Source organism: Microbacterium sp. LTA6, from assembly GCF_045690355.1.
In the GTDB taxonomy this organism is placed as follows: domain Bacteria; phylum Actinomycetota; class Actinomycetes; order Actinomycetales; family Microbacteriaceae; genus Microbacterium.
On the sequence record NZ_CP147855.1, the window covers coordinates 1,024,225 to 1,250,714 of the forward strand.

The 226,490-nt window shown below is 67.1% G+C and carries 215 protein-coding genes and 4 pseudogenes (2 of these 219 only partly in view); 94 read left to right on the forward strand and 125 right to left on the reverse strand.

Annotated features, from left to right (window positions below; all coding sequences use genetic code 11):
* Positions 1-15 carry the 5' portion of an MFS transporter gene (locus tag LTA6_RS04750; protein WP_407358764.1) on the reverse strand. The gene continues 1,407 nt to the left of window position 1, outside the view, so 15 of the gene's 1,422 nt are visible here — the first part of the coding sequence; its start codon is at positions 13-15; its stop codon lies beyond the left edge, outside the window.
* A gap of 132 nt (positions 16-147) precedes the next feature.
* Between LTA6_RS04750 and LTA6_RS04755 the strand changes: the two genes are divergently transcribed.
* A complete protein-coding gene (locus LTA6_RS04755; RefSeq protein ID WP_407358765.1) occupies positions 148-933 on the forward strand; it encodes a GntR family transcriptional regulator in 786 nt (261 codons plus the stop codon).
* An 11-nt stretch (positions 934-944) separates the two neighbouring features.
* Complete coding sequence (locus LTA6_RS04760) at positions 945-1,790, forward strand: ribokinase (protein WP_407358766.1); 846 nt, start codon at positions 945-947, stop codon at positions 1,788-1,790.
* 153 nt (positions 1,791-1,943) lie between these two features.
* Here the strand turns inward: LTA6_RS04760 and LTA6_RS04765 are convergent, their stop codons facing one another.
* The 3 genes and pseudogenes from LTA6_RS04765 to LTA6_RS04775 all read right to left on the reverse strand — a co-directional run.
* Positions 1,944-4,220 carry a family 78 glycoside hydrolase catalytic domain gene (locus LTA6_RS04765; protein ID WP_407358767.1) on the reverse strand — a complete coding sequence of 759 codons (2,277 nt, stop codon included), beginning with the start codon at positions 4,218-4,220 and terminating at the stop codon, positions 1,944-1,946.
* A gap of 32 nt (positions 4,221-4,252) precedes the next feature.
* The gene (locus tag LTA6_RS04770) at positions 4,253-4,396 is read right to left on the reverse strand and encodes a hypothetical protein (RefSeq protein WP_407358768.1); all 144 of its coding nucleotides are present in this window, start codon (positions 4,394-4,396) and stop codon (positions 4,253-4,255) included.
* Positions 4,397-4,574: 178 nt separating this feature from the next.
* A pseudogene (locus tag LTA6_RS04775) lies at positions 4,575-4,805 on the reverse strand (dihydrofolate reductase family protein); the annotation flags it as partial.
* Positions 4,806-4,954: 149 nt separating this feature from the next.
* Between LTA6_RS04775 and LTA6_RS04780 the strand changes: the two are divergent.
* The 3 genes from LTA6_RS04780 to LTA6_RS04790 all read left to right on the forward strand — a co-directional run bounded on the left by LTA6_RS04780 (position 4,955) and on the right by LTA6_RS04790 (position 7,566).
* Positions 4,955-5,479, forward strand: coding sequence for a PadR family transcriptional regulator (locus LTA6_RS04780; protein ID WP_407358769.1), 525 nt, complete (start codon positions 4,955-4,957; stop codon positions 5,477-5,479).
* Complete coding sequence (locus tag LTA6_RS04785; RefSeq protein ID WP_407358770.1) at positions 5,472-6,518, forward strand: BtrH N-terminal domain-containing protein; 1,047 nt, start codon at positions 5,472-5,474, stop codon at positions 6,516-6,518. The genes LTA6_RS04780 and LTA6_RS04785 overlap by 8 nt, the downstream gene beginning before the upstream one ends.
* Positions 6,519-6,747: 229 nt before the next feature.
* Positions 6,748-7,566, forward strand: coding sequence for a M57 family metalloprotease (locus LTA6_RS04790; RefSeq protein ID WP_407358771.1), 819 nt, complete (start codon positions 6,748-6,750; stop codon positions 7,564-7,566).
* A gap of 59 nt (positions 7,567-7,625) precedes the next feature.
* Here LTA6_RS04790 and LTA6_RS04795 read toward each other — a convergent pair whose 3' ends face one another.
* Genes LTA6_RS04795 through LTA6_RS04825 form a run of 7 tightly spaced genes read right to left on the reverse strand, consistent with a single transcriptional unit; the run spans position 7,626 to position 14,749 of the window.
* Complete coding sequence (locus tag LTA6_RS04795) at positions 7,626-7,961, reverse strand: L-rhamnose mutarotase (RefSeq protein WP_407358772.1); 336 nt, start codon at positions 7,959-7,961, stop codon at positions 7,626-7,628.
* Between the two features lie 9 nt (positions 7,962-7,970).
* Positions 7,971-8,936: an aldo/keto reductase gene (locus tag LTA6_RS04800; protein WP_407358773.1), complete on the reverse strand. Its 966-nt coding sequence runs from the start codon at positions 8,934-8,936 to the stop codon at positions 7,971-7,973.
* 20 nt (positions 8,937-8,956) lie between these two features.
* Positions 8,957-10,474 (reverse strand): sugar ABC transporter ATP-binding protein, encoded by a 1,518-nt coding sequence (locus LTA6_RS04805; RefSeq protein WP_407358774.1) that lies wholly within the window; start codon positions 10,472-10,474, stop codon positions 8,957-8,959.
* The gene (locus tag LTA6_RS04810; RefSeq protein ID WP_407358775.1) at positions 10,471-11,490 is read right to left on the reverse strand and encodes an ABC transporter permease; all 1,020 of its coding nucleotides are present in this window, start codon (positions 11,488-11,490) and stop codon (positions 10,471-10,473) included. The genes LTA6_RS04805 and LTA6_RS04810 overlap by 4 nt, the downstream gene beginning before the upstream one ends.
* A complete protein-coding gene (locus LTA6_RS04815; protein ID WP_407358776.1) occupies positions 11,487-12,566 on the reverse strand; it encodes an ABC transporter permease in 1,080 nt (359 codons plus the stop codon). Before LTA6_RS04815 ends, LTA6_RS04810 begins: the two co-directional genes overlap by 4 nt.
* Positions 12,566-13,657: a mandelate racemase/muconate lactonizing enzyme family protein gene (locus LTA6_RS04820; protein ID WP_407358777.1), complete on the reverse strand. Its 1,092-nt coding sequence runs from the start codon at positions 13,655-13,657 to the stop codon at positions 12,566-12,568. Before LTA6_RS04820 ends, LTA6_RS04815 begins: the two co-directional genes overlap by 1 nt.
* 27 nt (positions 13,658-13,684) lie before the next feature.
* Complete coding sequence (locus LTA6_RS04825; protein ID WP_407358778.1) at positions 13,685-14,749, reverse strand: sugar ABC transporter substrate-binding protein; 1,065 nt, start codon at positions 14,747-14,749, stop codon at positions 13,685-13,687.
* A gap of 100 nt (positions 14,750-14,849) precedes the next feature.
* Between LTA6_RS04825 and LTA6_RS04830 the strand changes: the two genes are divergently transcribed.
* Positions 14,850-15,524 carry a GntR family transcriptional regulator gene (locus LTA6_RS04830; protein ID WP_407358779.1) on the forward strand — a complete coding sequence of 225 codons (675 nt, stop codon included), beginning with the start codon at positions 14,850-14,852 and terminating at the stop codon, positions 15,522-15,524.
* 74 nt (positions 15,525-15,598) lie between these two features.
* On the opposite strand, the gene LTA6_RS04835 is transcribed toward LTA6_RS04830, so the two are convergent.
* From LTA6_RS04835 to LTA6_RS04880, 10 genes are all read right to left on the reverse strand, one after another.
* A complete protein-coding gene (locus tag LTA6_RS04835) occupies positions 15,599-17,395 on the reverse strand; it encodes a histidine acid phosphatase (protein ID WP_407358780.1) in 1,797 nt (598 codons plus the stop codon).
* A 129-nt stretch (positions 17,396-17,524) separates the two neighbouring features.
* Positions 17,525-18,094, reverse strand: coding sequence for a sugar O-acetyltransferase (locus LTA6_RS04840; protein WP_407358781.1), 570 nt, complete (start codon positions 18,092-18,094; stop codon positions 17,525-17,527).
* A gap of 92 nt (positions 18,095-18,186) precedes the next feature.
* Complete coding sequence (locus tag LTA6_RS04845) at positions 18,187-19,902, reverse strand: ABC1 kinase family protein (protein ID WP_407359245.1); 1,716 nt, start codon at positions 19,900-19,902, stop codon at positions 18,187-18,189.
* A gap of 197 nt (positions 19,903-20,099) precedes the next feature.
* Complete coding sequence (locus tag LTA6_RS04850; RefSeq protein ID WP_407358782.1) at positions 20,100-20,684, reverse strand: PadR family transcriptional regulator; 585 nt, start codon at positions 20,682-20,684, stop codon at positions 20,100-20,102.
* 221 nt (positions 20,685-20,905) lie between these two features.
* Positions 20,906-21,775: a 3-methyl-2-oxobutanoate hydroxymethyltransferase gene (gene panB, locus LTA6_RS04855; RefSeq protein ID WP_407358783.1), complete on the reverse strand. Its 870-nt coding sequence runs from the start codon at positions 21,773-21,775 to the stop codon at positions 20,906-20,908.
* Complete coding sequence (gene panD / locus LTA6_RS04860) at positions 21,772-22,164, reverse strand: aspartate 1-decarboxylase (RefSeq protein ID WP_341976421.1); 393 nt, start codon at positions 22,162-22,164, stop codon at positions 21,772-21,774. The genes panB and panD overlap by 4 nt, the downstream gene beginning before the upstream one ends.
* Complete coding sequence (gene panC, locus LTA6_RS04865; RefSeq protein ID WP_407358784.1) at positions 22,164-23,015, reverse strand: pantoate--beta-alanine ligase; 852 nt, start codon at positions 23,013-23,015, stop codon at positions 22,164-22,166. Before panC ends, panD begins: the two co-directional genes overlap by 1 nt.
* Positions 23,012-23,791 carry a DUF2520 domain-containing protein gene (locus LTA6_RS04870; protein WP_407358785.1) on the reverse strand — a complete coding sequence of 260 codons (780 nt, stop codon included), beginning with the start codon at positions 23,789-23,791 and terminating at the stop codon, positions 23,012-23,014. The genes panC and LTA6_RS04870 overlap by 4 nt, the downstream gene beginning before the upstream one ends.
* Before the next feature lie 144 nt (positions 23,792-23,935).
* The gene (locus LTA6_RS04875; protein ID WP_407358786.1) at positions 23,936-24,253 is read right to left on the reverse strand and encodes an ArsR/SmtB family transcription factor; all 318 of its coding nucleotides are present in this window, start codon (positions 24,251-24,253) and stop codon (positions 23,936-23,938) included.
* Entirely contained in the window at positions 24,250-24,720 is a 471-nt protein-coding gene (locus LTA6_RS04880) for an SRPBCC domain-containing protein (protein ID WP_407358787.1), read from the reverse strand. The genes LTA6_RS04875 and LTA6_RS04880 overlap by 4 nt, the downstream gene beginning before the upstream one ends.
* A gap of 194 nt (positions 24,721-24,914) precedes the next feature.
* On the opposite strand from LTA6_RS04880, the gene LTA6_RS04885 reads away from it, so the two are divergent.
* A complete protein-coding gene (locus LTA6_RS04885) occupies positions 24,915-26,513 on the forward strand; it encodes an SDR family oxidoreductase (RefSeq protein ID WP_407358788.1) in 1,599 nt (532 codons plus the stop codon).
* On the opposite strand, the gene LTA6_RS04890 is transcribed toward LTA6_RS04885, so the two are convergent.
* The gene (locus tag LTA6_RS04890) at positions 26,488-26,967 is read right to left on the reverse strand and encodes a hypothetical protein (protein ID WP_407358789.1); all 480 of its coding nucleotides are present in this window, start codon (positions 26,965-26,967) and stop codon (positions 26,488-26,490) included. The two genes, LTA6_RS04885 and LTA6_RS04890, sit on opposite strands and share 26 nt — an antisense overlap.
* A 47-nt stretch (positions 26,968-27,014) precedes the next feature.
* Here LTA6_RS04890 and LTA6_RS04895 point away from each other — a divergent pair.
* Positions 27,015-27,182 (forward strand): annotated as a pseudogene (locus LTA6_RS04895) (helix-turn-helix domain-containing protein); the annotation flags it as partial.
* An 18-nt stretch (positions 27,183-27,200) separates the two neighbouring features.
* Here the strand turns inward: LTA6_RS04895 and LTA6_RS04900 are convergent.
* From LTA6_RS04900 to LTA6_RS04920, 5 genes are all read right to left on the reverse strand, one after another.
* The gene (locus LTA6_RS04900; protein WP_407358790.1) at positions 27,201-27,692 is read right to left on the reverse strand and encodes a DUF2199 domain-containing protein; all 492 of its coding nucleotides are present in this window, start codon (positions 27,690-27,692) and stop codon (positions 27,201-27,203) included.
* Positions 27,693-27,776: 84 nt separating this feature from the next.
* Positions 27,777-28,262 (reverse strand): hypothetical protein, encoded by a 486-nt coding sequence (locus LTA6_RS04905; protein WP_407358791.1) that lies wholly within the window; start codon positions 28,260-28,262, stop codon positions 27,777-27,779.
* A gap of 66 nt (positions 28,263-28,328) precedes the next feature.
* Positions 28,329-28,715 carry a cupin domain-containing protein gene (locus LTA6_RS04910; protein WP_407358792.1) on the reverse strand — a complete coding sequence of 129 codons (387 nt, stop codon included), beginning with the start codon at positions 28,713-28,715 and terminating at the stop codon, positions 28,329-28,331.
* A 27-nt stretch (positions 28,716-28,742) separates the two neighbouring features.
* Positions 28,743-29,354 carry a LysE family translocator gene (locus LTA6_RS04915; RefSeq protein ID WP_407358793.1) on the reverse strand — a complete coding sequence of 204 codons (612 nt, stop codon included), beginning with the start codon at positions 29,352-29,354 and terminating at the stop codon, positions 28,743-28,745.
* A gap of 144 nt (positions 29,355-29,498) precedes the next feature.
* A complete protein-coding gene (locus LTA6_RS04920) occupies positions 29,499-29,873 on the reverse strand; it encodes a VOC family protein (RefSeq protein ID WP_102193790.1) in 375 nt (124 codons plus the stop codon).
* Between the two features lie 57 nt (positions 29,874-29,930).
* Between LTA6_RS04920 and LTA6_RS04925 the strand changes: the two genes are divergently transcribed.
* Entirely contained in the window at positions 29,931-30,662 is a 732-nt protein-coding gene (locus tag LTA6_RS04925; RefSeq protein ID WP_407358794.1) for a TetR/AcrR family transcriptional regulator, read from the forward strand.
* Between the two features lie 37 nt (positions 30,663-30,699).
* On the opposite strand, the gene LTA6_RS04930 is transcribed toward LTA6_RS04925, so the two are convergent.
* Positions 30,700-31,554 (reverse strand): S1 family peptidase, encoded by an 855-nt coding sequence (locus LTA6_RS04930; RefSeq protein WP_407358795.1) that lies wholly within the window; start codon positions 31,552-31,554, stop codon positions 30,700-30,702.
* Positions 31,555-31,939: 385 nt separating this feature from the next.
* Between LTA6_RS04930 and LTA6_RS04935 the strand changes: the two genes are divergently transcribed.
* Positions 31,940-32,344: a (deoxy)nucleoside triphosphate pyrophosphohydrolase gene (locus LTA6_RS04935; protein WP_407358796.1), complete on the forward strand. Its 405-nt coding sequence runs from the start codon at positions 31,940-31,942 to the stop codon at positions 32,342-32,344.
* Here LTA6_RS04935 and LTA6_RS04940 read toward each other — a convergent pair whose 3' ends face one another.
* Positions 32,345-33,232, reverse strand: coding sequence for an HNH endonuclease (locus LTA6_RS04940; RefSeq protein ID WP_407358797.1), 888 nt, complete (start codon positions 33,230-33,232; stop codon positions 32,345-32,347). It lies immediately after the preceding gene.
* Positions 33,233-33,464: 232 nt separating this feature from the next.
* Between LTA6_RS04940 and LTA6_RS04945 the strand changes: the two genes are divergently transcribed.
* From LTA6_RS04945 to LTA6_RS04960, 4 genes and pseudogenes are all read left to right on the forward strand, one after another.
* Entirely contained in the window at positions 33,465-33,800 is a 336-nt protein-coding gene (locus tag LTA6_RS04945; RefSeq protein WP_407358798.1) for a nucleotide pyrophosphohydrolase, read from the forward strand.
* Positions 33,797-35,533, forward strand: a complete 1,737-nt coding sequence (locus LTA6_RS04950; protein ID WP_407358799.1) for a DNA/RNA helicase domain-containing protein — start codon at positions 33,797-33,799, stop codon at positions 35,531-35,533. Before LTA6_RS04945 ends, LTA6_RS04950 begins: the two co-directional genes overlap by 4 nt.
* Positions 35,534-35,660: 127 nt before the next feature.
* A pseudogene (locus tag LTA6_RS04955) lies at positions 35,661-35,726 on the forward strand (hypothetical protein); the annotation flags it as partial.
* A gap of 294 nt (positions 35,727-36,020) precedes the next feature.
* Positions 36,021-36,590, forward strand: coding sequence for a G5 domain-containing protein (locus tag LTA6_RS04960; protein WP_407359246.1), 570 nt, complete (start codon positions 36,021-36,023; stop codon positions 36,588-36,590).
* A gap of 220 nt (positions 36,591-36,810) precedes the next feature.
* Here LTA6_RS04960 and LTA6_RS04965 read toward each other — a convergent pair whose 3' ends face one another.
* Positions 36,811-37,500, reverse strand: a complete 690-nt coding sequence (locus LTA6_RS04965; protein ID WP_407358800.1) for a hypothetical protein — start codon at positions 37,498-37,500, stop codon at positions 36,811-36,813.
* A 332-nt stretch (positions 37,501-37,832) separates the two neighbouring features.
* Positions 37,833-39,017: a MalY/PatB family protein gene (locus LTA6_RS04970; protein WP_407358801.1), complete on the reverse strand. Its 1,185-nt coding sequence runs from the start codon at positions 39,015-39,017 to the stop codon at positions 37,833-37,835.
* Between the two features lie 880 nt (positions 39,018-39,897).
* Here LTA6_RS04970 and LTA6_RS04975 point away from each other — a divergent pair.
* From LTA6_RS04975 to LTA6_RS05010, 8 genes are all read left to right on the forward strand, one after another.
* Positions 39,898-40,326 carry a DUF1622 domain-containing protein gene (locus LTA6_RS04975; RefSeq protein ID WP_407358802.1) on the forward strand — a complete coding sequence of 143 codons (429 nt, stop codon included), beginning with the start codon at positions 39,898-39,900 and terminating at the stop codon, positions 40,324-40,326.
* 91 nt (positions 40,327-40,417) lie between these two features.
* Positions 40,418-41,023, forward strand: a complete 606-nt coding sequence (locus LTA6_RS04980; RefSeq protein WP_407358803.1) for a hypothetical protein — start codon at positions 40,418-40,420, stop codon at positions 41,021-41,023.
* A 112-nt stretch (positions 41,024-41,135) separates the two neighbouring features.
* The gene (locus LTA6_RS04985) at positions 41,136-41,747 is read left to right on the forward strand and encodes a copper resistance protein CopC (RefSeq protein ID WP_407358804.1); all 612 of its coding nucleotides are present in this window, start codon (positions 41,136-41,138) and stop codon (positions 41,745-41,747) included.
* Positions 41,748-41,760: 13 nt separating this feature from the next.
* Positions 41,761-42,294, forward strand: coding sequence for a copper chaperone PCu(A)C (locus tag LTA6_RS04990; RefSeq protein WP_407358805.1), 534 nt, complete (start codon positions 41,761-41,763; stop codon positions 42,292-42,294).
* Positions 42,294-43,523: a Dyp-type peroxidase gene (locus LTA6_RS04995; protein ID WP_407358806.1), complete on the forward strand. Its 1,230-nt coding sequence runs from the start codon at positions 42,294-42,296 to the stop codon at positions 43,521-43,523. Before LTA6_RS04990 ends, LTA6_RS04995 begins: the two co-directional genes overlap by 1 nt.
* Positions 43,524-43,669: 146 nt before the next feature.
* Positions 43,670-44,182, forward strand: a complete 513-nt coding sequence (locus LTA6_RS05000; protein ID WP_407358807.1) for a hypothetical protein — start codon at positions 43,670-43,672, stop codon at positions 44,180-44,182.
* Between the two features lie 213 nt (positions 44,183-44,395).
* A complete protein-coding gene (locus LTA6_RS05005) occupies positions 44,396-44,851 on the forward strand; it encodes a hypothetical protein (protein WP_407358808.1) in 456 nt (151 codons plus the stop codon).
* Between the two features lie 2 nt (positions 44,852-44,853).
* Positions 44,854-45,276, forward strand: a complete 423-nt coding sequence (locus LTA6_RS05010) for a hypothetical protein (protein WP_363550420.1) — start codon at positions 44,854-44,856, stop codon at positions 45,274-45,276.
* A gap of 179 nt (positions 45,277-45,455) precedes the next feature.
* On the opposite strand, the gene LTA6_RS05015 is transcribed toward LTA6_RS05010, so the two are convergent.
* From LTA6_RS05015 to LTA6_RS05025, 3 genes and pseudogenes are all read right to left on the reverse strand, one after another.
* Positions 45,456-46,016 carry an ImmA/IrrE family metallo-endopeptidase gene (locus LTA6_RS05015; RefSeq protein ID WP_407358809.1) on the reverse strand — a complete coding sequence of 187 codons (561 nt, stop codon included), beginning with the start codon at positions 46,014-46,016 and terminating at the stop codon, positions 45,456-45,458.
* A 24-nt stretch (positions 46,017-46,040) separates the two neighbouring features.
* A complete protein-coding gene (locus LTA6_RS05020; RefSeq protein ID WP_407359306.1) occupies positions 46,041-46,268 on the reverse strand; it encodes a hypothetical protein in 228 nt (75 codons plus the stop codon).
* A 21-nt stretch (positions 46,269-46,289) separates the two neighbouring features.
* Positions 46,290-46,394: pseudogene (locus LTA6_RS05025) on the reverse strand (hypothetical protein); the annotation flags it as partial.
* Positions 46,395-46,487: 93 nt separating this feature from the next.
* Between LTA6_RS05025 and LTA6_RS05030 the strand changes: the two are divergent.
* Both LTA6_RS05030 and LTA6_RS05035 read left to right on the forward strand, forming a co-directional pair.
* Positions 46,488-46,751, forward strand: a complete 264-nt coding sequence (locus tag LTA6_RS05030; RefSeq protein WP_407358810.1) for a multiubiquitin domain-containing protein — start codon at positions 46,488-46,490, stop codon at positions 46,749-46,751.
* A 408-nt stretch (positions 46,752-47,159) separates the two neighbouring features.
* A complete protein-coding gene (locus LTA6_RS05035) occupies positions 47,160-48,593 on the forward strand; it encodes a ThiF family adenylyltransferase (RefSeq protein WP_407358811.1) in 1,434 nt (477 codons plus the stop codon).
* Between the two features lie 177 nt (positions 48,594-48,770).
* On the opposite strand, the gene LTA6_RS05040 is transcribed toward LTA6_RS05035, so the two are convergent.
* On the reverse strand, positions 48,771-49,700 hold the full coding sequence (locus tag LTA6_RS05040) for an NADP-dependent oxidoreductase (protein ID WP_407358812.1): 930 nt from the start codon (positions 49,698-49,700) through the stop codon (positions 48,771-48,773).
* Positions 49,701-49,790: 90 nt separating this feature from the next.
* Here LTA6_RS05040 and LTA6_RS05045 point away from each other — a divergent pair, with 90 nt between their 5' ends.
* A complete protein-coding gene (locus LTA6_RS05045) occupies positions 49,791-50,291 on the forward strand; it encodes a MarR family transcriptional regulator (RefSeq protein ID WP_341976453.1) in 501 nt (166 codons plus the stop codon).
* A gap of 135 nt (positions 50,292-50,426) precedes the next feature.
* On the opposite strand, the gene LTA6_RS05050 is transcribed toward LTA6_RS05045, so the two are convergent.
* The 3 genes from LTA6_RS05050 to LTA6_RS05060 form a co-directional block, all read right to left on the reverse strand.
* Complete coding sequence (locus tag LTA6_RS05050) at positions 50,427-51,191, reverse strand: 3-keto-5-aminohexanoate cleavage protein (protein ID WP_407358813.1); 765 nt, start codon at positions 51,189-51,191, stop codon at positions 50,427-50,429.
* Positions 51,181-52,104 carry a hypothetical protein gene (locus LTA6_RS05055; RefSeq protein ID WP_407358814.1) on the reverse strand — a complete coding sequence of 308 codons (924 nt, stop codon included), beginning with the start codon at positions 52,102-52,104 and terminating at the stop codon, positions 51,181-51,183. Before LTA6_RS05055 ends, LTA6_RS05050 begins: the two co-directional genes overlap by 11 nt.
* A 64-nt stretch (positions 52,105-52,168) precedes the next feature.
* Positions 52,169-52,783, reverse strand: a complete 615-nt coding sequence (locus LTA6_RS05060; protein WP_407358815.1) for a MerR family transcriptional regulator — start codon at positions 52,781-52,783, stop codon at positions 52,169-52,171.
* 72 nt (positions 52,784-52,855) lie between these two features.
* Between LTA6_RS05060 and LTA6_RS05065 the strand changes: the two genes are divergently transcribed.
* Complete coding sequence (locus LTA6_RS05065) at positions 52,856-53,383, forward strand: DUF4188 domain-containing protein (protein ID WP_407358816.1); 528 nt, start codon at positions 52,856-52,858, stop codon at positions 53,381-53,383.
* A 129-nt stretch (positions 53,384-53,512) separates the two neighbouring features.
* On the opposite strand, the gene LTA6_RS05070 is transcribed toward LTA6_RS05065, so the two are convergent.
* A complete protein-coding gene (locus tag LTA6_RS05070; protein ID WP_407358817.1) occupies positions 53,513-54,085 on the reverse strand; it encodes a TetR/AcrR family transcriptional regulator in 573 nt (190 codons plus the stop codon).
* A gap of 72 nt (positions 54,086-54,157) precedes the next feature.
* On the opposite strand from LTA6_RS05070, the gene LTA6_RS05075 reads away from it, so the two are divergent.
* On the forward strand, positions 54,158-55,153 hold the full coding sequence (locus LTA6_RS05075) for an SDR family NAD(P)-dependent oxidoreductase (protein ID WP_407358818.1): 996 nt from the start codon (positions 54,158-54,160) through the stop codon (positions 55,151-55,153).
* Positions 55,154-55,176: 23 nt separating this feature from the next.
* On the opposite strand, the gene LTA6_RS05080 is transcribed toward LTA6_RS05075, so the two are convergent.
* The gene (locus tag LTA6_RS05080; protein WP_407358819.1) at positions 55,177-55,773 is read right to left on the reverse strand and encodes a TetR/AcrR family transcriptional regulator; all 597 of its coding nucleotides are present in this window, start codon (positions 55,771-55,773) and stop codon (positions 55,177-55,179) included.
* Between the two features lie 138 nt (positions 55,774-55,911).
* Between LTA6_RS05080 and LTA6_RS05085 the strand changes: the two genes are divergently transcribed.
* The 4 genes from LTA6_RS05085 (at position 55,912) to LTA6_RS05100 (ending at position 60,931) form a co-directional block, all read left to right on the forward strand.
* Positions 55,912-57,477, forward strand: a complete 1,566-nt coding sequence (locus LTA6_RS05085) for an APC family permease (protein ID WP_407358820.1) — start codon at positions 55,912-55,914, stop codon at positions 57,475-57,477.
* A 2-nt stretch (positions 57,478-57,479) separates the two neighbouring features.
* The gene (locus LTA6_RS05090) at positions 57,480-58,355 is read left to right on the forward strand and encodes a carbon-nitrogen hydrolase family protein (RefSeq protein ID WP_407358821.1); all 876 of its coding nucleotides are present in this window, start codon (positions 57,480-57,482) and stop codon (positions 58,353-58,355) included.
* 84 nt (positions 58,356-58,439) lie between these two features.
* Positions 58,440-60,782 carry a phosphoribosylformylglycinamidine synthase subunit PurL gene (gene purL / locus LTA6_RS05095; protein WP_407358822.1) on the forward strand — a complete coding sequence of 781 codons (2,343 nt, stop codon included), beginning with the start codon at positions 58,440-58,442 and terminating at the stop codon, positions 60,780-60,782.
* Complete coding sequence (locus tag LTA6_RS05100) at positions 60,779-60,931, forward strand: hypothetical protein (RefSeq protein ID WP_363550395.1); 153 nt, start codon at positions 60,779-60,781, stop codon at positions 60,929-60,931. Before purL ends, LTA6_RS05100 begins: the two co-directional genes overlap by 4 nt.
* Positions 60,932-60,952: 21 nt before the next feature.
* Here the strand turns inward: LTA6_RS05100 and LTA6_RS05105 are convergent, their stop codons facing one another.
* Complete coding sequence (locus tag LTA6_RS05105) at positions 60,953-62,917, reverse strand: DUF5107 domain-containing protein (protein WP_407358823.1); 1,965 nt, start codon at positions 62,915-62,917, stop codon at positions 60,953-60,955.
* 161 nt (positions 62,918-63,078) lie between these two features.
* On the opposite strand from LTA6_RS05105, the gene LTA6_RS05110 reads away from it, so the two are divergent.
* The 3 genes from LTA6_RS05110 (at position 63,079) to LTA6_RS05120 (ending at position 66,292) form a co-directional block, all read left to right on the forward strand.
* Complete coding sequence (locus LTA6_RS05110) at positions 63,079-63,516, forward strand: VOC family protein (RefSeq protein ID WP_407358824.1); 438 nt, start codon at positions 63,079-63,081, stop codon at positions 63,514-63,516.
* Between the two features lie 103 nt (positions 63,517-63,619).
* Positions 63,620-65,848 carry an esterase-like activity of phytase family protein gene (locus LTA6_RS05115; RefSeq protein ID WP_407358825.1) on the forward strand — a complete coding sequence of 743 codons (2,229 nt, stop codon included), beginning with the start codon at positions 63,620-63,622 and terminating at the stop codon, positions 65,846-65,848.
* Positions 65,849-65,968: 120 nt separating this feature from the next.
* Entirely contained in the window at positions 65,969-66,292 is a 324-nt protein-coding gene (locus LTA6_RS05120; protein ID WP_407358826.1) for a cupin domain-containing protein, read from the forward strand.
* A gap of 169 nt (positions 66,293-66,461) precedes the next feature.
* Here LTA6_RS05120 and LTA6_RS05125 read toward each other — a convergent pair whose 3' ends face one another.
* The gene (locus LTA6_RS05125) at positions 66,462-66,800 is read right to left on the reverse strand and encodes a YciI family protein (RefSeq protein ID WP_407358827.1); all 339 of its coding nucleotides are present in this window, start codon (positions 66,798-66,800) and stop codon (positions 66,462-66,464) included.
* A gap of 84 nt (positions 66,801-66,884) precedes the next feature.
* On the opposite strand from LTA6_RS05125, the gene LTA6_RS05130 reads away from it, so the two are divergent.
* Positions 66,885-67,307 carry a hypothetical protein gene (locus tag LTA6_RS05130; RefSeq protein ID WP_407358828.1) on the forward strand — a complete coding sequence of 141 codons (423 nt, stop codon included), beginning with the start codon at positions 66,885-66,887 and terminating at the stop codon, positions 67,305-67,307.
* Between the two features lie 83 nt (positions 67,308-67,390).
* Positions 67,391-67,723: a hypothetical protein gene (locus LTA6_RS05135; RefSeq protein ID WP_407358829.1), complete on the forward strand. Its 333-nt coding sequence runs from the start codon at positions 67,391-67,393 to the stop codon at positions 67,721-67,723.
* Between the two features lie 21 nt (positions 67,724-67,744).
* On the opposite strand, the gene LTA6_RS05140 is transcribed toward LTA6_RS05135, so the two are convergent.
* Positions 67,745-68,113 carry a hypothetical protein gene (locus tag LTA6_RS05140; RefSeq protein ID WP_407358830.1) on the reverse strand — a complete coding sequence of 123 codons (369 nt, stop codon included), beginning with the start codon at positions 68,111-68,113 and terminating at the stop codon, positions 67,745-67,747.
* Positions 68,114-68,211: 98 nt separating this feature from the next.
* Between LTA6_RS05140 and LTA6_RS05145 the strand changes: the two genes are divergently transcribed.
* Complete coding sequence (locus tag LTA6_RS05145; RefSeq protein WP_407358831.1) at positions 68,212-68,559, forward strand: TraR/DksA family transcriptional regulator; 348 nt, start codon at positions 68,212-68,214, stop codon at positions 68,557-68,559.
* Between the two features lie 19 nt (positions 68,560-68,578).
* On the opposite strand, the gene LTA6_RS05150 is transcribed toward LTA6_RS05145, so the two are convergent.
* Positions 68,579-69,130: a hypothetical protein gene (locus tag LTA6_RS05150; RefSeq protein ID WP_407358832.1), complete on the reverse strand. Its 552-nt coding sequence runs from the start codon at positions 69,128-69,130 to the stop codon at positions 68,579-68,581.
* Between the two features lie 80 nt (positions 69,131-69,210).
* Positions 69,211-69,909 carry a GntR family transcriptional regulator gene (locus LTA6_RS05155; RefSeq protein WP_341976476.1) on the reverse strand — a complete coding sequence of 233 codons (699 nt, stop codon included), beginning with the start codon at positions 69,907-69,909 and terminating at the stop codon, positions 69,211-69,213.
* A gap of 99 nt (positions 69,910-70,008) precedes the next feature.
* Here LTA6_RS05155 and manD point away from each other — a divergent pair, with 99 nt between their 5' ends.
* Genes manD through LTA6_RS05175 form a run of 4 tightly spaced genes read left to right on the forward strand, consistent with a single transcriptional unit; the run spans position 70,009 to position 73,896 of the window.
* Positions 70,009-71,247: a D-mannonate dehydratase ManD gene (gene manD / locus LTA6_RS05160; RefSeq protein WP_407358833.1), complete on the forward strand. Its 1,239-nt coding sequence runs from the start codon at positions 70,009-70,011 to the stop codon at positions 71,245-71,247.
* Between the two features lie 44 nt (positions 71,248-71,291).
* Entirely contained in the window at positions 71,292-72,083 is a 792-nt protein-coding gene (locus LTA6_RS05165; protein ID WP_407358834.1) for a tryptophan-rich sensory protein, read from the forward strand.
* Between the two features lie 31 nt (positions 72,084-72,114).
* Positions 72,115-72,915: a hypothetical protein gene (locus LTA6_RS05170; protein ID WP_407358835.1), complete on the forward strand. Its 801-nt coding sequence runs from the start codon at positions 72,115-72,117 to the stop codon at positions 72,913-72,915.
* 3 nt (positions 72,916-72,918) lie between these two features.
* Complete coding sequence (locus LTA6_RS05175; RefSeq protein ID WP_407358836.1) at positions 72,919-73,896, forward strand: Gfo/Idh/MocA family protein; 978 nt, start codon at positions 72,919-72,921, stop codon at positions 73,894-73,896.
* A gap of 176 nt (positions 73,897-74,072) precedes the next feature.
* Here LTA6_RS05175 and LTA6_RS05180 read toward each other — a convergent pair whose 3' ends face one another.
* From LTA6_RS05180 to LTA6_RS05225, 10 genes are all read right to left on the reverse strand, one after another.
* Positions 74,073-77,057, reverse strand: a complete 2,985-nt coding sequence (locus LTA6_RS05180; RefSeq protein ID WP_407358837.1) for a LamG-like jellyroll fold domain-containing protein — start codon at positions 77,055-77,057, stop codon at positions 74,073-74,075.
* Between the two features lie 280 nt (positions 77,058-77,337).
* Complete coding sequence (locus LTA6_RS05185) at positions 77,338-78,132, reverse strand: SDR family oxidoreductase (protein ID WP_363550352.1); 795 nt, start codon at positions 78,130-78,132, stop codon at positions 77,338-77,340.
* A 44-nt stretch (positions 78,133-78,176) separates the two neighbouring features.
* Positions 78,177-78,326, reverse strand: a complete 150-nt coding sequence (locus LTA6_RS05190) for a hypothetical protein (RefSeq protein ID WP_363550349.1) — start codon at positions 78,324-78,326, stop codon at positions 78,177-78,179.
* A gap of 152 nt (positions 78,327-78,478) precedes the next feature.
* On the reverse strand, positions 78,479-80,566 hold the full coding sequence (locus tag LTA6_RS05195) for a DUF5054 domain-containing protein (protein ID WP_407358838.1): 2,088 nt from the start codon (positions 80,564-80,566) through the stop codon (positions 78,479-78,481).
* A 44-nt stretch (positions 80,567-80,610) separates the two neighbouring features.
* Positions 80,611-81,435 (reverse strand): carbohydrate ABC transporter permease, encoded by an 825-nt coding sequence (locus LTA6_RS05200; RefSeq protein ID WP_363550343.1) that lies wholly within the window; start codon positions 81,433-81,435, stop codon positions 80,611-80,613.
* Positions 81,432-82,313: a sugar ABC transporter permease gene (locus LTA6_RS05205; RefSeq protein ID WP_363550340.1), complete on the reverse strand. Its 882-nt coding sequence runs from the start codon at positions 82,311-82,313 to the stop codon at positions 81,432-81,434. The genes LTA6_RS05200 and LTA6_RS05205 overlap by 4 nt, the downstream gene beginning before the upstream one ends.
* A 3-nt stretch (positions 82,314-82,316) precedes the next feature.
* Positions 82,317-83,630 (reverse strand): extracellular solute-binding protein, encoded by a 1,314-nt coding sequence (locus tag LTA6_RS05210; RefSeq protein WP_363550337.1) that lies wholly within the window; start codon positions 83,628-83,630, stop codon positions 82,317-82,319.
* Positions 83,631-83,827: 197 nt separating this feature from the next.
* Complete coding sequence (locus LTA6_RS05215) at positions 83,828-84,934, reverse strand: ROK family transcriptional regulator (RefSeq protein ID WP_363550334.1); 1,107 nt, start codon at positions 84,932-84,934, stop codon at positions 83,828-83,830.
* A gap of 254 nt (positions 84,935-85,188) precedes the next feature.
* The gene (locus tag LTA6_RS05220) at positions 85,189-85,620 is read right to left on the reverse strand and encodes a MepB family protein (RefSeq protein WP_407358839.1); all 432 of its coding nucleotides are present in this window, start codon (positions 85,618-85,620) and stop codon (positions 85,189-85,191) included.
* Positions 85,621-85,656: 36 nt separating this feature from the next.
* Positions 85,657-86,148: a hotdog fold domain-containing protein gene (locus tag LTA6_RS05225; protein WP_407358840.1), complete on the reverse strand. Its 492-nt coding sequence runs from the start codon at positions 86,146-86,148 to the stop codon at positions 85,657-85,659.
* A 296-nt stretch (positions 86,149-86,444) separates the two neighbouring features.
* Between LTA6_RS05225 and corA the strand changes: the two genes are divergently transcribed.
* From corA to LTA6_RS05240, 3 genes are all read left to right on the forward strand, one after another.
* Complete coding sequence (gene corA / locus LTA6_RS05230; RefSeq protein ID WP_407358841.1) at positions 86,445-87,446, forward strand: magnesium/cobalt transporter CorA; 1,002 nt, start codon at positions 86,445-86,447, stop codon at positions 87,444-87,446.
* Positions 87,447-87,498: 52 nt separating this feature from the next.
* The gene (locus LTA6_RS05235; RefSeq protein ID WP_407358842.1) at positions 87,499-88,206 is read left to right on the forward strand and encodes a spermidine synthase; all 708 of its coding nucleotides are present in this window, start codon (positions 87,499-87,501) and stop codon (positions 88,204-88,206) included.
* 68 nt (positions 88,207-88,274) lie between these two features.
* On the forward strand, positions 88,275-89,069 hold the full coding sequence (locus LTA6_RS05240) for an SDR family NAD(P)-dependent oxidoreductase (protein WP_407358843.1): 795 nt from the start codon (positions 88,275-88,277) through the stop codon (positions 89,067-89,069).
* 113 nt (positions 89,070-89,182) lie between these two features.
* Here the strand turns inward: LTA6_RS05240 and LTA6_RS05245 are convergent, their stop codons facing one another.
* The 7 genes from LTA6_RS05245 to LTA6_RS05275 form a co-directional block, all read right to left on the reverse strand.
* Positions 89,183-90,145 (reverse strand): hypothetical protein, encoded by a 963-nt coding sequence (locus tag LTA6_RS05245; RefSeq protein WP_341976486.1) that lies wholly within the window; start codon positions 90,143-90,145, stop codon positions 89,183-89,185.
* The gene (locus LTA6_RS05250; RefSeq protein WP_407358844.1) at positions 90,142-91,155 is read right to left on the reverse strand and encodes a hydroxyacid dehydrogenase; all 1,014 of its coding nucleotides are present in this window, start codon (positions 91,153-91,155) and stop codon (positions 90,142-90,144) included. The genes LTA6_RS05245 and LTA6_RS05250 overlap by 4 nt, the downstream gene beginning before the upstream one ends.
* The gene (locus LTA6_RS05255; protein WP_407358845.1) at positions 91,152-92,213 is read right to left on the reverse strand and encodes a dihydrodipicolinate synthase family protein; all 1,062 of its coding nucleotides are present in this window, start codon (positions 92,211-92,213) and stop codon (positions 91,152-91,154) included. The genes LTA6_RS05250 and LTA6_RS05255 overlap by 4 nt, the downstream gene beginning before the upstream one ends.
* Positions 92,213-93,247, reverse strand: a complete 1,035-nt coding sequence (locus LTA6_RS05260) for an epimerase (RefSeq protein ID WP_341976489.1) — start codon at positions 93,245-93,247, stop codon at positions 92,213-92,215. The genes LTA6_RS05255 and LTA6_RS05260 overlap by 1 nt, the downstream gene beginning before the upstream one ends.
* A 20-nt stretch (positions 93,248-93,267) precedes the next feature.
* Positions 93,268-94,188: a carbohydrate ABC transporter permease gene (locus LTA6_RS05265; protein WP_407358846.1), complete on the reverse strand. Its 921-nt coding sequence runs from the start codon at positions 94,186-94,188 to the stop codon at positions 93,268-93,270.
* Entirely contained in the window at positions 94,185-95,090 is a 906-nt protein-coding gene (locus tag LTA6_RS05270; protein ID WP_341976491.1) for a sugar ABC transporter permease, read from the reverse strand. The genes LTA6_RS05265 and LTA6_RS05270 overlap by 4 nt, the downstream gene beginning before the upstream one ends.
* Positions 95,091-95,163: 73 nt before the next feature.
* Positions 95,164-96,405, reverse strand: a complete 1,242-nt coding sequence (locus LTA6_RS05275) for an ABC transporter substrate-binding protein (protein ID WP_407358847.1) — start codon at positions 96,403-96,405, stop codon at positions 95,164-95,166.
* Between the two features lie 189 nt (positions 96,406-96,594).
* On the opposite strand from LTA6_RS05275, the gene LTA6_RS05280 reads away from it, so the two are divergent.
* From LTA6_RS05280 to LTA6_RS05310, 7 genes are all read left to right on the forward strand, one after another.
* Positions 96,595-99,066 carry a carbohydrate binding domain-containing protein gene (locus LTA6_RS05280; RefSeq protein WP_407358848.1) on the forward strand — a complete coding sequence of 824 codons (2,472 nt, stop codon included), beginning with the start codon at positions 96,595-96,597 and terminating at the stop codon, positions 99,064-99,066.
* 157 nt (positions 99,067-99,223) lie between these two features.
* Positions 99,224-100,393, forward strand: coding sequence for an ROK family protein (locus LTA6_RS05285; protein WP_341976494.1), 1,170 nt, complete (start codon positions 99,224-99,226; stop codon positions 100,391-100,393).
* Positions 100,390-101,394 (forward strand): Gfo/Idh/MocA family protein, encoded by a 1,005-nt coding sequence (locus LTA6_RS05290; protein ID WP_407358849.1) that lies wholly within the window; start codon positions 100,390-100,392, stop codon positions 101,392-101,394. Before LTA6_RS05285 ends, LTA6_RS05290 begins: the two co-directional genes overlap by 4 nt.
* Positions 101,391-102,416 carry a Gfo/Idh/MocA family protein gene (locus tag LTA6_RS05295; RefSeq protein ID WP_407358850.1) on the forward strand — a complete coding sequence of 342 codons (1,026 nt, stop codon included), beginning with the start codon at positions 101,391-101,393 and terminating at the stop codon, positions 102,414-102,416. The genes LTA6_RS05290 and LTA6_RS05295 overlap by 4 nt, the downstream gene beginning before the upstream one ends.
* Positions 102,417-102,451: 35 nt before the next feature.
* A complete protein-coding gene (locus LTA6_RS05300; RefSeq protein ID WP_407358851.1) occupies positions 102,452-103,672 on the forward strand; it encodes an aminotransferase class III-fold pyridoxal phosphate-dependent enzyme in 1,221 nt (406 codons plus the stop codon).
* Positions 103,669-104,418: an amidohydrolase family protein gene (locus tag LTA6_RS05305; protein ID WP_407358852.1), complete on the forward strand. Its 750-nt coding sequence runs from the start codon at positions 103,669-103,671 to the stop codon at positions 104,416-104,418. Before LTA6_RS05300 ends, LTA6_RS05305 begins: the two co-directional genes overlap by 4 nt.
* Entirely contained in the window at positions 104,415-105,233 is an 819-nt protein-coding gene (locus LTA6_RS05310; RefSeq protein ID WP_407358853.1) for an amidohydrolase family protein, read from the forward strand. The genes LTA6_RS05305 and LTA6_RS05310 overlap by 4 nt, the downstream gene beginning before the upstream one ends.
* A 43-nt stretch (positions 105,234-105,276) precedes the next feature.
* Here LTA6_RS05310 and LTA6_RS05315 read toward each other — a convergent pair whose 3' ends face one another.
* The 5 genes from LTA6_RS05315 to LTA6_RS05335 all read right to left on the reverse strand — a co-directional run bounded on the left by LTA6_RS05315 (position 105,277) and on the right by LTA6_RS05335 (position 111,176).
* The gene (locus tag LTA6_RS05315; RefSeq protein ID WP_407358854.1) at positions 105,277-105,858 is read right to left on the reverse strand and encodes a GNAT family N-acetyltransferase; all 582 of its coding nucleotides are present in this window, start codon (positions 105,856-105,858) and stop codon (positions 105,277-105,279) included.
* A 137-nt stretch (positions 105,859-105,995) separates the two neighbouring features.
* Positions 105,996-107,153 (reverse strand): MFS transporter, encoded by a 1,158-nt coding sequence (locus tag LTA6_RS05320; protein ID WP_407358855.1) that lies wholly within the window; start codon positions 107,151-107,153, stop codon positions 105,996-105,998.
* Between the two features lie 159 nt (positions 107,154-107,312).
* The gene (locus LTA6_RS05325; protein ID WP_407358856.1) at positions 107,313-107,789 is read right to left on the reverse strand and encodes a cytochrome C5; all 477 of its coding nucleotides are present in this window, start codon (positions 107,787-107,789) and stop codon (positions 107,313-107,315) included.
* Between the two features lie 109 nt (positions 107,790-107,898).
* Positions 107,899-110,406, reverse strand: a complete 2,508-nt coding sequence (locus tag LTA6_RS05330; RefSeq protein ID WP_407358857.1) for an FtsX-like permease family protein — start codon at positions 110,404-110,406, stop codon at positions 107,899-107,901.
* On the reverse strand, positions 110,406-111,176 hold the full coding sequence (locus LTA6_RS05335) for an ABC transporter ATP-binding protein (RefSeq protein ID WP_407358858.1): 771 nt from the start codon (positions 111,174-111,176) through the stop codon (positions 110,406-110,408). The genes LTA6_RS05330 and LTA6_RS05335 overlap by 1 nt, the downstream gene beginning before the upstream one ends.
* A gap of 108 nt (positions 111,177-111,284) precedes the next feature.
* Between LTA6_RS05335 and LTA6_RS05340 the strand changes: the two genes are divergently transcribed.
* Complete coding sequence (locus LTA6_RS05340; RefSeq protein ID WP_407358859.1) at positions 111,285-112,517, forward strand: sensor histidine kinase; 1,233 nt, start codon at positions 111,285-111,287, stop codon at positions 112,515-112,517.
* Positions 112,505-113,143 (forward strand): response regulator transcription factor, encoded by a 639-nt coding sequence (locus LTA6_RS05345; protein WP_341976508.1) that lies wholly within the window; start codon positions 112,505-112,507, stop codon positions 113,141-113,143. Before LTA6_RS05340 ends, LTA6_RS05345 begins: the two co-directional genes overlap by 13 nt.
* Before the next feature lie 88 nt (positions 113,144-113,231).
* Here the strand turns inward: LTA6_RS05345 and LTA6_RS05350 are convergent, their stop codons facing one another.
* From LTA6_RS05350 to LTA6_RS05365, 4 genes are read right to left on the reverse strand one after another with little or no spacing between them, the layout of a single operon-like run.
* Complete coding sequence (locus tag LTA6_RS05350; RefSeq protein ID WP_407358860.1) at positions 113,232-114,419, reverse strand: ABC transporter permease; 1,188 nt, start codon at positions 114,417-114,419, stop codon at positions 113,232-113,234.
* A 17-nt stretch (positions 114,420-114,436) separates the two neighbouring features.
* The gene (locus LTA6_RS05355) at positions 114,437-115,246 is read right to left on the reverse strand and encodes an ABC transporter ATP-binding protein (protein ID WP_407358861.1); all 810 of its coding nucleotides are present in this window, start codon (positions 115,244-115,246) and stop codon (positions 114,437-114,439) included.
* Entirely contained in the window at positions 115,246-116,304 is a 1,059-nt protein-coding gene (locus tag LTA6_RS05360) for a peptidoglycan-binding protein (RefSeq protein WP_407358862.1), read from the reverse strand. The genes LTA6_RS05355 and LTA6_RS05360 overlap by 1 nt, the downstream gene beginning before the upstream one ends.
* A complete protein-coding gene (locus LTA6_RS05365) occupies positions 116,301-117,053 on the reverse strand; it encodes a hypothetical protein (RefSeq protein ID WP_407358863.1) in 753 nt (250 codons plus the stop codon). Before LTA6_RS05365 ends, LTA6_RS05360 begins: the two co-directional genes overlap by 4 nt.
* Before the next feature lie 137 nt (positions 117,054-117,190).
* Between LTA6_RS05365 and LTA6_RS05370 the strand changes: the two genes are divergently transcribed.
* Positions 117,191-117,856, forward strand: a complete 666-nt coding sequence (locus LTA6_RS05370; RefSeq protein WP_407358864.1) for a response regulator transcription factor — start codon at positions 117,191-117,193, stop codon at positions 117,854-117,856.
* Between the two features lie 5 nt (positions 117,857-117,861).
* Positions 117,862-119,133, forward strand: a complete 1,272-nt coding sequence (locus tag LTA6_RS05375; RefSeq protein WP_407358865.1) for a sensor histidine kinase — start codon at positions 117,862-117,864, stop codon at positions 119,131-119,133.
* A 29-nt stretch (positions 119,134-119,162) separates the two neighbouring features.
* On the opposite strand, the gene LTA6_RS05380 is transcribed toward LTA6_RS05375, so the two are convergent.
* The 10 genes from LTA6_RS05380 to LTA6_RS05425 form a co-directional block, all read right to left on the reverse strand.
* Positions 119,163-121,205, reverse strand: a complete 2,043-nt coding sequence (locus LTA6_RS05380; RefSeq protein ID WP_407358866.1) for a hypothetical protein — start codon at positions 121,203-121,205, stop codon at positions 119,163-119,165.
* Positions 121,206-121,257: 52 nt separating this feature from the next.
* The gene (locus LTA6_RS05385; RefSeq protein WP_363550288.1) at positions 121,258-122,262 is read right to left on the reverse strand and encodes a hydroxyacid dehydrogenase; all 1,005 of its coding nucleotides are present in this window, start codon (positions 122,260-122,262) and stop codon (positions 121,258-121,260) included.
* Positions 122,259-123,173, reverse strand: a complete 915-nt coding sequence (locus LTA6_RS05390; protein WP_363550286.1) for a carbohydrate ABC transporter permease — start codon at positions 123,171-123,173, stop codon at positions 122,259-122,261. Before LTA6_RS05390 ends, LTA6_RS05385 begins: the two co-directional genes overlap by 4 nt.
* Positions 123,170-124,099 carry a carbohydrate ABC transporter permease gene (locus LTA6_RS05395; protein WP_407358867.1) on the reverse strand — a complete coding sequence of 310 codons (930 nt, stop codon included), beginning with the start codon at positions 124,097-124,099 and terminating at the stop codon, positions 123,170-123,172. Before LTA6_RS05395 ends, LTA6_RS05390 begins: the two co-directional genes overlap by 4 nt.
* 67 nt (positions 124,100-124,166) lie before the next feature.
* A complete protein-coding gene (locus LTA6_RS05400) occupies positions 124,167-125,471 on the reverse strand; it encodes an ABC transporter substrate-binding protein (RefSeq protein ID WP_407358868.1) in 1,305 nt (434 codons plus the stop codon).
* A gap of 100 nt (positions 125,472-125,571) precedes the next feature.
* A complete protein-coding gene (locus tag LTA6_RS05405) occupies positions 125,572-126,663 on the reverse strand; it encodes a substrate-binding domain-containing protein (protein ID WP_341976522.1) in 1,092 nt (363 codons plus the stop codon).
* 91 nt (positions 126,664-126,754) lie between these two features.
* On the reverse strand, positions 126,755-127,681 hold the full coding sequence (locus LTA6_RS05410) for a glycine betaine ABC transporter substrate-binding protein (RefSeq protein WP_407358869.1): 927 nt from the start codon (positions 127,679-127,681) through the stop codon (positions 126,755-126,757).
* Positions 127,674-128,624: an ABC transporter permease gene (locus LTA6_RS05415; RefSeq protein ID WP_407358870.1), complete on the reverse strand. Its 951-nt coding sequence runs from the start codon at positions 128,622-128,624 to the stop codon at positions 127,674-127,676. Before LTA6_RS05415 ends, LTA6_RS05410 begins: the two co-directional genes overlap by 8 nt.
* Positions 128,621-129,937, reverse strand: coding sequence for a glycine betaine/L-proline ABC transporter ATP-binding protein (locus LTA6_RS05420; RefSeq protein ID WP_407358871.1), 1,317 nt, complete (start codon positions 129,935-129,937; stop codon positions 128,621-128,623). Before LTA6_RS05420 ends, LTA6_RS05415 begins: the two co-directional genes overlap by 4 nt.
* A 372-nt stretch (positions 129,938-130,309) precedes the next feature.
* On the reverse strand, positions 130,310-131,521 hold the full coding sequence (locus LTA6_RS05425) for a class I SAM-dependent methyltransferase (RefSeq protein WP_407358872.1): 1,212 nt from the start codon (positions 131,519-131,521) through the stop codon (positions 130,310-130,312).
* A 213-nt stretch (positions 131,522-131,734) separates the two neighbouring features.
* Here LTA6_RS05425 and LTA6_RS05430 point away from each other — a divergent pair, with 213 nt between their 5' ends.
* Genes LTA6_RS05430 through LTA6_RS05440 form a run of 3 tightly spaced genes read left to right on the forward strand, consistent with a single transcriptional unit; the run spans position 131,735 to position 134,793 of the window.
* Positions 131,735-132,514, forward strand: coding sequence for a carbon-nitrogen hydrolase family protein (locus tag LTA6_RS05430; RefSeq protein WP_407358873.1), 780 nt, complete (start codon positions 131,735-131,737; stop codon positions 132,512-132,514).
* A gap of 49 nt (positions 132,515-132,563) precedes the next feature.
* Positions 132,564-134,033 carry an APC family permease gene (locus LTA6_RS05435; protein WP_407358874.1) on the forward strand — a complete coding sequence of 490 codons (1,470 nt, stop codon included), beginning with the start codon at positions 132,564-132,566 and terminating at the stop codon, positions 134,031-134,033.
* Between the two features lie 49 nt (positions 134,034-134,082).
* The gene (locus tag LTA6_RS05440; protein WP_407358875.1) at positions 134,083-134,793 is read left to right on the forward strand and encodes a FadR/GntR family transcriptional regulator; all 711 of its coding nucleotides are present in this window, start codon (positions 134,083-134,085) and stop codon (positions 134,791-134,793) included.
* Positions 134,794-134,838: 45 nt separating this feature from the next.
* Here the strand turns inward: LTA6_RS05440 and LTA6_RS05445 are convergent, their stop codons facing one another.
* Both LTA6_RS05445 and LTA6_RS05450 read right to left on the reverse strand, forming a co-directional pair.
* A complete protein-coding gene (locus tag LTA6_RS05445) occupies positions 134,839-135,876 on the reverse strand; it encodes a LacI family DNA-binding transcriptional regulator (RefSeq protein ID WP_407358876.1) in 1,038 nt (345 codons plus the stop codon).
* 37 nt (positions 135,877-135,913) lie between these two features.
* On the reverse strand, positions 135,914-136,153 hold the full coding sequence (locus LTA6_RS05450; RefSeq protein WP_407358877.1) for a hypothetical protein: 240 nt from the start codon (positions 136,151-136,153) through the stop codon (positions 135,914-135,916).
* 147 nt (positions 136,154-136,300) lie between these two features.
* Between LTA6_RS05450 and LTA6_RS05455 the strand changes: the two genes are divergently transcribed.
* Genes LTA6_RS05455 through LTA6_RS05465 form a run of 3 tightly spaced genes read left to right on the forward strand, consistent with a single transcriptional unit; the run spans position 136,301 to position 138,272 of the window.
* On the forward strand, positions 136,301-136,690 hold the full coding sequence (locus tag LTA6_RS05455; RefSeq protein WP_407358878.1) for a GntR family transcriptional regulator: 390 nt from the start codon (positions 136,301-136,303) through the stop codon (positions 136,688-136,690).
* On the forward strand, positions 136,687-137,586 hold the full coding sequence (locus LTA6_RS05460) for an ABC transporter ATP-binding protein (protein WP_341976538.1): 900 nt from the start codon (positions 136,687-136,689) through the stop codon (positions 137,584-137,586). The genes LTA6_RS05455 and LTA6_RS05460 overlap by 4 nt, the downstream gene beginning before the upstream one ends.
* Positions 137,586-138,272, forward strand: coding sequence for a hypothetical protein (locus tag LTA6_RS05465; RefSeq protein ID WP_341976539.1), 687 nt, complete (start codon positions 137,586-137,588; stop codon positions 138,270-138,272). Before LTA6_RS05460 ends, LTA6_RS05465 begins: the two co-directional genes overlap by 1 nt.
* Positions 138,273-138,364: 92 nt before the next feature.
* Here LTA6_RS05465 and LTA6_RS05470 read toward each other — a convergent pair whose 3' ends face one another.
* A complete protein-coding gene (locus LTA6_RS05470; protein WP_407358879.1) occupies positions 138,365-138,946 on the reverse strand; it encodes a winged helix-turn-helix domain-containing protein in 582 nt (193 codons plus the stop codon).
* 74 nt (positions 138,947-139,020) lie between these two features.
* On the opposite strand from LTA6_RS05470, the gene LTA6_RS05475 reads away from it, so the two are divergent.
* The 3 genes from LTA6_RS05475 to LTA6_RS05485 are packed head-to-tail and all read left to right on the forward strand — an operon-like array spanning position 139,021 to position 141,591.
* Entirely contained in the window at positions 139,021-140,334 is a 1,314-nt protein-coding gene (locus LTA6_RS05475; RefSeq protein WP_407358880.1) for an MFS transporter, read from the forward strand.
* A 33-nt stretch (positions 140,335-140,367) separates the two neighbouring features.
* Complete coding sequence (locus LTA6_RS05480) at positions 140,368-140,757, forward strand: hypothetical protein (protein WP_407358881.1); 390 nt, start codon at positions 140,368-140,370, stop codon at positions 140,755-140,757.
* Positions 140,758-140,790: 33 nt separating this feature from the next.
* Positions 140,791-141,591: a MerR family transcriptional regulator gene (locus LTA6_RS05485; protein ID WP_407358882.1), complete on the forward strand. Its 801-nt coding sequence runs from the start codon at positions 140,791-140,793 to the stop codon at positions 141,589-141,591.
* A 131-nt stretch (positions 141,592-141,722) separates the two neighbouring features.
* On the opposite strand, the gene LTA6_RS05490 is transcribed toward LTA6_RS05485, so the two are convergent.
* From LTA6_RS05490 to LTA6_RS05515, 6 genes are all read right to left on the reverse strand, one after another.
* Positions 141,723-142,499 carry a DeoR/GlpR family DNA-binding transcription regulator gene (locus LTA6_RS05490; RefSeq protein WP_341976544.1) on the reverse strand — a complete coding sequence of 259 codons (777 nt, stop codon included), beginning with the start codon at positions 142,497-142,499 and terminating at the stop codon, positions 141,723-141,725.
* A gap of 34 nt (positions 142,500-142,533) precedes the next feature.
* Positions 142,534-143,388: a ketose-bisphosphate aldolase gene (locus LTA6_RS05495; protein ID WP_407358883.1), complete on the reverse strand. Its 855-nt coding sequence runs from the start codon at positions 143,386-143,388 to the stop codon at positions 142,534-142,536.
* Positions 143,385-144,380, reverse strand: a complete 996-nt coding sequence (locus tag LTA6_RS05500; RefSeq protein ID WP_407358884.1) for a 1-phosphofructokinase family hexose kinase — start codon at positions 144,378-144,380, stop codon at positions 143,385-143,387. Before LTA6_RS05500 ends, LTA6_RS05495 begins: the two co-directional genes overlap by 4 nt.
* Entirely contained in the window at positions 144,377-145,366 is a 990-nt protein-coding gene (locus tag LTA6_RS05505; RefSeq protein ID WP_407358885.1) for an ROK family protein, read from the reverse strand. The genes LTA6_RS05500 and LTA6_RS05505 overlap by 4 nt, the downstream gene beginning before the upstream one ends.
* An 11-nt stretch (positions 145,367-145,377) precedes the next feature.
* Positions 145,378-146,274 carry an SIS domain-containing protein gene (locus LTA6_RS05510; protein ID WP_407358886.1) on the reverse strand — a complete coding sequence of 299 codons (897 nt, stop codon included), beginning with the start codon at positions 146,272-146,274 and terminating at the stop codon, positions 145,378-145,380.
* Positions 146,275-146,382: 108 nt separating this feature from the next.
* On the reverse strand, positions 146,383-147,360 hold the full coding sequence (locus LTA6_RS05515) for an N-acetylglucosamine kinase (RefSeq protein WP_407358887.1): 978 nt from the start codon (positions 147,358-147,360) through the stop codon (positions 146,383-146,385).
* A 184-nt stretch (positions 147,361-147,544) separates the two neighbouring features.
* On the opposite strand from LTA6_RS05515, the gene LTA6_RS05520 reads away from it, so the two are divergent.
* Genes LTA6_RS05520 through LTA6_RS05535 form a run of 4 tightly spaced genes read left to right on the forward strand, consistent with a single transcriptional unit; the run spans position 147,545 to position 151,686 of the window.
* Positions 147,545-148,294 (forward strand): SIS domain-containing protein, encoded by a 750-nt coding sequence (locus LTA6_RS05520; RefSeq protein WP_341976550.1) that lies wholly within the window; start codon positions 147,545-147,547, stop codon positions 148,292-148,294.
* A 49-nt stretch (positions 148,295-148,343) separates the two neighbouring features.
* The gene (ngcE, locus tag LTA6_RS05525) at positions 148,344-149,759 is read left to right on the forward strand and encodes an N-acetylglucosamine/diacetylchitobiose ABC transporter substrate-binding protein (protein WP_341976551.1); all 1,416 of its coding nucleotides are present in this window, start codon (positions 148,344-148,346) and stop codon (positions 149,757-149,759) included.
* Entirely contained in the window at positions 149,756-150,775 is a 1,020-nt protein-coding gene (locus LTA6_RS05530; RefSeq protein ID WP_363550226.1) for a sugar ABC transporter permease, read from the forward strand. The genes ngcE and LTA6_RS05530 overlap by 4 nt, the downstream gene beginning before the upstream one ends.
* The gene (locus tag LTA6_RS05535) at positions 150,772-151,686 is read left to right on the forward strand and encodes a carbohydrate ABC transporter permease (RefSeq protein WP_341976553.1); all 915 of its coding nucleotides are present in this window, start codon (positions 150,772-150,774) and stop codon (positions 151,684-151,686) included. The genes LTA6_RS05530 and LTA6_RS05535 overlap by 4 nt, the downstream gene beginning before the upstream one ends.
* 52 nt (positions 151,687-151,738) lie before the next feature.
* Here LTA6_RS05535 and LTA6_RS05540 read toward each other — a convergent pair whose 3' ends face one another.
* The 4 genes from LTA6_RS05540 to LTA6_RS05555 form a co-directional block, all read right to left on the reverse strand.
* Complete coding sequence (locus LTA6_RS05540; RefSeq protein ID WP_341976554.1) at positions 151,739-152,308, reverse strand: dihydrofolate reductase family protein; 570 nt, start codon at positions 152,306-152,308, stop codon at positions 151,739-151,741.
* Positions 152,308-152,781: an SRPBCC domain-containing protein gene (locus LTA6_RS05545; protein ID WP_341976555.1), complete on the reverse strand. Its 474-nt coding sequence runs from the start codon at positions 152,779-152,781 to the stop codon at positions 152,308-152,310. The genes LTA6_RS05540 and LTA6_RS05545 overlap by 1 nt, the downstream gene beginning before the upstream one ends.
* Positions 152,774-153,112 carry a metalloregulator ArsR/SmtB family transcription factor gene (locus tag LTA6_RS05550; RefSeq protein WP_341976556.1) on the reverse strand — a complete coding sequence of 113 codons (339 nt, stop codon included), beginning with the start codon at positions 153,110-153,112 and terminating at the stop codon, positions 152,774-152,776. The genes LTA6_RS05545 and LTA6_RS05550 overlap by 8 nt, the downstream gene beginning before the upstream one ends.
* Before the next feature lie 108 nt (positions 153,113-153,220).
* Positions 153,221-153,520, reverse strand: coding sequence for a chorismate mutase (locus LTA6_RS05555; RefSeq protein ID WP_341976557.1), 300 nt, complete (start codon positions 153,518-153,520; stop codon positions 153,221-153,223).
* A gap of 62 nt (positions 153,521-153,582) precedes the next feature.
* Between LTA6_RS05555 and LTA6_RS05560 the strand changes: the two genes are divergently transcribed.
* Positions 153,583-154,767, forward strand: coding sequence for an AI-2E family transporter (locus LTA6_RS05560; protein ID WP_341976558.1), 1,185 nt, complete (start codon positions 153,583-153,585; stop codon positions 154,765-154,767).
* On the opposite strand, the gene LTA6_RS05565 is transcribed toward LTA6_RS05560, so the two are convergent.
* The 8 genes from LTA6_RS05565 to LTA6_RS05600 all read right to left on the reverse strand — a co-directional run bounded on the left by LTA6_RS05565 (position 154,764) and on the right by LTA6_RS05600 (position 162,650).
* Positions 154,764-155,129 carry a hypothetical protein gene (locus LTA6_RS05565; protein ID WP_341976559.1) on the reverse strand — a complete coding sequence of 122 codons (366 nt, stop codon included), beginning with the start codon at positions 155,127-155,129 and terminating at the stop codon, positions 154,764-154,766. The two genes, LTA6_RS05560 and LTA6_RS05565, sit on opposite strands and share 4 nt — an antisense overlap.
* 100 nt (positions 155,130-155,229) lie before the next feature.
* Positions 155,230-156,153 carry an ABC transporter substrate-binding protein gene (locus tag LTA6_RS05570; RefSeq protein WP_341976560.1) on the reverse strand — a complete coding sequence of 308 codons (924 nt, stop codon included), beginning with the start codon at positions 156,151-156,153 and terminating at the stop codon, positions 155,230-155,232.
* A 55-nt stretch (positions 156,154-156,208) separates the two neighbouring features.
* On the reverse strand, positions 156,209-156,940 hold the full coding sequence (locus LTA6_RS05575; RefSeq protein WP_341976561.1) for an ABC transporter permease subunit: 732 nt from the start codon (positions 156,938-156,940) through the stop codon (positions 156,209-156,211).
* Positions 156,937-157,626: an ABC transporter permease gene (locus LTA6_RS05580; RefSeq protein ID WP_341976562.1), complete on the reverse strand. Its 690-nt coding sequence runs from the start codon at positions 157,624-157,626 to the stop codon at positions 156,937-156,939. The genes LTA6_RS05575 and LTA6_RS05580 overlap by 4 nt, the downstream gene beginning before the upstream one ends.
* Positions 157,623-158,498: an ATP-binding cassette domain-containing protein gene (locus LTA6_RS05585; RefSeq protein WP_341976563.1), complete on the reverse strand. Its 876-nt coding sequence runs from the start codon at positions 158,496-158,498 to the stop codon at positions 157,623-157,625. Before LTA6_RS05585 ends, LTA6_RS05580 begins: the two co-directional genes overlap by 4 nt.
* 212 nt (positions 158,499-158,710) lie before the next feature.
* Complete coding sequence (locus tag LTA6_RS05590) at positions 158,711-160,135, reverse strand: NAD(P)/FAD-dependent oxidoreductase (protein WP_341976564.1); 1,425 nt, start codon at positions 160,133-160,135, stop codon at positions 158,711-158,713.
* 89 nt (positions 160,136-160,224) lie between these two features.
* Positions 160,225-161,247, reverse strand: a complete 1,023-nt coding sequence (locus LTA6_RS05595) for an alcohol dehydrogenase catalytic domain-containing protein (protein WP_341976565.1) — start codon at positions 161,245-161,247, stop codon at positions 160,225-160,227.
* A complete protein-coding gene (locus LTA6_RS05600; RefSeq protein WP_407358888.1) occupies positions 161,244-162,650 on the reverse strand; it encodes an MFS transporter in 1,407 nt (468 codons plus the stop codon). The genes LTA6_RS05595 and LTA6_RS05600 overlap by 4 nt, the downstream gene beginning before the upstream one ends.
* Between LTA6_RS05600 and soxR the strand changes: the two genes are divergently transcribed.
* On the forward strand, positions 162,649-163,194 hold the full coding sequence (gene soxR / locus LTA6_RS05605) for a redox-sensitive transcriptional activator SoxR (RefSeq protein WP_341978274.1): 546 nt from the start codon (positions 162,649-162,651) through the stop codon (positions 163,192-163,194). The genes LTA6_RS05600 and soxR overlap by 2 nt on opposite strands.
* Positions 163,195-163,344: 150 nt before the next feature.
* Here soxR and LTA6_RS05610 read toward each other — a convergent pair whose 3' ends face one another.
* A complete protein-coding gene (locus LTA6_RS05610) occupies positions 163,345-164,448 on the reverse strand; it encodes a beta-propeller fold lactonase family protein (protein WP_341976566.1) in 1,104 nt (367 codons plus the stop codon).
* 11 nt (positions 164,449-164,459) lie between these two features.
* Entirely contained in the window at positions 164,460-165,746 is a 1,287-nt protein-coding gene (locus LTA6_RS05615) for an adenylosuccinate synthase (protein ID WP_341976567.1), read from the reverse strand.
* Between the two features lie 259 nt (positions 165,747-166,005).
* Here LTA6_RS05615 and LTA6_RS05620 point away from each other — a divergent pair, with 259 nt between their 5' ends.
* Positions 166,006-166,935: an EamA family transporter gene (locus LTA6_RS05620; RefSeq protein ID WP_341976568.1), complete on the forward strand. Its 930-nt coding sequence runs from the start codon at positions 166,006-166,008 to the stop codon at positions 166,933-166,935.
* A gap of 13 nt (positions 166,936-166,948) precedes the next feature.
* Here LTA6_RS05620 and LTA6_RS05625 read toward each other — a convergent pair whose 3' ends face one another.
* The gene (locus LTA6_RS05625) at positions 166,949-168,376 is read right to left on the reverse strand and encodes a mechanosensitive ion channel family protein (protein WP_341976569.1); all 1,428 of its coding nucleotides are present in this window, start codon (positions 168,374-168,376) and stop codon (positions 166,949-166,951) included.
* Between the two features lies 1 nt (position 168,377).
* A complete protein-coding gene (locus LTA6_RS05630) occupies positions 168,378-170,537 on the reverse strand; it encodes an adenylate/guanylate cyclase domain-containing protein (protein WP_341976570.1) in 2,160 nt (719 codons plus the stop codon).
* Positions 170,538-170,717: 180 nt separating this feature from the next.
* Here LTA6_RS05630 and LTA6_RS05635 point away from each other — a divergent pair, with 180 nt between their 5' ends.
* Positions 170,718-171,425 carry a Pr6Pr family membrane protein gene (locus tag LTA6_RS05635; protein WP_341976571.1) on the forward strand — a complete coding sequence of 236 codons (708 nt, stop codon included), beginning with the start codon at positions 170,718-170,720 and terminating at the stop codon, positions 171,423-171,425.
* Here the strand turns inward: LTA6_RS05635 and LTA6_RS05640 are convergent.
* Together LTA6_RS05640 and LTA6_RS05645 are read right to left on the reverse strand one after the other, a co-directional pair.
* On the reverse strand, positions 171,352-172,131 hold the full coding sequence (locus tag LTA6_RS05640) for an alpha/beta fold hydrolase (protein ID WP_341976572.1): 780 nt from the start codon (positions 172,129-172,131) through the stop codon (positions 171,352-171,354). The two genes, LTA6_RS05635 and LTA6_RS05640, sit on opposite strands and share 74 nt — an antisense overlap.
* Complete coding sequence (locus LTA6_RS05645) at positions 172,128-172,655, reverse strand: PadR family transcriptional regulator (protein ID WP_341976573.1); 528 nt, start codon at positions 172,653-172,655, stop codon at positions 172,128-172,130. Before LTA6_RS05645 ends, LTA6_RS05640 begins: the two co-directional genes overlap by 4 nt.
* Positions 172,656-172,832: 177 nt before the next feature.
* On the opposite strand from LTA6_RS05645, the gene LTA6_RS05650 reads away from it, so the two are divergent.
* The 9 genes from LTA6_RS05650 (at position 172,833) to manA (ending at position 181,638) form a co-directional block, all read left to right on the forward strand.
* The gene (locus LTA6_RS05650) at positions 172,833-173,933 is read left to right on the forward strand and encodes an AAA family ATPase (RefSeq protein ID WP_341976574.1); all 1,101 of its coding nucleotides are present in this window, start codon (positions 172,833-172,835) and stop codon (positions 173,931-173,933) included.
* A gap of 11 nt (positions 173,934-173,944) precedes the next feature.
* Positions 173,945-174,850: a DUF58 domain-containing protein gene (locus LTA6_RS05655; protein ID WP_341976575.1), complete on the forward strand. Its 906-nt coding sequence runs from the start codon at positions 173,945-173,947 to the stop codon at positions 174,848-174,850.
* Complete coding sequence (locus tag LTA6_RS05660) at positions 174,837-175,328, forward strand: hypothetical protein (protein ID WP_341976576.1); 492 nt, start codon at positions 174,837-174,839, stop codon at positions 175,326-175,328. Before LTA6_RS05655 ends, LTA6_RS05660 begins: the two co-directional genes overlap by 14 nt.
* Positions 175,319-176,305: a VWA domain-containing protein gene (locus LTA6_RS05665; protein ID WP_407358889.1), complete on the forward strand. Its 987-nt coding sequence runs from the start codon at positions 175,319-175,321 to the stop codon at positions 176,303-176,305. Before LTA6_RS05660 ends, LTA6_RS05665 begins: the two co-directional genes overlap by 10 nt.
* Positions 176,302-177,420 carry a VWA domain-containing protein gene (locus LTA6_RS05670; protein WP_341976578.1) on the forward strand — a complete coding sequence of 373 codons (1,119 nt, stop codon included), beginning with the start codon at positions 176,302-176,304 and terminating at the stop codon, positions 177,418-177,420. Before LTA6_RS05665 ends, LTA6_RS05670 begins: the two co-directional genes overlap by 4 nt.
* Positions 177,417-178,175, forward strand: coding sequence for a hypothetical protein (locus LTA6_RS05675; RefSeq protein WP_407358890.1), 759 nt, complete (start codon positions 177,417-177,419; stop codon positions 178,173-178,175). Before LTA6_RS05670 ends, LTA6_RS05675 begins: the two co-directional genes overlap by 4 nt.
* Complete coding sequence (locus tag LTA6_RS05680; RefSeq protein ID WP_407358891.1) at positions 178,169-179,278, forward strand: hypothetical protein; 1,110 nt, start codon at positions 178,169-178,171, stop codon at positions 179,276-179,278. The genes LTA6_RS05675 and LTA6_RS05680 overlap by 7 nt, the downstream gene beginning before the upstream one ends.
* Positions 179,279-179,545: 267 nt before the next feature.
* The gene (locus LTA6_RS05685) at positions 179,546-180,490 is read left to right on the forward strand and encodes an N-acetylglucosamine kinase (RefSeq protein ID WP_407358892.1); all 945 of its coding nucleotides are present in this window, start codon (positions 179,546-179,548) and stop codon (positions 180,488-180,490) included.
* The gene (manA, locus tag LTA6_RS05690) at positions 180,487-181,638 is read left to right on the forward strand and encodes a mannose-6-phosphate isomerase, class I (protein WP_407358893.1); all 1,152 of its coding nucleotides are present in this window, start codon (positions 180,487-180,489) and stop codon (positions 181,636-181,638) included. Before LTA6_RS05685 ends, manA begins: the two co-directional genes overlap by 4 nt.
* 212 nt (positions 181,639-181,850) lie before the next feature.
* Here manA and LTA6_RS05695 read toward each other — a convergent pair whose 3' ends face one another.
* Positions 181,851-183,296: a DUF222 domain-containing protein gene (locus LTA6_RS05695; RefSeq protein ID WP_407358894.1), complete on the reverse strand. Its 1,446-nt coding sequence runs from the start codon at positions 183,294-183,296 to the stop codon at positions 181,851-181,853.
* A gap of 127 nt (positions 183,297-183,423) precedes the next feature.
* Here LTA6_RS05695 and LTA6_RS05700 point away from each other — a divergent pair, with 127 nt between their 5' ends.
* Complete coding sequence (locus tag LTA6_RS05700) at positions 183,424-184,440, forward strand: NAD(P)/FAD-dependent oxidoreductase (protein WP_407358895.1); 1,017 nt, start codon at positions 183,424-183,426, stop codon at positions 184,438-184,440.
* Between the two features lie 30 nt (positions 184,441-184,470).
* Here LTA6_RS05700 and LTA6_RS05705 read toward each other — a convergent pair whose 3' ends face one another.
* The 7 genes from LTA6_RS05705 to LTA6_RS05735 all read right to left on the reverse strand — a co-directional run bounded on the left by LTA6_RS05705 (position 184,471) and on the right by LTA6_RS05735 (position 193,707).
* Positions 184,471-185,475: a hypothetical protein gene (locus LTA6_RS05705; protein WP_407358896.1), complete on the reverse strand. Its 1,005-nt coding sequence runs from the start codon at positions 185,473-185,475 to the stop codon at positions 184,471-184,473.
* 110 nt (positions 185,476-185,585) lie between these two features.
* Positions 185,586-186,794, reverse strand: a complete 1,209-nt coding sequence (locus LTA6_RS05710) for a cellulase family glycosylhydrolase (protein ID WP_407358897.1) — start codon at positions 186,792-186,794, stop codon at positions 185,586-185,588.
* A 222-nt stretch (positions 186,795-187,016) separates the two neighbouring features.
* Positions 187,017-188,048, reverse strand: a complete 1,032-nt coding sequence (locus LTA6_RS05715; protein ID WP_407358898.1) for a glycoside hydrolase family 113 — start codon at positions 188,046-188,048, stop codon at positions 187,017-187,019.
* On the reverse strand, positions 188,045-190,513 hold the full coding sequence (locus LTA6_RS05720; RefSeq protein ID WP_407358899.1) for a glycoside hydrolase family 2 protein: 2,469 nt from the start codon (positions 190,511-190,513) through the stop codon (positions 188,045-188,047). Before LTA6_RS05720 ends, LTA6_RS05715 begins: the two co-directional genes overlap by 4 nt.
* Positions 190,510-191,406: a carbohydrate ABC transporter permease gene (locus LTA6_RS05725; protein ID WP_407358900.1), complete on the reverse strand. Its 897-nt coding sequence runs from the start codon at positions 191,404-191,406 to the stop codon at positions 190,510-190,512. The genes LTA6_RS05720 and LTA6_RS05725 overlap by 4 nt, the downstream gene beginning before the upstream one ends.
* Positions 191,403-192,362, reverse strand: coding sequence for a carbohydrate ABC transporter permease (locus LTA6_RS05730; RefSeq protein WP_407358901.1), 960 nt, complete (start codon positions 192,360-192,362; stop codon positions 191,403-191,405). Before LTA6_RS05730 ends, LTA6_RS05725 begins: the two co-directional genes overlap by 4 nt.
* A gap of 31 nt (positions 192,363-192,393) precedes the next feature.
* Positions 192,394-193,707 (reverse strand): extracellular solute-binding protein, encoded by a 1,314-nt coding sequence (locus LTA6_RS05735; RefSeq protein ID WP_341976590.1) that lies wholly within the window; start codon positions 193,705-193,707, stop codon positions 192,394-192,396.
* Between the two features lie 288 nt (positions 193,708-193,995).
* On the opposite strand from LTA6_RS05735, the gene LTA6_RS05740 reads away from it, so the two are divergent.
* From LTA6_RS05740 to LTA6_RS05750, 3 genes are read left to right on the forward strand one after another with little or no spacing between them, the layout of a single operon-like run.
* Positions 193,996-195,024, forward strand: a complete 1,029-nt coding sequence (locus LTA6_RS05740) for a LacI family DNA-binding transcriptional regulator (RefSeq protein WP_341976591.1) — start codon at positions 193,996-193,998, stop codon at positions 195,022-195,024.
* Entirely contained in the window at positions 195,021-197,156 is a 2,136-nt protein-coding gene (locus LTA6_RS05745; RefSeq protein WP_341976592.1) for an alpha-galactosidase, read from the forward strand. The genes LTA6_RS05740 and LTA6_RS05745 overlap by 4 nt, the downstream gene beginning before the upstream one ends.
* Before the next feature lie 9 nt (positions 197,157-197,165).
* Positions 197,166-198,206, forward strand: a complete 1,041-nt coding sequence (locus LTA6_RS05750; RefSeq protein WP_341976593.1) for a LacI family DNA-binding transcriptional regulator — start codon at positions 197,166-197,168, stop codon at positions 198,204-198,206.
* Between the two features lie 39 nt (positions 198,207-198,245).
* Here the strand turns inward: LTA6_RS05750 and LTA6_RS05755 are convergent, their stop codons facing one another.
* The 3 genes from LTA6_RS05755 to LTA6_RS05765 form a co-directional block, all read right to left on the reverse strand.
* A complete protein-coding gene (locus LTA6_RS05755; RefSeq protein ID WP_341976594.1) occupies positions 198,246-199,391 on the reverse strand; it encodes a Dyp-type peroxidase in 1,146 nt (381 codons plus the stop codon).
* The gene (locus tag LTA6_RS05760) at positions 199,388-200,677 is read right to left on the reverse strand and encodes a NosD domain-containing protein (protein ID WP_341976595.1); all 1,290 of its coding nucleotides are present in this window, start codon (positions 200,675-200,677) and stop codon (positions 199,388-199,390) included. The genes LTA6_RS05755 and LTA6_RS05760 overlap by 4 nt, the downstream gene beginning before the upstream one ends.
* A 172-nt stretch (positions 200,678-200,849) precedes the next feature.
* Complete coding sequence (locus LTA6_RS05765; RefSeq protein WP_341976596.1) at positions 200,850-206,549, reverse strand: SdrD B-like domain-containing protein; 5,700 nt, start codon at positions 206,547-206,549, stop codon at positions 200,850-200,852.
* Between the two features lie 295 nt (positions 206,550-206,844).
* Between LTA6_RS05765 and LTA6_RS05770 the strand changes: the two genes are divergently transcribed.
* On the forward strand, positions 206,845-207,576 hold the full coding sequence (locus LTA6_RS05770) for a hypothetical protein (protein WP_341976597.1): 732 nt from the start codon (positions 206,845-206,847) through the stop codon (positions 207,574-207,576).
* Positions 207,577-207,709: 133 nt separating this feature from the next.
* Positions 207,710-208,741 (forward strand): helix-turn-helix transcriptional regulator, encoded by a 1,032-nt coding sequence (locus LTA6_RS05775; RefSeq protein ID WP_407358902.1) that lies wholly within the window; start codon positions 207,710-207,712, stop codon positions 208,739-208,741.
* Between the two features lie 76 nt (positions 208,742-208,817).
* Here the strand turns inward: LTA6_RS05775 and LTA6_RS05780 are convergent, their stop codons facing one another.
* The 4 genes from LTA6_RS05780 to LTA6_RS05795 form a co-directional block, all read right to left on the reverse strand.
* The gene (locus LTA6_RS05780; protein ID WP_407358903.1) at positions 208,818-209,813 is read right to left on the reverse strand and encodes a hypothetical protein; all 996 of its coding nucleotides are present in this window, start codon (positions 209,811-209,813) and stop codon (positions 208,818-208,820) included.
* Between the two features lie 67 nt (positions 209,814-209,880).
* Positions 209,881-210,849 carry an alpha/beta hydrolase gene (locus LTA6_RS05785; protein ID WP_363550123.1) on the reverse strand — a complete coding sequence of 323 codons (969 nt, stop codon included), beginning with the start codon at positions 210,847-210,849 and terminating at the stop codon, positions 209,881-209,883.
* Positions 210,850-211,009: 160 nt separating this feature from the next.
* Positions 211,010-211,801 (reverse strand): NAD(P)H-dependent oxidoreductase, encoded by a 792-nt coding sequence (locus LTA6_RS05790; RefSeq protein WP_407358904.1) that lies wholly within the window; start codon positions 211,799-211,801, stop codon positions 211,010-211,012.
* A gap of 13 nt (positions 211,802-211,814) precedes the next feature.
* Positions 211,815-213,122 (reverse strand): MFS transporter, encoded by a 1,308-nt coding sequence (locus LTA6_RS05795; RefSeq protein WP_407358905.1) that lies wholly within the window; start codon positions 213,120-213,122, stop codon positions 211,815-211,817.
* 161 nt (positions 213,123-213,283) lie between these two features.
* Here LTA6_RS05795 and LTA6_RS05800 point away from each other — a divergent pair, with 161 nt between their 5' ends.
* The 6 genes from LTA6_RS05800 to LTA6_RS05825 all read left to right on the forward strand — a co-directional run bounded on the left by LTA6_RS05800 (position 213,284) and on the right by LTA6_RS05825 (position 223,767).
* On the forward strand, positions 213,284-213,697 hold the full coding sequence (locus LTA6_RS05800) for a helix-turn-helix domain-containing protein (protein ID WP_341976603.1): 414 nt from the start codon (positions 213,284-213,286) through the stop codon (positions 213,695-213,697).
* An 83-nt stretch (positions 213,698-213,780) separates the two neighbouring features.
* Positions 213,781-215,226, forward strand: coding sequence for an argininosuccinate synthase (gene argG / locus LTA6_RS05805; RefSeq protein ID WP_407358906.1), 1,446 nt, complete (start codon positions 213,781-213,783; stop codon positions 215,224-215,226).
* Positions 215,227-215,346: 120 nt separating this feature from the next.
* Entirely contained in the window at positions 215,347-215,958 is a 612-nt protein-coding gene (locus LTA6_RS05810; protein WP_341976605.1) for a helix-turn-helix domain-containing protein, read from the forward strand.
* Positions 215,955-218,846, forward strand: coding sequence for a YhgE/Pip family protein (locus tag LTA6_RS05815; protein WP_407358907.1), 2,892 nt, complete (start codon positions 215,955-215,957; stop codon positions 218,844-218,846). Before LTA6_RS05810 ends, LTA6_RS05815 begins: the two co-directional genes overlap by 4 nt.
* Positions 218,843-221,026, forward strand: a complete 2,184-nt coding sequence (locus LTA6_RS05820; protein WP_407358908.1) for a YhgE/Pip family protein — start codon at positions 218,843-218,845, stop codon at positions 221,024-221,026. Before LTA6_RS05815 ends, LTA6_RS05820 begins: the two co-directional genes overlap by 4 nt.
* 113 nt (positions 221,027-221,139) lie before the next feature.
* Entirely contained in the window at positions 221,140-223,767 is a 2,628-nt protein-coding gene (locus LTA6_RS05825) for a penicillin acylase family protein (RefSeq protein ID WP_341976608.1), read from the forward strand.
* Here the strand turns inward: LTA6_RS05825 and LTA6_RS05830 are convergent.
* Positions 223,764-225,116, reverse strand: a complete 1,353-nt coding sequence (locus LTA6_RS05830) for an MFS transporter (protein ID WP_341976609.1) — start codon at positions 225,114-225,116, stop codon at positions 223,764-223,766. The genes LTA6_RS05825 and LTA6_RS05830 overlap by 4 nt on opposite strands.
* A 48-nt stretch (positions 225,117-225,164) precedes the next feature.
* Between LTA6_RS05830 and LTA6_RS05835 the strand changes: the two genes are divergently transcribed.
* Positions 225,165-225,932 (forward strand): alpha/beta hydrolase, encoded by a 768-nt coding sequence (locus LTA6_RS05835; RefSeq protein ID WP_341976610.1) that lies wholly within the window; start codon positions 225,165-225,167, stop codon positions 225,930-225,932.
* Positions 225,933-225,981: 49 nt separating this feature from the next.
* Here the strand turns inward: LTA6_RS05835 and LTA6_RS05840 are convergent, their stop codons facing one another.
* A protein-coding gene (locus LTA6_RS05840) for a hypothetical protein (protein ID WP_341976611.1) crosses the window boundary here: on the reverse strand, positions 225,982-226,490 show its 3' portion. 430 nt of this gene lie beyond the right edge of the window; the window shows 509 of its 939 coding nt (coding positions 431-939); its start codon lies beyond the right edge, outside the window; its stop codon occupies positions 225,982-225,984.

The window sequence follows — 226,490 nt, forward strand, 5'->3', positions numbered from 1 at the left end:
GGGTTGTGCGTGCACGGTAAGACTCCTTCGTCGTAGCACTACGTTGAATCAGGTTGTATGAAGTTATACCTCTTAGGTAGAACATGTGCAAGACTGACATCTGCGCGATGATGGAGCAAACGCCTCGCGAGCAAAGGAGCATCCGCCTTGAGCACGATCGAACAGTTCTTCGCCCACCAGTTGACGACGGCCGTCGGGCAGCCGTTGCGCGTCGCCGTGTACTCCCGACTGGCGGAAGGGATCCGTTCGAACGTCTTCCCGCTGGGTCAGGCCCTCCCGCGGGAGACGGAGCTCGCGACTGCGATCGGCGTGAGCCGCACCGTCGTTCGTGAGGCGCTGATGCTGCTCGAGGAGGACGGACTCATCGTCACCCGTCGAGGCGTCGGGCGCTTCGTCGTCGACAAACTCCCGCACATCGGCCTGGAAGAGCTGCAGCCGCTCGAGCACGCGCTCACCGAATCGGGCCGGAGCATCGAGGTGCGCCAACTCGAGTTCGGCATCCAGTCGACCACTGACTTCACCTCCAACAAGCTCTCCCTCGACGCCGCCGCGAACACCTGGTTCCGCGAGGCGGTCATACTCAGCGACGGAACACCGATCGCCATCGCCCAGGAGCATCTGCCCGCAGGCAAGTACCTGAGCGACATCCACCCTGGGATCGCCACAAGCCTCGAATCATTGGCCGGTGAGTCGAAGACCCTGCTCGCCGCCATCATCGACCGGTTCGGTCCCGTCTTCAGCAGTGGGGTCTGCACTCTGGCGGCCAACGTCGCGGGCGAGACGCGAGCCGGCCACCTCGACCTGAAGCCGTCGACACCCGTCCTCGTGCTCACGCAGACCGCAGAATACGAGGGCACCCCTCTCTACCTCGCGAAGTTCATCGTTTCCCCCGAGGTAGGCAGTCTGTCCATCGTCCAGTCCACCGCCAGTTGAGAAGGCTCCCAATGACCACCCAGACCTCGCCCCGGATCACCGTCGTCGGAAGCATCAACATCGACATCACCAGTCGTGTCGAAAGGCTCCCCTCCCCCGGCGAGACCATCGCGGGTGGCACCCTCAGCCGCGAGATCGGCGGCAAGGGCGCGAACCAGGCAGCCGCCGCAGCGAAGCTCGGCGCCGCCGTCCGCATGATCGGAGCGGTCGGAGAGGACGCGGACGGACGGTGGCTTCGCGACCAGCTCACCGCAGCCGGAGTCGACACATCAGAAGTGAAGGAAGTCCCCGACCCCAGCGGCACCGCACTCATTGTCGTGGACAAGCATGCCGAGAACCAGATCGTCGTCTGCCCCGGTGCGAATGCTCACGTTCAGGCCGATGACCTATCCCTCGAACCCGACGAGGTGATCCTCGCGCAACTGGAGATCTCCCTCGCCGTCGTTGAACGCCTCGCTGCATCGTCATCGAACTACTTGGCGATCAACGCGGCACCCGCCCAGCCCCTGCCCGCCGGCCTCATCGAACGCGTCGACCTGTTCATTGTTAACGAGAGCGAATACGCTCTCATGCCAGAACTCGACAACGCGCGCCTGGTCGCTGTCACCTATGGCGCGGACGGCGCTGCGTTGCTCACGCGCGGCGAGGAGATCTCCCGCGCGCCGGGCGTCGCAACGACCGCCGTCAACACCGTCGGCGCCGGCGACGCCTTCTGCGCCGCCCTCGTCATCGCAATCCACTCAGGCATGACGCCGACCGCCGCACTCCAATCCGCATGCTCGGTCGGCGCGGCAGCCGTTGCGCATCCTGCATCGCAGCCTCCGCTCAAGCGGCTCTCGGAGTACGTCACTCGTTGATCCGGCTCGAAGGCACCGAATGGTGAACGGTCGCCACGACGGCGACACCCATGCGTGACGATTCAGGAAAGTGTCACGACAAGCGAGGCGGAACCCGCTGATCAGACACCTGGGGAGTGACATTCAGTGTCACCTCTGCGAGAGGAACCTGAGTCAAACGTGCCGTGGGTCGACCAACCCGATGAATTGATGCGATCCTCCCTGCACATCGTGCCGGCCACCATCCGGTAGAACGACTTCTGCATGCATCAGCTCCGGTAGGGAAACGTCGACGAACATCTGGTCGCCTTCGACACGCCAAGAGCAGGACACTTCCCCACGGGGTGTGCGGTAAGAGGTCTCGGCCCAGTTGATCCCAGGTCCCGGCTGAGGCTGGATGCGCACCGACGCGTACCCAGGAGACGCCGGGCGGATGCCGCCGACTACCTGGTACACCCAGTCGACGACTGCACCCAGCGCGTAGTGGTTGAAGCTCGTCATCTCGCCCGTGTTGATCGTCCCGTCGGGGAGCATGGAGTCCCAGCGCTCCCAGACCGTAGTGGCTCCCATCGCGACGGGATACATCCACGACGGACTCTGCCGCTCGAGTAGCAGACGGTAGGCATCCTCCAGGTGGCCGGTCTCGGACAGCGCCCATGTGACGAACGGTGTGCCCGCGAAGCCGGTCGTCACGCGGTACCCCGATGCCCGAACCAGTTCGGCAAGACGACGTCCCGCCGCATCGCGGAGGTCGCCGCTCAGCACCCCGAACGAGATCGCGAGGGCGTAGACCGTGGCGCAGTCGGATCGGACGATGCCTTCGGCATCGACGTAGTGCTCGACGAAGGCCGCCCGGGTGCGCTCAGCCATTGCACGCCAGCGCTCCGCATCATTGTGCTTGCCGAGCACGTCGGCGGCGTCCGCCGCGAAGGATGCGGAGCGATACAGGCAGGAGGTCGCGACGACCGAGGGGTCAGCCTTCGCCGCAGCCGGGTCCTCCGGCGGAGCATCCGGATCGAGCCAATCCCCGAGCTGGTTGCCACGATCCCACAGCCCGGTCTCCGATACGTCCTGCTCGACGGAGTCAAGGTGCATGACGATGGCCGGATAGTAGTCCGCAAGTCGTTCCGCGTCGCCGTACGACCACCAGAGCGCTTGCGGAACCCAGACCGCCGAATCACCCCACACAGCGGTCGCGCGGTCCCAGGGCAGCGAGAACCCTTCCGGGAAATGCGCATGCTTCAACACCTCCGGAACGATGAGCGGGACGACCTGACCGGTGGCATGACGCGTCTCCTCCAGCAGGTCCCGCAGCCATCCGTCGAGGAAGTCCGCGGTGTCGAACTGGAAGTTCGCCGATGCGGCGTAGGCCGAGATGTCCCCGGTCCACCCGAGTCGCTCGTCGCGCTGCGGGCAGTCGGTCGGAACGCTCAGGAAGTTCCCCTTCTGGCTCCAGACGGAGTTGTGGACGAGTTGATTCACGAGCGGGTCCGAGCAGGTGAAGTACCCGGTCCGCTCCATCTCGGAGTGCACGACAATGGCCTCGAGACCGTCCAGCTCGAGGTCACCCGGCCACCCCTCGACCTCGATGTAGCGGAAGCCGTGGAAGGTGAACGTCGGCTCGAAGTAGTCGACCTCGCCCGACAGGATGAACTCGTCCGTCGCCTCCGCCGCACGCAGCGCGCGGACACCGAGTTCTCCGTCCTCCAGGACCTCGGCATGACGGATGCGGATGCGGATGCCTCGTTCGCCGACGACTGAGAATCGCACCCAGCCGACCAGGTTCTGACCGAAATCCACGAGCCTGCGACCCGAAGGCGATGTCGAGATCACTATCGGGGCGACGGACTCGTTCCGAATGATCAGCGGGGAGCTCTGCGGTATCAGGGCTGCGCGGTCCACATCGACCGTATGCACGTCGAGCGTGTCACCGCTGCCCCGGAGCCGCGCATCGATCGTCTGGCCGTTGTAGAGCGAATTTCGCGTGATGTCCGATGCCTCGGCGACCCAGTCATCCGAGGTGACGATCCGCTGCGTCGATCCGTCTGCGTACCGGACTTCCAGAACGGCAGCGACGCTGATCTCTTCTCCATAGTTCGCGTCCGCGTTGGCGAACCCGAGACGCCCGCGATACCACCCGTTGCCCAGCAACAGGTCGAGACGGACGCTTCCGGAGCCTCGGCCGATCAGTTCCGTGACGTCGTACTCCTGATACGCGAGACGCCACTCGTACGATGTCCATCCGGGGTTCAGCACCGAAGCGGTGACGCCGACGCCGTCCACGGATGCCTCGTACACGCCGTGCGCCGTGGCGAGGAGCCGGGCTCCGATCACCTCACTTCGCGGGTGTTCCAGCGCGACCTCGAGACTGAAGCGCGGAGCCACCCCCTCCGGAGCGACCGCTGCGATGAATGCCGCGCCCTCAAGAGGGTCCTGGGATGTGGTCACCATGCCGTCCGTCGTCTTTGTGGCTCCTGCAGTCGTCATACCGCTCGCTCTGCTGTGATGGCGCAGTCGCGTGCGAGACGAGCCCGAGCGCTGTACCCGGTTTCGCCCGCGATGTAGTCGGCGAAGAGCCGCCGCACAGGGGAGAACGCCTCCGCGAAGTCATCCGTGGTGATGGTCAATGAGTTCTCCTCGTCGAGCGGACCGCAGACGGCCAGCCCATGCAGGCCACCGATCGAATCCGCGGCGGCAACTGCGCTGCGGCGTGCAACGAAACCATATTGGCGGCCATTGAATGGTTTCACAAGGTACCGTCAGTCATCGATTCTTCAATGCACGCCTTCCTAGACGTCGTCGATGTCACGACCCTCGTCTCCTTATCGAGACCTCCACGGAACGGCGCACCCGATAGCGCAGGTGAAGCACCCGGTTGCCCTGGACAACTACGCCTGGGTCTTCCAGCAGGTGCTGAGAGTCGACGGAGCCGAAGTAGCGCTTGCCGAACCCGAGCACGACGGGTACGACGTCCATGCGTACCTCGTTGATCAGGCCTGCTGCGAGCAACTGGCCACCGACGTCGCCGGCAGCGACCACAGCGTTCACCCCGAGGCCAGGGCACTCCTTCAGGAGAACCTGGATCAGGAAACCCACACCAGCGAGGAGCTGTACACGAAGCTCCGCGAGATCGTCGGCTAACGCTCAGGCTGACGCGGCTCTATTCTAGCGCTAGAATAGCCGACATGACCCTGACCCCGACCGAACTGACGATCCTCGGCCTCATCGCCGAGCAGCCGCGGCACGGCTACGACCTCGAACAGGTGATCGAACAGCGCGGGATCCGCCGCTGGGCCGAGATCGGCTTCTCGTCGATCTACTACGTGCTCACGAAGCTCGAAGGTCGCGGACTCATCGCGTCCGACGACACACAGACCAGCGCCAAGTCCAAGAGGGTGTTCCACGCCACCGCCGCCGGGCTGCAGGCCGCCGAAGAAGGCGCCGTCGCCTGCATCGCCGACCAGCGGACCGTCGCGCATCCCATGCTCGTCGGGCTCGCCAACCTGCCGTTGATCTCCGACGCGGACTACCTCGACGCAATGCAACGACGCCTCACGTGGATCGATGCGAGGATCAGCGCCGTCACCGCCGCCGAGCGCTCCCAAGCCCCGCTCCCTCACCCCGCCCGCGAAGTCTTCTCGTATTCACTGAGCCTCCTCCAGGCAGAAAGGGCGTGGCTCGCGACGCGAGTCCTGGTGCCTCATGAATGAATCAGCGCCTCGAACGAGCAGTGCCAGGCAGGTCATCGACGGCGTCCCCACCACCGGCGGATTGCACTGCGAGACGACGGCACTCGGCGTTCTCCTGACGCACGCCGGACTCTCGCTGTCCGAGCCGATGCTGTTCGGTCTGGGCTCAGGACTGTCGTTCATCTATTGGGATTCCAAGCAGCAGGACCTTCCGTTCCTCGGCGGTCGAGTCAAGCCGTTCGCGCTCGCGCAGGCCCTGACATCCCGCCTGGGAGTGACCTTGCGTGCGGAGGAGACGACCTCGGCCCGGAAGGCATGGGATCAGCTGCGCACAACGATCGACGGCGGGACCCCCGTCGGCCTGCAGCTCGACAGCCACGATCTGGAGTACTTCGGCTCCCGCGTGCATTTTGCCGGCCACGTCGTCGCCATGTACGGGTACGACGATGAGCGGGCATACCTCGTCGACACGGCTCAGCAGGGCGGCGAGGTCTCGACGAGCCTGGAGAGCCTGGCGCGAGCTCGAGCAGCACGTGGGCCGATGTCAGCGCACCACCGCGCCTTCACCGTTGACGTGCCCGTCGCAGCGACGCGGCCTGAGCGGATCCGCGAATCGATCGCTCCTGCGATCTCTGCGTGCGCGAAGGAGTTTCTCGCACCGCCGATCGCCAACATCGGGAACCGGGGCATCCTCACGACAGCGAAGCGCATTCCGCTCTGGTTCGAGCGGGTCGCTGACCCCGCTCGCGATCTCGCGGTCATCGCGATGCTGATGGAGCGGGCGGGCACAGGAGGGGCGCTGTTCCGCAATCTGTATCAGGACTTCCTGACCGAGAGCGCGGAACTCGTCGAACGCAGATCCCACGCGGACATCATCGGTGAGGGCGCAGCCCGGTTCGCGGAATCCGCACTGCTCTGGACGCGCGTCTCAGAATTGATCGCCCGCGCCGGCAGCACGGGGGATGCAGACCACCTGACTGAGGCGGCCGAAGTGCTCCGAGACATCGAAGCGATCGAGACGGCCGCGATGACGTCGCTCGCCTCGCTGGAGAAAGCGTGACGTTCGTCGAGGCGGGATGACACCTTCGGCCAGCCCGCACCTCACACAATTCTGACCTGAGTGCAGAAAGTGCTCGGCGCGCCACGAGGAGTCTTGACCTCGCCGAAGCGCCGCCAATACCGTGAGCGAGCTTGGACGCGTCGATGAGGCAAAGAAGCCGATCCCGACCTTCCACGGCCTGCTCGCCGACCAGACGAGCAGAATCGCTCAGATCGAAAAGGATCACTGTATGCGACTCACGAGAAAACTCGCGCTCGCCGCCACTGCGGCAGCCGTACTCACCCTCGGCGCGGTCATCCCCGCTGCCGGCGCGACCTCGGTCGATGACGACTCCGACGTTCCCTCCTTCCAGGAGTTCGCGGCGTCGACCTACCGGGACATCGACGGCAGCTACATCGTCAACGGCGACGAAGTCCTCTCGGATCGGGGGGAGTTGCGGGAGTTCTACGACCTTCTCATCGGCCCCGAGACACCGACCGACGGCCTCATCGTCAACACGGTGGGCGGCATCGACGACAAGTGGTCGGCCTCGCAGGTGAGCAATCTCACCTATTGCGTCAGTACGAAATTCGGCACGCGTCACGCCGATGTCGTGAGCGCGATGGCCAGCGGTGCAGCGCTCTGGGAGTCCGCATCCCCGAAGATCAACTTCGTGTACGTCGGCAGCGCTGACGGCAACTGCACCACGCGCAACAAGTCGGTCCTGTTCTCGGTCGAGCCGGTGCAGACGTCGCAGTACATCGCTCGCGCGTTCTTCCCGAGCACCGCGGACCGTCAGCAGAACGTGCTCATCGACGACTCGATCTGGTCCTCCGGATCGTGGACGCCGACGAACATCCTCGGCCACGAGCTCGGCCACGTTCTCGGCTTCCGCCACGAGCACACCCGCCCCGAATCGGGCACGTGCTTCGAGGACACCAACTGGCGTCCGCTGACGCCGTACGACTCGTCGTCGATCATGCACTACCCGCAGTGCAACGGCACGTCCGACGACCTGTCGATGACGAGCGCCGACCGCACCGGCGTCGTCAGCCTCTACGGCGGCTGACACGACTCACCGCAGAAACCGCTGGGCCCGGTCGTTCTCGACCGGGCCCAGCGTTCGTTTCAGGGCGCCGTCAGGTTCTGCTCCTCCAGCGACCACACCCGCTCGATCGGGAGAAAACCGACCTCTCCATCCGGCCCGTAAAAGCCCTCGACGAAGCGCCCGATGTCCTTCTGCCAGGCGGCGTTCGCCGGTGCGGACTCGACGACGCTCATCGCCCGATCGAAATCCGCGCAGTCGACCACGTGGAAGAGGTTCCTGCCTGATCGCCAGATGGTCCAATCGTGGATACCGGCCTCGGCGAACAGAACGCGCAGATCGTCGGGGATCCGGGCATGACGCGCGCGGTACTGGTCGATGGATCCATCCACGATGACGGAGTGCAGGGCGATCCGCATTCTCTCCTCCTAGGAAGCAGGCGGTGGTGACAGTGTGACGTGACCCGCATTCTCCAGCGCGATCCACAACTCTTCCGGGAGCGACGCGGCCATCCGTGAAGCCGCTTCCTCCGCCTGCTGAGCGCCGCGCATTCCGACGACCACGGAAACGACCTGCGGCCAGCGCAACGCGAACTGCAGCGCCGCGGCCGGAAGGGGGACACCATGTTCGCGGCAGATGCGATCGAGGTCGCGAGCCCTGCGCAGAATTTCCGGCGAAGCTTCGGCGTAGTCGTAGCTCGCATCGTCTGGCACGCTCTCGCGGCTGAGGAGTCCCGAGTTGTAGACGGCAGCGGCGACGACGGCCACTCCGCGCTCGTGCGCGAGCGCGAGCATCCTGTTCGCGCTCTGCTGCTCGAGGAGCGTGAATCGTCCTGCGCACATGACGATGTCGACGTCGGTCTGGTCGATGAAGTCCGCGAGCATCTCCGCCTGATTCATCCCGGCTCCGAAGCCGCCGATCACTCCTTCATCCCGAAGCCCGGCCAATGTCCGTGCCCCGGTCGTCGACGCACTCTCCCAGTGCTCATCCGGATCATGCATGAAGACGACGTCGATGCGATCCATTCCGAGCCGTTCCAGACTCGCCTCGAGCGAGCGCAGTACGCCGTCACGACTCAGGTCGTACACCCGTCGTTGGTCGGCGGGCACATCGAAGAAGTTCGCGGCATCCCGCTCGTGCGCGGTCTCCGGGCTCGGGACGAGCACACGCCCGACCTTCGTCGACACGGTGTACTCGTCGCGAGGATAGGCGGCGAGCGCGCGACCGAGGCGGCGTTCCGAGAGTCCCAGCCCATAGTGCGGGGCGGTGTCGAAGTACCGGATGCCGGCATCCCACGCGGCGCGGATCGTCTCCTCGGCCTCCTCGTCAGAGACCGCGTGCCACAGGTTTCCGATCTGGGCGCATCCCATGCCGAGCGCGCCGAGTTCACGCATTCGGTGGTTCCGCATCGCGTTCATCGGGCGACGGCAGAACCGTGGATGTGCGCCATGACCTCGGCACTCATCGTTGAGTAGTCGTGCGTGTTCTCCACGGCGCCGCGGACGATGAACTGATCCATGACGACGATCCGGTCGGCGAGCGTGACCATCTCGGCGAGGTCGCTCGAGATCAGCAGGATGGCCATCCCGTCGTCCGCGAGACGCCACAACAGCTCGTAGAACGCCCGTTTCGTGCGCACGTCGATGCCGACCGTCGGCTCGTCGACGATGAGGACGCGTGTGCGGGCGGCGAGCCACTTCGCGAGCGACACCTTCTGCTGATTGCCCCCGGACAGCTGACCGGCGAGCTGATCCTGTGACGAGATCTTGATGTCGAGAGCATCCACATAGTCGCTCACGGCCTCGCGCTCACGGCGTCCGGACACGAATCCGAGAACCTTCGAGAGATCGGACCAGATCGTGACCGCGATGTTGCGGGTGATGGACTGCAGGAGGAAAACGCCCTCCTCCTTGCGGTTCTCGGTGACGTACCCGATGCGGAAGCGCCTGAGCGCATCGCGCACCGAGCGGATCCGCACCGTCTTGCCGTCCACGCGCACCTCACCGCCAGTGACCCGGTCGAGACCGAGGATGGCGCGGGCGAGTTCGGTGCGTCCGGCGCCGACGAGTCCGTACATGCCGAGCACCTCTCCGGGATGCACGGCGAGCGAGATCTTCCGATGCCCGGCGGCCGTGCTCACCTCGCGGAGTTCGAGCGCGGGGGTCGCAGTGCGGTCCACCGGGCGCGCGTCGACCTCAAGGTTCGCGAGCGTGCGACCGACCATCTTCGCCACGACATCGTCGTGGGATGTCGTGGCGATCGGCTGCGACGGCATCACCGTGCTTCCATCGCGGAGCACGGTGATCGCGTCGCAATGCGCGAACACCTCGTCGAGTTTGTGGCTCACGAGCACGATCGCGGTGCCCTCGGAACTGAGCTGTCCGACGACGCGGTAGAGGCGTTCCGCCTCGTCATTGCTGAGCGACGCCGTCGGTTCGTCGAGCAGAAGCACCTTCGCGCTGCGATAGAGCCCCCGGGCGATCTCGACGAGTTGGATCTGCGCGGCGGACAGCTCTCGCATCGGCGTGCGCGGATCGATCTCGAGGTCGAGCATGTCCAGGCAGCGCTTCGCTTCTCGCCAGACCCGGCGCCAGTCGACGATTCCGCCTCGACGCGGCATCGCGGAGAGTGCGATGTTCTCTCCGACGGTGAATTCCCGCACGACGTTGCGCTCCTGGTGCACCACGCCGATGCCGGCGGACAGGGCTTCCAGCGGGTTCGCGAACGACACCGGCTCCCCGCCGAGGAGAAGCTCCCCGGAGTCGGCGCCCTGCACGCCCGTGACGATCTTGATGAGCGTGGACTTCCCGGCGCCGTTCTCCCCCATCAACGCGTGCACCGAACCGGCCTCGACGACGAGATTCGCATCGGCGAGCGCCGTGACGCCGGGGAACGTCTTACGCAGGTTCTTGATCTCCAGTGCGATGCTCATCGCTTCACCTCCGCGAAAGGGGTTTCCGCCAGCGCCGCCTCAGCGCGCAACGATCTGATCCGGCTGGCGTGCCGTGACGCCTGCACCTCGCGCAGCTTGCCGAGCGCGACCGTGCCGAGGACGACTGCTCCGACGACGAAGTTGACGACCTCGGCATCGAAGCGGAAGATCGGGCTCGCGGCATCCACGAGCCGGACGACCATCGCCGCCAGCACGGTGCCGAGCACGGCGACCGTGCCGCCCGCCAGCGCGACCCCGCCGATGATGGGGGCCGCGAAGCTCGGCAGCAGCCAGTCGCCACCGACGGTGGTGTTGACACCGGGCAGGAACGAGATGCTGACCAGCGCAGCGACTCCGCACAGAAGGCCGGACAGGGTGTGGGCGACGACGACAGCGCGGTCGGCCGATATCCCCGCAAGCTGCGCGGCGGACGCATTGCCGCCGCTCGCGAGCAGAGTGCGCCCCGACACGGTCTGCGCGAAGTACAGGGCCACGATGACCGCGACGAGAAGGGTGAGGAGGAAGATCGTCGGAATGCCCAGGATGTCGGAGCGACCGAACGCGGCGAGCTCCGGCCAGGCGTCACGTCCGATGGTGCGGGTGCCCACGAGGGCGTACTGCAATCCGATCAGGATCTGCGACATGGCGAGAGTGACGATGAAGCCGTTGATGCGGGTTCCGACCACGATCAGGCCGTTCGCCAACCCGAGGAGCGCACCAGCGAGCACCGCGACGAGGGCGCCTACCCACGGGGGCACGCCCCACGAGGTGACGATGACCCCGGTCACGCACGCGGACACTCCGCCGATGGCGCCGACGGCGAGATTGAGCTGACCCACGCAGAGCGTGATCATCTGCGCCAGTCCGATCAGGATCGGAACGCTGACGAAGCGGAAGAAGCTCGTCATCGACACCGGGCCGAAGAACTGCCCCGAGGTCGCGATCCCGAGGATCGCGGCTCCCGCAACGACGATGCCGACCAGCAGCAGGTTGTTCGCACTGATGACGCGTTTCATCGGATGGCCTCCGCCTCGTCCAGTTCGACGGCCAGCGTCGCGACCGATTCGTTCTTCGTGGATGGACGACGCCGGGCGAAGATCAGGCGCAGTCGGTCCGTCGCGAGCGCGGCCAGCAGGATGCAGCCCAGAAGCACGTTGAGGGTCTCAAGACCGACGCCGTAGAGCTCGAGGCCCTTGCGGATGACGGAGGTGAGCGTGATGCCGAGCGCTGTTCCGACGATCGAGACCAGGCCGCCGGCGAGCAACGTGCCGCCGAGGATCGGTCCCAGGAACGAGGAGAGCATGAACTCCCCGCCGATCGCCGGGGTGAACGAGCCGGTGCTGGCTGCGAGCAGGATGCCGGCGATCGCGGCCAGCAGGCCGGAGAGCGCATGGACCAGGATCATCCGACGCGCGGTCGGCACGCCGGAGAGCTCCGCCGCCCGCAGGCTGCTCCCGGTCATCAGCACCTCGCGACCGCCCTGGGTGCAGGTGTAGAAGTACCAGATCGCGGCCATGCAGACCAGCGCAGGAAGGATCATGAGCGGAATGGCCTCGGATCCGCAGTATCCGAGAAGGCAGACGTCGGCGAACGTCCCGCGACCGACCGCCTGGAAGGCGTCGGGGAGCGTGGTGAAGGCCTGTCCAGTGCTCCAACGCTCATACAGGGTGGGGATCAGCCCGAGCAGTGTGAAGCTCATCGCGAGCGTCACGATGAAGGAGTTCACACCGGTCTTGGCGATGATCCATCCGGCGAGACCTCCGAGCACAGTGCTCGCCAGCGCCCCGACGGCCAGGCCTGCGAGCAGCGGCATCCCCAGGTTCTCGAGGCATGCACCGGCGACCAGCGCTCCGACCCCCGCCAGCTGGCCCACAGCCAGGTTCATGTGTCCGACGGAGAGCACGACCATCTGTGAGAGCCCCACCACGGTGAAGATCGCGATCGATGTGAGAAGAGGCGCGATGACGAACGGGCCGTTGAGGAAGGCGGGCTTCAGCGAGGCGAAGGCGACGAAGAGCACCACGATGAGCACCAGCAGCAGCGCACGCGGCGAGCGCAACTCGGCGCGGACGGCGGCGCGGAGACGCGACATCAGAGCACAGTCCTGTCATCCATCGCGTTACGGTCCCAGTCGATGCCGAGGCCGACGACCTCCGGTGCCAGCGCACGACCGTCTTCGATGGTCATGCCGGTCCTGGTGATCGCACGCAGCTGCGGGATGTGTTCGACGTAGCGGCCGTTCGGGATCGCGGCCACCAGGCTCACGTGCAGCTCCATGAGGAAGTGCGGGCAGACGTGCACGTTGAACGCCTCGGCGAGGTGCGCCACCTTGAGCCAGGGCGTGATGCCACCAATGCGCGCCACGTCGACCTGGACGATGCCGGCGGCTCCTCGATCGAGGTACTCACGGAACTGCGCGATCGAGTACATGGACTCGCCGACCGCGATCGGCGTGGACGTCGCGGCCGCGAGCCGTGCATGACCCTCGATGTCATCGGCCGGCAGCGGCTCTTCGATCCACCCGAGGTCGAGACCATCGAAGAGGCGGGCGCGACGGATCGCCTCGGCGCTCGTCATCGACTGGTTGGCGTCGACCATGATGTCGAAATGCGATCCGACGGCCTCCCGCACGGCGATGAGGCGCTCGCGATCCTCCTGGCCGTTCGGCTTGCCGATCTTCACCTTGACACCCTTGAGCCCGGCGCGCTGCGAGGCGAGCGCCCCCTCCACGAGCTCGTCGACGCCGAGGTGCAGCCATCCGCCCTCGGTGTCGTAGAGCGGGATGTCCTGACGGAACCCCCCTGCCAGGCGCCACAGCGGCAACGATGCGCGGCGTGCGGCGATGTCCCACAGCGCCGTGTCGACGGCCGCGAGCGCCAGCGACGTGATCGCTCCGGTCGTCGTCGCGCGAGTGGAGGCGAACAAGCGATACCAGACGGCCTCGATGCGGTCAGCCTCCTGGCCGACAAGGATCGGCAGCAGGTGGTCGCGCAGCATCGAGAGCACTGCGCGACCTCCTGTGCCGATCGTGTAGGAGTACCCGAGGCCGTGCAGGCCGTCGCTCGTCGCGAGTTCGACGAAGATCGTCTCCTGGGAGACGAAGCTCTGCACCGCATCCGTGCGTTCGGTCTCGACGGCGACGTCGACGAGGAACGCGCGGGCATCGGTGATTGTGCTGGCCATCGGTATCTCCAGGTCTGTGTCAGCAGATCACTTGCAGGTGAGCAGTTCGTCTTCGAACTTCTTCTGCACCTTGTCGGCGAACGCCTTCTGCTCGTCACCGTAGGTCTCCACGTTGTCCTTCGTGACGACGAACGATCCGGAGTCCACCACGACGCCGGGGTCTGCCATCTCACAGGCTCCGCTCGCGAGCTGGGCGAGGACCCAACTGCCGACATATGCCTGTCCGGTGGGGTTCTGCGCGACTGTTCCGTAGATCGAGCCGTCGCGGATGCCGTCGAGAATCGTGGCGTCATCGTCGATCGCGACGAGCTGGATGTCGAGGCCGGATTCCGAGATCGCCTCGGCGCTCGCGACAGCAGGGTTGTACGCGGTCGTGACGATCGCGTTGATCTTGGAGCCGCTGGCGGCGAGGAGGTCGGATGCCGCCTTCTGCGCCGTCGCGAGGTCGGTGTCGACGTCGGTGATGTTCTGCAGGAGCGTCACCGCGCCGTCGGTCTCTTCGATGGCGCGTTCGACACCGGCGATGCGCCGCTGAGTGTTGGAATCGACGTTGTTTCCGGTCATGTGCACGATCGCACCCGAGCCGCCGATCGCCTCGATGGCGGCGACCGTCGCCTGGTAGGCGGCTTCCTCGGTGTCCGTCGACAGACAGAATGCAGCAAGGTTCTCGTCGCCGGCCGGACACGAGGCGATCGACCCGACCGCGATGCCTGCATCTGCCAGCTTCTTGAAGGTGGAGTTGATGTCAGTCGGGGAGACACCGAAGATCCCGAACGCGTTGTAGCCGTTGGCGACGAGCGAGTTGATGACGTCGTTCTGCTTGGTCTGGTCCCACTCCGCCGTCTCGTTGAAGGTGACCTCGCCCAGGCCGAAGTCCTCTGCGGCCTTCTCGCCGGCCGCGATCCATGGCTGGAAGTACGGGTGCGCGCCACCCGGGACCAGGGCGACGCGAACGTCTGCCATGTCGCTCGCGCCGTCTCCGCCGCCAGCGGACGAGTCGGAATTCTGCGGGGTGCAGGCCGCGAGAGCGAGAGTGAGTGCCGCGGCCGCCGCGACGGCGGCGCCGAGCCGCAGGTGCTGTGTGGTGCGCATCTTTGAGCCTCCAGGGAAGAATTAAATGTAAAAGATCGTATTTGATCTTTCAAAGGATAGGATGCGGGGAGAGTCGCCACTTTGTCAAGCAGGAGGTCGGATGTCTGCGCTGGATCAGTTACCCGCCTTCAGCGTGGGAGCCCGGACCATGCTGGGCGACGAGGTGTATTTCGCACTGCAGCAATCGATCCTCGACGGCACGGTCCCGCCGGATGCGCGCATCAACGCCGGAGAGCTCGCTCGACGATTCGACGTCTCCCCCACGCCCGTGCGCGAAGCCCTCGCCCGACTCGAGTCGGACGGACTCGTGGAGAAGCTCCCGCTGCGCGGATATCGGACAACGGATCTCTTGGACAGACGGCAACTCGGCGAGCTCTTCGAGTTGCGTCTGCTGCTCGAGCCCGAGACCGCAGCCAGCGCCGCCGCACGACGCTCCGCGGCCGAGGCCGAAGGCCTCGAGCAGGAAGTCGAGGCGGGGCGCATCGCCATCGATGAGGATGACGCGTACCGCCTGCTGTCCCAGCACGACGTCCGCCTGCACGATCTCGTGTTCCGCGCGGCACACAACGAGACTGTCCGGCAGGCGTATGCGCGCACGCACTGCCACCTGCACACGTTCCGTCTCGCCTACACCGGGTCGTACGTCGCCGACACTGTCGCGGAGCATTCCGCCGTGGTCGCGGCCATCATTGCTGGCGACACCAAGAAAGCGTCCACGTCGATGCGGACACACATCGAACGCTCACGCGATCGGCTCATGAGCGGCCTGGACTGAGCCAACGGCTCACCGCAGAACACGCTGGGCCGGTCGTTCTCGACCGGCCCAGCGTGTGTCTCTGATGATCCCGGCTACGCCCGAGCCACCTTCCGGCGAGCGACCACCAGCGCAGCGGCACCGGCGGTGAGCAGAAGCACACCGATCCCCCCGGTGAACGCATCCATTTCGACACCCGTCGCGGCGAGCTCCGACCCCGGCACGGTGTCATCGATCGGAGTCGTGTCCCCGATCAGCGGACTCTCGGCCATCGCCGCCCCCGTGAGGCAGCGCTTGAGCTCGGTGAGCTTGACCCAGTGCGAGCGGTCGGCGACCGGACGGCAGCCCTCGGCGAAAGCGATCTCGCGCTCGTTGTAGAGCATCCGCACGAGCGGGGCGAAGGCGGTCCCCGTCGCCGGATCGATACCCTCGCGGGCCACGACATCCCACTGCACGTTCGCTCCCATCGGCGTCACCTCGGCACCGCGCCACGGGTTCGTCGCGTAGTCGTAGATGTCGGCGGCGGAAGCCGGTGCGGCATTGTCGGGCGCGGCGACGGTCGAGCCGGGCAGCCCCAGCAGGGCAGCGAAGGGAACGATCGTCTCGGCATGTGCGAAGCGGAAGGTCGCGGCCACGTCGCCACCTGCGACGCGCGCGTCGATCGTCGCGAAGAAGTCGTCGAGCAGCGGCTGGGCGATGGCGAAGGTCTCGGTGTGGCCGGCGAGGCTCGGACCCTTCGCGTAGAAGTCCTCGGAGTCGAGGAGATAGGCGAACCATTCTGCATCCGCCTCGTGGCCCTCGAAGTAGGCGTTGAAGTCGAAAGTGTGGGGCTCGACGTTCTCCTCGGCCATGTCGACGGCGATGATGTACAGGTTGTACAGCGTCATCGCCGCGTCGACGGTGCTCTCGATCGACTTCTCCGGGTCGCCGCAGGCGTCGGGGTCGGCCGCCGGGTCCGCGCCGGGCGCGCAGGCGATGTCACCGTGTTCGGTGCCGTCCACGGTGTTGAACCAGATGTGCGCGTCATCCGTGCCGATCGCGGCGATGAACTCGGGCGTGAAGATTCCGGACAGCAGGTCTTCGGCGACCTCCACCGAGCGCGGCAGGTCTTCGATGTAGTCCGTCGCAGCGGCGATGGTGCCGCCGTCATCGGTCTGGGCTTCGATGTACGCCTCGTACGCCTCCGCGCGCTCGCGCTCGGGGCTGCCCTCCGCCTTGTCCGTGCCGTCGGGGTTCTCGACCTTGTGGAAGTAGAGCAGGTCGGGGCGCGGTTCCAGCGGCACGGCGAGGTCAGGGGCGGATGCTCCGGCATCCGTCACCGCGTCGCCGAAGCCGAGCAGGAAGTTCTCGCCCGACTCGGTCGCCCGCGCTTCGCCCGAGGTCTCGGCGATGATGCGATCACCGCCGGCCGCGGCATCCGCGAAGAGACCCGTGTTGCGCTCGAAGGCGCGCGCGCCGATGCCCTGGTGCTGCGTCTCCCCCTGACCGGTCAGCATGCCGTAGCCGTTCTCGACGTTCGCGGCGGTGATGGCGTCGAGGTTGGCGACGAACTGCGCGCCGATCTCGGGCGTGAGGAACCCGTTCTCCGCCTGCGCGGTCGCAGCGACGAGGTGCAGGAGGGCGTCGTACTTGTAGCCGGAGAGTCCGCGCGATCCGTGCCGGGCGACGGATTCCGTGGCGATCGGCGCGTACCCGGCGGGAGCGGCCTGATAGGCGTCGATGTCGGCCTGCGTCGGGGCGATGTAGGGCTGCTTGCTGCTGTAGAAGCCGTCGTCGGAGGGCTGCTCCTCGGCGTGCGCGGGAACGGCGAGGGCGAGCGCGGCGACGACACCGAGTGCGACGGCCGCGGGGGCGATCGTTCGTGAGCGGGGCGGGTGGGACTGTGGAATCACGGCGATCTCCGATGAGCAGGGCCGCGGACGTTCGGGCCGAGGGATAGAGATACCGGGCGTGAATGAACGGAATGTGGCGCGCAGGCGACCGATCGTCATCTCACGCCGCGAGCATCCGCCCGATTCGCGTCACTCTGTAACCGAGCGCACCACCCGGGCCGGCGACCCGACGGCGATCGACCCGGCGGGAACGTCCTTGGTCACGACGGATGCCGCTCCGATGACCGCGTCATCGCCGATCGTCACACCCGGGAGAATCGTGGCATTGGAGCCGACCCAGACATTGCGACCGATCACCACCGGACGCGGATGCATGTCGCCACGTCTGTTCGGCGCGAGGTCGTGGTTGAGCGTGGCGATCACGACGTTGTGGCCGATCAGGGAGTCATCACCGATCGTCACGCCGCCCTGATCCTGGAAGGTGCAGCCCGCATTGATGAAGATGCGCCTGCCGAAGGCGATGTTCTTGCCGAAGTCGGCCGTGAACGGCGGGAACACGGTGACTGTCTCGTCGACCGGGCGCCCCGTCAGCTCGGAAAGCAGTTCGCGCACGCGAGCGGGCTCGTGGTAGCCGCTGTTCAGCTCACCCGTGATGCGCATCGCATTCTGACTCGACTGGAGCATCACCGCATGCAGAGGCGAATCGCCCAGGATGGACTCGCCCGCGTTCAGCGCGTCGAGAAGATCTCGGAGTTCCATGGGGGCCTCTCATCCGTCAACCGTCCGGTCAGACTACGCGAGCGGATCGCTCCCGTGGGAAGCGGATGACTGTCGACGCGAGCATCCGCCCCTCAGCGCCGCCCGATGCTGGCGAACATCGCGTACAGCAGCGGCACGGCGGATGCCGCGATGAGCACCGTACCGAGGACAGGATTGGGTGTGAGCAGAACGCCGCCACCGACCAGCATCCCGGCGAAGAGTACGGCCGCAACAGCACGGCGTCCGATGCGCACGAGCGAATCCAGCCGTCGTTCGAGCCGCGACGTGTCGAACGTGACCGTGCCGTCGTCGATGCGCGTGATGACATCGTCGATCCGCTTCGGGAGGCGCATCGTGACGGCGACGGTCTCCATCGCTTGTTGCGCGAGCGTCATGGCCAGGTTGCCGCTCTCGTCGCGCAGCAGTCGCCCGGCGTACGGCTCGGCCGCATCCCAGACGTTGAACGCCGGATTGAGGCCGCTGCACATGCCCGATGTCAGCGACACCGCACGGATGAGCAGCAGCATGTTCTCCGGAAGCTGCAGCGGGAGCGAGCGCACCATGTCGCCGAACTCGTCGGCGAAGTCGCTGAACTCGCGCGGATCCACCTTGCTCAGCTCGGCGAATCCCATGCCGCCGAAGCGGGCGAACAGGGCGGTGAGGGCGCGCTCGAGTTCGACGGTGTCGGCCGACGGCAGCAGCACGCCGATCTCGCGAGCGGCCACGACGAGCCCCTTGCTGTCGCGGCCCGCCACCGCGATGAGGAGCGTGCGCAGGCCGTCGCGCAGGTTCGGTGCGACCTCGGCCATCATGCCGAAATCGATGAACGTCAGTCGGAAGTTCTGGGCGCCCGGGGCGGCCTCGGGAACCGGTGTCACGAAGATGTTCCCCGGGTGCGGATCGGCGTGCACGAAGCTGTGTGTGAACACCTGATCGAACATGACCTCGGCGAACACGTCGGCCACCTCGGACGGGTCGATGCCGGCCGCCCGCAGTGCCGTCTTGTCGTTGATCTTGATCGCGGTGACATCCGACAGCGTGAGCACGCGGCGGGTGATCCGCTCCCAGACGAGCTGGGGAGTGTCGACGCGCGGATCGTCGGCGAAGTTCGCAGCGAACCGCTCGGCGTTGGCCGCCTCGTGCAGGTAGTCGATCTCTTCGCGGCTCGTCTGCGCGAACTCCTCGACGAGGGCGGGGGCGTCGACCCGGTCGGCGACGATGCGCACCCGTCGCAGCCAGCCGGCCACCCGGCGGAGCGCCGCGAGGTCGACCGCAACGATCTCGTCGATGCCGGGGCGCTGCACCTTCACGACGACGTTCCCGAGCCCGGTGTCGGCGGCGTCGAGGGCGGAGAGCCGGGCGCGGTGCACCTGGCCGAGGGATGCCGCAGCGACCGGCACCTCATCGAACCAGGCGTAGGCGCGCTCCAATGGCACGCCCAGCTCGGCCTCGGCGAGCTGCTTGATGGCCGCAAACGGCACCGCGGGCACCTCGTCCTGCAGACCCTCGAGCTCGGCGGTGATCTCCGGCGGGAGCACATCGAGCCGGGAGGACATGAACTGCCCGACCTTGATCATCAGGCCGCCGAGACTCACGGCGAGCGTGTGGAAGCGCCGCGCAAAGCGCTGCATCCGCGCCGGGCGGGTGCGCTCCGACACCGAGCTCAGGCCGAAGCGCGGCAGCACGAGCTCGAACCACCAGATCTTGATGAACTCGCGGGCCGCGAATGAGAGGATGCGGCGGTAGCGGGCGCGGTGGGCGGATGCCGGTGGCAGCGAGCCGGCGGCAGAGCGGCGAGGCGCCGGCATACCGGGAATCGAACGAGGCGGATCGGCGGCCGCCGGGGCCGGACGCGCCTCCCCTGCCGGAAGCCGGGTGTCATCCCGGCCGCCGGGGACCTGCTCGCTCAGCGACTGGGAAGGCTCTGGCATGCCTGCGGCATCCGTCATCGACCCACCCCCTGCTCGCCGGTCCTCAATGCGGGAACCTGACTCCGCCACCCCGATCAGTCCTGAGCGAGGATCGAGTACAGCCTACGGCGAGCCTCGTCGAGCACCTCGATGGCCTGCTGCACCTGCTCCGGGCTTCCGCTTCGGCCAATCTGCGCGGCGGCAGCGGCGAGATCGACGCCGGCCTTGGGCAGCGCGCTGAAGCGAGCGCTGTCGCGCCCGCCGTCCTTCTCCGCCGACGACACCCAAGGTGCCGGGGTGTCGGCCGACTCGTCCGCGACCGCACGTCCGGCTTCGGTGAGCGAGTAGGTCTTGCGGCCGTTCTGCTCCTCGGCCTCGATGAGGCCCTCGTCGGCGAGCAGCTGCAGCGTCGGATAGACCGAGCCGGCGCTGGGCTTCCACGATCCACCGCTGCGCTCGGCGATCTCGTTGATGATCTGGTAGCCGTGCATCGGCTTCTCGGCGAGGAGCGTGAGCACGGCCGTGCGCACGTCGCCGCGCGCCATGCGGGAGCCGCCGCCTGGCCGCTGATCGAATGTCTTCCGCAGCTGGTCCATGGCTTCGAAGAGAGCGGATGCCGGACCGCCGGCGCCGCCGAATCCCGACCCGCCGAAGGGGTTCGAGGGGAATGAGTTGTTCATGGTGACCTCCCGTGAGTGGTTCGAACGATACTCAACGATATATCGCTCAGCCTGGGGGTGGGCTTTGAATCTCCGCGGTCGATCGGGAGGGGAGGTCACACGGCCGCGTGCGCCTGCCTCGGAGAAGTACGCCTGCCTCGGCCAGAATCCAGAAATACGGCCGAGCCAAGCGCACAAGGCCGAGCCAGGCGCACGGCTCGGCTGGCGGCGGATGCTGCCGGCTACCGCCCCGCCAGCAGCTCCTGCATCCGTTCAGCCTCGGCCGCCGGCATTCCGTACCCGTGCTCCGGCGCCGGGTACACGCGTTCGCGCACCTCGGCGGTGTACTGCTCGACGCCGGCGATCGCGGCGGTGCGCAGGTCGGCGTATCGCTTCACAAAGCGAGCCGCTCCGCCGTCGTAGATGCCGAGCAGGTCGTGGAACACGAGCACCTGGCCGTCGGTGGCGGTACCGGCGCCGATCCCGATCACCGGGATCTCCATGAGCGGCATGATCGCCGCGGTCACGTCACTCGGAATCGCCTCGAGGACGATCGCGGAGCATCCGGCTTCCTGCAGCGCGACGGCGCTGTCACGCAGGCGAAGCGCCTCCTCGGCCGTGCGGCCCTGTGCGCGATAGCCGCCGAGCGAGGTGGCGGTCTGCGGCGTCAGGCCGACGTGCCCCACCACCGGGATGCCGGCCGCGACGATCGCCCTGGCCCGATCGACCGAGGTGCCGCCGCGCTCGATCTTGACCAGGTCGCAGCCGGTCTCCTTGACGAAGCGCTGGGCCGTCGCGACGGCGATGGCATCAGAGGCCTCGTACGAGCCGAAGGGCAGATCCGCGATGAGCAACGGCGCCTGCAAGCCGCGCCGCACCGCGGCGGTCAGCATGATCATCTCGTCGACCGTGACCGGCACGGTGCTGTCGTATCCGAGAACGGTCATCGCGGCCGAGTCGCCGACGAGCACGACGTCGACGCCGGCGGCATCGACGATCTGCGCACCCGGGTAGTCGTAGGCAGTGACCATCACGATCGGCTCGCCCGCGGCCTTCTTCGCCGCGAGGTCGCCGAGGGTGATGCGCTTCTTGGGAGCGGCGTGGGCGCTCATGCCCGGCCGGCCGTCAGGAGCTGATCGACCGCGGCGTCGACCTGGATGATCGCGTTGCCGCGGTCCACGTGCACGACGACGGGCTCATAGGTCTCGAGATCTTCCGGCGAGTAGTCGCCGTAGGAGACGACGATGATCGTGTCGCCGGAGTGCACGAGCCGGGCCGCGGCACCGTTGACCTGCATCACGCCCGAGCCGCGCGCGCCGGCGATCGTGTACGTCTCGAAGCGGGCACCGTTGTCGACGTCGAGCACATGGACCTGCTCGTGCTCGAGGATGTCGGCGGCCTCGAGCAGGTCGGGGTCGATCGTGATCGAGCCGACGTAGTTCAGGTCGCTGCCGGTGATCGTGGCGCGGTGGATCTTCGACTTCAGCATGACGCGACGCATCAGGCGTCCCCTCTCAGGATGTGGTTGTCGATCAGTCGTGCGGCGCCGACGCGCGCGGCGACGGCGAGCAGGGCATCGTTCTCGACACGGGTGATCTCGTGCAGATCGTCGGCGTCGCGCAGCTCGATGTACTCGGGGGCGATGCCTGCTTCCGCGAGCACGCGGCGTACGGCATCCAGAATCGGCTCGCTCTGGCGCTCGCCGTGCTGGTGCAGAGCGGATGCCGCATCGAGCGCCCGATTGAGTGCTGCCGCCTGCTGCCGCGCGGCCGGGTCGAGGTAGACGTTGCGCGAGCTCATGGCGAGCCCGTCGGCCTCGCGCACGATCGGGCACGCCTCGATGCGCACGTCGAGGTCGAGGTCACGCACGACGCGGCGCACGACGAGCACTTGCTGGGCATCCTTCTGTCCGAAGTAGGCGACGTCGGGCCGCACGATGCCGAACAGCTTCGTCACGACCGTGGCGACACCGTCGAAGTGGTGCGTTCCGCGGCTGGCCCCGTCGAGCACCTCGGTCAGGCCTGCGACATGGATCGTGGTGGCGAAGCCGTCGGGGTAGATCTCTTCGACAGCCGGGGCGAAGAGGATGTCGGCGCCCTCTGCCTCAGCGAGGGCGGCGTCGCCTGCTTCGTCGCGCGGGTAGGCGCCGAGGTCTTCGTTGGCGCCGAACTGGGTGGGGTTCACGAAGAGCGAGACGACGACGAGATCGGATGCTGCGCGCGCACGCCGGATGAGCGACAGGTGCCCCTCATGGAAGGCCCCCATCGTGGGAACCAGTCCGACGGATGCGCCGGTGTCGCGTGCGGCGCGGACGGCGTCGCGCACCTCGGCGATCGTGCGGATGATCCTCATGCCCGGTGCTCCTCTTTGCGGACGGCGTCGTCGTCGCGGCTGGCGGCGATGACGCGAGTGCGGTCACACAGTTCGTCGAACAGTGCGAGCAGGTCGGGCTGCGTCTCGGCGATGGCGGCGCGCTGACGTTCCACGGTCGCTTCGTCGCCCCGGGCGATCGGGCCGGTGAGCGCACCCGCTGCACCGGCATCGGCCCAGTTCTCGATGCTCCGGCGGACGAGCGGAGCGAGCAGCATCCTGGCGTCGCTCGCCGGGATGCCGGATGCGTTCGCAACCTGCTCGGCGGCGTCGAGCACGGCGAGCACGAGGTTCGAGGCGAGAGACGCGGAGGCGTGGTAGCCCGCACGTCCGGTGTCTTCGATGCGGAACGGATGGGCGCCGAGCGTCTCGGCAAGGGCCGTGGCGGTGGCGAGCACGTCCTCGGTGCGCGCGTCGACAGCACAGCCGATGCCGCGGAACACGTCCGGCGTCTCGGCGCCGGTGAAGGTCTGCAGCGGGTGCAGGCTGAAGTCCACGCCGTCGAGCGGCGTCGCTCCGGAGACATGGCCGATGAGACGGGCGTGCGGCCGCGCCGCGAGAGCGGCGTCGGCGATCGCCGAGTCAGGGACACAGAGCAAGGCGATGTCGACGTCGGGGATCGACTCCTCGCGCCGGATCGGCCCGAGGACCTCGATGCCCGCCGTACGGAGAGCCCGCGCGAGTACGCCGCCGAGGCGACCGGCACCGAGGACGGCGACGGTCGTTGCAGGCGCGAGGGAGGGGGCGAGTGTGCTCATCGGTGTGCGACGAGTATCCAGCCGAGCGGGGTCGTGAGCCAAATCAGATGAAGAAGTGCCCAGTCACATTTCGACTTATCTTGCGGAAATGCTCAATATATGACGATGACACAGAGCATCCTGCATTTCCTGCGCGCGCAGCCCCTACAGCCCTTCCGCGATCTCCTTGATCGCGGCGAGACGGCGATCCCAGTCGCGACCGATCATGTCGAGCTTCTGCGCGGTCGCACTGAGTTCGGCGCCGATCACGCGGAACCGCACCTCCCGGCCGACGCGCACGGGCTCGACCAGACCGACTTCCTGCAGCACTGCGAGGTGCTTCGCGATGGCCTGGCGGGTGACCGGGAGACGCCCGGCAAGGGCGGATGCCGAGGCATCCCCCTCGCCGAGCGCCGCCAGGATGCTCCACCGGGTCTCGTCGCCGAGTGCCGCGAACATCGGAACCAGGGTGCCTGTGGTCACGAGGCACCTTCGAGCAGGGCGACGAGCTTGTCAAGCTCTTCATCCCATCCGGTGCGGTGGCTCTCGAGGTTCGCGATCGGGTCGGAGGTGCGGTCGAAGCCGGTCTCGACGACGGTGAGCTGCGTGCCGCCCTCGACCGCTTCGAGCGTGAAGGTGAAGACGGTCGAGCCGCCCTCGAGGTCGGCGGTCGGGCCGCCGAGTGCATCGTCGTTGCCCCAGCGGTAGGCGATGAGGTTCGGCTCTTCGCGGGCCTCGATCCGCAGCGGGATCGAACCGTACTCGGGGAACGTCAGCGTGCCGGTGGCACCGACGCCGGCACCGTCGAGCACGGCCTGGCCGAACCAGCGGGAGATGTACTCCGGCTCGGTCACGGCCTGCCATACCTTGTCGGGGGTGGCGGCGATGCGGATCGTCCGGCGCACCGAGAAGGTGTTCTCATCGACGACGGATGCCTCGTTTTCAGTCATGTTCACCATGATGGGTCCTTTCGAGCGTTACGTGCGAGTGTTTGACGGCCGGTCGACCATCTGCAACTCCAGAGTTGCACAGCATCTCTCTTATTGCAACCAGTAAGTTGCACAGGCTTGCGGCTCCCGTACCCGCAAGCACGCCTATCCGCAAGGGACCTGGCGCGGGAGAAGATCCCTCGTACGCTCGGGGCATGACCGAGCTCACACAGCCCACCGGCCACGAACCCGCCCTTCGCGCTGCACCCCGACCAGACGGATCCGCTCCGCGCGCACTCGTGCTGGGCGCGACCGGCTACATCGGCGGGCGGCTCACGCCCCGCCTGCTGGCTGCCGGATACCGCGTGCGGGTGCTCGCGCGAGACGCGGCGCGCGTGGCGTCGTTCCCGTGGGGCGCCGAGTGCGAGGTGGTCGAGGGAGAGGCGGCCGATGCGGATGCTGTCGCGACAGCCATGGCCGATGTCGACGTCGTCTTCTATCTGATCCACTCGATGAGCGCCGGCAAGGGGTTCGAGGAGGCCGACGATCTCGCCGCGCATACGATCGCGACGGCGGCGGCCGAGGCGGGCGTGGGCCGGATCGTGTACCTCGGCGGCCTGCATCCCGACGACGTGAAGCTGTCGCCGCACCTACAGTCACGCGTGCGCGTGGGCGAGATCTTCCTCGAGTCGGGAGTGCCGACGCTCGTGCTCCAGGCCGGCGTCGTGATCGGGTCTGGGTCGGCGTCGTTCGAGATGATCCGGCACCTCACCGATGTGCTGCCGTACATGCCGGCGCCGAAATGGGTGCGCAACCGCATCCAGCCGATCGCCGTGCGCGACGTGCTGCGCTATCTGCTCGGCGCCGCCCGCGTCGCCCCCGAGGTGAATCGCGCCGTCGACATCGGTGGGCCCGACGTGCTGCGCTACGGCCAGATGATGAACGGCTATGCCGTCGAGGCCGGGCTCCCCCAGCGCGCCATCGCCGCGCTGCCCGTACTGACGCCGGGGCTCGCCTCGCACTGGGTGAACCTGGTGACGCCGGTGCCGCGGTCGATCGCCCGCCCGCTCGTGGCGTCGCTGCAGAACGAGTGCGTCGTGAAGGATCGCGCCGTCGACGAGCTGATCCCGCCACCGTCCGGGGGCCTCACCCCGTACCGGCGGGCGGTGTCGCTCGCGCTCGGACGCGTGGGCGCCGACAGCGTGGAGACGAGCTGGCAGGATTCCGAGGTCTCCGGCGCTCCAAGCGATCCGCTGCCGAGCGATCCGGATTGGGCAGGGCGCACGGTCTTCACCGATGTGCGGTCGGTGAAGACGGAGGCATCCGTCGCGGATCTGTGGCGGGTGATCGTCGGGATCGGCGGCGAGAACGGCTGGTACTCATCGCCGCTGCTGTGGGCGGTGCGCGGCTGGATGGACCGGCTCGTCGGCGGGGTCGGATTGCAGCGCGGACGCCGCAGCCGGGCGATGGCGCGGGTCGGCGATGCGATCGACTTCTGGCGGGTCGAAGCCGTGGAGGTTCCGGGAACCGGAACGACGGCCGAAGAGCGACGCGGCGGGCTGCTGCGGTTGCGCGCCGAGATGAAGGTGCCCGGATCGGCATGGCTCGAGCTGCGCGCGGTGCCCGATGGTGGCGGCGCTCGGTATGAGCAGCGCGCGGTCTTCTTTCCGCGCGGGTTGGGCGGCCGCCTCTACTGGCTCGCGGTACTGCCGTTCCACGGGTTCATCTTCGCGGGGATGGCGGCGCGGATCGTGGGGGCGGCGGAGGGTGCGAATCGGCCAGAGGAGGTCACAGCTGGGGAGAGCCGTGGATGACTCCCCAGGTCTTCGTCGACTCGTTCAGCAGCACGGGCACCGCTGAGTCCGGGGCGGTGCGCGCGGCGGCGACGCACGCGGGGTGGCCACAGGCGTGCGTGACGAACTCTTCAGACGGCATCCGCAGTTGGAGTTGGTAGCGGATGCTCTCATCGGTCGTCTCATGCGCCGCGACCACGGGCAACGAGACCGTGGTTCCGCCCTCTTTGAGCTTCGCGGCCGCCACGGCGTTGACGTCTGCGTTGAGCCAGAGACCGACGCCAAGCGCCACGATGATCAGGCAGCCGAGCAACACCAGCACGACCTCCCACCAGTCGAAGATCATCCGGACAGTCAGTGCGAACCCGCCGATGCCCAACAGCGCCACGAGGATCGCAGTCACGCGCTGCGCCGTCACCTCGCTGCGCCGGGCCAGGTCGACCTGCGTCCATTCGAGCGTCGCGGCACGGTTCATGGCACACACTCTAGGCGCGGGTGCGGCCGAAAGGGAGAGCTGATTGCTTATCGCCCGAGACGCTTCGCAAGATCGAGTCGGGCCGCGTGGCCACGCCCGCGTTCTCGACGGTCGCGGCGATCGCCGGAGTGCTGGGCCTCTCGCTCGATGACGTGTGGGCGGAGATCGGGACGGATGCCGCCAGCGCGGTGCGCCGCGACCGCATCGCCTCCTGACGCAGTAGTCGCCCGCAATCAGGGGAGCGCGGAAAGGACGAGTTCGTGGTCCCACTCGTCCCTGAGAACGGACCGCAGCCGGTCGTCAACGCTGTCAACGCAGTACGGCGTTTGGTCTGGATCGAGCACGCTGAGTTTTACAGGCGCGGCCAGAAGACCCCACGGCTCGATGGTGTTGGCCAAGAGGCCCTCGATAACAAGATCCTTGTACTCCGCCGACCACCACGTGTCGAAGACGCGTGGAAGGTCGTCGGGGTTGATGGCGACCCAGACGCCATAGGTGATCGTGTGACCACCGGTCAGGTGGACAGGCAGCAAGGCGCGCACGAATGCCCCGATGTGGTTCACCTGCATCATGACTGAGGCGTTGGCATCGGTGTCAGTCATCCAGACATCAGACGCCGGGATATCCCCAGCGTCCAGAACCGGATCGGGCTTGGCGAACCGCACGTGACGATCGTGGAGGTCAACTGCGTTCCCGCATAGCTCGCACCCGTCGGCGTTCGTCATACAGAGAGACTAGCGAGCGCCAGGTCGTCGGCGCGGAGCGCCGCGACCGCATCGCCTCCTGACGCCGGCTCCGAGAGACCCGGGTCAGGCCCGCTTGCGGCTCGCGATCCTGTCGGTGAGCAGCTGCACCTCGGCCGGATCCGCGTCGCGGGCAAGGGCGACGTAGTGGTCCATGACGGCCGGCCGGTAGCGCACGGGCATCGTCTGTCCTGGGGCGAGTCGGGTGAGCTCGGTGATCGTGAAGGCTTCGTCCGCGATACCGCGGAACGAGAGGCCGTCGGCGGTCTCGACGTCGAGCATCAGGACCAGGCGTGGGTTGCTGTTGACCTCTCGCCAGTCGACGAGAACGCCGAGCGCAAGCGTCCCCACGCGCAGTTCGGCATTGCGCGCGCGTGCAACGCTGCTCATGACGGGATTCGGGGTGACGCCCGGAAAGTCGGGCCCGACGCCGAGTGAGTCCCGACTCAGGTCAGGCCTGAGCTGCTCCATCAGGTCCCTGTCGTTGTTCACCGAGTCGAACAACTTGTCGAACTTCCCGCCGAACATCTTGCCGATCATCCTGCCGATCATCCTGACCCCTCCCTCAGCGCTCGGGCCGGATCCCGGCCTAGCGCCCGCCGTTTCCGCGATTGTATGTCACGGCATTTCCGACCCGTCTTCGTCGAACTCGCGGAGCTGCGCCGTCATGTCGCCGCCGGCATCGCCGGTGTTGACGGTGCCCTTCGGCTCGAAAAGGATCGCGTGCACTTCTTCGGCCGCCTTCGGGCAGTGCTCGACGCCCTTCGGAACGACGAAGATGTCGTTCGGACCGAGCACAACGTCGCGATCACGCAGCTGGATCGTCAGCTCGCCGCGGATCACCATGAACAGTTCGTCGGTGTCGGGGTGGGTGTGCCAGACGAACTCTCCCTGCAGTTTCACCACCTTGACGTCGTAGTCGTTGACGCTGGTGAGGCGGTGCGGCTGCCAGTGCTCGGAGATCGTGGACAGGGCGGTCTCTACATTGCGGACGTCATCGCTCATGTCTCGAGCCTAGGAGAGCCTGCGCGGTCAGCGGCTCTCGATCGCAAGGCGGCCCGCGAGAAGGACGTAGGTCGCAGCGAAGGTGCGACGAAGCCACGTCATCACCTTGGGGCGGCTGATGACCTGGGCGCGCATCGTCGCGGCGAACACTCCGTAGATCGCGAACACGATGAAGGTGAGCGCCATGAACACGAGGCTGAGCCCGACCATCTGCCAGGTTCCGTTCGCGGCACCGGCCGGCACGAACTGGGGCAGGAACGCGAAGAAGAAGATCGTCAGCTTCGGGTTCAGCAGGTTGATGAGCACAGCGGTGCGGATGACTCGCCAGAACGAGACCGGAGCAGCGTCCTCGTCGACCTGGATGGCCGACTTGTCGCGAAGCGTCTGCCAGGCGAGGAACAGCAGGTACGCGACGCCGAGCCACTTGATGGTCTCGAACGCGACGGCGGATGCGTTCAGGATCGCGGCGAGTCCCGTGATGGCGGCGACCATGTGCGGGATCACTCCGAGCGTGCAGCCGAATGCAGCAACGATGCCCGCCTTCGTGCCGCGCGAGAGACCCGCGGCGATCGAATAGACGGCGCCCGTGCCGGGAGTGGCGACGACCACGAGAGTGGTGATCAGGAATGCAATGCTCATGAACCCACCTTCAGAGTCGTTGCTTCCGCACAGTACCGGGGCGCACCGACAGGCGTCCAGTAGACACCGAAACGAAGACGCGGGGCCCCGGCGTGATGCCGAGACCCCGCGTCGAGTTCTGCCGGTTGGCTCACGCCATCCGACTCAGACCCACTGCACGAGCTGGATCAGCACGCCGTTCGGGTCGAGCACCTGGAAGTAGCGCTCGCCCCACGGCTCCGTCTCGATCGGAGTCGCGACGGGCACGAGATGCTGCAGGCGCTCCCACTCGGCGTCGATGTCGTCGACGACGAACACGACGAGCAGGCCGGCGCCCGCAGCGGCGGCGTGCGTCTCGGGCTTGAAGGTCGCGAGCCCGGTGCGCAGATAGATGACATTGAACCCGGCGTCGTCGCGCCGCAGCGAGACGAAACCGTCGGCTGCCATGGCGATCTCGAAGCCGAAGTGCTCGGTCAGGAAGGCGCCGGACGCCTCCGGGTCGGCGACATTGAGGGAGATTGCGGATTCGGTGATGTTCATGGGAAGCATCCTCTCATATATTTACGTACGCTGTACGCAATTAGGTACAATGAGAACATGACCGAAGATATTCCCGGCTTGATCGCCCTGCTCTGGCGGCATGAGCGCACGGCATCGCCGAGACGAGGGCCGAAGCCCCGGTTCACGGTCGACAGCCTGGTTTCGGCCGCGATCGAACTCGCGGATGCCGAGGGGGCGGATGCCGTCTCGATGCGCGGCTTGGCGACGGCGCTGGGGAGTTCGGCAATGTCGCTCTACTCCTACGTCCCCGACAAGTCCACGCTGATCGCGCTCATGGCGGATCAGGTCACTGCGGCGATGCGCCACGGTGATTACAGCGACCCGGATTGGCGGGTTCGGCTCGATCGCCTTGCCCACGACAACCTCGATCTGCATCTCGCCCATCCCTGGCTCGGCACGATCCGCGCCGAGACGCCGCCGCTCGGCCCGGGCATCATCGGCAAGTACGAACGAGAGCTCGCGGCGATCATGCCGCTGGGCCTCTCTGCGGTCGACACCGATGCGAGCCTCAGCCTCATCATCGGGTTCGCTCGCTCATCCGCGGCCGACCTCGCGGCGGCCGTGGCGCCGGATCCCGAATGGTGGCAGGTCGCCGGCCCCGCCCTCGCCGAACACGTGACGCCGCAGCGCTTCCCGCTTGCCGACGCGATCGGCAGCGCGGCCGGCGCTGAGCACAACGCCGCCTATGACGCCCGGCACGCATGGCGGTTCGGTCTCGACCGCATCCTCGACGGCATCGCCAGCATGACCGGCGCCGGGATGGCGTGAACGGCCGGCGAGAGCATCCTCGCCGGCCGTTCTCTGCTTACTTGTTGGCGGCGATGGTCTCGGTGATCCAACTGCCGAAAGCGGTCACGTCGGTGTACAGACCGGGGCCCTTCTCGCACGAAGGGCTCTGCGCGCCGGGCCCGGAGGTGACGCCGATCAGCTCCCAGCGGCCGGCGCTGCCGCGCTGAATCTGCGGGCCACCGGAGTCACCGTTGCAGGCCATCGCGTCGGGGGTCTGGCTCAGCGTGCACAGGCGGGTATCTCCCGCGTAGCCGGGCCCGCAGTCGGCGACGTCGCCGCGGACGGTGTCGAGCTCACGGAGCTTCTTCGACATCTTCCACTTCCCGGGATCCTCGTTCGTCTTGGTGATGCCGAAGCCGAGGATGCGCGTGTCGGTTCCCGGAGCGCCTGCGGCCTCGGCGATCGCGATCGGCTTGTTCTTGACCGGGCGGTCGAGCCTGACCAGCGCGATGTCGTTCTGGTTGGGCTGGCCCTGCGCGTAGTCCGGCGACATGAACACCTGAGCGATGTCTCGGACGGTTCCCCCGGAGGTGCGCTTGTCGCTTCCGATGCGGACGGTTCCCTCGGCGAACGATCCGATCTCACCGTCGAGGCAGTGCGCAGCGGTCACGACCCATTCGGCGTCGATCAGGGCCGCACCGCAGTTTCCGTCCTTGAGGCCGGCGAGCGGAGCTTCAATGGGGATGCTCGCCATGAATGGATACTTCTCGGTGGGCTGGGAGCCGTTGATGATCGATTTGACGCCGCCACGGTCGGCGCTCACACCGCCGGGGAGGCTGGCGGCGGTGAGGGCGAGGCAACAGGCCGCGCCAGCGATGGCGGCGACCGTCGAGCGAGCGACGATGCGGCGAACTGAGGTGATTCCAGACAAGGGTGAGTCCTTCTTTTGGTGCATGTGCAACGGGCAGGTGAGGCGAGTTCGAATCGATGAGTCCGGCTTCATCGGCGGGTTTCTCGACCTGCACGCGGGGGTGCTCTGCTCATAGTTCGACGCTACGAACTGGGGGGAGGCTGCCCCAGACTGCTGGCTACCGGGTTGGGGGTGGGGCTGGCTATATGGAGGCGTCGACTGAATACCGCACCGCCGCTATCGCCTCGGCTCTTCGTATCCGTCATGATCGGACCATGCAAGAAGCGTTGGCGCACCAACTCGACCACCGCGCGGTGCGCGATGATCGCATCTCAGTCCGCAGCCTGACCGTCACAAACACATTTGTGAATTGCACAGCTCAACGAGCCGCGGAGGCGCCGTCGTCATGATTAGTCGGCCACCTATCGCTGTCGTCGGTGCGGTGATAATCCGCGATGGAAGCGTTCTTGCGGCGCAACGCGCATCCGGCCGGCATCTCGCGGGCCACTGGGAGTTCCCCGGCGGAAAGATCGAGAGCGGTGAATCCGCGAGTGATGCTTTACGTCGCGAGATTGTTGAAGAGCTCGGTTGCCAAATCGACGTCGGGGTCGAGATCGTGACGACGCCTCACGCGTATGAAACGGTCTCGATTGAGTTGACGACCTTCTACGTGACCATCCGCTCGGGACAACCACACGCTTCGGAGCACGCTGAACTCCGATGGGTGCCCTTCCGAGACCTCAGCCATTTGGCTTGGGCTCCTGCGGACGTGCCAACGGTCGAAGCAATCCTTCTACAACACGGCGACTAACTACGCGGCAAACAACGCATATTTCTGCGCCAGCCTGTCCTTGGACGGATGCTCAGCTTTGCGCTTCGGCAGCATCAGAGACCGCCCATGCATGTCTTGCAGTCCGTGACGGAGCATCGGTCCGTCGACCTCCTCAAGAAGATCGCGGTCGATCCGTACTTCGTAGTCAGGAGTGATACCTAACAGGTTCTGGTCGTAGGAAGCATGATGAATCTTGCACAAGGCGAGCCCGTTCGTCACCTCTGCGACCCCCTCCAGATTGGAGTCGGGGATGATGTGTGCAGCATCGAGGAGCTCTGCATGCTTGAGTTCGCAGATCGCACACGCCGTTTCGTACGCACGAAGTACGCGGGCACGGAACATCGGTTGGTGCAGCCGCGCTTTGACCAGTCTCTCGGCATACCGCCGTTCGGTCTCTTTGAGGTTCAGCGGATCATCGAAGAACCGAAGTGACTCATCCAACGCAACGTGCACCTCGCGTCGAGAAGGGTCGTCGTGCACGATGTAGGCCGGATAGAAGGCGACAAAGTAGCCTGCCCGCACCCCAAGAAAATAGACCAGGGGATCGGCATCGTTGTAGGCATTTCGCAGCTTCACGTTGTCGCCACCGTCACGCGACTGATACGAATAGCGAACGAGTCCTTCGGGGCTGATGCCGTCCGAGTATTCTGTCTTCTTCGAACTCGTCATGATGGTGAGAGTCGAATCAAAGTCGGCCGGATTTCGAATGCCGCGGCCGGTGTCGAGCAGCGGGATGCGCTCGCCGTTGAATGAGTAGTTGATCAGCTCGGCGCGGCTGAACTCGTACGCGCCCGCATTCCGTCGCAGGTCAAGCCAGCGGAAAATGTCTTCACGGATAGCTTGTTGTTCCGAGCGCGCGCGGGTCATGAGCTCAAGGTATCGCCTGGGGCAGACGCAATGGCGTGGGCCTCAAGCACCCTGAACGGGGATGAGGTCATTCTTTGATTTCACCACGCCATCCGAGCCGCCATCAGGCCCCACGTCGTTACTTCGAGTTCGGAAGGGGGTCCTGATCGTTCGCTGGGCGTTGAGGACCTTCGTTCCGCTCCGAGTGTTCTCCCTGATCGTGACGTCACTCGTCGCTGCTAACGTCACTCACATGCCGTCTCCCACAACTCTCGCCGCCCTCCGCGCCTTCGTCGCCGAGCGGGACTGGGACCAGTTTCACTCGCCGGAGAACCTGGCGAAGAGCATCTCGATCGAGGCATCCGAACTCCTTGAGTGCTTCCAGTGGTCGCCCAATTTCGACCAGCAGCGAGTCGAGGAAGAGTTGGCGGACGTCGTCACTTACTGCATCCACCTGGCGAACAAGATCGGGGTCGATCTCGACGAGATCGTCATGCGCAAGCTTGAGTCCACCGACAAGAAGTACCCCGTCAACCTGGCCAAGGGACGCATGACGAAGTACACGGAACTCGTCGAGGACCAGGAGTGACTGGTTTCAGCATTCACCGCCTACCCTTCCGGCGCGGGCACGTCGACGAATGGGCGAAGACGAATCCGCAGCACAGCGACTGGCCCGTCGTGTACGTCATCGATGGCGCTGCGCGCTCCAAGGCGCCTCGGCTCTATGTCGGTGAAACTACGAGCGCGCAGAAGCGCATGCGTCAGCATCTCGCTGGTTCGAAGAAGAACGAGGGCCTCGAGTCCGTCCGGGTCGTCATTGACCAGAAATTCAACAAGTCGGTCTGCCTCGACCTCGAGGCCCATCTCATCCGCTGGTTCCACGGGGACGGTCGGTACGAGATCCTCAACGGGAATGACGGGCTCAGCAACGCGCAGTACTACGAGCGCGACCTCTACCGCGAATCGTTCCGTGACGTCTTCGAGGCGCTCCGCGCGGAGGGGCTCTTTTCGCGCAGCATCCCACAGATCGAGAACTCCGATCTGTTCAAGCTCTCGCCCTTCAAAGCGCTGACCGACGACCAAGCAGTTGCGATCACCGACATCGTGGAGGGCCTACTCGAGGACCTGCAGCATCCGGACGCGAGATCGACGCTTGTCGTCCAGGGCAATCCGGGAACGGGCAAGACGATCATCGCGATCTTCCTCATGAAGCTGCTCGCCGACATCCGCGACTACCAGGATCACGATGACGTCGAACCAGACTCGATGTTCTCGGAGTTCTTCGTGCCCGAGAACCGCGAGTTATTGAAGAACCTGCGGATGGCTCTGGTCATTCCGCAGCAATCGCTGCGTGAGTCGGTGCGGAAGGTATTCCGGAAGACCCCGAAGCTGGACCCGAAGATGGTGCTCACGCCGTTCCAGATCGGTGAGTCTTCTGAGACGTTCGACTTGGTCCTCGTCGATGAGACCCACCGGCTCGGACAGCGCGCGAACCAGGCGTCGGGTGTGCAGAACAAGAAGTTCCGCGACATCAACACCGCGCTCTATGGAGCGGATGATCAGCGCTACACCCAGCTCGACTGGATCAAGGCGCGTTCCAAGCATCAGCTGTTGCTCGTCGACGGTGAGCAGAGTGTGCGTCCGCATGACCTGTCGCCGACGCTGCTCGCCGCCGAACTACGGGCGGCGAAGGATGCTCATCGCCACTATCGCCTGACCACGCAGATGCGAGTACAGGCCGGCGCGGACTACGTGGAGTTCGTTCGCGCCTTGCTCCGGGGCGAGGACGCCGCTCGGCCTGATCTCGGCGAGTATGACCTGCGCTTCTTCGACGACCTGGGCGAGATGCGAGCGGCGATCCGTGAGAAGGATGCCGAGGTCGGGCTTTCACGGCTCGTCGCCGGGTATGCGTGGGATTGGGTATCTCGACGAGACCCCGCGGCGTTCGACATCGAGCTCGACGGTGAGCAGATGCGCTGGAACAGCACGGACAAGGACTGGATCAACTCTCCCGGGGCGCTGGAGGAGGTCGGTTCAATCCACACCGTGCAGGGGTACGACCTGAACTACGCGGGTGTGATCGTCGGCGCGGATTTGCGCGTGGATCCCTCGTCCGGACTGATAGTTGCTGATTGGGAGAACTACCGCGACAAGAAGGGTAAGGAGAATACCGGGCACCTCAAGGGCGCATTCTCCGACGAAGACCTGCTCATTTTCATCCGGAACATCTACGGGGTGCTGCTGACGCGCGGGATGCTCGGAACCTACGTGTACGTGTGCGATCAGGGGTTGCGTGAACGGTTGCGTACGCTCCTGAGCTGAGCGCGTCGCAGCTGTTGGGTCCATTTCTGAAGACTCGCGCTTGTCAGGGGACACTCGAAGCGATAGACACAGCAGAGGCGTACTGCCGCGCTTGCGATTCGTCGCCTCGACCCGAGAGGTGCACCACATGTCCCAGCCGCCTGCCGCCTGGCATCCCGATCCGCAGAATCCGGGCCAGTTGCGGTGGTGGGACGGCACTCAGTGGACGAGCACAACGGCACCGGCACCAGCTGTCGCCGTGTCTTCGCCGCTCCAGCAGGCCGCGCCAGAAGTACCTACGAAGCCTCGAACCGGCTGGCGCACCGCCGGAATCATCGTCGGATCGCTCGTCGTCGGAGGGCTCCTCGCACGCTTGTCTCCGGTCGCGATCGGGCTCGCAGCCATCGCGGTTATCGGCGTCGCCTTGTTCGTACTGTTTTCACGACCAGTGCCAGCACTTGGGCTTCGATCTCGAGCATCAGGCCTTGCTGCGCTAGGAGTTGCGGCGTTGCTCGTCACGGGCGGTGGCATCGCCAGCGCCAACACCGGCAGTACCGACGGGCCAACCGCATCCGATCCTCAGACCTTCGTGAGCGTTCCGACATCGACCTCGAAGCCCACTCCGACGCCGACTCCCACGACATTCGGGGTGGCAACCGAGGAAGTGCCCCTGCCGTTCGAATTGACGACCGTCGATGACCCTCTGCTTGACCAGGGTACGAACGCTCTGGTCACTGCCGGAGTGAACGGCCTCAAAGTCATCACCTATCGAGTGACGATGGTCGACGGCATCGAAATCTCCCGCGAAGTCATCAAAGAGGTCGTGCAAACGGCGCCAGTGAACGAAGTGACCGCCATCGGCAGCAAGGCACCCGTCGCGGCGCCCGTGCCATTCGCGCAACAGGGCGGCGGAGACTGCGATTCAAACTACGCGGACGCGTGTGTTCCAATATCCAGCGACGTGGACTGCGCTGGTGGCAGCGGCAACGGCCCCGATTACGTTCAGGGCCCGGTTCGCATCGTCGGCAGCGACATCTATGATCTCGACCGGGATGGAGATGGCATCGCCTGCGACTGACCGGTACGGCCCTGTGGGAGGCAGTCAGCGAGAGTCGTTCGGACGGCGATCACGCGCCTCGAAAGCACGGCGTCCAAAGCGCCACGGAGACGGAGGCGCTGAAATGCTGCCATCGATTGGCGTGCATTTGTTCACGAAACGAGAACGTCAGAACGTAGATGTTGATTGCTCCGCCCAAAGCCAAGGCCGGCCCTCGCGAGTGGTCGCCGGGGCTCCGGCGCTAGCCGATCGTTATCGCGGCGAGCGCAGCGCCGCCCTCGACCAGTCCGCCGCTCGTGACGCCGACGAAGATCTGCTGGACCAGGCCCCGCCAACCGCGCTTTCGCTCGGACGTCGATGCCTCCGCCGCTGCCTGAAATGCAACACGGAGGCGCTCGACTGCGGCCGTGTAATCAAACGTTCGGCCCGCGACGTCGTCGTCAAGCGCATACCTGATCTCAGCGATCAGTCGCCGAAGGTACGACATCAATGCCGAATCCATCTCGGTGTCACCCGTGAGCAAGACGTCAGCTTGATCCATGAGGCTCCGTAGCGACGGAATCCGCGAATCATCGAAAGCAAGTACCTTGTCATCGAGGAACGAGCTGAGGCTTTCGAGTTGGTCAAGTGCGGCCTCAGCCAGCACATGGTCGGGATGACTCACTTGGGTACCCCAACCAAACTGCAGCATCAGCGGAACCCGCGCCCAGACCCTCAGGTGACGTTGATGCACCGCGACGCGGTAGTTCCGACTGGCCAAGAAGCGCAGTTGTCCAGACAGGATCTCGATCAGGGCGAATGCCCTACGGATCTCCTCGATCCCCTCGTCGGCGGGGGCGAGAACGGCAGACATTGTCACTCCGGGCTGCTCAGCAACCCTTTGCCTCCAGGATGAAAACAGCGTGTGCAGTTCCTCGGCGGCGTTGCTCATTCGCACATGCTATCGGCCTCCTGCCGTCCGTGACCGCGTCCAGGTGACGCACAATCGAGGTGAACCATGGGCCAAGGTCGACTGGTCGAAGCTGACGTACGTGTGCGCGCGCTTCAACTCATCGGTTCAGGGCATCAAGGGCGAGGACATCGCGCAAGATCGCTGACCACTCGCTCGACGGCGGACGCTACGGCGTCACCTGCACCGAGAGCATCTGGCGCAGGTACTCCATGCTCGCCGCATAGAGGGAACAACCGAGGCTGTCGCCACAACTCGGCCCCTTCATCCGAACACCGGGTCTGCTGCATTATGCATAGCCAGCGGCATCCAGTTCAGCGACGCCGCAGCGCCGCCCCCATAGCCGCAACCGCCTCTTCCAGAATCGGCCGCGGCGTAGCGAACACGACTCTCACATAGTCCTCATACCCGCGCCCGAGCAGCCGCCCTTCGGTGAGCACGACCCCCGCCCGCTCGCGGAAGAACTCCGCCGGCGGGCCATCGATCCCCAGCGCCTTCGTATCGATCCACCCGATATAGGTCGCCTCCGGCGCCCGATACACCGCACCCGGCAGATGCTCGGCAACAAGCGATCCGAGCAGCGACCGCGATCCATCCAGGTACGCGAGAACCCCGTCGAGCCACGGCTTGCCCAGCCGGTAGGCGGCGGTCGACGCCACCACGCCCAGCGTCGCCGCGCCGTGCTGCACCGAGAACCCGAACCCGCGATACAGCTCCTGGTCGGCGTCGTTCGAGGTAATGAGCTGCGCGGTCTTGAGCCCCGGGATGTTCCACGCCTTCGACGCGCTCGTTCCCGTCACGGTGTGCGCGGCTGTCGCATCCGACACCGAGGCATACGGGATGAACGGCCGCCCATCGAAACGCAGCGGCGCGTGGATCTCGTCGGCGAACACCCGGCCGCCATGCTTTTCGACAATCTCGGCGATGGCTTCCAGCTCGGCCCGTGAAGCAACGGTGCCGGTGGGGTTGTGCGGGTTGCACAGCACGAGCGTGCGCGCACCAGCGGCGAACGCCTCATCGATGCGCTGCAGGTCGTGCTGCCAGCGTCCGTCGACCTCGACACCGGGAACCTCGATCACCGGATGCCCGATCGCGGGCAGGTACGAGAGGAACGGCATGTACGCCGGCGTCGGCACGATCACCGGCGACCCGGCCGGAGCATACTCCTCGACGGCCACGCGCAGCACCGCCATCACATCGGAGACGGGATGCACACGCTCGGGATCGACCGTCCAGTCGTACTCGTCGCGCATCCAGTCCGACGTCACGACACCGAGCTCCGCCGCCACCGGAGGCGAAAGGTAGCCGAGGTTCTCCTCGTCGATCGCGCGATGCATGGCCCCGGCGATCTCGGGGGCGACGCCGAAGTCCATCTCCGCCACCCAGGCGCCGATACGTCCGGGGTGCAGACTCCACTTGCGGCTCTCCGGGCGGTCGAGGTGGAACCGGGTCCGGGAGTCGAATGGATGCTGGGCTGTGCGCGTGCCGTCGTCGATCATGGCGGGCGGCTCTCAGCTCACTCGCCGACATCGAAGAGCGGCGCTCACTCGAGAGGAGCCGGCCTCCGTGCGCTGGCCGAGACATGACGAGCGACGCGGCTGATCGCCGGCGGTCGTGGTCTGGATCTCGGGCACGGGGCACTCCTTCGTCGCGGAACCCCCAATCTAGGGACGCCTCCGCGCCGCCGCACCTCTCATTTCCGTCCGTGACGTTGGCCGGGCTTGGAGTCGAGGCCGATTCCCGGGGAGCCTACAATCGCGTGATGACAGTCGTACACGGAACGCACAGCGAAGGAACACCGCGAGTCGGCGTTTCGTGTCTTTACGAAGATGACGTTGTACGGGCGGTAATGGGGCACCTGGAATCAGAGGGATGGACCATCGATTCGTTCGCCCTAAGCCACCAGCACGGGGATGACATCGTGGCTAGCCGCGGTGTTGACCGTCTCATCATCGAAGCGAAGGGTGACGGCAGCTCGAAGAGCACAACGGCTCGGTTTGGTAAACCATTCACCCGAAACCAGGTCAAGACCCACGTAGCTGTCGCGGTGATTCGCGCCATGCGAGTTGTGTCTGCGGGGATAGGTCGTGCAGCGCTTGCTCTGCCGGGGTCCGAGTTTCATCGCGCCGAAATTGAGCGCATTGCACCCGCACTTCATCGGTTGGGAATTCAGGTCTTCTGGGTTGAGCCAGACCGGTCGGTTGACTTGCAGCCGTAGACGAGCAGGCTCCGTCTCGGGACATGATGCGGAAGCAAGGCAAGGATGAAGCGACGGCATTACTACCGCTGCTCATCCAGACAGACACTAGTTGTGGCCAGACACCAACCTCCAGAAGCCACTGCGGTGCCCCCAGAGGAGCACGCCTCTAAGCTGGCCGCATGCAAATCGAGGATGTCTTCACCGCTGTGGCCATCGGTTTCGAGGCGCTGGGCGCAGGTGCCATCGTGGTCGGGTTCGCGATCGCCTTGGTGCTTGGCGTTCGCTCGCTTCGGCGCGGCGAGAGCGGCCGGAAGGCGTTCGCGGTGGTGCGCAACGCCCTGGGCTCAGCGATCCTGCTCGGACTGGAGATCCTCGTCGCCGCTGACCTCATCCGCACGATCACGTCGAAGCCATCCATCGATAGTGCGCTGGTCCTCGGCCTGATCGTCCTGATCCGGACCGTCCTGTCGATCTCCATCCAGATCGAGATCGAAGGCGTCGTCCCGTGGCGACGTGCACTGCTGCGCAGCGGGGGGAGCATGCTCGCCGACGCCATCGATCGCGACCGGCAGGCTACGGACCAACACGCTGAAGACTCTCCGAAATGAGGCCGACCGCATCGTCTGATGCGAGAGCCGAGCCTGTCCTCGAGTAGGCGGCGAGTCAGGGTCACCGCAGCACTGATGGGAAGATGGTGACATGACCCCGTCGAGGATGCCTGCCGTTCTGCGCGGCTTCTCGGCGGCGTCGCTGGCGACATTCGCCGCACTGGCGGGTCACGTGACGGGTGGCGGGCAGATGCCTGGCCCGTTGGGCATCGTGGTGCCCTGGATCTTCTCGTTCATGGTGTGCGTGCTGCTCGCGGGGCGGAAGCTCTCCGTCATCCGCTTGAGCATCTCCGTCGCAATCAGCCAGCTCCTGTTTCACGTCCTGTTCGTTCTCGGCACGATCGAGCCCTCCGGAACCGCAGTCGGTCACGTGCACGGCGCTCCCATCGTTCTGCCCGCCGGTGCCGGCATGACGGAGGCCGTTGTCGCGGACGGCACGATGTGGTTCGGGCACCTGCTGGCTGCGATCGCCACTGTTGCCATCGCGCATCGTGGGGAGCGGATGCTGCTCGCTCTTCGTGAGCTCGCCGTCCAGGCCGTTCTCTGGGTGCGCCGTCGCGTGGATGCTGTGCTGGGCTCGCCCGAGCTCCTCGACGTGCGCGATCTCGGCCTGGCGCTGGACAATACGCGCCCTCTCGAGTCGCGGATACTGGCGACTCTTCGGGGTCGCGCCCCGCCGGCGGCTCACGCGATCTGATCCGCACCGGTTCTCGTCTGACACCGGTGTGTTCCCGCCCGGGCGCTCTGCTGCCCTGGGCTTCTGAACAACCGTTGGCGTCGCCTGTCGGCGCCCGACGAGAGGCTTTCTCATGTCCTTATTGCGCCGAATCGGTGCCGGGCTGGCGGTGGTCCTGATCGCCGTGCTGGCGACTGCGGTACCGGCATCCGCCCACGACCAATTGGCCTCCAGCACGCCGGCAGAAGGCGAAGCGTTGGAGACCGCTCCAGACGAGGTCGTGATGACGTTCACGGGCGATCTCATCGTCCTCGATGCGTCGATGACGGGGGCGGTGGTCATGGTCGTCGATGCATCAGGACGCGACTGGGTCTCGGGAGAGATCGTCGTCGATGGACGCACGGTGACCGCGCAGCTCGAAGCCGGCATGCCGGTCGCGGGCTATCAGGTGCGGTGGCAGGTCGTCTCTGAAGACGGGCATCCCATCTCGGGGGCGATCCCGTTCACGATCGGCGACGCTGCTCCGATGGTCACAGCCGGGAACAGCGACAGCGCGACGAACAGTGACGCCGCCGCAACAGATCAGATCGCAGACGAATCGAGCAGCGTCGTTCGGATGCTGCTCGTCGGGGCAGGCGGCGCAGTGATCGCTGCAGCCGGCTTCGCCCTCTATCGATTCCTCCGTCGCCGGAAGGCGACAGCCGCACCGCCGGAGTCCGGCGATGACGCGGCAGAACATATCTGAAAGGCATTACACGATGAACACTTCCCAGACCCTCCCTCGCGCCGCGGCACTGCTGGCCGTCTCATTGCTCGCTCTGGCCGGCTGCGCCACAACGGCTGCGCCGGCATCCGAAGAATCGAAACCTGCCGGTGATGTCGTGACGATCGAGGACGCGTGGGTGAAGTCCGCCCCTGACGGCATGTCCGCTGCCTTCGGGGTGCTCGAGAACACCGGAGACGAGGATGTGACGGTCGTCTCCGTCGAATCCGACTCGTCGTCGATGATCGAGTTGCATGAGACGGTCGAGAACGAGGCCGGAGAGATGGTGATGCGAGAGATCGAGGGGGGCTTCGTCATTCCTGCCGGGGGTGAGTTGGCCCTCGAGCCAGGTGCGAACCACATCATGTTGATGGGCCTCGCGTACCCGCTCGTCGCGGGCGACGAGGCCACCTTCACTCTGACGTTCTCAGACGACTCGACCTACGAATTCACCGCTCCGGTGAAGGACTACTCGGGTGCCAACGAGAACTACGAGGAGAGCGACGACCACGAAGGCATGGATCACTGATGCCTGCGCCCGCTGAGGGCGCGCCCACCGGTCCCGGTCGGTCGACCCGGCGACAGTTCCTCCTCGGAGGGGCTGTCGCCGGGATCGGCGCGGCCGCGGCGATCGGTGTGGACTTCGCGCTCAACCGTCCAGACACGAACGAGAGCACAGCGCCCTCGACACCCATGAACGGTGATGAGAAGGTCCCCTTCTTCGGAACGCACCAGGCTGGCGTCGACACCGCCGCCCAGGCTCACGGGGTCTTCGTCGGGCTGGATCTGAACGAGGGCGTCGACGCGGCGTCGCTCGTCCGTCTGATGCGGATCCTCACCGACGATGCGGCACGGCTCACCCAGGGGACACCGGCGTTGGCCGACTCAGAGCCCGAACTCGCGCTGTCGCCCGCGCGTCTGACGGTCACCTTCGGGTTCGGCCCCGGGTTCGTCGCCCGGGCTGCCGTTCCGGGGCCGGGCTGGCTCGCGCCCCTTCCGGCGTTCGGCATCGACCGGCTACAGCCGGAGTTCTCCGATGGCGATCTTCTGCTGCAGGTGAACGGGGATGACCCGCTCACAGTGGCGCACGCGATGCGTATGCTCCTGAAGGACGCGCGCGGGTTCGCGACGATCCGTTGGACCCAGCACGGATTCCGGCGGGCATACGGCACCGAGCGACCCGGGACGACGATGCGCAACCTCTTCGGCCAGGTCGACGGCACGACCAACCCGCAACCGGGGACGAAGGAGTTCGACCAGGTCGTCTGGGCTGAGGATGGCTGGCTCGCCGGCGGCACCGGGGTAGTGATCCGACGCATCCGGATGGACCTGGACAAGTGGGACCGCCTCGACCGGAGCGGACGCGACGCGTCCGTGGGAAGGAGCATCGCGAATGGGGCGCCACTGACGGGGACGGACGAGTTCGACGAGCCGGACTTCGAAGCGAAGACCGCCATCGGGTTCCCGGTGATCCCGCAATTCGCCCACATCCGCCGGGCACGCGGTGACGACGGCGAGCGCATCTTCCGCCGCGGTTACAACTACGACGAACGCCCCCTCGGAGCAGAGGTCTCCGAATCAGGGCTCATCTTCGTCTCCTACCAGGCCGACATCGAAAGCCAGTTCATCCCGATGCAGCGACGACTCGATGAGCTCGACCTGCTCAACGAGTGGACCGTGCCCATCGGCTCCGCCGTCTTCGCGATCCCGCCCGGATGCGCCGAAGACGGCTTCATCGGAGACTCCCTTCTCTCCTGAGAGGGCCACGCTGATTCGCACGACAAACCGAAGCGGCCCCACACTCATCCGCAGCCGCGAGGAGTCGCGCGTTCTGCGCTCTGGCTTGGCCTCGGGCCTATGGTGACGGAAGGAGATAGGCACCACCCGCCGTTGGAAGGACAGTCATGGAGGTCAAGCGATACACACTGCTCGCGGCGGTGGCACTAGCAGTGGGTCTGCTCACCGGGTGCGCCGCCGTGGATCCCCGCGGGATAGCCGAAGAAAGACTGAGTGACAGCGTGGCGACGTCCGTTGCAGCCATGGCGGAAGTTGTCGCGACCGCATCCGACGACGCGGCCCTCGTCGCGACGGACTACACAACCGTCGCCAGTAGCCAACTCCTGTCGGGTCTCACGGAGCAGCCCGAAGGCGGGGCGACAGACACTCTGTACTGCTTGGACCGCGTCGACGACGAGATCACGGCGTGCGTTTTCTACCCCATGGATGTCGACATACCCTCCGGGCTCGATGGCTTCTATGCGAGTGTCTACGGATGCGCCGAACTGTCAGGCATCCCGGGTAGCCGCGATATCACGGTGAAGGACACGGAGTGCCCGCAGGAGCTGGTCAATTGGTTCTCCGAACGGTCCTCCGTCGAGGTTCCCGACGCAGTATCCATCGCGGCCTTCGACGACTGACCTCGCACCGTCGTCTACGCCGGTCGCGTCATCGCCGGCCCTGGAGCATCCAGGCCAAAAGGACCCGATACTCCGGTCAAACACTCGACACAGAGATTTCATCGACAAACCGATTGTCTTGTCCCAAGCGAGTTGACAAACTGGGGGCTTGCGCCGATTCCGTCGGGATTCTCCCGGCCGGGTGGCAGGCGCCGATACCTGAAATGGGGATCCATGGGCCTCTTCGATCGCATGAAGGACAAAGCCACCGGCGGGCAGGACTGGGCCGCGCAGGCTGCGGCGGCGCAGGAACTCGCCAATCAGCATCTGCGCGACGCCGGCTACACCGACGGTTCTCCCGTCACCATGGCGAACGCCGGAAGCGTCGGCGCCGACTTGTATGCCGACCGCGAGGTACTCACCGCCTACGGCAATGAACTGAACCGGATCATCGCCATCGGCCACAGCGGCACCTCGGTCATTCGCTCAGCTGTCGACACCGGTGAACGCATTTCGGGCAACCCGTGGTTCCAGCTCGAGGTGGAAGTGACCCTCGCCGGTGGCGCGCCGTACGTCGTGTCGAAGCGCGAGATGGTGGCACCGATGTTCATCGCCAACTACGCGGTGGGAAGCACGCACGACGTCAAGGTCGATCCGGCCGACGCCCAGAACATCGCCTTCACGAGCTGAGCATGGGCATCTTCGGCGACATCGGTCGTTTGATGAAGGCCGGTGCGAAGCAGACCATGAACACCGACTATGCGGCGAACCTCAAGCATTCGGCCGACCTCGCCGAGCAGTACACGGCCTACGACCCGAACGCCCCGCACGGCACGCACGGAGCCGCCACGGCCAATCCCTTCGCGAACATGGCCGCGTTTGAGACCATGCTTCGAGGCTCCGGCACGGTGGTGAGCCTTGCGCCCACCGGCGCTGTTGTCGAGACCACGCCGATCTATGCCGTGGAGCTCGATCTCAAGCTCGAGGGCCAGGACGCCTACCGCACGAGCTACCAGACGCTGATCGCCGACGGCGCTCTGTCGAACTGGCAGCCGGGGTCGGTTCTGCCCTTTCGCGTTTCACCCACGGATCCGCATTCGTTGATGCTCGGCTGATCCTCACAGGTGCAGTAGTTCAGGCGGGATGCTGCGGTGCCGTCCGAGGAGGACGCCGCTACGTTGGCCGCATGCAGCGCGATCCTCCCGGTCTACAGATGGGTCCCAGATCGCTCTTGGGCAGGGGTTCCTCCCCTTCATGTGTCTCTAGACGACGTGTATCCGCTCCGCGTAGTCCCTCACCGAGTCGCTGTTCGGGCACGCCGGAGGGCACCCGTCATGTTGATCCGCCAAGAGATCATGTCCTGACTCACTCCGAACTGCGCGGCGATGGCATCGTGAGGCTTGCCCCTTCGGAGGGCCGCTACGAGCCCCCTCTCATGGACGAGGAGCGCGCCAGCCATCCACTGGGCTTGGTCCTCCATGACCTGATCCCAATCTCGGCACCCCGATCCGTCCAACGCGGGAGCTGCTTCATGGAGGAGTAGTCCGTGGCCGAGTTCGTGGCAGATGTTGCTTGCCTGGCGGGCGGGCGAATGGGAGTCATTGTGGATCACCACCCGGGCAGACCCCGCGAACACTGTGACTGCTGAAAAGGCAGACTGCTCGCTGACCAGAAAGAGGTCCGTGGCCGTCGGGGCGGCATTGCGGAGGTCGGACAGCGGCCACACCGGGATCGCGAGGTGCTCAGCGAGTACCAGCGGATCGAGTCGATCCCACGGCCGCAGCCCAAGTTCCTCCCGTGTGGCATACGCCAGATCGGTGACATGCTTCTTGACGAAACCGGCGTCCGTTCCCATTTCGAATCCCTCGCGCCTGGGTGCCTATTTGGAGCGCAGCTGCCGATATGAGGCCGCGATGATGCTCTCAAGAGCCTGCGCTGCGTCAGCAGACAGGTTCTTGTCGGACCTGAGGTAGGTGGAGATCATCGCCATCGTCTCCGGTTTTTCTCCCGCCTCGCCGGTCCGCAAAACGAAGTCATCGGCCTTCAAGTTGCTCCAGCTGATGAGTGCCGCAAGCCCGTCCACGTCAGGCCGCTTGCCCTGCGCCATCCGAGTCAGTGTTGACGCGCTAACTCCCGCTGCCTCTGCAACCTGTTTCCACGTCAGACCTCGCCCCTCTCGCGTCTGATTTAGCGCCGCGTAGAAGGCGCCCGCATCAAAAGATCCCCTGGCCATCGACACTCCTTAATTTGACTCTCGCAACCGTGTGCTAAAATTGCATTTGACTCTCGCAATCGCACTGAGTCGAAACTATAGCAAGGAGCAGCGATGAAAACCCTCACCCCCACGGAAGATGCCAAGATTCGCACCGTCGAGATCACCGTAAACCGCCGCCCTGTCGCGCTGGATGACAAGCACGTCACCGGTCTCGAGATCAAGCAGGCCGCCATCGCGCAGGGCGTGCCGATCGAGCTTTCATTCCAGCTGTCCGAGAAGAAGGGCAAGCACCTCAAGCCCGTCGCCGATACCGACACCGTTGCCGTCAAGACCGGGGACGAGTTCCGCGCGGTTGCTGGCGACGACAACTCCTGAGATGGCCGTTACTCCAGAGGTGCAAGAGGCCTTCGAGGAGCTGACTGCCTCCTTTCCGGACGCGACCATAACTCACCACGAGGATGGGCAGGGCGGAGCGTTCGTGCGCGTAGACCCGCTACCGCTGGGGAAGGGCTACTCTGTCCCGTCCTCGTGGATGGGGTTTCACCTGACCATGAATTACCCGGAGGCGCAGGTCTACCCCCACTACTGCGTGCCGGGCCTCACCCGCAGCAATGGAACTCCGTTGCTGCCGGACGAGGGCTTCCAACAGACCGAGTGGACTCCGACCGGGAAGGAAGAGCACAAGGAGCCCGCTACTCAGATCTCCCGTAGCAGCAACCGGTGGGATCCCGCTCACGATTCTGCTGCGTCGAAGCTGCACCGCGTGCTCGAATGGCTACAGTCATGACCCAGACATGGTCGGTACGGATGACCTCGCAGGACTGGAGAGCGCTACACGCTCATCTCTTCCCCGGCGACCGTGACGAGCACGCTGCCATCCTGCGCTGCGGCATTGCCCGCACGCCTCGAGGTACGCGGCTGCTGGTGCACGATATCGTCTATGCCCGAGACGGAGTCGACTACATTCCCGGCGACCGCGGATATCGCAAGCTCACTCCGCGCTTCGTAGCCGAAACTGCTGAATCGTGCGCCGACGACGAGCTGATCTACCTCGCCGTGCACTGCCACGGCGGCACCACCGAGGTCTCCTTCTCGGAGATAGACCTTGCCTCCCATGCCCGCGGCTATCCAGCACTGATTGACATCACACAGCAACCCGTCGGCGCCCTCGTGTTCGCCGATCGAGCCGTCGCCGGCGACATCTGGCTGCCCTCCGGAGAGCAAGTAGCAATCGACCACCTGCAAGTCGTCGGACGACCCCAGATTCGTCTCCGCGACGCACCAGACCCAATGGTGACGGCCGACTCTGGATACGACCGGCAAGCGCGCATCTTCGGGGACAGGGGCCAAGATACCCTCGCGGGCCAGCGAGTGGCGATCATCGGACTGGGCGGTGCGGGATCGCTCATCAACGAGTACCTTGCGCGATTGGGTGTCGGAGAACTCATCCTCGTCGATCCTGACCGTGTAGACGCCACCAACTTGCCCCGCCTCGTCGGGGCTCGCCGCGCGGACGCTATGACGTGGCTCACGGCCGACCGCTGCCCCGGGTGGTTGCGAGCTCTCGGGAAGAGGCTGTCGACTCCAAAGGTCAAGATCGCCGCCCGTGTTGCACGCCAGGCATCAGCAAAGGTGTCCATCACTTCGTTCTTCGACGACGTTCTCGAGCCCCATATCGGCGAGCTACTCACCGGATGCGATCACATTTTCCTAGCTGCCGACTCCCACTCCGCGAGACGGCTGGTCGATGTGCTCACTCATCAGTACTTCATCCCATCCACTCAAGTCGGGGCGAAGGTGACTCTCGACAAGGCCAACGGCGCGGTTGTCGACGTTTTTTCGGCGGTAAGGGCCAGCGTTCCCGGAGCGGGATGTCTTCGATGTAACCAACTCATTAGCCCACTCCTCTTGCAGGAAGAAGGCAAGAGCCCGACTGAGCGCCGGCGGCAGCGATACCTCGATGACGACGACGTACCGGCACCGAGCGTCATCACGCTCAACGCCGTCAGTGCTGCCCACGCCGTCAACGACTGGATGATGAGCCTCACGAGTCTTACGTACGACACCGTGTCGCCGGAACACTGGGAGACGTTCCATCCCCTCGACGACGAACATCTGGTCTATGCCCAGCGGCGAGACCCCGAGTGCACCAACTGCGGTCCCAGCCGCTATGGCCGGGGAGACGCAAAGCGCCTTCCCATCAAGGTTCGCGGCTGAGGAGGGGGCTTCAGACATCACCGAAGCCGTCGGGAACCGTTCGCGACACTCTCCGCCGACTTCATGAGAATCCGACCGGTTTTCATGAGATCAGACAAGCCGGCGATCGTCCAGCAGGTCACCCTCGCCGAGAACGGACGAGGGTGACCACGCTCGACTGCATCGGACGTCGCCGAGTCAAGGGATCACGATGACCTTGCCCGAGATCCGCCCCTGCGCCGCCTCGGCGTGGAGCGCCCTCAGTTCGGTCAGCGGAATCCGACGCGTGACCTCCACGCGCAGATCGCCGCTGTCGACGAGCGACACCAGCTCGGCGAGCTTCTCGGCGTCGCTGCGCACGTAGACCACGACCGAGCGCACGTTGCGCTCGGCGTCGTCGGGAGCAGGCATCCACGCGGTGGTGCTCACGACGACTCCCCCGGATCGCACGAGACTCACCAAGGCGGTGAACTCGGCCGGCTCGATGGGCGCGAGGTTGAGCAGGAGATCCACGGGTTCGGCGACCGCGTCGAGCACGTCGGTCTCGGTGTGGTCGATGATCTCGTCGGCACCTGCTGCGCGGACGGCATCTGCACTCCGGGGACTCGCTGTGGCGATGACATACGCGCCCGCACGCTTGGCCAGAGCGATCGCGTACTTGCCGACGACACCACCGGCGCCGACGATGAGCACGCGCTGGCCGGCCTCGAGGCGGCCGTCGTCGAACAGCGCCTGCCGGGCGGTCAGCGCGACGGACGGGAACGCGGCGGCATCCGCGAGCGGGACGCGGGTGGGCGCCGGCACGAGTGCGTCCACCGGTGCGAGCACATACTCTGCCGCACCGCCGTCTTCGCCCATCGGCAGGAAACCGATCACGGCGTCACCCAGCGCAAAGCCCTCGACGCCCTCGCCGATCGCGTCGACAGTGCCGGACACGTCGTACCCCGGCACGTGCGGCAGCGTCAGAGGAATCGGCAGGAACCCTGCGCGCATGCCGTTGTCGGCGGCACTGAATGCGGATGCTGCGACGCGCACTCGCACCTGCCCTGACGCCGGGACCGGTTGCTCGATCTCCTCGAACTGGAGCACCTCGGGGCCGCCCACTTCGTGGAACCGTACTGCCTTCATGACTTGTCCTCTCATCGGGTGCTTCGAATTCGAAGCAATAGTCCGAATGTAGCACTGCTTCGAATTTGAAGCAACACGTATACTGGACTCATGACGACACCCGCCCCGCAGCTCACCCCGCAGGAGCTCGCCGCCTACTTCGCGTTCACCGAGGTGAGCAGCCTGCTGCGGCACGCGGTCGAGACGCAGCTGCGCGAGGTCGGAAAGCTCAGCTACGTGCAGTTCCAACTGCTCGCGCGACTCGGCGACGCCGCGGATGGCAGCCAGCGGATGACCGACCTGGCGGACGGCGTCGTCTACAGCCGCAGCGGCTTGACGTACCAGGCGCAGCTGCTCGAGGGGCGCGGGCTGATCACGCGCGCACCCTCGCCCGACGACGAACGCAGCACCATCGTGACGATCACCGACGAAGGCCGCGCGGTTCTGGCAGCTGTGTTCCCTGGACACATCGAGGTCGTCAGCAGCATGCTCTTCGCGTCACTGGAGGAGGGCGATGTCGACACCCTCGCGCGGGTGATGACACAGGTGAGCGGGCATCTGCGCGCCAACCCGCCGCGATCCGCGGCGCCGAGGCGCACGAAGAAGGGCTGAGTCCGCCGGCGCCGAGGCCCTCGCTTCTGTTGGTTGCCGCGTTGCTTACCAACACTTATGGCACTAAGTGTTGGTAAGGAGTTCGCTTCAGCGAACTGGATCGAAGACAGGGTGCGGTGCCGAACAAGGCGCGGCTCAGCCCACCGACATCCGCCCCATCGCCACCCGCACCATCGCCGCGTTGTCGGAGGCGATCCGGCCATCGGGCAGGGTCAGGGTGTCCTCGAGCCCGATCCGCGTGTCCAGACCCAGCTCGACGGCGAGGTCGAATGCCGGCCAAGTCGAGCGCTCCTCGCCGTGCAGCAGGATCGGAATGCTCGGCTCCTCGCCGACGACATGTGCGATCAGCCCTTCGGCGTGGTCACGCACCGTCTTCGCCGACTCATCCGGCAGCTCGACCAGCACGCGCAGGCATTCGCCGCGCACGGGCGAGCGACGCCAGGCCTCCAGCCCTGCGCCACCCCAGATCCCCGCCTCGATGCGGACGCCTCGGCTGAGCAGCAACGCCGCCACCTCGTCGGCCTTGGTTTCGTGCCAGTTGACCGACGCGTAGTCGGGAAGTTCCGTCCACCCGGCGATCGCCGCCAGTCGACGCTCGACGTCGGGTTCGGCCCAGGCTCCGGTCGTCACGCCGACCCGCACGCCGGGGCATGCCGCTCGCATCGCGCGCACCCACCGTGCGACATCGTCGCCGGCGAGACTGTCGCGGGCCGCGGCATCCTTCGGGTGCACATGGATCTCCTGCGCACCCAGCCCGATCGCCCGCGCGGCATCGTCGGCGACGACCGTCGCGTCTGCACTCAGCCACGGATGCTGCACCGCATCACGCGCGCCGTTGACACAGACCTGCAGCATCCTGTTCCGATCCGCGCCGGAGCCCATCAGCCGATCAGGCGTCATCGGCCTCACGCGCCGCGCCCCGCCCGACCAGCATCCGCACCACCGTTCCCACGACCCCGATCACGAGCGCGACCGCCGTCGGCAACCAGATCTCCTGCAGCACCAACGGGAACACCTCCATCGACGCCTTCGCCATCTCGACGACATCGCCCTTCAGCACACGCATCCCGAGTCCGTACTGGATCGCCGTGAACAGCGCCGGCACGACCCACAGCGCCAGCAGCGCCACGGCCCACACGATGATCCGCCAGAGCGGACGCACGCCGCACCACACGAGCGCCGCCCCGACGATCACGGCCGGCAGCCAGTAGACCAGGGTCGACAGGAACTCCGGTGGACTGACCTCACCGGTGAACGCGACGACCCACCGGGCGACCCAGCTCGCGAACGGCACCGCGGCGAGCGCGACGCCGAGCGAGACCACGCCCACCGAACGCCTCGACGTCATCACGAACCCCAGCTGCGCCATGAGCATGGCGGCGATGCTGCCGGCGAGCATCCCGGCGAAGTAGAGCCACGCCCGCGCATCCCCGCCGTCGGCGATCCCCAGGCCCTCAGCGAGAACCCCGAAGGACTGCACGACGGCGATCAGATGCACCAGCAACACTCCCAGCGCGCCCGGCCACGCCGCGAGCCCTCGTCCCCGCGCCAGGAAATGCACCGCGAGTCCGGAGAACACCCCGCCGAGCAGCACGAGCGAGAACAGCAGGGTCGCGTAGTACTGACTGAGCGGCAGCAGGGCGAATGGCATGTCTTCGGGCAGCGTCGCCGTCGCCCAGAGGTTCTGCAACGGCAGCTGTCCGCCGCCGACCAGCCATGGCAGCAGGCCCAGGATGCCGCCGGCGATACCGATCACGAACGACAGGATGCCCGGGCGGCGCTTCGTGGCCACGACAGCGGATTCGTCAGTCATGGGGACACCGTGTCACAGGATGCCGGATGCCGCCGGTTGGCGCGGCGGAGAGCCCGTTCCGCGGTCAGGCGTCCACGCCGCCGAACCTCTCGGCCGACGCGACCTGCTGCGCCACGCGCCGGAGGGCCAGCAGCAGCGGCTCGACGAGCACCGAGCCGAGCACCACGTACCGCACCGCGGCCTCGGCCGACTCGGTCGGCACGCCAGCGACCTCCGCGTCGGCGATCTGGCGGATGCTCTTCAGGTGCACCGGCATCACGTCGACCGGCACCTCGAACCCGGCGCGCTCGAGCGCCTGCAGCGCACGAGCGACGGCATACAGCACGGCGTCGTCGCACATCCCCGGCTTCCACCCCAGCCCGGCCACCAGCCGCTGCGTCTCGGTGAGATCCAGGCTCTCGTCGACGGGCGGAGTGATGGCGGCGTGGGCCGTGCCCAGCAGATCGTGCGCGTTCGCCGGCGGGTTGTCGAGAGCATCCAGCACCCGTCGGGTCTCGGCGATGCTCACTCCGGAATCGAGCAGTGCGCGGATGACGCGCAGCCGCTGCGCGTGCACCTCGCCATACGCGGCTTGCGTGGGCGCGCTCCGCTCGCCTTCGGGGAGCAACCCCTCGCGCAGGTAGTACTTGATCGTCGGCACGGTCACACCGGTCTGCGCCGACAGTTCGGAAATTCTCATCGCCACCTCTTGACATCGATAGTAGCGCTATCCATTATGGATAGTGGAACTATCCATTGAGAGAAGGATCCCATGTCCCGAGTCATCACCGGACGCATGACCCATCGCTACGACGGCGAGCTGGTCGTGTTCCACATCGGAATGCAGATCAACCGCTGGTGGCGTCCGGATCTGTGGATGCCCGCATTCCTTGCCATGCCCCGGATGCTCCGCGAGCTCGCCACCGACAAGGAGTCAGGCTTCCTCGGCTACGAGCTGCTGCTCGGTGGCGGCGGGCCGTACGTCGTGCAGTACTGGTCATCGATCGACAAGCTCTACGCCTACGCATCAAGCCCATCCCAGGAGCACCGCCCGGCATGGACGCGCTTCAACAAGGCGGCCCGCAAGGCCCCTGGCGCCGTCGGCATCTGGCACGAGACGTTTCTCGTCGAGCGCGCCGAGAGCATCTACGTCTCGACGAAGCAGATGGGTCTGCCCAAGGCGACCGAGCTCGTCGAGGTCGGTCGCAAGCAGGATCGTGCGCGGGCCCGCTTCGACAGTGGACGCACGGCGGTTACACCTCGGGAACCCGTCGCGCGCCAGGCATCCGTCTCTCCGTAGGGCCCGCACGCCCCGCTCGGACTTGTGCGCTTCCCTCGGCCATATTTCGGGAATCTGACCGAGGGAAGCGCACTTGGCCGAGCCAAGCGCACGCCCGACCAGGCCGCGATCCAGCGCAGGCGGCGGATGCTACGCCGCGGCGATCCCGCGCAGCAGCACGTCGACGGTGGCATCGACCCGCTCCGCCGTGAACGGCCGACCGAGGAGCGCAGCGTACGACGCCATCGCGACGAACTGGTCGGCGATGACCTCGGCATCCGCATCCGCCCGCACGTCACCCGCCACCTTCGCGCGCTCGATGCGCTCGACGATCCAGGCGATGATCGGGCCGGCGAGCCGCTGGTTCAGCGCCTCGCCCAGCTGCGGATCGGTCGCCGTAATCGCGATCAGCGCCCGCGCGAGCGCCGTGTTCTCGGCACTGCCCACGTGGGTCGTCATCTGCTTCACCCAGGCACGCAGGTCGCGGGCCAGGTCATCCGTCGTCGGCAGCGAGACGTCAGCCCCCGGCAGCTCGCCCTCGAGCAGCGCCTCACCGAGGATCGCCGCCTTCGACGGCCACCACCGGTAGATGGTCTGCTTCGAGACATCCGCCTCCGCCGCGAGCCCCTCGATCGTCACCGCGTCGTACCCTTCGGCACTGAGCGCGCGCCGCATCGCCGCCAGCACCGACTGGCGCGCTTTCTCACTGCGAGGACGAGGCACCCTCTGAGCGTATCGAGGCGTACACTCGAACATAAGTAGACGCACCGTTGCGAAATGCCAGAAGGAGAGATCATGGCCCTCACTGCACAGTCCACCATCGGCGAATGGCTCGACGACGAGGTCGGCGGACCGATCGTCCGCGCCCTCTTCGCGCAGACCGGCGCCGACCCCGAACTCCTCACGCCGGTTCTCGGACTGCCGCTGCAGCAGCTCGTGGTCCTGAGCCAGGGCGCCATGCCGCAGTCGGTCGTCGACGACCTCGTGCGCGCCGCGAACGGCGGCGAGATTCCCACCGAATCCGGCACGACCGGTTGGGCCGAGCAGATCACGCCAGGGCGCTTCACCGGCAAGACGGTCATCGTCACCGGTGCTGCCTCCGGAATCGGCAGGGCCACGGCATCGCGCATCGCCCGCGAAGGCGGACGTGTGATCGCCGCAGACATCTCGGCCGAGAAGCTCGATGCCCTGAAGGCAGAGCTCCCCCAGATCACCGTTGTCGCCGGAGACCTCACCAAGCAGGACGCGATCGATGCGGTCGTCGCCACCGCGGGCGGGCGGATCGATGCCCTCGCGAACGTCGCCGGCATCAACGACGACTTCTCACCCGCCGGCGAGACCCCGGATGCCGTGTGGGACCGTGTCATCGCGATCAACCTCACGGCGCCGTTCAAGCTCATGCGGGCTGTGCTCCCGATCATGGAAGCAGCGGGTCGCGGGGCGATCCTCAACGTCTCCAGCGAGGCAGGTCTGCGCGGCAATGCCTCCGGCAACGCCTACACGGCCAGCAAGCACGGCATCGTCGGCGTCACGAAGTCCGCCGCATTCATGTACGGCCCCCGAGGCATCCGCGTGAACTCCGTCGCCCCCGGCGGCGTCGCCACCGGCATCCCGATGCCGCCGAACATGTCGGAGTACGGCTCCGGCCGTCTCGCCCCGTTCCAGCAGGCGATTCCGAGCGTCGCGACGGCCGAGCACCTGGCCGCATCGATCACGTTCCTGTTGTCGGATGACGCCGTGAACATCAACGGCGCGATCCTTGCCTCAGACGGCGGCTGGTCGGTGCAGTAGACGCACCGCGAGCCGCTCTCCACTCAACCGAGCTCGACGTCGAGCATCGACTCGGCCACGGAGCGGATGAGAGTCACGACCTCGTCGCGGGTCTTGGTGCCGGCGAGGATGTCCATCACGAGTCCGTCCTCGAGCGCGACGAGCGCCCAGGCCACCGCGTTGACGTCGAGCCGCGGTCGGAACACGCCGGTCGCCGCGCCGTCATCGAGGATCTGCCGGTAGATCTCGACCTGACGGCGGTCGAGCGCGTGATCGGCGTCGTTCAGAGCCGGGTCACGCAGACCGTACGACCAGAACTCGTAGAGGATCCGTGACTCGTCGCCGGCCAGGCCGCCCGTCGATCCCGCCTCGATCGCGGCGACGAGTCGCGCCGCCGGGTCGACGGCCGTCGCCACCGCCGTGCGGATCGTCTCGATGAACCGGTCGCTCGCCGCGAACACCAACTCGCGCACGAGGTCGTCGAGTCCGTCGAAGTAATAGAGCACCCCGGACGGCTCCATACCGGCAGCGGTCGCGATCGCGCGCAGCGTCGTGCCGGCAGCACCCTCGTGGACGGCGACGCCGCGCGCCGCGTCGAGGATCGCGAGACGTCGCTCGGCGCTGCGGTTGGGTCGGGCCATCCGCCCATTCTGCCTGACCGGTCGCCGTCCACGACGCCGGTCGGGCAAATCTGAACGCAATTCAAAGAAACCCTTGACGCGGCTCGGTTGAGTTGTTTGAATGCAGTTCAAGAAACTGCATCCGTCAAGGGAGACTCGATGAACCCGAACTCTGTCCGCACCGGCGAATCCGCCGGGCGCCTTTCGCACCCACCCGACAAAGGCCTCCGGCCGAACGCCCTCGGGCTCGGCCGAATCGTGGCCCTCGGGCTCGCCGCCGTCGCCCCCGCCTACAGCCTGGCCGTCACCCTCGGCTACGTCGTCGATGCCGTCGGCGTGCACACGCCCTCCGCCTTCCTCCTCGGCTTCGTGCCGATCCTCTTCACGGCCTTCGCATTCCGCGACCTGAATCGCGCCATGCCCGACTGCGGTGGTGTCTTCGTGTGGATATCCCGGGCCCTCGGGCCCACCGCCGGCTGGTTCTTCGGTGGGTGGGTGCCGCAGGTGGCCACCTTCATCGCGACCGCCGCCCTCGCGCAGGTCGCCGCCACGTATCTCCTCATCGCCGTCGGGCTCGACGCACTCGCTCAGAATCCGGTCGTCGTGGTCTCCCTCGCCGTGGGCTTCATCGCGCTGAGCGCCGCCGTGGCCGTACGCGGCATCGAGTTGGCGGCCTGGGTGCAGTACGCGCTCATCGCCCTGCAGATCGTCGCGATCGGCGGATTCTGCATCGGCGCAGTCAGCGCCATCACCGCCGGCACCGCCCCGTCGACGGGCCCCGCCCCCAGCCTCGACTGGTTGAACCCCTTCGCCCTCGGCGACCCCTCCGGACTCGTCGCCGGCGTGATCCTCTGCCTCTTCATCTACTGGGGCTGGGATGCTCTGATCTCGGTGAACGAAGAGACGACCGATCGCTCCAAGACGCCGGGCCGCGCCGTCGTGATCTCCACCGTCATCCTCCTGGTTCTGTACTGCGGCGCCTCGATCGCGGCGATCGGCTACGGCGGAGTCGACCTCATCACCTCCGATGCCGCCATCGACGACACCCTCTCGGTGCTCGGGACGCAGGCGACGGGAGAGGTGTTCGGCCGGGTGATCACCGTAGCGATCGGACTGTCGGCTCTTGCCGCGCTGTTCACCGTCGCGGTGAGCACGCCGCGCGGATGGCTCAGCATGGCGACCTATAAGGCCCTGCCGCCATCGATCGCCAAGGTGCACCCGACGCACCGGACCCCGAACACCGCCACGTGGTGGTGGGCGGGAATCAGCGCGGCCGCCGTCGTCGTGCTCACCCTCATCTCGGCCGATTTCATCGGGCTGGCGATCCTCGCCATCGGCGTGCTCGTCGCCGCGTACTACGCGGTCACCGCGATCGCCGCCGTGGTCTACTTCGCGCCCGAGCTTCGCCGCAACCCGCGTCGCCTCGTCGTCGCGGGCATCCTGCCGCTTCTCGGCGCCCTCCTCATGATCGTCGCCCTCGTCGCGAGCGCCATCGACATGGCAAGACCCGAGTACGTCGGAGAGCAGATCCTCGGAGTCGGCACGGTGTTCTGGATCGGCGTCGGAGCGCTCGTACTCGGCGTCGTCGTCACCCTTGCCGTGCGACCGCTCTTCCGCGAGTTCTTCAGCCGCCACACCATCCCGGTCGGCACCGTCCTGAGCGACGATTTCGTCGTCGCCGATCCTGCGGCATCCACCGTCCACCCCGAATCGAAGGAGCACTGACCGTGCGCACCCTGTCCATCGCCGCCATCCAGACCGCCGCCATCCACGGCGACCTCGACGCCACCTGGACGAGATTCGAGGCCCAGGTGCGCAAGGTGGTCGAGATCAGAGCCCATGTCGACCTCATCGTCGTTCCGGAGCTGCTGCTCGCCGCGCCGGGGCCGCTGCTGGTCGACGATCCCGAGTTCGATGAGCGCGCCGCGACCGCGATTCCCGGGCCCGTGACCGATCGGATCTGCGGGCTCGCCCGCGAACTCGGCGTGTGGTTGGTGCCCGGGTCGCTGGTGGAGCGAGGCGACGATGACCGGCTCTACAACACCGCGATCGCCGTCTCGCCCGAAGGCGACATCGTGGCGCGCTATCGCAAGCTCTTCCCGTGGCGTCCGTACGAGGAGCTCACGCCGGGACGGGACTTCACGACCTTCGACATCCCCGGTGTCGGCACGGTCGGACTCGCGATCTGCTTCGACGGCAGCTTTCCGGAGGTGGCGCGCCAGCTCGCCTGGCTCGGCGCCGAGGTGATCATCCAGCCGACGCTCACCACCACACGGGACCGCGAGATGGAGGTCGTGATGTCACGCGCGAACGCCTTCGCCAACCAGGTCTACGTCGTCAACGTGAACGGTGCCGCCCCCTCGGGCGTCGGCGAGAGCGTGTTCGTCGACCCCGAAGGCACCATCCTGCAGCGGGCATCGGGCGGCGACGAGGTGCTCTTCGCGGTGCTCGACCTCGACCGCGTCACCCAGGTGCGCGAGTACGGCACCTTCGGCCTCAACCGGCCATGGGCGCAACTCGCCGACCAGTGCGCTCTCGTCGAGTACCCGATGTTCGGCGGCGCGAAGTTCGTCGCTCCCGCGTGGGCCGAACCGATGGAGTGAGGGCGAAACCCATCCCTCGAAGCGGGGCATGGCGTGGCCGGTAGACTGGTCATGCCCCGCTCGGCCCCTTCCTTTGGAGTGCGCGTGACCACCGCCCCCGCAGCATCTGCCCACAAGCACGTCCCCGACTCCGTTTCGAACGCTGTCGCGACGCCCGAGAAGGAGCAGCCGTACGGCGCCCTCGGACTCAAGGACGACGAGTACGCCCGCATCAAGGAGATCCTCGGTCGCCGCCCCACGTCGGGTGAGCTGGCGATGTACTCGGTGATGTGGAGCGAGCACTGCTCCTACAAGTCGTCGAAGAACTACCTGCGCCGCTTCGGCCAGAAGGTCTCCGACGAGATGAAGGAACGCCTGATGGTGGGCATGGGCCAGAACGCGGGCGTCATCGACGTCGGCGAGGGCTGGGCCGTCACGTTCAAGGCCGAGTCGCACAACCACCCCTCCTTCATCGAGCCGTTCCAGGGCGCGGCCACCGGCGTCGGCGGCATCGTCCGCGACATCATCTCGATGGGCGCACGCCCGGTCGCCGTGATGGATGCTCTCCGCTTCGGCGCGATCGACCACCCCGACACCGCCCGCGTCGTGCACGGCGTCACCAGCGGCATCAGCTTCTACGGCAACTGCCTGGGCCTGCCGAACATCGGCGGCGAGACCGTCTTCGACTCGGTCTACCAGGCCAACCCGCTCGTCAACGCGCTCGCGGTCGGCGTGCTCCGCCACGAAGACCTCAAGCTCGCGAACGCCACGGGCGTCGGCAACAAGGTCGTGCTCTTCGGCGCCCGCACCGGCGGCGACGGCATCGGCGGCGCCAGCATCCTGGCATCCGACTCCTTCGACGACGGCGGCCCGACCAAGCGCCCCGCCGTGCAGGTCGGCGACCCCTTCGCCGAGAAGGTGCTCATCGAGTGCTGCCTCGAGCTCTACAAGGCCGAGCTCGTCGAGGCCATCCAGGACCTCGGTGCCGCCGGCATCTCCTGCGCGACCAGCGAGCTCGCCGCCAACGGCAACAGCGGCATGAAGGTCTCGCTCGACAACGTGCTGCTGCGCGATCCCTCGCTCACGGCCGAGGAGATCCTCATGTCGGAGTCGCAGGAGCGCATGATGGCGATCGTGGCGCCCGAGAAGCTCGACGCGTTCTTCGAGGTCGTGAACAAGTGGGAGGTTGAGACCTCCGTGCTCGGCGAGGTCACCGGAGACGGCCGCCTCATCATCGACTGGCAGGGCGAGCGCATCGTCGACGTCGACCCCTCGACCGTCGCGGTCGACGGCCCGGTCTACGACCGTCCGGTCGCCTACCCGACGTGGATCGATGCACTCCAGGCGGATGCTGCCGAGAACCTGCCCCGCTCGAACGACCCGGCTGAGCTGCGGACGCAGTTCCTGAACCTCGTCGCCTCGCCGAACCTCGCCGACACGTCGTGGATCACCAACCAGTACGACTACTTCGTGCTCGGCAACACGGCCCTCGCCTTCCCCGATGACGCCGGCATGATCCGCGTCGACGAGGAGTCCGGCCTCGGCTTCGCGATCTCCACCGACGCCAACGGCCGCTACTGCCAGCTCGACCCGTACGCGGGTGCACAGCTGGCCCTCGCCGAGGCGTACCGCAACGTCGCCGTCACCGGCGCCACCCCGACGGCGATCACCGACTGCCTGAACTTCGGCTCGCCGGAGAACCCCGAGGTCATGTGGCAGTTCGGGCAGACGGTCGACGGCCTCGCCGACGGATGCTTCGAACTGGGCACCCCGGTCACCGGCGGCAACGTCTCGTTCTACAACCAGACCGGCGACGTGCCGATCCACCCGACCCCGCTGGTCGGCGTGCTCGGCATCATCGACGACGTCTCGCGCCGCATCCCCTCCGGATGGCAGGACGAGGGCCAGAACATCTACCTCCTCGGCACCACCGCCACCGAACTCTCGGGTTCGGCATGGGCCGACGTCGTGCACAACCACCTCGGCGGACTCCCGCCGAAGGTCGACCTCCCCGGAGAGAAGCGCCTCGCCGGCCTGCTCGCCGCCGCCCGCGACGAGTGGCTGATCTCGTCGGCCCACGATGTCTCCGAGGGCGGCCTTGCGCAGACCCTCGCCGAGGGCGTCATGCGCTTCGGCGTCGGCGCACGCGTCTGGCTGAACGAGATCATCGAGCGCGACGGAGTGGATGCCGCATCCGCTCTGTTCTCCGAGTCGACCGGCCGCGTGATCGTGACCGTGCCCCGCGAAGACGACGTGAAGTTCCAGGGCCTCTGCGCCGGTCGCAACTACCCGGTGCTGCGCATCGGTGTGACCGACAACCACCCGGACGGCGCCTCGCTCGAGGTGCAGGACGTCTTCACGGTGCCGGTCGCCGAGCTGCGCGAGCGTTCGCGCGCGACGCTGCCGTCGTACTTCGGGCCGACGGTGTCGGAGCCGGTCGAGGCATGAGCGATCTCAGCACGCAGGACCGGGGCGAGGACTACGGCGATCTCGGCGAGCGCCGCAACCGCCGCATCCGCATCGTCGCGTGGACGACGATCATCGCGCTGATCCTCGGCGGCGGCGGCGCGACCGTGCTGACGCTGCTGTTCGGCTGAGCCACCGCCACCCGAGACCGCTCAGAGCACCTCGGCTCCCTCGAACATCGAGAAGTCGAGTTCGCGCGGGGGCTTCTCGCCGAAGGTGCGCTGCCACAGCATCGCGATGCGGTCTTCTCCTTCACGGAAGTTCGCCGGAAGGATGCCGCCGCCACGGAGCAGAGCGGCCGCGGACTCGCGGTCGCCGACCTCCAGTTCCGCCTCGACCAGAGCAAGGCGCACGCGAGCGGTGACCGATCCGGTCAGCACTTCGTCGCCGAGTGCCGTGATCGCCAAGCTCCGAACCTGTTCGAAGTCCCCCGCGCGCCGCAGGACGTCGAGCGTTTCCAGGATCAGTGCCGCCCGTTCCGGTGAACCAGCAGAGGTGAGGGCGATCGCATCGCGGAGGCGCCGCGCAGCATCCGCCGCGTCCCCCTGCTGCAGAGCGACGAAACCGAGCGCACGCGTCGCGGCCGCTGACGGCGCTGCGGCGTTCGAGGCCCGCAGATGCGCCCGAGCCGTCTCGGCATCGCCGGCGACGTGCGCGAAGACGCCGAGGTGGTACTGCGCGAAGGCGTCGGCATCGGCCCCAGGGATGCTCCGGAGGTGGCGCTCCCACCGGTCGCCGCGGACGTGGGATCCCACGAGCGCGGTCGGCGGAATCACCCCGTGCACGACCAGGTCGTTCCACGGCGCAGAGTCGTCGCCCTCGACCACGGGGAACGGCGTGGGCGTCTCGTCGATCCATTGGTCGGCGCGACGCAGCGCCCGCTCGACGGCGCCCCAGCCCGACCCGCGATTCAGGATGCTCAGCGGGGCACGCCGCGCGAAGTCGGAGAGCTCGCCGTGGAGGGCGTCGATGTCGTGCGTGGAAAGCCGCGTCTGCACGTCTCGGTCGGCTGCCTGGATCGCGTCCGGGGTGGCGTGCTCGGGCCCGGCGCCGTCGACCCGAACCTTCCCGAAGACCTCGGTCCAGCTCCACTCCGCGCGTGCGGGCATCTCGAGGTACTCGAACTGTGTGGGCGCGAGCCCCGCCTGGATCTCGGCGTAGCGCCCGCCCTCCGGCGAGAGCCACTCCTGCCAGCGACGCGCGCCCTGGCCGTTGCCCCAGCAGAACAGCTTCCTGCCCACGAGTCGTGCGGTCGACGCGTGCAGAAGCCCGGTGCCGTCTTCGCCGATGGCGGTGATCCAGGGAACGTCGATCCCGGTGCCGTCGAAGAAGTAGTCGGCGGCGCCTGGATGCTGTCCCGGCAGGGTGATGTCGATGTCGCCACGGTAAGGTGCATCGATCCCGACGAGCCGGCCGCTGTAGTCCGAGGCGTAGGTCGTGCGAGATGCCGCGATCACACGAGTGCCGTCTGTCTCAGGGACCGCGATGTTCGTCCACCAGTACATCGATGCCGGGGCGGTGTCCGGATTCACCACCCGCACGTGCACGGCCAGCAGATCGGAGTCGTGCGCGAGGTGCACGTCGATCGCGAAGACCAGTCCGCGAGCCCGCTCGAACTCCCACATGCGTAGGCCGGGCGCGCCGCCGGGACCGTCCACGACAGCCGCATGGAGCGGGTCGCAGGTGGTGGGCGAGTGCCCGCGCATGCCGATGTTGAACTCGACCCCTCCGGCGAACCACGCGTCGCGGAGTGCCAGGTTCGCCGGCTGGAAGGCCTTGTTGGCAGAGAGCAGCTCGGCGCCGCTGGCCACATCGACGAGCGACCAGATGCGCCCGCCGAGGCTCGGCACGATCGTCGCCCGGAGGTGCTCGTTCTCGAGCACGACGACGTCGATGTCGCGCGTGCGCCGTTCCCGGTCGTACTCCGACTGCGGGTGGTAGGGGAACGACCACGGCGGCGGCGCTGCAGCCACGCGCGCGGCGATGTCGTCGGGCACGCTCGTGGCGTCGGCGCGCAAGCGAGTGACGGCCTCCGCTTCGAGCGGCGGGAACGGCCCCGGTCGGCCGATCTCGCCCGCAGACAGGGTGAGTACGGACTGTCGGATCGTGGTGGTCATCTCGCAGCTTCCGGGGTCGTTTCTTCGGTGAAATCCTCGACGGCGTCAGCCGGGATCGGGGAGTCTGCGGACGCGCATTCTGCGAAACAATACACCGATGCCGCCGCGCCGCAGAAGGGGCGCCGAACCTCTCGTCGGGGGTCGCGAGTAGCATCCCTGCCATGACCATCAGACTTGAGAACATCGGCATCGCCGTCCGCGACCTCGAAGAGACGATCTCGTTCTTCTCCGACCTCGGTCTCACCGTGCTCGGGCGTGACGAAGTCAGCGGAGAATGGGCAGACACCGCCGTCGGTCTCGACGGCAACCACGCCAAGATCGCGGTGCTCCAGACGCCCGACGGCCAGGGACAGATCGAGCTCTTCGAGTACATCCACCCCGAGGCGATCGAGACCGATCCGACGCTGCCGAACGAGATCGGGATGCACCGCATCGCCTTCTCCGTCGACGACATCGACGCTTCTCTGGCCATTGCGGCGCGGCACGGGTATCACCCGCTCCGCGGGGTCGCGAGCTACCAGGACGTCTACACGCTCACCTATCTTCGCGGTCCCAGCGGCATCCTCGTGATGTTCGCGCAGGATCTCACGAAGAGCTGACGAGCGCGCGGATCGCGTCGTCCGGCATCCGTTCACCTGGCCGCCATCCACCGGCCATCACGGTGTCACTGCGGCGGCGCGCGCCACCGATTGACTCGTCGATATGAGAAGAGTCTCCCGCGCCATCGCCGCCGCGACCGTCGCCGCGACCGCAGTCACCTTGCTCCTCGCCGCTCCGGCGCAGGCATCGAATCAGACCACTCCGACCTCGAAGATGCACGCGTTCGAGCCGACGCTCGTCGCGTGGGCCGAGCTCTCGGCCGACTTCCTCGCCGAAGGCCCCGCATCCGGTGCGCAGGCATCGCCGGGCAACGGCCGGCAGGGGCCCTGGGACGGCCAGGTGATCCCCGGCTTCTCGGCGGTGATCGACAACGGCGACGGCACCTTCTGGGCGCAGCCCGACAACGGCTTCGGCGCGAAAGGCAACTCGGCCGACTTCCTGCTGCGCAGCTACCTCGTGCGTCCCGACTGGCAGACCGCCGAGGGCGGGGCCGGCGAGATCGCCGTCGAGCGCTTCATCTCGTACAACGACCGCAACGGGGTGCTCGACTTCCCGATCGTGAACGACGGCACCGCGGAGCGCCTGCTCACCGGTGCCGACTTCGATATCGAGTCGGTCGTCCGGGCGAAGGACGGCAGCTTCTGGGTCGGCGAGGAGTTCGGTCCGTTCCTGCTGCACTTCGACGCCGAGGGCACCCTCCTTGAGACGCCCTTCTCGATCGACGGTGCGAAGTCGCCGCAGAACCCGTACCTGCAGCCCGGCGAGACCCCGCGGGTGCGCGCGAGCCGCGGGTTCGAAGCGCTCGCCAGCTCGGTCAACGGACGCTACCTCTACCCGATCGTCGAAGGTTCGTACGCCGACGACACCGACCTCCGCCGCCGCGAGATCCTCGAGTTCGACACGAAGAAGGGCGCCTACACCGGGCGCACCTGGAGCTACCAGACCGACCAGGAGCCGAACGTCATCGGCGACGCCTTCACGGTCAAGAACAACGTGCTGCTCGTCGTCGAGCGCGATGACTTCGAAGGCGATCAGGCGGTGACCAAGCGCATCTACGAGATCAACCTGAAGAAGACCGATGCCGACGGCTACCTCGAGAAGACCCTGGTGCTCGATGCCCTTCGCATCGCCAATCCCGACGGCCTCAGCGCCGGCAACGGCTACGGCAGCGGCGAGGTGTTCTCGATGCCCGTGCAGTCGCTCGAGACGATCGTGCAGCTGCGCGACGGCCGCCTGCTGATCGCCAACGACAACAACTACCCCGGCAACGACGCCCGTGTGCCCGGCACCCCCGACGACACCGAGTTCGCCGTCATCGACCTCGAGCGCACGAAGGTCGAGCCCGAGCTCGTCACCGTCATCGGCCACCGGGGCGCGAGCGGCTACCGCCCGGAGCACACCCTCGCCGCCTACGAGCAGGCGATCGTGCAATGCGCCGACTACATCGAGCCCGACGTGGTCTCGACCAAGGACGGCGTTCTCGTCGCCCGCCACGAGAACGAGATCAGCGGCACCACCGATGTCTCGGCCCGGCCCGAGTTCGCCGACCGCAAGACGACGAAGATCATCGACGGGGCGAGCATCACCGGCTGGTTCACCGAGGACTTCACCTTCGCCGAGCTGCGCACACTTCGGGCGAAGGAGCGGCTGCCGCAGGTGCGCCCCGGAAACACCGCCTTCGACGGGCTGTACCTCATTCCGACCCTCGACGAGGTCATCGACCTCGCGCGCCACTCGGTCAGCTGCGACGGCCGCCAGATCGGCGTCTACCCCGAGACGAAGCATCCGTCCTACTTCGACTCGATCGGCCTCTCACTCGAGGAGCCTCTCGTCGACGCCCTCGAGAGCAACGGAGTCAACGACGCGGATGCGCCCGTGATCGTGCAGAGCTTCGAGGTGTCGAATCTGCAGGACCTCGACGGGCAGACCGACGTGCGACTGGCTCAGCTGGTGAGCTCGTCTGGGCGCCCGTACGACTTCACGCTCGCGGGCGACCCGCGCACGTACGCCGACCTGGTGACGCCGACCGGCCTCGCCGAGATCGCCGGCTATGCCGACGGGGTGGGCGTCGAGAAGTCGGTGCTGATTCCGCGCACGCCGGCGGGCACTCTCGCCGCGCCGTCACCCGTGATCGCGGATGCGCACGCGGCCGGGCTATCGGTGCACGGCTGGACCTTCCGCCTCGAGAACCAGTACCTGCCCGCCGAGTTCCGCTCCTCGAGCGACCCGTTCGCCGCGGGTGACCTCGCCGGCGAGATCCAGGTCTTCCTCGATGCGGGAATGGACGGCATCTTCAGCGACCAGCCCGACATCGCGGCGACCGTCGGCTAGCCCGAGCATCCGCTCGCATTGATGCCCCGGCCCTGGTGCCGGGGCATCGCTGTGAACGGCAGTGGGGGTTCATCTCCGGCGCCCGCAGGCGTATCGTCTGGCGGAGAACGGAGGACGCCCATGACCATCCAGCCTTTCGACGTGGGCCTCGACGAGAACATCGAGGGATACCTGATCGGGTCGCCGGTGAGCATCATCCGCGAGTTCGCCTCGGCTCCCGGAACAGGGCCGCGCCTGCACCGGCATCCGTACGTCGAGACGTTCGTCATCCACCGCGGCCGGGCACTGTTCACCGTCGGCGACGAGCAGGTCATCGGCGCGGGCGGTCAGATCCTCGTCGTGCCGGCGCTCGTCTCGCACCGCTTCGAGGTGCTCGACGGCGGCACGTACGAGGCGACGCATGTGCACGCGAACGATCGCTTCGTGACGGAGTGGCTCGAGTAGCGGTCCTCCTTGGCCGAGGGGCTCACCCCGCCCGGCCACTTTGTCGGCCCGGAGTCACGAACGTCGGCCGAATCCGCCGTTCTCCGCCGACAAACGTGACTTCGAGCCGACGGATTGATCGCCGTGAGTGGCCGGGCACGCCGCTCAGAGGTAGCGGTGCGGCGCGGGATCAACTCGCCGGGTCGTATCCGAACTCGCGGAGTTCCTGCGCGCATCGGCAGGCTGCCGCGATCTTCCCTGCCCACTCGATCGCGTCCTCCCGGGTCGGCAACTCGAGCACGGTGAACCCGCCGGTGAGCTCGGAGCCGGGATGGATCTCGGTGCTCACCGAGCCGCTGGCGGAGACCAGCACCGGACCGACCTCCTCGTTGATGCCGCCGCCGAACACGTAGACACCGGCGGCCTTCGCCTCCTCGATCACGGCGTGCGACTCGGCGACGACGATCGGGAACTCCTCGGGGGTGAGCACCATGGCTTCGCTCGGAAACGAGATGAGGTACTTGGTCATGGCTCGATGGTACGACTGCGCCTCGAGTGAGGGAATGCCGTGCTGAGTCCCCGACCCAGCCCTGTGCGGATGCGAGGATGAGGCATGCGTGCTGTTGAGGGGACCAACCGGACCGCACTGCGCGTTGTCCGCTTCGTGTTGGTCGCGGCCGGCTCTCTTCTGTTGTTCCGCTGGCTGTGGCTTGCCTGCGCGAGCGCATACAACGAGGCGTACGAAGAGGGCCAACGGATGCCCGGGTCGATGGACGGATTCGGATTCTTGTTCGGGGTCGTTCCCGTGATCGCCCTGTCCGTCGTGGTCGTCGCCGCTTTCACGTGGACGCTGTTCGGCCGAGTCGGGTTCTTCCGCTCAGACGCGTGGGCGATCCTGGTCGGGTTCCTGCGCGCTGCGGCATTGGCGCTTCTCTTCGCCGCTTTGGCATGCGGGGCGGCGTTCCTCTTCGTCGAGGCGGAACTCGGGGGCCAGATATTCGACCCGGTCAGTTACCGAGAGGCGTACGTGCCGTGATCCACTCGTCTCGACGCGGCGCGGAGGTGCGAGGGACTGTCCACCCACCCGGCCGAACCGCCCTGCATGTCGTCCTCTTCACCGTGACCGCCGTCAGTTCCGTGCTGTTGTTCATGAAGGGCTGGGACGAGTGCGCGACGAAGTACCGGCGGGAATTCGATGAGTACGAGCCCGTGGCGGGGTTCGGTTTCACGTTCGGGATCATCCCCCTGATCGTGATGCTCGTCTTCGTCGCCGCCGCCCTCACCTGGACGCTGCTCGCCCTGCTCGACGTCCGCCGCGCAGCGGGGCTCGCACTTCTCACCGCGGCGCTGACGTGCGGCGCGGCGCTCCTCATCGTTCACGCACAATACGGCGGCTCGATCTTCGACCCCGCGACGTACGTCGTCCGCCCACTGGCTTCGATCGGTCTGTGAGGCGCCCGGTCTGTCAGCGGCTCAAGCTCGATTCCAGGGCGGCGTCGGGAACTCGCTCGGGGGCTCCGGCCACCCGATGGTCAGAACGCAGAGCACCACGACGCCGATGATGCTGACCGCCGTGAGGACCGCCGACGTCACGCGCACCCCACGTGACGGCCGCTGCTGACCACCACGCATCACAGCGAATGAGCCGCCCAGCAGGCCGAGCCAGACGATCAGGGAGAAGATCGCGAAACCGACGCCGATCCCGCTCTCCGATTCGTCCCAGTAGACGCGCTTGATGAAGCCGCCGTCCCAGCCGACGCCGGCGAGCCCGAACCAGCCTGCGCCGAAGACGCCGCTCACCGCCGCGACGAGCCACAGCAGGATCCCCGTCACCTGCCTCATCGACGCCCATGCCACTCGGTCATTCGGTCACTGTAGCGGCTGACCGGCCGCGTCCTCGCTGCATCACCAGTGTCAGACGGTCCACCTAGGGTGAGGGGATGCCTCAGGATGCGCGAGCGCGACTGGACGAACTGCGAGCGGATGCCGCAGCCAGGGTCACCGCTGTCGCAGACGCGCTCGACGCGCTCACGCACGACCGGAGCAGCCTGAACGATGATGACGAACATGACCCGGAAGGTGTCCCGCTGTCGGCGGAGTGGTCACGGCTGCAGGGCCTCGCCGAGGCGGCCCGATCCGAACTGACCCAGGTCGACGGCGCGCTGGCGCGCCTCGACGACGGCACCTACGGCATCTGCACCCGATGCGGTCAGCCGATTCCTGCGGCCCGCCTCGAGGTACGGCCGTTCGCCGAACTGTGCGTGCCGTGCGCCGAGAAGCAGCGCTGAGACAGGCGCGTCTGGCGCCTCAGGGCTGAGGCGTGCGCAGTTCTCCGCCGACGGGCCAGCGCCCGTTCAACCGATGGAACTCGATGTGCGCGAGCAACGGCGACACGTCGTAGGCCGCAAGGTTGACGCTGAACTTCGTCCCTGTCGAGGACTTCACGAACAGCATCCGCTGTCCTCCTCGGTCGACCATCCGATAGTCGGCGATGTCGCTGTAGCGGATCACCTTGGCGACGCCGAAGATGGTCCCGAACGCGATCTCGTCGCGGCCAGGGGCGATGTACCAGTTGTTGTACATCAGCAGGAACAGCAGCCCGCCGGCGACCATCACCACCGAGGCGATGCGGAACGGAACCGGGTCGCGCATGTTGCCGCTGCCGAACGCCAGCAGCGACATGAACAACCCCAGGCCGAGCAGCACCCAGGCGGTGATCAGGACGAACTTCGGCATCCGGATGCGGTCCGGCTGGCTCTTCGCACGATTCGGCTTCTTGAACGCCCGGCGCACGAGGACCACCACCAGGATCAGCGCCGCCGCGAAGAGCAGGAACTTCAGCACGACGGCGGTGATCATCTACTGACGGTACCAAGGGTTGCCCCGTCGCTCGCGCCCATCCCCGGTCGTTGAGCGAGGGAGCGCGCGACCAGGAGATATCAGCGCCGCGTCTTTCGTCCCGTGCGAGCCGGCGTTGTCACGTCGAACAGCTCCGGATGACGCGCCCGCACCGCCTCGAGGTCGTCGAAGACGAAGCGGAGATGCTCGCGCAGCGCGCCGATGGCGGCATCCGCATCGCCTGCGGCGAGCGCGTCGAGCACCCGCTCATGGTCGTCGACGTAGTCCTGCACGGCGCGGGTGGCACTCATGCCCACGTAGCGGGCACGGTCGAGATGGCCCTTCGCCGCACTGACCGCCGCCCAGGCGTTGGCGTGTCCGGCGAGCCCCAGCAGCGCGCGATGGAACTCTTCATCCAGCGGGTAGAACGCGTCCCGATCGGATGCGGAGCGCTGACGCGCGATGATGTCGCGCAGCATCCGCTCGTCGTCCTCCGACGGTGCAGAGCATGCCGCGAGGGAGGCGAGCTCGATGGCCTCGCGGATGAACTGCGCCTCGCGCACCCGGTCGGGATCGATGCGGGTGACGTAGGTGCCGCTCTGCGGCCGCACCTCGACGAGCCCCTCCTGCGCGATGAGCAGCAGCGCCTCGCGGACCGGCTGCCGACTGAGGCCGAGAGCCGCAGCGAGCTCGTTCTCGGACAGCAGCGCCCCGGGGGCGAAAACGCCGTGGACGATGTCGTCGCGGATCCGGCCGTAGGCGAGCGCACGCGCGGTGGGGCGGATCACGGGCTCGGGCATACGGTCACGATAGCTTGACGCACTGGTATGGCAGTGACACGATAGTGATTGCCATACCAGTTTCGCGGCGATTGCGTCGCGTCGAGCGCAGGAGCAAAGATGCCCATCGACAAGGCCGAAGTCATCGTCACGAGCCCCGATCGCAACTTCGTCACCCTCAAGATCACGACCGCCGACGGAGTGAGCGGGCTCGGCGATGCGACCCTGAATGGCCGCGAACTCGCCGTCGTCGCCTACCTCACCGAGCACGTCGTCCCGCTGCTGATCGGCGCCGACGAGGACCGCATCGAAGACACCTGGCAGTTCCTCTACCGCAGCTGCTACTGGCGCCGCGGACCCGTGACGATGGCCGCCATCGCCGCCGTCGACATGGCCCTCTGGGACATCAAGGGCAAGAAGGCCGGCATGCCCGTCTACCAGCTGCTCGGCGGAGCATCCCGCACCGGACTCCTCGCCTACGGCCACGCGTCCGGCAAGGAGATCCCCGAGCTCTTCGACTCGGTGCGCTCGCACCTCGAGCAGGGCTACCGTGCGATCCGCATCCAGACCGGCGTGCCGGGGCTGAAGGCCATCTACGGCATCGCCTCGCAGTCGGCGGATGCCGGGGGCGGCGAGTCCCGCTACGACCACGAGCCCGCCCGGCGCGGCGCGAAGCCGGTCGAGGAGGACTGGGACACCCGCTCGTACCTGCACCACCTGCCCGGCGTCTTCGAAGCCGTGCGCAACGAGTTCGGACCCGACATCCCGCTGCTGCACGACGGCCACCACCGGATGACGCCGATCCAGGCCGCGAAGCTCGGCAAGTCGCTCGAGCCCTACGACCTGTTCTGGCTCGAGGACTGCACCCCGGCCGAGAACCAGGAGGCGCTGCGGCTCGTCCGCCAGCACACCACCACTCCGCTCGCGATCGGCGAGATCTTCAACACGGTCTGGGACTTCAAGGACATCATCCGCGACCAGCTCATCGACTACGTGCGCGGCGCCGTCACCCACATGGGCGGCATCACGGCCCTCAAGAAGACCCTCGACTACGCCGCGATGTACCAGATCAAGTCGGGCATGCACGGCCCGACCGACATCTCGCCCGTCGGCATGGCCGCGGCGATGCACCTGGGCCTCGCGATCCACAACTTCGGCATCCAGGAGTACATGCAGCACGGCAGCCGCACGAACGAGGTGTTCCAGCAGTCGTTCACCTGGCAGAACGGCCTGCTGCACCCGGGCGACAACCCGGGTCTCGGCGTCGAACTCGAACTCGACGAGGCGGGCAAGTACCCGTACGAGCAGGCCTACCTGCCGTACAACCGCCTCGCCGACGGCACCGTTCACGATTGGTGAGAGTGGCGAACCGTCTGGGCGGGGGTTCTGCGTAGGCTGACGCCATGAGCGAGACGATGAGGTCCGACCGCATCCGCCAGGTGATCGTCGCCGTCACGGTGCTGGCGGCCGTGGTGCTCGCGTTCGTGGGATCCGGTGTGCTCGGAGGCACACCCATCAAGGATGCCGCGGGCGGCGCGTTCGCCTCGGATGCGACCGTGCTCGCGCCCACCGGGGCCGCGTTCGGAATCTGGTCGGTCATCTACCTCGGCCTGTTCGGCTACGCGGTCTGGCAGGCGTTCCCGGCGCAGGCGGCCAAGCCCGTCCATCGCGCGGTCGGCTACGGGGTCGCCGCATCATCGCTGCTCAACGCGGTGTGGATCGCCTGCGTGCAGGCGTCGCGCATCGCGGAATCGACGGTGATCATCGTCGTGCTGCTCGTGGTGCTGCTGGCGACGTTCGCCCGGCTGCGCCGTCGGCCCCGCCGCGGGACCGTCGCCGAGATCGTCCTCGTCGACGGCACCGTCGGGCTCTACCTCGGATGGGTTACCGTCGCGGCGGCGGCGAACCTCGCCGCCTGGCTCACGGCGATCGGCGTCGACGGATGGGCGAAGGCACCGGCGTGGCCGGCCATCGTCGCGCTCTGCGTCGTCGGCCTGCTGGCGATCGCCACCGCGTGGAGCGGCGGACGCTGGGCCCCCGCCGTCGCGACCTACTGGGGGCTCGCCTGGATCGCCGTCGAGCGCTGGACCGGCGCCCCCGCGGAACCCACCGTCGCCTGGACGGCGATCATCCTCGCGGTCGTGGTTCTCGGCGTCAGCGCCTGGTCGTTCTTCCGCCGAATCCGCAGAACCTGAGGACCGACGCGCGAAGTAGGCTGAGGCCATCATGCAACCCCTCTTCGACTTTCTCGGGCAGTACTGGTGGCTGGCGTTCCCGTTCCTCGGGATGGCCGGCGGTGCCGCGAAGGCATGGGAACAGGGCGCGAAGCGCCGGCACGAGCGTCGCATCGAGACGCTTCGCGTGAAGGCACAGCTGAAGACGGCTGAATTCGAAGCCCGCGCACTCACTCAGCAGCAGAAGCGCGGCGGACCGCAGATCGTCGACACCACGGCATCCGTCGCCCCGAACGAACTCCTCGGCAGGCTCTTCACCGAGCACGACGAGATCACCGCCCGTTGGCTGGACTACGAGCTCGACGTGGCCAAGCTCATCGCCTTCCCGGCGATGAGCGACGGACGTCAGCCACTGACGGCCGCGTTCCTGCGGGCCAAGAAGACGGCGGATGCTCTGCGCCCGACGTCCGCCGACGCCAAGGTGACGGAGCAGCGGGTCTCCGAGTATCTCGATGCCGTCGGCAACTACGCCGTCGCGTTCGAGATCGCCGAGAAGGACGCCCGGCGCCTGCGCGACTCGACCTTCACCGCACCCGAGCGCAAGCGCCTCGAGCGCGCGCAGCAGCTGCTCAAGGTCGCCATCGATGATTCGGCCACGCAGGCCGAGCGCAACGTCGCGTACAAGCGCGTGCGTGAAGAGCTCGACGGCCTGATCCTGCTCTCCGACGAAGCCGTCACCGTGCTGGAGAAGCAGGTCGCCCGGGAGATCGCGGCACCGACCCCGAAACCGGCGCCCGAGCCCGAGCGGATGCCGCAGGCCGACCCCCGGCGCCTTCCCGATGCGAACGGCTGATCGGTGACCGATCCGATGGAAGAGGCTCCTCCGCTGCGCGTGGGAATCGTCGGTGCCGGCGGCATCGCGCCACCGCACATCACGGCACTCCTCGCTCTCGGCGTTCAGGTCAGCATCCTCGCCCGCAGCGGCGCTCGCGCACTCGCCGACCGGCACGGCCTCGCTCTCTTCGACTCCCTCGACGACCTGATCGAGCACGTCGACGTCATCGACATCCTCACGCCGACGACCACGCATGCCGAGATCGCGCTGCGCGCGATCGCCCGCGGAAGGCATGTCATCTGCGAGAAGCCGCTCGCCGCAGACGCCGACGAGGCGGCCGGCCTGGTGCGTGCGGCTGCGGAAGCCGGCACCCGGCTGTTCCCCGCTCATGTCGTGCGGTACTTCAGCGACTACGCCTGGGCGAAGCAGGAGATCGACGCGGGGCGCATCGGCGACCTCGTCGAGCAGAATCTGCTGCGCAGGGTCGCCGCACCTCCCAGCGGATGGTTCTTCGACGAGGATGCCGGGGGCGGACTGATCCGCGATCTGATGATCCACGACCTCGACCAGGCCGTCTGGGTCGCCGGCCCTGCGACGACGGTGTCGGCCACCCAGGATCCTCCGTCGGGCGCTGGCCGAGTCACTCCGCCGGTGCGTGCCGAGGTCGTGCTCACGCACCGCAACGGCGTCGTCAGCCGGGTCCGCGCCGAGTGGGCCGAGCCGGGGACGCCGTTCCGCACCCGAGCCGAGTTCGTCGGCACGGGTGGAGTGCTGCGGATCGGGAACGACGACGACTCCGAAGATTCGGCACCCCTGCTGCATGTGCCACCGGCATCCGACACCGACCCCTACCTCGCCCAGCTCGCCGACTTCGTCGAGGCGCTCCGCGAGCGACGCGATGCCCGAGTATCTCCGGCGGACGGCGTCGCGGCCGTGGCGTTGGTGGATGCGGCGTATGCGTCCCTCGCATCCGGGCAGCCCGTCTCGCTCGCACCGTGAGCGGAGGCTCGCGGCGATCAGCGGCGACGGGGCGAACATCCTCGCGGTCGCGGTTCTCGGCGTCAGAGCCTGGTCATCTTTCCGCCGAATCCGCAGCTCAACCCCAGCCGGCGCGTTACACGAAGAGCCGGGTACCCGAATCTTCGGGTACCCGGCTCTTCGCGGTCTGACGAGCGTCAGTCCTGGATCAGCTTGCGACGACGCATAATCATCAGCATGATGCCTGCCGCAACAAGGAGCAGGGCACCGGCTGACGCGCTGAGCGGCACCAGCATGTCGCCACCTGTCACGGCGAGGCCGCCGTCACCGGTTCCGCCGTTGCCACCCGTTCCGGGACGCGGAGTCGGAGTCGGGGTCGGGGTCGGGGTCGTTCCGGCGGCAGTGACCTCGAGCTCCGCGCTCACGACCGTCGTCGAGGTGTCATCCTTGACGACAACCTGGTGTGTGCCCAAAGCGGCACCAGCGGGAATGAGCAACTGCGTCTCCAGCGTGCCCTCAGCGTTGATGACCGCGTCGGCCAACTTCTCATCATCCAGCCAGATCGACACGGCCACACCCGGACCGAATCCGCTCAGCGCCGCGTCCAGCGACCCTCCCGCCTCGACGGACGTCGCACTCAGCGTCAGCTTCGGATCAACGACCGGCTGACAGCCAGCCTGATTCAACTGCGTCACTTGAGCCTGGCTCAGAGCACGGTCGAATACACAAACGTCATCCAGCAGTCCGTTGTAAGCCTCTCCCCATGGAGCAGCTCCCAGCATCATTTTGGTCGTCGTGTCAGGAAGCGGCCCGAGATTCGTTGCATCGCTTGCCACCAGGTCACCGTCGACATAGACCTTCATACCCAACGTGTGATCATAGGAAGCCACATAGTGGTGCCAACTGTCGTCTGCGTAGGGCCATGGGAACACCAGCGACTTGGCACTGGACGAGCCATTGAGCCAATAGGCCACCTGAGCTTTACCTCCGCCAATAAACTGCAGTGGCGTGAAACGCTGATCGTGACGGACAACGCCGACGTAGCCTGTTGACGCCTGTGAAGTCTTGAACCACAGCGACACGGTCTCGTCTCCTCTGGGAGTCAGAGTTGCCGAAGGGCTGACCTCGACCCGTGAGCCGCCGTTGAAGGCGAGCGCACCATCGTACTTGCCCGAATCGGTCCACGTCGGGTTGCCGATCAGTGCTCCGGCATTGTCCTTACCTGAGGAATCGCCGACGATTTCGCCGGAGCCTTCATCGAACTTCCAGTGCGCCACCAATTCGGCGGACTTCGTCGTTACGCGAATGCTTGTCGTCAGGGCAACGCCGTTCGGATTGTCGACTCCGATCGGCATCGTTGCAACGCCCGTAACCATAAAAGTCTGCGGGGTCGTAGCAGTCGGGTCGTAGCTGGCACCACTAGGGTCCCAATTCACAAACGCGTCCACGTCACCGGAGGACGTTGCAAGCGATACCTTGCCGGGCAGATCAAGAGCTTCTGGTGTCTTCGCTGCTCCGATATGCGCTACCGCATCTGCCGACGGATTGATGCCGACAAGGCTCGCAGTGGGCTGAGGGTCGCCGGCGTACAGTCGGACACCAACCGCATACTCCCCCACGGACAAATTCGCATCTTGAATATTCGAGGCGGTACGCCCATCGATGACCAGATTGTGGATCTGCACACCGTCGACGGTATGGGTCGAATCAATTCCGGTGATCAGTGAAGGTTCTTCGTTCGGCCCGGTTGTGTAATAAATATCCTGGAAGGTCAAATTTCTAATATTGCCGCTCGTCGAGTTCCATGGCGCAAATGGTGTGACCTTGAACAGACTTCCCATGGAGTTACGTTCCACAACAATGTTCTTGAAGACCATGTTCCTCATGAGCCCCTCTTGCCCCGCGGCAACTCCGATCACACCGTTCTGCACTACTTCCGCTTCGTAGTGATTGATGATGTAGATGTTGGTGGCGGAGAAATCATCGAGCGGCGTTCCATAGAGGTTGCCGACGCCGGTCATCATGCTGTGCGCCTTCTGGCCGAAGATCACGACGTTGTCCCATGAAATGTGATCGTTCGAAGCATCGCTGACGAGAGCGTCATCGGAAGTCCTGAGATAGGAGTTCTTGACGGTCACGTAACTGTTGCCGCCGGTGCTGACGATGCCATCTCCCTCCAGCATCGCGGTGAACCCCTTGAAGTTATCGACCGTTACATGGGTTGATTTGTGGATGTTGATCTGCTGTCTTTCCGGGTTGACCACTACGACGCCCTCAACGGTGACATTGTCCGAGTTGAAGATCACGATGCCAGGCATCTCAGGGTTTCTCGAGCGATCCGCGTTGGTGAAATCGCCGCACCACCTTGAAACATCGATCACACCCCGGCCCCTGATCGTGATGTCGGTCGTTCGCGGCGCCTGCTCCCAGCCCGGCTGGGTACCGAAAGGGTTGGTCTTGATCTGAGCCTGCACGACTGCACCACCTTGGAGATAGACAGTCGTTCCGCTAGGCACGTAGATGACATCCTGAGTAGCTGTACCGCCTCCGTAGTGCGTAGGGAGGGTCTCCCGTGTGATCCTCGGATCGTTGCCGTACGCATGAAGACCCGCCTCGAAGAACATCACATTCGGATCATCCCGAGAAGGGATGTCGGTTTCGATCGGGTTAGCGAAGACCTGCAGCGCTTCATACATATCGCCGTTGACTTCCAGCACGACGTTCATCGGCTCGGTGAGCGAGATCGTGATCACGTTGCCGTCGATTGAGGGCTCGATACCGTAGGACTGGGGCCAGACCTTTGCCGAATCGACGGGTCCGCTGGTGTAGGTGATCTGCAATTCCACAGGCCCCGAGCAGTCGAACATGACAAACCCGACAGGTGTTGTCACATCGGATTCTCCGCTCTTCATCACCCGGGCAGAGTACGGGAATAGGTTCGAGAACGCCCCATCAGGAGCTCGCACGCGTGCTGTGAAATTCGAAACACTTGGCGTTCCCTCAGGCGGGTCGGGATAGGTGACAAGTTCGCTTGCGGCGCTGGCTTCGCTTGCAGTACGCGCATCACTTGCAGCACTACCTTCGCTCGCTTGAAGCACGAGAGCACCAGACAGAATCGACGCACTGATCATCACACTGAGCATTGTTCTCAGAACGGTTCTTGCTTTTTTCGTGTTGGGCATGTTCACGCCTCCTTGCGTGTTTTGGATTGCGGTGCGCTTCAGCGTTAGCGCGACGGCGAACTCCGCCCGCGTGGTCAGGATCGTCGAACCTGATTTATGAAGCGGGTTTTTATTATCTCGATCTGAACCTATCTGATGCCTGCATTTGGGTCAAGCACAGTCTGGGACCTGCTCAGTCTCCGCCGTGCAGGAAATTTAAAAACTTAGACACAAAACGGTGATCATCGGCGTGCTCACACTCGCGGACAGACGGAGCTTCTTTGGGGGGACGCCCTTGGGTCTAGTCGTGCCTGCGGTCGGTGTTCGTAGGCAGCGCGGCGGCGATCCGCGCCAGGAGACCACCATCGACACGAAGCTCTGCACCGGTGACGAAGCTGGCGGCATCGCTGGCGAGGAACGAGACCGCGGTGCCGATCTCGCTCGGCCGGGCGACTCTTCCGAGTGCGTGGGCGGCGCCCCAGTCCGCAATCGTCTGCTCGACCCCTTGCCCGGTTCCGTCGGACCACATCGCCGCCGCGGAGCGGAGCATCGGCGTGTCGACCGAACCTGGGGCGACCGAGTTGACTCGCACGCCGTATTTGGCTTCGTCGACAGCCATTGCGCGGCAGAGTGCATTGAGCGCGCCTTTACTGGCTGCGTACGCGACCACGGAGGCCTGCGTCGCCGTTGCCTGAACCGACGAGACGATCGTCACAGTTCCGACGTTCCGTCGAATCTCCAGCAGCGCCGCGCGGGTGGCGAGGAAGACGCCCCGCACATTCACGTCGAACACCTCTCCCCAAGTTTCAAGCGAGGTGGAGATCGTGTCGCCGTACCGCTGGATGCCCGCCGCGGTAACCAGGTGGTCGAGCCGACCGAACGCCTCAAGAGCTGCTCCGACGGCATTCTTCGCCGTCCGCTCCTCTTCGATCGGGCCGAAAGTTCCGAGAGCGGTCCCGCCCACGGCACGGATGTGTTCAACGGTCTCGTCGACGTAGTCCTCGGTGAGCCCGTGCACGACGACGGAGGCGCCTTCACGTGCAAGAGTCTCCGCGATTCCGCGGCCGATGCCCTGAGAGCCTCCGGTTACGAGCACGACCCGTCCTCCGTGCCTGCGAGGAATGAAACCTGTCACAATCTTCACCGCACCTCGTCGATGGCGGATGCCTCGTTCGCTGATACCGCCCTCGACCCCTTGCGCACACCCTTGCGTCGGCTCGAGTCCCGCGCACGGACCTCGCCCCGCATCGAGACAGTGTCGAGATCACCGTCGTTGGTGTCGGTTCCCATTGTGCGCAGGTCCTCCTTTTTCAGGCGGTGGGTTGGCGGGGCGAACGCCGATCGACGCGAAGATCGCAAGGTACTCACGTCCCGCCGCAATCGTGCGTTCGCCCACGAGAGTTGCGCACTGAGCCTGAGACCGGTCGCACCGGATGGATTTCTCAGTGAGGCAAAGAGGCGCTCGGGAACTCCAACCGGAACTCGTATGTTTGATCTTCCTCGAACCACATCCGGTAGTTCGTGCCCCACACGTTGTTGTGGAGCAAGAAGTGGAACCCCTCTCGAAGGTTGCCGTACGCGTTGCCGTAGTGGAGCAGATTCTGTTCGCCGATCGCAACCACAGCCGCGTCGAGGCTGGTGATCATCACGTCTTCCGCCGCGTGCTCGAGCGCTTCCACGGCATGCATCCGACGGTTTCCGTCACGCACGACATCGCTTGGGTCGATGAGCATTCCGAGCTTGCGCATGCGCCAACCTTCTGTCTCGGCGACCGACGGCGCCAATGAGAACCAACTCGCCTCAGGGAGCCGATTCGCATCCTTCTGGCTGACGCGCAGTTCGATCGAAAGCCCCGAGCAGTCGTCTGACGCCCGGTAGTCGATCTCGACGATGCGAGGCGCACCCAGGCGTTCCGCAGCATCCACTGACATCGCGGCGGTCACACGCAACACGTCTGCAGTTCCCTCCCGCCAGGTCCGGGCGTCGAGAACGAAAGGCCGGAACACCTCTCTTCGAGGGGCGGGCGTGCCGGACTCGAAGCCCGGCTTTCCGAAGTCGGCAACCGCCCAACCGGCGTGCAGGTCGAGGCGGCGGCAGTAGTTGTCGAACCACACCTGGTAGTCCTCTGGCGCGAAACTCTCGTAGCGGTACTGCCCGATGGGCTGCTGCGCCGCCCAGTCGTGGCCCGAACGGTCTCGGAGCAGGCTCAACGCGCCGTCCTCGGCGATTGCGACCTCGAACGCGCCGAGCTTCGTGTCTCCGAGAACCGGTACAGAATCCGCGGGCTCAGCCGACCTCACCGGAGGAGCGATCGCCGCCTGAACGGCGGATCGAGCCGCTTCAGGTAGACGCTCAATTGCGTGCTCCAGGAAGTCTCGCTTGTCCTGCCACGACTGTTCATACGCCGAGTACGACCAGCCCTGTTGCGGCCGAACCTTGAGGGCCGCCTCGAGTTGCGGTGCGTAGCGCTCGGGGTTCGCCGAGATGTCGATCTCGTCGCGTTTTCTGGCTGCTTGGAAGGCCGACTTCTCGTAGTTCACGAAGTCCGGCAGGAACACCTGTCCGGATTCTCCCCACGTGTGCTCGGCGACAAGCAGCAGTCCCTCGCCGAGATCTGCCATCTGATCGGCGGAGAGTGGTGCGGGGGACCCGTGTGTCCATGCATCGTGTGCGCGTGACAGACGACGGTATCGCGACAGCACCTGCGGGTCGCTCGCGACGCCGTGGATCCAGGTGTCGCCGATCTCGCTTTCGATGCAGGGCAGGTCATCGCGGAACTCGTTGATCGCCACTGCGAACTGGTCGAGCGTGGAACTGATGATCTCGGCGTCCGGGTAGTTGGTCCGGAGTTCGTCATAGACAGCCATGACCGACGACTCCGTCGGAGGACCATAGTTGTCGTTCGTGAAGGCAATGTAGAGCGCTTGATCCCCGACCATCGTGAGTTTCTCGGGGTCGATGCGGGAGGTTCCATAGTCCCCCTCATAGATGACGACGATCTCCGATCCGTCAGGTGCTCGCCAGCGGAATGCGTCCGGAACGTCAGGTACCGCACTGACCGGGTTCACGCCGAGATGCAGGAGTTCCACGCCCCCTGCACGGAGCAGCGGAACCACGCCGACGGTGTGGCCTGGCACGTCCGTCATCTTCGCCGCCACCGTCGAGCGCCCATATATGCGATCAAGCTCCTGCGAGATGCCGAGACCGAACTCGAAGAGGCTGCGATCGGTGAGCTCGCTCTGGATCGTCATCGGCATTGCGTGCCATGCGATCTTGCCTTCCCGGATGGCTCGGTCGACGTTGCTGCGTTGCTGCTCGGTTCCGTTGCGCAGCGCGTGACTGACAAGCCACGAACCGGTTGTCCAGGTGAATTGCTCTTGACTGCCCCCCTCGGCGAGACGGTCTGCAAGGGCGATCGCTGCCGGAATGAACTCGTCGACATATCGTGCGATCACGGTCGCCGGATAATCCGTGTATCCGATGTCGAGGTGGGTCTTCTGCAGAACGTGGATGGTGCGAGGCGAAGCCACGGACAGTCCTTTCGATGGTGTGGCGGGGGCGGAGACAGCGATGTTCATTCCTTGACGGCTCCCTGCAGGAACCCGCGGATCAGTTGGCGCTGGAAGATGAGGAACACGATGAGCACCGGGATCATGACGATGATCGTTCCGGCCGCCAGAAGCGGGACATCCTTGCCGTGCTGCGTGATGAACTGCCCGAGTCCGGCAGGCGCGGTGCGATGGCTCGCGTCCTGGATGAGGATCAGTGCCAGCAGATACTGGTTCCAGCTCCACAGGAAGAAGAGGAGCGCGAGCGTTCCAATTGCTGGGCGCGCGGTCGGCATCAGGATGCGCCAGAACACCTGCCAATGGTTCGCTCCGTCGATCTCGCCGGCCTCCAGCAGTGATTTCGGCACGGAGTCGAAGTGCGTGCGCATCCAGAAGACGCCGAAGGGCATGAAAAGTCCGAGGAGCGGCAAGATCAGTGCGAAGTAGGTGTCGAGGATCCCGAGCGGCCGGAACATGTAGAACAGCGGCACGACGACGACCTCGTACGGGAGGGTAAGCCCGGCGAGAAACACGGCGAGCACCGCCGCCCGGCCCCGGAAAGTCATGGTTCCCATGGCGTATCCCGCGAGGCTCGCCATGATCACGCCGATAATCACCACGGCGACCGCAACGATGGCACTCGACATGAAGAGGCTGAGGAACCCACCGTCGGTCCACGCCCTCGCAAAGTTCCCCCACGCCGGTTGGGCAGGCCAGCTCACTCCCCGAACGATGGAGCCTGCAGGTTGCAGCGCCGCCGCGAAGATCGCGACGAACGGCACCATGATGGCTGCGGCGACGGCGATCAGGAAGGCCGGCGCAATGACGACCTCGAGACGTGAGCGGATCATTTCTTCTCCCGTACCAGGCCGTTGATAAGGATGACGACGAGGTAGACCAACAGGCTCAACACGATGGCAAGGGCGGATGCCTGCCCCACACGGCCGTTCGTGAACGCCTGGTTGTAGATCTCGACGCCGGGAACCATCGTCTGCGTTCCCGGGCCACCCCGAGTCATGATGTAGACGACGTCAAAACTCGCCAGGGCGGAGATCACCGTTAGCGTCGCCGCTACCGCGATCTCGCCGCGGAGCTGCGGCAGGGTCACCGTGAAGAACTCCGTGATGGCGCCGCCACCGTCGAGTCGGACCGCTTCATACAGGCCCGGGTCGATCTTCTGGATCCCCGAGAGCAGCAGCACGAGGCAGAGCCCAGTGCTGACCCACGTGCCGACGAGGCCGACGGCGGGGAACGCCCAGGTGTAGTCGCCCAGCCAGGCCCGGGCGAACACGCCGAGTCCGACCGTTTCGAGGGCCTGATTCAACAGCCCATCCTCGGAGTAGATCCAGCGCCACGCCACTCCGACTGCGACGAGCGGGACGATCTGCGGGAGGAACACGATCGCCCGGACTGCACCCCAGCTGTGGCGGCGCCGTGCGAAGACCGCCGCCAGGATCAGCGCGAAGGTGATCGGCAACACCGTGAAGAAGAAGATGAGGAGCACGGCGTTGAGGAGTGCGGCGAACTGCTCAGGCTCCGTAAAGACCCTGACGTAGTTCTCGAGGCCGACCCAGGTCGCCAGGCCGACACCGTTCCATTCAAAGAACGAGTACCAGAGGCTGTTGACATAGGGGTAGATGACGAACGCGAGGTAGAAGGCGGCCGCCGGGGCGAGGTAGAGCCATGCGACTCCACCTCGCGTCCGCCGCCCGGATCGGGGCAAGGACATGTTTTATCCGTGCACCGAGTCCCAGTCCTGTTGGACTGCCTCGATCAGTTCACTTGCCGTGGTCCGCCCCGCGATGAGATCCTGGGTTTCACGAATGAACGTGTCGTTCATGCTCACGGTCGCTCCGGCGAATGCTGTGACGGAGCCGTCCGCCGCGCTCGTGGCAGCAAAGCTGTTCACGATGTCGTCAATGACGCCAGCCTTCGGGCTGAGCTTGCTCGTATCCTGCGGGAGGAACCCCGCGGCGAAGATCGCTGCAGAGGCTTCAGAAGAGTGGAAGAAATCCAGGAATGCCGCAGCCGCATTCTTGTGCTTGCTCTTCTCGGAGATCGCATAGGCGATGCTGCCGCCCGCGCCGGTCGGTTTGGTGCCCGGGAAGCTGAAGAAGCCGGCGTTCTCTCCCATCGCGTCGTCGATAGCAGCGGAGTCCCAGTTCCCGTCGATGAAGAACATTCCCTCACCGGCAGTGAACTTACCGACCGCTTCGCCGAGGTCGGTCCCATTCACCTCCGTCGAAGAGGGGAAGTAGCCGCTCTCATTCCACTCGACAAGCTTGTCGACGGCCGTGCGGTTGGCGGGTGTGTCGAACGTGTTGCCGGGCTTTCCCCACACCCAATCGCGCCATTCGGAAGCGCCGCCTGTGGACTGCCCGATCTCCTGGATCGTGAATCCGGCGTGCCCCTGTGCATTGCCGAACTGGATCGGGAGGACGCCAGCATTCTTCGCCTTCGCAAGAGCCGCTTCGAATTCTTCGAGCGACTGCGGGAGTTCGGTGACGCCAGCCTTCGCGAGGAGTTCCTTGTTGTAATACACGCCGACGTGGAAGAACCCCGTGGGCAATGCGATCTGGTTGGCGCCACCGGCGCTCACGAGGTCCTCGCCGACCGCGTAGTCCCCCAGCTGGCCCGCGGAGTACACGTCATCCCAGCCGTATGCATCTACGTAGTCGTTCAAGTTGAGGATCAGGCCGTCCTTCGCCAGATTCCCGGTGATGTTGACGAGCACGATGTCGGGTGAGCTGTTCGACGCGAGCTGCAGCGGAAGCTGCTTGTTGTACTCGTCGAAAGTGGTCTCCTGGTGCTCGACCGTGATGTTCGGGTACTTCTCGTTGAACGCCTCGATGATCGCGGGCAGCGGTGCACCGGACTCGGGCGTGGAGACGATCTTAATCGTGACTTTCTCGGAGCCGACATCGGTCGAAACCGCCTGCGCCTCGCTCGCACTCTGGCCGCCTGAGCCGGGTGCGCAGCCGACGAGTGTGAGTCCGAGCGCAAGCGCGATTGCGCTGGCGGCGGCCGCCGTGTGCTGTGCCTTCATGGGAGATCCCTTCGTGATCTTGGAGCAACTTCGTCGTTGTCGCATCGCGGCGAGGAGCCTGATATCTGGATGCGCCCGCACTCTGGTCGCTGGTGCAGCCAGAGAACGGTTCACGGATCAATATACACAAATATGAATCCGACTTCCATTATTTCTAGCTCGACCGCTCACACCGGGAAAACCGTGTATCTGCGGGTTCAGAAGTCGGCGACCAGCCCGAGCACGCGAGACTCGACGTGGTCAAGCGCGAGGCGCGCAGCACCTACCGCTACTGCTCGGTCACCGAGCTCCGAGATCTCGACACGCGGGTGAAGGACGGCCGCATGCACAGCGAGCCGGCGCCTGATAGCAGCTGCCAGGGACGGACCGGCCTTGGAGATACCACCACCGACAACGATGAGTTCTGGGTCGATTGCGAGAGACAACGCGGCGAGACCCACCGCGACCGCATTCGCATAGCGCTCAACCGCGGCGATCGCTCCGGGATTACCGTCACGCGCGGCCTCGAACACTTCGAGCGCCGTCCCCTCCTGAGCGCCGGTCGCCGCGGCGTAGTCGGAGATCAAGCGCGCGAAGGAGTCCGCCCACTCGAGGATCCTCATCTCACCGACGGCACCGGCGGCACCGGACGTCCCTCTGTGAATACGACCTCCGATTACTGACCCGGCTGCTGTTCGGAAGCCTGCGAGCAGATACACGAAATCATTCGTTCCCCTGCCTGCGCCGTATCGGAACTCGCCGAGGGTGGCGACCAACGTGTCGCTCTCGACAAGGACCTCGCAATTCAGCATCCTGCTGACCTGCGGACCGAGATCGATCCCCTCCCATTCCGGGAGCGCGGGCGAGAACGTGATCCGCCCGGAGGCATCGCTGAGGCCCGGCGCGCCGAGGCCAACAGCGAGCAACTTCGCATGATGGCCGTTCGCATCGACCGCCTGGGCAATCGCATCGACGACGGCCCTGACTCTCACCGATCCTGTCAGACTCGCCGAGGTCTCGACTCGTTGCTCACCCACCGTTTCGCCGTTGAGATCTTGCAACAGCACGACGATCTTGTGCACACCGATGTCCACCCCGGCGATCACGGCAGCGTCCGCAGCGAATCCGAAGCGCACGGCTGGCCGCCCAGCCCCCATGGGAACTGCTGGGCTCAATCGCTTGACCAAGCCGTGGCGCTCCAGATCCGTCGCCGCCGCCAGCACTGTCGGACGCGACAAGCCGGTCAACCCCGCTATCTCGGAAACCGTCAGCGATTCACGCCCACGCAGGGCGGCGAGCGTTGCGACCGACAAAGGGTCTGTCACAGGGGCAATCTGAGGCCGCTTATGCATCGAGTCCCTCCAAATTTTTGAATGTCATTTCACATTATCCCGGCAAGCTCGACGGTTAGGCATTTCTCCTCAACTGTCGGGTGATCGACCGGACGGCGAGGACCACAACTGCCGCGACGTCGTGGAAGCCTGAATTGACACCTACCGCGGCGAATCCGGCCTCCGAGCCATCACACTCTGGCTCGAGCAGCGAGGAGACAACGCGCCAGGGCCGAAGCCCTGGTGGGTCAGTATTCCTGGAATGCCGGCGCCTGCGCGCGCTGCGTGGCGGCCGCCTGACGGTTCAGTCCCTCGCACCAGCTCGGATACAGACGGAATCCGCGCTTGCCCGGGCCTCGCACCGACGTGACGCCCAGCTCCGCAAGATGCGCGGCGGTGAACCGGAACACTCCGCGCCCGCCTCCCTGCTCCACGAAGACGAGTAGGCCTGCGGCGGGATCGCTGCTGCCGAACGGCACCGTCTTCCCGTCACCGTCCCGACGCCAGAACGCCACGAACGCCCCCGGCTTGGTCGGCGTGTTCCGCGCGGTGCGGATGTGCCACACGGTGCCGTCGATCTCGATCCGGCCCGATTCGTAGTCGCTGTCCTGCGGCTCAGGGACGACCGACGCTGAGATCCCCTTACCGGCCGCGTAGGTCTCGAATGCGCTGAAGATCATCCGAGCCACGCTACAGCGACGCGCCTCCCGCGGTCGTCAAGTCCCGCTCGATGCGGTCCGCCGCGGTGTCACCCACATCGTGATGTCGGCGTGCACCACGACCGCGCCACCGGGATCGGTGACATCGACGGAGACGATCACGTCACGCGCCTCATCCGCGGCCAGCGTCTCCAGTCCCTCGATCGTGCCGACCGCGGTGAGCGTGCCCTTCGCCTTCAGGAGGTACCCGACGTTCATGCCCTTCGGGATCCAGCGGTGCGTCTCCGGCAGCGAGAAGTCGATGGTGGTGCCGGCCACGAGCTCGGCCAGGTTGCAGCACGCGATGGCGTGCACGGTGCCGATGTGGTTGTGCACTCCCCACCGATCGCGGATGCGCGCCTCGCCGCGCCCCGGCTCGAGCGAGACGATCATGGGGCGGATGGTGCGGAAGTAGGGAGCCTTCATGCTCACGATCGCGCTGAAGATCCGCATACCGAGCGGGCGGGTACGCAATGCCTCATACGTCTTCTTGATGGGGGAGGTCGTCATGGTTCTCCTTGTCGCGGCCTCCCGGCATCCTGGCATCCTGCGCTCGATTCGCAGGAGTAAGCTGTCGACTCGGGCCAAAGGCCCCCGAGAGTCCGAAAGGCGGTGATGGCGATGTCCGACGATAGTTACGGCGCCGCCCTCGCTGCGTCGCGACTCCCTGCGCTTGCGCGTTGAGCATCCGCTCCGCATTCGCACGTCCTTCTCTGCAGCCGTCGGCGGCGTCATCCCCGCACCCCTGACGAAAACTGCGCACTCAGCCTGGAGCTGACGTGCGCCTGCGAGAACGGAAGCGCATCATGGCGCTCATCGACAACGGCGTATACGTCCACGGACGTCGCGTGGAGACCCTCACCAACCTCGACGACACATCGCGCACGCTCGGTGCGCTCGGCGGCATCGCGTGGATCGGCCTGTACCGGCCGAGCCCGCAGGAGGTCACGTCGGTCGCACGCGAATTCGACCTGCATCCGCTCGCCGTGGAGGACGCGCTCTCCGGTCATCAGCGCTCGAAGGTCGAGCGCTACGGCGACACCCTCTTCGCGGTGCTGCGCCCCGCCCGCTACCGCGACGAGCAGGAGTCGATCGAGTTCGGCGAGCTGCACCTGTTCATCGGCCCCGACTTCGTCGTGACGATCCGGCACGCCGAGTCGCCGAATCTCGCGGCAGTGCGCCGACGCATGGAGGCGAACCCCGAGCTCCTCGCGATGGGGCCCGAGGCCGTGCTGTACGCGATCCTCGACGAGGTCGTCGACGAGTACGAGCCGATCGTGGCCGGTCTCGAGAACGACATCGACGAGATCGAGGACCAGCTGTTCGGCGACAGCGACGACGACGCTCTCTCCCGGCGCATCTACCAACTGTCCCGCGAGGTGATCAACTTCCAGCGCGCGGTGCATCCGCTGAGCGGGATGCTCGAGTGGCTGCGCCGAGGATCCGACAAGTACCGCATCGACGAAGAGCTGCAGCGCTCGCTGCGCGATGTGCTCGACCACGTCATCCGGGTCAACGAGCGGGTGGACTCGTTCCGGGCGATCCTGGAGAACGCGCTCACCGTGCATTCCGCCCTGGTCTCGCGCCGTCAGTCCGATGCGAGCCTGGCGCAGAACGACGAGATCAAGAAGATCTCGTCGTGGGCGGCGATCATCTTCGCGCCGACGCTGGTCGGCACCGTGTACGGCATGAACTTCGACGTGATGCCGGAGCTGCACTGGGCGTACGGCTACCCGCTCGCGATCGGTGGGATGGCCGCCTTCGCGGTCGCGCTGTACGGGGTGTTCAAGTACAAGAGATGGCTCTGAGCGGGACGACGGCGGCGCCGCGGTAGGGTGATCACCGACGGAGGGATACCGCGTGATCACTCGGTTCGAGGAACTTGACTGGCAGCAGACCCCGATCGGGGACCTCATGCTGCGGCGCCGCACGGAGCCGGCGGTGGGCCAGGAGATCTACGAGGTCAAGCTCGGTGACGAGTACCTGATGTCGAGCCTGTTCACCGTCGCAGAGGAAGAACTCGCGAACCTCGGCCTCGCCGCCGTCGCCGGCGACGATCTCTCGGTGCTGGTCGGCGGCCTCGGACTCGGGTACACGGCGGTCGCCGCGCTGCGCGACGACCGGGTGCGTGCGCTCACGGTGATCGACCGGCTCGGCGCGGTGATCGGCTGGCACGAACGGATGCTGCTGCCGGCGTCGACCGAACTCGTCGGCGACGCCCGCACGACCCTGGTCGAGGACGATTTCTTCGCCGTCATGCGCGCGGAACCCGCGGAGGGGCATCCGGGTTACTCGGCCATCCTGCTCGACGTGGATCACTCGCCGCGCCATCAGCTGGATCCCACGCACGCCGACCTCTACGACGCTGCCGGTCTGCGCCGACTCGACCGGCACCTCGCTTCTGGCGGCGTCTTCGCCCTGTGGTCGGATGACCCGCCCGACGACGTCTTCATGGTCGAACTCGACGCGGTGTTCGACGACACCGCCGCCCACATCGTCGACTTCGACAACCCCGTCACCGGCGGCGTCTCTTCCAACACGGTCTACGTCGCGCGCAGTCGACGCTGAGACGGGAAGACCTCGAGGGTCGGCGCGGTTGCACGTACAGTCACCCTGATCCGCCTCGAAAGGACGCCATGCGCATCGATCTGACCGGCAAGACCGCCCTCGTCACCGGCTCCACCCAGGGAATCGGGCGCGCGATCGCCGCGACATTGGCGGATGCCGGAGCGCGCGTCGCCGTGAACGGACGAAAGCCCGACGTCGTGGCATCGGTCATCGCCGAGCTCACGGCGGAGTCCGCCGATCGCGAGCTCATCGCCGCTCCGGGTGATGTGACGACCGAGGCCGGCACGACGGCGGTGCTCGAGGCGACGGGCGACGTCGACGTGCTCGTGAACAACCTCGGCATCTTCGGAGCGACACCGGCGCTCGAGATCACCGACGAGGAGTGGCGCCGTTATTTCGAAGTGAACGTGCTCTCTGCGGTGCGCCTGACCCGCGAGACGCTGCCCGGAATGACGCAGCGGGGCTGGGGACGCGTGCTGAACATCGCGAGCGACTCGGCCGTGGTCACCCCGACCGAGATGATCCACTACGGAATGTCGAAGACGGCCCTGCTCGCCGTCTCCCGCGGTTTCGCGAAGGATGCCGCCGGCACCGGCGTCACCGTCAACTCAGTGCTCGCCGGGCCCACACACACCGGCGGCGTAGAGGACTTCGTCTACGAACTCGTCGACCGCTCGCTGCCATGGGACGAAGCACAGCGCGAGTTCATGAAGGTGCATCGCCCGCAGTCGCTGCTGCAGCGGCTCATCGAGCCGGAGGAGATCGCGAACATGGTCGCCTACCTCTCCTCTCCGCTGGCATCGGCCACGACCGGCGCCGCGGTGCGCGTCGACGGCGGCTACATCGACTCGATCGTGCCCTGACGCTCGCTCCGGTCGCGGCGTCGAGGACTCGCTCAGGTCGGCCGCCCGACCAGAAGCACGAGTCCACGGCGTCACGAGTGCGTCGCTGTCTTGGATCTCAGCAGGTTGGATCGTCAGTTCAGCCCTGGTGCCGCGGTCCTGGCGATCTCCGCGGCGCGGATCGTGTTCGAGACGACCATCCGCGCCTGCGACCAAGGAGCCACGACGCGTGCGGACGCGCCGTCAGCGAGCAGCGCGCGGATGAGTCCCTCGAATCCCAACGAGATGTTCGGTTCCTCCGTGTCGAGAGCGACAGAGAGGATGCCGTCGGTCGTGACCAGCTCCACGGCATAGGCATCGGCGCCGGGGACCCCGGTGACAAGCACCTGCACAGGGATGTCCTGAAGACCGCCCCCGAGCCGAAGCACACCGTCGATACCAGCCGCGTCCTCGGACCGCGTCGCCGATACGCCGCCGCCCCTCCGGGTCCATCCCGAACCACCGGTGAGATCCGCGCCGGGAAGAAGGGTGTCAACCATCTCCCAGGCGTGCACACCGACCGTGACGAGGGTTCCACCCCCGAGAACCGGGTCATCCTGCCAGTCACGGCCGGGCTGCTGGAATGCGGCGTTGTCGTGCTGGGCGTACACGCGTACGCCCAGCACATGTTCGGCGACGACCTCGGCGGCGAGGGCCGTGAGCGCAGGAGCGAAGCGAAGGACAGAGCTCGTGCCGACGGGGACCGCTGCGGCGGTGATGGCACGGTCGACGGCGGCGAAATCCCTCATCGACGCCGCGATCACCTTGTTCACGAAGACCGGAGCGGTTGCGCCAACGGCGCCGAGCGCGCGAAGGACTGAAGTCACCTCGTCCGGCCGGGGCGTCGCGATGACGATGTCGGGTTGCAGCCGAGTCAGCCCTTCGACGGAAGGCACATTCGATCCGCCGAAACGTGAAGCGAATGCCAGGCTCGCCCGCGTATCGACGTCGTACACACCGACGATCTCAGCTCCGAGCGAGAGAACGTTTCCCGCATCGGCGTGAGGGTGTGAGTGCGCAAGGCCGGCGAATGCCACACGCAGCGGCGATTCAGTCATGCCATCGACGACAGCTGTGCACGGTCGATCACGTGCGCGAGGGCTGCACCCCCGCAGAACGCGTCGAGCTCGTCGGCGATGATCCGCCCCTGACGCAGCCGGCCCTCGGTCGTTCCGGCCGCCCGATGCGGTGTGAGCAGCACGCCGGGAAGCGAGCGGAAGGGGCTGTCGGCGGCGAACGGCTCCTCATCGAACACGTCGATCGCGGCAGTGAGACGGCCGCTGCGCAGCTCGTCGACGAGTGCGGCCTCGTCGACGAGCCAGGAGCGCGCCGTATTGACCAGGCCGGCGCCGTCGCGCATCAACGCGAGCTCCCGGCTGCCGATCAGATGATGCGTCTCCGGCAATGTCGGTGCATGCACTGCAACGATCTGTGCGCGAATCAGCGCCTCGTCGAGAGAGACGAGTTCGGCGCCCAGCCCAGCCGCGGCGGCCGGGTCGAGTGTCGGATCGACGACGAGCGGGTCGGCGCCGAGAGCGCGAATCAGCTCGAGATAAACGCGTCCGGTGCGCGACGCTCCGATCACGGCGATCGACGCCCCCAGAATCTCGTGCTGCGCTCCGGCGCCAACTGCCTCGTACCACCCTTCGCCCTCGCGCAGCGCGTTGTGCAGTTCGGGCACTCGGTGAAGCAGTGCGAGCGTGAACGCCAGCGACACCTCCGCCACCGAACGCGCCATCCCGGCGCCCGCTTGGGTGACGACGATGCCGCGGTCGAACAGCTCGTCGGTCGCGAACGGCTTGATCGTTGCCCCCGTGTGCGCAATGAGCTGCAGCTTCGGCAGCGACGAGAGCACATGTGCGTCGAAAGGCTCTGCCCCCCAGCTGGTGATGACCACTCGGGCTTCGCCCAGGTCGGCGTCCGGCAGTCGGTCCACCCGCTCGAATGATCCGCCGAGACGCGCGGCGGATCCGCGAAGCCGCGCCTGGTCGGCTGCAGAGAAGAACTCCGCGAACAACTCGGCGTTCACGACGGCGACGACGGTCGGGGCGCTCGTCACGGCAGTCATCGCAACCACGCCTCGAGGTTCTCGGCGATGAATGCGTCGTCATTGAGCTCGGGGTAGGCCTTTCGAACCCGTTCGATCTCGTCCGCCTGACCGGGCGAGAGCCCCTCGGCCGGGTCGAGACACCACACGCCTTCGAGGAGGCCCTGCTGCCGGAGCATCTCATGCACCCCCGCGATGACGCCGTGGAAGTCGTGCTTCGGGTCGAAGACCGCCTGATTGACGTCGACCATGTCTGAGGCGAGGAGTCCGAGCTCGCGGTAGGCGTCAGCATCGCCCTCCATCGCGCGACGCACCCGCTCCAGCAGCGCGACCGCAGCACGAGTGCCGACCGCCCACTGGCCGAGGAGTCCGCCGACGAATCGGAGCGTGCGCCGACCGGACGGGGAGTCCACGTGGAACTCCGAGAGCAGATCGGCGACGATCGCGTCGTCATTGCCCGTGTAGAGCGCGATCTCGTCGGCGCGACCGGAGGCCGCGACACCGCGCACCAGTTCCAGCGTGCGATAACGATCGAAGGGTGCTGCCTTGACGGCCACAACAGCGGGGATGGAGGCGAACTCGCGCCAGAACTCCCGATCGAGCACGGGGCCTCCAATGGCGGTCTGCAGGTAGAACCCGACGACCGGCAGCACCTCCCCCACCGCGCTGGCACGGTCGAGCAGCGCCCGATCGTCTGCGCCGTCCACACGCGGACTGACGAGCACCGCGTCGTATCCGAGATCACGAGCGAGCGTCGCCTCGGCGACCGCCTGCGCCGTGCCCCCGGCAACCCCGGCGATGCGGACGAAGGCGGCCCCGGCGCGCGCATCCATCTCCTCAGCCGCGAGCGCGAGAACCGGCTCGAACAGCGCGTGCTCCGGGTCGCGGATCTCGAACTGGGTCGTGTGCACCCCGACCGCGATGCCGCCGGCGCCGGCGTCGACGTAGTAGCGGGTGAGCGCACGCTGACGACGCTCATCGAGCCGACCGTCTGCGGTGAGGGCCAGCGGGTGTGCAGGGATCACGCTGCCGCGCGCGAGGGTCGTCGCTGCCTCAGGACTCAGCGTGGGCACGGCCATCAGAACTTCCCGTCCCGCACGGACCACTTGGTGGGCTTGGCGGTCATCGGCAGCGCATCCGCGATCCAGTCGGCCTGCATGCGGATGAGTGTCTCGGCCGGCACGGACGGGTAGCCGAACAGCGCCATGCACCGGCGCGCATCGCTGAGAAGCGCGGTGGATTGCGGCTCGTCGATGAGCGTGACCTCGCGGTCGAACAGGGTACCGAAACGGCGGGCGATCGACTCGACGCTCAGCAGTTCAGGGCCGGTGAGGTTGATCGTGAACGGCACGGTCGACGCGTGCACGAGGCTGCGCAGCACCACCTCGTTCGCGTAGCCCTGCCAGATCACGTTGACATTCGCCGTCGCGACCGAGACGGGTTCGCCGGCGTGCACGGCGCTGCCGATGTCGGCGAGCACGCCATAGCGCAGGTCGACGGCGTAGTTCAGACGGATGATCGCCACTTTCGTTCCGCGCTCCTGTGCGCCGAACTCGAATACGCGCTCCCGCCCGAGGCAGGACTGCGCGTATTCCCCGATGGGAGCGGGAGCGAGCTCCTCGGGTGCTCCGCCAGACGATGCGGGCACGAAGGGGTAGATGTTGCCGGTCGAGAGCACCGAGATCGCGCTGTCACGGTAACGGCGGGCCACCCGGTCGGGGAGCGCGGCATTGACCTCCCACGCCCACGAGGCGTTAGTCGCGGCCCCGAACTTCGCACCGACCATGAACACCACGTTCGGAGCATCGGGAAGTGATGTGAAATCGTCGTTCTCGATCAGGTCGAACGACACGACGTTCACGCCCGCCGCCTCCAAGCGCTCTCGGATCGTGACGTCACCGAAGCGGGAGACCGCGTAGACCGCGTCCTCCTGACGGCCTGCGGCATCCATCCCTCGACGGGCGAGCATCGCCAGCGTCGGGCCCATCTTGCCTCCTGCGCCGAGAATGACGACGTCACCCTTTCCCTTGGCGAGGTCATCGATCAGTTCGGCGCTCGGTGTGGCCAGAGCCTCTTCGAGTTCGTCCTCCGAAGAGAAACTGTGCTGAGTCATGCGGTGCTATCCCTTTCTTCTCAGCCTTTGATGCCGGTACCGGCTACACCCTCCTGCACGTACCGCTGAGCGATGAGGTACGCGAGGAAGATGGGCAACAACGCGACGACCGACCCTGCGAGCATGGTGCTCAGCGGAACGTTCTGCTGCTGCAGCGACGAGATGCCGACGGTGAGTGTGAACATCGAGTTGGACTTGGCGATGATGAGCGGCCACAGGAAGTCGTTCCAGTGCCACAGGAACACGAAGATCCCAAGGGTCGCGAGGATCGGCTTGCACAGCGGGAGCACGATCCGCAGGAAGATACGGAACTCGCCGGCGCCGTCGATGCGCGCGGCCTCGAACAGCTCATCAGGAAGCCCCTGGATGAACTGGCGCATCAGGAACACGGCCTGAGCGTTCGCCAGCGACGGCAGGATCAGACCCCAGTAGGTGTCGACGCCGCCGAGGTTCGCCATCAGGATGAAGGTTGGGATGAGGGTGACATGGAACGGCACCATCACCATCGCGAGGAACGACCAGAACATCACTTCTTTGCCACGGAAGCGCTTCTTGGCGAAGGCGTATCCTGCGAGCGCCGAGAGGAACAGAACGGCGACGACCGAGACGAGGGAGTAGATGAGCGTGTTGCCCAGCCACCCGATGATGTTCTGGCCGCTGAGCACCTGTTCATAGGCCTCAAAGGAGATATCGGCCCAGGGCAACAGCGAACCGGGGAGTTCGACGACCATGCCCGGCTTCAGGCTCAGCACGACCATCGCGTAGAACGGGAAGAAGCTGAGAATGCCGGCAAGACTCAGCCACATCCATCGGATGAAGATGCCCCAGCGTGTGGGCTCGAGGGCACGGAACGCGCGACGCTTCTTCGACGTCACCCTCGTCGATGATGGCGTCTGCCCCTGCGTCTGCGTCGACTTCGGCGGCTGCAACAGAGCGGTCATTTCTGTCTTCCGATCACAAGGCGCTGGATGAGGGCGACGGCCAAGGTCATGATGAACAGCGCGACCCCCACGGCGGCCGCGTATCCGTAGTCGAAGTAGCGGAAGCCCTGGTCGTACAGCAAGTAGACGAGCGAGTAGCTGGCGTTGGCAGGGCCGCCTTGGGTCATCACATAAATGACGTCGAAGACCTGGAACGCGGCCGTCGTCTCGATCACTGCGAGGAAGAACACGGTCGGGCGCAGGTGCGGAAGGATGATCCATCGGAAGCGTTGCCAGGCGCTCGCCCCGTCGACCAGCGCCGCCTCCTCCAGCTCTCGAGGCACGTCTTGCAGTGCCGCAATCATGATCATCATGCCGTAGCCGAAACGGGCCCAGACACCGACGACGATGATCGCAGGGATGACGAGGACGGTACTGCCGAGCCAGGATCCGCTCAGGCCCAGGGGCGACATCAGCGCCGACCAGGGGCCGTTCGCAGAGAAGATCCAGACGAAGATCGAGCCGGCGAGCACCAGCGACGTGATTACCGGAAGGAAGAAGATCGAGCGGAAGAAGCGGGCTCCCCTGAAGGCTCGACGCACGCCCAGTGCCATCACCGTCGAGAGCACGAGCGAGATCGGCACGGCGAAGATCGTGTAGGTCACCGTGGTGCCCAGCGCACGCCAGAACAGCGGATCGGCGACGAGGCGCTGGAAGTGGTCGAGGCCCCGCCATGCGATCTCGCCGGTGATGTCGTAGTCGAAGAGACTCAGAGCGACACCGACGATGCTCGGACCGAAACGGAAAGCGATGAAGAGGAGGAACGCGGGGAGCACGAACAGGAAAGCCACACGCGCTTCCCGTCGGGCCAGCACCCGCGCGACCCGCCCCATGGGCTTCTTCGCCGTGATTGCCGTCGTCATTGTCGTTACCTCACGTGGGGAGAGTGGCGGAGGAAGAGGGCGTGCGGTGTACTCCCGCACGCCCTCGATCTTGCTACTTCTTCAGCAGCGGTGCAGCGGCGTTCGCGGCATCCTTGAGCGCGTCCGCCGGGGACTTCTGCCCGAGGAGAGCCGCCTGGATCTCCGGCGACAGAACACCCATCAGCGCACGCGAGCTCGCGTCGAGCTCGCCCACCGTGGTGTCCGGCACGTACTTCTCGACCTCGCCGAGCAGCGGGTCGTCGGCGTAGAGCGGTTCTGTGGTGCTCAGCGCGGAGAAGAAGCCGGCCGCCTTGAGGTACGGCTCGACGATGTCTGCCCCGGTCGCGAACTCCGCGAACTTCGCCGCGGCATCCTGCGCCTTCGAACCCTTGAGCACCGAGAGCGAACCGACGGTGCCGTATGCGATGGATTCCTTCTCGCTGAGCGGCGCCAGGACCATGATGTTCTCCGCGCCCCAGAACGACGAGACTTCGGTGACTGCGTTGTTCCACGTGCAGCCCACCTTGCCCTGTGCGACGGCAGTCTGCTCCAACGGGACGTTGGTCGTCAACGCCTCGGGGTCGAGCGCACCGGACGTTGCGAGATCCGTGAGGAAGGTGAGAGCCTGCTCACCTGCCTTGGAATCGAACCCGACGTCACCGTCCTTCGTATACACCGCACCACCGGCCTGCCAGAGCAATGGATAGAACGTGAGGTTCAGGGTGTTCTCCGCCGACGCCGGATAGTTGAGGGCGTACATGCCCTTCTCCGTGAACTTCGGCGCCATCTCGATGATGTCGTCCCAGGTCTTCGGGTACTCGGCGACACCCGCCGCTTCGAACGCCGCGGCATTGCAGATGAGCGGCATTGCACTCGTGAGGATCGGAGCGCCGAGAATGTCGCCCCCGATGGTGACCGATGTCTTGACGTTCGGGAGCAGGTCGCCTTGTCGTTCTTCGCTGAGCACGTCGTTGAGCGGGGCGATCGACTTCTGGTAGGCCGCGAGCTGATCCGGGATCAGATAGACGACGTCGGGGCCCTTGCCCGCTGCGATCGCAGTCTGGAGCGCCTCGTCGCGGTTCGCCCAAGGGAAGATCTCGTATTTGACGTTGACGTCTTTGTTCTCCTTCTCGAACGCGGCGATCGTCGTGTCCCAGAAGTCCTTGTGCACCGCTTCGTCAGCGATGACGGGGTAGAGCCAGACAGTGATGTTCTTCTCTCCGGATTCGGCGTTTCCGCCGCCGGCCGAACATCCTGCCAACAGCGTCACGGCCGCGATACCCGCGGCGACGCCGGTGAACTTGCTGACGCGCATGGTGCTCCTTTGCTAATGCCGTGCAGGGTTGTTGCATATTATGCCACCTCGAAGGGATAATCCGTCAACCCCCAACTTCCTCCCGCATTTTCCCGCTTATTTCAGGGATATAGATGGCTCTAGCAATCTGAAACATGACTGTGCTAATTTGTTCGCGATCGTCAACGAGGACGGAAGAAGGACTGTGCAATGAAGAGGAAGCTTATTCGCGGCGCGGCCTTTGCCCTGGTCGCCCTCCTGCTGGCAGGAACGAATGTCGCCACGAACTCCCCGTCGGCCAGCGCTTCGACGCCATCGCTCATCACCAACGGCGGGTTCGAAAGCCCGCCACCGGGAAGTTCTCCAGGAAGCATCCCCGGATGGAGCGCGTACTACGGCGTCTCCGGCTCCACCCGCTCAACTTCGGCGGCGCACGATGGGGCATATGGCGTCACGATGGTCGACGCCACGGCGACTGCTTCTGCGGGACTCGAGACCGACCGGTTCACGGTGCAGCAGGGATCGACGTATCGAGTCGCCGCCGACGTGAAGATGACGACCGGCCAGCCGTGGATCTACCTGCTGTTCTACAACGCCGCAGGCACACGAATCGGCGACAAGAATCAGCGTTTCACCACGGTGCCACTCGGATCCTGGACGACGATCGCCCTGGAGGGCGTGGCACCCGCAGGTGCCACCAAGGCCTCAGTACTCCTCTACTCCTCCCTCTCAGGGATCACCACCGCCAATTGGGACGAGATCGCCGTCAGCAAGGTGAGCACCACCTCCTGGGCGCGCGAGGACCTCGGCGTCCAACTCACCCAGGTGACGTCTCTGCGAGCAGCGACGGCGACGCTCGCCGACGGCCGCGAGATCGCCTACATCCCCGTCCAGGGGACGACGTGTTCGCTCAGCGTCTTCGACATCACCAACGACACCGTCCTGGCGAACGTCGCCGGACCGCCCTCGTGCAAGAACGCGTGGGGTGTCGCTGCCGACAGTCTCGGCACGGTGTACATCGGCGCGAATGACGGCCATCTCTACAAGTACACGATCGGCGGCACCGCGTTCGTCGATCTCGGGGTTCCGGTGGCGAACGGCCAGAACATCTGGGGGCTCGACATCGACAGTTCTGGCCGGGTGTTCGGCGGGTCGTACCCGTCGGGCTCGCTGTGGTCCTTCACTCCGAGCACGGGCGCTTTCCGAGACTACGGTCAGGTGTCGCCGGGGTCTGCGTACGTCCGCGATGTCGCCGTCAGCGGCGACAAGGTCTACGCCGGGTTGGGCACGACGGCTGCCAAGTTCGTACAGATCGATATCGCCACCGGGGCCGTGAGCGACATCCCATTGCCTGCGTTCCTCGCCGCCGACAAGCTCATCTACGACGTCGACGCCAGATCGGGCAAGATCTTCGTACGCGGATCGGATACGAAGGCGCTGGCCGCCTACGACATCACGGCAGGAACCTGGACCGGACTCATCGACGGGAGCGTCGGACTCGAGGTCTCACCCACCGATGCCGCCGGCAACATCTACTTCGTAGGGGCCGACTTCGCAGTGAAGCGGTACTCGAGTTCGGGAGTCCTGACGAACCTCAACGTCTTCCCCGGTGCAGCAGTGCGTGCTTCTGCGATCATCGACTACACCGGTGGACCGTTCAGCGGCCCAACCTTGGCACTCACGACGATCCGCGGCAAGATCTGGCTCTATCACCTCGCAAGCGGGGCGGTCGCGGAACTCGCGCCCCCCATCACCGGACAACCCGCGACGATCGCGACCCTCGAACGGGGACCTGATGATCGGATCTACTCGAGTGCGCTTCAATCGGGTGGTCTTTCTGCCTTCGACCCGGCGACGAGTACGACACACGAGTACCCGCAGGGGGTCCTCGGACAGGCAGAGGGGGCGATCGCCGTCGGCGACGAGCTGTATCTGGGCGTCTATCCCGGCGCACATCTGATGGCGTTCGACCCCACCCAGCCGCTCTCCGCGACCAATCCAGGAGAGTTCGCGTCGCTCGAGGGCGACCTGCAGGATCGTCCATTCGCCTGGGCGAGTCAGGGGAATCAGATCATCGCAGGAACCGTCGCCACCTACGGGCACCTCGGAGGGTCGATCGCTGTCATCGACGCGACGTCGAAATCGGTGACGAAGTACGTCAACATCATCGCCGACGAGAGCATCACGGCGCTGACGTACGTCGGCCCGGACCTGGTGCTGGGAGGAACCTCCGTCTACGGGGGCCTCGGATCGACTCCTACCCAATCGGCTGCGTCGCTCTTCCTGTTCAAGCCCAGTACCGGCGCACTGATCTGGTCCGGCAAGCCGTTCGCCGGCGAGAAGGCGATCACCGCTCTCAAGGTCGCATCCGACGGCTCCATCTGGGGCGTGACTGTAGGCAAGCTGCTGCAGTTCGATCTCGACAGCCGAACGGTTCTCCGCACTTTCGACATCGCCACCGTCGACTGGAACGCGCTGGGTCCGGTCTGGAAGTCGGCGAACATCGAGATTTCGTCGACAGGGGAGATGTACATCAGCGCCTGGGGCAACCTCTACGCGTTCGAAACCACGACGTACCGCCTGAAGCACATCGTGGCGGGTGCGAACCACATCGCCGCCGGCGCCGATGGCGAGCTGTACTACTCATTCAACGAGCGCCTCTGGGTGGCGACACCGCAGTAGCCAATTAAGACAGTGCCATGTGATAATTATCACGAGCACCTGTCGCGAGTAGGTAAGCGTCGATAAGAAGACGGATGCAAGAGCTGCGCTGTTATTACGACAGTGGCGTAGGCTATTTTAGCTTTGCTCCACAACGCAATCGAAAGGGGAACTGCACATGGCGGTGCCAAGCCAACTCTCGATCGTCGCCCGCGCCGCCCTGCATCTTCGTGACGTCGGCCCCGCCACAGTGAACGAGCTGTCGCGCGCCCTCGAGCTGTCGCGCACCTCCGTCGAGAACGCCGTGACCGCTCTGAGTGAATCGGGCACCATCGTCGACGCACCCGTCCGTGGAGGTGGAGGCGCCGGCCGCCCGGCCAGGAGCTACTCCTTCCACGCCGTGGCTGGCGCGATCGTCGGCGTGGACATCGGCGTCGCGAGCATCCGCGTCGTTCTCGCCGACCTCGCGGGCCGAGTCATCACCCAGCGCACTTTCCCCGGCGTCGCTGCACAGGGCGATGGAGCATCGAAGCTGGCAGCCGTCATCGACGATGTGCGCCAGACGCTCTCCTCCGCCTCGATCGCGACATCCAAAGTCAGGGCAGTGGGCGTCTCGCTCCCTGGCATCGTCGACGACTCCGGCCGCGTAACGACATCAGTGGTGATCCCCGAATGGTCAGGCATCGACATCGGCGCCCAACTGCGTCAGGCGTTCGGGTGCCCGGTCGCGGTCGACAACGGCGTGCGCCTGGCAGCCGTCGCCGAACACCACCTCGGCGTCGCCCAGCTCGTCGATGACGTCGTCTACCTCTCTGTCGGCAACCGGATCGCGATGGGACTGATTCTCGGCGGTCACCCTCGCCGCGGCATCCACAACGCCGCCGGCGACATCGGGCGCCTTGCTTTCCGTGGGTTGAACACAGGGACCGGTCAGATCACCTGGCGCACCGCACCGACCGCCGCTGAAGTGTTCGCTCTGGCGCGCGAAGGCGACCAGCAGGCGCAGACCGAGCTGGATGCCTTCATCGATGAGCTGGCCCATGGGATTGCGACTTTGATCATGACGGTGGACCCCGCGATGATCGTGATCGGCGGAGGGCTCTCCGCAGCCCACGAGCAGTTGCTCGACCCGCTCCGCGCGGCACTCCCTCGCCACCTCGGCCTACCGTTCCAGGTACCTCTCACCGAGGCACGTCTCGGGGCGGAGGCTGCGGCGCACGGGGCGCTCGTCCACGCGTTCCAGCGGCACGCATCCGCGATCTATGCGATCGACGACATGCCCGTCCCCCCGATCACCCCGATGCCGCATGACGTGGCCGTCACCGACCCCCTCGAGGAGAAGCAGTGAGCACGTTGAAGGTCGGACTCATCGGCGCCGGCGGGATCTCCCGCGTGCATGCAGACGCCTGGCGTGCACTGGGCGTCGCCGGATACGTGACCTCGCTGGCCGGTGCCGAGGAGATCGCCGAGGAGTACGGCTTCGAGCTCGTCGACGACGTCGATACTCTCATCGGACTCGTCGATGTCGTCGACATCGTGACCCCCAGCAGCACCCACGCCGACTTCGCGCTTCAGGCGATCGCGCAGGGCCGCCATGTGATCTGCGAGAAGCCGCTCGCGGCGACGACTGATGCTGCGGCGGCCCTCGCCCGCGCCGCCGAAGAAGCCGGGGTACGACTCTTTCCTGCTCATGTCGTGCGATACATGGGCGAGTATCGACGCATCAAGGAGGGTATCGACTCCGGGCGTATCGGCACCGTAGCAGTGCAGCGATTCAGCCGAGCGGGCTCCGCACCGCAGGCCCCGTGGTTCTTCTCCGAGAGCACCGGTGGCGGACTCATCCGCGACCTGATGATCCACGACATCGACCAGGCCCTCTGGTTCGCTGGACCGGTGGCGTCGGTGTACGCAGTGCAGAACCCGCCGACCGTCGACGACCGAGTGCCCGCGCCCGTTACGTCCCACATCGTGCTCACCCACCGCAACGGTGTGATCAGCCACATCCACGGCAGCTGGGTCACCCCCGGAATGCCGTTCCGCACCAGCGTCGAGGTCGCCGGTTCCGAGGGGCGCCTTCGCTACGACAGTGCCGAGGATCACGCGTCGCGCACCGATACGGTGCTGACGGCCGGCGACACCGACTACCTGCCTCCGATGTCTCCGCAGGAGAGCCCGTACTACGCCGAGATCGCCGACTTCGTCTCGGCACTGCGCCACGACCGAGACGCCCGTGTCACACCGTCACACGGAATCGAGGCTGTCTCTGTGGCCGAGGCGGCCTACGACTCCATCGCCGCGGGTGAGCCCGTCGCCGTGCCCATCTTCGAGCTCGAGGAAGCCACCCGATGACCGCCCCCGCTCCTTTGAGGATCGCCGTCCTGTCGTTCGCACACACCCACGCGCTCAGTTACGTGCAGGCTCTGAAGGCGATGCCAGGGGTCGAGCTCATCGCCGCCGACCCGGACGGCCGAGACGCTCGCGACGATGCTCCGCGCGGGGCCGAGCTCGCCGCTGAGCTCGGCGTCGCCTACGTCGACACCTACGATGAGGCTTTCGCCTGGCGACCGGACGCCGTCGTGGTCGCGGCGGAGAACTCGCGCCATCGAGAACTTGTCGAACGCGCAGCCGCGGCGGGCGTGCACGTGCTGTGCGAGAAGCCGTTGGCGACGACCGTCGACGACGCGATCGCCATGCGCGATGCCTGCGACCAGGCCGGTGTGATCCTCATGGTCGCGTACCCCGTGCGCTTCGCCCCCGCCGTGCGCGACGCCATCGCTGACTTGCGCAGCGGCCGACTCGGACGCGTGCTCGGGGTCACCGGGGTGAACAACGGCAAGCTCCCGCAGGATCGCGCCTGGTTCACCGACCCGGAGCTGGCCGGTGGCGGAGCGCTCGTCGACCACGTCGTGCATTGCGCCGATCTGCTCGACGAGTTGCTGGGTGAGCGCGCGGCCACGGTGCGCGCCGTGTCGAACGGATTCCTGCACGCCGACCGCGAGCTCGCGGTCGAGACCGGCGGGCTCGTGACCATCCAGTACCCGAGCGGTGTCATCGCGACGATCGACTGCTCATGGAGCTGGCCGATGAGCTCGGCCACATGGGGTGGACTCACACTGCAAGTGGTCGCCGAGCGCGGCACCGTCACGGTCAGTCCTTTCGCGAAGGGCATCGCGGGGCACGACGCCCGCGGCGAGACCTGGGATCCGGTCGGCGCAGATCTCGACGTTCTGCTGCTCGAGGAGTTCGTCGCCGCGGTTCGCGGCGACCGTCAGCCGCAGCCGGACGCCGGCGTCGGCATCCGTACCGTCGAGATCGCCAAGGCCGCGCAGGCCTCAGCAGCGCGCGACGGCGAGGTCGTCTCCTTGCGCTGAATCGCACCAGCCCGCTGACGGCAGAGAGGCCAAACATGCAGACCCCGCAGACGAACCACAGTTGGCGAGAGCGCGCACTCGCCATCATGCCGGTCGGATCGAGCACGAACTCCAAGGCGCCGGTACTGCTTCCGGAAGAGCCGGAGGTGATCGTCCGGGGAAGCGGATGCCGGGTCTGGGACGACAGGGGCCGCGAGTTCATCGACTACCGGTGCGCGCTCGGGCCGATCACCCTCGGTTACGCCGATGAACGCGTCGACGCCGCAATCCGCGCGCAACTCGACGACGGCATCCTGTTCGGACATCCGCATCCGCTGGAGACCACGACGGCCGAGCTGTTCTGCTCTCTCGTGCCCGGCGCCGAAACTGCGCGCTTCCTCAAGACCGGCGGTGAAGCGCTGGCTGCGGTGATCCGAATCGCCCGCGCGCACACGGGACGCGATCGGGTGGTGCAGATCGGGTACAACGGCTGGCTCAATTCGCTCGCAGCTGGTGCGCGTGTGCTTCCCGGGGCGACATCGGATGCCGTTCCCGGAGTGCCAGGGGCACTCGCCGAACTGCATCACGCGGTGGACTGGGAGGACCGCGCGGCGCTCGATCAGCTGTTCCTCACGCGCGGCTCTGAGATCGCGCTCATCCTGATCGCCGCGGACTACCCTTCGTTACCGGATTCCGCCGGCTTCTACCGGTACCTCAGGGATCTCGCCGATCGGCATGGGGCGCTGCTGGCGTATGACGAGATGGTCACCGGCTTCCGCGTGGCGCTGGGTGGCATGGCCGAGGAGACGGGCGTCGTCCCCGACCTATCCGTGTTCGGCAAGGGCGTCGCGAACGGAATGCCGCTTGCCGTGTACTGCGGGCGACGCGAGGTGCTCGATGTGCTCGATCGCGGGGAGGTCGTGGTCACGTCGACGTACGGGGGTGAGACGCTGTCGCTCGCGGCCGCCACCGCGACGATGACCGCGTTCCGCGACGACGGGATCATCGCCCGCCTTCATGCGTCGGGCGTCCTGCTGCGAGATGGCATGAACTCACTGTTTGCGGAGGCCGGTGTCGGACTCCGACTCGAAGGGCACCCTGCCTGCCCGCAGTTCGTCGGTGACGATGCGACGCTGCGCATCTTTCTGCGCGCAGCCTTCCAGAACGGGCTGTCCTTCTATCGCGTCGTCTACGTGAGCGACGCGCACACGGATGCCGACATCGACGAGACTTTGAACAGAGTCGCCCACGTTCTGAGCGAGATCACGGGTCCATGAGCGGCATCGACGCGCATACGCATCTGGACGAGGGCCGGTTCGACCCCGAGGTGTTCGTCGCCGGCGAGCGCCTCGGCATCAACCTGTTCCTGTGCAGCAACATCGGCGCGTTCCAGCCGCACCCCGGGCTCGACGAGGTCAAGGAGATGAACAGCGTGCTGGTCGGCGAGCTGGGCCGCCACCCCGACCGCCTCCGCGGATACTGCTACGTCAACCCGCGCTTCGGGAAGGAGAGCCTGGACGACGTGCGACGCAACGTCGAGGAGCACGGCATGATCGGCGTCAAGCTGTGGATCGCGACACTGGCCGACGATCCGCTCTGCGACCCGATCCTGGAGTACGCCGCGGAGCACCGACTCATTGTGCTCGCGCACGCCTGGCGCAAGACCGTCGGGCGCTTCCCGTATGAGTCGACAGCCGACAACATCGCCGCCGCCGCACGCCGCCACCCTGACGTGCGCTTCCTGATGGCGCACCTCGGCGGCCAACCCGAGTCTGCGCTGAATTCAGTCCGCGCGGTGCCGAACATCGCCGTCGACACCTCGGGGACGATCATCGGCGGTGGAGAGGTCGCCCTCGCGGTGGAGCGCCTCGGCATCGACAGGGTGGTCTTCGGCTCCGACCTTCATCACATCGATCTCGCGGCCAACGTCGGGAAGGTGCTCGGTGCGGGACTCGACACCGATGCGGAGGAGCGAGTGCTCGGTGGCACGGTCGCCCGCTGGCTCACGGAGGTGATCGCATGACCGCGCAGGGACGGATGCTGCTCAGCGGATTCGCGGAACTCGGCGCGACCGACACCACCTGCTTTCTCGGCCAGTGGCCGTTTCGGCTGTCGGCCGCCGCTGACGTCGAGAAACTCCGCGAATACGCGGACCGCCTCGGCCTGCGCTCGGTCTGGGTCTCGCACCTGGCCTCGCTGTTCGGCTTCGACACTCGCAGCGGCAACGAAGCCGTGCTCACGGCCTGCGCCGACGACCCGCTGTTCCGCGTCTTCGCGACGATCGATCCGCGTGACGACGACTGGCCGGCCGAGCTGGATTGGGCGGCGGATGCGGGAGCGCAGGGGATCAGAGTTGCGCCGGGCTTCCACCGGTACGACGTCGCGGCCGTCCAACCTGTGCTCGCCGCGTGCGCAGAGCGGGAGTTGCCGCTGCAGCTGATTGCACGGCTAGACGATGCACGGGTTCGGCATCCGCTCTCCCCCGCGGTCGACCTCGAGCTTCACCGGATCGCCGACCTGGTTCGGGATCGTCCCCAGCAACCGTTGCTGATCAGCGGGCTGAACCGTGCGGACTGGATCGAGCTGAACCGCCACCTCGGCGACGATGCGCCCGAGAGCATGGTGCTCGACCTCTGGCATGTCAATGGTCCGACGCACGTGGCCGACCGCCTCGGCGACGACCCGGAGCGCTGGGTGTTCGGCAGCGGCTTCCCGGTGCAGACGCCGGAGGCGACGGCGCTGCAACTCGCGGCATCCGCGCTCTCCACTGACATGCTGCAGGCGATCACGTCCAGGAACGCCGCCTCCCTGATCTACGCCGACCCGATCGGGCCCTGACGCTCGCTCCGGTCGCGGCGTCGAGGACTCGCTCCGGTCGCAGTCACTGACGCTGAGAAGGCCCGCTCTCCGGTCTGTCGATGCGTGAGATGACGTGGAGTGGGGCGTCGATCGGGTTGTCTGGTTCCATGTCCCCTTCACCGACCCGTCGGAAACCGGCCTTCTCGAGCGCCCGCCAGGATGCGACGTTGCCCGCGACGACGCCGACGATGATCGCAGGGCAGTCCGGATAGCTCGACCAGGTATCGGCGACCACGGCCCGGATGATCGCCGAGCCGAGCCCCTGCCCCGTGCGGGACAGATCGGCGATGAGGTAGTCGATCGTCACCGCACCCGGCGGCACCTCGACGATCTCAGTGAACTCCTCGAAGTCTTCCGCGTAGTCGGCGATACGGGATCGCTGCACGAGCGCGGTCGGCTGACCGTCGACGAAGACGAGGAGATCTTCGCCCGCCTCCTCACCACGGGTACCGGGGCCGAAGTCTCTCGCCACCCCTTCCGGCGTGAAGTCGTGATGCCAGTAGCGGTGAACATGAGGCCTCGCGAGCCAGTCGCTGAGCAGCGGGAAGTCCGCCTCCACGACCGTTCTCCACTCGATGGTCGGCGCGCGTTCGTCGTCCCGCATGACCGAAGTCTCGCACGCAGCCGACGCCGTGCGGCGAGGACGATTCTCACCGAGTTGAGCGAAAGAGCCCACTCCGGTCGCAAGAAGTCCCGGTATTCGAGCCGAATTCCGGGACTTTTTGCGACGGGAAGGTCTCGTCACCTCGCGGGACGGAACTGCCGTACCGGCGCGAGCGCCCAGATGCCGATCAGCGCGGCGGCGAGCGTGGCGGCAACCGCTGCCCATGGCACGCTTGCGGCACCTCCCTGCTCGTACGCGACGCCCGCGACGGCGGGCCCGACGAAGGCTCCGAGATTCAGGGCGACGGTCGCATACGCCCCGCCGAGGACAGGAGCACCCGTGCCCTCCCGGACGATGCGTCCGATCAGGGCGGATCCGACGGCGAACGACAGCGCCCCGCAGAGCATCGCGAGGAGCGTCAGCATCACGGGTGACGAGATCAGGACCGCGAATGCCGACCACGCGCCGGCGAGAGCGACCGTTCCGACCGTGATCCAGGACCGCTCTCGCCGTGCCGCCCACCGACCGGTCGCGGCGACGCCGAGGAACGCGCCGACCCCGAACCCGGCGAGGAGCAGGGGAATCAGAGTGGCATCGATGCCGGCATCCGCCCCGATCACTCCGAGGAACGTGAAGACCCCGAAGGTCGCGGCGTTGACGAGAACAGCGAGCACGATCGCACCGAGCACCGGGCGCCGGCGAAGCTCGGCGAGTTCACCGACGAGACGGATGCGCGGTGTCACCGCGTTCTGCGTGAGCGAACGATCCAGGAGCAGCGCGATCAATGCCGGCAGACAGAGCAGCACCACACCCCAGAACGTCGCCCGCCACCCGAACGCGTTCGCGACGAGGGCTCCCGCCGGCACACCGACGATCGTGGCCAGCGTGGTGCCGGCGAGAAGTGTCGCGACGGCCCGGGTCGTCTGACCTGCCGGAACCAGACGGCCCACCGTCGCGAGAGCGATGGCGAGAAAACCGGCGTTCGCGAGAGCGGCGACCACGCGGGTGGTCAGCAGCACCTCGAACGACGGGGCGATCGCCCCGACGACGTGCGCGAGCACGAACACCAGGAGGAACGAGATGAGCGCGCGGCGTGGACTCCAGCGCGCGCCGATCAGTGCCATCGCCGGAGCGCCGACGACCATGCCGATGGCGAAGGCCGAGGTGAGAGTCCCGACGGTCGCGGGCGATACCGCCAGCTCGTCGGAGATCGGAAGGAGAAGGCCGGCGAGCATGAACTCGCTGGTGCCCTGAGCGAAGATCGCCAGAGCAAGGACATAGAGCAAAAAGGGCATGAAGCATCCAGACGTGCGAGGTCGCGTCATCCCGCAGGAGAGCGACTGAGCGAAGAGGGGTCGACAGGATGCGGGGAGCGCACGACGTGCGACTCGACCCGCGACCTAGCGTCTGTCTGCTTCAGGACTCACAACGAGAAGCCTACGCCTCGAAAGCGTTCAGGAAGCGGCGTCGAGCTCTCTGACCTCGACACCATCGACCTCGAGCTCGTCATCGAGCTGGACCAGGATCCGCGAGGTGGGGAACTGCTTCGGCGCGAGGAAGGAGAGCAGCACGGCGTCGGCGAACACGACGACCGAGGTGGCCTCCAGATCGTCGCGCAGGTCGATCTGCTCGATCACCGGCTCGTCATCGACCGCATCCTCGATGTCCTCGGCGACCTCGTCGATCACAGCCCGCCAGCGGGATTCACCCACAGAGAGGATGCGCGAGACGGCCTCGATGAGCGCGTCCTGATCGAGCTCGTCCTCGTCGTCCTCGTCCTGGAGTTCCGGGTCGACGTTGACCGTCACGACGGCGCCGGCGGCGTCGATGCTCGCCCGCCCGTAGATCAACCCGTTCTCGGCGACCGGTTCATCGAGCAGACCGCTTTCGACGATGCGTGCGAGGAGAGAATCGAGCTGAGCGGAAGACATGAGACCAGTCTTTCGCATCCGGCCCCGGCGTGGGGCGCGGCGTTCCCAACTGCGCGAAGTGGGGCCGGATCCCGTCGGATCCGGCCCCACCCCCCGCGCAGTTCGTGCGTTACTGCCGCGAACCGATCTCCTCGACCGGTCGACCCCGCATCGCCGAGCGCGTCGCCACGGCCAGCGCTGCCAGCGCGAGAGCGCACATCGAACCGATCACGATCAGCGACTGCAGGAGCGGCAGCGTCGGGATCGGCCGCCCGCTGATCCCCATGCTCATTCCGATGAGCGGCGGGATCGCGATCGCGACACCGAACACCATCGCGATGAGCGCGAGCATCACCGCCTCGGTGCGCATCATGCCGCGCACCTGGCGCCGGGAGGCGCCGATCAGCTGCAGGAGCGCGAACTCCCGCGACCGCTCACCGGTCGCCATCATCAGTGTGTTCACCACGGCGATCGCGATGTAGCCGAGGATGACGATCAGAGCGACCGCGTTCACCCAGCCCTGCTGCGAGCGCACGTCGGCACCCGCCGCCTGGGCTCCGCTGCCACCGCCGACCACGAATCCGGCGTCCGTCAGCGCGGTGCGCACGTTCTCGACGTCGTCACCCGCGTTGACCAGGGCGAATCCGCTCAGCGCACTGGTGGTGTGCTGTCGAACCACCTCGCCCGACATCGTGATGTCGCCGAATCCCAGTCCACGTCCGTAGATCGCGACCACCTCCGACTCGAAAGGCACCCCGTCGCCGAAGCGTCCGACGAGGGTGTCGCCGACATCGAGACCAAGGGTCTGCCTGGCATCCGTGCTGAGCGCGACCTCACCGGCGCCGGCGAGGGCGTCCAGAGAGCCCTCCTTGACCTGAAGATCCATCGTGCTCTCCGCGGCATCCGTATCGATGCCCTGCAGCACGAGCGCAGTGCGGGTGATCTCCTCTTTTCCGAGTTCGTGATGATCGAGAACGGCTTGACTCACCGTGACCGGGTTGACCGCGACGACTCCGGACTGCTCCTCGATCAGCTGGATGCCCTCATCCGACAGCCCGCCGGGTGCGCTCACCCGCAGCTGGGAGATCACACCCGCCTGGGTCTGGGCGTTGGCCTCGCTGGCGATCATGGCGGGGGCGCCGAGCTGCACGAGCCCCAGCGAGATCCCCAAGGCGATCGGAGTGATCGCACTGGCCAGTCGGCGCGCATTGACCGTGCCGTTCGCAGAAGCGAGGAACCCCGCCGCGGACGTCTTCCGGAGCACCGCTCCGATGAAGCGCACGGTGAAGCTCACCAGCACGGGCCCCAGCAGCGCGAGCGCGATGATCAGGATGATCGATGCTCCCGCCGCCGCACCCGCCGCGCTCTGACCGCGCACGACGAGCGGCACCGTCGAGATCGAGAGGCCCGCAGCCGCGAAGACGATTCCGGTGATCAAGCGTCCGAGGCTGAGCGATGTCGGGCCGGTGGCCGATTCGCGCAGCGCCTCGATCGGGTCGATCTTCGCCGGACGGCTGGCAGCGATCCGAGCCGCACCCCATGCAGCGCCGAGCACGAGCAGCGCCGCGACAGCGGCCGGAATCGGACTCGCGGCGAGCGCGAAGTCGCCGGGGATCACTCCGGCCTGGACGAACGCGCCCTGCAGCACGGTGGCGAGGAAGTATCCGGGAACGATGCCGATCGCCGCGGCGATCGCCGAGACCGTCAGCACCTCTCGTGCGACCAGACGGTGCACCTGTGCGGAGCTCGCCCCGACCGCGCGGAGCAGAGCGAAGTCGCGGCGGCGCGACTGCACCGACAGCGAGAGCGTGCCCGAGACGATGAACATCGCCACGAGAAGGCAGGTGCCGGCGAAGGCGGAGCCGATGGAGACGAGCGATGCCCGCGCCGCCCCGGAATCGAGGAACTCGACATCGCCACGGCCAGCGCCCGTCTGCGCGGTGACCTCGGGGAAGCGTTCGGTGATCGCGTCGGCCAGAGCCTGCGGCGTCGTGCCGTCGGCGGCGAAGACGCCGAGGATCTGGGCGTCGCCGTTTCCGGAGTCGAGCTGCGCGATGCGGGCCTCACTGAGGAACACGTGCCCGATTCGCACCGGTTCGGTCGCGGCATCCGCGATGCCGACGACGCGGTACTCGGCGCGGTCGCCGCCGTGGGACAGGGTCAGCACATCGCCGAGAGCGGCGGTCGATGAGGCGGTGACGACGACCTCGTCACGCCCGGATGGTGCGTTGCCCGAGCTGATCTCGAAGCCGCTCAGAGCGGATGCCGACCACGGATGCGCCTCGATGGGACCTGCATCCGAGGCGAGCGTGACCGTGACGTCGGCGACGACAGCCTCGACACCGGGGAGCGCGGCGATGGCGTCAGCCGCGTCGTCCGGCAGCGATGCCCGCTCGACGAGCGGTACCGGGAGGTCTTCCGGAACATCGACGGCCTGGCTGCCGCCGACGATGACATCGGCGTTCGTGTAGCGCTCGGGGGCGAGTCCGCCGCGCATGCCGGATTCGACGAGAACGCCGAGACCCGTGATGAGGGCCGTGGCCACGAGCACAGACACGGCGACGCCGACGAAGCTGCCCGGGTTGTGGCGCAGATCGGCGCGGACGAGTCGGCCGAAGCCGAGGTGAGTGGTCGCCATCACCACTCCCCGAGCGCGCTCATGCGGTCGGTGATCTGCGCGGGGCTCGCTCCGTCGAGGTGACCGGCGAAGGCGCCGTCGGCGAGGAAGATCACCCGATCGGCGTGCGAGGCGACCACCGGGTCGTGGGTGACGACGACGACCGTCTGATCCAGTTCGCGTGCGGTGTGCGCGAGAAGGTCGAGCACCTGCTTGCCGGAGCGCGAGTCGAGGGCGCCAGTCGGTTCATCGCCGAAGACGACGTAGGGGCGCGTGACGAGCGCGCGGGCGATCGCGACCCGCTGCTGCTGACCGCCGGAGAGCTCGGAGGGCCGACGGTCACGGCGATCGGCGAGGCCGACGGATTCGAGGAGGAAGTCCAGCCATGATCGCTCGACGGAACGGCCGGCGAGCAGCAGCGGCAGTGTGATGTTCTCCTCCACCGACAGCGCCGGAAGAAGGTTGTACGCCTGGAAGACGAAGCCCACGTGGTCCCGTCGGAACGCGGTGAGCGCCTTGCGCCGCATCCCCGAGATCTCGGTTCCGCCGAGACGGACCGTTCCCGTGCTGGGAGTGTCGAGACCGGCCGCGCAGTGCAGCAGCGTGCTCTTGCCGGAGCCGGACGGTCCCATGATCGCGGTGAAGGTGCCGCGCCCGAGAGTGAGGTTGACGCCGCGGAGTGCGGTGACGGCGTTGGCGCCGGAACCGTACTTCTTGACGACGGATTCAAGACGCAGGGCCTCGGTGGATTGCGGCATCGCTGGGGCGGCACCGGGAAGAAGTGAAGTCATGCTTCGACGATAGAAAGGTTCGAACGGCGGCCCCATCCAGCAGAACACCGCATCGATGGTGGTGCTGGCTATACCGTGCGAGGTCGTCCGCTGCGGCAGACTTGCAGGATGGGTGAACGGATGCGGCGCTGGCTGCGCGACTGGCGATTCGTCGCCGTCGAGGCGGGGGCGTCCGTCGTCTCCGTCATCCTGTTCTGCCTCGGCCTCGCGCTGCTGCCGATCATGCTCATCACCGGTGGTGTGCTGTTGATGCCGGAGGCGGTGAAGGCTCTCCGCTGGTGGAGCGACATCGCCCGCGACCGCATCGGCAAACGCCGCGGCGAGCAGATCTTCGGATCCGCCAGTGTGCTGCCGAACAGGTCGACCATCGACGAACGACTGCGCTTCGCGTTCTCGCGCTCAGCCGGCCGCGATGCGCTGTGGCTCACCGTGCATGCGCTGCCGGTGCTGTTCATCACGCTCACGACGGTGCTGATCCCGTTCGGCGTCGTCAACTCGCTCGCCGTCATGTTCTACTGGCAGTTCGCGCCGGCCGATGATCCCATCACAGCGCCGTACCCGGTGACATCGTGGGAGCTCGCGGCGACCATGCCGCTCGTCTCGATCGCCTACGCGGTCGTCTCGTGGTGGCTCATCCCCGCCGTCGCGCGGCTGCTCACCTGGATCTCGGCACGCCTGCTCGCCGCGCCCCCGAAGACGCTCCTCGCCGAACGAGTGGATGCGCTGACCCTCAGCCGCGCCGCGGCCCTCGACGCGCACGCGTCAGAACTGCGTCGCATCGAACGCGACCTGCACGACGGCGCACAGAACCGGCTGGTCAGCGTGGTGATGATGCTGGGCCTCGCGGAGCGCGCACTCGAGACCGGCGCGGGCGACGCCCTCGCTCCGCTCCGACGAGCGCAGGATGCCGCGACCGACGCGCTGGCGGGTCTGCGTCGCACCGTGCACGACATCTACCCCCCGATCCTTGACGAACTGGGGCTCGAAGGAGCATTGGCGTCATTGGCCGGGCGGAGCGTCGTTCCGTGCACCCTCGAGATCGACGATGTGCGTCGGGTACCGGCCGCGGTCGAGTCGGCGAGCTACTTCGTCGTCGCCGAAGCGCTCACCAATGTGAACAAGTACAGTGAGGCCGCCCACGTGGTGGTGCGGGTCTCGCGCGACGACGACCGTCTGCTGATCGACGTCGAAGACGACGGGGGCGGCGGTGCCACCGAGCGCCCCGGTGGGGGGATCGCCGGCATTCGACGGCGCGTCGAGGCCTTCGAGGGCACCCTGACAGTGACGAGTCCGGCCGGCGGCCCGACTCAGATGAGAGCGGAGCTGCTGTGCGGATCGTGATCGCCGAAGACGACACCCTGCTGCGCGAGGGGCTCGCTCTCCTACTGCGCAGCGAAGGTTTCGATGTCATCGCCACCGTCGACAACGGGATCGACTTCCTCACCCACCTCGACGACGCGGATGCCGCGGTGCTCGACGTGCGGATGCCGCCGACCTTCACCAGCGAGGGCTTGAAGGCTGCTGCCGAGGCACGATCGCGTCGCCCCGGGTTCCCCGTGCTGGTGCTCTCGGCCTATGTCGAGGACCGGTACGCCGGTGAGCTGCTCGCGGCCGGAGCCGATGGGCTCGGCTACCTGCTCAAGGAGCGCGTCGGCAAGGTGGCGTCGTTCGTGGATGCGCTGCGCCGCGTGGCCGCCGGCGGCACCGTCATGGACCCCGAGGTGATCTCCCAGCTGATGAGCCGACGCCGCGCCGACGACCCGGTGCAGAGCCTCACCCCGCGTGAACGCGAAGTGCTCGACCTCATGGCCGAAGGCCTCGACAACACCACGATCGCCGGACGCCTCTTCGTCACCGAGACCGCGGTGAGCAAGCACATCGGCAACATCTTCGCGAAGCTCGGCCTTGCCTCCAGCGACAGCGGTCACCGCCGAGTGCTCGCCGTGCTCGCGTATCTGCGCAGCTGACCCTCGCCCCGGCATCCGACGCCTGTCATCAGGCGCGACGAAACGCTCCGCCGGTGTTCCCCCTCCGGCAGAGCGTTCGCCGCGCTCGTCACGCGGTGCGCAGCGCAGCCGTCGGCGACAGCCGCGCGGCACTCACCGCCGGATACAGCCCGGCGATCACGCCGACCGCGAGCGCCACGATCGGTCCGCCGACCAGTACGGCGACCGGAATCGTCGCGACCTGCGACTGGATCGCCGCATAGACGAAGACACCGATCCCCCCGAACAGCACCCCGGCCAGGCCACCGAGGCCCCCCAGCACGATCGCCTCCGCCACGAACTGCCCGGCGATCTGGCCCGACCGCGCACCCAGCGCGCGCCGGAGTCCGATCTCACCCCTCCGCTCCAGCACCGCCACCACCATGGTGTTCGCGATGCCGATGCCACCGACGAGCAGTGCGATCGCTGCGAGGCCGACCGCGAGTCCTGAGAGCGAATCGTTCGCCGTCTCGCGCGCACCGGCGAGGTCACCGAGCCCACTCACCTGAACGTATTCAGAGGAGGGGTTGGCGGCACGGGCGACCGCTTCCCGCACGGCCTCGCTGGTCTTGCCGTCGGCCATGCGCACATAGATGGACGCGATGGTGTCGTCATCCTTGCCGGATACGTGCTCGGCTGCCCAGCGATCGCCGAGGAACGCGCTCGCGTCGATGCTCTCCGCGAGCCCGGCAGCATCGAGGATGCCGATGACGGTGTACCACTGCTCGCCGATCCAGACCCGCACCCCCGGCGCCGTGACGCCCATGCGCGCCGCGGCGGATGCTCCGAGCACTGTCACCGGCAGCGAGCGGTTGGCCTCGTCGAACCAGGAGCCCTTCGCCACGGAACCCTCGACCGACGAGAGGAAGTCCGGGCTGGCTGCGTACGCGGTCAATCCGTTGCCCTGGCTTTCCGGGATGAGGTCGTTGCGGTAGACGCCGGTGCCCTCCGGCACCTTCTCGAGCACCCCGACCTCTTCCACACCGTCGACGCGGCCGATCATTCCCGGAGAGGTGTCCGGCAACGGGACCGGCTTGTTGTCCGGCCCATAGCCCGGCTCGACGACGAGCATGTTGGCTCCGAGCGAGTCGAGTTCGGCGAGCAGTTCGGCCTGGTTGGATGCTGCGATGCCCGTGATCGCGGTGAGCGCGGCGATCCCGACCGCGACTCCGAGCGCCGAGAGCGCCGTCCGCATCTTGCGGCTGCGCGGGCCGATCAGGGCCGTGCGGATGCTGTCGGCGACGCTCAGTCGCGGCATCCGATCACCTCTGCGCCTCATCGTCCGCTCCCCACCAGCTCGACCAGCGCCGTGTCGCTCACCAGTCGTCCGTCGTGGATGTTCAGCTGACGCTGCGTGCGCGACGCGATATGAGAGTCGTGGGTGATGATCACGACAGCCGTGCCCGAGTCCGAGATGGAGGTGAGCAGCTCGAGGATGCGCTCCCCGGTGCTCGAGTCGAGAGCTCCTGTCGGTTCATCGGCGAACAGCACCGACGGTTCTCCGACCACCGCTCTGGCGATCGCCACGCGTTGCTGCTCACCGCCGGACAGTTGTCCTGGCCGGTGCTTCATGCGCGCGCCGAGCCCCACCCGCTCGAGAGCGAGGGCGGCCCGCGAGAGCCGCTCTGCGGCGGGTACGCCCGAGTACAGCAGACCGAGGGCGACGTTCTCCAGCGCGCTGAGCGCCGGCAGCAGGAAGAACTGCTGGAACACGAACCCGATCCGGCGAGCGCGCAGCGCGGCCCGCTCCCGTTCACCGAGTGCGGCGACATCCGTCCCGTCGATCAGCACCGTGCCGCTGGTGGGATCGTCGAGGGTGCCCATGATCGAGAGCATCGTGCTCTTTCCCGAACCCGATGCCCCGACCACCGAGACCAGTTCGCCGCTCCCGATGGCCAGGCTCACGTCGTGCAGCACGCGAAGCGGCGGGCTGCCCGGGTACTCCTTGACCACGTCGATGAGTTGCACCACCGTGTCGGTGTCGACCGTGTCCGACTCGAGGGCGGCCGGAATCACGATGTCCGAGAGCGCCGCCTCCGACATCACCGTGCCCCCGACCGGAGTGGACACGGTGGTACCCGGCATCACTGCGCCACCACCACGGCATCGCCTTCGGCGAGGTCTCCACCGACGATCTGCACCCGGGAGTCGGCGATGAGGCCGACCTCCACGGCCACGCGCTCGACCTTCCCCTTCTTGCGCAGCACGTCCACGGCGTAGCCGCCGTCTGTGGTCGCCACGAGAGCGGTGACCGGAACAACGAGGGCATCCTTCACCTCCGAGGTCGCGAACACGACCTTCACCGCGCGCAGACCGATCCCCTGCCCCGCCGCCGGGTCGGTGAAGTCGACAGTCGCCGTCGGCGGGGTGGTCTCGCCCTCCTTTTCGGTCGGCTGGCCACCGACGTCGACAGCGGTGATCGTCGACGGCACCTCCGTGCCGTCCGGAAGGATGACCGTCACCGGGGTACCAGGCAGGATCTCTCGTGCCTGCGCATCGGTGAGCTTTGCGATCACGCGCAGGCCGGTGCTCGTGTACGTGAGAGGGCTCGAACTCGCCGGATCCCCCAGCTTCGCCTTGACCGCTTCGACGCGCACCGACGCGGCCGTGATGGCCACGATGTCGCCCAGCGCGACGACCCCGGTCTGAGGAAGGCCGAGCGACTTCTGCCACGCTTTGATCGACGCTGTCGTGACCTTCGTGAACTCGTCATCGACGGTGAGATCGGTGCCGAATCCGAGGTCGGCGAGGGCCTGTTCCAGCTGGCGGACATCAGGACCGTCTTCCATATCGGCGCCCAGGTCGCGCCAGAAGGGACGCTCCCCGCGAACGGCGATCACGGGCCTGCCGTCGACTTCGTAGACCGCTTGGCCGACGCCGATGACATCTCCGGCCTTCGGCAGCCTCGTGATCGTTCCGCCACGACCGGGGAGAGGAATGGATGCGCCGTAGCTGAGGCTGCCGTTGAGGCGCAGGTCGGAGGTGAGAGTGGTGAGCTCGGCGAGCGCCGTGACGGGTCCGTCATCACCCTTGTCCGCGGCCTCGGCGGCCGATTGCCACGGCTGCAGCACGGCCAGCGCTATTCCCGCCGCCACCAGCACGAGCGCGATCGGGGAGAGGATCCAGGCTGCTCGGCGACTCATTTCTCACCCTCGGGGATCACGGTCGCCTGCATGAAGCCGCCTTCGAAGAACTCGCCGATCACCGCGAACCAGTCGAAGTCGAGCGATTCGATGCTCTTCTGATCGACGAACGGCGGCATTTCCCCCAACTCGTCCTCGCAGGCCGTGAGCAGCGCGCGGGCTTCGTCTTCGGTGATCCCTGCGGGCAGCTGAAGCATCCCGTCGGCGTCGGGATCGGCGAAGTCGGCGAAGCCGTTCTCGCGTGCACAGCCCGCGAACGCCAGGCTCGCCTTGATCATGCCCTCCGCATCGAACTTGATCGTCTCCGCTGCCTCCGACATGTCGGGTTCGGGCTGTGCGAACTCAGGGACCTTCTCCTCGCAGGTCGTCCACGCTTCGCGCTGACCGCCTTCCTCGGGGTAGCCGTTGGCCGTCGTCGAAGCCATCCAGGTGCCGTCGTCATCTGTGGAGACCATCGTCATGCCCATGTCTTCGCCATCCCCTTCGCCGAACGCGATCGAGCCGCTGTCCAGGGTCCCCAAGGGGCTGTCTTCCGGCGCGTCGGGCATGAGCATGCCGACCTGCCCGCCCTCGAGGATCTTCGCCGTCTGACCTTCGCCGGTCAGGCAGGTCACGAATCGGGCGGCAGCGGCGTCGTTGGCCGCGTCGTCCTTCTTGTCTGCTGCCGGTGCCGCGCAGGCGGCGAGTGCGACGACCGTCAGGATGACGGGGATCGCTGCTAGCGAGCGGCGTGCTTTCACGGTGAACATGTCATTCCCTCTCTCGCGGTCGCAGCTCGTCCGCAACCCTGCAGTCAGTTCTATGGAGGCGGTGGTTTGCTAGCGGTATGAGCCCGCCTAACCGGAAACTAACCGCGGCGCATGCACCCTCGGATGAGGGAGGTGCCATGCGGCTGCTGCTGGTGGAGGACGAGGCCGATCTGGCCGACACGCTGGCCGATGGCCTGCGCCGCGAGGGGTACCTCGTGGATGTCGCACGCGACGGCTCGAGCGCGTTGAGCGCGGCCGCGTCATCCGACATCGACGTGATCGTGCTCGACCGCGATCTGCCTGTGCTGAACGGCGATGCCGTCTGCCGCACGCTCGTCGCGCAGCAGTATCCGGCCCGCATCCTGATGCTCACCGCCGCCGGCACCCTCAACGACCGGGTCGAGGGTCTCGACCTCGGTGCGGATGACTACCTCGCCAAGCCGTTCGCCTATGTGGAGCTGCTCGCCCGGATCCGAGCCCTCAGCCGCCGCAGCAACTCGGCCAGGCCGAACGCGGTCCTCGAATTCGCCGGCGTACGTCTCGACGTGATGAGACGCGTCGTCGAGCGAGACGGCGTGCCGATACGGCTCACCCTCAAGGAGTTCGGTGTGCTGGAGGCGCTGCTCGCGGCCGAGGGCGGCTACGTGAGCTCGGATGACCTGCTCGACGACGTGTGGGACGAACCGCTGGAGCGCACCCGCGGTGTGGTCAAGATCGTGGTGCACACCCTGCGCCGCAAACTCGGGGCACCAGCGGTGATCCAATCCGCCGCCGGCCACGGCTATCGGATGGGGACGACATGAGACGCATGAGTTTTCGCACGCGGCTGGTGATCATCATCACCGGTGTGTTCATCGCGGCCGGAGCCGCTCTGCTCGCCGTGCAGTACCTGGTCGTGCAGGGGTTGTTCGCCTCGGCGATCACGTTCACCGCGCAGAGCTGCGTACCGGCGACCTCGATCTCCGGCACCCCGGGGTTCACCGACATGAACGGTCTCGTCGAGAACACGGCGATCCCGGATGCCTCGGCGATGATCGACGGCACGACGGCGACCGGTTGCACCTACTTCGACACGGTGTCGATCGCAGCGGAGACGGCGGCTCCCCTCGAGGGCGCGCAGATCGACACGGTCGGCGGCGCGGTGCTGCAGCAGTCGACGTTCCTCGCCGACGAGGTCGGCGGCGGACTGCTGCTGTGGTCGATCGTGACGCTCGTGGCCTTCACCGGAGTCGCCGCCGCCATCGCGTTCTGGCTCGCCCAGCGTTCGCTCGATCGCATCGGAGAGGTCACCGCCACCGCGCGCGACATCTCCGAGCGCGATCTGGGCCGTCGCCTCGACCTGCCAGGGCCGGACGACGAGATCAAAGAACTCGGCGACACGATCGACGGCATGCTCGACCGACTGCAGTCGGCCTTCACCGCACAGGACCGATTCGTCGCGAACGCCTCGCACGAGCTGCGCACGCCCCTCACCACGACGCGCACCGCACTCGAGATCCCCCTGGAGCAGGGCAGCGTGCCCGCCGAGCTCGAACCCAACATGCGCCGCGCGCTCCGCGCCACCGAACAGAGCGAGCGCCTCATCACCGCACTCCTCACACTCGCCCGTTCACGGACAGGTCTGGAGAGCACCGAGACCGTCGAACTCGGCGAGGTGATCGAAGCCGAGATCGACGAGCTCGCCCGGCAGGACGTGGTCGTGCACACGGACATCGCACCGATATCGGTCGATGGCGACGGCGTGCTGCTGGCGCGAGCCGTGCGCAATCTTCTCGAGAACGGCGTACGTCACAACGTGCCCGACGGCGAATTGTGGGTGCGGAGCCGCCGTGAGGGCGACCACGCGGTGATCGAGGTGGAGAACACCGGAGCGCCCATCGCCGCATCGACCCTGTCGCTGCTCACCGAGCCGTTCTACCGCGGAGATGCGAGTCGCACCTCCGCGGGGCCGGACGGCACCGGCCTCGGCCTCGCCATCGTGCAGAGCATCGCGACGACCCACGGCGGCGAGGTGCACCTGACCGCTCGGAAGGGCGGCGGACTGATCGCCGCCCTCCACGTACCTGCGGCGACCGTCTGAAGACACCGCCGCAGGCCTCGGCCGCTAGATCAGGACTGCGGCCAGTCCTCGACCTTGACGAGGGTGCGTCCGCGGAGTGTGTAGATGACACCCTCCTCGTCGACGTTGAGGTGCGGGCCGCTGTACCAGCCGCCGTTGATGTCCGCCACGACGACCGTCACCGCGAAAGTCTTCGGATCGATCCGGAACAGGGTCGAGTCAGACACGCCATAGATCACTCCGCGTGCCGCCTTGAGCGCCGCGAAGCCCTTGACCAGCGCGCCGTGGTCGGCGGTGTGCACGATCTTCTGACGCGACCGGTCGATCACGACGAGCCCGCCCTTGATCGTGAGTGCGAAGAGGTGACGGCCGTGGCTCTCCAGCGCGGCGATCCCGTTCGGCAACCCGGTCTCGATGCGCCAGAGCTCGCGGGCCTCCACCGGATCCCACGCCACGACCGTGCCGCGGGGGCCGGTCTTCTGCGCGTTATCGCCGCCGAGATAGGCGACGCCGTCGACAGCGATCACCGCACGCACGAGCTGAACCGCGTCGATCGGATTGACCGCACAGGTGCTGGCGCCGGTCGCCGGGTCGTAGGTCCACAGCGAACCGCCGCCCTCGGTGTCCGCCTGAGCTGCGACGAGGAGCAGTCCGTTGTCCGCATCCCAGTTCGTGTCCAACGGACGGTTCTGCGCCGAGGGGAACGAGGCCGCCCGGTGGAACGGCTCGCCCGAACGCGGGTCGTACGCCCAGATCCCTTGGGAGCTGTACTGACCGGTGTACAGGACGCCATCGAGGACCTCGGCATCCTTCGCCTCACCCGGCACCCGCAGGTTCGTTACGCCGCCGCCGGCAAGGTCATGCCGCGCGATGGTGCCGTTGCCGCCGACGTACGCGAATCCGGCGCCGACCGCGATGCCCATGCACGCCTGCGCGCTGACGGGCGCTCCGGCCTCGCCGAGGTCGATCTGCTCGATGACTGAGCCATCGACGTCGAGGTGGACGACGACACCGTAACCGGAGGTGACGGCGAGGCCGCCCTCCCACGGGTCGACGCCCCAGATCTCGCCGAGGTCGACGCCGGGGGTGACCGCGTCGAGCGAGCCCTGCGCCGGATTCCAGCGGATCAGTCCTGTCTCGTTGGCGCAGAAGACGTCTTCTCCCAGGACCGCGAAGTTCTTCGCCGTCTTGCCCACCGAGGTGGCGACACTGTACGAGGCGTGGTCATCGAGCGAGATCGCGGCGAGCTTGGTCGGCTGCGTGGAGCCCGCCGTAGACACCAGCAGCCGGTCGCCGTCCACGGCGAGTTCGCGGATGCTCGGATCCGGCATCATCTCGGACGGCGTGATGTCGGTGTAGACGCGCGTCGCCCGGTCGTAGGCGTAAAGTGCCGCCCGGCCGGTTGCTCCTCCGCCGCCCAGCGTGCTGCCCGCACCGAAGTACACGGTGGTGTCGGTCGCCGCGACGGCGCGGGCCAGCGTGACCGCCGCGCTGGGGACGCCGAGGCTCGTGACCGCCCCGCTCGCCGGGTCGTACTGCCAGAGCGCGGGCGCACCCGTGCCGCCGCCGCCCACGGCGAACAGCGTGCCGTCAGGGGATACTGCGAGGTCGCGCACATCGCGGTCGCCGATGCGGCCGATCGCGACGGCGGCGGAGTCCGGGGAGTTCAGGTCCCAGCGGTAGAGGTTCGGCTGCGGGCCGCCGGACTTCTGCAGGATGCCGGCGTAGAGCACCCGGCGGACCGGGTCTACGGCGAGCGCCTGCACGCTGTGGCCTGTCTGCAGCGTGGTGGAACGGATGACGCGGCGAGCGGCGACATCGAGCGCGATCAGACCGGTCGGCTCCAGGTTGCGCGAGCCGATGTAGCAGACGCCGTCGAGCATCACGCCGCTCATCAGCGCGTACTGCATGACGCCGGGACCGATGTCGGTGATCCGGGTGGAATGCGCTGTCGCCGGACGCTTCGGCCCGGCAGGGCGCGGCGCGGCCGCGAACGCCGGTGAGACGGTGGCCGCCGTCATACCTGCGGCGAGGATGCCGGACAGCCCGAGCTGCAGCGCGGTGCGGCGGGAGACGTTCTGTGAGGGGGACATGTGAACTCCTTCGGTCTTCATTGAACGGGGATGATTACGGTTCTTCCGGCCTTCAGGCCGTGATGGAGAGGAGACCCGCTTCGACTTCGTATTCGAGCGGCTCTCCGGCGGCGAGGCGGCGGAGCTCGTCGAGCACAGCGCCCGAGAGTCTGCCCAGTTCTCGCCCCAGCGACCCCGCGATGTGCGGAGTCAGCAGGGCGTTGTCGGAGTGGTAGAGCGGATGCTCCGGATCCAGGACCCACGGAACAGTGACGTCGAGGATCGCGAACAGCTCTCCGGCGAGGACCCGGCGGGTGAGCGCATCCTGGTCGAGGAGCTCGCCGCGCGCGGTGTTCACCAGCGTCGAGCCTCGGCGCATCAGGCCGATGCCCCGCGCGTCGACGAGGTTCAGCGTCGACGGCAGGGACGGCGCGTGGATCGAGACGACGTCGCTGGTGGAGAGGAGCTCATCGAGCGAGACGGACGAGACGCCCAGTTCTCCTGCCTCGGCGGCGGAGAGGTAGGGATCGTAGACGACCACCTCGTAGGCGTAGCCGTGGAGCATCTCGATGACGATGCGGCCGATCTTCGACGCACCGACGATCCCGATCCGCAGGCCGTAGTTCCCCATGCCGGGGAACGCGGCCTCCACATCGAACTCCTGCTGCTCGGCCTGGTAGCGCGCCGCGATCGGCAGCACCCGCTTGCCGGCCAGGACGATCATCGCGACGGTGTATTCCGCAACGGGCACGGCGTTCACCGCGGCGGCACTGCTCACGGCGATGCCGCGATCGATGACCTCCGGCCCGAGATAGCCCTTCACCGACCCGGCCGCGTGCAGGATCGCCTCCAGCTTCGGGGCGGCAGCCAGGACATCGGCGTCGACGCGAGGTGCGCCCCACCCGGTGACGAGCACCTCGACGTCCGACAGCACGTCGCGCGCGGCATCCGACCCGAACTCCGTGAGGTACCCGGCGATGTCGGCGACCTGCTCGAAATCGACGATGCGATGCGGGGGGAACACGCGCTGACGGACGGATGCTCCCATCGCGAATGCGATGCGGGGACGACGGCTCACTTGACGCTCCCTGCGGACAGGCCGGAGCGCCAGAAGCGCTGCAGCATCACGAAGGCGAGGATGAGGGGGAGCACCGAGATGAATGATCCGGCGATGACGAGGGTGGAGAACTCGGGGTTCTGCTGCACCTGGCTCTGCCACAGGGCGATGCCGACGCTCGACGGGAACAGATCGCGGTTCTGCAGCATGATCAGCGGCAGCATGAAGTTGTTCCAGATGCCGACGAACTGGAAGAGGGCGATCGTGACGAATCCGGGCATCAGCATCGGCATCCCGACCTGGAGGAAGCTGCGTATCGGCCCCGCACCGTCGACCCGGGCGGCCTCGAGCGTCTCCGCGGGGAGGTATCCGGAGGAGAACACCCGGGCGAGGTACACGCTGAACGGGTTGCACAGCGTCGGGATCAGCACCGCCCAGATCGTGTTGGTCAGTCCGACGGACGCCGCGAGGAGGTACAGCGGGATGACGGTCGCCGTGTTCGGGATGAGCACGCCGATGAGCACGGCGGAGTACAGTCCGCCCTTGCCGCGGAACTCGAATTTGTCGAAGGCATAGCCGGCCATCAGGGAGATGAAGCCGCCGATGATCGCGCCTCCGCCGGCGTAGAGGATGCTGTTGCCGAGCCACCGCAGGAAGATGCCGTCGTCCTGGACGAGCAGCCGCTGGATGTTGACGACGAAGTCGCTGCCGAAGGCGAAGGCATCGCCCGAATAGAGCTCACCCGCGTTCTTGGTCGACGCGAAGACGAGCCACAGCAGCGGCAGCACCATGTAGGCGGAGCCGATGATCAGGAGCGCGTTGACTCCGAAGACGGAGGGCAGGTGCCGAGAACTGCGCGATCGGCGCGGACTCCGCGCTGTGTTCGCGGATGCCGCGGCACGCGTCTTCGGACGGTCGGTCACGGTTGTCATCGCGTCGGCTCCTTCGAGGTGAATCGGGTGACGACCCAGGACAGGACGCCGGCGAGCAGGGCGAGCAAGATGGATGCCGCCGCCGCCTGGGGCAGGTCGTTCCGGTTGAACGCCGCGTCGTAGGCCCACATGTTGGGCACCCAGGTACTGGTGACGGCGGTCGTCGCGGACGACAGGATCTTCGGCTCGGTGAACAGTTGCAGCGAGCCGATGACGGTGAACAGCAGGGCGACGCCGATGGCCGGCCAGACGAGAGGGGTCTTGATCGAGAGCGCGGTACGGATCTCGCCGGCGCCGTCGACCTTCGCGGCCTCGAGCACTTCTCGGGGAACCGCCTGCAGGGCGGTGAACAGGATGATCACGTTGTAGCCGGCCCACTCCCACACCGCGATGTTGACCATCGAGGGGAGGACCAGTTGCACCGAAAGGAAATCGAGGGCGATGCCGCCGGATTCCAGTGCCTTCACGATCGGGCTCACGCCCGGCGTGTACAGGTAGGCCCAGATGAGGGCGGCGATCACGCCGGGTACGGCGTGCGGGAGGAACAGGAGCAGCTGGAAGGCCCGCTTGGCGTAGGCGACGGTCGCGTCGAGCAGCAGGGCGAGCACGAGGGCGACGGCGAGCAGCGAGGGAACGTAGAGGATGCAGTAGATCGCGAGCCGGCCGAAGCCATCCGTGAAGGTGCGGTCGGCGAGGACGTCGAGGTAGTTCCCGATACCGACGAACTCGACGATGGCGCCGCCGAAGCCGAGGCCGCTGCGCTTCTCGGCGAACAGGCTCATCCCGATCGCGTAGATCACCGGGGCGATCATCGTCAGGGCGAACAGGGCGAAGAACGGAATCAGGAAGATCGAGGCGGTGCGCCCTCCCGTGCCCGGGATCGTCTTTCGCATTGTGCGCCGCGGCGCACGGATCTGGCTGGTCATCGTCGATGCCCTTCGATCGGGATCGTGGGGTGGGTGCGTCAAGAGGCCCACCCCACGATCGATCCGGTTACTCCGTGATGTCGAGGCCGAGCTTCTCGAGCCCGTCCACGGTGCTGGTCTGCGTCGCGGCCAGCGCGTCGCTCAGTGTGGCGGCGCTCGTGACGGAGTCCTTGAGCGCGGTGCTGGTGAGGTCGTACTTGGGACCCCAGGCCCACGAGCCGAGGTTCGCGGAGGCCTCGTCGAACACCTCGTAGATGTCGTTCGCGTAGTAGTCGGTCGGGGCGACTGCTGCTGCGGTCTCGTTCAAGCCCGGGTACGCGAGGTACGCGGTGCCGACGGCGCCACGCGCCTCGACCGCATCCTTGGAGGTGGTGAGCCACGTGAGGAACACCGCTGCGGCTGCCTCGTTGTCGGAGTCGGCGGGGATGGCGAAGCCGGTGCCGCCGCTCAGCGCGCCGCTGGGCTTGCCGTCCCAGGTGGGAGGGGCCGCTGCGATCCACTTCCCGGCCTGGCCGGCCGCCTCGGTGCGGGTCTTCAGACCGGAGGCGCTCCAGGAGCCGCCGACCCACGCGTTGACCACGCCGCTGTTGAGGTCAGCGGTCCACTCGTCGCTGAACCCGAGCTGCTTCTTGACGAGGCCCTCGTCGATGAGGCGCTGCCAGTACTCGGCGACCTTGTTCGACTTCTTGTCGTCGATCGCGACGTTCCAGTGATCGCTGTCGACGCCGAACCATTCGGCACCGGCCTGCCACGACATCGGAGCCAGCTGCGGCTCATTGGTGAAGAAGCTGGTGAGGTAGGCGTTCGGGTTCACGGCCTTGACGGCGCGTGCAGCATCCTCGAACTCGTCCCAGGTGGAGGGGACCTCGACGCCGGCGGCTTCGAGGACGTCCTGGCGGTACCAGATGACCATGGGCGGCGCGTCGTACGGCAGCGCGTAGGCCGCGTCACCGAAGGAGACGAGCGAGCGGACCTGCTCGTCGTACTCGCCGAGGATGTCAGACGAGACGAGCTCGTCGACCGACTTCAGCTGCTCCGCCGCGACGAAACCGGGGAGGCGGTCGTACTCGATGCCGACGACGTCGGGGCCGCTGCCGGACTCGATGGCGGCGGAGAGCTTGGTGTAGCCTCCGTTGGCGCCGTTGGGGATCTCCTCGAAGTTGACCGTGATGTCATCCTGACTCGCGTTGAACGCGGCGGCGACATCGGCCATGCCGCTCAGCGAGGACCAGAAGGTCACCTCGCCGGTGGCGGGAGGAGCGCTCTCGGTCTTCTCGGTCTCGACAGGGGTGGCGCTGCCGGCGCAGCCGGCGAGCAGGGCGGAGGCGACCACAAGGGCGCCAGTGGCGGTAAGGGTGCGACGCAGGGACATCGGCGGGTTCTCCTTTGAATCGTTGACCGTGCCCTTCGATCATTCGACACCCGCGGAGATTAACCTAGACGATTGCTAACTTTCTAACAAAACCTAACATTCAGATGGCGCGGACAGTGGATTCCCTGACCACGAGCGAGGGAAGCAAGGCCATGCGCACGATCGTGTGCGGCGTGCCGGCAACCTGCTTCAGACGGTCGACGCAGAGTCGCAGAGCCGCGTGGCCGAGTTCGTGCTTCGGTGGGGCGACGGCCGTCAGCGGCACAGCCGCGAACGCCGAGACCTCGTCGTCGTACGCGATGACCGCGAAGTCCTCTGGCACGCGGAGACCACGCTCCAGCACCAGATCCACGAACGCCATGGCATCGGAGTCACCGAGGAGGATGGCCGCCGTCACACCCTGCTCGACGCACGTGCTGAGAAGAGCGTCCAACTCCGCGATCTCGGCGCTCTCACCGAAGGGCGGTCGCGCCAGGTCATGACGCAGCGCAACGGCGGACTCCTGATCGATCTCGCCCATGGCACGCCGGAATCCCGCGTCGAGGCCCGCGACCGTGGCCGAAGGTCTCGCCGCGAGCGCGATGCCCGTGTGCCCCTGTTCGGCGAGATGCCGAACCGCCACTTCGGCGCCGTGCGCGTGATCCGTGCGCACCCACTCGAGCCGGCCCGCGATGTGTTCATCCACCGACCGCTCGACCATGACGACGGGCACATCGGCCTGTTCGAGTATCCGCTGCAGCGGCGATCGGTCGACGATCACATCATGCGGAGTGATCATGAGCGCGTCGACGCCGCTGGCGATGAGACGCTCGGCCTGGCGGTACTCCTCTTCCGGCGAGTAGTTCGTCGCGCCCACGACGAGGCGGCAGTTCAATTCCCTGGCGGCCTGGCTCGCTCCGCGGATCACTTCGGGGAAGTAGTAGTTCGTCGTCGGGACGATCATGCCGATGGTCGCGACGGGCCGCGCCCTGGCCACCGAGCCCTGCGTATGCGCCGCCTGCTGCTGGGCCACGGCGAGCGAGATCGCTCCGCCGTGCACGCGCGCCAGCAGACCTCGTTCCTCCAGCACGACCAGATCGCGCCAGAGCGTCATGGGCGTGACGCCGAGGCGTGGCGCCAGCGACGAACTCTGCACCGAGCCACGGAGTTCGAGTTCTCGGAGGATCGCATCGTGGCGTGCAGCTGCGGTCATCCGCTCCTCCGTCAGGATCTTTCGATTACAACAGAACCCAACATAGCCCGGTGCGAGTCACCGTGCCTCGCACGTCACCCAGCAGCAGCCCTCAGTCGCTGACGACCCAGTCGAACTGGTCGCCGTGCTCTTCGAGCCACGCGTCGACGGCATCCGCTTCCTTGCCCTCGCCGAACTCGTTGACCACGAGATCCTCGAGCGCACCGTACTGCTCGTCGTCGAGCTTGATCCGCTCGATCAGCTCGGCCGCCTCGGGGAACTCTGCCGCGAAGCCCTTGGCACCGAGGAAGTGCAGCCCCTCGGCCTCGCCCATCGCGCCCTTCGGGTCTTCGAGGTCCTTCACGGGGAAGGCATCGTTGGCCCAGAACGGCCGCCACAGTGTGACGACGATGTCCTCCTGCTTCTCGGTCGCCGCCTTCAGCTCGGTGAGCATGGCCGCGGTCGACGATGTCACCAGGGTGTACTCGCCGTCGAGGCCGTACGCCGAAAGCATTTCGCCTGCCTGCGCCGTCAGCCCGGCCCCCGGTTCGATACCGATGACCTTGCCGCCGACGTCGCCCCCGCGGCCGGCGAGATCCTCGATCGAGTCGATGTCCGAGTACTCCGGAACCGCGATCGTGAGCTTGGCGTTGGCGTAGTACGTGCCAAGATCCTCGATGTCGTCACCGTACTTCTCGATGTACTCGGCATGCGTGAGCTCTGGCCACGCCGAAGGGTAGAGGTCGACGTCGCCCTGTGCCAGGCCCGCATACAGCGGGCCGGCTTCGGTGAGCGTCTTCATCTCGACGTCGTAGCCGAGCTTCTCGAGCTGATCCTGCATCAGGTAGGCCGTGCTGAGACCATCGGTCCAGCTCGGCAGATAGCCCAGGGTGATCGTGCCCTTGTCGCCGGTCGCACCGCTGGTGCCGCCTCCGGTCAGGTCGCTGGTACCGCCCGCCCCGTCGGTCGCGCAGCCGGCGAGAGCGAGGGATGCGACGGCGCCGAGCGCCGCGATGCTCATGAGTCTGTTCTTACGCATTCTGCAGCTCCTTCTCTTCGACGTGCACCGGGGTCGCATCCGCCAGCAGGGCGGATGCCGCGGCCGCGCGCTGCGCCGAGCGACGCCGTGCGAGCATTCCGAGCAGCGACGCCGGGTTCTTGCCCAGCGATCCGAGTGCCGCCGTGACGCGATCGAGGAAGACGGCGATGAGCACGACACCCAGCCCCGCCTCGACGCCCTTGGCGATGTTCACGGTCGAGATCGCCTCGACGACCATCTTCCCGAGGCCGTCGGCGCCGGCCATGCCGGCGATCACGGCCATCGACAGGGCGAGCATGATGACCTGGTTGACGCCGGCGAGGATCGTCGGCATCGCGAGCGGGAGCTGAATGCCCCGCAGGATCTGACCCGGCTTCGCGCCGAACGCCTGACCTGCTTCGACGGTCTCCGAGTCCACTCCGCGGATGCCGAGTTCGGTGAGGCGGACGCCAGGAGGCAGCGCGAAGATGACCGTCGCGACGAGCCCGGGAACCACACCGATGCTGAAGAACACGATCGCGGGAATCAGATACACGAAGGCGGGCATCGTCTGCATGAAGTCGAGGATCGGCTTCAGCACAGTGCGCACCGTCGAATTGCGCGCGGACCAGATGCCGAGCGGTATCGCGATGAGTACCGCGACCACCGCGGCGACGAGCACCAGGGCGAGCGTCTGCATCGCCGGAACCCAGAGGCCCATTGCGACGATCAGCCCGAAGGAGATCACCGTGCCGATGGCGAGCTGCCACGATCGCACCAGCCACGCGATCAGTGCTGCGGCGACGATGACGACGTAGAAGTACGGCAGCAGGAGCAGGAAAGTGAGGCCCTCGACGAGGAAGGTCACGACGAAGGAGATGACGTCGAGCAGGCCGTCGAGGTTGTCCTTGATCCAGTCGACGCCGGATTCGACCCACGTTCCGATGGGGAGATGGAAGTTCATCGCGTCGCCCCCTCGTTCGCGGCCTGGGCCCCGGAGGCGGTCGCCGCCTCGGCAGTCCAGCCGTCATCGAGCACGGCGTCGATCTCGGCCTGCGGCATCGGGAAGAGCGGGAGCGTGAGCTCGCCGGTCGCGCCGGGCCCGGGGCCGAGGGCTGCGAGCAGGGTGACGCGAGGAATGACACCCACCAGGCGCCCATCGGCGTTCGTCACCGCCAGCGGCACGGGCGACTCGACCGACGGGACGAACAGGTTCATCAGCACCTCGTCCTCGTTCACCGCCTGCGGAACAGGCTTGATGATCGATTCGAGCGTCGTCACTCCCTTGCGGACGAGCTTGACGGCATCCCGATCGGTGACGATGCCGACCAGCTGACGGTCGCGATCCACGACGTACGTCGCCGACATGTAGGCGTCCCGCATCTGACGCAGCGCCGTACGCGGGCCGGCGGTCGCGGCGACGACAGGGCGAGGGCGCTCCATGACGTTCGCGGCGGTGAGCACACGGGCACGATCGACGTCCTGCACGAACTGCTCGACGTAGTCGTTCGCCGGGTCGGTCAGGATGTCTTCCGGGGTGCCGATCTGCACGATGCGGCCGTCGCGCATCACGGCGATCCGGTCGCCGAGGAACATCGCCTCGTTGAGGTCGTGCGTGATGAACACGATCGTCTTCTGCAGTTTCTGCTGCAGTTCGAGCAGCTGCTCCTGCATCTCACGACGGATGAGCGGGTCGAGAGCGCTGAACGCCTCGTCCATGAGCAGGATGTCGCTGTCGGCCGCGAGAGCGCGGGCGATGCCGACGCGCTGCTGCATGCCGCCGGAGAGCTCGCTGGGCAGTTTGTCGCCCTGGCCGGCGAGTCCGACGAGAGTCAGGATCTCCTCGGCCTTGGCGAGCCGCTCGGCTCGGGGCGTGCCCTTGAGCTCGAGCGGATAGGCGACGTTGGCTGCCACGGTGCGATGGGGCAGCAGGGCGAAGTGCTGGAAGACCATCGAGATGCGGTCGCGACGGATCTCGCGCAGGCGCGATGTCGGGATGCCGGTGATGGTGTCGCCGTTCACGGTGACGGATCCGTCGGTGGCCTCATGCAGGCCGTTGAGCATGCGGATGATGGTGGACTTACCGGAGCCGGACAGACCCATGATCACGAAGATCTCACCGCGATTCACGGTGAAACTCGCGTCGATGACGGCTGCGGTTCCGGCATCCACGATGTCGGATCGGCTCTCACCGGATTTCAGCCGGCGGACGGCTTGGTTCGGATTCCTCCCGAACACTTTGTACAGATGGCGCGCTTCAAGTGCGGTTTCGGACACGTTTCCCCTGCGGCGCGCAGTGATGCGCGCCTGCTTCGGTCACGCCCGGGTGACGTTCACGTGGCCGTCTCGACATGCTGCACTGACGGCGCGGGCGGCGGATTTCGGATCCACCGCAAAGAACATCGACCGTACGCCCGCGCCTCTTCGTAGTGCAGATTTCGAAGGAAGGACGCGGCCGCGGACTGGTCTCGGGCCTTCCGGCCCGCATTCCAACGTAACTAAATGGCCGATCAGGGGCAAATCCGCATATCGACGGAGTGCCGGGTTTCGTCGGCTGACCGGGGGATTGGACGGATGTGCGAAACGAGGTCACCCCCCGCGCGCCGAGCCGCCCTGACGCCCATGCGCGAATCGTGAGCAGGGGTTTCCTCAGCCGCGAACGCTCCGCGTGACCGTGAACTTCGGAGTGCGGTGCGCCTGCTCGGTCGGGCCGACGATCCTCGTCAGCTCGCCCTTGTATCCGAGGGACGAGTTGTAGACGGTCCAGAGCTCACCACCGGGCCGGAGCAGGCGAGCGGATGCCTCGAACAGGCGGGTCGCTGCGCCGGTGTGCACGCTGTTGCCGAGGTGGAACGGCGGGTTGAGCAGCACGATGTCGGCGCTCGCGTCTGCGAGGTCTGACCCGGCGTCGTCGTGGGTCACCGTGACGCGATCTGCGACTCCGTTCGCGGCGACGGTCGCGCGCGCCGACGCAACGGCCGCGGCAGAGCGGTCGGTCGCGACGACGCGGGCGTCGGGGTGCGCGAGGGCATAGGCCACGGCGAGCGCGCCGGTGCCGCAGCCGAGGTCGATGACGGTCGGCGCGTCCTGTGGGGCGTCCATAACTCCGGAAGAATGCGCCGATCCGGCCGATTCCGGGGTGATTTCGGCCGGATTAGGGTCATTTTTCCGGAGTTGTGAACGCCCGAGCAGGGGCAACTGATCGAGCAGCACCCGGGTGCCGATGTCGAGGCGCGCCCCGGCGAAGGCGCCGCCATGCGCAACGAGGATGAGCCCGTCATGCTCCGCCCGCACCGGGAACGGCGGTTCGGCCGGAACCTCGCGCGGCTCGCTCGCCACGATCAGTCGAGACTTCCGCTCCGCACGCTCGGCCTGTACCCGCGCGAAACTGCGACCGAGCACCTCGTTCTGCGCGAGGGTCATGTGCTTGACGCGCCCGCCGGCGACGAGCACGACGTCGGGCGCAGCCCATCGGGCGACGGCGTCTGCGATCTCCTCGAGTTCGGCGAGCGCCTTCGGCAGCTGCAGCAGCACGAGCCGGGCACCGGCGAGCAGGTCGCGCTCGAGTTCGTGTTCGCGGAAACCGTCGAGGCCCATCTCGCGCGCGTTACGTGCGAGCGCACGCCGACCGGTGGCCAGATCTTGATGCACGCGGATGCCTCGGAATCCGGCATCCGTCAGCGCCAGGGTGATCGCCCCGTACTCGTCGCCGATCACCGCGATCTCCGAGCCGGCGATGTCGCGCTCTTCGGCGAGCGCAAGCGTCCTCGTGACGAGCACCTCATCAGTGGCATCCCATGCCTGCAGATTGTCGGCCTCGACGTCGGGCCAGCGGCGCAAACGGCGGTAGGGGAAGTCCATCCTCCCAGCCTAGGAGTGCGAGTTCGCGACGCGGACCGATCACGTATTCCGTCGCGTGAGCCGACCCGATCCGACTCGCGCGATCGCGCCAGCCGACACCGCTCGCTCGGACTGCCCCTTGCAGAAGAAACACGACCGATACACAATGGTCATCTAATAGATCAAATTGAGCTGTTTGATGGATGCAATGTCGCATCTGAGGGAGATGTCTGTATGACACTGAGAGTTGCCGGACTGCAGCATCACGGGGTACCCGGCGACGTGGACGCGAACCTCGCCATCATCACGGAGGCCGCGCATCACGCCGTCGAGCAGGGGGCCCGCCTTCTCGTGACCCCCGAGATGTTCGTGACCGGGTACAACATCGGCGCCCGCCTCGCGCCCCTCGCCGTCGCCGAGCTGGTCGACCGCGTCGCCCGCATCGCCGTCGAGGCCGACATCGCGATCATCGCCGGCCTGCCCGAGCCGCACCCCGACGGCGGGATCACCAACTCTCTCATCGCGATCGACCGCGACGGCACTGAACTGCTCCGCTACCGCAAGACGCATCTGTTCGGCGACCTCGATCGCAGCCTGTTCGTGCCAGGCGACACCCTCCCGCCGACCTTCGTGCTCGACGACGTGACGCTCTCGGTGCTCATCTGCTACGACGTCGAGTTCCCCGAGGCGGTCCGCGCCGCGGCGCTGGGAGGAGCGGATGCCGTCATCGTGCCCACCGCGCAGATGGTGCCCTACGCGCACATCGCCGAGCGCCTCATCCCCGTGCGCGCCTGGGAGAACCAGCTCTACATCGTGTACGTGAATCGGGTCGGCACCGAAGAGGACCTGACCTACGTCGGGCGCAGCAGCATCGTGTCGCCCGAGGGCGTGAGCCTCGCCGCTCTCGGCCCCACAGAGACCGGACTCATGATCGCCACGATCGATCCCGAAGCCGTCGAACGCGCCCGCCGGAAGAACCCGTATCTGGCAGACCGCCGCACGGACCTGTACTGAACCTCCCTGTCCCGCATCCGGCACCGGATGCTCTGTCGAAAGTGATCTCATGACCGTCTCCCCTCCCACCGAGCCGCATCAGCGTCTCGACGGCCAGCTCGGCACCGGCGCCATCGTCTTCATGGTGATCGCAGCCGCGGCACCGCTCACGGTGATCGGCGGCAACGTCCCGATCGCGATCGGCGCCGGCAACGGCCCTGGCGCACCGATCGGCTTCGCCCTCGCCGCCGTCATCCTGCTCGTCTTCTCGGTCGGTTTCGTCACGATGACGCCGTTCGTGAAGGAGGCCGGTGCGTTCTTCTCGTACGTGACAGCGGGACTCGGCTCTCGACTGGGGCTGGGCTCGGCCTTCACGGCCTTGGTCGCGTATACCGCGATCCAGGTCGGCATCTACGGATACATGGGGTGGGCGGTCGACGACCTCGTGACCTTCTTCGGGGGTCCGAGCCTGCCATGGTGGCTGTACTCGTTCGCGACGATGGCGATCGTCGCGGTGCTCGGCTACCGGCACATCGACCTGAGCGCCAAGGTGCTCGGCATCGCGCTGGCGCTCGAGATCCTGGTGGTTGTCGTGCTCGACGTCGTGATCTTCGCGACGGGCGGGGCGGAAGGCATCGCGCTCGAGACCTTCGATCCGGCCTACGTCTTCTCGGGCGGAATCGGCGTGGCGGTGCTGTTCGCGCTCACCGGATTCATCGGCTTCGAGGCCACCGCCGTGTTCCGCGACGAGGCGCGTTCGCCGGAGCGCACCATCCCGCGGGCGACGTACCTCGCCGTGGTGATCATCGGCGTGTTCTACGCCGTCTCGTGCTGGGCGCTCGTGACGGGCGTCGGCGCCGGCAACGCTGTGGCCGCCGCCCAGCAGACGCTCGCCGGTGAAGGCAATCTACTGCTCGACACCACCACCGAATACCTCGGCCCGATCGTGCGCGACGTCGTGCAGGTCCTCCTCATCACGAGCCTGTTCGCGTGCGTGCTGTCCTTCCACAATGTGATCGCGCGTTACCAGTTCACGCTCGCGCACAAGGCTGTGCTGCCCGCACGGCTCGGTCACCGGCACCCGTCCCACCACTCGCCGGCATTCTCCTCGGTCGTGCAGACGGTCACGGCCGCGATCATCCTCGCCGTCCTCGCTCTGCTCGGTCTCGATCCGCTCGTGGGTGTGTTCGGATCGATGGCGGGCGTGGCCACGGTCGGCATGGTGCTGCTGATGCTCACCACCTCGGTCGCCGTCGTCGTGTTCTTCGCCCGTCGTCCTCAGCTCGCCGCCGGACGCTTTGCGAGAGCCAGGGTGTTTCCGCTGCTCTCGATCGGCGGCCTCGCCTTCGCTCTCTGGCTCGTGCTCTCGAACTTCACACTCGTCACCGGCGGGAGCGCGGCGGTGAGCACAGTGCTCGCGCTCATTCCCGTGATCGCGATGGTGATCGGTATCGTGTGGGGGAAGCGGTTCTCGCTCGACGCGGAACTCGTCGACGACGCCGCCGCATCGGACCACGCGGAGGAGCGCGCGGCACGCTGAGCCGGGGCACCGGGTCGCGGCAGGTGCCCACCTCGAGATGAGACGCACGATGGACCTGACCTCCCCGGCACTCGGTGCCATCCGCCGCACGACCGCCGTCGACACCGTCCGCGCCCGCATCTCGCTGGCCGTCGAGCTCGGCATGCTCTCCCCAGGGCAGCGGCTGCCGGGGACGCTCGACACCGCTCGCGCGTTCGGCGTGAGCGAGATGACCGTACGTCGTGCCTACCGCGCGCTCAGCGAGGAGCACGTCGTGGTGCGGCGACCTGGTCGTGCGGGCGGCACCTTCATCGCCGATTCCCCCGCGGTCGGCACCGTCGCCGAGATCGACGCCTACCGCGCGGACGCCGCCCACGTGCACGCGCTCATCGACCAGCGCGCGGTGCTCGAGGCGGGGCTTGCCGCGACCGCGATCGGATCTGTCGACGATGACGCGCTCGGCCGGCTCGATGCGCTGGTCGACGAGATGCGCGTCGCACCGGACTGGACCGGGTTCCGCACGGCGGACGCCGCGTTCCACAGCGCCCTCGCATCGATGAGCCCGGCCGAGGGCGCCGTGGAGCTGCATCGCCGGGTCACGCACGAGCTGTACACCTACTTCATCCCCTATCGGATCGACTACCTGCGGGCGTCGAACGAGGAACACGCTCGGCTGGTCGACGCGCTTCGCTCCGGAGATGCCGGGGCCGCCAGTCGGCTGGCGTTCGATCACGTCGCCGAGCTGCACACGTCCATGTACGTCGGTCATCCACCCGCCTGAGGCACCGGACCCGCCCCGCGCGCGCCTCCTCCTCGACCTCCCGAGCTACGACGGAGAGCGCGTGGACTCCCGGATCACGAGTCCGGTCGTGAGCACCTGAGAAACAGGCGTGGGCTCGTTCCGCATCATCGCGAGCAGGGCGGCCGCCGCCGCTTCGCCCTTCGCGTCGATGTCCTGACGGACCGTTGTCAGCGCGGGCGAAACGCGGGCGGCCAGCGGGCTGTCATCGAATCCGACGACCGACAGGTCCTCCGGCACACGGATGCCTCTGGCTCTGGCCTGCTCGATCACTTCCAGCGCGGCGAGGTCGGACCATGCCAGGACAGCGGTCGGCGGAGCGTCGAGCATCCGGCCGATCCGCGTCTTCAGGATCTCGTCGATCGCCAGGCCCGGCGTTCCGACGATGCGCGGCACGATGCCGCTCTCCGTCAGCGCCTGAATCCAGCCGCCCAGGCGCTCGGCGGTGGTCGATGTCGCAGAGGCCAGCACGCTCTCGGAGGGCGGCTCGTCGTCGGCATCGACCGTCGGCACGACGAGCGCGATATCGGAATGCCCCAGGTCGATCAGGTGCTGCGCCGCTTCACGGGCGCCCGTGCCGTTGTCGAGCGAGATGCTCGGCATTCCGGGAATCGGCGCACCTTCGACCGTCACGACCGGCAGGCGGCGCTCCGTCAACGCCGTGACGGCCTTGGTCCGCGGCGTGCAGGAGTAGATGATCGCGCCGTCCATCGCGACGTCGCGCGCAGGAACGACACCGTCGTGAGACGAGGAGTGCAGGAGGACGAGCGAGTAGCCCGCATCGGCGAGTGATCCCGCCACTGCGCGGACGAACCCGACCGCGACTTCGTCTGTGAACGCATCGCGAGGCGAGTTCGTCAGCACCATGCCGACGACTCCCGTGCGGCCCGAGGCCAGCGCGCGCGCTGCAGGGTCGGGGCCGGAGTAGCCCAGCGCCTGCGCGGCATCCATGATCCTGGTCCGAAGATCGGCGGACAGTTGATCCGGGCGCGAGAACGCATTCGAAACCGTCATCCGGCTCACACCGACATGCTCGGCTATGGTCTGCAGCGTCACGCGCGCCATCCCGTCCACCTCCGTCATCATTCTGCCCGACCGAGTCCTATGCGCGTTCGGAGACGACGGCGGCGCACCTCGGGCGAGGCGGCTCGATGACCTCGGCGGCACGTCGCAGTCCGCGAGCGAGCGCCTCTCGGACTCGCCGTATCGCGACCGCGCGGCGCTGCGCCGCGTAGTGGCGATCGCGGGCGCTCAATGCCTCCCGTCGCCGCTGATCGTGGGGGTCGAGTGTCCCCGCGATGTGCTCCGCCAAGACAAGTGCGGAGATCGTCGAGTGGTCCATGATGCTTCCTTTCTGTATCGGTACAGAAAGACGTTACTGTACCGGTACAGACGAGTCAAGAGAAACTCGATCTCGAATCGGGTTGACACCCTCCCGGGTTCTATGGTTACTTAGTCGAGTAACTAACCCACTAACCGCGGAGGACACGTGATCGAAGAAGGCAAACCCCTCTTCCTCCAGATCGCCGAGCAGATCGAGGACTCGATCCTCGAGGGTTCGCTCGCCGAGGAGGCCCAGGCGCCCTCGACCAACGAGCTCGCCGCGTTCTACCGCATCAACCCCGCAACCGCAGCGAAAGGAGTCGCCGTGCTCACCGACAAGGGAGTGATCTACAAGCGCCGAGGCATCGGCATGTTCGTCTCCGAGGGAGCACGCGCTCTGCTGCTCGGCGAGCGGCGCGAGGTCTTCGCCGACCGCTACATCGACCCGCTCCTCGCCGAAGCCCGCACGCTCGGCCTCGACGCCTCCGACCTTGCGGCGCTGCTCACCGAGCGCGCCGCCCAGATCACCAACGCAGAAGGGAAGAACCCCGCATGACCACCGTCATCGAGGTGCACAACCTCACCAAGCGCTACAAGAACAAGCGCGCGCTCGACAACGTCTCGCTCACCGTCGAGGGCGGCGCCATCTACGGCCTCCTGGGTCGCAACGGCGCCGGCAAGACGACGCTGATGTCGATCCTCACCGCGCAGAACTTCGCCAGCGAAGGTTCGGTGCGGGTATTCGGCGAGCACCCGTACGAGAACACCCACGTCCTGAGCCGGCTGTGCTTCGTGAGGGAAAGCCAGAAGTACCCCGAGGATGCGACGCCCAAGGTCGCGCTCCGTTCGGCGGCGCTGTTCTTCCCGAACTGGGATCAGGACCTCGCCGACCAGCTCATCGAGGACTTCCAGCTGCCGATGAAGCAGCGGATCAAGAAGCTCTCTCGGGGGCAGCTCTCCGCCGTCGGCGTGATCATCGGCCTCGCTTCCCGCGCCGAGATCACCTTCTTCGACGAGCCCTACCTCGGCCTCGACGCGGTAGCTCGGCAGATCTTCTACGATCGCCTGCTGGCAGATTACTCCGAGCATCCGCGCACGATCATCCTGTCGTCGCATCTGATCGACGAGGTCTCCAACCTCATCGAGAAGGTGATCGTCATCGACAACGGACGCATCATCCTCGACGAGGACACGGATGCCGTGCGCGACCGCGCCGTCACGATCGTCGGCGAGGCCGCGAAGGTCGACGCCTGGACGACCGGGCGCGAGGTGCTGCACCGCGAATCGCTCGGCCGGGTGGCATCCGTCACCATCCTCGGCACGCTGTCGGCCGAAGACCGCGCAGCGCTGAACGCCGAGGGTCTCGATCTCGCACCCGTCTCGCTCCAGCAACTGATCGTGCGCCTGACCCAGAAGGAATCGGGCGCGAACATCCTCGAGGAGGTCCGCTGATGCTTCGCACTCTGAAGGTCATCCGTCTGCAGCTCATCAACAAGCAGACATACATCTGGGTTCCGCTGATGATCGTCGGCGGCTCTCTGCTCATCTCGATCCTCATCTCCGCGATGATCCCGATCGATGAGCCCAAGTACGGTGGCGGCAGCCAGGCTCCGCTGTGGTACTTCCTGTTCGTCGGCATCCAGGCGCTGACGATGACGTTCCCGTTCTCGCAGGCGCTGAGCGTCACGCGCCGGGAGTTCTACCTCGGCACGCTGATCACGGCGGCGCTGACCAGCGCAATCCTGGGCGCGATCTTCATCGTCGGCGGGCTGATCGAGCTGGCGACGAACGGGTGGGGCGTGAACGGGTGGTTCTTCCACCTGCCTTGGGTCTGGGAGGCGGGGCCGCTCGCGGCCGGGTTCGTGTACTTCACGCTCGCGCTGTTCATCTTCATCATCGGATTCACCTGCGCCACGATCTACAAGAGCTGGGGAACGATGGTGCTCACCATCATCGGGCTGGGCCTCGGACTGGTCATGGTCGGCCTGGTCTACCTGGCAACCAGCCTCGAGCTCTGGGGGAATGTCTGGACCGGCATCCTCGACCTCGGTGCCCTCGGCCTCGCGCTGTGGGGGCTCGTCGCCATCGCGATCATGGCCGGGGTCTCGTTCCTCGCCTTCCGGAGGGCGATTCCCTGAGCGCAGGCTCAGCTCGGCCCGGATGCCGCGATCGCACGCTCGTGCGGTCGCGGCATCCTCGTCTGGATTCCCGCGCCGCCCGTCGGTCGCGGTCAGATCCGGTCGTCGGCCGCGAGGAGGTCGAGATCCCAGAAGCGGGCGTCCGGATCGCTGCGGTCATGCGCCTCGGCAGCCTCTTCCATCGCCTCGTTGATCCGCTCGAGCAGGGCGTCGAACTCGGCCACGCTCAGCCGCAGCGTGCGCTGAGTGAACGCGCCGTGCACATCGGTGTCCCGGCCCGAGACATACTCCGGCGTCCAGGCGATGACTCGCTGCATCATCGCGTGATGCTCCTCGGCGAGCGCCCGGATCATGACCCCGCTGAGCTCCTCATCGGGCACGGGGCTCTCCGGGCCCCCGACGTTGAGCGCGAGCTTCTTCGCCGCCCACACCCGGTCGCGTCGGTCGCGGGCGTGCTCCGGGGCCTCTGCGATGAGACCGGCGTCGGCCAGGACGCGCAGATGAAAGCTCACGCTGTTGGCCGGAACCGAGAGGTCGGCGGCGATGTCGGCAGCGCGCAGGTGCTCGCGGCGGCCGAACAACCGGATGATCTGCCGACGGAGCGGGTGACTGTACGCCTTCATCATGGCCGACGTCATCCAGACAGGATCCGGCTTGATTCGCTGCTCCGACATATCGAGAGTGTACCCGCAATGGAAATCGCGCAATAGGAGTTGCGCAATTTCTCTTGCGGATCTACTCTCGAATTATGACGATCGCGCCGCCCCTGCACCGCCTCTCCCGTAACCGGCGCTACCTCGTCTGGCTGATCAGCGACACGAGCAAGGGTTTGGCGGCCTCCCTGTTCGGCTTCGCCATCCCGCTGCTGGCGCTCATCGTGACCGGAGACCCGGCGCAGGCGGGCATCATCGCCGGCGCCGGCATGGTCACCCGCCTGCTCACCACGCTTGCGGGCGGTGTGCTCGCCGACCGGCATCGGCGGATCGCGCTGATGCTGCTCGGATCGCTCATCGGCATCGTTCTCGCTGCGGCCTTCACCGTGCTCGCGCTCGGCGGAGCGCTCACCTTCCTCACGCTGCTGCTCGCCGACGTGCTGCTCGCCGCGCGAAGCGGGCTCTTCGACGTCGCCGGCGAGAGCGCGATCAAGGAGATCGTGCCGGATGCGGCGATGGGGCGTGCGCAGGCGGCCAATCAGGGTCGGGATGCGGCCCTCCAGCTCGCGGGCGGGCCGTTGGGCGGTCTGCTGCTCGGTATCGGCGGGTGGGCGGTCGGAGCCGCGATGACGCTGTGCCACCTCATCGCCGCGGGGACGGCATGGATGCTGCAGCGCGCGATCAGACGCGACCGCAGCGCAGGAGCCGACGACGACGACGCGCGGCCGAGCGCTGAGAAAGACGATGTCACGCCGGTCAGGCCCAGCGCATGGGCCGAGATCCGGGAGGGATTCGGGTGGCTCATCTCGCGCCCGGACCTCGGCGGCGTGCTGCTCATCATCACGATCGTGAACCTCGGGTTCAACGCCGCGACCACCACCGTCGTCTACGCGCTGCAGCAGGCCGGGCACTCGGAAGCACTGATCGGCGCGCTTTCGGCGGTGATCGGTGCAGTGATGCTGGTAGGAGCAGTGATCGCGCCGATGCTCGTTCCGCGCATCGGAGCCGGCACGCTGGCCGTCTTCGGGATCATCGGCATCACCGCCGGCGCCGCCGTGGTCTCGATGGTCACAGAGCCGTGGACGATCGCCGTCGTCCTCGGTGCCGCCGTGTTCCTGCTTCCCGCCTTGAACGCGTCGATGATGGGGTACTTCATGGTCGCCACCCCGACGCACCTGCTGGGTCGGGCGAACAGCGCAGCCGGCATCCTCGGTATGGGGGCGATGCCCCTCGCCCCGCTCATCGCCGGATTCGGTCTCACCTGGCTCGGCCGCGAGATGACGCTTCTGGTGTGTGCGGCACTGTGCGCCGCAGCCGTCGTCCTCGCGGTCTCCAACAAAGCACTGCGCGCCCTTCCCGTCGAGTCACGGTGGGTCGAGCACGCGAAGCAGTACGAGACACTCCCCTAGGGTGGCGTGAGAGCAGATCTCGGGAGGGGCTCGATGCGCAGGTCGAAGTGGTCGAGCACGGTGCTGGAGGTCTTCTGCGCGCTGGTGACGGCGCTCATCCTGACCTGGACCATCGCGCACGTCGTCCCGACGACCGTGCACACGCCTGCGCAGCTGCGCGACGTGGCATTCGGGTGGCCGTTCCCCTGGTATCACCAGGATCTCCGCCGCTATGAGCCCGCCACATTCCCCGACGACATGTACATCGTCGGGGACAGGGTCGATCCGCTTCCCACGACGGTCGACGTGTTCGCCCTGACCGGCGATGTCCTCGTCACGGCGGTCATCCTCTGGCTCGTCGTCGGCGCTCTCATCGCGCTGCTCCGACCGAGGATCACGCGTGCACTCGATGCCAGACGCAAGGCTCATTCACGCGAGACTTGACTCTGACACTGTGGAAGACGGGAGAACTGAGACATGTTGTCAATCGGAGCCTTCGCGGAGATCGGACAGGTCACCCACCGGATGCTCCGACACTGGGACACCGCCGGCCTGCTCGTTCCGGTCCATGTCGACGAGTTCACCGGCTACCGCTCCTACGACCCCTCGCAGCTGGAAAGACTGCACCGGATCGTCGCGCTGCGTCACCTGGGCTTCGGCCTCGACGACATCGCGCTGATCCTCGAGCAGGGGATCGACGCCGACCGGATCGCGGTGCTGCTGCGCGTCCGTCAGGCGGAGGTCGAGGAGGAGCACAGGGTCGCCGCGAACCGGCTCATCGACGTGGAACGCAGGCTCCACCTCATCGAGAAGGAGAAACGCATGTCACCCATCGAGATCATCGAGAAGCCGCTGCCCGCAGTGCGGCTCGCCGCGCACACGGCATCCGTCCCGCAGGCCGAGGTCGGAGACGCGGTCGGCCCGCTGTTCGCAAGCATCGAGGACGTGCTCGGCGACGAGTACGGAGCACTGTCGACCCCGATCGCCCAGTACCGGCTCACCGAGGACGGCATGGAGATCACCGCCGGATACGCCTACAACGGCGACCGTCGCGCGGACTTCGAGTTCGTCGATCTGCCCGCGGTCGAGGTTGCGATCTGCGGCGTGCACCTCGGCGCCATGGACGGCATCCGGGAGAGCTGGGATGCCGTGCACTCCGAGATCCTCGCGCGCGGCTACGTGCCCAACGGCCCGTGCCGCGAGCTCTACGTGCGTGCGGTGTCGGAGGACCAATCCGACTGGGTCACCGAACTGCAGCAACCCGTCGCGCGGCCCTGACCCGGCATCCGCATTTCCGGTGCGACCTGCAGGACCGATGCACACCTGCAGGACGACACGCCGTCGGATGCTCCGACAACCGTGATCTGATCATGCAGGTCGTACGGCCCCGACCGCCTGCGCGCCGCCGGCTACTCCGCGAGCAGCACCTCGTAGCCGGCGGCGCGCAGCGCCGCGACCTCCGCCGCATCCGCTCCGACATCCGTGATCACGGTGGGGAACAGGTCAGCCCCGCCGACCGCCGTGAAGGCCGTGATGCCGAGTTTGCTGCCGTCGGTGACGACCACGGCGCGGCGCGCGCGCTCGGCCATCAGCCGGTTCACCGCGGCTTCGCGCTCGTCCTGCGTGGTCGCTCCGCCTTCGGCATCCAGCCCGTTGACCCCGATGAACGCGATATCGAGCCGCACTCCGCGCAGCAGCTGCTCGACGAACGGGCCGACGAGTTCGTAGCTGCGGGAGTGGATGACGCCGCCGGTGACGACGACCTTGATGTCGGGACGGGTGGCGAGCTGAGCGGCGATGTTCACCGCGTTCGTCACCACGGTGATGCCGCGGACCGCAAGGTCGTCTCTCGCGGCGAGCGCTGCGGCGATCGCCGTGGTGGTCGTGCCTCCGGACAGGCCGACCACGGTGCCTGGCGCGACGAGAGCGGCCGCGGCCTGGGCGATGCTCTCCTTCTCGTGTGTGCGCAAGTGGCTCTTGTACCGGATCGGCAGCTCGTAGGCGACGGTCTGCGCCACCGCTCCGCCATGCGTGCGGGTGAGCAGGCGCTGCTCGGCGAGGCTGTCGAGGTCGCGTCGCGTCGTTGCCGGAGAGGCCCCGAACTGCTCGACGAGGTCGTCCACCGTGACCTCGCCGGCGACCGCCAGCAGGTCGAGGATGCCGTTCAGGCGGGCTGCCCGCTTCATGCCGACGCTCCGCGGAACGGGTGCGCAGCGCGGGTCATGAGCGCACCGCGACGTCTTGCAGCGCGAACAGCTGCAGCATCCGGCTCGCCTCTGCCGCCAAGGCGTCCCGCGCGGGTGCGAGGTACTTGCGCGAGTCGACGAGACGCTCATCGGCCGAGAGCCGTTCTCTGACCGCCCTGGTGAAGAAACCGTTCAGGTGCGTCGACACGTTGATCTTCGTCATTCCGGCGCGCACGGCGTCGGCGATCACGGCATCAGCGACCCCGGAGGAGCCGTGCAGCACCAGGGGCACCACCAACGCGGCATGCAAACGTGCGATGAGCTCGAGGTCGAGAGAGGCCGTCCTCGCCGTCATCGCGTGCGAGGAGCCGACCGCCACGGCGAGGGCATCCACGCCGGTGGCGGCGACGAACGCGCGGGCCTCGTCGGGGTCGGTGCGCACGCCGGGTGCATGTGCGCCGTCCTTGCCGCCGACCTCGCCCAATTCACCCTCGATGTAGACGCCGGCGGCATGCGCTCGCTCGGCGACCGCGGCGGTCAGGGCGACGTTGTCGTCGTACGGCAGGGCTCCGCCGTCGAACATCACCGAACCGAAGCCCAGCGCGATCGCCTCGTCGACGAGGTCGGGCCGCTCTGCATGGTCGAGATGCACCGCCACCGGAGTCGTGGCTCGGCGCGCGACAGCGAGCGTCGCCAGTGCGATCGGCTCGAGTCCGCCGTGATAGTCGGCGCAGTTCTGCGAGATCTGCAGGATCACCGGCAGCTGCGATCGCTCCGATGCCCGCACCAGCCCCTCCGCGGTCTCGAGATGGATGACGTTGAACGCGCCGATCCCGGTGCCGGCGGCGGATGCGGCGGCGATGAGGTCGCGGGCGCTGGCAAGAGTCATTCGGGGTCCTTCGGGTCGTAGTCGTGCGAGGGAGACACGGGCTCGGCAGGCAGCGGACGGATCTCGACCGCGCGCTCCAGGTCGGGCCAGCTGCTGTGGATCTCGCCGGCGAGCGGCATCAGCACGGCCGCCGCCGACCACGCCGTCGCCCGGCGGAGGATCTGCTCGGGGTCGTCCACTCCTGCATCCAGCAGCACCGCACACGCGGCGACGGCGGCGTCGCCGGCTCCGGTCGGATTGCCCGCGAGCGATTCGGGGAGGCGAGCGTGGAGGATATGCAGCGATTCGGCGGCGCCGTCCGCTGATCCGGCCGCGCTGATCGCCAGCATCCCGTCGGCTCCTCGAGACAGCAGCACCAGGGATGCTCCGCGATCCAGCAGCACCCTGGCGCCCTCGATCGGGTCGTCGAGACCAGTGGCCTCAGCGAGTTCGGCGGCATTGGGCTTGAGGACGGATGCTCCGGCATCCGCCGCCTGCAGCAGGGCGGGGCCGGAGGTATCGACGATGACGGGAACGCCGGCATCGCGGCCGATTCCGATCAGGAGGGGCAGCAGGGTGTCAGGGGCACCGGGCGGGAGGCTGCCCGAGATCACGAGCACCCCTGCACCAGGCAGCCCGTCGGCGACCTCGCCGACGAGCATCGCCCACTCGGCGTCCGTGGGGTTGAGTCCGCGCTCGTTGACGACCGTCGTGTCGCCGAGACTCTCGTCCACGAGCGCGATGCTGCGCCTGGTGGAGCCGGCGACCGGTACCAGCCGATGCGGAACGCCACTCGCCTGCAGCTCGGCCGCGAACTCCTCGCCGGTGCGCCCGCCGACGGTGGTGATCGCTCGCGCACCGGCGCCCTGCGCGTGCGCGACCCTGGCGACGTTGAGTCCCTTGCCGCCGGCGCGGGCCACCGCGGCATCCGCACGGTGCGTCTCGGCGACCCGGATGCTGTCGAGGTGCCAGGTGAGATCGAGCGCCGGGTTCGGCGTCACCGTGAGGATCATGCGATCTCCCGTGCGCGGAGGGCGGCTCCGAGGATGCCGGCGTTGCCGGAGAGCTCGGCCGGCACCAGTTCGGGGATGCGATGGAAGCTGAGACGCGCGGCGAGACGGGCCCGCAGTTTGTCGAACAGCGCGCCGCCGGCCCGGGAAAGGCCTCCGCCGATCACGATCGCCTCCGGTGCGACGACCGCCGTGATCTGCGCGAGCGACATCGTGAGGGCATCCAACGCGGAACTCCAGATCTCGGCGGCGACCTCATCACCGGCCGCCGCGCGGGCGATGACGTCCTTCGCACCGTCCGGCGTGACGCCGGTGGCTTCGCGGTAACGCCGCGCGATGGCACCGGCCGACGCGACCGCCTCCAGGCAGCCGCGCGCACCGCATGCGCACAGCGGCCCGTCGGCGATCGGCGAATGCCCGATCTCGCCCGCGTAACCGCCGGCGGTGTACGGCACTCCGCCCACGAGCAGAGCACCCGCGATCCCGGTGCCGATGACGAGGACGACCGAGTTCTGGTACGCACGCGCTCCGCCGAGCCGGTGCTCGGCCCAGCTGGCGGCGCGCACATCGTGATCGAATGCGACCGGGAGTCCGAGCCGCGCTGCGGCCAGGTCACGCAGCGGTGAATCATGCCAGCCGAGATTGCTCGCGAAGACGCCGAGCCCGGCATCCGCATCGACGATGCCCGGAACGACCAGCCCCGCCGCCTGCGGCACCACATTCGGGTACGCGGCGCGCAGCTCGGCCGCGAGCACGCCGAGTCGCTCGATCAGAACCTCGGTGCGGTCGCCCCGAGCCACCGGGGTCGGAGTGCGCCGCAGACCCCACGCGGTGCCATCGGCATCGAACAGCGCCGACTTGATGTCGGTGCCGCCCACGTCGAAGGCCAGCACGGGGGCGCCGGCGCCGAGCGAACGGACCTCGGCGAGGGTCTCGCCGGAGGCGTCGCGCTCGACGTCCGGCACCGCCGCATCCTCAGGCGTGGCCATCACCGATCCGTTCAGGCGTCCAGGATGACGGAACGGCTGAGGTTCCGCGGCTGGTCGGGGTCGAGGCCGCGGGCGACGGCGCGATCGAGTGCGACCCGGTGCAGCCGAACGAGGTCGGCCATCGGGTCGATCGAGCTCTGCTCGAAGCGCGCGCCGGTGGCTTCGACCTGCGCGGCGAGACCCTCGGGCGCCTCTCCGAACTGCCAGGTCACGCGGCCGGGCGCGGCGATCGCGATCGGACCGTGGCGGTACTCCATCGAGGGGTACGACTCGGTCCAGGACTGCGAGGATTCGCGCATCTTCAGCGCGGCCTCGTGCGCGAGACCGACGGTCCAGCCACGGCCGAGGAACGAGTACTGCTCGGCATCGAGGAGCTCGGCATCATCCGTCGAATCCAGAACGGCGCGAGCGTCGGCGATCGCCTGGCTGAGGTCTTCTCCGAGCGAGGCGCGGAAGAGCGCCAGCGCGGTGGTCGCGAACCGCGTCTGCACGACCGATTTCTCGTCGGCGAACGGCAGCAGCACGGCGTCGTCGACGAGCGAGACGAGCGGCGACTCCGGATCTCCGATGACGCCGATCGTCCGGACGCGTCCTCGGAGGCCTTCGACGAGCTCGAGCACCTCGGTCGTCGTGCCGGAGCGGGTGAGTGCGACGACGGCGTCGTAGCCGCGGTCGACGAACGACTCGGATGCTGCGAACGCATCGGTCTCGCCGAAGCCGGCCGTCTCGCGCAGCACCGCGTAGGACTGAGCCATGAACCAGGAGGTGCCGCATCCGACGACCGCGACGCGTGCGCCCTTGGCGGGAAGGGCTTGCTGCCCCTCACGCAGATCGGCGGCCTGCGCCCACATATCGGGCTGCGAAGTGAGCTCTTCACGCATGTGTGCGCCAGGCAGGGAATCGGTCATCGATGGGACCCTTTCATCAAAGATGCATATTTGTGATTGTTTTAAGCCGGTTTCGATCATAGAGTATCGCTCGATGAGAACAACATGGGGTTCGAGATTCGCCGGGCGTCACCGAAAGCGGGCGAGCGTCACGGTGAGCGTCGCGAGCGTTTCGTCCGTCGTCGGCACCCCGCCGGCGCGCAGCGCGAGCACGCCCGCTCCGATGACCCCGTCGACGACCGGACGCAGATCCAGGCCGGCCGCGGCAGCTCCGAGGCGCCTCATGAAAGCATCCCGCACCGCTCCGGGGCGCGACAGCACGCCACCCCCGGCGACGAGCGGCCCCGGTCCGGTCAAGACGGCGATCAGCGAGTCGGCGAGATGCTCGCCCGCTCGGCGCAGAATGCGCTCGGCCACCGGATCGCCTTCGGTCGCGAACGCGAGCGGCGCCAGCGAGGCGAGCTCGATCGGCGGCCGGGCGTACAGGGCGTCGACGATCCGCTCCAGCATGACCGAGCGACCGTCGCCGCGCGTGGGCTCCGAGGGGATTCCGAGATGATCGAGCACCCCGCGCGTCAACGCCGTCTCCGGTCCCGTGGCGTCGAGATCCTGCACTACGGCCCTGGCAATGCGGCGCCCGATCCAGAAGCCGCTGCCGCGGTCGCCGAGCAGCCAGCCGAGGCCGTCGCTCGCCACGTCGATCCGGCCGCCCGAGATGCGAATGACGCTCGCTCCGGTGCCGGACACGATGGCGTACCCGAACTCCTCCGCCGTCCCGCTGAAATACGTCGCCAGCAGGTCAGACTCGAAGGCGAGTTGTCCGGTGAAGCCCGCAGCGGTCAGCCGGTCGCGAAGCCGGTCCGCCCCGGCGCCGGACGCCCGCTGTCCGGCCATGGCCGCGGTGATCACGGCGATGTCGCCCACCGCACAGCCGGCCGACGCGACCGCCCCCTGAACGGCCTCCAGCACGCCGTCCGCCGCCCGCTCAGGACCCGCAGAGATCGGGTTGCCGCGCCCGCCGACGCCGTAGCCGAGACACGCCCCGCTGGCGTTCGTCAGCACCGCCCTGGTCGACGTTCCACCTGCGTCCACGCCCAACATCAACATGTCGTGACCCATTTGTTATGCGTCCTAACTTGACCTTGATGCGCCGTGAGCATAGCTTCAACCCAAGGGAAATCCCGGGGTCGGATTCTGGAGGCAATGGTGCCACGCAGCATGGGCCTCGGCAATGGCGAGGCCGGCAACCCGACGACCTGTCAGTGAAGCAGTTCCAGCAAGGAGACCCGCGATGACCGATGCGTCAGACCTGTTCCGCGAGGCGCAGACCCGACTCGCGGAACTGACCGCTCGAGCCGAATCCGGTGCCTTCGACGGTGCGATCGGACTGCTGGTCGGCGCTCTCGACGGCGGCGGCGTCATCCACGCCTTCGGCACCGGACACTCCGAAGCCTTCGCCATGGAGATCTCCGGGCGCGCAGGCGGACTCATCCCGACCAACCGCTTCGCGCTCCGCGACATCGTGATGCACGGAGATCGCGACGTCGAGGTGCTCACCGGCGCGTTGGAGCGCGAACCGTGGGTCGTCGAGGAGCTCATGGCAACCGTCCCGGTAGGCGAGAACGACATCTTCGTGATCGCCTCGAACTCCGGCGTGAACGGATCCATCGTCGGCGCAGCGCTGTGGGCGAAAGAGCACGGGCACAGCGTGATCGCGGTGACCAGCCTGGAGCACACCGCACGCGTGCAGCCGAAGCATCCGTCCGGCCAGCGTCTCAGCGAGGTCGCCGACATCGTCATCGACAACCTCGCCCCCTACGGCGACACGACTCTCGAGGTCGCCGACGGCATCGGAGCCGGCGCGATCTCGTCGATCACCGCCGCGTACATCGCTCAGCTGCTCACGCTCGGGGTGGCGCGCACGATCGCCGACCGCGGCGAGACGCCCCCGATGTACATCTCCGCCAACATTCCCGGCGGCGACGACCACAACTCAGTCCTCGAAGACCGCTACCGCGGCCGCATCCGACGGGGCGCCTGAGCGCACCCGGCACACCCTCACCGATCACACCACAACGAAAGGTACGAAGATGGAACTCAACAACCAGTCCATCAGCCGCCGCAACCTGCTGCGCGGTGCAGCCGCGACGGCGCTGCTGCTGCCCTTTGGCATGTCCCTCGCATCCTGCGCCGCACCCGGCGGCGGCGGAAGCACCGGACCCAAGGGCGAGGTGACATCCGACAACCCGTTCGGTGTCGCCGCCAACACGACCGTCGACGCGGTCATCTTCAACGGTGGCTACGGCGTCGACTACGTCGAGAACGCCGCGAAGCTGATGGAGAAGAGCAAGGGTCTCGACGGCGTCACCGTCAAGGTCTCGCCCTCGACCAAGATCGCCACCGAACTGCAGCCGCGCTTCGTCGGCGGCAACCCGCCGGACCTCATCGACAACTCCGGCGCGAACTCGATCGGCTGGAACACGATCATCGACCAGCTCGAAGACCTCACCTCGGTGATCGACTCCGAGAACCTCGAGGGCGAGAAGATCCGCGACACGCTGTACGGCGGCGTCGAGGCTCCCGGTACGTTCGACGGCAAGTTCGTCGCACTGAACTACGTCATGACCGTGTACGGCCTGTGGTACTCGTCGAGCCTGTTCGAGGAGAACGGCTGGAAGGTGCCGACGAGCTGGCAGGACCTCAAGGCTCTCGGCGAGGCCGCGAAGGCACAGGGCAAGTTCCTGTTCCTCTGGGGCAAGGAAGCGGCGACCTACTACCAGACGATGGTCGTCGACTCGGCCGTCATCCAGGGTGGCGACGACGTGCGCCTGCCGCTCGAGAACCTCGAAGAGGGATGCTGGTCCAACCCGGTCATCCAGGACATCCTGACGATCTTCCACGACCTGATCGCGTCGGGTTACGTGAAGCCGGGCGGTTCGGGCACGCAGTTCACCGAGGCGCAGGCGCAGTGGAGCAACAAGCAGGAGGCGCTGCTGTACCCGTCGGGCTCGTGGATCGAGAACGAGATGAAGTCGCAGACGAAGGAGGGCTTCGCGATGAAGGGCCTCGCCGAGCTGCCCCTCAACACCAGCCAGACGACCCCGGCCGGCACGATGCGCGCCGAGGCCGGCGAGCCGTTCGTCGTTCCGACCAAGGCGAAGAACCCGGCCGGTGGCAAGGAGCTGCTGCGCACGATGCTCTCGAAGGAGTCGGCGACCGCCTTTGCGAAGGAGAAGCTCGCTCCGACGATCGTCAAGGGCACCGTTCCCGAAGACGGCTTCGGCTCGACCGCACTCGTGTCGCAGTCGGAACTGCTGGCGACCGCCGGTGAGAACGTCTTCACCATCAAGTCGTTCAACCTGTACGGCATGAACAGCGACCAGCTGCCGATCTGGAACTCGTTCCTCGACGGCAAGATGACGGTCGCTGAGATCACGCAGCAGCTGCAGGCCCTCACCGACAAGGTCCGCGACGACGACTCGGTCAACAAGATCGAGATCAAGTGACCTCACTTCCCGGTCTTGACTCGGCGACGAACACCGCCGCAGTCATCACTCCCAAGACGGGGCGGCGCAAGCCGCCCCGTCTTGGGCAGCGCCCGCTGACCTTCGATTACGTCTCCTTCCTGCTGGTGTTCCTCGTCCTGCCGGTGGCGATCTTCCTGATCTTCGTGATCTCGCCGTTCGTGCAGGCCGTGTATTACTCGATGACGAACTGGACCGGCTTCTCGCCGGAGATGGACTTCGTCGGGCTCAAGAACTTCGGTCGACTCTTCTCCGACTCGACGTTCCTCCAGGCCATGGGCAACAACATCCTTCTGGCGATCGCCGTGCCGCTGATCACCCTGTCGATCGCGCTCGTCTTCGCGAGCATGATCACGGTCGGCGGCCCGAGCAGCGGTCAGGTTCGCGGCCTCGGCGGATCGAGTTTCTACCGCGTCGTCTCGTTCTTCCCGTACGTCATTCCCGCGATCGTGATCGGCATCCTCTGGGCGCTGATCTACTCGCCGGAGGGGCTGCTCAACGGCATCCTCGACGCCGCCGGACTGGACGTGAAGGGCTTCGCCTGGCTCGGTGACGAACGCACCGCGATGGGCGCCTCCATCTTCGTGATCGTCTGGGGCATGGTCGGCTTCTACATGGTGCTGTTCATCGCCGCGATCAAGGGCATCCCTGCCGAGACCTATGAGGCCGCCCGCATCGACGGCGCCGGCCGATTCCGCACGACGATCTCGATCACCCTCCCGCTGATCCGCGACAACGTGCAGACCGCGTACATCTACATCGGCATCATGGCACTCGACGCGTTCGTCTACATGGCGGCCCTGAACGCCACCGGCGGCCCCGGTAACACCACTCTCGTGATGTCGCAGTACCTGTACCGCACCGCATTCGAGAAGAGCCAGTTCGGCCTGGCGAGCGCCATGGGCGTCGTGCTCGCGGTGATCACGCTGCTGTTCGCCGCGCTCGTGTTCCTGGTCAACAGACTCACCGGCGGCAAAGACGATGGGGGACGCATATGAGCGACAAGACGCAGACCCTGATCTCGATCGATCCGAAGCGCGCCCGCAAGAATCCGGTTCTGGTCCGCAAGACCAGGACGACGACCGGCGACAAGGTCGTCGGCACCATCTCGCACATCGTGCTGGCCATCTGGTCGATCGTGGTGATCCTGCCGCTGCTGTGGACGCTGTTCAGCTCGTTCAAGTCCACGTCGGAGATCTTCGAATCGCCGTTCACGCTGCCGTCGTCGTGGGACTTCACGAACTACATCAACGCCTGGACGAAGCACAACTTCGGCCAGATGTTCCTGAACACGATCATCGTGGTCGGCGTCTCGCTGGTCCTGGTGATGCTGCTCGGCGCGATGTGCGCCTACGTGCTCGCGCGGTTCTCGGTGCCCGGCAGCAGGGTGATCTACTACCTGATGCTCGCCGGCCTCACCTTCCCGGTGTTCCTCGCGATCGTTCCGCTGTTCTTCGTCCTGCAGGGGATCGGATTGCTCGGCACCCTGCCGGGCCTGATCATCACCTATGTGGCGTTCGCCCTGCCGTTCACGGTGTTCTTCCTCTACTCGTTCTTCAAGTCGTTGCCGTACGAGATCCAGGAAGCGGCCTACGTCGACGGCGCGAGCGAATGGCGCACCTTCTTCCAGGTGATGCTGCCGATGGCCAAGCCCGGCCTGGCCGCGGTCGGCATCCTGAACTTCCTCGGCCTGTGGAATCAGTTCCTGCTGCCCGTCGCGTTGAACCCGAACTCATCGCAGTACGTGCTGTCGCAGGGAATGGCGGCGTTCGCGTCGGCCGCAGGGTACGAGGTCGACCAGGGCGCTCTGTTCGCCGCGGTGATCATCACGATCGTGCCGGTGCTCCTGGTGTACATCTTCTTCCAGCGTCAGCTGCAGGGATCGGTGTCGCAGGGCACCTCGAAGTAGCTTCACATTGAAGGTCCCGGAACGCCGTCGCGTTCCGGGGCCTTCAGCATTCTCAGGCGGATGCCACGACCCGGTAGGTCATTCCGACATGACCGCTCGGGTGCGAGACGACCCGATCCAGGTCGAGGCGGCGCTGGCCGAGCGACGTCGGCGTGAACGAGCGCCCCTCGCCGATGAGCACCGGTACGACGCGGAGGCGCAGCTCATCGACCAGACCAGCCTCGAACAGCGCGTCGGCGAGCTCGAGGCTGCCCCAGACGACGATCCGGCCGTACCGCTCCTTGAGATCGGTGACTGCACGTGTGGCGTCACCTCGGAGAATCTCGATCGCCCCGTCGCCCCAGGGCGCCTCGGTGAGCGTGTTCGAGATGACGAACTTCGGCAGGCGGTTGATCGGTTCGGCGACGACCTCGACGTCGGGGTCGGCCGTCGGCCAGTACCCCGCGAACATCCGGTAGGTGTTCGCGCCCAGCAGGATCGCGTCGACGCCGTGAAGGAACGCGAGCTGGTCGTCGTCATTGGCGTTGCCGACATCGGCGGCATCCATGAAGCCGATGCCGCCGTCGGGCTCTGCGGCGTATCCGTCGACGCTCACGATCTGCTCGACCGTGAGGAGGCCCATCAGGATGCCTCCCCGTCTAGATGCTCGACGAGGATGTCGAACGCCGAGTCCCAGCCGTCGTAGACGAACTCATCGCCCGGTGCACCGTCGAAACCCTGCAGATGGAACGTCATCAGCGTCTCATCGCCGGCATCGCCGTGCGTCGCGAAGTCGACGGTGATGACCGGGGCGGATTCGTCAGGATCGCCCTGAGATCCCCAGGTGAAGACGAGCCGCTCCGGCGGCGTGATCTCGCGGTACACCCCGGCGGTGGGATATTCCGTGCCGTCCGGCGCGATCATCGTGTAGCGGTACCGGCCGCCTGGTCGCGCATCGATCTCGACGCTCTCCCGGGGGAGACTCACGCCTCGCGGATGCCACCAGAAGATGGCCTCCTCGGGATCCGTCCAGGCGCGCCACACCAGGTCGCGGGGCGCGTCGAAGACGCGTGTGATGGTGAACTGCTTCTGGCTCGTCGCCGTCTGCTCAGGCATCGGTCGTTCCTTTCAGCTCCTGGAGTCGCTCACTGAGCGCGTCGAAGCGCGCGTTCCACTCGGCGCGGTGCCGCTCGACCCAGGCCGCAGCCTCGTCGAGGGGTTCCGTGCGGAGCGTGCACCGTCGCCATTGCGCGTCGACGGTCCGCTCGACGAGACCGGCGCGCTCGAGCACCTTGAGGTGCTGCGAGATCGCGGGGCGGCTCATCGCGAACGGCTCGGCCAGTTCTCCGACGGTCGTCGAGCCGCTGCTGAGGCGCGAGATCATCGCACGCCTGGTCGGATCGGCGAGGGCCTGGAAGACGAGGCTGAGTTCATCCGCTGCATCCATGTAAGCAAATCCTTAATTAGTGGATGCCTTAACTATGCGCGCGTGCGAGGGCGCCGTCAAGCCTTCCGTGCGGCATCGGTGATCTCCCCCGAGCGCGGCGGACCCTCGTCAGCGGCCTTCGGCCGCCTCGGTGTGATGGCGGATGACCTCGGCCACGACGAAGTTGAACCACTTCTCGGCGAACTCGGGGTCGAGGTGGGCCTCTTCGGCGAGCGCCCGGAGGCGGGCTGTCTGCTGCTCTTCGCGCCGCGGGTCGGATGCCGGCATCTCATGCTCGGCCTTCAGGTGCCCGACCTGTTGGGTGGCACGGAAACGCTCGGCCAGCATGAAGATGAGGGCGGCATCGATGTTGTCGATCGTGGCACGCAGCCGTAGCAGTTCTTCCCGGGGGTCCATGGCTGCTGTCATGCCCCTACTCTAGGAGGTTCCGCCGCCGTCGATCCCAGCTGTGACACCGATATCGTGAGGGCATGAGCAACGACGAATCGACGACACCCGACGTCATCGACGACACCCCGCCCGTCGAGGTGCCGCCGTCACCCGCTCCCTCCTCCGCATCGGTGCCGCGCGCCGTGGTCATCGAGCCGATGACGCCGAGCCGCTCTTTCTGGACGCGCATCGACCGGCCCTTCGTCTTCGGGTTCCTGGTCACGCTCGGGGGGCTCGCGGCCGTTCTGCTGGGTCTTGCCCTGTCGAACCTCGCGACCGTGCTCATCTATATCGCGTTGGCGCTCTTCGCAGCTCTCGGCCTCGACCCCGCCGTCCGGTTCCTCGAGCGGCGCGGCCTCTCCCGCGCCGTGGCCGTGGCCGTCGTGATCCTCGGCCTCATCGTGGTCGTCGCGCTGATCCTGTGGATGGTGCTTCCGATCGTGATCGAGCAGATCGCCAGCTTCGTCCGCTCGGTGCCGGCGATGATCCAGGAGTTCACCGCTACCGATCTCTACGCCACCCTCGACAGGCAGTTCGGCGACCAGTTCCAGACCCTCGTCGCCGATATCCAGAAGTTCCTCTCCGACCCGGGCAACATCGCCGCGATCGGCGGCGGCGCCCTGCAGGTGGGTGCCTCGATCGCGACGGGCATCTCCGGCGCCATCGTCGTACTCGTGCTCACGATCTATTTCGTCGCCACGCTTCCCGGGATGAAGAAGGGGATGCTCAGCCTCGCCCCGGCCCGCGACCGCGCCCGCACCGCAGACATCACCGATCTGATCACCGATGCGGTCGGCGGCTACGTGATGGGGATGGTCGTACTGGCCTTCTTCAACGCGATGATCGCTCTCGTGCTGTACACAGCGCTCGGCCTGCCCTTCCCGCCGCTGATGGCGACCGTCGCGTTCTGCGTCACCCTGATCCCGCTGGTCGGCTCCGTGATGTTCTGGGTCATCGGCACCGGACTCGCCCTGTTCACCGACCCGGTGGCCGCGCTCATCTTCGGGATCATCTACCTCGTCTACATGCAGGTCGAGGCGTATGTGATCACCCCCCGCGTGATGAACAGGGCGATCTCGATCCCTGGCTCACTCGTGGTGATCGGCGCTCTCGCCGGAGGCACACTGCTCGGGCTCCTCGGCGCGCTGGTGGCCGTGCCGGTTGCGGCATCCATCCTGATCATCATCAAGCAGGTGTGGGTGCCGCGTCAGGACGCCAGGGTCTAGAGCTCCTGATCGACGATGCCGACGAATCGGCTTCCGACGCCCTCGAACTGGCCGCGATGGTGCCCATCAGCCGGCTTCGGAAGTTCGCCGAGTGCGTGGTGGCGGCAACTGACGTACGTGAACTCCGGCCACCACTTCTTGGGCCTGGTCGTCTCGGTGTAGCCGCACACTTCGCAGGTCAGGGTGACCCACACGGGGCGGGCGCCCTTCTTGCGGTTCGACCGCGACTGGACGAGCCACGCGGGCGGATCCTGTTCGAGCGCCACGAGCTCGGATTCGCTCGCCCCGTCGCCGAATCCGTGGCGGTCGGCCATCTCCAGGGAGATGTCGAGCCGTTGGGCGAGATCTCGCTTCGAGATCATGCCGATCTATCCGTTGCCATGGACTCCATTGTCTCAGGCCGCACGCCCGCATGCAGAGGGGGCCTTCCGATGGTCATCGGAAGGCCCCCTGTCTGTCCGGTCAGAGCAGGCCGTTCTTCTCCAGCCAGGACTTCGCGATGTCGGCCGCCGACTTCTGGTCGACCGTGCTCTGCACGTTGAGGCCCACCAGTTCCTCGGCGGTGAGCTTCGCGCTGATGGCGTTGATGACGTCGGCGATCTCGTCGGCGACGTCGGTCGAGGCGATCGGCACGACGTTCGAGGCCAGGATGATGTTCTCCGGGTCTTCGAGTGCGACGATCTCCTCCGTCTGGAAAGCCGGGTCTGCCGAGTAGATGTCGGCGACCTGGATCTCGCCGGCCAGCAGCGACTCCAGCGTGGTCGGCCCGGTCGCGGAGAACGCCAGGTCGACGCCGTAGACCTCCTTGGCCGCAGCCGGCCCATACGGACGCTCCTCGAACTCGGGAGCGGCGCCGATCGTGACCGGGGTGGTGACCTTCGACAGGTCGGAGATGCTCGTCAGCTTGTTCGCGTCGGCGAAGCTCTTCAGCACCGTGTAGGTGTCCTGATCGGATGCCTCGGCGTACTCGAGTGCGGTGAGGCCGTCGGGCAGTGCATCCTGCAGAGCCGCATACACGTCGTCGGGGCTGGTCGCGGTGGCGCTGTCGTCGAGATACTCGAGCAGGTTGCCCGTGTACTCGGGGAACAGGTCGATCGCGCCGGACTCCACGTCGGGCATGTACACGTCGCGCTGGCCGATGGTGAACTGGCGGTCGACCGTGAAGTCGGCCGCCTCGAGGGCCTGGGCGTAGATCTCGGCGATGATCTCGTTCGAGTAGTACGCCTGCGATCCGATGACGATGGTGTCGTCACCGCCGCCGCCTGCGCCGGTCTCCTCGGACGGCGCGTCGAGCGGGTTGCTGCTCGCACAGCCGGCGAGAACGAGGGATGCGGCAAGGGCGAGGCCCCCCGCGAGAGCGAGTCGAGACTTACGTGCTGTGAACATGGGGCTTCTCTTTCTCTGGAGCTTTCTGGGGTCTTGAGGTCGGGGACGCATGCGGTCAGGCGGGCGCCGGTGAGGCGTGGGCAGATGAGGATCGCGCGCGGCGGCGCTCCCGCGCGGGCACCGCGCGCACCCCCGCCGGGACAGCGGCGTGCTGGGCGAGGGCGAGCAGCAGGTCGACGAGCAGAGCGAGCAGCGCGACGAGGATCGCACCGCCGAGGACCTGGTCGAACTTCTGCAGCGGAATGCCCTGGATGATCGGCCAGCCGAGGCCGCCCAGGTTCACGTAGGCGGCGATGGTGACCGTAGCGATGACCTGGAGCAGCGCCGACCGCAGCCCGCCGACCAGCAGCGGCAACCCCAGTGGCACCTCCACTTTCCAGAACACCTGCCACTCGGTCATCCCCATCGCCCGTGCGGCATCCAGCACGCGGCGATCGATCGCCTCCAACCCGGTGTAGGCGCCCGCGAGGAGTGACGGGATGGCGAGGAGCACGAAGGTGATGATCGCGGCCTCCGGCACGCGCAGCACGCCCAGCAGCAGGACCATCAGCACCATCAGGCCGAACGACGGGATCGCCCTGGCGGCCCCCGAGATCGCGACGGCGATCTCTCGACCGCGACCGGTGTGCCCGATGAGCCATCCCGCGGGCAGGGCGATGAGCGCGGCGATCAGGACCGAGATGAGCGTGTAGGCGATGTGCTGGCCGAACAGGACCGGAAGAGCGTAGGTGCCCTGCCACCGATCAGGCGAGAACAGCCAGGCGAAAGCATCGGCGAAAAGGTTCATGCGGCCGCCCTCATCGTCGCCGCCGGGCTCGGCGCGGTCTTCGCGGTCTTCGCCACTGCACGAGTCCAGGGCATCAGCGCCCGCCCCGCGAGCAGCAGCAGGAAGTCGACGATCAGCGCGATCACCACGACGGCGATCACTCCGGCGAGGACCTCCGCGATGATGCGGCGCTGCAGACCGTCGGTGAACAGGTATCCGAGGTTTCGGACGCCGATCAGGATGCCCACCGTGGCGAGGGAGATCGTGCTGACGGCGGTCACCCGGAGACCCGCGAGGATCACGGGCCCGGCGAGCGGGAACTCGACCGCCCAGAATCGCCGGAACGGCGCGAAACCGGTGGCGGTGGCGGCCTGGCGCACACCGTCGTCCACCGAATCGAGCCCGTCTGCGACGGCCCGCACCAGGATCGCGACGGCGTAGATCGTCAGCGCGATGATGAGGTTGGCCTCGCTCCTCGCCGAATAGCCGACGACGGAGGGCAGGAGGATCAGCAGCGCCAACGAGGGGATCGTGTACAGCAGCCCGGTGAGCGCGATGATCGGACCGCGGACGAGGCGGTAGCGCCACGCCACCCATCCGAGCGGCAGCGACAGCAGGAAGCCGAGCACGATCGGCACGACGCTCTGCCGGAGGTGCGCCGCGGTCAGCTCGAGGATGAGCCCGAGGTTGTCGAGGACCCAGGTCACAGCGAGCCGTCCTGCGCACGACTTCCGGCGACGGCATCCGCCGTGTCGGCGACTTCGGCCTGCTCGACGATCGCGCCCTGCGTGCGCCCCTCTGAGTCGACGACGACGGTGCCGCGTGGCGTCTGCTTGAGGTGCAGTGCGCGTCGGCCGCGCTCGACGCCGATGAACGCCGAGACGAAATCATTCGCCGGATTCTCGATGATCTCGCTCGGGCTGCCCACCTGCACGATGCGCGCGCCCTTGTCGAGGATCACGACCTGGTCGCCGAGCAGGAATGCCTCGTCGATGTCGTGGGTCACGAAGACGACCGTCTTGTCGAGCTCGTGCTGCAGCCGGATGGTCTCCTGCTGCAGATCGGCGCGGACGATCGGATCGACGGCTCCGAACGGCTCGTCCATGAGCAGGATGTTCGGGTCGGCGGCGAGTCCGCGGGCGACGCCGACGCGCTGCTGCTGTCCGCCGGACAGCTGACTCGGGTACCGATCGGCGAGACTCTGGGCGAGGCCCACGGTGTCGAGAAGTTCCCGTGCCCGCTGATGCGCGGCCGACCGGCTCACCCCGTTCAGCCGCAGCACGGTCGCCACGTTGTCGATCACCGTGAAGTGCGGCATGAGTCCGGAGTTCTGCATGACGTAACCGATGCTCCGGCGAAGCGCGACCGGATCGCCGCCGAGCACGCTCTCGCCGTCGATCTCGACGTCACCGGACGTCGGCTCGACCATGCGGTTGATCATCCGCAGGAGCGTGGTCTTGCCGCATCCCGATGACCCGACGAACACGGTCGTCTTTCGCGAGGGCAGCACGAGGCTGAAATCGTCGACGGCCACGGTGCCATCGGGGAACTGCTTCGTGACGGAACGGAACTCGATCATGGGCTGGTCTCCAGACGGTCGATCGACTCGATTTCGAGCGTATAAGAGGTCACGGACATCCTGGGCAGGGTTGTGCCGACCGGGTTCGATGTGCACACAGATGCACCGCTGACCCGGACGCGCGGCCTACCGCGGAGATCCTTGGTCTGTTCGGAGCCGAAGCACGGACGGATTGGACCGTGCACCGCGCTCGGAGGTGCGAGGTGAGCGAGTCACGCGGAGTCCCGTCCGTACGCCTCGAGCAGCCGGAGCCAGACCTCGCTCATCGTCGGATACGCGGGGACCGCATGCCAGAGGCGGGAGATCGGCACTTCGCCGACGACGGCGACGGTGGCCGCCTGAAGGAGCTCGGCGACGCCGGGGCCGACGAACGTCGCCCCGAGGATCACGTCGCGCTCGGTGTCGACGACGAGTCGCGCCTGGCCTTCGAAGCCGTCCTCGTACAGTCGCGCGCCGTCCACGTGCCCCAGGTCGTAGTCGACAACCCGCACGGCGTTTCCCGCTTCCCGCGCGGCATGCTCGGTGAGTCCGACCGATGCGACCTCCGGCTCCGAGAACGTGACCTGAGGCACGGCCGCGTGGTCGGCGGTGGCGGCATGACGGCCCCATCCTGCGGCATCCACGGTCTCCCCCTTGGCCCTCGCCGCGATGACATCGCCGGCGGCCCGCGCCTGGTACTTGCCCTGGTGGGTGAGCAGCGCACGGCCGTTGACGTCGCCGACCGCGTAGAGCCAATCCATCCCGGGTACGCGCAGCGTGTCATCCGTCTGGATCCATCGGCCGGGGGTGAGGCCGACGGTCTCCAGGCCGATGTCGTCACTGCGGGCCCGACGCCCGGTCGCGACCAGCACCTCGTTCGCCGTGATCTCGCTGCCGTCGTCGAGCGCGATGGTCACTCCGGATGGGTCTCGACGCACCGATGTCGTGCCGGTGCTGGTACGGAGGTCGACGCCGAGCCCGCGAAGGCCTGCGGCGACCCGCTCCCCTGCGAACGGCTCCATCGATCCGAGCAGCTCCCCGCGGGCGATCAGCGTCACCGTCGAGCCGAGGCTCGCGTAGGCGGTCGCCATCTCCACCGCGACAACGCCACCCCCGATGATCGCGAGCGCGTCGGGCACCTCCTGGGCGCTCGTCGCCTCTCGGCTCGTCCAGGGCGACGCGTCACGCAATCCATCGATCGGCGGGATGACCGCATCCGATCCGGTGCTGATCGCGACCGCGTGCCGCGCCTTCAGCACCCGGGTCGCCCCGTCCGCGTCGGTGACGGTGACTTCGCGTTCCCCGGTGAGACGGCCGTGCCCGCGCGCGAGATCGATGCCGGCGGAGTTCAGCCACTGCACCTGTCCGTCATCCGACCAGTTGCTGGCGAACCCGTCGCGGCGGGCGAGCACCGCGCGCACGTCGAGCGCTCCGGTCACGGCCTCGGCCGCACCACCGACGCGTTGAGCCGCGCGGAGCGCCTGCGCCGGACGCAGCAGAGCCTTCGACGGCATGCACGCCCAGTAGGAGCATTCGCCGCCCACGAGTTCGCTCTCCACGATGATCGCGCTGAGCCCGGCCTGCACGGCGCGATCGGCGACGTTCTCACCGACCGGTCCTCCGCCCAGGATGATCAGGTCATACTCTTCGGTCGCCATCGTCGCCTCTTCCTCCGGGTCTGGCCGCAGAGCCCAGTCTCACCGAAGTGCAACGTCGAGTCACGGACTTTGTTCCGCATCCGACGCGCTCAGGGAATCAGCACGACCTTTCCGCGCTGGCGACGCTCCTCGATGGCCGCGTGCGCGGCGCCGGCATCCTCCAGCGGGAACTCGTCGACCGGAGGCGCCGTTCGCCCCTCCGCGACCGCATCGAGCGCACGGCGCTCCAGCACGCGCAGCTGGGTGACGGGGCGCCCGAGCGGAACCGTGACCGTGAGGGAGCGTTCGACGATGTCGTCGGTGTCGAGCCGCACGGCCGCACCGCTCGACCATCCGATGATCACGATGCGCGCGCCGCGCCCGAGTGTCTCGACAGCCGCCCTGCCGATCGCGCCGCCGACGCCGTCGAGCAGCAGCGACGGCGTCCTCTCGCCGAGTGCCGCGATCATGCGTTCGGGCCATGTCTCGTCCGTGGCATCCAGTGGCAGAAAACGACCGCGATCAGCCGCAGACACGGAATCGAGCCGCTCGACGACGGCCCGCTTCGCCTCGCCCCCGAAGAGGGCGACCACCGTGGACCCCGCCGACAGCGCCAGCTGGACGAGCTGGCTGCCGAGCCCGCCGGATGCTCCGGGGACGATGACGACGTCGCCCTCCTGCATCCCCGCGTGCTCGAGCACGAGCTGCGCCGTGCGCCCCGTGCCGATCGCGGCGACCGCTTGGGCAAAGGGCACGGACTCCGGGATGACGTGAAGGGCGGTCGCCGGAGCGAGTGCGAACTCGGCGTACCCGCCGTTCAGGAATCCGACGTGTGCGACGACGCGCGCGCCGAGGAGATTCTCGTCGACGTCTGCCGCCACGGCATCCACGATGCCTGCGACTTCACGGCCGGGCGTCATCGGAAGAAGCGTCTGCGGCATCGACGCGGGGCCTTCGCCGCGGCGGATGTCGGTGTCCACGGCGTGCACCCCCGCCGCGCCGACCCGGATGCGCACCTGCCCCTCGCCGGGCTCCGGCATCGGCACGTCTTCAACGGTGAGCACGTCCGGCCAGCCGAGTTCACGCTGGACGACCGCTCTCATGGTTCCCGCTCTCCCGATATCCGTGGTCATGCTCTCGCCTCCGTGCTCGTCGAGGCGCTGCTGATGCCCGCCCGCACCCTGGGCGCCAGGACGGCGGCGGCGACGGCGAGCGCACCGGCGAGGGCGAAGACGGCCGTGAAGGGATCTCCGCTGGTCGCCACAGCGGCGAACAACGCCCCGGTGATGGCGAGAGCCAGAGCGCTCCCGAAGGAGTCGGCGACCGTCATCGCCGCGCTGTTGAACCCCTGGGTCTCCGGGGTCGACATGCCGAGCGTCAGCGCACTCGACCTCGGGCTCATCAGCCCCATCCCGGTGCCCGCGATGATCCACGCGACGGCGATCGTCGCGGCATCCCAGCGGAACGCCGCCGTCAGCACCGTCAGAAGGATGCCCGCCAGCACGAGCAGGGTGCCGACCCGCACCGCCGTCACGCTGGACAGGCGTGCACCCATCCGCCCCTGCACCGTCGCAGCCGTGGACCATGCCAGCGCACCACCGGTCAGCGCGAGCCCCGCGAGCGTGGGTGACAGGGCGTACCGATCGGTCAGCAGATACGGCAGGTAGACCTGCGTGCCGAAGAAGGCGGCGGCACCGAGTCCGCGGACCAGGATGACCGCCGGAAGACCGCGGCGCGCGCGCAGGGTTCCCGGCGGAACCAGTGCCCGCACCGCGACGAGGGCGATGATCACCGCGCCGATCGCGAGTACGGGCCCGAGGCCGGGCACATCGCTCAGGAGGTCGAGTGCGAGCACGGCCAGCGCCGCGAGCACCGACCAGCCGAGGCGGCCGTATGCCCACGGCGTCGACGGGTCGCCGGCGTCATCGGACAGTCCTCGGAGCGCGGGGATCACCATGAGCAGTGCCGCCAAGACGAGGATGACGACGCCGAGGAACACCCAGTGCCAGCTCCAGAGCTCCGTCACCGCGCCAGCGAGCGTCGGTCCGATCAACGAGGGCACGACCCAGGCGGCTGCGAACCCAGCGAAGATCGCCGGATGGAGGTCGGGCGGGTACACCCGGGCGACGACGACATACAGGGCCACCATCAGCGCTCCGCTTCCCAGACCCTGGGCGAAGCGTCCCGCGACCAGGACCTCCATGCTGGGCGCGAGTCCGGCGATCAGCAGACCGACGACGAAGACGGTGACAGCCGTGTACAGCGGCCCCTTCGGCCCGCGCCGATCCGCCCAGTTGCCCGCTGCGACCATACCGATCACGCCGGTGGCGAGCGGGCCTGCGAACGCCAGCGCGTACAGGCTCTCGCCGTTCAGATCGGCACTCACAACGGGCATCACGGTGGTCACGGCCAGGGATTCGAATGCGCCGAGGAACACGAGCGCGCACGCGCCGATGGTGATCCAGAGATACCCGCTGCTCATGATCCCCGGCGCGGAGGTCTTCGCCGTCCGCACTTCTTCGGTGTTCGTTGTCATGAGGACGACGCTAAGACTTCAACTATGGTTGAGGTCAAGTGACCGGCGTGGCGAGGAGAAGAGCATGCCCCAATTGGTCGGCGACAAGAACCGTCAGCTCACGATCGGCGAGCTCTCCGCCCGCAGCGGGGTGGCCGCATCCGCCCTTCATTTCTACGAACGAAACGGCCTGATCTTCTCCGAGCGCACCGCGGGCAACCAGCGCCGCTACGGCCGCGACACCCTGCGTCGCGTCGCGTTCATCAGGGTCTCGCAGCGCGTCGGCATCCCGCTCAAGGACATCCGTACGGCGCTCGAATCCCTTCCCGAAGGCCGCACACCCACCAAGCGGGATTGGGCGCGACTCTCGCAGCGCTGGCGCGACGAGCTCGACGCGCGCATCCGACAGTTGGAGCACCTGCGGCGCGACCTCGACGGATGCATCGGGTGCGGTTGCCTGAGCCTGAACTCCTGCGCGCTGCAGAACCCCGGCGATGTGCTCGGACGCAACGGTGCCGGCCCGATCCGCTGGCTCGCGAAGGGCGGACACCCCGTCGCGGAGTGACGGCTCCCGCCGCCGACTGTTCACAATTCAGGAAGAACGGCAGCGACACCCGGTGCACCCGGGCGTTCCAGACTGATTCGCCGCACTTTTCCTGAGTTGTGAACGTACCGAGCGGGTGACGGGCTCGGGTGAGAGGGCGGGAGGGGCGCCTCAGCGCACCGGCAGGAAGTGCGTCGGCGTCGGGGCGGGTGCCTGATGGCGGATGCCCAGGGGCGCGCCCGTGCGCTCGTCGAGGTCGAGCAGGCTGATCGTGTCGGACCGCTGCCCTGCGACGAGCAGCTTGCCCTCGTGCACGAGGTGGTGCCGCGGCCAGTCCACGCCGGAGTCGGCGAGGGCGATCGGTTCCAGGGCCGCACCGCCGTCACGGACTCGAAGCGCCGCGATCGTGTTGCTGCCGCGCAGCGCCGTGTAGAGGAAGGCGCCATCGCGAGTGCGGGCGAGCTCGGCGGGGAAGTCGAATCCGACCTGGGCGATGGGGGCCGACAGCGTCGACGAGACCACACCCCACTGGCCTTCGCGGGACGCCGCGAGCGTGAACACCTCGCACGAGTACTCGGTGACGACGTGCAGGTGTCCGCTCGGATGCACCACCATGTGACGGGGCCCCGTGCCCTGCGGCAGCACGACCTCGTGATCGAGGATGAGCCCGCTCGCTGAGGCACGCCAGATGCGCACCAGATCGAAGCCGAGGTCGGTGGTCGCGATGCGGCCGTCCGGGAGGAACGCGGCGGCGTGCGCGTGCGATTCGCGTTCCATGCCGCTTTCGGCATACGGGTCGGATGCGGCGACGCCTGTGCCCGCGGGGGCGGCGTCATCCGGGTCGGGCTCGCCGAAGAATGCGGCACGCAGCGCGGCCGCACGGTTGTCGGTATCCGGGATCAGCCGGCCGGCGGCGTCGACACCGATGCGCACCACTCGGCCGTCGCCGTAGCAGCTGGCGATCAGCGAGGAGCCGCTCGGCGAGATGGCGACGTGGCAGACGTACTTCCCGACCGGCACCGGCTCTCCGAGTGGCGACAGCGATGACTCGCCGGTACGAGCGAAGGCCTGCACCGCGGCGTCACCCTCCAACGCCGCGTAGACGACGTCGAGGGTCGGATGCTGCGCCAGCCACGACGGCGACGGCGTATCGGTGACCGCACCGCGATAGGCGAGCGACGTGGCCTCACGCCCTTCGTCTCCCGCCAGCATCCCGATGCCCGCGGCCGAACCATCCATGCCGGGGCCGTAGCCGCCGATCCAGAAACGTGTCACGAGTGCGAGGCTCAGTCGACCAGGTCGTGACGGACGATGACCTGATCGCGCTCGGGCCCGACGCCGATCACCGAGATGCGGGTGCCGCTCATCGCCTCGAGTGCCAGAACGTAGTCCTGCGCGTTCTTCGGCATGTCCTCGAACGTGCGCGCGGTCGAGATGTCCTCGCTCCAGCCCGGGTAGTACTCCAGGATCGGCTTCGCGTGGTGGAAGTCGGTCTGGTTCACCGGCACCTCGTCGAAGCGCACGCCGTCGACGTCGTAGGCGACGCAGACCGGGATCTGCTCAAGGCCGGTGAGGATGTCGAGCTTGGTGAGCACAAGATCCGTGATGCCGTTCACCCTGGTCGCGTAGCGCGTGATCGGGGCGTCGTACCAGCCCACCCGGCGGGGACGCCCGGTGGTGGTGCCGAACTCGAAGCCGCGCGAACGCAGCCATTCGCCCTGCTCATCGAAGAGCTCGGTGGGGAAGGGACCGGAGCCGACGCGGGTCGTGTACGCCTTCACGATCCCGACGATGCGGTCGAGGCTGCCGGGGCCGACACCCGATCCGGTCGAGGCGCCACCGGCGGTCGCGGACGACGAGGTCACGAACGGGTAGGTGCCATGGTCGACGTCGAGCATGGTCGCCTGGCCGCCTTCGAAGACGACGACCTCATTGCGATCGAGGGCCTCGGCGAGGAGGTAGCCGGTGTCGGCGACCATCGGACGCAGCCGCTCGGCGTAGGAGAGCAGGTCTTCGACGACCTCGTCGGCGGTGATCGCGCGACGGTTGAAGATCTTCACCAGCAGGTGGTTCTTCTGGTCGAGTGCGCCCTCCACCTTCTGGCGCAGGATGTTCTCGTCGAAGAGATCCTGCACGCGGATGCCGACGCGGTTGATCTTGTCGGCGTAGGCCGGGCCGATGCCGCGGCCGGTGGTGCCGATCATGCGCTTGCCGAGGAAGCGCTCGGTGACCTTGTCGAGCGTGCGGTGGTACTGCGTGATGATGTGCGCGTTCGCGCTGACGCGCAGCCGGGAGACGTCGATGCCACGGGCCGAGAGCGCTTCGAGCTCGAAGAAGAGCACTTCGAGGTCGATGACCACGCCGTTGCCGATCACCGGGGTCACTCCGGGCGAGAGGATGCCGGAGGGCAGCAGGTGCAGCGCGTACTTCTCGTCGCCGACGACGACGGTGTGCCCGGCGTTGTTGCCGCCGTTGAACTTCACCACCCAGTCGGTGCGCTCACCGAGCAGATCGGTGGCCTTGCCTTTTCCTTCGTCGCCCCACTGCACGCCGATGATCACGATTCCTGGCATGGGTAACCCCCCTGCTTTCGCCGGGCTTGCACCGGCCGATGAGCTGGCCCTATTCGGGCGGTCCCCATCCTACCGAAGGGCTGTACAGATGCCGTTGGGCCGGTGCCTCACGCCGAAACGAGGGTTCCCGCATGAGACGGAGTCAGCCTCACTCTGCTTCATGCCGGAAAGGCTGGTTCGGCAGAGCTGGCGGGAAATGGACGACGGATGGCGTTCCAGCCGGTCGCCCGATGTCGGTGGCCGCTGGGAGTATCGGAAGATGCCAGAAGTCACCGGCCGCACCCCGGCCCTGTCGAGCACCGCCGTCGACAAGTCGCGCGCCCCGCTCGTTCTCGTCGCCGCGCTCGTCACGGTCGTGCTGTGGGCGTCGGCATTCATCGGCATCCGCGGTGCCGGTCCGCACTACGACCCTGGCGCCTTGGCGCTGCTGCGGATGGCCGTCGGCTCCGTCGCGCTGGGGATCATCGCCCTGCGGCACGGCATCCGCATGCCCGAGCGCCGCCACTGGCTGCTCGTGGTCGTCTGGGGCGTCGGATGGTTCTGCGTCTACAACCTGGCGCTCAACAGCGCAGAGCTCACGCTCGATGCCGGCACCGCGGCGATGGTCGTGAATCTCGCGCCTCTCATGGTCGTCGTCTTCAGTGGCCTGTTCCTGCGCGAGGGCTTCCCCAAGCCGCTGCTGATCGGGGCGCCGATCGCCTTCCTCGGTGTGGTGCTGATCGGCATGAACTCCTCGACGAGCGCCGGTCTCGACATCACCGGTCTGCTGCTCGCCCTGCTCGCGGCCGTGATGTACGCGGGCTGCACGCTGGTGCAGAAGCATCTGCTCACCTCGGGGGTCGACGCGACGACGCTGACGTGGCTCGGAGCGATCGTCGGCACCATCGCACTGCTCCCGTGGGTGGGCCGCCTCGTCAGCGACCTGCAGACGGCGCCGCTCGATGCCACCCTGTGGGTCGTCTACCTGGGTATCTTCCCCACCGCGATCGCCTTCACGACCTGGGCCTATGTTCTGCAGCGCAGCACCGCGGGGCAGACCTCGGCGACGACGTATGTGGTGCCCGCGATCGCGATCCTGATGTCGTGGATGATCCTCGGCGAAGTCCCCACGCTGATGATGTTCATCGGCGGAGCGCTCTGCCTGCTGGGCGTTCTCGTCACGCGGATGCGACGGCGCGCTCGAACCTGACCGCGCGCGGCGTTCAGCGCGAGGAGAGCGTGTTCGCCGAGACCCCGGAGCGCGCCAGAGCCTCCTCCGCCTGCGACCGCTTCAGTTCGAGCGACGCCCCGATCTCCGCGGCGAGCCGTGGTCGCACGCGCACGAGGTCGTCCACGACGGCGAGTGGCAGCACCAGTACCGTGAGGATCTCGCTCGCGGTCGTCACGACCCTGGTGCGCTCGCGGGTGAGCGCACTCTGACCGATGAGCTCGCCGGGCTCGCTGACGCCGACATCGATGCGTGCGTCGCCGATCTCCACGCGCAGTGACGCACGTCCCGAGACGATGATCCGCACCTCGTCGGGAACGACTCCCGACGGCAGCACGACCTCCGCGACGCCGTAGCGCTCGAGCCTGGCCCCCTCGAGAACCCCCTCGCGATCCTCGTCACGCAGGTGCAGCGTGGGACCGACGGCATCCAGAGCCTGGGCCAGTCGAGCCGGATCGGCGACCGGGTCGGTGGCATCCCCATCCAGGGCGAGCCCCCGGCGCCGCGCCGCGTACCAGAGCCAGGAGAGGTACACGGTCATCGCCTGTGAAGCGTCGGGCGGTGCGGTGACCGGAACGGAGACCGTGTATGCCGCAGCACCCGAGTACTCGACGCTGGCCCGCTCGCCGACCGCTCGCATCGGCAGCCCGTCGGCGAGTTCGACCAGCAGCGACATCACCTCGTGCGGAGGGTCATCCGTGGAGAACTTCAACGACGCCGTCGCCCAGTACGGTCCTGCCGGTTCGCTCATGTTCGTGAACGAGGCACCGGACAGGGTCGCGTTGGGCACGATCTGGATGCCGCCACCGGTCTCGATGTGCACGGCGCGCCAGTTCACCTCGACCACCCGGCCTTTGACACCGCCGGTGTCGAGCCAGTCCCCGATCTTGAAAGGCTGTTCGAACAGGAGGAGGAGCCCGGAGATCACACCGCCGACGGCATTCTGAAGCGCCAGACCGATGACGAGCGACCCGACGCCGAGGGCGGCGAAGAGGCCTCCGACGTCGGCACCCCAGACCCAGGAGAACAGGATGGCGAGACCCACCACGACGAGGATGAGGCGGGCGATCTCGACGAAGATCGTCGGAATGCGCTGCCGCCAGGTGCCCACTCGCGCGTTGGCGAAGAGGGCGACGTTGAAGGATGACAGCACGAGCAGGATCACCAGGAACCCGAACACCGTCGCGACGACCCTGACCCAGACGGCGTCGGCCGGGGACTGGATCGCGAAGGCGAGCAGCGCGAAGAGGGCGCCGACCGGGACCACCCAGTTGCGCATGAGCGTCAGCGGACCTGCGAGCGGATGCTGACGACGACTGAGGAATCCGATCAGCTCGGTCAGGACGACGAGCAGGGCCGGAACCCCCACGGCGAGTGCGATCACCCACCAGCCCCAGCCGTCCGCGAACGCCTCCTCGAGCATCTCAGGCCACCTTCCAGACGGTCTCGGTGCGTCCCTGAGACTCGACGGTCCCCGCCTCGACGTAGGTGTAGCCCTCGCGGGTGCGGTCGTACACGGTCTGACTGACGTAGACCCCCGGCTCACCGGTCACCGATCTGACCCGGTAGGCCAGGCTCACGGCATCCCCCCACAGGTCGTAGGCGAGACTCGTGCGGCCGACGAGGCCGCTGGTGACGGTGCCGGTGTCGACGCCGGCGCGCAATCCGATCGACGTGCCGTTCTGCGCGTTGAACCGCTCGATCACGTCGACCAGGCTTCTCGCGAACTCCACGCTGCGGCGCACGTTGTCGACGCGCGGAACGGAAAGACCCGAGGACGCCAGGTAGCCGCCGCGGAGGGTGCGGACTTTCTCGACGCCGGTCTTCTGCGCTGCTTCATCGAATCCGCGCATGAGCGCGTTCAAGTAGCCGATCTCCTCTTCGCCGTTGAGATTGCTGGCGAGTTCGTCGAATCCGGTGAGCTCTGCGAAGACGACCGATACGTTCTCGTGCGCCTCGGCGATGGCCTCGTCGCCCTGCTTGTACCGTGCGGCGACGCTCTCGGGCATCAGGGTGTGCAGCAGCTTCTCGTTCTCGATGCGCTGCTCGTCGATGAGTTCTTGTTTGATCCGCAGGCTCGACGCCATGTCGTTGAAGGCGTTGCCGAGGTCGCCGAACTCGTCTCGTGACCCCTGCGGAACCTGCACCGCGAGATCACCGGCGGCCACGCGACGCACCGCCTCGACGAGTCGGTGGATCGGCCTCGTGAACACCTGGGCGAGCACCAGCGAGAGCAGCGAGACTCCGAGGAGGATGCCGAGCAGGGACAGCAGCACATTGCGGGTGAAATCGGCGACCGGCGCGAACGCCTCAGCGGTGTCGATGCGCGCGATGATCACCCAGTCGAGGCCTTCGATCTCCAGCGGGGCATAGGCGGTGACGCTGTCGCCGCCGATGTAATCGCGCCCCACGATCGTTCCGCTGCGTCCGGCCTGGGCCTCCTGCACCGCCGTCGTCTGCACGGGCTGCAGAAGAACCGTCCCCTTGACCTCGCCGATGCGCTCCGCGATCGTCGGGGCGATCCCGCCGGCGATGAGCCGTTTGACGTAGGCCTCCGGGTCTTCCTCGAGGCGGCGGGAGGTGCTGCGCATGAGATCGTCACGACCGACCAGGTAGACCTCTCCGGTGTCGCCGAGTCCCTGGCTCTTCCACCCCTCGTTGCCGGTCATCACGTTGTTGACGGCATCGAGGGAGACCTGGAAGGCGATGGCACCCGTGATGCCGCTGTCGTTGCCGACCGGGGAGATCACCCACATCGTGGGCATGTTCATGGAGGGGATCCACCGCATGAAGTCGGTGATGCCGAGCGCGTCGACCGAGTTCGTCGCGATGGTGTCGCGATAGGTCTGGGCGAAGGCGGTGTCGCGGTACGGACCGGTGTTGAGATTCGTGCCGAGGTCGACGCCCTTGTACGCCGAGAAGACGACGTCTCCCTCGAGGTTGAGCAGCAGAGCATCTTCGTAACCGGCCTCCTCGATCAACCGTGAGAAGTAGTCGCCGTAGCGCTCGGCCCCCGCGGAATAGGACGATCCGTCGCCGGAGTCATTCGCGCGCAGCAGGGTGTCGTAGTCCGCGTCGAAGTCGAGGTTGCGCGTCGTGTACTGGAGCTGGAGGTAGCGGCCGGCATTCGACTCGGGGATGAATGCCTCGGTCCCGTACTCTTCGCCGGTGCGATCCTCGAGCGCGGGAACGAAGGTGTTCGAGTAGTACGCCTCGAGCTGGTCCTGCTGCTCATCGGTGATCACCGTCTGCTGCAGCTCGTCGAAGGCCGCGTTCAACGTCGTCGAAAGCGTCTGTGCGCTGAGGTTTCGCGAGTGCAGCGATGCCGCCTCTTTGGCGTCATCGACTGCCTCGAGCACTTCGGAGGCGCGCATGGACCGGATCGTGATGAGCTGGTCGATGGCCGCGTCATGCAGCGCCTGACGCCCGTTGACGAAGCCGACGGCGCCGATGACGATCGACGACAGCAGGCTCACCGCAAGCAGCATGATGAGGAGCTTCGACTGGATGCTGAGCCCGCCGCGCCGGCGCCGCACCCTGTCTCCGATGCCTGTGCCGATCATTCCCGTGCCGGTGTCGCTCATGTACCCTCCGCTGTGCCTGACCCGCCCGATGTCTCCCCGCCCCGGCCCCCAGGTCAGACACTAGCCACATATCGGCGTGCCAGCCACGAAACGGGGCGGATCGGCCCTGCCCCCGGCCTCCAACCCGCCGAAGCCGCGCGGCTCGGCAGAGCGGTCGGTATTCTGACGCGCGGAGGAAACATGACGACCTGGTGGCCCTACGCACGATTCGCAGCATCCGCACTCGCACTCGCCGCGATCATCGCGCAGCTGTCCCGCTCACTTCAGAACGCCCTCGCTGCAACGACCGACTGGGGTGGGCATCTGCTCACCGTCGGCACGAACTTCCTCAGTTTCTTCACGATCGAGTCGAACCTCCTGGCGGCGATCGTGCTGGCCATCGGCGGCATCTGGGCGCTGCGCCATCGAGGCGACACGGATTCCGAGCCGCAGTGGTTCGCGGTGCTGCTCGTCTGTGTGAGCACGTACATGATCGTGACCGGCATCGTCTACAACCTGCTGCTCAGGAATGTGGAACTGCCCCAGGGCGTGACCGTCGTCTGGGCGAACGAGGTGCTGCACGTCGTCATCCCGCTGTTCCTGCTCGCCGATGTGCTGTTCGCGCCGCGGCGCCGCATGGTCGGCTGGAGCACGGTGCTCGTCGCCGCGATCTATCCGATCGTTTGGGTCGTGTACACACTCGTCCGCGCGAACCTCATCGTCGCTCCGGCGACGGGAGAAGTCTGGTGGTATCCGTATCCGTTCCTGAATCCGCACTCCGTCCCGGGAGGGTACCTGGGTGTCAGCGGCTACGTCGTCGGCATCGCGGCAGCCATCATCGCCGTCGCCTGCTTCGTGGTGTGGGTGGGACGACGTCGCGATCGACGAAATCCACGATCGTCCGGGTGAACAGCTCCGGGTCCTGGATGCTCCAGACGTGCGGCATCCGCGGAGCGATCCAGGTGCGCGTCTGCGGCATCGCCGCCGCGAGTGCGGGGAACGCCGCCCGCACACTCTTCGGCTCCCGTTCCCCGGCGATCGCGAGCATCGGCCCGGTGTAGTCGAACCTCCCCGCCGGCATCGATCCGGCGAAGACCTCGCCGTACATGCCGTGCGCCGTCTCCTTGCTCACGCCGGTCCCTGCCGCGATGAACCGCTCTCGGGAGTCCGCCGGAATGCGGAACATCGCGGCCTGCATCCGCCAGAACCAACGCCGTTCCCAGACGGCCAGCTGCAGTTCGGCGACGCGACGCTCGATCCCGCCGAGGCCGAGCATCATCGCCCCGGTCACCATGCAGGAGCGCACGACGTCAGGGTGACGGGCCGCAAGATGCACGCCGATCACTCCGCCCATCGAGAGTCCGACGACGTGCGCGCGTCCGCCGACGGCGCGCTCACGGATGATCGCCGCGATGTCGTCGGCCGCCCCGCCGAGTCCTGGCCAGCGCTCCGCGGCGCGCGTGTCGAAGCCGATCACGTCGGGGGTGATCAGATGCCGGCCTCTGAGGGCCTCGACCTGCGGCTCCCACATCCAGCTGCCGACGTTCCCGCCGTGCAGCAGGATGATCGACTCCCCCGACCGCGGCCCGTGCTCGATCGGGTACTCGGCGTTCATCGGGCCACCTGCGCTTCCAGCATCCGCCGGGTCGAGCGGAGCCAGTCGAGCTCTGCCTCTCCCTGCTGCAGTCCCGAGTCGAGCGTCGCGACACGGAGCAGGGCTTCGAGATCGCCGCTCGGCCGGGGCAGCGCTCGCAGCTGATCGAGTCCGGCGCGCACCATCGTCTCTCGTTCATCGAGGAGCGCGAGGATGCCGTCGACGCCGAGAGGGGCGGCGAAGAAGAGCCGCGCGAGGAACGGCTCCTTGGGCTGCAGGTCCTCCAGCGGAGCGCGAAGCCATCCCGCCAGCTCTGCTCTCCCCGTCTCTGTCAGCGCGTGCACCCGACGATCGGGCCTGCCCTGCTGCGGAATCGTACGGGTGGTGATCGCCCCGTCCGCCTCGAGGCGGTCGAGCGTGCGATAGATCTGCGATTGGTCGGCGTGCCAGAAGTGCGCGACGGAGCGCTCGAAGGCGCGACCGAGGTCGTACCCGCTCTGCGGGGCGAGATCGAGGAGCCCGAGGATGGCATGACGGAGCTGCATGTTTATAGGATTACACATATATAGGACAATGCAAGTATTAAGTGGCTCGTCAGCCCCTCGCAGATGGGGATTTGTGCCCACGGTCGGATGGTTCTCGCACAAACGCCAGCGGTTACGCTGTCTGTCTGGGGGAGATGACTGCATCGCGCCTCCCCTGCGTCAGCGAGGAGACAAATCATGATCGATCCATACCCCGCAGCAGGTGCGGCCTCCGCTCCTCCGCCTCCGCCCGCGCCACCGGCGCCACCGGCACCGCCGACTCCCGCCCCCTCGGTCGCTGCGGGAGCCAAGGCAGCCCCCACGGACTCTGAGATCGCGCGTGCCGGCGACATCCTCAAAATCATCTCCGACGCGTACTCGGCGAAGATGGTGGGTCAGGAACGTCTGCGGATGAGCTTGCTCGTCGCTCTCATCGCCGGCGGCCACATCCTGCTCGAGAGCGTCCCCGGGCTTGCCAAGACGACAGCCGCGAGCACCCTCGCCGACACCGTGAAGGCACAGTTCAAGCGCATCCAGTGCACACCGGACCTGCTGCCCAGCGACATCACCGGAAACCAGATCTACGACGCCGCCACCGGGTCGTTCCGCACGGTCCTCGGCCCCGTGCACGCGAACTTCGTGCTGCTCGATGAGATCAACCGCTCCAGCGCGAAGACGCAGAGCGCGATGCTCGAAGCGATGCAGGAGCACCAGACCACCATCGGCGGTGAGGTGCACCACCTGCCCAAGCCGTTCCTCGTGATCGCCACGCAGAACCCGATCGAGCAAGAGGGCACGTACGAGCTGCCCGAGGCGCAGATGGACCGTTTCCTGCTCAAGGAGATCGTCGAGTACCCGAGCCCGGCTGACGAGCTCGAGATCCTCACCCGCATCGACTCCGGCGTGCTCGACCCCGAGCGGCATGTGACGAGCGCCGTCACCCTCGACGATGTGCACCTGCTGCAGGATGTCGCCAGCCGCATCTACGTCGATCCGGCGATCCGCAACTACATCGTGTCGATCGCGTACGTCACCAGGAACCCCGCGCCGTACATCGGCGAAGAGCGCGCCCGCTACATCAAGTACGGCGCCAGCCCCCGCGCGAGCATCGCGTTCCTGCAGGCGTCCCGCGCTCTTGCTCTGTTGAACGGCCGTGCACACGTGCTCCCCGAGGACATCAGGGAGCTGCGGCACCTCATCCTCCGGCACCGCGTACTCCTCACCTTCGAGGCCGACGCCGAAGGCATCCGCAGCGAGGAGATCATCGACCAGATCTTCGCGGCCGTACCGACCCCCTGACCCTGAGACCCATGGCCAGCCTGATCACCCAGGTGAAGAGCAAGCTCTTCATCCACTCCTCGCGCAAGTCGATGCATGCGTTGGACGGCGCCTATGCGTCGCTGCTGCACGGCCGCAGCCTCGACTTCGAGGATCTGCGCAAGTACGAGTACGGCGATCAGGTGCGCGACATCGACTGGCGGGCGACGGCCAAGCAGGGCACGCCCCTGGTGAAGCGTCATCGAGCGTTGCGGATGCACACGGTGCTGTTCATCGTGGACACCGGCCGTTCCATGCAGGCGTTGGCATATGACGAGAAACCCATGAAGGACCTCGCCATCATCGCGACCGGCGCCCTGGGCGTGCTGGCCCTCCGACATGGCGACGACTTCACCGTGGTCTACGGCGATGCCGGTGGGGTACGGCGGCGCGCTCCCGGGCGCAGCGAGGGTGCACTCGAACATGCCCTGCGCACGATCGACACCGCGATCCGCGAGAGCGCGGCACCCAGCGCCCGAGACGACCTGCTCTCGTTCGTGACCCGCACGATCTCCCGGCGGATGATCGTGGTCGTAGTGACGGACGAAGCACCGATCACGGATGAGACGGAGCGCACGCTTCGCCGGATGCGCGTGCAGCACGACGTGCTGTGGCTCACGCTCCGTGACGCCGACCCGGTTCTCGACCATGCCACCGGACGCATACGTTCCGATGTGGACAGCCGTTGGGAGGTTCCCGACTTCGTGCAGGGCGACCTCGACATCGTGCGGGAGCTCACCGCGCAGAGCGAGGCGGATGCTGCGCGCCTGGTTGAGGTGCTGAAACGTCTCGAGATCAGCCATGCCTCCCTGGACGGGCAGGACGACGCCGTGCCGCAGTTGCTGCGGCTGCTGGCATCGCGATCAGGATCCGTGCGGGGTGCCAATGCCCGGCTCTGACGAGTTCTACCCTCCCGGCCAGTACGGCTGGGGATGGATGCTGCTCGCGATCGGCGTCCTCGCGCTGCTGGTTCTCGCCGCCTGGCTGGTGATCTTCCTCACTCGGCCGCGCCGCAGCGTCACGATCGCCGGGGCCACCGATACTCCTCCGCTGCTGACGGTCGACGTCCTCTCCCAGCTGCGCGTCGAGTACTTCGATCGCATCCAGCGGATCGAGACCGACTATCGCGAGGGACGCCTGTCGGCGCGGCACGCGAATCTCGAACTCAGTCGAGTGGTGCGCACCTTCGTGAACGAGTACAGCGGCCTCGAAGCACCGGTGCTCGCCCTCGACGACCTCATCGCCCGCGGCGTGCACCCCGCACTCATCGACGCGATGGGCCGGCACTACTACCCGAGCATCTTCCGCCAGGGCCCGGCAATCGATCCCCTCGCCGGCGCCGAGGCGGCACGGACGGTGGTGCGCACATGGCACTAGCGAACTTCTGGATGATCATCGTCGCGATCGCGGTCATCGTCGTGGCCATCGCGATCGGACTCGTGCTCGGCCTGCGCCGCGGTTCGCGTGGTGGCACCGAGGAGACGGCCCGGATCGCCCGCGCGGAGCGACTGCGCGCGCTGCCGACCTATCGGCAGGCGCTCCGCCGCCGCGTGCTCGCGCTCTCGGGGATCCTGATCCTCGGCACGATCGCAACGGTCGCCGCCGGGGTCGTGGCCGCGCGCCCCATGTCGTCGCAGACGATCCAGCCCGTGAACACCAGCCGCGACATCATGCTCTGCCTCGACGTCTCCGGCTCGATGAGCGAGGTCGACGTCGAGGTGCTCTCCGTCTTCGAAGAGCTGCTCGCGGACTTCGAGGGCGAGCGCATCGGACTCACGATCTTCAACAGCTCGCCGGTGCAGATCTTCCCCCTCACCGACGACTACGACTTCATCCGTGATCACCTCGCAGACATCCGCGAGAGCTTCGACTACATCGACGAAGTGCCGGAGCACTGGGTCGGCACGCTCAACGGTGCCGGAGCTTCCCTCATCGGCGACGGCCTCGCCGCGTGCGCGCTGGGCTTCGACCACCCCGACCAGGAGCGCTCGCGCTCGGTCATCCTGGCCACCGATAACGAGGTGAACGGAGCTTCCATCGTCACCCTCGAAGAAGCGGCTGCGTACGCCAAGTCGAAAGGCGTGCGGGTCTTCGGCCTGAATCCGGTGCAGGGAAAGGATGCCGAAGTCAGCGCTCAATTGACGGAGGCCGCCGAGATGACGGGCGGCACCGCGTACGGGCTGCGCGACACGACGACCGTCGCCGACATCGTCGCTCAGGTGCAGGAGCAGGAGGCGACCGAGCTGCGCGGTCAGGCCCAGGTGGTGTGGACCGACACCCCGAACCTCTGGATCGTGGTGCTCATGATCGCTGCGCTGTCGTTCATCGTGATGCTGTGGAGGGTGCGACTGTGATCTTCCAGCCTGTTCTGCATCCGCTGCTGCTCCTGCTGCTGTGCGCCCCTGTCGCCGCTGTCGCGGTGATGGCCATGGTGCGTTCCAAGGACAAGGCTCTCTGGGCGCTGCGTCTCGTGCTGCTGCTCGCCTGCTTCGTGATGTTCCTGCGCCCAGGGATCCCGGGCGGCGCGACCCAGACTCTCGCCACCGACACCGACATCGTGCTGGTCGTCGACACCACGGCGAGCATCGTCGCCGAGGACTGGAATGGCGAAGAGCCGCGCCTGGACGGCGTGCGCGACGACATCCAGGCGATCGTCGACGAGTACCCCGGTGCGCGCTTCGCCCTGATCACCTTCGATGCGTCGGCGCAGCTGCGGTTGCCGTTGACCACCGACACCACGGCGCTCATCTCGTCGCTGGAGGTTCTCCGGCCGGAGGTTACCAGTCAGTCCCGCGGCAGCTCGATCGGCATCGCCAATCGGCTCCTCGCCGACACGCTGAAGGGGGCATCCGAACGCGCGTCCGACCGGTCGCGGATGGTGTTCTACTTCGGCGACGGCGAGCAGACGGCCAACTCCTCTCCCGAATCCTTCCGGTCCAGCGCGAAGTATGCCGATGCCGGCATGGTCTTCGGCTACGGCACCACCGAGGGCGGACCGATGAGATTGACCACCGGTTCGGTCGGCGACGGCGACGCGGAGTACATCGAGTACCAGGGCGAGCCCGCGATGTCGGTCATCGACGAGCAGACCCTGCAGACCCTCGCCGGCGAACTGGGGCTCGAGTACCAGCACCGCACGGCGGATGCCGAGCCGGAGCTGCCAGAGGCACCGACGACCACGACCAGCTACTCCGAGTCCGGCTCGGTCGGCAACGTCATCGAGCTGTACTGGATCGCCGCCCTTGCCGTCGTCGCCCTCCTCGGCTTCGAGTTGGCACGCGCGACGATGCTGATCGCCCGGCTCCGGCAGCAGGGCGCGCCGGCGTCGACGTCAGATGCGGGCGTTTCGTCTCGCTCCGCTCGCTCGACGACCAGCGAGTCCACCCCCCGGTCGTTGAGCGACGAGCGCAGCGAGGAGACGAAACGCGCCTCTCCGGCGTCGACGCCGAATGAGGGAGGTGCCTCATGACCGGGACCTCCCACGCCGAGGCGGCATCCGCCCTCCTGGCATCGAATCGCCGGCGCCGGCGCATCCGGTTCTGGATCGCGATCGGCACCCTCCCGCTCACGCTCGCCGCCCTGCTGTTCGTCGGCAAGCTGCTGAGCATGTACGCATTCGCGCACCAGTCGATCACCTCCTATGTGGTCGGCGACTATTCGTCGTCGGAGTCCGCTGCCCGCGGCCAGGAGTTCCTGAACTGGTTCGAGCCGTACAAGGCTCCGTACAACGTCGGGACCGCGCTCGGCGCCGCCGAACAGTTGCCGCAGGCGCAGGTGAAGCTCGAGGAGGCACTCCGACTCGCGCAGGGCCTCGAAGTGTGCGCGGTCCGCATCAACCTGGCGCTGGTCGTCGAGCGGAGAGGCGACGCGGCCAGAGCGGAGGGCGACGGTGTCTCGGCGGCCGAGTTCTACGGCGAGGCGCTGACGGTGACGCTGGAGACTCCGGAGGAGTGCAACAGCGAGGACGCGCAGAACCAGTCGCCGGATCCGAATCGCGACATGAGCGAGTCTCTCGAGCAGCTCAAGGATCGTCTGCAGCAGAAGCAGCAGGAGCAGCAGTCACCCGAGGAGCAGGAGCAGCCCGAGGAGCAGCAACCGGAACCGCAGCCCTCGGAGGAGAAACTCGAGGACCTGCAGGAGAAACTGGAGCAGGGCACCGAGGAGCGCGACCAGCAGCAGAACGGCGACGACCCCGGGGGATCGGGAACGGACAGGCCATGGTGACGGATCACGAGAAGCAGCGCGCCCGGTACGTGGCGGGTACCGAGGGCGCTCCGCCGCTGCCTCCGCCCGGCGGCTATGCCGGTGCGCGGCGAGCGCAGCCTCCGTCATGGCCTCTCCCTGCGACACCCGCGCAGCCGACGGTGGTGACCGCCGAGTCCACCACGCAGCCGTCGAGCGCCCTCGGCTGGATCGCCCTGGTCAGTGGCATCCTCTTCGCGCTCATCCTGCTCGGCACCCTCGTCGCCGGCGGCACCGACCTGCTGTACGGCGTGACGATGCTCGCGCTGCAACTCGTCGTCGTGGCCGTCATCATCGCCGCGCTGGTGACGAAGAGAGGACGGATGCTGGGCGCCGTCGCGCTGGCGATCACGCTGGTGCTGAATGTCGCGACTGTCGGCGCGATGAGTGCGGTGCAGACCTCCGCCTCCGGCAACTACGACGGAATGAAGTCCGACGAGCAGAAGCACGAGGAGGCGTACCCGGGGATCAAGGACACCGACCCGGGGGACATCCTCGGTCAGTCCTCGCTGGAAGAGGTGCGCGCCGCGTCGGAGAGCCTCCTCACCGATATCCGCGAGCGCCTCAGTGAGGAGTTCGGGTACACCTGGGTCGAGGCGGGTGCCGAGGATCTCCGTCCCGAACGCAACGGTTACGGTGGCGAATCCATGCTGGTCGAGTTCACCTCCCCCGGCTGGGCGACGAACGAGCCGATCCAGGACTACGACGAGAAGCTCGAGGTGATGGCCGTCATCAACGAGGTCGTCACCGCGCACGGGCTGTGGGAGCTGTACTCGTTCAACGACCCGTCCTCGGGTCTCGAGGCTTCGATGCTCGCGAAGCTCTACGGCACCGACGACCCGCGCACGCAGCACACCTGGGAGTACTACACCGAGAACTACCCGGAGCCGCTGCGGTTCTACGCGAATGTCTATGACCTCTCGAACGACTCCACCGGAGACTTCCTGAAGACCCGTGAGGCTCAGAACACCCGCACCGGCGAGCCCCTCGAGGGATTGCAGATCGCCGTCTTGGCCAGTCAACTGCTCAGCGAGTCCGATCGTGCGGAGTTCGAGAAGAAGCTCGGCGAGTATCCCGGGTTCTGATCGCCGAATGTCGTCGATGGACATTCGGTCGGACATCCCGCACTTCTGAGCCGTCCGAGAGAGCGTGCCCGGCCTCGGAATACCGCTGATTCACAGGCATCTGACGCCCGAGACAACTTCGGACAACGGCCGCCGATCCGGCTCGCGCCGCGGCCCCGGTTGTCTTACGCTGTCATTCGATCAGCCGCCTGCCCCGATTGCGTTCGGGGCCGCAGACGAGAGAATCACGCCGATGCCGCACTCCCCTCACCAGCGGGCCGCACTCCGATGAGCGCGCTCGACCTTCTCGCGATGGATGCGGGGCAGACCGGCACCAAGGTGCGTCTGCGCTGGGACGACGGGACCTCCCGTGACGACCTGCTCCCCGGGGTGCTGACCGATCGCCCGCTGCTGCCGCAGCTGGCCGACATCGCCGAGCGGATCGCGCACGTCGCGGGCGATGCCCCCTCGACACTGGCGATCGGTGTCTCCGGCGTGACCGACGTCCACGCGGAAGCCGAAGGGCTGATCCGTCGGCCTGGCCTCGCCGGCGTGCAGCGGGTGATCGTCGCCCACGACTCGGTGACCTCGTTCCTCGGCGTCCTCGGCGATCGGCACGGAGCGGTTCTCGCCGTCGGCACCGGTGTGGTGACGCTAGGCGTCGGCCCTCGGTCGGCTGTCCGCGTGGACGGCTGGGGCAACATCATGGGCGACGCCGGCAGTGGGTACTGGATCGGACGCGAAGCTCTGGATGCGGTGATGCGCGCGCATGACGGGCGTGGGGCCGCGACCGCTCTCACCGCCGTGGTGCAGGAGCGCTGGCCCGACCTGGAGGCGGCGTACACCCAGTTGCAGGCGGCCCCCGATCGGGTGCGGCTCGTGGCCTCGTTCGCGGCGCCGACTGCCGAGCTCGCGGCGAACGGCGACGCGGTGGCCCTGGCGATCTGCCGCGCCGCCGCGGAGGAGCTGGCGCTCTCGGTCACGTCGGCGCTGCGGTCGACGGATGCTCCCGCGGATGCTCCGGTCGGCGCCATCGGAGGCGTGCTGCAGTCGGATCTCATCCGCGAGGCTTTCGAAGTGAATGTGCGCGCCGTGCGCCCGGAGGTGCGCTTCGTGCCACCGCTGGGCACCGGGCTCGACGGGGCAGCCGCGCTCGCAGACCTCGCGCCGCGGCATCCGCTGCGCGAGCAGTTGGCGCAGGCGGTTCGGACGTCGAGCGAGGTGGCCGCATGAGCGCACTGTTCTGGGAGATCGACAACACGCCCCGCGACTACGCCTGGGGCCAGATCGACGGAGTCGCGCGCGTGCGCGGCACCGCAGGGCATGGGAACCGCGAGGCCGAGCTCTGGCTCGGCGCGCACCCGTCGGCCCCGAGCGTCTTCGTCGGGGGTGCGCCATGGCCGGCGCTCGACGAGTGGGAGCGGGCCAGTGGTGGCCGCCTGCCGTTCCTGCTGAAGATCCTGTGCGCGGCCGAGCCGCTGTCGCTGCAGGCGCATCCCAGCACAGCGCAGGCCCAGGAGGGCTTCGCGCGGGAGAACGAACGCGGCATCCCGCTGGATGCCGCGCATCGCAACTACCGTGACCCGCACGCCAAGCCGGAACTGATCGTGGCATTGCACGACGGCTTCGAGGCGCTGTGCGGATTCCGCGCGGTGGCCGACGTGCAGTCGGATCTTGACGCACTGGCCGCGCTGACCGCATCGGACGAACTGCCGGGGCTGCAGATCTGGCGCGACCTGCTCACGGGGGAAGACGGCATCCGCCGCGCGTTCCTCTGGCTGCTCTCCGGTGACGATGCGATCCCGCCGCTGGTATCGGCTGCGGTTTCCGCCGGTGCGCACGACGCGCGGTTCACCGTGCTCACACCCATCGCCACGGCTCACCCTGGCGACCCGGGCATCCTCGGCGCGCTGATGCTGCAGCACGTGACGCTGCGGGCCGGCGAGGCGCTCTGGCTGCCCGCGGGCAACATCCACGCGTACCTGCTCGGCGCGGGGATCGAGTTGATGGGCCCGAGCGACAACGTTCTGCGCGGCGGTCTCACGCCGAAGCACATCGACACCGAAGAGCTCGGGCGGGTGCTGGATGCCCGCGAGGGCGGCGACCCACGGCTCGTTCCGGAGGAACGGGGTGACGGCGTGCGCCGGTTCTACCCCGGTGGAGATGAGGGCAATCCCGGGTTCGAGCTCTATGCGAGCGAGGGTTCCGGTGAGATCAGCATCCCCGGTCCGGGCATCGCGCTGGTGACGGATGGTTCCTTCACCCTCGAATCCGAAGGGGAGCACATCGAGGTTCCTCGTGGTCGAGCCGTGTTCATCGCGCGCAGTGCGGCGATCCGCGTCGAGGGTGCAGGCCGGCTGTTCCTCGCGACCGGGGCCTGAGGCCGGATAACTGAGCGGTTGCTCGAGTCGGACACCTGGGAGCGGGCGCCGGGCCAAGCACCCGCGCCGAACCGACCGAGCCGTTGAGACGCTGCGACGCTGCGACGCTGCGACACTGCGACGCTGCGACGACACTGCGACGAGTCAATCAACCGCGTCGCTCGACGACCGCCGCGCATGACATCCGCGGTCGGTCACGCGCCGCGACGAGATCACCGAGATGTCATCGCTGAGACTCGGAGCGGCGTCCGTGTGGAGCGCGGGGTGCGCCACGCCCGGTCGGGGTCCCACCACGCGGGTCCACGGATCTGGGGCACACCGTTCGCCATGCGGATCTCCCACCCGGAGTGGTCGAGAGATCGGTGATGCCACCAGCACAACGGGACGCCGTTGTCGGTGTGCGTCGGGCCACCGCGGGCGTGTTCGGTCACGTGGTGGATCTCGCACCAGGATGCGGAAACATGGCATCCCGGGATGAGGCACTCCTTGTCACGGGCGATGATCGCGCGCCGCTGATGGACGGTGAAAACCCGGTCGATGACGGTGATCCCGATGATGCGGCCTTCGTCGAACAGCACCCGCTGGATGGTGCCGGTGCAACCCGTGTGCGCGGCGACGCTGAGCGGAACGGAGGTGTCGCCGCCGGGGATGGTGGCCCATCCGGTGCCGGCGGCGTAGTCCTTGGCGTCGACGTGCACGACGAGCGTCGGGGCAGCACCGGCCAGCGTCGGCATGTCGTGGTGGCGAGCGGCGATCCCGAGCGCTGCGGCGAGCGCGTCGTGGCGCTTCTGCCCGGCCGTACGAGGTTCGATGACGTTCCGCGGGTCGGCATTGAACGGATCCTCGTCGGCGTCGTCGCCGAGCGCCTCCTCGGTGGGCCGGAACGCGACACCAGGTGCGGGTGCCCCACCCACCTTCGGATTGCTCTGCGCGTCCATGATCAATTGCAGTTGCGCGGCGGTATCGGGAAGGATGTCCCCGCGGAGCGGGTGCACCCCGTTGCGGATACGACCGATGGTCAGATACCTCTGGTGCTGGGCGTCGCGGTCGGTGGGCTCGGCCCCATCGGGGTCGAGCACCATCGCAAGGTACTGCGAGGCCTGCCGGAGATCGTCAGGTGTGGCCGGCGGTGCCAGGTCCTGTGGTTCGGAACCCGCGTCAGACGCTTCTGCGCTGAAACCCCGGGCGTACCCGGCGAGGTGCGTGTCGGCGCGAAGCCTGTCCTCTACCCCGATCCGATCGGCTGCCTGATCGAGTGCCCCGGTCGCGGCCAGCAACCCCGCGACACCGATTCCGCCGTCCAGCATCGCATCGCGCAGCGCGGGCCACCGAGCCGGCAGACGCTCACCGGACACAAGGCTGATCTCGCGCTCCACCGCCCTTGCAGCCTTCACGACGCGGCTCGCTCCCGAGGCATCGGTGAGGAGCGCACGCTGGAGAAGCTCGTTCATGCTGCGGCATCCGAATGCGTCTTCGAACCCGGGTTCGACCGACGACACCGTCTCCACGACCACCGCTTCCAGGAGCCGCAGCGCCTCGCCGGCTCTGCGGAGAACGGCCAGCTTCTCGGCATCCGACAGCCCCACGATGGAGTCCGCGCGCACCAGCCCGCTGAGGTCGGAGACGACCTCTTCCAGGACTTCGTCTGGGCTGTTCATACCTCCCATTCAACACGGGGCCACCGACATTCCGACCTCGCTTTCAGGCTGATGAGAGAAGGATTTTGAGCGATCACGAACCCCGGCGAAGACGCGCGGCGGCAGGGTCGCAACTACGCTGAAAACCATGTCGACGCACCCAGTCATCGTGATCGGCGCTGGAATCCTGGGCGCATCGATCACCTATCACCTTGCCGCCCGCGGCGCGGATGTCACCCTCGTCGATGCAGGCCTGCCGGGCGCCGGCGCAACGAGACATTCCTTCGGCTGGATCGGCCGCGCGCCCGGCGATCTCAGCGCTGCAGGGGAATTGCGCGCGCTCGGTCGTCTTCATTGGGAACGCCTCGCACGAGAAGTTCCCGGTCTCGATGTCCATTGGTCAGGCGCCCTCGTCTGGGGCGACCATTTCGCCAGTGCGGCAACCCGGGATGGCCCGGCGGCGATGCGCGAGCCCCACCTGACGGCACCGCCGGCGCTCTCGGAGTTTCGTCCGGACGACGGGTGGCTGAATCCCACCCGCGCCACTGAGGCGTTGATCAGTGCCGCACAGGCGAATGGCGCTTCTGTGAGGTTCGGCACTCCCGTCACTCGACTGGTCAGCTCTCGAGGTGGCGTGATCGACGGTATCGAGCTTGGCTCGGAGAAGCTGAATGCTTCAACGGTGGTCGTGGCGGCAGGCATCGGGTCATCGGCCCTCTGCGCGACAGCCGGACTGGAGCTGCCGATGGTCTCGAGCCCCGCCATCATGGTGAGACTCCGGGCTCCCTCGGGCATCGTCCGGGGCATCGTCGCCAACGACCTGTTCGAAGCGCGCCAGGACGTCGACGGGACCGTGCTCATGCCACTCGACTACAACAAGGAGTCTTCGACGGAAGAGCTGATGCAGGCTGGCGAGGACGCGCGCCGTCTGTTCGGGGAGTCGTTCACAGGCGCACAGGAAGCGGCCCTGCTGAGCGCGGAGATCGGGTGGCGACCGATGACCGCGGACGGCGAGCCAAGAGTCGGCTACGCCGGAACGCCCGGCGTGTACGTCGCCGTGGCGCATCCCGGGATCACGCTCGCCTCCGTCATCGGAGATGCGGCGGCCGAGGAGATTCTGACGCGGACCGCCCGAGACGAGTTGGCTCGCTACCGACCCACCTGATCAATCCTCGGTGGTGCGCAGGCCCTCCACTCATCCGCTCTCGCGCGCCACCAGCCTCCGTTCGATCCGAAGGACGTTGTCCCGCGTCCGTTGGATGGCTTCCGTCGTGAACTGCATCAGCGGCGTGTGGACGACAGCGGTGGCCGCCTCCTTGTCCCCGTGAAGCAGGAGTTCCACCGCAGCCGCGGCCTCATCGACGGTGGCCGCGTTCGTGACGAGACGTGCGATCTCTTCGAGCACGCCGGCACTCTCGACGAGCGCCTTCTGGCGGCGGTGGTTCTGGCGGAGGTCCTCGGCCTCTTCAGCCGGCGTGCGGGCGCGCGAACGGAATCGCGTTCTGTGCTGATCGATCTGTTCCTGAGTGAGCTCGAGCGGCAGGGGTGTGGTCGTCGCGACGGGCAACATCGCGAGCATCGCGTGCAGTTCGTAGCGACCAGGTTGAAGCGGGCGCCACTGCGACTCGTTGATGCTGACGTGGACTCGCGCGTATTCACCCGGGTCCAGCGGAACGGCCGGGTTCTGCCCTCCGAAGAAACCGAAGCTCGTAACCGTGTCTTCGGTTCCGGGTGCTCTGACGTCGCCGATGACGAGGAAAGGATCGCCGTCCGGCCTCCATCTCGCCTCGCCCGTGTTCACGATGTCGATCACGAACACGCCGTTGGCTGCTTCGTCCTGGCTGAGCGGCGCCCACCGGAGAACGAGTCCCCGCGCACGCTCCACCCGGCTTCGACGGACTGGGAGCGATTCGGGGTAGACGCTCACGGGGGGAGCTGGTGCCCCGAACTGGTCGACGCCGATCTGCGCCACACGCCAGGTTGCCGCCGAGGCCCCCTCGGGCGCACCTATCACCACGCCGCCGGAATCCTGCCGGCGGAGCACACGCCATCCGTCAGCGGGCACGTCGTCACGGGAACCGTCTGCGAACTCCACGCCGAGCTGTTCGAGCAGCGATACAAGGCTCTCACCGGTGCCGAGGAGGGCCACGGAATCGACATCGAGCGAACCGATTTGGGGATCGTCAGCGTTCGGACTCACCCCTTGATCGTGACATACGAGGGTGGGATGCACAGCCGGTATCTGCCTTGCAGGTTCTCCAGCCGACGGGGATGCCCGCGGAACGTATCCCGCGGGCATCCCCAGATCGTCTACCTCACCACGCAGGAACGCGAGTTCTCCCAGCCCCAGCCGTCACCATCCGGGTCGGATGCTGCGCTCACGCAGTACGGATATCCGTTGGGAGCCGTGCCCCCGCTTGCGCGCACCACGCAGGAACGCGAGTCCTCCCAGCCCCAGCCGTCGCCGTCGGGGTCGGATGCCGCGCTCACGCAATACGGGTAGCCGTTCGGAGCGGTGCCACCACCCGTGCCACCACCCGTGCCGAACACACTGGCGACCTGCGGCGAGCGCGCCTTCAAGCCGTCGGCGCCGTTGATGAAGCGCTCGCCCCATGGTGTCAGCGACGATGCGTTGAAGCCGTTCGCCATGTCGAGGTACTCGACCCCGCCGCTGTTGCCCGACCACGACCACCCGAGCATTCCGATGCCCGTGCTGCGGGTGTAACTCATGATGGTCGCCTCGTCGGGGTTGCCGTCGGAGTGATCGATGCCGAACTCGCCGACCATGAGGGGCAGCCCGCGGCTGCGGAACGAGTCGATGTACGCGCGCACCTCGGCCGCGGTGTCGAAGACGCCGTACATGTGCACGCTGAACACCGTGTTGCCGTCGGCCGCGGCGACCGTCGCCGCGTTGTCGCGCATCGTGAACGACCAGTCCTGACCCCAGTTCGGGGCATCGGCGATGAGCATGTGCGTGAGACCGGCCGTGCGCAGCGTCTGGATCGCCGAGATCGTCGCCGACGTCCAGTTCTGATAGCCCGCGTTGCCGAAGGGCTCATTGCCGAGGTTGATCATCACGTACTTCTCCTGGCCGATCAGCGCCTGCTTGACGCTGGTCCAGTACTGCGCCGCCGCGGCGAGCGTTCCGGCGGCGGCATCCTCTCCGTAGCCGGTGGTGTCGTGGTTCTCCAAGATGCAGACGAGCTGGTTCTCCTTGCACTGGGAGATGACGCTGGTCACCTCCGCGGCCGATGTGGTTCCGTAACGGCCGCCACTGATGACGACGCGAACGGAATTGGCTCCCGCGGCGCGGATCGCCGCGAACGAGCCGGTCTGGCTCGGATACCAGACGTGCGCGTGATTGATCCCCTGCGGGACGAACTCCGTGCCGTTGGCGTCGAGGATGCGGCCGCCGCTCACCGAGAATCCGGTGGTTGCAGCGGTGGCCGCGGCGGGGGCGGTGCACAGCGCTGCGAGCGCGATCACCGCGCCGATCAGCAGTGCGAACAGGCGTTTCATCATTGATCTCCTTCGCTGCGAGCGTCGGTGCTCGCGTTGTGGGGTGCAGCAACTGCGGCCGCGTGATGAGGCAGCCGCAGCCCGGTCAGCGGGGGGCTGACGAGGTCGACAGACGCCGCTCCGGTGTGGTGCGGGGTCAGAAACGCATCCCGTTCGGCGTTCTGCGATGTCTTTTCGACCTCGCGTCAGGGGGCGGGACAGGGCGGAGGGGGCGGGATGCGGTCAGCGACGAGTCTTGGCCAGGTACCTCTCGCGCAGGTACCGGCCAGCGGGCTTGCCGTAGGGGCAGTAGTCGTCATTGGCGTCGGCATCACCCTGCGCATAGAGCGCGGGCGGCCAGTCCCACAGCATGAAACCGCGCATCCATGGCCGCGCATCGCACGCGTCGAACATGGCCCGGTAGTAGCGCAATTGCTCTTCGCCCGAGGGAGCACCGACGAGGTTCCAGTCGTTCGGCTTCTCCGGTGAGCCGACGCGCGACGGGCAGCCGGCCTCCATGAAGAAGAACGGCTTGCCGGATGCCGCGACGACCGATTCGATGCGGTCGAGCTCGGCCTCCCAGCTGTCGATCGGGTAGTACCCGCTCGAGGTGATCACGTCGACGGCATCCCACCACGTGACGTGGTCCTCCTGGTACTTGTCGCAGTTGTAGGTGACGATGCCGGAGTACACCTCGCGCACGGCCGCGATCAGTGCCCGCCACTCGCTCTCACGGGCGTCTGCCCGCACCATCTCGCAGCCGATGCAGAGCATCTCGCAGCCCTCGGCCTCGGCGATCTCGGCCGCGTGCAGGATGAACTCCGTGTACGAGGCGAACCAGGCGCTCCAACTCGGCTCACCGGGGACATCCCAGTCGAAGAACCCGATGTAGGCGCGCCAGGTGCCGTCGCTGACGTTCACGACCGGCTTCAAGCACACCTTCAGCCCGCGCGCCTTGGCTTCGCGAATGGCACCGACGATCTCCTTCTCGGTGACCGTGGGAGCCTGGTCCCAGGGCATCTCGGTCGACTGCGCCGTGGCCTGTTCGACCGCGTACGCGATGGCGGTCCAGTTCACTCCGTGGTCCACCATCGCCGCCATCGATGCGGATGCTGCGGGAGCGGCCCACGTGCCGCGGATGCCGGTCCATCCCCACGTCATCCCCGCGACGTAGGGCGCGAGGGGCTCGTCAGCGCGTTTCGTCTCGCGGAGACCTGCACTGAGCGAGCGCCAGCGAGTCGAAGTGTCGCTCAACGCACGGGGATCGGCATTCATCGAGCGACCAGCTCATTCGCGGTCCGGACCACGCGCTCGGACGTGAACTCGTCGGCGCGGGCCTCGGCGGGATGCCGCACCAGGAACGTCGCCGTCTCGCCGGGCAGCAGCGTCACGAGTCCCTGCTCGGTGTAGGCCGCCGGATCGACCTTGTCGACGAGCAGCGAGAGATCACGCACCAGGGTGGCGGCGCTCACCCGCACCTCGGTGCCGCCCTCGACCGGTGTCGTCTGGAACGACAGCGAAGCCGCGGCGAGCGCGGAGTCGCGCGGCTCGGCGTAGAACCAGAACCCGCGCTCACCGGCATCGACCACCAATACCTCGGCGGCGGCATCCGACGGCGTCGTCACCGAGGCATCGAGAGAGATCGTCACCGCGCCCCACGCCTCGACGGCGAACGGCACGTCGACGCTCGCCAGTGCGGCGCCGTCGAACGTCAGCCGCCGCACCGACAGCACTCCCGACCACTCGTCAGCCGTGTCATTGCTCAGCACGGCAGCGAGCCCCTCGCCTCGCGGCTGCACCGAAACCACCCGCGGCGCGAACGCGATCTTGAGCGCATGCCAGAGGGGCTTCAAGCGCTCATCGCCGTCGATCGCGGCCCACGACGTGACCGGCCAGCAGTCGTTGAGCTGCCAGACGACGGCACCCATCGTGTGCGGCGCCCACGAGCGGAAGTGCTCCAGAGCGAAGCGCACCGCATTTGCCTGATTCAGCTGCATGGCCCAGTGCCAGCTCTCCATGTCGGCGGGCATCCGGAAGTGCGGGAGCAACCCGTGGGTCAGCTTGACGTTGCCCTCCATCGCCTTCTGATGCACGATCATGCCCGGCGATTCGGGAGTGAGCGGTGCGTCACTGACGGAGCGCACCAGGGTCGACCACGCCGGCGGCCCCTGCCAGCCGAACTCGGCCACGAATCTCGGGCGCTGGTCGCGGTAGGTCGGGTAGTCGAGGCGATTCCACTGCTCCCAGAGGTGCATGGTGCCATGCGGTTCGGCGTTCGGATGCTCTCCGCCAGGACTGAACGGGCTACCGGGGCTGTACGGCACGTGCGGGGCGAGTTCAGCGACGAGGTTCGGGAAGAGCTCGTGGTAGTAGTAGGCGCCCCAGGTCTTGCCGTCGAGAGAGGTCTTCCACCCCCAGTCCTCGAACCCCCACAGGTTCTCGTTGTTGCCGGTGAGCAGCACCAGCGAGGGGTGCACCGCGAGCCGCGGGATCTGCTGGCGTGCCTCCGCCTCGATCTCGCTGCGCAGCGGCTCTTCCTCCGGGTACGCCGCGCAGGCGAACAGGAAGTCCTGCCAGGTCAGCAGTCCCAGCTCGTCGCAGAGTTCATAGAAGTCCTCGGATTCATAGATGCCGCCGCCCCACACCCGCACGAGGTTGAGGTTCGCGGCGACAGCCTGACGCAGTCGGCGCTCGTACCGAGCGCGATCGACCCGCACGGGCAGCGCGTCGTCGGGAATCCAGTTGACGCCCTTCACGAAGATCGGTCGGCCGTTCACGACCAGTGTGAACGGGGTGCCCTCGGCATCCGGCGTCGTGTTCCATTCGACCGTGCGGAAGCCGACCCGTCGGGTCGTCTCGTCGCGCACGCCGTCGTCGCTGCGAAGCGAGACGGATGCCTCGTACAGCGGCTGATCGCCGTGACCGACCGGCCACCAGCGCTCGACGTCGGCGGCCTCGACCGCGACCGAGGCCGTGTCACCGACGACCTGCGCCGAGACACTCGATCCGCCGAGCGACGCCACGACCGTGAGCGGCGTGGTGGCCGCATCCGCCCGCTCGATGTCGATGTCGATGTCGACCCGACCTCCGGCTGACGTGGGAGCGGCCGCGAACCGGGCCTCCGCGATGCGCGCGACAGACCAGGATTCCAGGCGCACCGGGCGCCAGATGCCGGAGGTGTAGGTCGCGATGCCCCAGTCCCAACCGAAGTTCGACGCGGATTTGCGGATCGCCTCGTACGGCAGCGGATACGGGCGGGGGCGGGCGCCGAGCTCGAGACTCTGCGCATTCGCGTACCGGATCGGCGAGCGGAAGGCGACCTCGAGCGTGTTCGCGCCCTCGACCAGCAGCGCGCGCACGTCGACGCGGAAGGAGCGGTGCTGGTTCGCCGACTCGAGCACGACCTGCCCGTTCAGGCGGACCGTCGCCACGGTGTCGAGGCCGTCGAACACCAGGTCGTGCCGCTCGTGAGCATCGGGTGCCCAGTCGAAGCTCGTCGCGTACGTCCAGTCGACCAGCCCGATCCAGGCGAGGAGCGCCTCGTTGTCATCGAGGTACGGGTCGGGGATGAGGCCGGCGGTGAGCAGGTCGGTGTGCACGCAGCCCGGCACCGCGGCCGGTACGGCATCGGGGAGCGCGAACGTCTCGGGCACCGGCCCGGATGCGGCCGTCAGGCTCCACCCGGTGTGGAGGTCCCGGCGGATCGGGGCGGTGAGCGTGGCGGGGATGTCGAGGGTCATTTGACTGCTCCGGAGGTGAGGCCCTTGTAGATCCACCGCTGCAGGAGGAGGAACGCGATGAGGGTCGGGACGATGACGATGAGTGCGCCGGCGGAGATGATCTCCCACTGCGAGCCGAACGGGCCCTTGAACCGGAACAACGAGGTCGAGATGAGATCTTCTGAGGGGAGATAGAGGAACGGTGAGTAGAACTCGTTGTACACCGCGATGCCCTTGATGATCACGACGGTGGCGATCGCCGGCTTGAGCAGCGGCAGGACGATGCGCCAGTAGATCGTCCACCTGTTCGCGCCGTCGATCATCGCCGCCTCGTCGAGCGAGACGGGGATCGACGCCATGAACTGGATGAACAGGTAGATCGCGATGATGTCGGTGCCCATGAAGAGCAGGATCAGCGCGGCCTTGGTGTCGTAGAGCCCCAGGCCGTTGATCACCTGGAAGGTCGCCACCTGACTCGTCACGCTCGGAATGAGCGTCGCCACCAGGAACAGGCCCATCACGAGCTTGCGCCCACGGAACTCGAATCGGTCGAGCGCATACGCCGTCATGGTGCCCAGGATGATCGTGCCGACCAGGGACACCCCGAGCACGATCAGCGTGTTCACGAAGCCCATGAACATGTCGCCCCGGGTGAACGCGGTGACGAAGTTGTCGAAGTTGAACCAGTTCTGCGGCGGTTCGAGCGCGCCCGTGGCGCCGTACTCCTGCGCCGTCTTGAGGCTGGCGAACACCACGGAGACGAGGGGCAGCAGGGTGCACAACGCGGCGATGATCAGGCTGAGGTACTTCGCCGTGCTCGCGGAGATGCCTCGTGCGCGGATGGCGACCAGGTCGGGTCCGCGGCGCGTGCGACCCCGCGGATTGACGGCGGGGTTCGTGGTCGTGGCGGTCATGTCAGATCCACCTTCTCGTCGGGGAAGAGCCTGCGCTGGATCCAGGTGACCGCCAGCACGATGAGGAGCAGGACCACGGCCATCGCGGAAGCGAGACCGACCTGGCGGAAGTTGAATGCGGACTGGATCGTCTGGATCACGAAGGTCGAAGTGCCGTTCGCGCCGCCGGTCATGATGAACGGGATCTCGAAGACGCTGAGGGAGCCGGCGACCGCGAGGATGAACGAGAGCCCGATCACACGGCGGATGCCGGGGAACACGATCGCCCAGAACTGCTGCCACTTGCTCGCGCCGTCGAGTTCCGCCGCCTCGTACAGTTCGCTGGGCAGCGATTGGATCGCACCGAGGAACAGCACGAAGTTCATGCCCATGTAGCGCCAGACGCTGGTGCCCGCGAGCGACCAGTTCGCGATGTCGGGGTCGCCCAGCCACTGCGGGGGCTCGGCGACGCCGAACCACGACAGCATCGTGTCGAGCGTGCCGCCCGGCTGGAAGAGGTAGAGGAAGACGAAGCCGATCGCGACGCCGTTGATCAGGTAGGGGAAGAACAGGATTCCGCGGAAGAGGTTCTGGAATCGTGTCGAGAAGCTGAGGATCGTGGCGAAGTAGAGAGCGAGGCCCATCTGCACGAACGAGGCGGCGAAGTAGTACAGGCTGACCCCGAACACCTGGAGGATGCGCGGGTCGGTGAACACCTGGACGTAGTTGTCGAACCCGATGAAGTTCTTCTCGAGATCGAGCCCGTCCCAGTCGGTGAAGCTGTACCAGATCAGGTTCACGGCGGGCCAATAGGTCAGCAGCAGCAGCAGGCCGACGGCCACGGCGATGAACAGGTACGGCGTGAGCCGCCGCATCATCTTTCCGCGCGCCGCCCGGCTCGAAGCGGGCCCGGAGGGCCGCTCGATGCGGCCCTCCGGTGCGCTGCCGACGACCGTCTCCGGTGTCGTTATCGCCATGTCACACTCTCCGTCGCGTCGATTCAGTCCGTCAGCCGGCGAGGGTTTCGACCGAGGTCGCCCAGCGCTCGTTGAGCTCGGCGAAGTAGCTCTCCTTGTCGCCGTCGGCAGCGCCGCGGGCGACGTCGACGAGCTTCTGCCGGTAGATCTGACCCCACAGGTCGATCTGGGAGTCGTTGGACACGTCGCTGAGCAGGCTCTCCTCGCCGGCCGGTGCCGGGTTGGTCTCCATGAGCTCGACCTTCTCCACGGTGAAGTCGCCCAGGTTGGCCGGGAGCTCCTTCTCGGTGACGGTCGAGATCATGCCCTGGGTCTCGGTGAAGCCCGAGTCCTCGATGAGCCACTGGATGAACGCCCAGGCGGCCGCCTTGTTCTTCGAGTGCTTGCTGACACCGAGGTTGTAGTCGCCGCCGATGATGGAGTACTGCGTGCCGTCGACGCTCGTGGGGAATGCCATGTAGCCGATGTCGTCGGCTGACGCCCCGTTGTCCTCCGCAGCAGCCTGCATCTGCGAGATCGCCCACGAGCCGAGCGTCATCGCAGCGATCTTGCCGGTGCCGATGTCGATCTTGGACTGCTCCCAGTTGGTCGTCAGCGGGTCGGGCTCGGTGAGTCCGGCCTCGACGGCGTCGTAGAGGAGGGAGTCGATCGCGTAGATGTCGGTGCCCTCCGTCCACGGAGCGTCGTCCTTGGCCATGTGGATGCCGGCGTCGGGGTCGTTCGTGATGGAGCCGAGGTTGCTGAACGCCTGCGACAGCGGCCATCCGTCCTTGTAGTTGGTGTACAGCGGAATCGCGTCGGTGCCGTCCTTGACCTTCTTCAGAGCGTCGAGGAACTCGTCGGGCGTCTTGGGGAGTTCGGCGACTCCGGCCGCTTCGAAGACCTTCTTGTTGTAGAGCACGCCCTGCGCGTTCCCGCCGATGGCGAGGCCGTACTGGGTGCCGTCGTAGGTGTGCGTGTTCAGGAACCGGTAGGTCTCTGCGAATTCGCTCGTCTCGCCGAGCGGCTCGAGGAACTGCTCGAACTGACTGGGCTGCATGGTCGGGATGCCGATCACGTCGCCGTAGTTCTTCGTGGAGAGACGCGTCTTCATCTCCCCCTCGTAGTCGGTGATGCCCTCGAACGTGAGCTTCACGTCGGGGTACTCCTTGTTGAACTCCTCGGCGTACGCCTCGAACGTGCCGTCTTCGACGAGGTCGGTGCGCCAGGTCACGACCTTGACGTCTCCCTTCACCTCGCCGTCGATCGTGTTGTCGGGATTGCTCGACGCGCCTGCCGAGCACCCGCTCAATGCGATCGCCGCCACGGCGAGCGCTGCTGCTGCCACCACTGTCTTCTTTGCCATGTGAGGACTCCTTGTCAGGTTCACCCTTGAACTGGGGCCGCCCCGGTGTGCGGTGGGGCTGCTCGGGACAGATTAGGCCGCTGAGCACGCGATCTGCAACTAAATGTCAGCGCTGTCTAGCATCATTTCTTTGCAATTTTGGCCGGTCTAAATCGCTTTGAACTGGGCTTTCTTGGGATGCCTCATCGACGGAGAATGAACTAATGTCTCATAAATGTCCTTCGATAGACACGGTCAGGGGTGTTTGCTAGGCTCTCCCTGCCGATCGGTGTCGCGAAGGAGCAGAAGATGGCAGTGCAGCCCAGGGCGACACTTGACGACGTCGCCCGCCTCGCCGGGGTCAGTTCGAAGACCGTCTCCCGCGTCTACGCCGATCGTGAGTTGGTCTCGCCCGAGACCGTCGAGCGCGTGCTCAGCGCCGCGAAACGGCTGCGCTTCCGCCCGAACACGCTGGCACGCAGCCTTCGCCGCGGAGGCGCCACGAACGCGATCGGCTTCATCATGGGCGATCTCGGCAACCCCTTCTATTACAAGGTGGCCTCCGGCATCGAGGAAGAGCTGCGCAGCAGCGGCCACGCCCTGATCGTCGCGACGACCGATGACACCCCTGATGGCGAGGAACGGGTGGCCGACGCCCTGCTCGCCCAGCGCATCGGCGCTCTCCTGCTCATTCCGGTGGCCGACGACCAGTCGTATCTCGAAGGAGAGCGGCAACTGGGCACGCCGGTCATCGCGCTCGATCGCCCCGCCCGCAATCTCGTCGCCGACTCGATCGTGCTGGAGAACCGACGTGGCGCCCATGGCGCGACCGTGAAGCTGCTCGAGCGAGGTCATCGGAAGATCGCGTACGTCTGCAATCCGGCCGATGTCTACACCCAGGCCGAGCGACTGCGCGGCTATCGCGAGGCCATGGCCGCGTACGGCGTGCACGACACCGCCGCACTCGAGCGGCTGGTCGATGACCGTGCGATCGGCGGCGAGGAGATCGTCGGCGCGCTCCTCGACGAATCCGATCCTCCGACCGCGATCATCACCGGCAACAACCGGATGACGGTCGGCGCCCTACGTGCTCTGCGTGCACGACCCGACCGGGCAGAACCAGCGCTCATCGGCTTCGACGACTTCGACACGGCCGACGTGCTCGGCGTCACCGTGGTGTCATATGATCCCGTCGAGCTCGGCCGTCAGGCCGCGAAGCTCGCCATCGCACGCATGGCCGAGCCGACCGGGTTCACGAGCCAGATCGAGCTGCCGACCTGGCTGATCGAGCGCGGTTCGGGCGAACGTCCCCCCATCGTCGAAGGAGAATCCCGTTGACCGCTCCGCTCGTGCACCTCGAATCTCACGGTACGTCCGTCATCATCGACCTCTCGACGGTCGGCCTTCCCAGCGTGCTGCACTGGGGAGCGCCGCTCCGCACCGGACTCGAAGGTCACGATGACGCCCTCCGGGCAGCGCTATCGCGCCAGAGCGTGCCCCGCACACTCGACGCGCCGTGGCAGGTATCGCTCTCTCCGCAGGAGGCCGACGCATGGAGCGGCCGACCCGGCCTGCAGCTGCGTTCCGAAGGTGTCCTGCTGCACCCGCGATGGCAGGTGAGCTCGACGGATGCCACGCCGGACCGCTGCGCCTTCACGGCCAGGGACGAAGCCGGCGGCGTGGAGCTGACGATCGAGCTCGCGATCGAGGCGGGCGGCGGCGTGCGCGTCGACCAGCGACTGCGGCACATCGGCGTCACCGGCTCGCCGTCGGTCGAGGTGGATTGGCTGGAGAGCATCCTCCCCGTGCCGACGACCACGGACCACCTGCTCACCTTCGATGGGCGGTGGGCGCGGGAGAAGCGCCCCGTCGTGACGGCGATGCCGGTCGGATCCACCGTGCGGCAGTCGCGGCGCGGACGCCCCGGCCACGATTCGCCCACCCTGCTGGTGGCGTCGGAGGGTGCGCCTCGGTGGAACGAAGGAAGGCTGTGGGCCACCCACGTCGCCTGGTCGTCGGACGCCACCTATCGCATCGACCGGATCACCGACTCGGTGACGCAGTTCGGCGGAGGCGAGGTCCTGCGCCCGGGAGAGATCGTGCTCGCGCCCGGTGATGAACTGGCCGCACCCTCGGTGCTCTTCGCGCACTCCGAGGAGGGGCTCGACGGCATCGCAGCCGCCTTCCACTCCCTTCTGCGTGCCCGCCGACAGCATCCGTCCTCTCCCCGGCCGTTCGTGCTCAACACCTGGGAAGCCGTGTACTTCGATCACGACCCCGAGAAGGTCGCCGCGCTCGCCGAGCGTGCGGCCGCGGTCGGCGTGGAGCGGTTCGTTCTCGACGACGGCTGGTTCGCCGGCAGACGCGACGACACCACGAGTCTCGGCGACTGGATCGTGGACCGCCGTGTCTGGCCGGATGGACTCGGCCCGCTGGCCGCGCGCGTCCATGAGCTCGGAATGGAGTTCGGGCTGTGGTTCGAACCCGAAATGGTGAGCCTCGACTCCGACGTCGCGCGGGCGCATCCTGATTGGCTGCTGCACGACCCCCGCCATCTCGATCACGACCCGTCTCTGTCCTGGCGCACGCAGTTCGTTCTCGACCTCGCGAACCCCGGCGCGTACGCGCACGTGTACGGCCAGATCGACGCCCTCGTCGCCGAGCTCGGCATCGACTTCATCAAATGGGACCACAACCGCGATCTCGTCGACAGCGTCCACGACGGCCGCCCCGGCGAGCACGCGCAGACCCTCGCGGTCTATCGCATGTTCGATGAGCTGAAGGCCGCACATCCCGGCCTCGAGATCGAGTCGTGCTCGTCCGGCGGGGCGCGCACCGACCTCGGTATGCTCGCCCACGCCGACCGCGTCTGGGCGAGCGACTCCAACGATCCGGTCGAGCGTCAGGACATCCAGCGCTGGACCGGGATGCTGCTGCCACCGGAACTCGTCGGCGCCCACGTCGGACCGGCAGAGACGCACAGCAACGGTCGGGTCACGCCCCTGTCCTACCGGATGGCGACGAGCCTGATGGGATCGTCCGGGCTGGAGTGGGACATCCTCGGCTGCTCACCGGAGGAGACGGAGGCCATCTCCCGCTTCGCCGCGCTCTACAAGGAGCTGCGCCCCATCGTCCACGGCGGCCGCACCGTGCATCCGGACCTGCGGGATCCGGCGTGGCGCGTCACGGGATTCGTCACGGATGCCGCGGCCGTCTACGTCGTCGCGACCGTCGCGAGCCTGGAAGACGCCAGAGCCGAGCGCCTGCGGTTCGCCGGCCTCGACCCGACGCGCCGCTACCGGGTGCGGGTGCGCCGGGAGATCGGCGAGGCCCGCTGCGGGTGGGTCGCTCCGGAATGGTTCACCGGGGAGGGGATCGAACTCCCGGGCGGCGTACTCACCGAGGTGGGAATCCAGCTGCCGACGCTGTGGCCGGTGCAGGCTTTCGTGCTGCACGCAGAAGCGGTCTAGGGTACGACGGTGGGAACCAGCGCGCACGCGAAGCAGACGGTGACGATCGCCGAGATCGCCGAGCGCGCCGGTGTGTCTCCCGGTGCGGTTTCCTTCGCTCTCAACGGACGCAAGGGGGTCTCGGAGAGCACCAGGGCGCGGATCCTCCTGGTGGCCGATGAGCTGGGCTGGGCGCCGGGTGCCGCGGCCAAGGCGCTGACGGCGAAGAAGACGAACAGCTTCGGCCTGGTGCTGGCACGTGACCCGCGAAGCCTCGGCGCCGAATCGTTCTTCATGCAGTTCCTCGCGGGGATGGAGAGCGAGCTGTCGCCACGCGGATACGGCCTGCTGCTGCAAGTGGCGCCGGATTCCGCGAGTGAGCTGAAGACGCTTCGTCGCTGGCGCACGACCAGGCGCGTCGACGGGGTGCTCCTCGTCGATCTGCATGTCGACGATCCGCGCGCCGAGTACTTCGCCAAGCATCCGGAGTTCCCGGCTGTCGCCGTCGCGGATCCTTCCGCGGCGCCGGGACTCACCACGGTGTGGACCGACGACGCCGAGGCGATGCGCGAGGCGGTCAGGGCCCTCGCCGGGCTCGGGCACCGCCGGATCGCGCGCATCGCCGGTCTCTCCGACCTCGCCCACACGCAGATCCGCAATGCGGCGTTCGATGACGAGATCCATGCCCTCGGGTGCGAGGGCATGCTGCTGCGCACCGACTACTCCCCGGAAGAGGGCGCGCGTGCGACGGAGCAGGCGCTGGCGTCTGAGCATCCGCCGACCGCCTTCGTGTACGACAACGACATCATGGCGATCGCCTCGCTCGCGGTCTTCTCCCGCGCCGGCCTGCGCGTACCCGAGGACGCCTCGGTCATCGCCTGGGATGACTCTCTGATCTGCCGGTACATGGCACCGGCGCTCACGACGCTGAGCCACGACGTGGTCGCCTTTGGCGCGCACGCCACCCGGCGGCTGTTCGACGTGCTCGGCGGTGCTGCGCCGAACGCCTTCCTCGATTCGACACCGCGGTTGGAGACGCGCGGGTCGACCGGGGCCGCCATCGGGATGTGAGCAGGACTCAGCCGGCGAGCGTCCGCGGCAGCATCGGTCTCAGGTGAGATCTCCCGGCACGAAGAAGCAGCCAGAGGCATCGGTGCGGGTGTGCGCGATGAGGTCATCGTCTTCGTCGAGCCGTCGCTGGGTCGCGATGAAGGTCTGCGGATCAGCCAGGTAGGCGATGAACAGCAGCCCCGCGCCCTCGGCCGGATCGAAGCTGTAGCTGCGTCGAAGCATCAACGCGCGACCGAGGTTCGCCGGATGGGCGCGACGGGCATGGCTGGTGCGCGGCGTCAGCGGATGCCCATCAGCCGCCTTGCTGAACAGATCGACGTCGTCGAGCGGTCCCCCGCCGGACAGCGGTGCGCCGGTGTCCTTGCGTCGCCCGATCGCGCGCTCCTGATCGGCATCCGAGAGCGCGATGAAGGAGGGGACGATCCGCATGCGCCGCAGCACCAGATGGGTGTCGCGGTGCTTCGCATCGGTCCAGACGCCCGCCGCGAGCAGCTCGGCGGTTCTCGGGTTCACGATCCCGTCCACGAATCCGGTCGATGTCCGGGCCGTGCCGTGCGGAGTCGGTGCGTCCCGATACCCGCTCCGCTCCCACTCGAGGACGTGATCGCCCAGCATTCTGCGGATGCCGACGACGATCTGCGTGACCGCCGCCGCCGTCTCCGCACAGACCTGCAGCGCGAGATCTCCGCCGGTGGCGACGCTCTCTTCATCGTGGGCGAAGGCCGGCAGCTCGATCATGGCCGAGGCCCGTTCGCCCCAGAGCGACCGGGCCACCGCAGGAGCGAACCCGACCGTGACGGTGGGCTCGCCCGCGTCCTCGGGGAGCGCAGGCAACTCCTGCGAAACGCGGATCGCGAGCTCGCGAATCGCCGATGCGTCCCGGCCCGGGACACTCACGACGCCGACCCAGACGTACCGCTGGGGAATCGCCGGCCAGGTGATTCCTGGACGCCGCTCCGCCGACGGCAGGGGGCTCGCCGATGGAGACGCCGCCGCACCGCCCGGTTGCTCTCCCGGCTGGGTGTCGGCGGGTGCATCGGATTCGCCGGCCCGGCCCAGCGCCCATCCGGCGGCTCCGGCGACCAGCGCGGTTCCGGCGGCGGCGAACAGTCCCCGCCGGGTGGGCGGCGCGGGGCTGGATGCCTCCTCCGGGGTGGCGGCATCCGCTTCGTCTGAACCGTTCACCCGTTCCCCTCGGCGAGCAGGTCGACGGCGGGTGGGACGATTCCGGAAAGGTCGGGAAGCTCGACACGATCCGGCAGGGAGCGCGGCTCCTCTGTCATGTCTTTCAGGCCGGTGCGCTCGGGAGGCAGTGGCACGTCCGAGAACACCACACCGTCCGGGGCCGGCGGCTGCCGGAAGACGCCGGCGGGGAGAGGATCCGCACACCCGGCTGAGGTGAGCTCAGCCGGATCGGCTGTCGCTCCTGCCCCCAGTTCGAAGCAGTTGTTCGAGCCGAGGGCGGCCGCGGCGGGCGTGAATGCCGCATCAAGGGCGTTGCCGCCCCAGGCGTTCCCCGACACGCGAGTGCCCATCGGCGCGAAATCCTCTGACGAGGTGACCCAGATCCCCACCGAAGCATTGCCGGAGATCGTGTTCGCGCGCACCTCCGCGTCGACGGTGCCCGCGAGTCCGACGCCGATGCCGAACGCGCCGCCGGCATGCACCGGCGTCTCGTGCTCGTTGTTGTCCGCGATGAGATTGCCAACGATCTGCACCGACGCCGTGGGACCGTGCGCCTCCAGATAATTGCTCAGGACGCTGATGCCGATGCGATTGCCGACGATGCGGTTGCCCTGCACGACGACCTGCGAAGCGTTCGCCAGCTCGAGGCCGGCGGCGTTGGAGACGAGCACGTTGTCCTGCACCAGCGCGTTGCAGTCTTCGCACTGCCCGACATAGATGCCGGAATCGGAGCCGCCACTGGCCAGATTGTCGCGGATGACCCCGCCGGTGCGGTTGAACGCATAGATCCCGTACAACCCGTTGTTCTGCGCCGTCACGGCCTGCACGAGATACCCCGGCACCGGAGGCGGGGTATCGCCCGGCAGGTATCCGTCGGGGCCGCGTGCGACGCCCGCGCCGCTTTCGTCTGTGACTCCCGTGATCAGCACGCCGTTCTGCAGGAAGTTGCGCACCGTGAGGTTCTCGACGGTCACCCGCTCTCCGGTGCCGACCACGCCGTTGCTGCGTGTGAGTTCACCGTCGAGAACAACGCCATTCCGATCGAGCCCTCGAACCGTCACGTCGTCGGCGTGGACCTCGAGCGAGTCGGTGTACGTTCCGGGCGAGATCAGGATGATCCCCCCATCGGCGATGAGGGTGCCCGCCTCGCCCAGCGTCGCGTCCTCGGGAACGCGCACGAGATCACGGGCAGCAGGCTCGGGGGCGCTCGCGGCGCAGCCGACCAGGGATGCCGCGATCACCGCCACGGTAGCCACCACCGAGGAGCGAATGAATCGTGTTCTCACGCTGCCAACCTTTGTCCCTGAATCGATCGGTCAATCATCGCAGAGCTCATCACCGCCCTCAGCGGCGCTGCCGCCTCTCGAGGACGGCGCTTCGAGGGATACGGGCTGGAGACGCGAACAAGACAGGCGGGCCGGCCATCGCATGATGACCGGCCCACCTGTCTACTGGGCCTTACTGGGCCGACGTTGCCGTCTGGCGCCGACGGAGCGCCACGAGCCCACCACCGATGAGGAGGAGCATCAGGCCGGCGACGATGGAGATCGTCATGGGCCCACCACCGGTGATAGCCAGCGGCGGCTGAGCCTTGACCACACCGGCATCGATCGTCAGATCCTCCTGGTTCTCGGGGGTGACCTCGAACTCCGGGGTCACACCGATCAGCGGGTTCCCCGTCGTCGGCGTCGGGTTCGAGTCGACAGTGTCGTCGTCGCCCGCATTCGGCGGCGTGAAGGTGTTGCCCTCAGGAAGCGTGAACCGCACCCGGTAGGTGCCGCACTCGACGCCCTCGAACAGGTACGAACCATCCGCACCCGTTGTCACAGTGGCGACGACGTCGCCGTCTGCGTTCAGGAGCTCGACCTTGACACCCGCGATGCCGGCCTCGCCCGCATCTTGGATCCCATCCCTGTCCTCGTCCAACCAGACGAAGTCACCGATGGTGCACACCGGCGCCTCGGGAACCACGCCGGCGTCGATCGTGAGATCCTCCGGGTCCACCGGGGTGACCTCGAACTCCGGGGTCACCCCGATCAGCGGGTTCTCCTGCGTCGGAACCGGGTTCGAGTCCACCGAAGTGTCATCACCCGCATCCGGCGTCGTGAACGTGTGGCCCTCAGGAAGCGTGAACCGCACCCGGTAGGTGCCGCACTCGACATCCTCGAACAGGTACGCACCTGCAGCATCGGTCGTCACGGTGGCGACCACTGCACCTTCGGCGTTCAGCAGCTCGACGGTGACGCCGGCAATACCGACTTCACTTTCGTCCTGGATGCCATCAGCATCCACATCGACCCAGACGAAGTTGCCGATGGTGCAGAGAACCGGAACGATACCGGCGTCGATCGTCAGATCCTCCGGGTTCTCCGGCGTGACCTCGAACTCCGGAGTCACACCGACCAGCGGGTTCTCGTCCGACGGCGTCGGGTTCGAGTCGACAGTGGTGTCATTCCCGGCGTCCGGCGTCGTGAACTCGTAACCGGCGGGGATGGTGAACTGCACACGGTAGGTCGCGCACTCCACACCCTCGAACAGGTACCCACCGTTCGCATCGGTCGTGGTCGTCGCGACGACCTCGCCCTCGGCGTCGAGCAGCTCCACGGTGGCACCCGCGACCGGGGCCTCGCCCGCGTCCTGGATTCCGTCGCGATCCGCGTCGACCCAGACGAAGTCACCCACGGTGCACACGGGCACCTCGGGAACCACACCGGCGTCGATCGTGAGATCCTCCGGGTCGACCGGGGTGACCTCGAACTCCGGAGTCACCCCGATCAGCGGGTTCTCCTGCGTCGGAACCGGGTTCGAGTCCACCGCAGTGTCATCACCCGCATCCGGCGTCGTGAACGTGTTGCCCTCAGGAAGGGTGAACCGCACCCGGTAGGTGCCGCACTCGACGTCCTCGAACAGGTACGAACCATCCGCACCCGTCGTGGCCGTCTCGACGACGTTGCCTTCAGCATCGAGCAGCTCGACGGTGACACCGGCGATACCCACTTCACTTTCGTCCTGGATGCCATCAGCATCCACATCGACCCAGACGAAGTTGCCGATGGTGCAGAGAACCGGAACGATACCGGCATCGATCGTGAGATCCTCCGGGTTCTCCGGGGTGACCTCGAACTCCGGAGTCACACCGACCAGCGGGTTCTCGTCCGACGGCGTCGGGTTCGAGTCCACCTCGGTGTCGTCGCCCGCCGTCGGCGTGGTGAAGGTGTTGCCCTCGGGGATCGTGAACCGCACCCGGTAGGTGCCGCACTCGATGTCGTCGAACAGGTACGCGCCTGCAGCATCGGTCGTCACAGTGGCGACCACTGCACCCTCAGCGTTCAGCAGCTCGACCGTGACACCGGCGACCGGGGCTTCGCCCTGGTCCTGAATGCCGTCGCGATCCGCATCGAGCCAGACGAAGTCACCCACGGTGCACAGCACCTCGGGGACGATGCCCGCATCGATCGTGAGGTCCTCGTTGTTCTCCTCGGTGACGGTGAACTCCGGGGTCAGGCCCACGAGCGGGTTCTCCTGCGTCGGCGTCGGGTTCGAGTCCACCTCGGTGTCGTCGCCCGCCGTCGGCGTGGTGAAGGTGTTGCCCTCGGGGATCGTGAACCGCACCCGGTAGGTGCCGCACTCGATGTCGTCGAACAGGTACCCGCCGTTGGCGTCGGTCGTGGCCGTCTCGACGACGTCACCCTCAGCGTTCAGCAGCTCGACCGTGACACCGGCAACGCCAGCCTCAGCGGCATCCTGCACGCCATCGCGATCCGCATCGACCCACACGAAGTCACCCACGGTGCACAGCACGTCAGGGACCGGGACGATACCGGCGTCGATCGTCAGATCCTCCGGGTTCTCCGGGGTGACCTCGAACTCCGGAGTCACACCGATCAGCGGGTTCTCCTGCGTCGGCGTCGGGTTCGAGTCCACCGCAGTGTCATCACCCGCATCCGGCGTCGTGAAGGTGTTGCCCTCAGGGATCGTGAACCGCACCCGGTAGGTCGCGCACTCCACACCGGAGAACACGTATCCGCCGTTCGCGTCCGTCTGGACGGTCGCGACGACGTCGCCTTCTGCGTTCAGCAGCTCGACGGTGACACCGGCAACGCCAGCCTCCCCGGCATCCTGCACGCCATCAGCATCCGTGTCGACCCAGACGAAGTCGCCCACGGTGCACAACGGCGCCTCCGGGACCACACCGGCGTCGATGGTCAGGTCTTCGCGGTTCTGCGGGGTGACCTCGAACTGCGGAGTCACGCCGATGAGCGGATTCTCCTGTGTGTGGGTGGGGTTCGAGTCGACAGCACGGTCATCGCCGGTCGCGGTCGAGGTGAACGTGTGGCCCTCGGGGATCGTGAAGCGCACGCTGTAGGTCGTGCACTCGACGTCCTCGAAGAGGTAAGCGCCTGCAGCGTCGGTCGTGGTGGTGTCCACAACGTTGCCTTCAGCATCCAGCAGCTCGACGGTCGCACCCTCGACACCGGCCTCACCGGCATCCTGGATTCCGTTCTCGTTCGCATCGACCCAGACGAAGTCGCCCACGGTGCAGAGCTCAGATTCCGGGACGATACCCGCGTCGATCGTCAGATCCTCCGGGCTCTCCGGGGTGACCTCGAACTCCGGAGTCACACCGACCAGCGGGTTCTCGTCCGACGGCGTCGGGTTCGAGTCCACGGCAGTGTCCGCACCCGCCCCAGGCGTCGTGAACGTGTTGCCCTCGGAGATCGTGAACCGCACCCGGTAGGTGCCGCAGTCGATGCCCTCGAAGAGATAGGCGCCATTGGCGTCTGTCGTCGTCGTGTCCACGACATTGCCCTCGGCGTCAAGCAGCTCCACGGTCGCACCGGCGACGCCGGCCTCGCCCTGGTCCTGAAGGCCGTTCTCGTTCGCGTCGACCCAGACGAAGTCACCCACGGTGCACTCCGTCGGCGGGACGATCAGGCCGGCGTCGATCGTGTGATCGTTGTGGCCGGGGCCACCCACCGTGACCGGAGCGCGTCCGTTCGCCGGGTCCACGTTGGAGTCGATCTCCCGCGTGGCGGCAGCGGCGTCGTCACCACGGCCGGTCCAGGACAGCTGCGACGGTTCGGTGACACCGAACTCCGCAAGGCCTGAAACGTCGGCGGTCGAGGAGTCGAACGCCACCGTGTAGGTGAGGTCGGGCGCGATGTCGGAGAAGTAGTACTCGCCGTTCGCATCGGTCACGACCGGGTCGACGCCGGCGACCGGCTGGCCGCCCTCGTCGAGCAGGGTCACGGTGACACCGGGGACGGCCGGCTCGCCGGCATCCTGGATGCCGTCACGGTCGGCGTCGAACCACACGCGGTTGCCGATCTCGACCGGTGCCGCATTCACGAGCGCCTGCAGGTCACCGAGACCGCCCGACTTCTCGAAGCTGCCCTCGTGACCCGACTGGGTCACCTGGTAGCCGTTGGAGTTGCTGCCGTCGGTCGCGCTGCTCCAGCGGATGCCGGTGCGCGATGCACCCTCGGTCGGGTCCATGGCCGTCGTCACGACGTCCTCGAAACCGGCGATGGAAGCCAGGCCGCCGAGCGTGATCTCGTTGTGCTGGCGCTGGTCGTTGCTCGCGTTGATGAAGGAGTCGTCGATGAACTCGCGCCCGCCGGGGCCCTGGTTCGGGAGCGTGCCCGAGGTTTCCAGGTCTCCGACGACGCCGTCGTTCTCGAGCACGTACGAACCGTCACCCTGCACACCGGCGACGAGCGTGTCGCCGGCCGAGACGCCCTGTGTGAGATCGGTCTGGCCGTCCAGCGGGCCGTAGTTCTCGTTGCCGAGCTGCCATCCGGAGCGGTCTGCCAGGCCGAGAACAAGGTTGCCCTCGCTCGTGAACGTGAGGTCGGTGAGCATGGCCTGCGACCAGTTCATCATCGGCGCAGGGTCGCTGAGGTTCGCGAAGGAGTACAGGTCGCGGTCGTAGTCGGCCGCGGTCGTCCAGCTCTTCCAAGTGAAGAAGCGCGAGTCGATGCCGTCTGATCCGGGCGAGCCCTTGACGTAGTCGAGCCCGGTCGCGAAGATCTGCGATCCGGCGGTGCCGAGCGGCGTGAGATCGGCATCGGATGCCGCACGCACGAACAGCTGCTGGTCCGTCACCGCGGCGTTCCCGTTGCCCTCGCCGGTCTGCACGTAGCCGATGTAGACCTGACCGTGATGCACCTCGATGGCCCACGGACGCTCGCCCTCGACGAGGTTCAGCGGAATGCGGGTGGCCTCGGTCGGGTTCGCGATGTCGATCGCGTAGAGGTTCTTGTCGAACAGGTTGACGAAGTACAGCGTCTTCTGGTCAGAGCTGACCTCGATGTCGCCGATGCCGATCTTGCCGATCGCGTCATAGGCCTGCGTGTCGTGAGCCGGGTTCGTCGGGCCGTTCAGGCCACGGGCGTCCCAGTCGATCGTGCTCTCGCCGAGGTCGACGGTGCCGCCGCCCGCGATGGGCAGGCCCTGCACGTCGAGCCATTCCTCGACGGCTCCGGGCGTGCCGAGGGTGCCGCCTTCGTTCAGGGCGTTCGGGACGAGGTAGATGCCGCCGAGGCCGAGGGGACCGAGGTCGGAGTGACGCTGCAGCGTCGCCGAGCTGAAGAGGTCGCCCGTGGTGCGCCGGTAGGCAGTACCCCACAGCGATCCGGTCTCGCTGTACTCGGCGAGGGTGGTGCGCTGGTCGTACTCGCCGTTGCCGTTGAGAGTCGCATCCCACGGCACGCTCACGATGGAGGGGCGCTCGGCGGTGGAGAAACCATCACGCAGACCCGTCCAGCGGATCGGCAGAGCGAGCGGCACGCTGCCGCCCTGCGAGTAGTCGTCGGGCGCGTTGACGCCGTAGTCGATGTCGGTGGCGCCGATGGTGACGAACTGCACGCTGGTGCCGTTTCCGGCTCCGTGCGAAGCGGGCTCGTACCCTGCCGGCACACCGGTGAACTGGACGCGCACGTCATCCGTCGCGGCGTCCACGACGTCAAGGGTGTAGGTGCCGTCGGCTGCGGACTGCGCCGTTCCGACTGCCGCCCCCGCGGAGTCGTACGCCGTGACCGTCACTCCGGCCAGCGGCTGGTCGGCGAGAGGGTCGGAATCGAACACCCCGTTGCTCGCCAGGTCTCGGAAGACCATGCCGGTGACCGTCCCGGATGCTGCACTCGCTGGTGCGCTCATGAACAGGATGCTGCTGGCGGCAAGCGCGACAGTGGCTATTCCCGCGGTGGCCGCGCGCAACGGTGTGCGCGCGTGTGGACTGAATCTCTCGAACATGGGGCTCCCCATCCCAGGGTGAGCAGGTCCGACCGACGGTCTCCCCTGCCCACGACAACCAACGGGCCGCAGCGCGGCCCGTTCTTCGTTTCGAAAATTACCGAGAAGGCGGGAAGCGCCACAACGTGGGAAAAAACGATGCGTCAGGAGAAAATGTTCGGCTCCGCTTCGTCCATGATGCGGCTAGTACGATCGGGGCGTGCGGTGTCGCAGATCGACTTCATTCCGCGTCATCCTCGCCTCGGTTCTGCTGCTGGGCTCGATGGCCGGCTGTGCGGCGACGCCATCGGAGCCTGACCCGCAGCCGCTGAGCGTGGAGGAAGCGGAGCTCTTCGCGGTCACGCGCTTCCACAACTTCGATCTCGGAACGCGGTCGTTCACCTTGTCATCTCCGGATGCTGCGGGCGAGGTTGCCGTGAGCGGCTACGTCGACTTTCCCGATGGCCTCGTCTACGGGGCCGTCACCCAAGACGGCACGCCCGTCGGCCTATTGAAGGCATCGGCCCAGACGCTATCGATCCGCGAGCAACCGACGACGAGCGAGCCCATCCTGCCGATCCCGGAAGATGGGTGGCTGAGTCAGGAGTTCGATCCGTCGGACTCCGCCCTTGCGGGGGCCATCGCGGTACTGGTCTCCCTCGGGTCCGACCGACCCGAGAACCCGCAGCTGCTGCGGCAGTCCGATGCGGTCTCGCTCGGCACAGAAGACATTCGCACCGAATCCGGGAGCGTCACCGCGCAGGTGCTGGTCGGTCCGAGCGCCTCAGGCGGGTCTGCGCAGCCGATCGAGGATCGCGCGCACTACTGGGTGCTGAGCGATGGCACGCTCCTCCGCGTCGAGCTTCCCCGCGGCGACGATGCGTCACCGGTCGTCATCGAGTTCGCCGACGCCGAGGGCGTCGATCTCGGAGAAGGTCTCACTTCGGACTAGCGTTCCCGCTCACAATTGGCAAACGGTTGCCAACCTTCCATTTCGGGTGTTAGCCTGTGCCGGAAAGCCTGGGGATGGCTGGAAAAACTGCACGTTCGGCGAGCACTCGATGCATCGTCAGCGCAGAGTTCCGATGGAGGTGCTCGTGTACTCGGTTGAGACGCTGACCACGCGCGACCCCTCGCAGCGGATCCAGGGTGAGTGGTGGATGAGTCAGGTGTCGTCGCTCCTCGCGCCGCATCGGGTCGATCTCTCCACGGACTGCTCCGCCGACGTCGTGCGCCAGCGATCCACCCGGTATCAGGTCGTCGGATGGCGTGAGGAGTGCCCGGGAGTGGCGCGTTCACCGCACCAGCCCCATCACGTTCCGCCCGAGGTGGCGTCCTTCTACATTCCCTTCGTCAACGACACCGGAGCTCTATCGGTCAGCGGCGCTCGCGATTCGGGGAGGCCTTGGGGCGCCCTGGTCTGTGCGGATTCCGAGCTTCTCGAGCTTCGCGACGGAAATGGCTTCGCCTATATGGCACTGATCATCCATCGCGACCGGGTCCGGATGCCTCCACCGGACAACGCCGGAGATCCCGCCCCCCTCCACCTCGATCTCAGTCGAGGCATCGGGCGAATCCTGAAGGACCAGCTCCGGCTCGTCCATCAGGAACGCGATCATCTGGATGTCACCTCATTCGACCTCATGCTCGACCACGTCGTCGACCTCCTGGTGATGCTCGCCAATCCCGCGTCGACGGAGCCCCCCACAGAGTTGTCCTGGGCGCTGCTCGCGTCGCTCCGGCAGATCATCCGGGAACGCGCCCATGACCCCGCGCTCGACGGCTTCGCGCTGGCCGCGCGCCTCGGGTGGTCCTTGCGACACGTGCAGACGCAACTTCGCCTGCACGGAACCACGCCATCCGACCTCATCCGGGAGGAGCGTCTCAAGGTCGCTCGGCGCCTCCTGAAGGACCCCGAGTCACGAGCACTGAGCATCGGGCAGATCTCAACCGCATCCGGGTTCCGCGACCTGAGCACCTTCAGTAACTCCTATCAACGACGCTATGGCGAACGGCCATCGGCCACGCGCGTGCGGCGGATCACCACTCCGGTACCGACGCGCGCGATCGCCGAGAAGTCGGAACCCTTGTCGATTCTCTCGATCCCGGCCCCATGACGAAAACTGCACTGGCACCGGCACCTGTCGGCCGACTCGGCGCCGACCGGTGCCGCGACAGCGAAGTGAGCAGGCTTCAGCCGGCGAGCGTCAACAGCATCCGTGCGAGCGCGTAGCGGGTGTGCCCGCGGGAAGTGCGCGGGTCGTACCCCAGGGTCTCCACGAGAGAGGCCAGGCGTTCTTGCACGCTGGAATGATGCCTTCCCAGACGGATGGCGGCCGCCCGCACACTGTGCTCGTCGATGACAGCATCCAGCAGTTCGAGACTGCGCTCATCCAGGCGGGCCAGGGCAGTCACGTCGGGATGCGGGGGTTCGCCGTCCGCCGCCTGGGCGACGATGAGCCCGAGACCGAGCTCATCGGCGTGGATCACCCGCTCCGCCGGACTGGAAAGTCGCGCGGCGACCAGAGCAGCCGACCAGGATGCCGGGATCTGTGCGCCGGAGACGGCAAGTCCCACGCCGAGACGCAGGCCTGAGGCGTCACCCCACGCCTGCAGCGCGTCACTGGCGGCATCCACAATCGTCGCGCGGGTGAGGCCGTGGCGGGTCGCGACCACGGCGGACGGATGCTGCGGCAGCGGTGCCGGCTCCGGCGGCGAGGCGACGACACGCACCGGACCGGCGGGCAAGCGAAGCCTCGACACGGCCGCTGCCCGCTCCTCCGTGTTCGCGTACGTGCTGATCGCGAGCTCGACGGCGCTCTCCGCCCCGACGGAGCGACGCGCGCGGATGATGCCGAGCGCCAGCGCGAGCCGCTCGAGGATCATCGCGTCGTTCGTGTGGGGCGCGCCCTCGCGCTCGATCCAGGCGACGGCATCCGTTCCGACTTCCCGCAGCGTCCAGGCATCGCCGGGATCGACGGGATCGATGCGCACGCCGTCGGCCCGGATTCGGACGAGCTGCCGGCCGTCGCGCTGCCCGACCGTGGCTCCGCTGAGCACGGCCGCCCCCCGCAGCATGCTCTCGACGCCGACGGAGTGCTGGACGAGCGCATCGAAGTAGGAGACGACTTTGAGCGTCTCGCTCGCATCCGGGTCGAGGGCGGTGAGCCGCCCCAGCAGATCTTGCATGTCGGGCTCCATCGCGCGGGAGTTCCACCCTATGGGGTCGCGCACCGCGACCCCACAGGGTGCGAGTTCAACCGAGCAGGCGGTTCACCCAGTTGTCGCGCGCGGCGGCGGTCGCCTGCGACACGGCGGCGTGGGGTGCGAACATGTCGAACCCGTGGAAACCGCCGGCCCAGACGTGCAGTTCGGCCTGGACCCCGTCTTTCCAGAGCTTCGTCGCGTAGGCCACATCCTCATCGCGGAAGACCTCGGCGCTGCCGCAGTCGATGAACGCAGGTGGAAGCCCGGAGAGATCGGTGGCCCTCGCCGGCGAGGCGTACACCGAGACGTCGGCGGAGCCGCGGCGGTCTCCGAGCAGTGCGGTCCAGCCCGTGAGATTCGACCCTCGGTCCCAGACACCGATGCCGTCGATCTGCTGCGCCGATACTGTCGAGTCGCGGTCGTCGAGCATCGGGCAGATGAGCAGCTGCCCGATCAGCGCCGGCCCCTTCCGGTCCCGAGCGAGCAGGGCCGTGCCGGCGGCCAGCCCACCGCCCGCGCTTGCGCCGCCGATCAGCAACCGGTTCGGATCGACTCCCAGCTCCTGCGCGTTCTCCGCGGTCCAGACCAATCCGGCATAGCAGTCCTCGACCGGGTAGGGATCGGGGAACTCCGGTGCGAGCCGGTACTCGACCGTCACGATCGCCCCGTTGTACCGCTCCGCCCAATCGAGGAAGCCGACGACTCCGAGCCAACGGTTGCCGATGATCATGCCGCCGCCGTGCGTGTGGAAGAAGCCGGGACCGGTCCCCGTGCGCCCCTCCTTCTCGATCACCGTGACGATGATCTCTCCACCCTCATGACCGGCGATGGTGACATCGCGCCAGGTGAAGCCGCGATCGGCGAGCACCTGCAGCGTCTCGTCCGAACCGCCGACGGGCGCCTGCCGGAGCAGCGGGATCATCTCCGCCGTCAGGGTGGGAGGGATCTGGTCGCCGATGAGCGCGAGAGCCGCCTCGAGTTCGGGATCGAAGGGCGGGCGAAGAGTGACGTCAGTCATCAGAACTCCTTTGTTCTCGGCCGCCAGCGCAGCGGCGCTCCGCCAGCCTCCTGCACGTCGCACACGAGCGTAACCCGCCGAGCGCGGCCGATCCGTCGACGATCGACCGCCGAGTGGCGGGTCCTGGGCCTGCTCGAGTCGCCTTCTCTCCGTACGCCGTTCAATCGATCGGGACGCGATGGATGCCGAGGTCGGTGCGACCGGGAAGCAGATCCGCTCGGAGTGCTCGGGTGCCGTGGTACTCGCCGTCGCGGAGCCGGCGAAACGGGGCGCTCGGCGACTCTTCGCGGATCCCGGAGAGCCGTTCGACCAGCCGCGCGCTCTCGTGATCGACCCCCGTCGACTCCAACCCGTCGGCGTCGTGGACGACGTGCAGGTCGAGCGGCTCGATCCCCGTGTACCAGAGGGTGCCATGGGTGAGCGGGAACAGCAACGAGTCCACGTCGCCGCTCACGCCCCGCTCTCCGAGGGAACGGTCGTCCTCACCGGCGGTCACGATCACGAGGGCACGGCGCCCGGCGAGCAGGCCGTCGCCGTAGCGCAGAGGCAGACCGGTGTGCGGGTCGAGCGGACCGTAGGCGAACCCGTTGGTCAGCACGCGATCGAACCACCCTTTGAGGATCGCCGGGGGTCCGTACCACCACAGCGGGAACTGGAGCACGACGAGATCGGCTGCCTGGAGCTTGCGCTGCTCCTCGCTCACATCGGACGGCACCTGCCCCTCGGCATACGCCTCGCCCATGAGGTCGACGACGTTGCCTTCCCTCCCCTGCGGGTCGCCCAGATCCGGGGCCGCGAGCACAGGGTCGAACTGCTGGCGATAGAGGTCGGTCGTCTGCACGTCGTAGTCGCGCGACAGCGCCTCCCGCCCGTCACGGAACAGCCGGGCGTTGAACGAGTTCTCCTGGGGGTGCGCGTAGATCCAGTGGACGGTCGGGCGCGTTGCGGACACGGGCGGCCTTTCTTCAGCGGGATTCGCGGACAGAGGGCTTGGGCGCGCGCCTCCAGAGCGGCAGGAGCGCTGCGGCGACGACCATCCCGGTCGCAAGGAGGAGCGCGACGATGAAGCCGCGATGCCCGACGATCGAGGCGATCGTGCCGAGCACGGCGATTCCGAGGCCGCCGCCGAGGGCGAAGCCGACCTCCTGGATCGCCCCGACCTGGCCGGCGTCGTCGTCGGTCGTCACGTCGAAGAGGGTCGTCGCGGCGAGCGTGGCCGCGATCCCGAACCCCACCCCGACCAGCACGAGCGGGATCGCAACGAGATCGACCCCTGTCGCGAGCCAGGCGAGTCCCGCCCCCTGCACCATGAGCGCCAGCACTGTCAGCGCTGGTGACGTCAGCCATCGGAGGAACAAGGGTGCGAGCACCCCGCCGAGCGCGATCGCCACCGCCTGCGGAAGGATCGCGATCCCGGCTTCGGCCGCGCTGTACCCCCTGGCATCCTGCAGGTGCAGACTCACCAGGAGCACGGATGCCGTCGACACACCGCCGCTCGCCACGATGCGCACGATGGCAGGGCTGAACCCGGGCACTCGGAAGAGTCGCATGTCGATGAGGGGTTCGCGCAGGGTGCGCTGGCGGCGGATGAAGAACACGAGCGTCACGACCGCGACGAGTCCTGCGATGCCCGCGGCGAGCGGAGCCGCGAGCACCTCGTGCAGGGCGAAGACGAGAGCCCCGAGGGCGACGATCGACGACACGATGCTGAGGATGTCCCACGACGGTGGCCGCGAGCTGCGGGAATCAGGAACGAGCCAGATCGCGAGCACGCCGGCGACGACCGCGAGCGGCACGCTGCCCAGCAATAGCCAGCGCCACCCTGGGCCCTCCGTGACGAGTCCGCCGAGCACCGGACCCAGAGCGCTGCCTGCGCCGAAGGTCGCGGTCCACAGCCCGTATGCCAGCACGCGCTGGCGTGCGTGATAGTGCGCTCCGATCGTGGCCACGACGCCGGCCACGACGAAGGCCTCGGCGACGCCGAGCAGAGCCCGCACCACGACCAGCAGCATCCCGTCCTGGGCGAACCCGCCCACGGCATTGAGCACTGCGAAGCCGGCGAGCCCGAGGAGCACGATCCGTTTGCGCCCGAACGCGTCGCCGATCCGCGCGGCGATGATCAGCGTCGCGGCGAGAGAGAGCGCATAGACGTCGACGAGCCAGAGAGCGCCGCTGTCACTGAGGGTGAGGTCGCCTCGGATCGCCGGAAGCGCTGTCGACATGCTGCTGATCGCGAGCGCGCCGATCAGGATGCCGAGAAACAGCGGGATCATGGCGAGCCACGGGTGGAGGGCCGAGCGGGGGCGAGCGGCTATTACGGGTGTCGGGAAGGTCACCATCTCAGTCTCAGGGGCGAGTACACTTCTGACAAGTACGGTCATTGAGGGTACATAGTGACCTTTTGGATACTATGGCGCGAATGGAAGGCAGACCGATGAGGGAGAAAACGGAGCGCATCATCCGGGACTGGGCAGACGCGTGCGACGCCGAGGTCTCGATCGCGGTGCTCGGCGGGGCCTGGAAGCCCAGCATCCTCAGCCTTCTCGGCCAGCACGAGGTGCTGCGGTTCGGCGAGCTCAGCAGGCTGCTCGACGAGCCGACCGCTCGCGTGCTGACCCGACAGTTGCGCGAGCTGGAAGACGACGGGCTCGTCATCCGCACTGTCTATCGGCAGGTCCCACCCAAGGTCGAGTACCGGCTGAGCGACCTCGGCCGGGGGGCGATGCCGCTCGTCGACGCGCTGACGAGCTGGGGCGGTCGCTACGCCGCGCACCAGCGACGCGAGCTGGCACGGACGGCAGCCGAGCCCGAGCTGCTCGTCGAACTCGAGGCCGCCGACGCGCGCTGACCTCGAGGGTCCTGTTGCGGGTCGGCGGCGGAATGCTCGTCGCCCGCCGAAACAGCCGACAGCCCGCCGATAGACTGGGAACCATGTCCAAGGTCCTCCAGTCCCTGCCCGTCGGCGAGCGCGTCGGCATCGCTTTCTCGGGGGGCCTCGACACCTCCGTGGCCGTCGCGTGGATGCGCGAGAAGGGCGCGGTGCCCTTCACCTATACGGGCGACCTCGGCCAGCCCGACGAGGGCGACATCGAATCGATCCCCGGTCGTGCGCTCGAGTACGGCGCCGAGGCCGCGCGCCTGATCGACTGCAAGACCGCTCTGGTCGAGGAGGGCTTCGTCGCCCTCGCCTGCGGCGCCTTCCACATCCGCTCCGGCGGCAAGACGTACTTCAACACGACGCCCCTCGGCCGCGCGGTCACCGGCACGCTGCTGGTGCGCGCGATGAAGGAGGACGGCGTCGACATCTGGGGCGACGGCTCGACTTACAAGGGCAACGACATCGAGCGGTTCTACCGCTACGGACTGCTCGCGAACCCGCGTCTGCGCATCTACAAGCCGTGGCTCGACGCCGACTTCGTCACCGAACTCGGCGGCCGCAAGGAGATGAGCGACTGGCTCGTCGCCCACGACTTCCCGTACCGCGACTCCGCCGAGAAGGCGTACTCCACCGACGCGAACATCTGGGGCGCGACGCACGAGGCGAAGACGCTCGAGCACCTCGACGTCTCGCTCGAGACGGTCGACCCGATCATGGGCGTGAAGTTCTGGGACCCCTCCGTCGCGATCGAGACCGAAGACGTCACCGTCACCTTCGAGAAGGGGCGCCCGGTCGCGCTCAACGGCGTCGAGTACTCCGACCCGGTCGCGCTGGTGCTGGAGGCGAACACGATCGGCGGCCGCCACGGCCTCGGCATGAGCGACCAGATCGAGAACCGCATCATCGAGGCGAAGTCTCGCGGCATCTACGAGGCGCCCGCGATGGCACTGCTGTTCATCGCCTACGAGCGCCTGGTCAACGGCATCCTCAACGAAGACACCCTCGCCACGTACCACGAGCAGGGACGCCGTCTCGGGCGCCTGATGTACGAAGGCCGCTGGCTCGAGCCGCAGTCGCTGATGCTGCGCGAGTCGATCCAGCGCTGGGTCGGGTCCACGATCTCCGGCACCGTCACGATCCGCCTGCGTCGCGGTGACGACTGGACCATCCTCGACACGGTCTCCCCGAACCTTTCGTACGGCCCGGAGAAGCTCTCGATGGAGCGGGTCGGCGACGCCGCGTTCGGCCCGGTGGACCGCATCGGACAGCTCACGATGCGCAACCTCGACATCGCGGACTCGCGTGCCCGCCTCGAGCAGTACGCGGGGCTGGGTCTCGTGGGCGGTGCGACCGCCGAACTGGTCGGCCGCGTGACCGCCGGCGAATCCGGCGAGATCACGGAAGCCGTTCACGGCTCGATCTCCGAGGCCGACGAGTCGCTCGCGGATGCGGTGGACACGGCATCCGAGGGCGCGGCCTTCGACTCCGGCACCGACTGACGCTTCTCCTCGATGGGGGCGGATGCTGCGGCATCCGTCCCCATCGTCGTTTCTGCGCTCTCGCTGTGAGTCCGCCGAACTATCTTGCACATGACTGTGCATGTTAGCTACGATGGACGCATGTCCACCCGTGCACCCCGCAGCGATGCCAGAGCGAATCGCGCCGGTATCCTCGCCGCCGCGAGCGAGACGCTCGCCCACGACCCCCATGCTTCGGTCGATGTGATCGCCCGCAGCGCCGGTCTCTCGCGCCGCACCCTGTACGGACACTTCGACGACCGCGACGCTCTCATCCGAGAGCTCATCGCCAACGGAGCCCAGCGCTTCAACGCCATCGCCGAGTCCGTCACCGACGCCGACTCCCGACTCGCCCTCGCGCGCCTCGCCGCACGCCTCTGGCAGGAGGCCGCGCACGTGCAGGTCGCCGCCGCGCTCGCACTCGACGAGGCCCATGTCGAGCACACCGCCGCGGCGCTCGCCCCGCTGCGGCGCGCCGTCGCCGCTCTGGTCACCCGTGGGCAGGGTGACGGCAGCTTCCGCACCGACCTGGCCGCCCCGACGCTCGCACGGCTCATCGAAGAGATGGCCCGCACCGTCGTCGCTCGCACCGATGCGGCGAGCGCGGGCGCCGCAAGCCTCGCCGTCCGCGTCGTGCTCTCGATCGCCGGGCTGTCCTGGCACGAGGCCGACGAGCTCCTCGCCGCACACCCCGACATCAGCGTCGACGCATGATGTCGCCGATCGACGGCCACATGCCCAACGCCTGGAGCGTCTTCCGGCGCGACGTGCGCCGACTGGCCCGCGTGAGCAAGGCGTGGATCATCATCATCGGCGTCATCGTGACGCCCTCCCTCTACGCGTGGTTCAACATCGTCGCCTTCTGGGACCCGTACGCGAACACCCAGAACGTCAGCGTCGCGATCGTGAACCAGGACGACGGAGCGACATCGGATCTGACCGGTGACATCGACGTGGGCGGCGAACTCGTCAGCCAGCTCAAGGAGAACGACCAGCTCGGCTGGGAGTTCATGGACGAGGACGAAGCGATGGACGCCGTCCGGAGCGGGCGGAGCTACGCGGCGATCGTCATCCCCGAGGATTTCAGCCGCGACTTCATCAGCATCACGAGCGGCGAGTTCACGCGCCCCGTCCTGCGGTACTTCGTCAACGAGAAGGCGAACGCCATCGCCCCGAAGATCACCGATGTCGGCGCCTCGACGCTCGACACTCAGATCAACAGCACCTTCGTGTCCGTGGTCGCCGAGGCCGTCACCGGGCAGCTGAAGGATGCCGGTGAAGACGCCGAAGGCCGACTGGGCGACGCCCGCGACACCACCGTCACGGCCCTCGATGACGCCGTCGGCAAGGTCAGCACCGCACGCCAGGGCATCACCACGCTGCAGACCGGGCTCACCGATGCGCAGACCAGGCTCGACGACGCCGTGTCGACGCTGGGCGAGGTCGACAACACGCTCGGCGAGGTGCAGAGCGCCGTCGCCCAGGCCCAGACCATCGCCGCCGAGGCGCAGCAGGAACTGCTCACCTTCACCGACAAGGTGACATCCGCCTACGTCTCGGGGGCCACCCTGCTCGCCGACGCGTCCTCGAAGATGAACGCCTCGATCGCGACCCTGTCGACCAGCCTGCGACAGGCGAACGTCGCGGTGGGTTCTGCCATCGATGACCTCTCCGCCGTGATCAAGGCCAACGGCACCGCGCTCGGCGAGCTGCAGGCCGTCCTCGACAAGACCGATCCCGGCTCCGCGGCAGCCCAACAGCTCAGCAAGGCGATCGACGACCTGAAGGAGCGCAACGCCGCCGACCAGCAGGTGCTCGACCAGCTGAAGCAGCTGAACAGCGACGTCTCGAGCACAATCGATTCGGTCAAGGCGGCCGCGAACACGGTCAATTCCGCCGTGGGCACCGCCGCGACCTCGGCGGGCACCATCCGCGATGCGCTCATGCAGAGCGTCCCCGAACTCAACCGTGCGATGTCGGCGCTGTCCTCCAGTGCGGATGCGTTCTCGTCGGCCCTGGGCGCACAGCGCACCCAGGTGACGCAGGCACAGAACCTGCTGACCGGCATGAGGACTCAGCTCGCGGCGACCGCCGAGGCACTCACCGCGCTCGACGGCAACCTCGTCACCGCGCAGTCCGGACTGGGCGGTGTGCGCACCGATGTGCTGGCGCTCAGCGCCGCCGACATCTGGAATCGGCTCAGCACGATCGGCGGATTGGATGCCGAACAGATCGCCCAGTTCATGGCCTCGCCTGTCGAGGTGCACGAGAACGTCCTGTTCCCCACGAAGGCCTACGGCTCGGCGATGGCCGCCCTGTTCACCAACCTGTCGCTGTGGATCGGCGCGTTCGTGCTGATGGTCATCATGCGTCTCGAGGTCGACACCGAGGGTGTGGAAGGCGTCTCCGTGCGGCAGGCATATTTGGGACGCTGGATGCTGCTGGCATCGATCGCCGTGTTCCAGGCCGTGCTCGTCTGCGTGGGCAACCTGGTCATCGGCGTCCAGACGGCGAACCCGTTCGCGTTCGTCGGGACCGGTGTGCTCATCGGCCTGGCCTATCTCAGCATCATCTACGCGCTGTCGGTGTGCTTCGGCTACGTCGGCAAGGGTCTCTGCATCCTGCTGGTGATCTTCCAGATCCCGGGAGCATCCGGGCTCTACCCGATCGAGATGATGCCGGACTTCTTCCGCGGGCTGTACCCGTTCCTGCCGTTCACCTACGGCATCGACGCACTCCGTGAGACCATCAGCGGCTTCTACGACGGCCACTACTGGCAGTTCATGGGAGCGCTCGCCGTCTTCGTCGTGCTGGCATTCACACTCGGGCTGTTCCTGCGTCGACGGCTGGGGAACTTCGCGCTTCTGTTCAACAGTCGGCTGGCGGAGAGCCAACTGCTGGTGAGCGAGGACGTGCAGATCACCGGTCGCCGCCGGACGCCGGAGATCATCCGCGCACTGACCGACGGCGACGGCTACCGCGCCGAGGTCGCCCAACGCGTTCGACGGTTCTCCGACCGGTACCCGACCCTGCTGCGGCTCACCCTGATCGTGGGGGTCGCCGTCATGGCGCTGCTCGGCCTCGTCGCCTGGCTGCTCCCGGAAGCGAAGGTGACGATGCTCGGCCTGTGGGCACTGTGGTGCCTGATCCTCATCGCCGTCCTGGTCACGCTCGAGTACGTCAAGCAGAGCATCCAGCAAGCCGCCGAAGTGGGGGAGATGCCGGAGGCCGATCTGCGCGATGCGCTGGCCGTCGAGATCGGGCGTGATGCGCTTCTTCTCCCCGTGTCTCACGACGCAACCGACGCCGAGACCTCGACCGCGCGCACCGCCGTGCTCGAGCGGCCGCACGTGGTCGCCGACGACACCGCCGTTCTGGAAGATCTCTTCGCGGACGATCCCGACCCGACACCGGACAAGGACGACGCCGAGGAGCTTGCGACCCAACCGGTCGCGGAACAGGCGGAGTCGGATACCGGGCTCCCCGGCGAATCCACCGACGATGGGCCCTCCGGACGTGGGGGCGCCGATCTCGACGACACGGAAGACGACACGAAGCGGCCGGACGACGGCCCCGATCAGGAACGGCAGGAGCGCGAATGAAGAACATCCTGCAGGTGTTCCGGCACGACCTGCGCCGGGCGACGAGCAACGTCATGGCCGTCATCGTGCTGTTCGGACTGGTCATCATCCCTTCGCTGTTCACCTGGTTCAACGTCATGGCCAGCTGGAATCCGTTCGAGAACACCAAGAACCTGACCGTCGCGGTCGCCAACACCGACGAGGGATATCAGAGCGATCTTGTTCCGATCCGCCTGAACGTCGGCGAGCAGGTGCAGTCGGCGCTGCGCGCGAACGACGATCTGCACTGGGTGTTCACCTCGAAGGAAGAGGCGATCGACGGCACGAAATCCGGCGAGTACTACGCCGCGATCGTGCTTCCGCCGACCTTCAGCGCCGACATGATGGCCTTCTACTCGAACGGCGCCGAGCGCACCGAGATCGAGTACTACACCAACGAGAAGAAGAACGCCCTCGCTCCGAAGATCACCGAGCAGGGTGCAGGCGAGGTCTCCACCACGATCAACGAGGTGTTCACGGAGAAGCTCAGCGAGGCCGGCCTGAACATCATCACCTCACTGTCCACGTATCTCGACGACGCCGACACGCAGGCGACGCTGTCGCGTCTGCAGGCACACGTCAGCGAAGTGGCCGCGCAACTGCGCGCCGGCTCGGCGACGGCCGACATGTTCACGTCTCTGATCGCCTCGAGCAGACCCCTGGTCGACAGTGCCTCCGAGCTCGCAACGGCGTCCGGCGATGCGCTGCGCGGCGCCACCGGCGCACTGGGCAACGGGAAAGATGCCGCCCAGTCGCTGAAGGACATTCTCGCCTCGACGGCGGCGACGCTCGGCGGCGCCCTGTCCGGCACGGCCGACAGCTATCAGGCCGTCGCCGACAGCGTCGACGACGTGTTCTCGTCGATGAGCGCTCAGTCGCAGAGCTCGGCGGACACGATCCGAGCCGTGGCGGCCCGGGTGCAGACGCAGATCGACCAGCAGCAGGAGCTGCGCGACACCCTGGTGAACGACGTTCGCCCGCTCCTGCCCGAGTCGGCGCTGGACTCGTTCGATCGGGCCGTGTCGCGGATCGATGGCGCGATCGCGCGACAGCAGGAGCTGCACGATCGCCTCGACGAAGCAGCGACGCACATCACCGACACCGATGCCGACGTTCAGGCCACGCACGCCGAGATCACCGGCCTGATCGCCGAGGCGAAGGCTGCCGTGAATGATGCTCAGAACGCCTACACCGGCAGCCTGCAGCCGAAACTCGATGCGCTCGCCGAGACTCTCGCCGTCATCGGCGGCAACATCGACTCGATCGGCAGCGATCTCTCTTCCGTGGCGGAGTCGCTCTCCGGATCCGACTCCCTGAGCACGGCCCTGGCGGGCGCCGAGTCCCTGACGACCGACATCTCGGGCTCGCTCACCGAGACAGCAGATCGTTTCGATGCCCTCGCGGCCGCGCTGACGAAGGCCATCGATACCGGTGACCTCAGCGAACTCACGAAGGTCATCGGTGCGGATCCGCGGGCGCTGGCAACCCATCTCGCGGAACCCGTGTCCCTCGAGCGGGTCCCGGTCTTCTCGGTCGTCAGCTTCGGCGCGGCGATGACTCCGCTCTACACCGTGCTCGCGCTCTGGGTGGGAGCACTCCTGATCTCGGTGTCGATCCGCGTCGACCCTCCGCAGGGCGCGGCCACCGAACTTCCTCTCCTCTCCCCCACTCAGACGTACCTCGGCAGGTTCGGCATCTTCGCGCTCGTCGGGTTCCTGCAGAGCACGCTCGTGTGTCTCGGCAGCGTGCTGTTCACCCAGGTGCAGCCGGAGCATCCGTTCCTGCTCATCCTGACCGGGTGGGTGATGTCGCTGGTGTTCACGCTGATCATCTACACGTTCGTGGTGACCTTCGGAAACGCCGGAAAGGCGTTGGCCGTGCTGATGCTCGTCGTGCAGATCTCCAGTTCCGGTGGCGCCTACCCGCTGCAGGTGCTTCCGCAGTGGTTCCAGAACGTCAGCCCGTTCCTGCCTGCCACACACGCGGTCAACGCGATGCGCTCCGCGATCGCCGGCATCTACAACAACGACTTCTGGGTCTCGCTGGGCTTGCTGTCCGCGTTCATCGTGCCCGCCCTGCTGCTCGGCCTGGTGCTGCGCCTGCCGCTCATCGGCTTCAACAAGAAGCTGCTGCGCGCCCTGGCGTCCACGAAACTCATGTGACGCGCGTGCCGTCGCCGCCTCGGTAGGTATGATTCGAGGGCGCGCCACCTGAAACGCGCACCGGGGCTTGTTGGTACTGGGTCCCAGCACGCTACCCGAAAGAGCTCTCAACGATGACGACTGATTCGCAGGCGACAGCTGCACCCTCCCGACCCTCGCTAGGGGTGCGCGTCGGCCGCATCGCGTTCCTCGTGATCGCATCCATCGTCGTGCTCGCCGTCGGTGCCGCGTTCTTCGTCACCTGGACCATCCAGCGCTCGTTCCCGCAGACCGCCGGCGAGGTCGCGCTCGAAGGGCTGAAGGCCGAGGTCACCGTCCAGCGCGACGAACGTGGTGTGCCGACCATCACCGCCGACTCGACCGATGATCTGTTCTACGCCCAGGGATTCGTGCACGCGCAGGACCGCTTCTTCGAGATGGACTTCCGCCGCCACGTGACCAGCGGGCGCGTCGCCGAGATGTTCGGCGAATCGCAGGCGGGAACGGATGCCTTCCTCCGCACGCTCGGCTGGCGAGACGTCGCCGAGCAGGAGGTCGAGGCGATGGACGAGACGACCCTCAGCTACTACGAGTCCTATGCAGACGGCGTGAATGCGTACCTCTCCTCCCGCTCGGGTGCCGAGCTCTCACTGGAATATGCCGTCATCGGCATGCAGAACCCGGACTATGCCCCTGAGCCGTGGGAACCCGCGGATTCCGTGGCCTGGCTGAAGGCGATGGCCTGGGACCTCCGAGGCAACGTCGAAGACGAGACCGATCGTGCGCTGCTCGCCGCGACGCTCGACGAGGACACGGCGCAGGCCACTCTCGAGCAGCTCTACCCGGCGTACCCGTTCGGCGAAAACCCGGTGATCGTCCCCAAGATCTCCACGCTGCCGGTTCTCGACACCGGCGCCGAGGCGGCCTCCACCGGCCCGATGGGCGACGGAGAACTGCAGCAGGCGTCGACGACGGTCCAGTGGCAGGAGACGTCAGGCGTCATCGAGGCGGCGAGCGTGCTGGTGGGCGATATCGGAGAAGGAATCGGCTCCAACTCGTGGGTCGTCTCCGGCGCACTCACCGAGACCGGGTTGCCGCTCCTCGCGAACGACCCGCACCTCGGCGCATCCCTGCCTTCGGTCTGGTACCAGGTGCAGCTCAAGTGCTCCGAAGTGAACGAGGCCTGCCCGTTCGATGCCGGCGGCTTCTCGTTCTCCGGACTCCCGGGCATCGTCATCGGCCACAACGCGCAGATCGCCTGGGGGTTCACGAACCTCACCACCGATGTCACCGACCTCTACGTCGAGCGGATCGAGGGCGACCAGTACTGGCGCGACGGCGCTCTCGTCCCGCTCGAGGAGCGGACCGAGACCATCAAGGTCGCTGGCGGCGACGACATCGAGCTCACCATCCGCTCCACCGTGCACGGTCCGATCATCTCGGGTCTCGCGGATGACTTCACGGCGATCGCCGACGACCCCGTACCCGCTCTCGGAACCGCCGGAGCGACTCCCCCGGCGGGCGGGGACGACGCGGAGTACGCGGTGAGTCTTCGCTGGACCGCGCTCGACCCCGGCACGGCATCGACCGCCGTCTTCGCACTCTCCACGGCGCAGAACTTCGACGACTTCCGCCGCGCGGCGTCGCTGTTCGACGTGCCGGCCCAGAACCTGATCTACGCCGACTCCGAGGGGAACATCGGTTATCAGACACCAGGGCGCCTGCCGATCCGCGGGGCGGGAGACGGATGGATGCCGCAGCCCGGCTGGGACAGCAGCTACGACTGGACCGGATTCATCCCGTTCGACGAACTGCCGGTGTCGTACAACCCGAGCTCGGGATACGTCGTCACCGCGAACAACGCGATCGTGACAGACGACTACGACTACTTCCTCTCCCGGGACTGGGACTACGGTTACCGAGCGGCCCGGATCGCGCATCTGATCGAGCGTCGCGCAGCGACCGCCCCTCTGACCGCTCAGGACATGCGCGCCATCCAGATGGACAACGAGATGTGGGTCGGCAAGCAGCTGGCCATCGCGATGTCGGATGTCGACGTCGACGGCGCGGGTACCGCAGCAGCCGTGGACCTGCTCCTCACCTGGGATGCCCAGAACTCGGCGTCGTCGGCGGCCGCGGCCTATGCGAACGTCCTGTGGTCGAACCTCGCGCAGAACCTGTTCGCCGAGCGGGAGACCGCCCTGCCCCTCGGAGACCAGGGGCGCATGTCCACCGTGCTCGCCGCGCTCCTCGACGATCCGTCGGACCCGCTCTGGACCAACCAGAAGATCGGGGTGAAGGGCATGGAAGAGATGCTCGCCCTCTCCGCCGAGGAGGCATACCGGGAACTCGTCACCCTGCAGGGCGATGCGATGACGCGATGGAACTGGGGTGATCTGCACGCGATCACCCTCACCAGCGACACGCTCGGGTCGTCCGGCATCGCACCCATCGAGGCCCTCTTCAACCGCGGTCCGTTCCCGGTGAGCGGAGGCTCGTCGATCGTGAACGCGACCGGTTGGGAGCTGGGTACGTCCTACGCCACGACCACGGTGCCGTCGATGCGCATGGTGGTCGACCTGTCCGACTTCGACGCCTCCACCTGGAACCATTTCACCGGTGCCTCCGGGCACGCGTTCCACGCGAACTACACCGATCAGACCACGGACTGGGCAGCCGGCATCCAGAACCCCTGGCCGTTCACGGCGAAGGCCGTGGCCAAGGCGACCGTCGAAACCCTGGTGCTGACTCCGGCCGGTTAGATCGCGGATCCAACCGGGGATGCCGCGGTGGCCCGTCGGGCGATGAGCCAGATGCCGACGGCCGCGGCGAGGAAGATCCCGCCGAGGATGACCCAGCCGATGAGGCCGAGGCTGATCGCGGTGGCGTTCACGATGATCGGAGCGGCCAGCGCACCGAGCGAGAAGCCCATGCCGAACACACCCTGGTAGGCGCCGGCGCGCACCGGGTCGGCGAGTTCGAAGCTCAGGCCCCACGACCCGGCCTGCGACAGGATCTCGGCGAAGGTGTGGGCGACGGCGGCGGCGAGGATCACGGCGATCGCGAACCACGTCGGCAGCCCCGCGGCGAGCGCGTACACGACGCAGGCGACGAGCATCAGCCATCCCGCGATCAGCGTGACCTTGCCGGCGACTCTCAGATCGTGGGTGCCGCGCGAGGCCGGCACCTGGAAGATCACGACGAGCGTCGTGTTCACGATCAGGATCACCGAGACGAGCACCTCCGGCGCGGTGGTGCTCTGCGTGATCCACAGCGGCACTCCGAGCTCGGCGACACCGAACTGCATCCCGAAGATCGCCGAGAGGGCGCACATGAGCAGGTACCGCTGATCGCGCCACGGCGAGCGCCGACGCCAGTCGCTGTGCTCCGCCGCTGCCGAGGCGGCCGCCTCGACGTCGATCGAGCCGGTCTCCGTGCGCACCGGCGCGAGGCGGGAGCGCGACGGCGCGTCGACCGCTGCGGTCAGCCGGAGCAGCGGCAACGACCCGAAAGCGCACAGCAGTCCTGCTGCCGCGATCACCAGGCGATACGCCTCCGCGGTGCCGAGTGCGAGCGCGATCGCCGCGAATCCGGAGCCCACCGCGATCGAGACGTTGGTGACGGTCCGGAGCACGGCACGGGCGTGCACTCGGCGCTCGGAGGCGAATCCGCGCGCGATGATCGCTGCGCGCGCCGAGTATGCGATCGAATCGAAGAAGCCGGACAGGCTGGCGAGCACGAGCGCGGAGACGAAGTCGCCGACGAACGCGTACGCCGCCAGCATCAGTCCGGCCAGCACCTCGAAGCCGAAGGTCAGGCGCCTCGCGCTCCAGTGGTCGGCGAGCCAGCCGCCGAGGAAGGAGGCCACGGCGCCGCACCCGCTCGACACCGCGAGCACCACGGCCGCTTCACCGCCGGAGAGCCCGATGATCTGCGTGAAGAACAGCACGGTGACGGCGAGGAAGACACCTCGGCCGATCCGCGAGACGGCGGTCGCCGATACCAGCGCTCGGAGCACGGGGTCGCTCAGGTCGTCGGCGATCCGGGCGAACAGGCCCTTCTTCGGCTCCACCACCGGGATCTCGTCGGTTGCGGATTCTGAAGAGAGCACCCTTCATCCTCGCACGCGGCGGTCAGCCCGGTCGGATAGCGTGGTCGGATGCCGCAACGCCTGCTCGCGCCTCAGGACGCTCCCGCCTCCGTCGTCGAGTTCGAGCACGGCGGTGGCACGCTGATCGCCGAGACCTTCGGCCGCGGGGAGCACACCTTCATCCTGCTGCACGGCATCGGCATGGGGCGCAGCGTGTATCTCGACGTCGTGCGGAGACTCGACGGCCACGGCCGCGTGATCGCGTTCGACCTTCCGGGCTTCGGCGAGGCCCCGGAGCCGACGCGCACCCTCACCATGGAACGTCACGCCGATCTTGTCGCGGCGTATCTGCGCAGCATCGGCGAAACCGGGATCGTCGTGATCGGACACTCGATGGGCAGCCAGATCGCCGCGGAACTGGCGAACCGGCATCCCGAGCTCGTCGCCGGTGTCGTGCTCGCGGGGCCCACCGTGAACAGTGCCGCGCGCAGCATCCGCGCCCAAGCCTCCTACCTGTTGTGGGACCTGATCGGCGAACGACCGATCGTGCTCTGGCGGGGTGCACGGGAGTACCTCCGCGGCGGACCGCATCTGATCAGGAAGATCCGCGCGACCGTCGTCCACGACGCCAAGCGTGCGTACGGGCGCATCGTGCAGCCGACGCTGGTGCTGCGGGGCGAGACCGATCCGCTCGCGCCGATCGACTGGTGCCGCGACATCGTCTCCGCGATCCCCGAAGCCGAGCTGCGGGAGATCGACGGGCACGGCCACAGCACGCTGATCAGCGACTCCGGGCCTGCGGCAGAGTTCATCCGGCGCTTCGCAGACCGGATCTGAGGTCGGCCGCCGGCCCCGACCGGTTGCGCCCTGTGCGCCTGTTCATAACTCAGGAATCCTTGGTCGAATCGAAGCCTGAGACGCGGAGGCGACCCCGGCGCGGAGGATTCTTCCTGAGAACTGAACGCGACTGCGGGGAGAAGCGAGGTCCGAGCACCTCGATGATCTGTCGCAGAGCCTCCTGGACCTCGGCTGCGCGATAGAGCACGTCAGAAGCGAGCGGCCGAATCGTCATGTACCCCAGCCGGGCCGCGGCAAGATCTCGATAGCGGTCTTCTTTCTGCTTTCCCCAGCCCTCATGGAACTCTTTGCTGTCGCACTCGATGATCAACCAACCATCCACGAGGAAGTCGACGAAACCGACGCCAGGAATCTCGACCTGGGTCTCGTACGGCACACCCAGCGTGCGCAGCATCAATCGCACGAACGTTTCGGGACCGGAGGCCGCTGACGGATCGATCAGGCGGAGCAGCGCATGAAACCTGGAGGGAAGATCTAAGAAGATCGTCTCGAGCTGCGTCATGGTCACCACACGGTGGTGGACCAGACTGTCCAATG

Coding starts and splice junctions, on each gene's coding strand:
- LTA6_RS04760 (WP_407358766.1), top strand. CDS start 945: ATGACCACCCAGACCTCGCCCCGGATCACCGTCGTCGGAAGCATCAAC.
- LTA6_RS04765 (WP_407358767.1), bottom strand. CDS start 4,220: ATGGTGACCACATCCCAGGACCCTCTTGAGGGCGCGGCATTCATCGCA.
- LTA6_RS04780 (WP_407358769.1), top strand. CDS start 4,955: ATGACCCTGACCCCGACCGAACTGACGATCCTCGGCCTCATCGCCGAG.
- LTA6_RS04785 (WP_407358770.1), top strand. CDS start 5,472: ATGAATGAATCAGCGCCTCGAACGAGCAGTGCCAGGCAGGTCATCGAC.
- LTA6_RS04790 (WP_407358771.1), top strand. CDS start 6,748: ATGCGACTCACGAGAAAACTCGCGCTCGCCGCCACTGCGGCAGCCGTA.
- LTA6_RS04795 (WP_407358772.1), bottom strand. CDS start 7,961: ATGCGGATCGCCCTGCACTCCGTCATCGTGGATGGATCCATCGACCAG.
- LTA6_RS04800 (WP_407358773.1), bottom strand. CDS start 8,936: ATGCGTGAACTCGGCGCGCTCGGCATGGGATGCGCCCAGATCGGAAAC.
- LTA6_RS04805 (WP_407358774.1), bottom strand. CDS start 10,474: ATGAGCATCGCACTGGAGATCAAGAACCTGCGTAAGACGTTCCCCGGC.
- LTA6_RS04810 (WP_407358775.1), bottom strand. CDS start 11,490: ATGAAACGCGTCATCAGTGCGAACAACCTGCTGCTGGTCGGCATCGTC.
- LTA6_RS04815 (WP_407358776.1), bottom strand. CDS start 12,566: ATGTCGCGTCTCCGCGCCGCCGTCCGCGCCGAGTTGCGCTCGCCGCGT.
- LTA6_RS04820 (WP_407358777.1), bottom strand. CDS start 13,657: ATGGCCAGCACAATCACCGATGCCCGCGCGTTCCTCGTCGACGTCGCC.
- LTA6_RS04825 (WP_407358778.1), bottom strand. CDS start 14,749: ATGCGCACCACACAGCACCTGCGGCTCGGCGCCGCCGTCGCGGCGGCC.
- LTA6_RS04830 (WP_407358779.1), top strand. CDS start 14,850: ATGTCTGCGCTGGATCAGTTACCCGCCTTCAGCGTGGGAGCCCGGACC.
- LTA6_RS04840 (WP_407358781.1), bottom strand. CDS start 18,094: ATGGAACTCCGAGATCTTCTCGACGCGCTGAACGCGGGCGAGTCCATC.
- LTA6_RS04845 (WP_407359245.1), bottom strand. CDS start 19,902: ATGCCGGCGCCTCGCCGCTCTGCCGCCGGCTCGCTGCCACCGGCATCC.
- LTA6_RS04850 (WP_407358782.1), bottom strand. CDS start 20,684: ATGAACAACTCATTCCCCTCGAACCCCTTCGGCGGGTCGGGATTCGGC.
- panB (WP_407358783.1), bottom strand. CDS start 21,775: ATGAGCGCCCACGCCGCTCCCAAGAAGCGCATCACCCTCGGCGACCTC.
- panD (WP_341976421.1), bottom strand. CDS start 22,164: ATGCGTCGCGTCATGCTGAAGTCGAAGATCCACCGCGCCACGATCACC.
- panC (WP_407358784.1), bottom strand. CDS start 23,015: ATGAGGATCATCCGCACGATCGCCGAGGTGCGCGACGCCGTCCGCGCC.
- LTA6_RS04870 (WP_407358785.1), bottom strand. CDS start 23,791: ATGAGCACACTCGCCCCCTCCCTCGCGCCTGCAACGACCGTCGCCGTC.
- LTA6_RS04880 (WP_407358787.1), bottom strand. CDS start 24,720: ATGACTGAAAACGAGGCATCCGTCGTCGATGAGAACACCTTCTCGGTG.
- LTA6_RS04885 (WP_407358788.1), top strand. CDS start 24,915: ATGACCGAGCTCACACAGCCCACCGGCCACGAACCCGCCCTTCGCGCT.
- LTA6_RS04890 (WP_407358789.1), bottom strand. CDS start 26,967: ATGAACCGTGCCGCGACGCTCGAATGGACGCAGGTCGACCTGGCCCGG.
- LTA6_RS04900 (WP_407358790.1), bottom strand. CDS start 27,692: ATGACGAACGCCGACGGGTGCGAGCTATGCGGGAACGCAGTTGACCTC.
- LTA6_RS04905 (WP_407358791.1), bottom strand. CDS start 28,262: ATGATCGGCAGGATGATCGGCAAGATGTTCGGCGGGAAGTTCGACAAG.
- LTA6_RS04910 (WP_407358792.1), bottom strand. CDS start 28,715: ATGAGCGATGACGTCCGCAATGTAGAGACCGCCCTGTCCACGATCTCC.
- LTA6_RS04915 (WP_407358793.1), bottom strand. CDS start 29,354: ATGAGCATTGCATTCCTGATCACCACTCTCGTGGTCGTCGCCACTCCC.
- LTA6_RS04920 (WP_102193790.1), bottom strand. CDS start 29,873: ATGAACATCACCGAATCCGCAATCTCCCTCAATGTCGCCGACCCGGAG.
- LTA6_RS04925 (WP_407358794.1), top strand. CDS start 29,931: ATGACCGAAGATATTCCCGGCTTGATCGCCCTGCTCTGGCGGCATGAG.
- LTA6_RS04935 (WP_407358796.1), top strand. CDS start 31,940: ATGATTAGTCGGCCACCTATCGCTGTCGTCGGTGCGGTGATAATCCGC.
- LTA6_RS04940 (WP_407358797.1), bottom strand. CDS start 33,232: ATGACCCGCGCGCGCTCGGAACAACAAGCTATCCGTGAAGACATTTTC.
- LTA6_RS04945 (WP_407358798.1), top strand. CDS start 33,465: ATGCCGTCTCCCACAACTCTCGCCGCCCTCCGCGCCTTCGTCGCCGAG.
- LTA6_RS04965 (WP_407358800.1), bottom strand. CDS start 37,500: ATGAGCAACGCCGCCGAGGAACTGCACACGCTGTTTTCATCCTGGAGG.
- LTA6_RS04970 (WP_407358801.1), bottom strand. CDS start 39,017: ATGATCGACGACGGCACGCGCACAGCCCAGCATCCATTCGACTCCCGG.
- LTA6_RS04975 (WP_407358802.1), top strand. CDS start 39,898: ATGCAAATCGAGGATGTCTTCACCGCTGTGGCCATCGGTTTCGAGGCG.
- LTA6_RS04980 (WP_407358803.1), top strand. CDS start 40,418: ATGACCCCGTCGAGGATGCCTGCCGTTCTGCGCGGCTTCTCGGCGGCG.
- LTA6_RS04985 (WP_407358804.1), top strand. CDS start 41,136: ATGTCCTTATTGCGCCGAATCGGTGCCGGGCTGGCGGTGGTCCTGATC.
- LTA6_RS04990 (WP_407358805.1), top strand. CDS start 41,761: ATGAACACTTCCCAGACCCTCCCTCGCGCCGCGGCACTGCTGGCCGTC.
- LTA6_RS04995 (WP_407358806.1), top strand. CDS start 42,294: ATGCCTGCGCCCGCTGAGGGCGCGCCCACCGGTCCCGGTCGGTCGACC.
- LTA6_RS05000 (WP_407358807.1), top strand. CDS start 43,670: ATGGAGGTCAAGCGATACACACTGCTCGCGGCGGTGGCACTAGCAGTG.
- LTA6_RS05005 (WP_407358808.1), top strand. CDS start 44,396: ATGGGCCTCTTCGATCGCATGAAGGACAAAGCCACCGGCGGGCAGGAC.
- LTA6_RS05010 (WP_363550420.1), top strand. CDS start 44,854: ATGGGCATCTTCGGCGACATCGGTCGTTTGATGAAGGCCGGTGCGAAG.
- LTA6_RS05015 (WP_407358809.1), bottom strand. CDS start 46,016: ATGGGAACGGACGCCGGTTTCGTCAAGAAGCATGTCACCGATCTGGCG.
- LTA6_RS05020 (WP_407359306.1), bottom strand. CDS start 46,268: ATGGCGCAGGGCAAGCGGCCTGACGTGGACGGGCTTGCGGCACTCATC.
- LTA6_RS05030 (WP_407358810.1), top strand. CDS start 46,488: ATGAAAACCCTCACCCCCACGGAAGATGCCAAGATTCGCACCGTCGAG.
- LTA6_RS05035 (WP_407358811.1), top strand. CDS start 47,160: ATGACCCAGACATGGTCGGTACGGATGACCTCGCAGGACTGGAGAGCG.
- LTA6_RS05040 (WP_407358812.1), bottom strand. CDS start 49,700: ATGAAGGCAGTACGGTTCCACGAAGTGGGCGGCCCCGAGGTGCTCCAG.
- LTA6_RS05045 (WP_341976453.1), top strand. CDS start 49,791: ATGACGACACCCGCCCCGCAGCTCACCCCGCAGGAGCTCGCCGCCTAC.
- LTA6_RS05050 (WP_407358813.1), bottom strand. CDS start 51,191: ATGACGCCTGATCGGCTGATGGGCTCCGGCGCGGATCGGAACAGGATG.
- LTA6_RS05055 (WP_407358814.1), bottom strand. CDS start 52,104: ATGACTGACGAATCCGCTGTCGTGGCCACGAAGCGCCGCCCGGGCATC.
- LTA6_RS05060 (WP_407358815.1), bottom strand. CDS start 52,783: ATGAGAATTTCCGAACTGTCGGCGCAGACCGGTGTGACCGTGCCGACG.
- LTA6_RS05065 (WP_407358816.1), top strand. CDS start 52,856: ATGTCCCGAGTCATCACCGGACGCATGACCCATCGCTACGACGGCGAG.
- LTA6_RS05075 (WP_407358818.1), top strand. CDS start 54,158: ATGGCCCTCACTGCACAGTCCACCATCGGCGAATGGCTCGACGACGAG.
- LTA6_RS05080 (WP_407358819.1), bottom strand. CDS start 55,773: ATGGCCCGACCCAACCGCAGCGCCGAGCGACGTCTCGCGATCCTCGAC.
- LTA6_RS05085 (WP_407358820.1), top strand. CDS start 55,912: ATGAACCCGAACTCTGTCCGCACCGGCGAATCCGCCGGGCGCCTTTCG.
- LTA6_RS05100 (WP_363550395.1), top strand. CDS start 60,779: ATGAGCGATCTCAGCACGCAGGACCGGGGCGAGGACTACGGCGATCTC.
- LTA6_RS05105 (WP_407358823.1), bottom strand. CDS start 62,917: ATGACCACCACGATCCGACAGTCCGTACTCACCCTGTCTGCGGGCGAG.
- LTA6_RS05110 (WP_407358824.1), top strand. CDS start 63,079: ATGACCATCAGACTTGAGAACATCGGCATCGCCGTCCGCGACCTCGAA.
- LTA6_RS05115 (WP_407358825.1), top strand. CDS start 63,620: ATGAGAAGAGTCTCCCGCGCCATCGCCGCCGCGACCGTCGCCGCGACC.
- LTA6_RS05120 (WP_407358826.1), top strand. CDS start 65,969: ATGACCATCCAGCCTTTCGACGTGGGCCTCGACGAGAACATCGAGGGA.
- LTA6_RS05125 (WP_407358827.1), bottom strand. CDS start 66,800: ATGACCAAGTACCTCATCTCGTTTCCGAGCGAAGCCATGGTGCTCACC.
- LTA6_RS05130 (WP_407358828.1), top strand. CDS start 66,885: ATGCGTGCTGTTGAGGGGACCAACCGGACCGCACTGCGCGTTGTCCGC.
- LTA6_RS05140 (WP_407358830.1), bottom strand. CDS start 68,113: ATGAGGCAGGTGACGGGGATCCTGCTGTGGCTCGTCGCGGCGGTGAGC.
- LTA6_RS05145 (WP_407358831.1), top strand. CDS start 68,212: ATGCCTCAGGATGCGCGAGCGCGACTGGACGAACTGCGAGCGGATGCC.
- LTA6_RS05150 (WP_407358832.1), bottom strand. CDS start 69,130: ATGATCACCGCCGTCGTGCTGAAGTTCCTGCTCTTCGCGGCGGCGCTG.
- LTA6_RS05155 (WP_341976476.1), bottom strand. CDS start 69,909: ATGCCCGAGCCCGTGATCCGCCCCACCGCGCGTGCGCTCGCCTACGGC.
- manD (WP_407358833.1), top strand. CDS start 70,009: ATGCCCATCGACAAGGCCGAAGTCATCGTCACGAGCCCCGATCGCAAC.
- LTA6_RS05165 (WP_407358834.1), top strand. CDS start 71,292: ATGAGCGAGACGATGAGGTCCGACCGCATCCGCCAGGTGATCGTCGCC.
- LTA6_RS05170 (WP_407358835.1), top strand. CDS start 72,115: ATGCAACCCCTCTTCGACTTTCTCGGGCAGTACTGGTGGCTGGCGTTC.
- LTA6_RS05180 (WP_407358837.1), bottom strand. CDS start 77,057: ATGCCCAACACGAAAAAAGCAAGAACCGTTCTGAGAACAATGCTCAGT.
- LTA6_RS05190 (WP_363550349.1), bottom strand. CDS start 78,326: ATGGGAACCGACACCAACGACGGTGATCTCGACACTGTCTCGATGCGG.
- LTA6_RS05200 (WP_363550343.1), bottom strand. CDS start 81,435: ATGATCCGCTCACGTCTCGAGGTCGTCATTGCGCCGGCCTTCCTGATC.
- LTA6_RS05205 (WP_363550340.1), bottom strand. CDS start 82,313: ATGTCCTTGCCCCGATCCGGGCGGCGGACGCGAGGTGGAGTCGCATGG.
- LTA6_RS05210 (WP_363550337.1), bottom strand. CDS start 83,630: ATGAAGGCACAGCACACGGCGGCCGCCGCCAGCGCAATCGCGCTTGCG.
- LTA6_RS05220 (WP_407358839.1), bottom strand. CDS start 85,620: ATGATCTTCAGCGCATTCGAGACCTACGCGGCCGGTAAGGGGATCTCA.
- LTA6_RS05225 (WP_407358840.1), bottom strand. CDS start 86,148: ATGACGACCTCCCCCATCAAGAAGACGTATGAGGCATTGCGTACCCGC.
- corA (WP_407358841.1), top strand. CDS start 86,445: ATGGCGCTCATCGACAACGGCGTATACGTCCACGGACGTCGCGTGGAG.
- LTA6_RS05240 (WP_407358843.1), top strand. CDS start 88,275: ATGCGCATCGATCTGACCGGCAAGACCGCCCTCGTCACCGGCTCCACC.
- LTA6_RS05245 (WP_341976486.1), bottom strand. CDS start 90,145: ATGACTGAATCGCCGCTGCGTGTGGCATTCGCCGGCCTTGCGCACTCA.
- LTA6_RS05250 (WP_407358844.1), bottom strand. CDS start 91,155: ATGACTGCCGTGACGAGCGCCCCGACCGTCGTCGCCGTCGTGAACGCC.
- LTA6_RS05255 (WP_407358845.1), bottom strand. CDS start 92,213: ATGGCCGTGCCCACGCTGAGTCCTGAGGCAGCGACGACCCTCGCGCGC.
- LTA6_RS05260 (WP_341976489.1), bottom strand. CDS start 93,247: ATGACTCAGCACAGTTTCTCTTCGGAGGACGAACTCGAAGAGGCTCTG.
- LTA6_RS05265 (WP_407358846.1), bottom strand. CDS start 94,188: ATGACCGCTCTGTTGCAGCCGCCGAAGTCGACGCAGACGCAGGGGCAG.
- LTA6_RS05270 (WP_341976491.1), bottom strand. CDS start 95,090: ATGACGACGGCAATCACGGCGAAGAAGCCCATGGGGCGGGTCGCGCGG.
- LTA6_RS05275 (WP_407358847.1), bottom strand. CDS start 96,405: ATGCGCGTCAGCAAGTTCACCGGCGTCGCCGCGGGTATCGCGGCCGTG.
- LTA6_RS05280 (WP_407358848.1), top strand. CDS start 96,595: ATGAAGAGGAAGCTTATTCGCGGCGCGGCCTTTGCCCTGGTCGCCCTC.
- LTA6_RS05285 (WP_341976494.1), top strand. CDS start 99,224: ATGGCGGTGCCAAGCCAACTCTCGATCGTCGCCCGCGCCGCCCTGCAT.
- LTA6_RS05295 (WP_407358850.1), top strand. CDS start 101,391: ATGACCGCCCCCGCTCCTTTGAGGATCGCCGTCCTGTCGTTCGCACAC.
- LTA6_RS05300 (WP_407358851.1), top strand. CDS start 102,452: ATGCAGACCCCGCAGACGAACCACAGTTGGCGAGAGCGCGCACTCGCC.
- LTA6_RS05305 (WP_407358852.1), top strand. CDS start 103,669: ATGAGCGGCATCGACGCGCATACGCATCTGGACGAGGGCCGGTTCGAC.
- LTA6_RS05310 (WP_407358853.1), top strand. CDS start 104,415: ATGACCGCGCAGGGACGGATGCTGCTCAGCGGATTCGCGGAACTCGGC.
- LTA6_RS05315 (WP_407358854.1), bottom strand. CDS start 105,858: ATGCGGGACGACGAACGCGCGCCGACCATCGAGTGGAGAACGGTCGTG.
- LTA6_RS05320 (WP_407358855.1), bottom strand. CDS start 107,153: ATGCCCTTTTTGCTCTATGTCCTTGCTCTGGCGATCTTCGCTCAGGGC.
- LTA6_RS05325 (WP_407358856.1), bottom strand. CDS start 107,789: ATGTCTTCCGCTCAGCTCGATTCTCTCCTCGCACGCATCGTCGAAAGC.
- LTA6_RS05330 (WP_407358857.1), bottom strand. CDS start 110,406: ATGGCGACCACTCACCTCGGCTTCGGCCGACTCGTCCGCGCCGATCTG.
- LTA6_RS05335 (WP_407358858.1), bottom strand. CDS start 111,176: ATGACTTCACTTCTTCCCGGTGCCGCCCCAGCGATGCCGCAATCCACC.
- LTA6_RS05340 (WP_407358859.1), top strand. CDS start 111,285: ATGGGTGAACGGATGCGGCGCTGGCTGCGCGACTGGCGATTCGTCGCC.
- LTA6_RS05350 (WP_407358860.1), bottom strand. CDS start 114,419: ATGCCGCGACTGAGCGTCGCCGACAGCATCCGCACGGCCCTGATCGGC.
- LTA6_RS05355 (WP_407358861.1), bottom strand. CDS start 115,246: ATGCCGGGTACCACCGTGTCCACTCCGGTCGGGGGCACGGTGATGTCG.
- LTA6_RS05360 (WP_407358862.1), bottom strand. CDS start 116,304: ATGAGTCGCCGAGCAGCCTGGATCCTCTCCCCGATCGCGCTCGTGCTG.
- LTA6_RS05365 (WP_407358863.1), bottom strand. CDS start 117,053: ATGTTCACCGTGAAAGCACGCCGCTCGCTAGCAGCGATCCCCGTCATC.
- LTA6_RS05370 (WP_407358864.1), top strand. CDS start 117,191: ATGCGGCTGCTGCTGGTGGAGGACGAGGCCGATCTGGCCGACACGCTG.
- LTA6_RS05375 (WP_407358865.1), top strand. CDS start 117,862: ATGAGTTTTCGCACGCGGCTGGTGATCATCATCACCGGTGTGTTCATC.
- LTA6_RS05380 (WP_407358866.1), bottom strand. CDS start 121,205: ATGTCCCCCTCACAGAACGTCTCCCGCCGCACCGCGCTGCAGCTCGGG.
- LTA6_RS05390 (WP_363550286.1), bottom strand. CDS start 123,173: ATGACAACCGTGACCGACCGTCCGAAGACGCGTGCCGCGGCATCCGCG.
- LTA6_RS05395 (WP_407358867.1), bottom strand. CDS start 124,099: ATGACCAGCCAGATCCGTGCGCCGCGGCGCACAATGCGAAAGACGATC.
- LTA6_RS05400 (WP_407358868.1), bottom strand. CDS start 125,471: ATGTCCCTGCGTCGCACCCTTACCGCCACTGGCGCCCTTGTGGTCGCC.
- LTA6_RS05405 (WP_341976522.1), bottom strand. CDS start 126,663: ATGACCGCAGCTGCACGCCACGATGCGATCCTCCGAGAACTCGAACTC.
- LTA6_RS05410 (WP_407358869.1), bottom strand. CDS start 127,681: ATGCGTAAGAACAGACTCATGAGCATCGCGGCGCTCGGCGCCGTCGCA.
- LTA6_RS05415 (WP_407358870.1), bottom strand. CDS start 128,624: ATGAACTTCCATCTCCCCATCGGAACGTGGGTCGAATCCGGCGTCGAC.
- LTA6_RS05425 (WP_407358872.1), bottom strand. CDS start 131,521: ATGGACTTCCCCTACCGCCGTTTGCGCCGCTGGCCCGACGTCGAGGCC.
- LTA6_RS05430 (WP_407358873.1), top strand. CDS start 131,735: ATGACACTGAGAGTTGCCGGACTGCAGCATCACGGGGTACCCGGCGAC.
- LTA6_RS05435 (WP_407358874.1), top strand. CDS start 132,564: ATGACCGTCTCCCCTCCCACCGAGCCGCATCAGCGTCTCGACGGCCAG.
- LTA6_RS05440 (WP_407358875.1), top strand. CDS start 134,083: ATGGACCTGACCTCCCCGGCACTCGGTGCCATCCGCCGCACGACCGCC.
- LTA6_RS05445 (WP_407358876.1), bottom strand. CDS start 135,876: ATGGCGCGCGTGACGCTGCAGACCATAGCCGAGCATGTCGGTGTGAGC.
- LTA6_RS05450 (WP_407358877.1), bottom strand. CDS start 136,153: ATGGACCACTCGACGATCTCCGCACTTGTCTTGGCGGAGCACATCGCG.
- LTA6_RS05460 (WP_341976538.1), top strand. CDS start 136,687: ATGACCACCGTCATCGAGGTGCACAACCTCACCAAGCGCTACAAGAAC.
- LTA6_RS05465 (WP_341976539.1), top strand. CDS start 137,586: ATGCTTCGCACTCTGAAGGTCATCCGTCTGCAGCTCATCAACAAGCAG.
- LTA6_RS05470 (WP_407358879.1), bottom strand. CDS start 138,946: ATGTCGGAGCAGCGAATCAAGCCGGATCCTGTCTGGATGACGTCGGCC.
- LTA6_RS05475 (WP_407358880.1), top strand. CDS start 139,021: ATGACGATCGCGCCGCCCCTGCACCGCCTCTCCCGTAACCGGCGCTAC.
- LTA6_RS05480 (WP_407358881.1), top strand. CDS start 140,368: ATGCGCAGGTCGAAGTGGTCGAGCACGGTGCTGGAGGTCTTCTGCGCG.
- LTA6_RS05485 (WP_407358882.1), top strand. CDS start 140,791: ATGTTGTCAATCGGAGCCTTCGCGGAGATCGGACAGGTCACCCACCGG.
- LTA6_RS05490 (WP_341976544.1), bottom strand. CDS start 142,499: ATGAAGCGGGCAGCCCGCCTGAACGGCATCCTCGACCTGCTGGCGGTC.
- LTA6_RS05495 (WP_407358883.1), bottom strand. CDS start 143,388: ATGACTCTTGCCAGCGCCCGCGACCTCATCGCCGCCGCATCCGCCGCC.
- LTA6_RS05500 (WP_407358884.1), bottom strand. CDS start 144,380: ATGATCCTCACGGTGACGCCGAACCCGGCGCTCGATCTCACCTGGCAC.
- LTA6_RS05505 (WP_407358885.1), bottom strand. CDS start 145,366: ATGGCCACGCCTGAGGATGCGGCGGTGCCGGACGTCGAGCGCGACGCC.
- LTA6_RS05510 (WP_407358886.1), bottom strand. CDS start 146,274: ATGACCGATTCCCTGCCTGGCGCACACATGCGTGAAGAGCTCACTTCG.
- LTA6_RS05515 (WP_407358887.1), bottom strand. CDS start 147,360: ATGTTGATGTTGGGCGTGGACGCAGGTGGAACGTCGACCAGGGCGGTG.
- LTA6_RS05520 (WP_341976550.1), top strand. CDS start 147,545: ATGACCGATGCGTCAGACCTGTTCCGCGAGGCGCAGACCCGACTCGCG.
- ngcE (WP_341976551.1), top strand. CDS start 148,344: ATGGAACTCAACAACCAGTCCATCAGCCGCCGCAACCTGCTGCGCGGT.
- LTA6_RS05535 (WP_341976553.1), top strand. CDS start 150,772: ATGAGCGACAAGACGCAGACCCTGATCTCGATCGATCCGAAGCGCGCC.
- LTA6_RS05540 (WP_341976554.1), bottom strand. CDS start 152,308: ATGGGCCTCCTCACGGTCGAGCAGATCGTGAGCGTCGACGGATACGCC.
- LTA6_RS05545 (WP_341976555.1), bottom strand. CDS start 152,781: ATGCCTGAGCAGACGGCGACGAGCCAGAAGCAGTTCACCATCACACGC.
- LTA6_RS05550 (WP_341976556.1), bottom strand. CDS start 153,112: ATGGATGCAGCGGATGAACTCAGCCTCGTCTTCCAGGCCCTCGCCGAT.
- LTA6_RS05555 (WP_341976557.1), bottom strand. CDS start 153,520: ATGACAGCAGCCATGGACCCCCGGGAAGAACTGCTACGGCTGCGTGCC.
- LTA6_RS05560 (WP_341976558.1), top strand. CDS start 153,583: ATGAGCAACGACGAATCGACGACACCCGACGTCATCGACGACACCCCG.
- LTA6_RS05565 (WP_341976559.1), bottom strand. CDS start 155,129: ATGATCTCGAAGCGAGATCTCGCCCAACGGCTCGACATCTCCCTGGAG.
- LTA6_RS05570 (WP_341976560.1), bottom strand. CDS start 156,153: ATGTTCACAGCACGTAAGTCTCGACTCGCTCTCGCGGGGGGCCTCGCC.
- LTA6_RS05575 (WP_341976561.1), bottom strand. CDS start 156,940: ATGAACCTTTTCGCCGATGCTTTCGCCTGGCTGTTCTCGCCTGATCGG.
- LTA6_RS05585 (WP_341976563.1), bottom strand. CDS start 158,498: ATGATCGAGTTCCGTTCCGTCACGAAGCAGTTCCCCGATGGCACCGTG.
- LTA6_RS05590 (WP_341976564.1), bottom strand. CDS start 160,135: ATGGCGACCGAAGAGTATGACCTGATCATCCTGGGCGGAGGACCGGTC.
- LTA6_RS05595 (WP_341976565.1), bottom strand. CDS start 161,247: ATGACCACGGATATCGGGAGAGCGGGAACCATGAGAGCGGTCGTCCAG.
- soxR (WP_341978274.1), top strand. CDS start 162,649: ATGAGGACGACGCTAAGACTTCAACTATGGTTGAGGTCAAGTGACCGG.
- LTA6_RS05600 (WP_407358888.1), bottom strand. CDS start 162,650: ATGACAACGAACACCGAAGAAGTGCGGACGGCGAAGACCTCCGCGCCG.
- LTA6_RS05615 (WP_341976567.1), bottom strand. CDS start 165,746: ATGCCAGGAATCGTGATCATCGGCGTGCAGTGGGGCGACGAAGGAAAA.
- LTA6_RS05620 (WP_341976568.1), top strand. CDS start 166,006: ATGCCAGAAGTCACCGGCCGCACCCCGGCCCTGTCGAGCACCGCCGTC.
- LTA6_RS05625 (WP_341976569.1), bottom strand. CDS start 168,376: ATGCTCGAGGAGGCGTTCGCGGACGGCTGGGGCTGGTGGGTGATCGCA.
- LTA6_RS05630 (WP_341976570.1), bottom strand. CDS start 170,537: ATGAGCGACACCGGCACGGGAATGATCGGCACAGGCATCGGAGACAGG.
- LTA6_RS05635 (WP_341976571.1), top strand. CDS start 170,718: ATGACGACCTGGTGGCCCTACGCACGATTCGCAGCATCCGCACTCGCA.
- LTA6_RS05640 (WP_341976572.1), bottom strand. CDS start 172,131: ATGAACGCCGAGTACCCGATCGAGCACGGGCCGCGGTCGGGGGAGTCG.
- LTA6_RS05645 (WP_341976573.1), bottom strand. CDS start 172,655: ATGCAGCTCCGTCATGCCATCCTCGGGCTCCTCGATCTCGCCCCGCAG.
- LTA6_RS05650 (WP_341976574.1), top strand. CDS start 172,833: ATGATCGATCCATACCCCGCAGCAGGTGCGGCCTCCGCTCCTCCGCCT.
- LTA6_RS05655 (WP_341976575.1), top strand. CDS start 173,945: ATGGCCAGCCTGATCACCCAGGTGAAGAGCAAGCTCTTCATCCACTCC.
- LTA6_RS05660 (WP_341976576.1), top strand. CDS start 174,837: ATGCCCGGCTCTGACGAGTTCTACCCTCCCGGCCAGTACGGCTGGGGA.
- LTA6_RS05665 (WP_407358889.1), top strand. CDS start 175,319: ATGGCACTAGCGAACTTCTGGATGATCATCGTCGCGATCGCGGTCATC.
- LTA6_RS05675 (WP_407358890.1), top strand. CDS start 177,417: ATGACCGGGACCTCCCACGCCGAGGCGGCATCCGCCCTCCTGGCATCG.
- LTA6_RS05680 (WP_407358891.1), top strand. CDS start 178,169: ATGGTGACGGATCACGAGAAGCAGCGCGCCCGGTACGTGGCGGGTACC.
- LTA6_RS05685 (WP_407358892.1), top strand. CDS start 179,546: ATGAGCGCGCTCGACCTTCTCGCGATGGATGCGGGGCAGACCGGCACC.
- manA (WP_407358893.1), top strand. CDS start 180,487: ATGAGCGCACTGTTCTGGGAGATCGACAACACGCCCCGCGACTACGCC.
- LTA6_RS05695 (WP_407358894.1), bottom strand. CDS start 183,296: ATGAACAGCCCAGACGAAGTCCTGGAAGAGGTCGTCTCCGACCTCAGC.
- LTA6_RS05700 (WP_407358895.1), top strand. CDS start 183,424: ATGTCGACGCACCCAGTCATCGTGATCGGCGCTGGAATCCTGGGCGCA.
- LTA6_RS05710 (WP_407358897.1), bottom strand. CDS start 186,794: ATGAAACGCCTGTTCGCACTGCTGATCGGCGCGGTGATCGCGCTCGCA.
- LTA6_RS05715 (WP_407358898.1), bottom strand. CDS start 188,048: ATGAATGCCGATCCCCGTGCGTTGAGCGACACTTCGACTCGCTGGCGC.
- LTA6_RS05720 (WP_407358899.1), bottom strand. CDS start 190,513: ATGACCCTCGACATCCCCGCCACGCTCACCGCCCCGATCCGCCGGGAC.
- LTA6_RS05725 (WP_407358900.1), bottom strand. CDS start 191,406: ATGACCGCCACGACCACGAACCCCGCCGTCAATCCGCGGGGTCGCACG.
- LTA6_RS05730 (WP_407358901.1), bottom strand. CDS start 192,362: ATGGCGATAACGACACCGGAGACGGTCGTCGGCAGCGCACCGGAGGGC.
- LTA6_RS05735 (WP_341976590.1), bottom strand. CDS start 193,707: ATGGCAAAGAAGACAGTGGTGGCAGCAGCAGCGCTCGCCGTGGCGGCG.
- LTA6_RS05740 (WP_341976591.1), top strand. CDS start 193,996: ATGGCAGTGCAGCCCAGGGCGACACTTGACGACGTCGCCCGCCTCGCC.
- LTA6_RS05765 (WP_341976596.1), bottom strand. CDS start 206,549: ATGAGCGCACCAGCGAGTGCAGCATCCGGGACGGTCACCGGCATGGTC.
- LTA6_RS05775 (WP_407358902.1), top strand. CDS start 207,710: ATGGAGGTGCTCGTGTACTCGGTTGAGACGCTGACCACGCGCGACCCC.
- LTA6_RS05780 (WP_407358903.1), bottom strand. CDS start 209,813: ATGCAAGATCTGCTGGGGCGGCTCACCGCCCTCGACCCGGATGCGAGC.
- LTA6_RS05785 (WP_363550123.1), bottom strand. CDS start 210,849: ATGACTGACGTCACTCTTCGCCCGCCCTTCGATCCCGAACTCGAGGCG.
- LTA6_RS05795 (WP_407358905.1), bottom strand. CDS start 213,122: ATGATCCCGCTGTTTCTCGGCATCCTGATCGGCGCGCTCGCGATCAGC.
- LTA6_RS05800 (WP_341976603.1), top strand. CDS start 213,284: ATGAGGGAGAAAACGGAGCGCATCATCCGGGACTGGGCAGACGCGTGC.
- argG (WP_407358906.1), top strand. CDS start 213,781: ATGTCCAAGGTCCTCCAGTCCCTGCCCGTCGGCGAGCGCGTCGGCATC.
- LTA6_RS05810 (WP_341976605.1), top strand. CDS start 215,347: ATGTCCACCCGTGCACCCCGCAGCGATGCCAGAGCGAATCGCGCCGGT.
- LTA6_RS05815 (WP_407358907.1), top strand. CDS start 215,955: ATGATGTCGCCGATCGACGGCCACATGCCCAACGCCTGGAGCGTCTTC.
- LTA6_RS05820 (WP_407358908.1), top strand. CDS start 218,843: ATGAAGAACATCCTGCAGGTGTTCCGGCACGACCTGCGCCGGGCGACG.
- LTA6_RS05825 (WP_341976608.1), top strand. CDS start 221,140: ATGACGACTGATTCGCAGGCGACAGCTGCACCCTCCCGACCCTCGCTA.
- LTA6_RS05835 (WP_341976610.1), top strand. CDS start 225,165: ATGCCGCAACGCCTGCTCGCGCCTCAGGACGCTCCCGCCTCCGTCGTC.